The following is a 230686-nucleotide window of genomic DNA, read 5'->3' as shown; positions in this document are numbered from 1 at the left end:
CGATCGCCCTTATTTATTGGGATATGCGAACCGGTGCTCCGAAAAAAGGGATTGAAACTCGCTCCGAAGTTGTCGGGGAGCTTTCCACGGAAGTGTTCCGAATGTCTACGTCCGATGAGATGGGCGGTTACTTAGCCTATTTATTGCAACCAGATCAGCTGGAGCAGCTCGACGCGGTTTCCCGCAAAATGGTGCTGGAATGCAAAAAGGAATATGACCGCAGTAAAAAAATACCGGCTGAGAAATATCAAGCCTATGTGGTTCTCACTTCGCAAGCTGAATCCGTGTGGGAAGAGGCAAAGCATACATCCGATTGGCCCATGTTCCAGCCGTATTTGGAGAAAATCGTCGCTGCGACCAAAGAATTTATCGAGCTATGGGGCTATGAGGGCAATAAATATAATACATTGCTCGATATGTACGAACCGGGGATGACCGTGGAGAAGCTGGATCAAGTATTCGGTGCGCTGCGGGACAAAGCCGTTCCGCTGCTACAGCGCATTCAGGCGGCGCCGAGTCAGCCGGATCGCTCTTTCTTGGATCAACAATTCGAGATCAGCAAGCAGAAGCAGTTTTCGCTCTCGATTTTGAAGCAAATGCATTATGACTTTGAAGCAGGTCGATTGGACGAAACGGTTCATCCGTTTGCAACAGCGCTCAATCCGGGGGATGTTCGCATTACAACGCGTTATTTGCCTAATGATATTACCTCGGCGTTATTCGGTACGATTCATGAAGGCGGTCACGCCCTGTATGAGCAAAATATTTCGAAAGACTTGGTGGGAACCAATCTGTGCACGGGCACATCAATGGGCATCCATGAATCGCAATCCCGGTTCTGGGAAAATGTGATCGGGCGCAGCAAAGCGTTCTGGAATCGCTATTATGGCGAGCTTCAATCGACATTTGGCGGTCAAATTGATGATGTGGATGTCAATGCCTTTTACCATGCGATCAATCATATTCATCCTTCGTTAATCCGAATTGAGGCGGATGAGCTTACATACAACTTCCATATTATGATTCGATACGAGCTTGAAAAAGGCTTAATCAACGGGACCATCGAGATTGCAGATCTGCCACAAGCCTGGAATGCCAAGTATGAAGAATATTTGGGCGTTGTTCCAGCGAACGATGGTGAAGGTGTGCTCCAAGATGTCCATTGGTCGGGCGGTGCGTTCGGTTACTTCCCTTCGTACTCCCTCGGCAATATGTATGCGGCTCAATTTACGCATACGCTGCGTAAGGAGCTTCCGGATTTTGATCGTCTGATCGAGACGGGGAACTTAGTTCCTATTAAGGAATGGCTTTCCGATAAAATTTATCAATACGGGAAATTGCTGACGCCGAATGAAATCGTCAAACAGGTGACAGGCGAAGAACTGAACCCGGAATACTTGGTTCAATATTTGGAAGAGAAGTACTCGGAGATTTACGGAATTTAAATGGAGTCACGGTGTGAAAAAAGCAGTGCGTGAAGTCGGCAGAAAGTCGTCTGAGCGCACTGTTTGTTTAATAAATGTTTAAATCCTTATAGAACTAAAGCGTTAAGGATATCCATTCTAACACGCCAGAAAGCATATGTCGTCAGGTATGTGTGTGACGAGCACGCAGAGCGGAGAGATTCCGCACGCGCATCGTGTGGTACGCGCATTTGACAGGATGGACTAAAAGATCCGGGAGTGCCACAGCGGTTTGGAGCATCGGAAAACCACTTCGATCTGCGATAGATCGTCTTTTTGCACGGGTGAGCGGAACGTAGGTACGCTATGAGGCGGTATTTTCGGCTGTAGGGACGATTCGCGGAACTACAGTGCGTTATGAGCAGGAAATGCTGGGTTTCAGGCACGTTTTCGCTCATTTAACGTACCCTAGTTCCTCCTCAGGGGGAGAAAAGGGACATGAACGTGGAATAAGGCATCGTAGTTCCGCCGATATCGCTGTGCATGGGGTTACAGAAAGAAAGTGAGGAGATTGTCTATGAACACAGCACAACGATTAGGTTATAGCGATAAGGATAAATTATTGATTATCAATGCGGATGATTTCGGCATGTGCCATGCCACGAATGCAGGGGTACAACAGCTGCTGGTTGAAGAATTTATTTCCTCAACGACGGTTATGATGCCATGCGCATGGTCAAAAGAAGCAGCGGTATGGAGTGCAGCCCATCCCGCTTATAATGTGGGCGTTCATTTAACGTTCACTAGCGAATGGAAGAACTTCAAATGGGGACCTGTTACCCGCAATGCAAATACGGATTCCTTGCTTACAGATGAAGGCTATTTTCCACCTGACTGCTTAACGTTCGAACAACAGGCAGATATCGGGCAAGTGAAAGCGGAGATAATTCAGCAAATCGAATCCGCCAAAAGATTGGGGGTAGACCCGACGCATCTCGATAATCATATGGGCAGCCTCTACGGTTTGCGGACAGGACGCGACTTCTTAGAAATCGTGATCGATATTTGTGCGGAGTACGGACTGCCGCTGCGAATGCCTAGACACGTACCCGGGCAAGCTATCTCCTCTGAGATAGCCCAGATCGCTGCTCAACGTGCCGAATTGGCTGACCGGAAGGGTGTTGTTATTATCGATTATTTAGTCGATTGGCCATATGCTCCTGCAACTGCCGGCACGTACGAAGAGGCTAAGATTAGATTGACAGATGCGCTTAGAGGGATTCAACCGGGTTTGTCGGAGCTGATTATGCACCCTTCGTTCGTGACAGATGAGTTGAAGGCGATAACTCCCCATTACGAATGGCGCGGAACTGAATTCGCGTTACTCCGTGATCCGGATTTACGTAAAATTGTTGCAGATGAGCACATTCACGTGATACGCTGGTCTGATTTAAGACAATTGCAGCGCCAATAGCAGCAAGGAGAAGAAACAGGAACGAGAATGGAGCGTGATGATGTGATGCCAACAATCAGCGCCCGCAACAGCATCGCATTTAGTATGGGGAGTGTATCGGTTAGTTTATTGTCGCAATCCTTCGCTACGTATATCGTGTTTTATTATGTCGATGTGCTGGGCGTAAGGCCATCTTTAATTAGCTTGGCGATGGTAATCCATGGTATTTTCAGCGCGTTTTTGAATCCGCTGATCGGGCACATGTCGGACCTTACAAGAAGCAGATGGGGCAGGCGCATTCCCTATATGCTCTTTGGGATCGCCCCTTTAGCGGCAGCGTTTACACTCATCTGGTTTCCATTTGTAAGCGGGAGTGCTTTGTTCTGGTACTTCCTAAGTATGGTTCTCATTTACGATATCTTATTTATCGTCGTAGTGCTCAACTATTCGGCGCTGTTTCCGGAAATGTTCGTTACGATGGAGGAACGTACTTCGGTTTCTTCGTGGCGGCAAATGTTTGGAATCATCGGGATGATTGCAGGTGTGGCTATCCCACCACTGTTGTACAGTCAATTGGGTTGGGGAACCATGGGCTTGATTTTTGGGGGAATGGGATTTCTGTTTTTTGTCGTGATGCTGCGGGGCAGCAAGGAACGGGAGTATAAAGACACTGAAACCATCGGCTTCGTACAGGCTATCCGATTTACTTTTACGAATAAATCATTTCTCACCTATGTAGTCGGAAGTTTTTTTGTTCAGTTTACCTTTGCGCTGCTGCCTGCCGGCATCCCTTTTTTCACGAAATACGCGCTGCATGCGGCGGAAAGCGTTAACACGATTTTGCTCGGAGCTATCTTCGTAACGGCTATTCCTCTTGTCTATCTGTGGGGAAAGTGGGCTAGGAGGTTCGGACCGCGAAAGACCATGCTGGCAGCCGTCATTGCGTACGCTTTGGCATTAAGTCCTTTTTTTATCGTTACAAGTATAGCAAGCGCTGTCATAGCGGCAGTGGCCATCGGCCTTAGTTTGGCAGGCTTGATGGTGCTGCTGGAGGTCATGCTTTCGGAGGTTATTGATGAAGACGAGCGCCGGACTGGCTTGCGCCGTGAAGGCATGTACTTCGGCATGAACGGGTTTATCGTAAAATGGGGCGTATCGCTGCAGGCCGTTATCATGGGTGTTATACTGGAGTCCTCCGGCTATACTGCGAATGCGGCAACGCAGCCAGATTCTGCTGTTTTCGGCGTTCGGCTTATGCTGAGCGGCATTCCAATTGTTGCGCTTCTGTTGGCCTTTTTTTGCTTTTATTTGTATCCGCTGCGGAGTGCAGACCGGTCAACAACGAAGTAGTACGAGATTTGCAAGGCGGATAGGAATGGGGATGAGCAGGTATTTTTGGTAAAATCGGAATTTTAATCGTATCAGCTATGACGCTAATGGTTTCCGCTGATCAAGTGGGTTCCAGCCTTGGTTCTTTCCATGAAACTGAGGGGGAAATCCTCATGTCTACAAAGGCTGATTTGACCGGTACGGGTAAGGAGTCTACGATTTCGCTCGTTGTACTGCCTCAAAAGCCTAATCAAGATTATGAAGGTTATGTAAGAATTGGAGACGAACACCAAAAGATTTCTCAAGTGTTCACGGTCAAAGGATACAACATTCTGAATCCCGTCCAAATTCATGTGGTTGATGTGACGAATGACGGGAAACCGGACATTATTTTGGAGACAGATGAGCTGGCGAACGGCGGGTTGGGCGCGCATGATCTTCATATGTATATCCAAGAGCAGAATGGCAGGTTCATAGAGCAATTTATACCGGATGATGGAGATACGGAGAGTCGGTTTTCAGCAGCATATCGTCCTTCTACTCGTGAATTTACAGTGTCGAATATGGAAGATAACCGAACATGGCGCATCCAAATATCCGAAAAGTTTGCCGGGCAGCTTGAAGCTGACCGATTAGATGAAATGAGTGAGAATCGGGTTCATGTGGATCCGATATCATCGATCGATCTGATGAATAACAAACTTGCGACGAAAAGATACGTATGGTTTGGAAGGCTGCAATTAAATGGGCTGGCTGTCCTGGAAACCGAATATGTATGTACGAATGGGAATTGGCGAATGAAACAATATCATTTGCAATCTGTGGAAAGCATGACGAAGGTAGCGGAAACCGAATAGATGAAGACAAGAAACCGTTTTGCACACCATTCGTGTGCAGAATGGTTTTTTTGCTGTCTATTGTAGTCGAGCGTTAACCGATTTCTGGGCTCCTGCATACGATACAGTACTTACTTAATGGAGGGAAGTCTATGAACATAAGGAAAAATTGGGCATTTGCGCTTTCCGCTGTTCTGCTGCTTAGCGTGATTCTTTTCGCATGCGGCACGAAAACAGAGGAAACGACGAAGGTGCGCATTGGCGAAGTGACGCGATCTATATTTTATGCGCCTCAATACGTGGCATTATCGCAAGGATTTTTTAAGGATGAAGGTTTGGATGTGGAGTTGACCACAACGCCTGGCGGAGATAAGACGATGACAGCTTTGCTGTCGAATGGGATTGATGTCGCGTTGGTCGGATCGGAGACGTCCATCTATGTGTCTCAACAGGGTTCGGATGATCCTGTCATTAACTTCGCTCAGCTTACACAAACGGACGGAACTTTTCTCGTAGCGCGCAAAAAAGTCGACAACTTCGACTGGAATTCGTTAAAAGGTTCGGTTTTCTTAGGCCAAAGAAAAGGCGGCATGCCGCAAATGGCCGGCGAGTTCACCTTGAAGAAGCACAATATCAACCCGCAAAAAGATCTCCAGCTCATCCAAAATATTGATTTTGCCAATATTACTTCGGCCTATTCATCCGGAACAGGCGAATACGTTCAACTGTTCGAACCGCAAGCGTCAATTATTGAAAAAGAGGGCAAAGGCTACGTGCTGGCATCCTTTGGTGTAGAGAGCGGTCACCTGCCGTATACCGTCTTCATGACGAAAAAGAGCTTTATGGATAAAAATCCGGGCACAATCCAAAAATTCACAAACGCTGTGCAGCGTGCGCAAAATTGGGTTGCTGCGAAAAGCGTAGATGACATCGCAAACGCAGTGCTTCCTTATTTCAAGGATACCGACCTCAGTATTATCAAAAATGTCGTCAAACGCTATAAAGATCAAGGCTCCTATGCGACTGATCCCATCGTAGATGAAAAAGAATGGAACAATTTGCTCGACGTTATGACGAGCGCCGGCGAACTGAAGGAAAAAGTAGCGTGGAAGAAGCTGGTAGACAACAGTTTTGCCGAGAAGGCCAAAACGAACGCCAAACCATAACGCAACAACTTTGGCAATGGGAGCAAAAAGGAGGTGCGTGTGTGAACGCAGCTGTGACAGTGGATGATGTGACACAAGTGTATGTAACGGAGCAGCGGGCAATGTTAGCCATCCAACATATGAATTTCACTGTTGGGCAAGGTGAGTTCGTCAGTTTGATCGGGCCAAGCGGCTGTGGAAAAACCACTGTCTTGTCCATCATTGCCGGATTGATACGACCTACGGTTGGAACGGTTTCCGTAGCTGGTGATAAAGTGAATGGCCCTTCACCGCGAGTCGGTTACATGCTTCAGCAGGATTATCTGTTTCCCTGGCGAACGATTTTTGATAATGCGGCTATAGGGCTGGAATTGCAGGGGACATTAACAAAAGCAACGAAGCAAGAAGTGCTTCATTTGCTGGAGGAAATGGGGCTCTTGCGTTTTAAAGATTATTATCCTTCTCAATTGTCAGGAGGAATGCGCCAAAGGGTTGCACTTGTTCGCACACTGGCGACAGATCCTGAAATTTTGCTGCTGGATGAACCGTTTTCGGCACTCGATTACCAGACGAAACTTCAACTGGAGGATTTGGTGGTGGAGACGCTTCGCGCAAAGCGGAAAACAGCGCTCCTCGTCACCCATGATATCTCTGAGGCTATAGCGATGAGCGATCGCGTCATTGTATTGGAGCCGAATCCGGGACGGATACGACAGGAGTTTGTCATGCCGGAGGAGATCCGGGTTGAACTCCCGTTCGTGGCGCGTGAGCAGCCAGGGTTTCATGCACTGTTCCGAGCGATATGGCTGGAATTCGGAGGCGATCCCCATGAATGATAAACAAAGGCTTGGGCACTCGCCGAACAGCGCTAGCGATCTTACGCAAGAGGCGCATCGCCAGTTTGTTAAAATCAGAAAAATAGAAACACGTTATGTCCGAGTCGTTCAACTTATCATTCTGCTTGTATTTTTTGCGGTGTGGGAGCTCGCAGGGCGGCTGAAGTGGATCGATGTACTGCTTTTCAGCTATCCGACGAAAGTATTTCAGCTGCTGTGGGATAAAATGCTTGATGGGTCGCTTCTACCTCATGTTGGGGCAACGGTTCTGGAAACGATCATTGGGTTCGCTTTAGGGACCTTGTTCGGCACGGCATTAGCTGTTGTAATTTGGTGGTCGCCTTTCCTATCCAGAGTGCTGGATCCTTATATTGTTGTCTTGAACTCAATGCCCAAAGTGGCGCTGGGACCGCTATTTATCGTGGGCTTAGGTCCCGGACTGCTCTCGATTATTGCGACAACCTTGTCGATAACGGTTATCATAACCACATTGGTTGTCTATGGGAGCTTTAAAGAGGTCGATGCGAATTATGTAAAGGTTGTGAACATTTTTGGCGGCAATAAGCGAAAAGTGTTTCAGAAAGTTATCCTTCCTGCTTCTTTTCCAGCCATTGTCGCAACGTTGAAAGTCAATGTCGGTTTAGCGTGGGTTGGCGTCATTGTAGGCGAATTTCTTGTATCCCAAATTGGTTTAGGGTATTTGATCATTTACGGATTTCAAGTATTTAATTTTACGTTAGTGATTTCTACGCTCATCGTTATTGCGATCGTGGCGACCTTCATGTATCAAGCCGTTTCCTATTTGGAAAAAAGAATGACGAAACATAGGTAATGCTTGCCACAAGCCGTCCAAAATGAAATAATGAGCCCATAGTTAAAACCAGTAAAGAGGTGAAATCGCTATGGGCTTTCGTGTGCTCAAAACCGCCCTTGCGGTCGTCATCGCCATGTATCTCGCACATGTTTTAGGGATTAAATCACCTGCAGCTGCAGGGCTTTTGGCGATTCTAGGCATCGAAGTAACGAAGAAAAAAGGAATTGAAAATTCGCTTCATCGGATTGCGGCGTCCGTATTGGCATTATTAGTTGGGTCATTCATGTTTTGGATGTTTGGTTTTCATGCTTGGGTGGTGGGGATTTTTGTCGTTATTGTATTTCCTATATTGCACCGCTTGGGCATCAGTGAAGGTACCGTCACAGGCGCGGTGGTCATGTTTCACCTGTATGCCTACGAAACAGCGGCTCCCTTGGCCGTCTGGAATGAAATTGCACTGCTGCTTATCGGCTTAGGTACGGCTACCTTAATTAATATCGCGTATATGCCAAAGACGAATAAAACAATTGAATGCCACAAAAAGAGGACGGAAGAACTGTTTTCGGTCATTTTCTTGAAAATAGCCCAGCATCTGCGTGACAATTCCATCATCTGGGACGGCAAAGAACTGCTTGAAGTAGGCGAAGAGATCGAGCGAGGAGCGGCGGTTGCGAAAAGGACTGCGGAGAATTCGCTGATCTTCGGAGGCGACCCCTATTGGCGTGTTTATTTTTATATGCGCGGAGAGCAACTCGAATCGATCCATAGAATGATCGGTCTTGTGGCGCAAGTGTACCAGACGCTCCCCCAAGGGGAACTGGTTGCAACTATTTTTGAAGAGTTAAGCGTTTCTGTAAAAGAAGACTATTATTCCGGTGTTGCAGAGAAAGATTTGCAAGAGCTGGATCACAGATATAAAGAGATGCCGCTGCCGGCGAGCAGGCAGGAATTTGAAGTGCGGTCAGCGATATTACAGCTAAATCGGGAGCTTATGCAGTGTTTGACCATTGCCAAAAAGCAGAAAAAACAACGCCCGGGGGCGGGTTGACTCTGACAGATAGAACGTTCTTTTAAAAGTAAATTTGTAGAAAAATAATTGTCACTCTAGACTGGTGTCCTGCATACACTTGTAATGAATGATTGTATGGAGGAGGTTGAAAGGATGTCATTAGATAAAGATTTGCAGAGCAGAGAGATCATTACAAAGGCTGTCTGCGGTAAAGGTCGCAAATTTTCGCATGTAAGTCATACCGTGACTCCGCCCTTTTCTCCGACCAGTATTTTGGGCGCTTGGATCATCAATAACCAATTTGAGTCGATCCAATCCGGAGATGGCGTAGAAGTAGTTGGTACTTATGATATCAACATCTGGTATTCTTACGATCGCAACACCAAAACAGATGTAGCAAAAGAAACCGTTTCTTATGTAGAAATCGTACCTCTCAGTTATCTGGACAAAAAACATAGGCCGACTACTGCCGAAGTATCTGCTGTCGCAACCCAAGAGCCGAACTGTGTGGAAGCCAGTATCTCTTCTAGCGGCGACAGCGTGATTATCCGGGTGGAACGGGAGTTCCAAGTCGAGTTGGTCGCGGAGACGAAAGTCTATGTCCTTGTTAGTCCTTATGGACCAAGCGACTTCGACGACAAACATGTGGATTTCGATGACGGTGGCGACGGAGATTTCGAGGATCTTGACGCCGAGTTACTGGAAGATGATTTGGATTAAGGAACCTTATACTCCAGTCTATGCTGGAGTTATTGGTTCGGCAGAGGGCATATGCCCTCTTTTTTGTTGATTGCGGATAATTGGGCTGATTCAGCTATACATAAAGGAGTATATGTAAGTATGGCGGGCGTGGAGGAGTACGCTAATGGAAACATTCTTATTGCATGGGCAGGAAAAAGAAGCGCTTGAGCTGGCTGGTCTCATTCATATTCCGAACGGCACCAGTTTGCCGAAGGACTGGAAGGGCCAGATTGTCATTCACTGGGGAGCTGCCCATGATGAGCACGCCCAACTGCCAGCCCTACAGCCGTTAAGAGCAATTGTTCGAGCGCAAAAAAGGGCGAAGCGGGAAGCGTTGCTCCAGCTTCATGGTTTGAAGACAATCGCTTCACACCCAGGTCAAGATGACCATGTTGTATTTACACATAAATACAAGGTCGCCGTTTTCCATCTACAGACGCTTGCTGTATATGAGAATAAAGAGCAGCTGGTCGTGGCAGACAAAACGATTCATCAACAAAGGCAAAACCATCGTGAAGCCGTCTATCGGGAAGTTGCGCCGGAACTGGCTAACTTTCACGTGCGCAGAGCGAGCCGCGAAGCTGTCAAAGCGCTTTACGCGCTTGGGCTGGACTACGGGCTCGTTACTCTTGGCGTGCTGCCGAACGGGCACACGCTCGTGTTGGACGCCAATCCCGCTCCTAAGCTGAGCGGGAAGCTTTTACAGCTCTTTGCGCAGGCGATTGACCGCTACGAGGCTGCCCTAGCCAAGGAGCTGCGGCGCAAAGAGCGCGCGATGCTCGGCAGCGATCCCGAGTTTCTGCTGCTCAGCCCGCAGGGCAAAGTCGTTTACGCCGACCGCTTCCTGAAGCGGGACGGCGCCGTTGGCTGCGATGCGATCGTACTCAGCGGGCATCGCCTGATTCTGCCGCTGGCGGAGCTGCGCCCGCAGCCGAGCGCTGACCCGCGCGAATTGGCGAGAAACCTGCTATCAACGATGCAGCTCGCCGCGCGGGCGATCCCTGACGAGAGCCTCGCGTGGCTCTCGGGCGGCATGCCGGTGGGCGGCTACCCACTCGGCGGTCACATCCATTTCAGCCGCTGCTGGCTGAATGGGCATCTCCTGCGCGCGCTCGACAACTACCTCGCGCTGCCTCTGGTTTTGATCGAGGGCGAGACCACGCGCAAGCGCCGTCCCCGGTATGGCTACCTCGGCGACTTCCGCCGGAAGTCGCACGGCGGCTTCGAATACCGGACGCTCCCGAGCTGGATGCAGTCGCCGGAAATTACGCGCGGTGTTTTTGCGCTTGCGTCCCTGATTGCAGATCACTATAGGCTGCTGCCCTGGTTGCCCTTAAGCGAGCCAGACATCCAAGCCGCTTACTATCGCGGCGACAAAATAGGCCTGAAACTGACTGTCGCGAAGCTCTGGCAAGAGTTAGCTAAATTGAAGGCCTACGAGGTCAATGCGCCCATATTGGAGAGGCTTCGCGCCCGCATCGAAACGATGGATCCGTGGGATGAACAGGCGGATATCCGCAAAGCTTGGAAAATTGCACCCTACCATCGCAAAGAAGCTATTGAGCAGCAAATCATGTTATAATAGCGAGAATACGATACTTGTAAATGTTTAGTGGTTTGAGCCTGAGCGGGTAGGCGGAAGTGGCTGGTCGCTTGAGAGGTTGTAGGGGCTGATGAAAACGTCGTGAAGGGCGGCTCGTAAGGCCCGAGAGCGTCCTTACAGACCGAAGAAACCGCGTGCAGCGGTTGCTGGTCAAGCTGTAACGCCCAAAAAGGTCGTTACGGAGTTCACCCGCCGCGAGAGGGAGCCTGAAAGGCCCGAAAGCGCCCTTACAGGCCGAAGGAACTGCGCGCAGCGGTTGCTGGTCAAGCTGTAACGCCCGAAAAGGTCGTTACGGCGTTCCCCCGTTGCGAGAGGCGGCCTGAAAGGCCCGAAAGCGCCCTTACAGGCCGAAGGAACTGCGCGAAGCGGTTGCTGGTCAAGCTGTAACGCCCAAAAAGGTCGTTACGGCGTTCACCCGTCGCGAGAGGGAGCCTGTAAGTCCCGAGAGCGCCCTTACAGTCCGAAGCAACCGTCGCGAGAGGGAGCCTGTAAGGCCCGAAAGTGCCCTTACAGGCCGAAGAAACCGCGCGCAGCGGTTGCTGGTATAGCTGTAACGCCCAAAAAGGTCGTTACAGCATTCACCCGTCGCGAAAGGCAGCCCGTAAGGCTCGAAAGCGCCCTTACAGGCCGAAGAAACCGCGCGCAGCGGTTGCTGGTCTAGCTGTAACGCCCGTAACGGGCGTTACGGAGTTCACCCGCCGCGAGAGGGAGCCTGAAAGGCCCGAAAGCGCCCTTACAGGCCGAAGGAACCGCGCGAAGCGGTTGTTGGTCTAACTGTAACGCCTAAAAAGGTCGTTACAGCGTTCACCCGCCGCGAAAGGCAGCCTGAAAGGCCCGAAAGCGCCCTTACAGGCCGAAGGAACCGCGCGCAGCGGTTACTGGTTTAACTGTAACGCCCAAAAAGGTCGTTACAGCATTAACCCGTCGCGAAAGGCAGCCTGAAAGGCCCGAAAGCGCCCTTACAGGCCGAAGAAGCCGCGCGCAGCGGATGCTGGTCAAGCCGTAACGCCCGAAAAGGTCGTTACAGCGTTCACCCGCCGCGAGAGGCGGCCTGAAAGGCCCGAAAGCGCCCTTACAGGCCGAAGGAACCGCGCGCAGCGGATGCTGGTCTAGCTGTAACGCCCAAAAAGGTCGTTACAGCATTCACCCGTCGCGAAAGGCAGCCCGTAAGGCTCGAAAGCGCCCTTACAGTCCGAAGAAACCGCGCGCAGCGGATGCTGGTCAAGCTGTAACGCCCAAAAAGGTCGTACAGCGTTCACCCGTTGCGAAAGGCGGCCTGAAAGGCCCGAAAGCGCCCTTACACTCCAAGGTCAGCCTTTCCCCTGCTGCCGTTAATGCCGCCCCTTGGGGGCGAACAGCCCCCTCGTTCCTCACATCAGCTATGGAATGCCAAGCAGTGGCATTGGCAGCTTTTTTTGCGCACATATGAAAATAATAGATTGATAGATTCTAAGATGAATTTACGATTGGTTGGAGGAACGAAAGACATTATGGCCCAATATACGCCGATGATCCAGCAATACTTGGCCGTAAAGGCGCAGGTCCCGGATGCATTTTTGTTTTTCCGTCTGGGCGATTTCTATGAAATGTTTTTTGAGGATGCTATCCATGCATCAAGAGAGTTGGAAATTACATTAACGGGCAGAGAAGGCGGAGCGGACGAGAAGATCCCGATGTGCGGCGTTCCTCATCATTCCGCTGAGAATTATATGTCCCGCTTAATTGAAAAAGGATACAAAGTTGCGATCTGCGAGCAAGTCGAGGATCCATCTGAGGCGAAAGGCGTTGTCCGCCGCGAAATCGTACGAATTGTGACGCCGGGTACGGTCATGGACAGCAAGCTGCTGGGTGAAACCAGCAATAATTATATCGTCTCGCTAGTCAGCCAAGAGGGCGGATACGCATTTACGGCATGTGACATCTCTACAGGCGAGCTGTACACGACACTGATTCCTGATTCATGGGAACTCGTAATTGATGAACTGAATGTGTACAATCCTTCGGAAATTATTACGGACGGGAAGTTGCTTCCATTGATTCGTGAAACGAGCGCAACCTGGGGCCGGAATACGGTTCTGACGGAATGGTCGCTGGCGGACGAGAGACTGCTCGATGAACATTTTACTGAAGATGAGGCACTGCCTGTACTTTCTATCTTAAGCAGGCAAGGAGTCGCGCTGCTGCTAGCCTATTTGAAGGAAACGCAAAAAAGAGCCCTTACGCATGTCAAGCATATCCGGGTATATGAGCCTGATCAATATATGACGATGGACCCTTTTACCCGCAGAAATTTGGAGTTGGTAGAAACCGTTCGAGAACGCGCGAAAAAAGGGTCGCTGCTCTGGCTGCTCGACAAAACGGTGACGGCAATGGGCGCGCGCATGCTGCGCCGCTGGATTGAGAAGCCGCTCATGAGCGTTTCACGTATTCAGGAACGATTAGAAGCCGTGGATCTGCTTTATAACCAGCTCATCGTTCGCGAAGATGTGAAGAGCGCGCTTAAAGAAGTGTATGACCTTGAGCGGTTAGTGGCACGGATTTCGTACGGAAACGCCAACGCCCGCGACATGCTTGCGCTTAAACATTCCTTGCAGCAGGTACCGCTCCTGCAAGAGGTATGCGAAGCATCAGGCTCGGAGACGCTTCGTAAGCTTGTTCAAGGGATGGACGCCTGCGAAGATGTGAGGGGATGGATTGCGAGTGCCATCGAGGACGAGCCTCCAGTCTCGATTCGAGACGGCGGTATGATCCGGGAAGGCTACCAGCCCTATCTCGATCAGCTCCGCGAGGCGAGCAAGAACGGCAAGCAGTGGATTGCCGAACTGGAGCGCCAGGAGCGCGAAGCGACGGGCATCAAATCGCTCAAAATCGGATACAACAAAATTTTTGGCTACTTTATTGAGGTGACCAAAGCCAATATGGCGTCGCTGCCGGAAGGCCGATATGAGCGAAAACAGACGCTTGCGAATGCAGAGCGTTATGTGACACCGGAGCTTAAAGAAAAGGAATCACTCATTCTGGAAGCCCAGGATAAAATGGTCGACCTGGAGTACGAGCTGTTTACCGAGCTGCGCGACCGGATATCCGGGCATATCTCCAGACTTCAAAAGCTGGCCGAAGTGATAGCGACCGCTGACGTGTACCAGTCGATGGCCGCCGTCAGCGCGGCGCATCACTACCTCAAACCGGAGATCGGCGAAGGCTTCGATCTCCAGATCGAAGAAGGCCGCCATCCCGTCGTGGAAGCGGTCATTCAAGACGGTTCGTTCATTGCCAATGAAACGAGCCTGACACAAGACCAGGGCCGCATTCTGCTCATTACCGGACCCAATATGGCCGGTAAAAGCACCTATATGCGGCAAGTAGCCGTGATCTGCCTGATGGCGCAGATTGGCTGCTTTGTTCCTGCCGGGTCTGCCCGCATCCCGATTATCGATCGGATCTTTACGCGGATCGGCGCGGCCGATGACCTGATCGGCGGGCAAAGTACGTTCATGGTTGAGATGATGGACATTCAAGTGATGACGGAGAAAGCGACGAGCAAAAGTCTGGTCATCATCGATGAATTGGGCCGAGGCACCTCAACCGGCGAGGGCATGGCGATCGCGCAGGCGGTTATCGAGTTTCTGCATGATCGGATCGGCTGCAAGACGCTAGTTTCCACGCATTTCCATGAGCTGGCTCACCTGGAAGAAAGCCTCGCCCATTTGCGGAATCACTGTATGGCGGTTAAAGAGAGCGGCAGGCAGGTTACTTTCCTTCGCAAGTTGATCCGCGGTGCAGCAAGTACGAGTTATGGCATTTATTGTGCCGAAATCGCCGGGCTGCCCGAAACGATCATTCAGCGCTCCTACCAGCTGCTGAACGGGTTTGAAGAGCGGGCTGCGGGGGGTGCGCAGACCGCCGTTTCCACAGAGCGGCTTGCGCCAAGCGAGCCGCACCATGCGCCAGCTGCTATCGCTGAGAAGCCGGCAGCTGCGGTCCAACAGCTGTCCCTCTTCGAGGAAGACAGCGCGAACAGTCCTGCCGTCAAGAAGAAGCTGGACGGCAAGTCTCAGTTGGTGCTCGACCAACTGAAGGGGATTGATTTGATTAATATGACGCCGCTACAAGCGTTGAACTTAGTATACGAATGGAAACAAAAGCTGCAGTAATATGCGTCAGATTTTGTTCGGGGAAGAACATTTGTCTTAGACATCAAAACCAAAACATGGGAGAGACGAGCATGAAACAACAACCGGGAATGAAAGCAATGAAGGTTACGCTGGCGCTTGCAACCACACTTATGGCCATTTTTCCGGTCAGCGGGGTGGCGGCGCAAGAAGATTTGCAAACGCAGCAAGTCAGAGAAGTCATCGGTAAGCTGCATGTTAGCGGTGTGACAGAAGAAGCTTTGGCTGGCCAAAGCATTAAGCAAATGGTGGAAGGACTCAAAGACCCGTATACAGTGTTTTTCAGCAAAGAAGAATACGGTCAATTTAACAGTTCTTTGGAAAATAATTATGTTGGCATGGGCGCACGCATCGGATTGGACGAGAAAGGCGTGTACATTTCTGAAGTATTTGCAGGATCTGCTGCCGAGACCGCTGGTTTACAACGGGATGATTATGTTGTTGCCGTAGACGGAGTTGCGATAGATAAGGAGTCTACTGAATCGGCAAGAAGCAAAATTGTCGGGGTTGCCGGCACGAAAACGAAAGTAACCGTACAACGCGGCGATAAAGAATTGACCTTGGAACTGACTCGTAAAGCCGTAAATGTGCCTGAAGTATACAGCAAGAGCTTTAGCGATGGCGTGGGCTATATCCAAATCACTGATTTTTCCAGCGATGCGGATGAAGATTTTGATCAGCAGTTGAAGGCGCTGCAAGCGAAGGGGCTCAAAACCTTAATTCTAGATGTGCGCAATAATCCGGGTGGTCTCGTCGATACGGCTGAGAACATTGCGAAGCATTTTGTGAAGGAAGGCGTACTTATTCATACCAAAGACCGCAATGGCGAAGACGATCCGGTGTCGTTTACAGGCGGTTCAGCATTAAACGTACCCGTCTATATTTTGGCTAATGAGAACAGTGCAAGCGCCTCGGAAGTCTTGTCCGGAGCTCTTCAGGATTACAAAGTGGGCAAAGTGATCGGCATGCAAACTTACGGTAAAGGCAGTGTCCAGCAGTTGTACCAATTGGATTCTGGCAGCGCGCTTAAAGTGACGGTCGAGGAATATTTAACACCGCTCAAACGAAAAGTGAATAAAGTTGGTATTACACCTGATGTAAAAGTAGACGGCGCTGCCGCTCAATTGATTTCAGCGTTGCATCTCTCAGGAATTTCAGATATCCAAGTCGAGATCTCGAAACATAAAATTACGTATAACGGCGTTGAAATGGGCAGTTTACTGGGGAACTTCCGCCAAGACGGTCACTTGTTTGCCAACACGCGCGCTTTAGCTGCTCTTGCTGGCGCAACGATTACATGGAATGAGGTGAACCGAACCGTCGATATTTCCGATGCAAAAGGAACGCATGCCATTTCGGTGGAAGCGGATAAGCTGATCATTGATAACGGAACCAGCTATGTCAATGTTGACGTGTTTGATGATTATTTTCCTCAGGTGAAAGTAAATGATCAAGGAGAAACGGTTTCCATTCGCGCTGCAAAGGGGAATTAAGTACTATGGGCAAAATTCAGCTCTTAAGCGAGCATATCGCCAACCAAATAGCTGCCGGTGAAGTGGTAGAGCGTCCGTCCTCTGTAGTGAAAGAACTGGTCGAGAATTCGGTGGATGCCGGCAGCACCCGGATTGATGTGACGATTGAAGAGGGCGGCTTGCAGCTCATCCGTGCGGCGGACAACGGCTCTGGCATGGCTTTGGAAGATTGTGAGCTAGCCTTTCAGCGGCATGCCACCAGCAAGATTGCGACGAGCAAGGATTTATTCGCCATTCGCACGCTGGGCTTTCGCGGTGAGGCATTGCCGAGTATCGCGTCCGTATCCCGCTTGGATTGTGTCACAAGCTCGACAAGCGACGGTCTTGGCCGCAAGATCAGCATTGAGGGCGGCACCATTCGCGCTGTTGAGGAAACGGCTGCATCACGCGGGACGGAAGTAACGGTGAAGGAGCTTTTCTACAATACGCCGGCACGTCTTAAATATATGAAAACAATCCAGACTGAGCTTGGCCACATCTCTGATTATATCTATAGACTGGCGCTTGCCCATCCGGGCATCGCTTTCTCGCTCAAGCATAATGGCAACCTCCTGCTGCAAACGCTGGGCAACGGAGATTTGCTTCAGGTTATTGCCGGCATCTATGGAACTGCTGTGGGGAAACAAATGCTTCCTGTTCAAGTGGAAAGCTTGGATTATACGATGACAGGCTTCATTGCGAAGCCGGAAATGACGCGTGCGAACCGTGGAGGCATCTCGACGATTGTGAATGGCCGCTATGTGCGCAATTTTGCGCTCAATCAAGCGCTCCTGCAGGGGTATCATACGCTGCTGCCAATCAATCGTTTTCCAGTCGCTGTGCTCCACATTGTGATGGATCCTTCTCTGGTCGATGTGAATGTGCATCCCGCAAAGCTTGAGGTTCGCTTCAGTAAAGAAGCGGAACTGACAGCCCTGATTGAAGATGAAGTGAAGAAAATGCTCGGCAAGCAGGTGCTGATCCCGCAAGGTGCGAAGCCGGCTGCTCCCAAAGGCGCATACATTCAGGAGCAATTGGAGTTGACCCGTTCTGTTGAATCAGGTCCGATTGCTCAGCAAAGCGGATCAGAGATAAATGCTTCTCAAGGTACGCCAGCTTCAGCTCCAGCATTCACGGATGCTGCTGTCTTATCGGCTGAAGTACATAGAGCGGACAGCTTCAACAACGCGCAAGTGAAAGAAGCCGTACCGCCGTACCGTACAACTTTAAATACTGCGTCAGGCACCGTGGAGCCATCGTATCGATCTCCTTATACGGAGAATCCGCGCAGTTCACAAACCTCTCCATCCGCAAGGGCGGGGTCGGCATCGCAGACGAATGCCTACACATCCGGCGGTTCACGTCCTCTATCCATGCAGCAGCAGCGCAAGGCCAACGAAGCGTTCATGGAGTTGCTTCCCCAGGTGGAGGTTGGCGATGCGCCGAAGCTGCCGTCTTTTCCGAGATTGGATCCTATCGGCCAGATGCACGGCACGTATTTGGTTGCCCAGAATGAGGACGGTCTTTACCTGATTGATCAGCATGCCGCCCATGAACGGATCAATTATGAGTATTATTATGAGCGATTTGGCAATCCTGCTGAGGCAAGCCAAGAGCTTCTTGTGCCGATAACGCTCGAGTTTACGCCAGCGGAGGCTGCTGTCATTGCGGATAAGCTTTCTCTTTTTGAAAGCGCGGGTGTCTTCATGGAGGCTTTCGGCGGGAATACGTTCCTCGTCCGCGCCCACCCGCACTGGTTTCCAGGCGGTGAAGAAAAGGACATTGTAGAAGAAATGTGCGAATGGGTGCTCACCGAGAAAAAAGCGGTAGATATTGCCAAGCTTCGGGAAAAAGCTGCGATCATGTGCTCGTGCAAAGCTTCAATCAAGGCCAACCAAGGGTTAAGCGTGATGGAAATGGAGACATTGATCGACCGCCTTGCCGGGTGTCGTAATCCGTACACATGTCCGCACGGCCGCCCTATTGTAGTTAGCTTTACGACCTATGAGTTAGAAAAAATGTTTAAGCGAGTGATGTAAATCAGTGTTAGTGACAACTTCTTATGCTCCGTCGAAGGAATTGCTGGAGAAAGCCAGCCGGTTGGCCGCTGCGTATGGGGGCCGACTGGTTCCAAGACGTAAAACTTCTTTAGAACAAATAAGGAAATCTTATAAAGATGATTCGCTTCTGCTTGTGACGAAGGAAGAGATCAGGTACTATGAAGGAGACGCGCCTGCGCATTTTTTCCATCCGAGTATGGCACTTGTGCGCATTAAGCGTTTGCTCAAAGGCGAAACTGATCTGCTGCTCGAGGCGTCTGGTGCCGCCCATGGCGATACCGTCATCGATTGCACGGCAGGCCTGGCGTCGGATGCTATTGTGTTCGCTTTCGCTGTAGGTGCAGCGGGACGTGTAACTGCACTGGAAAGTGAAACGATCCCGGCAATGCTTGTCCATGAAGGCCTTGCTGTCTACGAGTCGGAAGTCGCCGATCTCAATGCGGCGATGAGACGAATTGAGCTTAAGAAGACAGATCACCTCCTTTACTTGCAGCAGTTGCAATCGCAAAGTGTGGATATCGTCTACTTCGATCCGATGTTTCGAAGTCCAATTGAGGAATCTCAAGCCATTTCACCGCTCCGGCAACAAGCAAATGGAGAAGCTGTGAGCATGGCAGCCGTCACAGAGGCAAGACGTGTTGCGCGCAAGTCTATCGTGCTTAAGGAGCATAGGGACAGCAAGGAATTTAATCGGCTAGGATTTGATTCCATCTTACGTTCAACAACGAAAACAACCTATGGAGTGATTCGATTGTGTTAGCCCCACTCGCCAAGCCGAAATTACTCGTGCTTCTCGGTCCTACTGCAGTAGGTAAAACAAAATTAAGCTTGGAAATTGCCCAAAAGTTTGGGTGTGAGATCATTTCCGGCGATTCCATGCAGGTGTATCGGGGCATGGACATCGGTACGGCCAAGGCTAGCGAAGCAGAGCAGAAGCTCGTCCCGCATCATTTGATCGACATTCACGATCCGTCTTACCCTTTTTCAGCCGCAGAGTTCCAGGAACGTGTGAAGAACTTGATAGCGGATATCCATGCACGAGGGAAGCTTCCTTTTATTGTGGGGGGAACGGGTCTATATATTGAATCCGTGTGCTACAATTATCAGTTCACAGACGTCAGTATGGACGAAGCGTTCCGCCATGAGCAGGAAGCGTTCGCCAGCTTGCATGGTGACGAAGCGCTGCATCAAAAACTGCGCATCATCGATCCGGAAAGTGCGGACCGGCTCCATGCGAACGATCGCAGGCGCGTGATTCGTGCACTTGAGATTGCCCATGTGTCCGGTCAGACGATGTCGGAGCATTTGGCAGTCCAGAAAAAGGAGTCGCCATACGAACTATGTATCGTTGGACTTACGATGGATCGGGCGCTCTTGTACAAGCGAATCGAGGAACGCATTGATGCGATGATGGCAGAGGGACTCGTCGAAGAGGTTCAGACGATTCTGGACGCGGGCTGCCCCAAGCAGGCGATCTCGATGCAGGCGCTGGGTTACAAAGAGATCCTCAGCTATTTGGAGGGCGAGCTCACGCTTGAAGAAGCAGTCATTCTGCTGAAGCGCGATACCCGCAGATTCGCGAAACGCCAGCTATCTTGGTTCCGTCATATGAAGGATATTCAATGGATGGATGTGACGGATTCAACAAATTTTTCTGCCCATTTCCAAATGATTAGTGATATAATAGCAGGAAAGTTTGTACATAAAATTGAATATAATCAACAACAATGAACATTGAAAATAGCGCCGAGCGTTGATCGATCCATAGCCAACGTTTCATTCCATTAAGGGGGATCTACTGATGAATAAATCCATTAATATCCAAGACAATTTCCTTAACCAGCTTCGAAAAGAAAGCATTCCTGTAACTGTATACTTGACTAATGGGTTTCAAATCAGAGGACTTATTCGTGCTTTCGACAACTTCACCATCATTATTGATAGTGAGGGCCGTCAACAAATGGTGTATAAACATGCAATTTCCACGTTTACACCGCAGCGCGCTGTTTCCTTAATGGCTGCTGCTGAGGCATCGGAATAATCCGTAGACTGGATGTTTTGCAACTTTTTAATTTGCGAGACCGTCTAACCGAATAGAAACGATTGGGAGCAACCTTACTTATGAGGTTGTTCTTTTGTTGGTAAGATATAGAGAATGTACAGGAAGGGAGTCGGTGAATATGGCGAAACCAACGAGTACAAAGCCGCAGGGCAGTAATAAAGGTCCGAAGAAGAAGCGCATTAACTTTCGCAAAGTCATTACGGGCACAATTATAGCCGGTATTTTGGCGATTATTTGTGCAATGGGCATTTATATTGTCGTTATTATTAATGGGCAGAAGATTTTAACGCAAAACCTGGATAAGATTAATTCGACAAATGAATCAACGCTTATTTATGGGCAGGATGAAGGCAAGGACAAGAAGCTTGTGGATGTCGAGGTTGCCAAGATTTATAAAGGCGAGAACCGTGAGAGTGTGAAGATAAAGGATGTGCCCGATCGGCTGCAGCAAGCGTTTATTGCCACTGAGGATCGCCGTTTTAATGAGCACTCGGGTGTCGATTTCTGGGCGATTGGCCGTGCGCTGGTGAAAGACGTGATGCATATGAGCGCAGTTGAGGGAGGCAGCACAATAACCCAGCAGTTAGCGAAGAACGTATTTCTAAGCTCGGAGAAGACGGCGTTCCGTAAAGGTACGGAGATGTCGATTGCTTTTGCGTTAGACAGCAGGTATGGCAAGGACGAAATTCTGGAAAAATATTTAAATCGCATTTTTTTCGGCAGCAATGCTTATGGGATTAAAGCGGCTGCGAAGGTGTACTTTGGCAAATCGGATCTCAACAGTTTAAAATTGTGGGAGATGGCGACACTGGCAGCATTACCCAAAGCACCTTCGAAGTATTCGCCGCTCAAAAATCCGGATCTGTCCAAAGAACGACGGGGTGTCGTTCTTCGGCTGATGACGGATCAGGGGTACATTACGGAAGCTGAGCGTGCAGAAGCAGCGGCCGTTGATTACGTAGCGCCGTCTAGCGCTAACCAAGGCAGCACAGACTACGCGTCTTATGTAGATTATGTCACGAACGAAGCTGAGGATGTATATGGCATCGATGAGGATGAGCTGCTCACCAAAGGATATCGCATCTACACGACAATGAATCCGAAAGCGCAAAAAACGATGGAGCAAACCTACACGAATGCCAGTTTGTTCCAAAATAATGCATCCGATGGTCAAAAGATTCAAAGCTCGATGGTAATTATCGACAATAAGACCGGCGGTTTGCTTGCGATGATCGGCGGACGGGACTACCAGCCTAAAGGCTTTAGCCGCGTCTATTCCAAAAGGCAGCCCGGGTCTTCATTTAAGCCGATTGCGTCATATGGCCCAGCGTTAGAGAGCGGTAAATATACGCCTTATTCGATGATGAATGATGATCAGACTACATTTGGCAATGGAACGTACTCGCCACGTAACTATGACAGGACGACACATGGTCAAGTGACGATGTTTGAAGCGGTTAAGAAATCCTACAATCTTGCGCCTGTCTGGTTACTGGATCAAATGGGAGCGAAAGCGGGATTGGATTTCGCAGCTAAGCTCGGCATTCAATTGAATAAACAAAAGGATCAAAATCTCGCTATTGCATTAGGCGGTCTTACTGACGGAGTGTCTCCACTTGAAATGGCATCCGCATACACGGCTTTTGCCAATCAAGGGGTACTCAATAAACCTCATGCAATCTTGCGAATTACGGATGCGCAAGGGAAAGATATTCAGACGTACAAACCTGAGAAGAAGCAAGCCATTCAAGCGAAAACGGCCTATTATATGACATTGCTGCTTCAGGGCGTTGTGGAAACTGGCGGAACAGGGACGAAGGCGAAGTTAAGTCGGCCTGTAGCCGGTAAAACGGGAACGACCGGTCTGGATTTGAAAGGCCTTGAAAAATATGACCGTGATGTTTGGTTCGTCGGTTATACGCCAGAATGGACAGCCGCTGTCTGGGAAGGCTTTGACAAAGTCGACGCCAAACACTATGTAACAATTGGCAGCGGCAGCCCTTCGGCTATTTTCAATGTAGTGATGTCAAAGTCGCTTGAAGGGAAGCCGGTTACGAATTTTGTGAAGCCGGATAATGTGGCTGATTTGACTGAACCTCCTAGTGGAATAGCGGATTTAGCAGCCGTGTATGTGCCGGAGTCAAAGATGGTTAAATTGACATGGACTTCTCTTGGCGATAAAGTTGCCTATAAACTGTTCCGCAAAAGCTCAAAGGAAACTGAGGCCAAGCTGATCATCCAAGTGCCTAACGCCGAGGTGAATGATATAACTGTAACTAGCGGAGAAACCTACCAGTATTACATTACGCCGATTAGCTTGGACACGAATACGGACGGTGCGAATTCCAATGTGATTAATGTTGAAGTGCCTAAGAATGAAACGGTACCGAGTCCATCTCCTTCACCGTCCGGATCACCTCTGCCATCTCCGTCCCCAGGTACTGGCAAGGATCATCAATCGCCGTCTCCTTCTCCATCGCCTGGCGCGAAGCCGACGCCTTCACCTTCGAATGGCGGGACGGCGAATGACGGTAAAGGGAACTCAGGGGCAAGCGCAAATCCGAGTCCAACCCCTAGTGCGACGCCTGTCAATAAAGCAGAAGAAGCGCCAGCGGATAAGACGAAGACGGATAAAAATCAAGAAAGCGTGAAAGTAACCGCGCCGAACGTCCAACAATAAAAAAATAAGATCATTTATCATGGAGGATACAGTCAAATGAATGAGAATACGAAGAAATTGCTTCCCCTTGCCTTGCTCGGATTAACCTTGCTCGTATCTGCTTGCGGCAATAAAACAGCCGAAACAACCGGAGGCACATCTTCTCCGAAAAACGGCGCTGCCGCATCAGTATCTCCGGCTGCAACAGCATCTCCAAATACCCCGAAGCAATGGAGCAAAGCACCGGACATGACGATTGATCCGAACAAATCGTATCAAGCAGAAGTGACAACATCCAAAGGGGCGTTTACTATTGACCTTTTCGCGAAGGAAGCGCCTAAGACGGTTAACAACTTTGTTTTTCTTTCCAAAGAGGGCTTTTACGACAATGTGACGTTTCACCGTATTATCAAAACGTTCATGATTCAAACGGGAGACCCGCTTGGTACGGGAATGGGAGGCCCGGGTTACAAATTTGAAGATGAACTCAAAACTACCCATAAGTATGAGCCTGGCATTGTTGCTATGGCGAACTCCGGCAAGAATACGAACGGAAGTCAGTTTTTTATTTGCTCGGGTGCGGATTGCGCGGCTGCTTTAAACTCACATCCGAATTACTCTATTTTCGGTAAGGTTACAGACGAGGGTATGGCTACAATAACGAAGATCGCGGATACGCCTGTTCAAATGAACCCTAATGGCGGCGATTCGTCGCCAAGCATGCCAAAAGAAAAAGTAACGATTAATTCCATTGCCATTAAAGAAAAGTAGAAGATCTGCACGTTATGCCTTTGGCAGACCGAATGGGAAGGAGACCTGTATGAAACAGCCTTGTTTATTGTTCCACGGGTTCACCGGAGGTCCCTTCGAGGTGGAGCCACTGGCGCAATATTTGTTAGAACGAGGGCAGCTATGCGATGTGCCCAAACTTCCTTGGCATGGAGAAGATGCGGAAGAATTGAAAGCTTCCCGCTGGGAGGATTGGGTGCAGTCTGCTGAGCAGCATGCTCAGCGGATGACGAATCAATATGGTTCCTTTGATTTGGTCGGCTTTTCAATGGGCGGACTGCTCGCGGCTTACCTAGCTGTTCGTTATCCGGTGCGACGATTAGTGCTGTTAAATACAGCGGTCATCTACATCAGTCCCTCGCGCCTGCTGAATGTGATCCGGGAGGACTGGAGACACCAGGATCAAGATTATTTGAAAAAAGCAAAATCAACACCGCTGCGGGCCACCTGGCAGTTCACGCGATTGGTTAGGCATTTGAAGCCGGAAATAAGCAGGGTGACAGTGCCTACGTTTGTTGCTCAAGCTGAGAGAGACCAAGTCATCCATCCGCAAAGCGCGCGATACATCTACAGCAAGCTGAATGGTCATCGTGAGTTGTACTGGTGTCCGAAGTCGAAGCATCTCATTTGCCACAGTGAAGATGCCGCTGCATTATTTGATCAGGTGGGCACATTTCTGGAGAGGGATACAGTAGAAAATGATCACGAAAACGCAGCAACATCGAAATCAACGTCTTACGCATCGCCAACTCAAGGGAAAGCGCCGCTCCGGTAAAGTTTCCCTGTTCATGAACGTGCTGCGCCGTTTTATCCATTGTCTGTTGATCGCTATTCTGCTTTTAGCAGGCTGGATTGTCTACATTCAGTGGAAGGTTCAACGGGCACCTCAGCAAGCACTTCCGGGTCAAGTCGATGTCGGTATTGTGCTTGGCGCATCACTGCGTAAAGACCTGCCAAGCGGCGGGCTGCAGGAGCGGCTTGATTTGGCTGTCAGTCTGTATAACCAAGGGAAGTTTCCGCATGTGATCGTTTCCGGAGGTTTGGATCATAACGGTTCTAAGCTGACAGAAGCGGAAGGAATGCGAAATTATTTGGTGAAAAAGGGCATCCCGCAAAACCTCATCCTCCTCGAGCCTAAAGCAACGAGTACTTACGAAAATTTGCTGTTTAGCAAGCAAATTATGGATGAGCAAGGGCTTGTCAGTTCGATCATTGTAACCCATCAATACCATGGCTCACGCTCGCTTGATATTGCAGAAACAATTGGGTTGAAACAGCCTCTCGTTTCTTCCACCAAATCGGAAGTGCTGTTCATGCCTTATCATGAAGCGCGTGAAACACTCGCTTACACGAAATGGGAGTGGACGAAGTTGTGGCTGAAAGCCGGACAATAAAAAGAAAAAAGGCTGTACCTGAAACGGATTATAGATCCATGAAGGGTAGAGCCTTTTTCAATGGAATAGTTAGATCCTTGCAGAGCTAAAGCGTAAGGGATACCTATTCTAACAGAAAGCATATGTCGTTAGGTTTGTGTGTGTGTGACGAGCTCGCAGAGCGGAGAGATTCCGCACGCATCGTGTGGTACGCGCATTTGACAGGATGGACGTAGAAGATACAGAAGTGCCCTAGCTGTTTTGCCACAGCGGTTTGTAGCACCCCATGCCGCCTTGATCTTCGATAGATCGTCTTTTGTACGAGTGAGCGGAACGTAGAGGCGTTATGAGGCGGTATTTTGAGTTGTAGGGACTTTTCGCGGAACTACCGTGCGTTACGAGCAGGAAATGTTGGGTTTTGGGTTGGTGTTGGGTACATTTTCGCTCATTTAACGCACCCTAGTTCCGCTTCAGGGGGAGAAAAGAGACGTTACCGTGGAATAAGGCATCGTAGTTCCGCCGATATCGCCGTGAATAAGGAATTGGCGGTCCGGAAGTACCTCTTCCGTTTTCATGCGAAGCTTGAGGAGAAACGCGCGCCCGGGATTCGCGCGTGTTGGGAAGGCGTAATGTACTCGGAATCTTATAGGGGTGTTCATCGATAGGAATACCGAATCGAGGATCGGTTAGTTAAAAGAGTAGAAGGCAGCACAAAGTAGAACAGAAAAGCCAACCAGACATTTCCGGTTAACCTGAAAATACGAAAAGGGAATTGGTAGGGGGTGGAAAAGCGATGGCGTCCGCCTTTAAAGTCGTGTTGGCACCCTCTTTGTCCATGCAAGGAACGCGACTTTAACAGCGGTTGGAATCCCATACCCAATTCATACTTCCTTCCCCATGGCTGGATGTATGGGTTTAGACAAATACCTGAGGCACAGCCTCAGGTATTTCATATAGTGAACAATAAGGATGGAGCCGAACTAACCGTTTACGATCGTTCCTCCGTTCACGTGAATAATCTGGCCCGACATGTACGACGAATCCTCGCTCGCGAGAAACACTTAACTTGGAGCCAGCTCTTTCGGCTGCCCAGCCCGCTTCATCGGCGTATCGGAGCCGAAAACAGCGACCTCATTGGCTGTAAACGTGGAAGGGATGAGCGGTGTCCAAATCGGACCAGGCGCTACGCCGTTTACTCGGATGCCGCGCGGATTTAACTGCAACGATAATGAACGTGTGAAAGAAACAATCGCCCCCTTGGTGGAGGAATAATCAATGAGCTGCTCATGCCCGTGATAAGCGGTTATGGAAGCGGTGTTGATGATTGCGCTGCCGGGCTTCAGATGAGGCAGCGCCGCTTTCGTCAAATAGAACAAAGAGAACAGATTGGTGCGGAACGTTCGCTCCAGTTGTTCGGCTGTAATAAGTTCAATGCTGGCCTGGGGATGCTGTTCTGCCGCATTATTAACCAGAATATCGAGCTTGCCGAACGTCTTGACGGCTTGATCGATGATCTCTTTGCAGAAATTTTCATCTCCGATATCGCCGGCAACATGAAGGCATTTACGGCCCGCCTTTTCAACCTGACGGTGCGTTTCTTCGGCATCGCCATGCTCGTTTAAGTACACCAGAACGACGTCCGCTCCTTCTTTGGCATAAGCGATGGCAACCGCCTTGCCTATACCGCTGTCGCCGCCCGTAATCAAGGCGACTTTATCCTTCAGCTTCCCTGCAGCCTTATACTGCGCATCCTCGGACGCAGGCAGCGGATTCATCTGACTCTCGAGACCAGGCTGCTGATTCTGGTGCTGGGGAGGAAAAGTCGGTTTTGTTTGTGTAGCTGTCGCCATGGATAAAACTCCTTTCATCCTTACAGATTTCACTGTTAGGATGAGGCAAGTTCCTACAAATCATACTTCGTACGATAGTGATACCTGTAAAGCTTGTTGTAACCGAGGTTGCTATATAGAGAGACTGCCGGTCTGTTATCGGCCACAACCTGCAAATATTGCGAAGAGGCGCCATTTTCTATGCTCCAAGCCGTCATCGCATGCAGCAGCGCATAGCCAAATCCACGGCCTCTATAGGCTTCATTGACTACAACATTTACAAAGCCCGCCAAGCTATCCTCAACAATGGCGGTTCCGAGCGCAACCGTCTGATTCTCGTATACCAACTTAAGGAACCCTTTTGGCGTTGGCATCCGTTCTAGCAAATCGGCATAAAATGTTCTCCGCAAAGGAGGGAACTGCTCCAATTGCATAAACGCGTCCAGCCAAGCCGTATCCGCATGGTTGGCCCAAACAATGTCAACTGCTTCCGGATTCTTGCTTGCCATGGCTTGCGAAGCCCTTTGTTTGACTTCTTCGCAATCTGCCGTCATGAGGAAGCAGGGAAATTCAATAGCATAGCCCTCAGCTTCAAGAATGGCATCGAGACCTTCAGGCGATGCGCCGCTTACATGATAGAGAGCCGGCAAGCCGAGCGCTTGATAGTGCGCTTCGATCTGATGCAACCAGTCAGGGGATTTAGGGTAATCGCCTATAGCTAGGACGCTGTTTGCCCGTTTGGTGATGCCTTTCGAAGAACGGAGCTGCCAGTGTTCGAAGGTGCCAGTTGCTTCTGCCGGCCACGTATTCGCAGCAATGGCATCTAAGTAGATAAAGTGTTCATGAGTTGCTTTCATCTCAAATAAGTCCTCCTGTCATGGGAATAATACAAATAAATATACATAATTATGCATAAAAATACAATATGACAAAGTGGAAAAATCGCCTTATTTGCGGTAAGCTAGGAAGAAGCTAACATTTGTTGAGATGAAAGGAAGGCTACCTTGCCTTGAATTATACGATCAGAATCGCGCAGGCTCAAGATTACGAGGCCGTGAATGCCATTGTCCGAGTCGGACAAGTCGAACATGCGGAGGCGCTGCCGACGATATTTGCCGAACTGGATCGTGTCGTCGCGATGGGCTGGTATCGCAGCTTCTCGGATGCAGTTAACAAAGTCATTCTCGTTGCCGAGTGCGAAATAGGCATTGTTGGTGTTTCCATGCTGGAACTGAAAAAAAGCGCCCCTTATGATGCGCTTGTTCCGCGCACCTATGCGCATTTGAACGAGCTGGCAGTTGCGCCAATGAGTAGGAGTCAGGGAGTTGGTACAAAGCTGTATACAGCTTCGCTGCAATGGGCACAAGAACGCGGTGCTTCCTCCTTGGAGCTGAACGTATGGGAGTTCAATGAACGTGCAATCGCCTTTTACGAATCTTTAGGCATGAGTACCTTACATCGAACCATGTCCATTGAGCTATTAACCTCTAAAGGAGAATAATACGATGCTATTTATACATAACGAAGGGATAACAGATCCTAGAATTAATCTGGCCATTGAAGAATACGCCTTAAGGCAGCTGCCAGCTAACGAAAGTTACCTGCTCTTTTATATCAATGAGCCGTCGATTATTATCGGCAAGAACCAGAACACAGTCGAAGAAATCAATCCGGAGTATGTGAAGGAACAGGGCTTGCACGTTGTGCGCCGGCTATCGGGAGGCGGAGCCGTGTATCACGATCTGGGCAACCTGAATTTCAGTTTCATTACCAAAGATGACGGCAACTCTTTTCATAATTTCCAAAAGTTTACGGAGCCTGTCGTGGCTGCGCTGCGCAAGCTTGGCGTTGAAGCAGCTTTATCCGGTCGAAATGATATTCAAGTCGGCGAACGCAAAATTTCCGGAAATGCGCAGTTTGCTACGAAAGGGAGAATGTTCTCCCACGGAACGCTGCTGTTTGATTCGGAGATTGAGAGCGTCGTCTCAGCGCTGAAAGTTAACCCCGATAAGATTCAGTCAAAAGGTATTAAATCGATCCGCAGCCGGGTTGCGAACATTGCTGAATTCCTTGATGAGCCGATTACGATTGAAGCTTTCCGCAAGAAGCTGCTTGAGTCCATCTTTGACACGGAGGAAGATCGTGTTCCTCAGTATAAGCTGACTGCGGAGGATTGGAGCCGCATTCAAGCGCTGTCCAAGGAAAGGTATCAGAACTGGGACTGGAACTATGGCAAATCACCGAAGAGCACCGTTCAGAACTCCAAGCGCTTTGAAGGCGTAGGCTCTTTGGACGTGCGTCTGGATATCGAAGAAGGACATATAAAGAATTTAAAGATTTATGGCGACTTTTTTGGCGCGCATGACGTATCGGAACTTGAAGATGTGGTTCGCGGTGCGAGATATGAAGAGAAGGCAATTCGCGAGCGTTTATCAGACATCGAATTGCGTAAGTATTTCGGAGCGCTTGATGTAGATGCGTTGATAGCATTGCTGATGTTAACTTGAGGCTTGTTGGGGGAGGATAACGTATGACGAAACTGTACCTGATCAGGCATGGGGAAACCGAGTGGAATGTGGAGCACAGGATGCAGGGGCATGCTGACTCTCCGCTATCGCCATTAGGCAGAATGCAGGCTGTATGGCTTGCCGACTCGTTGGGTGCCGTCCCTTTCGATGTAATTTGTGCCAGCAGCAGCGGTCGGGCGCTGGAAACGGCTCATATTGTGAAAGGCCGGCGTGAGCTGGTTATCCAGCCGTCCGACCATTGGCGGGAAATGAATTTGGGAGCATGGGAAGGCCGGATTGCTGAGGAGATTAAACAGGAAGAAGCGGAAAGGTTTCATGCCTTTTGGAACCATCCTCACTTATATAAGCCTCAAATTGGCGAATCTTATGCGGACTTGCAGGCGCGAGTGCTGCCTGAGCTGCAGCGGCTGTTGGATGACCATAGGGGAAAGACGATAGCTCTCGTATCTCATACGGTTACACTGAAGGTGATTATGGCTCATTTTGAGCAAAGAGCATTAGCTCAGCTTTGGAACCCTCCTTATTTTCATCCAACCTGCTTAAGTCTTGTGGAGTGGAATGCAGGCAATCCGCGCATTGTGCTTCACGGCGATACCTCGCATTTCCAGGAAGAAGATGCGTTTGGATTTTGACATCAATGAATGTAAACGATTTCCCGGGTAAACGCATAAATCGACACGAGATGCCGCTGCAGGCAATGATGTATACCGAGTAAAGGTTCGCAATCCGGAAGTCGTCTCTACCTCTTGAAGGTCGGTCTAAATTTTACGTAAACCGCGTAGGATGGAGTGATAACAACCAACAAGTAAACGAGGTGATCCTCATGAGTGGTCGAAGCCTGCCATCGAGACAAATCAACATAGTGTTGCGGCAACCGGAGCTGGGCGCCTCGACTATGGCTGATAGCGAGCCACAATTGGCAGGAAAGCGGACACCGCAGGATGGTCCGTTATCTGACATTTTTAAAGAGTTGAACCAAATGATAGGTCTCGATAATGTCAAAGAACTGGTGCACGAAATTTACGCCCTGCTGCAAATTTCTCAATTCCGCACGGAGGCGGGGCTGCTTAGCAACGCGCATGTGTACCATATGATTTTCAAAGGAAGCCCTGGCACTGGCAAAACAACAGTAGCCCGTTTAATGGGACGCATGTTTCATGCCATGGGCGTGCTAAGCAAAGGACACTTTATAGAAGTGGAACGTGCAGATCTCGTAGGCGAGTATATCGGGCATACCGCGCTGAAGACGCGAGAACTGATGAAGAAGGCCATGGGCGGCATTCTCTTTATCGATGAGGCATACAGCTTGGCACGGGGCGGAGATAAGGATTTCGGCAAGGAGTCGATCGACGCGCTGGTGAAAGGCATGGAGGATAAGAAGAACGATTTTATTTTGATCCTTGCAGGCTATAGCGAGGAGATGGAACAGTTCTTGTCCACCAATCCCGGACTGCCCTCCCGGTTTCCTATTCAGGTGGATTTTGAAGATTATCCTATCGAGCAGCTCATTCAAATTACGGAACTTATGGCTAAGGATAGGGAATACGTGCTGCTTCCGCAGACGATTGCCAGATTGAAGCAGCATCTGATGGAGGAAAAGGCAGCAACTTGGCGGGCATTCAGCAATGCGAGATACGTTCGCAACATTCTCGAGAAATCGATGCGTCATCAAGCTGTTAGGCTGCTAAGCCAATATGTAAATCCACCTTCTAAACTGGAACTCATGTCCATTCGTCCGGAAGATTTGAAAATGAAATGAATCCTGAAGCTGTTCAACTCCAATCGTTGAATGGCTTTTTTTATTTCTATAAAAAGAATTGACAGATTGGCGCATCTGAGTAAAATAGACAGAGTGGTCAGTGATAATGATTATCAATATTGATTCTAAATAACGATGATTTCAGTCTACATAGGGATTGGTGATGTATGAAAAAAGTTCTAATTATTGGATGGATTGCGCTGCTGATGCTGTTTTCGCTCCCCTTAGCGGCGGGAGCGGCGGCAGAGGATGATTTAAAGAAGGCGGATGCAGTTATTGGGCAAGCGATACAAGCGGCTGAGAATGGAAAGCTGGACGAGGCTTCCAAGTTGTTTGAATCCTTTCAAACGGATTGGCTTACCTATGAGGAAGGCATTAAGGTAAAATCATTGGCGGCTTATCAAAAAATTGAATCCGCAATGGGTGAAGTATCCTTTACAACGTTAAAGCAGCCTATCGATCAAGCTAAATTAGTTGCCACTCTGAAGCAGCTCCATGAGCTGAATGAAACATTCATCAGCGGTAAATTGGACGCTTTTGGAGAGGTGAGCAAAAGCGATGAAGTCGTGACGATCGCCTCACTTGTCGCATTATTGGACAAAGCGGCAGATCAGTTGAAGCACAATGATATCAATGGCGCCAAAGCCAACGTTCAAACGCTTCGCAGCTCCTGGCTTCAAATCGAGGGCATCGTGCTCACACAATCGTCAGTGGTGTATGCTTCGATGGAAAGAGATATGGTTACGGCTTATGCGCAGTTATCGGCTGATCCCGTTCAATCGAGCGAAGCCGCAAGCACGGTACAACGCATGCACGCTGCACTTGAACCGTTAGCGGCAAAAACCAGCTATACGATGCTGGATGCCACCACGATTTTGCTGAGAGAAGGTCTTGAGGCGCTGCTTGTCATTATAGCTTTACTCGGATTTCTCAATAAATCAGGGCATGGCGATAAGAAACAATGGATTTGGTATGGCGTTGGCGGTGGCCTTCTGGTTAGTCTCGCGCTGGGTATTGTTGTTCAGCAATTGTTTTCGACTAGCGCATTCGGAAATAATAATTTCTTGATAGCAGGTTGTACGGGCATATTTGCTGCAGTCATGCTGCTTTACATGAGCTACTGGCTGCATAGCAAATCTAGTGTTTCCAACTGGCAAACTTACATCCGGAACCAAAGTGTAAAGGCGCTGGCGACAGGCAGCTTGTTTTCACTAAGCTTATTGGCTTTCTTGGCAGTGTTCAGGGAAGGAACGGAAACGGTTCTATTTATGATCGGAATGGCATCTTCTATCTCCATTGGTTCCTTGCTTGGCGGGATTGGTATTGGGGTTGTGCTGCTGATTATTGTTGCGTTCCTAATCCTTAAGATTGGCCTGCGCATTCCGATGCGTCCATTTTTCCTTATATCCAGCTTTTTCGTTTTCTATCTTTGCTTCAAATTTGCCGGCATGGGGGTTCATGGATTGCAACTTGCAGGTTATTTGCCGGCGACGACAGCTTCCTGGCTGCCTAGCTGGGATGCAATAGCGCTATATCCTACGCTCGAAAGTGCCATTCCTCAGCTTGTTTTACTCGTATCTGCATTATTCGCTGTTTTATGGGATCGACGAAAAACCGTACAATTTCGGAAATCCGCATTAACTATAAAAGAAAATTAAAAAAAACGGGGGAAACCATATCATGACAAAACGTCAACAATTAATCGTTCTAACTGCCGCACTAGCGCTCGTCGTTGCAGGCTGCAGCAAAGCAGCAACACCTGCTCCGACTACATCAGCAGCTCCGGTAGAAAGCCAGACTCCGAATGTGGGAAAAGTGCCGGCCAAAGATGGCGCAGCCTCCTTACTTAAAACCGTCGATGAACTGAAAAATCAATTGAGCGCTAAAAAAGTAACTGATCCGAAAAAACAATCCGCAGCGCTCGAAGACGGATGGGCAAGCTTTGAAGATGAAGTAAAAGTGAAATACCCTGATCTCTATGTGAAAGTAGAGAAATTCCTGACTCCGCTGGAAGCAGGCTTAAACCAAGCTAAACTCGACAACGATCTGCTGACGCAGCTGAATGACGGCTTGAAAGGTGCAGTAGGCGAACTCAGCACTTCACTAAATGAAAATAAAGGTGCGGTAAACGCTGCGGCGATTTCCGCTTCCAAAGAGCTGCAAGAGGCAACCAAAGCGTATAATCAGTATGTGCAAGATCAAGGGAAGCAACTGGTAACTTTGCTGGAGCAGCTCAATACGGCAGTGAAAAGCGGCGATTTGAAAAAGGCGCAAGAAACTTATGTACAGTCACGTATGCCTTATGAGAGAATAGAACCTGTTATTGAGAAATTCGCAGAATTAGACGGCGTCATGGATGCTCGCGTGGATGATTTCAAAAACGAGGATGATCCTGAATTTACGGGCTACCACCGCATTGAACACCTTCTGTTTGTGAAAAAAAATGTGAAGGACGCAGAGGCTTTTGCGGCGCGACTTCTTGAAGACGGTAAGAAAATGCAAAAAGAAATAGCGGCGACAAACATTGAAGCAACCGATTTTGTGACAGGTGTAGGCGAGCTGATGGAAGAGGCGCAAGCTTCGAAAATTACCGGTGAAGAAGAACGCTGGAGCGGAGCCACGGTTCCTGTTATCCGTGCAAACGTAGAAGGCGCTCAAGAAATATATAACCTCGTTAAAGGCGAGCTGAATAAGAAAGATGCAGCCTTGGATGAAAAAATAAGCAAGAGCTTAACTGCAGTTATTGAGACGATGAACACCTTGTCTCCTGCTGGAAATACGTGGAACGATTTCGGTAAAATCGAACAATCCAAACAAATTGATTTGAAAAATAAACTGGAAGCTTTGGCAGAACCGTTAGTGAAAATGCCAGGGACACTAGGCCAATAATAAATTAAAGGGGGAACAACGGAATGGCGGATAAAATGAATCGTCGTGCCTTTCTGGGGATGACAGCGGCAGGGGCAGCCGGAATCGTGCTGGGTGATTTGCTTGGTAAAGCGCAGAATACGTCACCAGCCGACACGAAGCCTGAATCGGTAGCTTCAGCAGCTTCCGCAAACGAGACGATTTCCTTTTATGGGACTCATCAGTCCGGCGTTGTTACTCCGCAACAAAATTTCGCGAATGTAGCTGCGTTTGATGTAACAACGACGAATGTGAAGGAATTGCAGGAGCTTTTACTTACTTGGACCGAGATGGCGGCAACATTAATGGAGGGCAAGCCGTTAGCTGCAGAGCCGCAGCCGGGGAAATTCCCGCCTGAAGACACTGGTGAACAAATCGGTTTAAACACGGGCAAATTAACATTAACCTTCGCTGTAGGCGCAAGCCTGTTCGTGAAAGATGGAGTTGACCGCTTTGGCTTGCGTTCACACAAGCCTGAAGGCCTGACAGAAATGCCGATCTTCCACCAGGATTCGTTGCAGGATCAGTTGACGCACGGTGACATCGTTGTTCAAGCCTGTGCGGACGACCCTATGATTTGTTTCCATGCGATACGCAACCTGTCAAAGGCAGCCCGTGGAAAAGCCCATCTGCGCTGGCAGCAAACAGGTCAGCTAGGCGTGAAATCAGAGGGGACGAAGCGAAATTTGTTCGGATTCAAAGACGGCACGAATAACCCAGCGCTGAGCGATGAGAATTTTATGAAAAACAACGTCTGGGTCGATGCGGCTGACGGTGCCTCATGGCTAGCCGGAGGCAGTTACATGGTGGTCCGCCGCATTAATATGCGGATTGAAACCTGGGACCAACAGCCTTTTTCCGATCAAGAAAGCATTATTGGCCGGCAGAAAGTGAGCGGTGCGCCGTTGGATGGTGCGAAAGAATCCGATCAACCGAATTTCGCAGGGGATGAGAAGGGTGAGAAGACGGCACTAGACTCACACATTCGTTTATCGAACCCTCGCACAGGCGAGAATTCGGAGAGAGAGCGTATTTTACGCCGCGGCTATAATTTTATGGAAAATCTTGATGCGGTCGGCCGTATGAATGCTGGGCTCCTATTCGTATGCTATAACCGTAATCTCCAGACGCAGTTCGAGTCGATTCAGAAGCGACTGACAAATCCGAAGATGCCGGATAAAATGCTGACCTACACACAAACAACTGGCGGCGGATACTTTGCCGTATTACCTGGTGTAACGGCAAAAGGATCTTATCTCGGACAAAGCTTGTTTGGGTAATAGGGCAGGAACAGAACCGATAGACCTTTGGTCTTTCGGTTTTTTTACGTGCCCGAGGAGCACATCGATATAACGAATTTTTCCTGAGGCGCAAATTGACTTTCCCTTGTTTTTCCTCCACAATGATGGTGGGTTATGCCCAATTCGCTTTGAGTTTGAGTTCGACCAAAGGAGCCTATAGATGAAAACAACTTCACATATTGTAGAAAGTGAAATTCAAGACCGAGCCGTGCTTGTCTCACTCATTACCCAGAAACAAAAGAAGAACGAGCAATTGGCTGAATACTCGCTTCAAGAGCTGGTTAAGTTAGCTGAAACGGCCGGTGTTCTCGTACTGGAAACAATGACTCAGAACAAGGAGTCCGCAGATACCAAATGGTTTATAGGCAAAGGTAAAGTCGAAGAGTTGAAGCTGCGGATCGAAGAGCTCGGAGGAAACACGGCTATTTTCGATCAGGAGCTGTCGGGTGCCCAAGTCCGCAATCTGGAGGCGGCGCTCGATGTGAAAATCATTGACCGTACGCAATTGATTTTGGACATTTTCGCCCAACGCGCTAAAACGCGGGAGGGCATTATCCAAGTGGAGCTCGCGCAGCTCAGTTACCTGCTTCCTAGGCTGTCGGGACAAGGCAAGAACTTGTCTAGGCTGGGTGGCGGAATCGGGACGAGAGGTCCCGGGGAGTCGAAGCTGGAAACCGATCGCAGGCACATTCGGGGACGGATTGATGAGTTGAAGGCACATCTCGAAGAAGTCGTGCGCCATCGTACGCTGCATCGCGAACGGCGCAAAAAGACCGGTGTCTTCCAGGTTGCGCTCGTCGGTTATACGAATGCCGGGAAATCAACGCTGCTCAAGCAATTGACACAGGCGGACGTTTATATTGAAAATCAATTGTTTGCCACATTGGATCCAACTTCGAGGACGATGGAGCTGCCTAGCGGCAAAGAAATTGTAATTACAGACACCGTTGGTTTTATTCAAAACCTGCCCCATGATCTGGTCGCTTCGTTCCGCGCCACATTGGAGGAATCCAACGAGGCGGATCTGATTCTGCACGTGGTCGACTCCTCAACAGATATGCGCAATGAACAAATGCGCGTTGTCTCGAAGGTACTTGAGGAGCTTGGCGCACATCAGAAAGAGCAGCTTACGGTATTTAACAAAATTGATCTTTGCACGCAAGAAGAAAAGGAAATGCTTTCAACGGAAGGCGACTTTTTGAAAATTAGTGCCTATGCCGAAGGCGATTTGGAGACCCTGCGTCTTGCCATTCAGGAGAAACTGATGGGAGAAAGCAAGAATTTCCGGATTCCTGCCGAGAAAGGCGATATGATTTCACTCATATACCGGATTGGCGATGTGCTGTCCAATGAAGTTGACGGCGAAGACATGCTGTTTCAAGTTCGCGTAAATAAAGACGATTACGAGAAAATGGGTTACCTGCTTGCCGCTTACGATCAGCAGCGCGTGCAGCAAGATGTTGAAGATGGCAAGGGAGAGAATTATTAATCATGCAATTCGGGGAAAAAGTAATGGGAATTATGGAAAGCGCTGAGAGAACAGTAGAGAGCGCTTTTCGGCAAATCGAGAAAACAATCGATCTCAATCAATGGAAAGTTATTAGCGCTTTCCAGAAGCATAAGGTTAGTGATTACCACTTCGCTTCGTCAACAGGATATGGCTACAATGATCGCGGCAGAGAAGTGCTTGATCTCGTGTATGCGGATGCAATGGGGGCTGATGCGGCTTTAGTGCGCCCTCACTTCGTATCGGGCACGCATACGATCGGGACTGCGCTATTCGGTGTGCTGCGCCCAGGCGAACATCTACTTTACATAACGGGTAAGCCCTATGATACCCTTCACAAAGTGATCGGTAAGCCGGGTGATGGCACCGGATCGCTGCAGGACTTCGATATTGCTTATAGCGAGGTTGCCCTGACCGAGGAGGGCGCGCCGAACTGGCCCGCAATTGCGGCTGCCATTCAGCCGAACACAAAGGTGATCGGCATCCAGCGCTCACGGGGCTATTCGTGGCGCCCGTCCTTCACAATCGAACAAATCGGCGAGATGGTCCGATTCGTGAAGGAACTGAACCCATCCGTGATCGTCTTCGTCGATAACTGCTATGGGGAGTTCACCGAGCCGCAAGAGCCGACGCAGGTCGGCGTTGATTTGATGGCCGGCTCGCTTATCAAGAACCCCGGCGGCGGCATCGCGCCGTCCGGGGGCTACATTGCCGGACGGCGCGACCTCGTCGAGCTCGCCGCTTACCGATTGACCGCCCCCGGCATTGGGGGCGAAGTCGGGGCTATGCTCGGCGCGACGCGGAGCATGTTTCAAGGGCTATTCCTTGCCCCGCATCTAGTGGGGCAAGCCGTCAAGGGATCGGTCTTCGCCGCCGCGGTGTTTGAAGAGCTGGGCTTCGAGAGCCATCCGCGCTGGCAGGACCAGCGAACGGATCTCATTCAGGCGATCCGCTTCACGTCCGCGGAGCACTTGATCACGTTCGTGCAGGGCATCCAGAAGGCGGCTGCCGTCGATTCGCACGTCGTGCCGGAGCCTTGGGAGATGCCCGGATATGAGCATCCGGTCATTATGGCCGCCGGCACGTTCATTCAAGGCGGCAGCCTGGAATTGTCGGCCGACGCCCCAATCCGCGAGCCTTACATTGCTTACATGCAGGGTGGATTAACTTACTCCCACTGCAAGTTAGGCGTGCTGACCGCCATCCAACATATGGTGGATAAGGGATTAGTCTGAAAAAAAGTAACTGTAAACAAACCTAACACTCCTTGACACTTATTTGTTACGAAGGTACAATAAGGGTGAGGTACTTATGGACCAGGAGTGATTAGCATGAGTGATGATATACGTAGAAATATGGCGTTATTCCCGATCGGCATTGTAATGAAGCTGACAGATCTAACAGCGAGGCAGATTCGCTATTACGAACAACACGAACTCATTATACCGGCGAGAACGTCAGGCAATCAGCGGTTGTACTCGTTTAATGACGTAGAACGGCTGCTCGAAATTAAAGATCTAATAGAAAAAGGCGTGAATATCGCCGGTATCAAGCAGGTGCTCTTACCGGTCGATAAGGATTCGGAAGATGCTACCATTATTAATGAGCATACGGAAGTAAAACGGAAAGAACTCTCCGAGACCCAGCTGCACAAGATCTTGAAACAACAGCTGATCGGCGGAGGCAAACGACCTGGTCAAGTTTCGCTGATTCAAGGCGAGCTATCCCGATTTTTCAAGTAGATAGAGTATAAGATGTATACCTTTGCTTCACATCTACCTGACAAACACGCTCGTTCCTGAAGGACGAAGAGGCGTTTATCCTTGGTATTACGAAAGCGTTTTTAATTTGAGAGGAGAATGTTCGTGGGTCACAATCCGTATAACAAAGAAGATATCCTGCGCATTGCCAAAGAAGAGAACGTTCGTTTCATTCGCTTGCAATTCACTGATTTGATGGGCAGCGTCAAAAACGTTGAAATTCCTTTCAGTCAACTGGAAAAAGCTTTGGATAACAAGATGATGTTTGACGGTTCATCGATTGAAGGCTACGTGCGTATTGAAGAATCTGATATGTACTTGTATCCTGATTTAAGCACTTGGGTTATTTTCCCTTGGGTTACTGAGAGCAAAGTTGCACGTTTAATCTGTGACATTTATTTGCCAGACGGCAGGCCTTTCCCTGGCGATCCGCGCGGAATTTTGAAAAAAGCGCTTAAGGAAGCCGAGGAAATGGGCTACACAGCAATGAACGTGGGTCCGGAGCCTGAGTTTTTCTTGTTCAAAACGGATGAGAAGGGCAACCCGACCGCGGAGCTTAACGACCAAGGCGGTTATTTCGACCTCGCGCCTATGGATCTTGGGGAAAACTGCCGCCGCGATATCGTGTTAACGCTTGAAGAAATGGGCTTCGAAATTGAAGCATCCCATCATGAAGTAGCACCTGGCCAACACGAAATCGATTTTAAATATGCAGATGCGATTACAGCGGCTGACCAAATCCAAACATTCAAGCTAGTGGTTAAAACAGTTGCCAGACAGCATGGACTTCATGCAACTTTCATGCCGAAGCCGCTCTTTGGAATGAATGGGTCAGGTATGCACTGTCACCAATCGCTATTCAAAGGCGAAGAGAATGCATTTTATGATGAAAGCGATAAGTTAGGATTAAGTACTGTTGCCAGACATTATATGGCTGGTGTTCTGCGTCATGCCCGCTCTTTTGCAGCGATTACGAACCCAACTGTTAATTCATATAAGCGTCTTGTGCCTGGTTACGAAGCTCCATGCTACGTCGCATGGTCAGCTAGCAACCGCAGCCCAATGATTCGTATACCGGCATCCCGCGGCCTGAGCACACGTGTAGAAGTGCGTAACCCGGATCCAGCGGCAAATCCTTATCTAGCATTGGCTGTTATGCTTGCGGCAGGATTAGACGGTATTAAAAACAAAATGCAGCTGCCACCGCCTACAGACCGCAATATTTACGTGATGAGCGAAGAAGAGAGAGAAGAACAAGGCATTCCTAGCTTGCCTCTGAACTTGAAACAAGCATTGGAAGAGATGATCCGCGACGACGTTGTTTGTGACACGCTGGGAGAACATGCTTTAGCACATTTCTACGAACTCAAAGAGATCGAATATGATATGTACCGTACGCAAGTGCATCAGTGGGAAAGAGATCAATATTTATCTTTGTATTAAAATCAGGATATCAAGTAGATAAGAAAAGCCTGTTAGCTGTCATGGATGCCCTATCCTGCGCTAATGGGCTTTTTCATACAGGAGAGATGATATGTGGAAAAATTTTCTGTACAGTTAGAGAAGTACGCAGAGCTTGTCATTAAGATCGGAGTCAATTTGCAGAAGGGCCAAGATCTGATGATCGAATCACCTATGGAATCTGTTGCCTTAACCAGGCTTATTGTTCAGAAAGCTTATGAAGCGGGTGCTGGTTTTGTTCAGGTGCATTGGTCGGACGACATCATCACTCGCAGTCGATTTGAATACGGCTCTGACGAGGTGATCGATTATTATCCAGAGTGGTATGCAAGTATGTTGGAACGCTTTGTGGAAAATTGCGGAGCACTTCTGCATATAAAAGTGCCAGATCCGGATCTATTTAAGGGAATTGATTCTACACTTATTTCAAGAGCTTCCAAAACGGCGGCTACTGCGCGCAAAACGTATCAGCATTACGTTCGCACCAGCAAGTTCAGTTGGTGTCTGATCAAAGCTCCGACACAAGCTTGGGCGTCCAAGGTTTTTGCCGAGCTTCCTGAAGAACAGCGCGTGGATGCAATGTGGGATGCTATATTCCGGATGAATCGCGTGTATGAGGAAGATCCTGTGGCTGCATGGCGTAAGCACCTTAAGCAATTGCAGCGGGTGCGCGAGGTGCTGAATACTAAGAATTATGCTGCGCTCCATTATCGGGCGCCAGGCACCGATCTGCGTGTAGAGCTGCCGGAAGGGCATATTTGGCTGGGCGGCGATAAAGGAAATGAGAGGGGAATTCGTTTCGTAGCCAACATGCCGACCGAAGAAGTGTTTACTATGCCGAAGAAGACGGGCGTCAACGGCACGGTCTCGAGTACGAAGCCATTGAATATTAATGGGGCTATTGTAGATAAGTTCTCGTTTTCATTCGAAAATGGCAAAGTGGTCGATTATGCCGCTGAAATCGGATATGAACATTTGGATAACTTGATGAACATGGATGAAGGGAGCCGTTATTTGGGCGAGGTTGCGCTTGTTCCGTACGACTCGCCGATTTCGAATATGAATCGGATCTTCTATAATACAGGAATCGATGAGAATGCCTCCTGTCATCTCGCATTGGGCAGCTGTTATCCGACTAACTTGACGAACGGGGCCAAATTATCCAGAGATGAGTTGGATAAAAGGGGCGGGAACACTTCGTTAATTCATGTTGATTTTATGATTGGATCGGCTGATATGGAGATTGATGGCGTGCTCAGTAGCGGGGATGCGGAGCCTGTGTTTCGCAAGGGGAACTGGGCTTTGTTGTTTTAGTTGCGGCGACTCCATTTATTAACCTACGTTCAAAATGGTCGCATGCTGCCTGTCTTCACAAAACCAGATGGATAGTTTTAAACAAAGAACCGTAGGCTACTGACCTGCGGTTCTTTGTTTTTCCATATGTATGAATAATGAAGGATACGAATTGCTACATGTCGCGGAACAAGCCAATAACACGCCCGAGAATTGTAACATGCTTCAGAAGAATCGGTTGAAGTGCGGAATTCTCTGGCTGAAGACGAATGTGATCTCTTTCTTTGTAAAAGCGTTTCACTGTTGCTTCATCGTCTTCAGTCATTGCAACGACGATATCACCGTTATTCGCTGTCTGCTGCTGCTTGACGATGACATAATCGCCATTGTGAATGCCAGCTTCAATCATACTATCTCCCATGACACTTAGCATAAATACGTTGTTATCGCCGACCAAGTGAGAAGGGAGCGGGAAGTAATCTTCAATATTTTCTGTAGCTGTAATTGGTACGCCGGCAGTTACTTTACCGACTAGAGGTACACGTGCCACGGAGTGTGCGAAGTTGCTTTCACTCCCATCCAGCCCTAAGATTTCTATTGCGCGAGGCTTAGTAGGGTCACGACGGATGAGTCCTTTCTTCTCCAAGCGTTCCAGATGTCCATGCACCGTAGAGCTGGAAGCAAGACCAACAGCTTCTCCGATTTCTCTAACAGAAGGCGGGTACCCCTTATCTTTCACTTCATTCTTAATGAATTCCAAAATAGCTTGTTGTCGTTGCGAAATCTTGCTCAATAGTTATCACTCCAATTATGGTAATCATTATCCAAAGTATAACATAGAACCCGAGTTCGTACAAACATAAGTTCGAGAAAATAGGTTGACTCAAACATGTGTTCGTGTTAATCTAAGAACAGAACAAATGTTTGGGGGATGAATTTATATGTACATGGCCTATTCTGATACGCACACTACACTTACACCTCATAGATCTCAACACACAATGGATCGTCTGAAATCAACTACGAAACACATAAGAAAGCTGTTCGTCTTTCTTTTGTTTATCACTATACTTGGCATTGTATTTTCTTGTGGGGCTATCGTACAAGCCTATGCGGGAGAAGGGCAGCCTGCTGTCGCTTCAAAAGGGGAAGTGCTCGTGAAGGCGAAAACGAATGATCAGATTGTCATCCAACGTGGAGATACGCTATGGGGGATAGCATCCTCGCATATGGCCAAGGGAGAGAACATTCGTTCTTATATCGATAAGATCTACGTAATCAACCATTTACAATCGAGTACACTTCATGAGGGTCAGGTTCTAGTGCTTCCTTAAAGAAGAATGACGTCTATATCGTTTGCGAGGAATCAGAGGCATGGGTTTGTTCCCATGTCTCTTTTTGTTAGCCTTCTTGACAATCCTTTAGGAGGATGGCAAAGTAGTATTCATATTGAAATTTGGACAGGGAGGACAATCATGAGCGACAGCATGGAGCAGACGATAGAGCGGATTAATGAGCTTGCTCGCAAAGCGAAAACTGCGGGACTTACAGATGCGGAAATCGATGAACGCAATGAGTTGCGAAAAAAGTACATAGATGCATTTCGAGGCAACCTTAAAGTTCAACTGGATTCCATTAAATTCACAGATGAAGAACAATAATATGTTCATATAGAAACAGCATTCAAAGGGGAAAATAATAATGACATTGAAAGCCGTATTGTTTGATTTGGATGATACTCTATTGTGGGATGACCGCAGCGTGAAGGAAGCGTTCGAGGCAACTTGTGCGGAGGCTGCCAAACACGTTAATGTGGAACCGGAGGCTTTGGAAGCAGCGGTTCGGCAAGAAGCTCGCGCTTTATATGAGACGTTTGACACATTTCCATTTACGAAAATGATCGGAATCAATCCGTTCGAAGGACTATGGGCGAACTTTACACAAGGCGAGGATGAGAATTTCCGCAAGCTGCAGAAGCTTGCTCCCGGCTACCGTACAGAATCATGGACACGCGGATTGCGCGCACTTGGCATTGAAGACCGCGAGCTCGGCTTCACGCTTGGCGAATTGTTCCCGGCTGAACGTCGCAAACGCCCACTAGTTTATGAGGAAACATTCCGGGTATTGGATACACTGAAAGGCAGCTATCAACTACTGTTGCTGACTAATGGCTCTCCTGATTTGCAAAAGGAAAAACTTGCAGGCGTTCCTGAGATTACAGGATACTTTGATCATATCGTTATTTCCGGCGAGTTCGGGGAGGGTAAACCCGCAGCATCGATTTTCCATCATGCGATGTCTTTGCTGGGTATCGAGGCTCATGAAGGCATCATGATCGGAGACAAGCTTACGACAGACATTCTAGGTTCCGGTAGCGTAGGCATGAGCAATATTTGGATTAACCACCATGGATTGCCGCGCGGGGAAGAAATCGTTCCTGTTTATGAAGTAAGCCGACTACAGGAGATTCTTCCAATTATTCATAATGGCTAAATGGATAAGCAAAAAAAGCCCAACGACTTATCAGGATCACTCCTGTGCCGGTGGGCTTTTTTTAATAGATTGATATTTAAGCTTTGATAAATTCAGGATCTTCTACGTTGTATGCGACCCAACCATCTTTCTCAATGAAGAGGCGAACAGCGACAATCTCACGATTCTCCATCAAAGTGAAGAAATGATTCGTGTTCTCAGGCACGGAAATAACATCGCCTGGCTCCAGCTCGACGTCGAAGTAGCCGACTTCGCCTTCCGATTTAATAATGAAAATGCCTTTGCCCGAAACAATAGCACGAATTTCATCTTCGGTGTGCGTGTGCACTTGCTCGAATTTCTTAAGCAACTCTTCGATATTTGGTGTCGCGTCGGAAAGGGAAATGACATCCCAAATCTCATATCCGCGTCTCGCAGCCAAATCGCGAATTTCTGGTTCATAGGTGCTTACGATTTGAGCCTTTTCTTCATCGCTTAGAACGAATTTCTCGCGAAGGGCTTCAGGAAGCTTCGTCGGATCCCAGTGTTCGTATACGACATTTTGACTATCCAGAAAGGCTTTAACCTGATCTTCGCCTTCAATGCGCTCGTTCGTATTGCGAATTCGTATTTGAGCCATGTTACATCCCTCTTTCTAAGTAAATATATAAGTATTATAGTAGAAAATAAGCGGCATGTCGATGGATTGGAATAAGAAAATCCGAGATATCCCATAGGAAATATTGATAATTCAAAATCTTTTCATAGAAGCGGTATTCTGTTACACTAATTGTTAACATATTTTGTCGATAATACGGATGAATTGTGAGTTACGCCAAGTTGAAAGGGAGTCATGTCATGATCAAAACACCGATTCAAGAACAGCTGAAGAAAAAAATTATGATCCTAGATGGCGCTATGGGGACGATGATCCAGCAAGAGAACTTAACCGCGGATGATTTCGGTGGAGATGATCTCGACGGTTGTAACGAGATTCTTTGCGTTACGCGTCCTGACGTCATTCGTAAAATACATGAGGCCTACTTCGCAGCAGGCGCCGATATGATTGAAACTAACACATTTGGGACGACTAGCGTGGTACTTGCGGAGTATGACCTACAAGACCGCCATCGCGAGCTAAATCTTGCTGCGGCCAAGCTGGCTATTGAAGCAGCGAATAAATATTCAACGCCGGAATGGCCTCGTTACGTTATTGGTGCGATGGGACCAACGACCAAAACGCTTTCCGTAACAGGCGGCGTTACCTTTCAGCAGCTGGAAGACAGCTATTATGAGCAGGCTCTTGCGCTTGTTGAAGCTGGTGTAGACGCGCTGCTGTTGGAGACATCGCAAGATACGCTTAACGTGAAGGCGGGCAGCATCGGTATTCGCAGAGCGTTCGAGACACTTGGCGTGAAGCTGCCGATCATGATTTCGGGCACAATTGAGCCTATGGGCACGACACTCGCGGGTCAAAATATTGAATCCTTCTATATTTCACTGGAGCATTTGAACCCGATTTCGATCGGACTAAACTGTGCAACGGGCCCTGAGTTCATGCGGGATCATATTCGTACGCTGTCTGATATTGCAGGAACAGCGGTTAGTTGTTATCCGAATGCCGGACTTCCGGATGAGAATGGCCATTACCACGAGACACCGGAATCGCTCGCCAAGAAAATGGCCGCATTTGCGGAGCAAGGCTGGTTGAATATCGCGGGCGGCTGCTGTGGAACGACGCCCGATCATATTCGCGCTATGGCAGAGACACTAGGCGAATATAAGCCGCGTACCGAATACGGTTCTCATCCACCGGCAGTGTCGGGTATTGAAACGGTCTATATTGAGCCGGAAAACCGTCCCATTATGGTCGGAGAGCGGACGAACATTTCCGGTTCGCGGAAATTTAAACGCCTCATCAAAGAAGGCAAGTTTGAGGAAGGTTCTGAAATTGCGCGGAATCAGGTCAAAAATGGCGCACATGTCATCGATATCAATTTGCAGGATACGGATATTGATGAAGCATATGCAGTCGAGGAATTCATGCAGCAGGTCGTGAAGAAAGTAAAAGTTCCGCTCATGATTGACTCCACCTATGATCATATTATTGAGCTTGGTTTGAAATATTCGCAAGGGAAAGCGATCATCAACTCCATCAATCTGGAGGATGGCGAGACTAAATTTGCGGGGATCTTGCCGCTTATTCACCGTTACGGGGCTGCGGTTGTATGTATCCTTATCGACGAACGCGGGCAAGCCGTTTCGCGTGAAGCGAAGATTGAAGTGGCAACGCGTTCCTACGAGCTTCTGACGCAGAAATACGGAATGAATCCGGAAGATATTATTTTTGATCCGAATATGTTCCCGGTAGGTTCGGGCGATCCGCAGTATATCGGTTCAGCAGTGGAAACCATTGAGGGTATCCGCATGATTAAAGAAAAGTACCCTGCTGCCAAAACGATTCTTGGCTTGAGTAATATTTCCTTCGGCTTGCCGGATGCTGGCCGCGAAGTGCTGAACTCTGTCTACCTGTATCATTGTACAAAAGCTGGATTGGACTATGCTATTGTTAACACGGAGAAACTGGAGCGTTACGCTTCCATTTCAGAAACAGAGCGTAAACTCGCAGAAGATCTAATTTATAATACGAATGATGAAACGTTGGCACAGTTTGTTGCGCATTTCCGCGAGAAGAAAGTTGAGAAGAAAGAGAAAATTTCGAACCTCACGCTGGAAGAACGACTGGGCTCCTATGTTGTAGAAGGAACGAAGGAAGGGTTAATTCCCGATCTGGAGATCGCGTTGCAGACTTATTCACCGCTTGAAGTCATTAATGGACCTCTCATGAAAGGGATGGAAGAAGTTGGGCGTCTCTTTAATAACAATGAACTGATCGTCGCTGAGGTGCTGCAGAGCGCTGAGGTTATGAAAGCATCCGTCTCCTACTTGGAGCCGTTCATGGAGAAATCGGAATCCGCGGTGAAAGGTAAGATCATTCTGGCGACGGTCAAAGGTGATGTGCATGATATCGGGAAAAATCTGGTCGAAATCATTCTTTCGAACAATGGCTATAAGATCGTGAATTTAGGCATTAAAGTACCGCCTGAACAAATTATTGAAGCTTACCGCAAGGAGCTGCCGGATGCGATCGGTTTATCCGGACTGCTTGTGAAATCGGCACAGCAAATGGTTGTCACTGCGCAGGATTTGCGTAATGCGGGAGTTGACGTACCGATCATGGTCGGCGGGGCTGCACTTACCCGGAAATTTACGAAAAACCGTATTCAGCCCGAGTATGAGGGCGTCGTGGTTTATGCAAAGGATGCGATGGATGGTCTGGATCTTGCTAACCGGTTAAGCGATCCTGAGCAGCGCAAACGCCTCATTCAAGAACTCAGAGAGAGCAGAGAATCGGATGTGATGGACACCGGTAAGAAAGAGGAGCAAATGCCGAAGTTGACTCGCGTCAAATCGTCGGCTGTTTCCAAAGACCTGCCCGTGCATGTTCCGCAGGATTTAGAACGTCATGTGCTGCGCGATTACCCGATCAGCCATCTGATGCCTTACGTGAACATGCAAATGCTGCTGGGGCATCACCTGGGATTGAAAGGCAAAGTCGATCAATTGCTTGGCGATAAAGATGCGAAGGCGATACAGCTGAAAGAAACCGTGGATTCCATTCTTCAATCGGCACAAAGGGAAGGGATCATCAAGGCACACGGGATGTACCGTTTCTTCCCTGCTCAATCCAGTGGTGATGATGTCATTGTGTATGATCATACGGATCATAGCAAGGTACTGGAAACATTCACGTTTCCACGTCAGGATAAAGAGCCGTTCCTTTGCTTGGCTGATTACCTCAAATCTGTGGAAAGCGGACAGATGGATTATGTCGGATTCCTGCTCGTGACTGCTGGACATGGGATCAACGATCTAGCTAAAGAATGGCGAGATAAAGGGGACTACCTGAAATCGCATGCGCTCCAGTCAACAGCGCTGGAAGTGGCCGAAGGATTCGCGGAACGGGTTCACCATATTATGCGTGATGTGGTTGGCATTCCGGATCGTCCTGATATGACCATGCAGGAGCGTTTTGGGGCGAAGTATACAGGCCAAAGATTCTCCTTCGGCTATCCGGCTTGTCCAAGTCTTGATGATCAGGCAAAGTTGTTTAATTTGCTAACGCCGGAGGATATTGGAGTAGAGCTTACGGAATCTATGATGATGGAGCCTGAAGCCTCTGTATCGGCGATCGTATTCGCGCATCCGGAAGCTCGTTACTTTAATGTTGGTTAGTGCTTTTTAGAATATAAAGCGAGGCTGTCCGCCTGAACTTGATGGTTCGGCGGGTCACCTCGCTTTTTTTGCTGCTATGGCTTCAGAATGACTTTGATGCAGCCGTCTTTTATCATCGAACAGTTGATCAACGATCCATTTGAAAAAATCGACGCATCGGCTTCCTGTTTGACTTATGGACGAAATTGGATTAGCATTTTGTGAAAAGAGATTGTGTGGATCAGGATTTACTCATAGATAGGAGTTTGTACAGTGGAATTGTATTTTCTTGGAACAGGGGCAGGTATGCCCTCGAAACAACGCAACGTGACTTCAATTGCCCTTAACTTGCTAGAGGAAAGAGGATTTTATTGGCTGTTTGATTGCGGTGAAGGCACGCAGCAGCAAATTTTGCACTCACCTGTTAAATTAGGACGTACGGAGAAATTGTTTATTACGCATTTGCATGGCGACCATATATATGGAATTCCCGGGCTATTAACCAGTCGTTCTTATTTAGGCGGAGATACCCCGCTTACGGTTTATGGTCCCGTCGGTCTAAAAAGTTTTATTGATACTGCGCTGTTAATAAGCGGAGCGCACTTAAGCTATACGCTACATGTGGTAGAAATCACGGAGGAAGGGCTGCTGTTCGAGGACGAGACCTTTCGTGTAGAAACTGCGCGCCTCGAGCATCGTATCGAATGCTTCGGCTTTCGGATTATCGAGAAGGATCAACCAGGTAAGCTGTTGATGGAGAAGCTTGCTCAGCTTGGGGTACCCGCAGGGCCGATTTACGGCAAGCTGAAACAAGGGCACACCGTGGAGTTAGCGGACAGCCGCATCTTGCGTGGCGCCGATTACGTCGGACCGCCGATTCCTGGGCGAATCGTTGTTATTCTCGGCGATACCCGCTATTGCAGCGGAGCACAGCATTTGGCCGCTAGCGCGGACGTGCTGGTGCATGAGGCGACATTTGGCATGGACAAGCAGGAGCTTGCGTATGCGTTTGACCATGCGACTTCCGTAGATGCAGCTCGGACGGCTGAGGAAGCTGGCGCTGGAGCGCTGATTATGACGCACATTAGCTCGCGTTATCAAGGCGAAGAAATCCTTTTGCTGCTTCAGGAAGCGCAAAACATCCATGCGAACAGCCATGTGGCTAAAGATTTTTGGAGCTTTGAAGTGCCGCGTAAAGCGTGAAATGAAAAAGCCTTTTCCAATTAAATGGAAAAGGCTTTTTCTCATTGGTTCGTTTCGTCCCGTTTCTCTTCGATAAAGCCATTGATGCTTTCTTTGCGGCGCTCATTTTTGGATTCGATGCTTTGCTTATCCTCTGCGGATATTTCATCAGCATGCGCGTCCAAATAATTCTCAGCTTCGTGAAGATTTGCTATCGTATGATCGATTGCGTTCTGGATGCGAGCTGGATTATCAGCGCGATCATCAGGTTTAGCCATTGAAGTTGTCCTCCTTTTCTAGGATGTTTAACCCTTCGTTACGATTCCACAACAGAAATAAGATTATACGGCAGAAATCAGTCAAGTTTCTTTTGCCTCTCTCATAGACTATCCAAAAGTGCGCACATCGAGGTGATCTAATGGGAATTACGCTTGCTGAAGTGCTGCTCTCCATTTTTATGTCATCTATTTTTTTTATAATGATAAGAGAAATCAAACAAGCGTACAATGACAGGGCTTGAATGCAACTGGAATGTAGGTTATGTACGGGCTTGATTGCTATATGAGTTGATTTAGAAGAAACAGAACCCTTTACGGATTCTGTTTTTTTATTTTACAGATTGTTTAAATCCTTTACAGAAATAAAGCGTAAGGGGATACACATTCTAACAGATAAGAGAGCAAATCTCGTCAGGTTTGTGGGTGTAACGAGCTCGCAGAGCGGGGAGATTCCGCACGCATCGTGTGATGCGAGCTTTAGACATGCTAGACGTAGAAGGTCCGGAGATGCCACAGCGGTTTGGATCACCTCATACCGCCTCGAACTGCGAGAGATCGTCTTTTGCAGGGGTGAGCGGAACGTAGATGCGTTGAGAGGTGGTATTTTCGGTTGTGGGGACATTTCGCGGAACTACCGTGCGTTATGAGCAGGAAAAGGTGTGTTTCATGCACGTTTTCGCTTACTTAACGCACCCTAGTTCCGCTTCAGGGGGAGAAAAGAGACTTTACCCTGGAATAAGGCCTCGTAGTTCCGTCGATATCGCTGTGTATGGGGAATAGGCGATCCGGCAGTACCTCCTCCGTTTTCTTGCGAAGCTTGCGGAGGTGGAATGTACCCGGAATCTTACAGGGGTGCTGATGGATAGGAATACCGGATTAAAAACCGATAGCGGCCGTATTTGAAATCGTGTTATTACCGCTGAATCAATTCAATGAAACACGATTTCAAGAAACGGTTGGAACTCCATACCCAATTCTCTCCCCATACTCAAACGTAGGGGTATGGACAAGGACCTGAGGCGCAGCCTCAGTTTTTTCTTAATGAACAAACGCATGTAAAAATATTACAAAAGCTTAATAACACGAAAACGATCGCTTAATAATCCTCTGCTAACCTTGTCATAGAAGAAGATTGTTAATCACTGATCCCCTTTGAAAGGCGTGAAGAAGATGAGTTCATCGCTTCTGAATACGGCGCCGCAGCATCCCAAGCTGTCTGTCATGCTAGCGACAAGCGCAAAAGAAATCGAACAGGCTATGCGTTTAAGGTATGAAGTGTTTGTGGAAGAAGAGAAAAACATGCGAATGTTGAATGAAGAGGGTTTGGAGAGAGATGCTTATGACGCGTACTGTGATCATTTGATTGTTAAAGATATGGACACAGATCAAGTGATTGGCACGTACCGACTGTTGCCGGGAGATCGGGCGCTGAGCGGCATCGGATTTTATTCAGAAAGCGAATTTGATTTAAGCGAATATGTCCCTTACAAAAGCCAGACGCTTGAGCTGGGTCGCAGTTGCATTGCACTTCCTTATCGAGGAGGCAAAGCGATTCAGCTTTTATGGGAAGGGATTGCCGCTTATATTAGCGAGCGCAATTATTCCTATTTAATCGGCTGCGCCAGTGTACATATGGAAACGATGGAAGACTTGAATGCCATCTATACGATGCTGCGGCAGAAGGGAGTACTTACGGACCGTTTCGGCATTCAACCGCTTGCTACGCACCGTATTCAAGGTCTTGCCATGTTGGATCATGCATGCGACGAGAAGGAAATGTTTCGCAAACTTCCTCCGCTGATGAAAGGTTATTCATGGCTTGGTGCAGAGATCGGCGGAGACCCGGCGTATGATGATCTTTTTCAATCAGTAGACTTCTTTATTATATTGCAAAAGGATCGAGTGACCCGCAGATACAAGCGCCACTTTCTGCAAACCTAGATTTAGGAGGGAACCATTTGTACGATTGGATATCGAAATTAACGCGGAATGAACCCGCGCTTCGCCGTTTATCGAACGTCTTTCAACTACTCCCGGGCTGGCTGATGGCAGGAATTTGCACTTTGATAGCGCAGTTGATTTACTGGGGAGCTAAGCAGGGAGTTAGAAGACGTGTCGAACTCAATATCATCGATGTATTGGCGCCTCTGTCGGAACATGCGTCGAAGCAGATAAGCAAAAGCTATTTTCGCAATTTGGTATTTACCTTGTTCGAAATTCTATTCCAATCGTATCACATAGAGAAGACGGGTTTGAACAACTTCGAGGTTCAGGGGGAGGCATACCTGAAAGAAGCGGAGCTGCGAGCACAAGGGAAAGGCTTTATCGTATATACCCCGCATGTAGGGAATTTTTTTTATGCCTACTGGTATTTATCGCGCCATTACGATTGTTTAACGATTGCTTCGGCAGGAAGTGCCGAGCTTAGACCACTCTATCTCAAATTTCAAGCGATGGGATGCAGAGGTCTGGATTATGACAATACCCCGTCGCTGGAACTTTACCGGGCCCTTAGGAAGCATATTTCTGGAGGAGGCGTGCTCTTCATTTTGGGGGATTTCTGGAGGCCTTCATTTCCGCTTACCCGATTGTTTGGAAGACAGACACGCACGCCGGAAGGAGCTGCGATGCTGGCGATTGAGAATCAGGTGCCGCTTGTGCCTTTCTACGGGTATCGGAAAACTGGATTCCGGCATCGATTCGTTTTTAACCAACCCCTGTATCTGCACGAGCAATTTGCCCGTACGCAACGAGCGGAGGCGAATCAGCTCCTAAGCGATTTCATGGCGGATGTTATCAGGGAGCATCCTTCGGAATGGTTTTATTGGTTTAATGTGCATGAACGTTGGGAGAAAGCTCCGGCATGGGCGGTCGATCAGGAAACGGAGAGGGAGAGCAGCATCTTCACAGCGGAAGCTGCAGGTTAACACACCCAGGAAAAGGATAGGTGAACTACGCGTGGATACAGGAAGCCATTTGTTGTTCGGAGTCACACTAGCCGGATTGGCTTGTTTAGAGCCTGCCGTTGCTCAGGAGCCTGCGCTCGCACATGCGATTTTTGCAGGTACGGTCATAGGCTCCCATGCTCCGGATTTTGATACGGTAGCGCGATTGCGCGGATATGCCAGTTACGTTCGGATTCACCGGGGCATAACACATTCCTTGCCGGCATTATTTATATGGCCGATCGTTCTTTGTTTGCCGCTTGCCGCCATGTTCGGCGTATGGGATCACCTGCTAAGTCTTTACTTATGGACATTTGCCGCTGTTGTGTTCCATGTTTTTCTGGATTTGTTTAATGTGTATGGCGTGCAATGTTTCCGTCCTTTTACATCCAAATGGTTTCATCTGGATACGCTCTGTCTTTACGAACCTTTCTTGTTCGCCATTCACACTGTCGGGGTGCTGCTTTGGCTGCTCGGATGGAGCGGGGGTGAAGCCAGTCAAACAGGGAGTATGTTTGCTTGGATCTACGGGGTCAGTTTTCTCTATATCGCCATTCGCTACGGTCATCGGACTTATTTGGTGAAACGGGTGCTGAGTGAATTAAATCAGGATGGCATCTGCCACCTCATCCCCGGTCTTAGCTGGTTTCATTGGCAGTTCGTGATGGAGGGAGAAACGAACTTCTACCTCGGCACGATCCGATTCGGCATGATACAGATTCAGGAAGAGTTCAGCCGAACGGATTATGCGGGAGGGGATTCGCATCCCATTGTGAAAGCAACCTTGGCAACAGATGGCGTCCGCGCTTTCCTGCATTTTGCGCAGCGAATTCATGTATGCTGGAGGGAGCAGCAGGACGGTTATGAGGTCCAGTGGCGCGATGTCCGGTTCTGGCATAAACAAAAGCTGCCTTTTGGCGTTAATGTCAGGCTAGACCGGGAAATGAACGTCATTAGCGATACGCTAGGCTGGGATAAGAAGGCGTGGGACCCGCCTTACGTTTAAAGAGGCGAAAGTGTCTAAGGATGAAAAAAGAACATCTTTGCACATGGTGCCGAGATGTTCTGCGTTTAATATCACTTATAACTCTTTCCAAATGTGCCGCTTAAGAGTAATTCACTCAATGGGCGACGACTAGACGGAACTTCACGCTCCTGGAACTTCTCATCTAAAGCATCTACAGGTCCTCGATAGCCAATTGCAATGACGGCATGGATGTCGAATTCTTCGGGAATCGCAAGCGTTTCACGGGCTTTGTCACGATCGAAACCACCCATCGCATGTGTGATCAAACCTTGATTTGCTGCCTCTAGTGCCAAATATCCCCAAGCTGCACCGGCGTCGAAAGCGTGCGAGGTATTGGCGTTGCCGCTTGCTGTTTTCGTGTTCGAGACGATTAGCGCGAGCACCGGAGCTTTTTCACACCATTCGCGATTGGCGGGGGCTATGAAAGAATGAAATAGGCTTAATTCTTCGGTTGAACGAGCGAGGATGAAACGCCAAGGCTGCAAGTTGCCGCCTGACGGAGCCCAGCGTGCTGCCTCAAATAAACTAAGTAATACATCCTCAGGGACTTCCTGATTCTTAAAGGAGCGCGGCGACCAACGGGTGAGAAATTGCGGATTAATTTCGTGGTCGGGTTGACGATGGGTTTCAATCTCTTCAGGCAATGCTGTTGTCATATCATTTCCTCCTCAGTATGTAGTTCTTTTACATTGTACTTGATTCAGTCACGCCATGCGAATTGACGGAAAATGGACACATTTGTATGTTTATCCTTGAATTAGGCAAAGCTAGTGGTTAGGAAATGAAGTACCAAGAAGAGGTGCGAGCAGACGGTGAATTTTACAAGTCATGATGTTGTCATCATTGAAAGAGCTCTGAGAACAGCTATGAAACATGAAATTGAAGACCACCGCACTAGGGATTATCGCGAGGTGCTGCTAAAATTACAGGAAAGCGCTACACAGGCGCTAAATGCACCTTCGCAGACTGCAATCACAGAGTATGAAGGCATACGTTACGATTATGATGATTCATCGGATCTCATGTAGACATACGAACGTGTATTCTGTAAAATGAAAGAAACGTTGTGGTAAGGAGATTCGACTCATGAATCCTTTAACAGGTAAAGTTTCTTCCATTTCAGAAATGATTGACTGGATACGCAGATCCCCAGAGATCATGTCCCAGGTTACATATTGGCATACAATACCCCCGCGCGACCCGAAGCTGGACGTTTTTCCAGAGGGGCTGCATGAGGGTATTCGTGCTGCGCTCGAGCATAAGAATATTCACCATCTATATACGCATCAAGCGGCTTCGTTCCGGGAAGCGACTGCTGGCAATCATGTTGTCACTGTGACGCCGACTGCTTCAGGCAAGACCCTTTGTTATAACCTGCCTGTGCTGCAAAAAATCCTCGAGAACGACGCGTCGCGCGCGTTGTATTTGTTTCCGACCAAGGCGCTCGCGCAAGATCAGGTCGCTGAACTGCAGGAAATGGTCGATTTTATGGAAGTCGACATTAAGACGCATACGTATGACGGGGATACGCCGCCGACGGTCAGACAGGCTATCCGGAATGCCGGGCATATTGTCGTGACGAACCCGGATATGCTGCATTCGGCCATTCTTCCCCATCATACGAAATGGGTGAAGTTATTCGAGAATTTGAACTACATCGTCATCGATGAGGTGCATTCGTACCGCGGTGTGTTTGGGAGCCATGTGGCGAATGTTATTCGCCGATTGAAGCGTATTTGTCGATTCTACGGGTCGACGCCGCAGTTTATTTGCGCTTCCGCAACGATTGATAATCCAAAGGAGCATACGGAGCGATTGATCGGCGAAAGCGTGTCGCTTATCGACAATAATGGAGCTCCGGCTGGCGAGAAGCATTTCGTGTTCTACAATCCGCCGGTTGTGAACCAGCAGCTCGGCATTCGCAAGAGTTCGGTGCTGGAATCTCGTAAGCTGGCGGGTATGCTGCTGCGAAGCGGGATCCAGACGATTGTTTTCGCGCGGAGCCGTGTACGAGTGGAGATTTTGCTGACCTATCTGCAGGAGCTTGTGGCACACGAACTGGGCAGCAAATCGATTCGCGGTTATCGCGGCGGTTACCTCCCGAAGCTGCGCCGGGAGATCGAGAAGGGCTTGCGCAGCGGGGAAATCCGCGGCGTTGTCAGCACGAACGCGCTCGAGCTAGGTATCGACATCGGCCAGCTGCAAGCGTGCGTGCTCAATGGCTATCCGGGTACGATAGCCAGCACTTGGCAGCAGTCCGGGCGTGCCGGACGGCGGCAGGAGACCTCGCTGACGATACTCGTTGCGAGCAGTAATCCGCTGGATCAATATTTGATCCAGAACCCGCGGTATTTCTTTGAGCGTCCGCCGGAGCAGGCACTTATTCATCCGGACAATCTGATGATCCTAGTCGATCATGTGAAATGTGCAGCTTATGAGCTGCCATTCGAAGCAAACGAGAAATTTGGCGATGAGCAGCTAACGGATATTTTAGAATTTCTGACAGAAGAACAGGTGCTGCATCAAGTTAAAGACCGCTGGTATTGGATGGAACAATCGTTTCCCGCTCACAATATATCGCTGCGTTCGGCGGCACAGGAGAACTTCATCATTATCGATATGACGAACGGACACCGCGTCATTGGTGAATGTGACCGGTTTAGCGCGCCGACGCTTATCCATGAGGAAGCGATCTATATCCATGAAGGGATTCAATTCCAAGTGGAGAAGTTGGATTATGAAGAGAAGAAGGCCTATGTACGCCAGGTGAATGTGGATTACTATACAGACGCTAGTATGGCCGTGCAGTTGAAGGTGCTTCATGTGAATAGGGAAGGACAATCGGCTGGTTTGCTGCGACAGCTAGGCGAAGTGACCGTCAATGCGCAGCCGACGATATTCAAAAAAATCCGGTTGCGCACGCATGAGAACATAGGATCTGGACCTATTCGTTTGCCGGAGGAAGAGATGCATACAAGCTCATATTGGTTCACGTTCGATGAGACGATGTCTGCAGGCCGTTCGGCGAATGATATGCAGCACGCGCTTCTCGGCATTGCGAACGTACTGGCTCATCTTGCTCCGCTTTATTTGATGTGCGACCCGATGGATATTAGGGTTGTTCCACAGGTAAAAGCCGTGCATAACAAAATGCCGACTGTGTTTTTCTACGACCGCTATCCGGGCGGCGTCGGTCTTAGCGATCGGCTGTACGAGGTGCACGGGCAACTGCTGGATCAGGCGCGCAGCCTGATCACAGAGTGCGGCTGCCTCAGCGGCTGCCCAGCCTGTGTCGGGCCGATCGAGGAGGTCGGCTTGCTCGGCAAGCAGCTCGCCCTGGGGCTGCTGTCGCAGCTCGAAGGCGGTGCCCGGTGAGCGGGCTCCGCGAGCGACTAAGCCGCCTCCGAAGTCCTGAGGCGGCAGCAGTGGCAGCGCCGGCCCTGCCTGCGGCAGGAGGCGAGTGGGCGCTGCTTGGCGCCCATGTGGCGGCGAGCCCGGCGGGCTCATTCGTCATGCGGCGCCGGACGTACGGCGCGGACAGCATCCACGGCAAGTACAGGCTGCGCGAGCTCACCGATCATGTCCAGGAGCTGAGCAGCTTTCACGATCGTGACGCTGTCGTCCGTGCCGAAGATCTGCTGTTCTTCGACACGGAGACGACCGGACTTGGCGTCGGTACAGGCAACGTGCCGTTCCTTGTCGGCATTGGCTACTACACCGGAGAGCTGTTCACGGTGGAACAGCTTTTCATTCGCAATCCGGCGGAGGAGCACGCCATGCTTGTTTACTTGCAGGAGCTGCTGGAACGATTCACGCATATTGTTTCCTACAACGGTCGCACGTTCGATTGGCCGATTTTGAAAAATCGCTACGTGCTTAATCGATTGAAGCTGAACGATTCCAAGCTGTTGCAGCTAGATCTCTTGTATGCATCACGCAGCTTATGGCGGAACACGCTCCCTTCATGCCGGTTAAGTAAGGTCGAGGAGAGCCGTCTCGGTTTCGAGCGTGTGGACGATGTGCCCGGATCGATGGCGCCGACGCTCTATTTTCAGTATTTAGCGGAGAAAAATCCCGCAGTGCTGCAAGGTGTATTTACACATAACGAGCATGATATTGTGACTTTAGCGGCACTTTCCATCCACTTTGGCAAACTGTTGGGCGGTTCGGTTAGTCACGAGGCGGAAGGCGGGGATGAGCCGTCTAGGGCCTTGTTCGGTGATGATATAGAACTAGAAGAACAATTTCGAACAGGGTTATGGCTCGAAAAAATGGGAAAAACGGCATTAGCAGAATCCGTATTGGATACGCTCTTTGATAGGTTAGTTCATGAACCTGAGACGCTGTCTTCATCTCACGGTGGAACACATCAGGCCAAAGTTTTTACACACTCCGATGAGGAGTCTATCGTGTTATTGTTAGCAGCTTTTTATAAGAAAAAAGCGATCTATAACCGGGCAGTCGCGCTATGGCAGCGATGGATAGAGGCCAAAAGCGCCAGCATTGCGCTGCAACTGGAGGCTTATCTGGAGCTGGCGATGTATTTCGAACATCGTGAGAAAAATATGCATCAAGCGCTATTTTATGCAGAAGAGGCTTGGGCCAAACTATGGCGCCGACGCTCTTTGCAGCGCAGTGACAGCAAGCATATCCAAGCTGAGGAAGCTCTGGAACGGCGCATTCGGCGGTTGAAAGAAAAGTTGCATAAATCGGAAAAAGCGCAGACGCAGCAGCGAGCGCCTAAAGGAACCACACCGAAGCCGAAAACGCCCCGAATGAAGCCGATCTATGTGAGTGAAGGCTTAATTTAGCGGTATTATTCAGTGTGAGACTTTGGCGGCATGCTGCTATTCTTAAAGCGGTATACGTTCTATCCCTTTTGGTTATACAAGGTAGAAAAGGCAAGGAGACCGTGTCATGCCCGAGCTTCCAGAAATGGAAACCTATCGTCAACAATTGACGCCACTGGTCCAAGGTGAAGTCATAACAGGCGTAGAAGTGCATCGCCCAAAATCTATAAATGTGGAACAGGACCATTTTGCACAAAAGCTGGTCGGGAACCGCATTGTTCGGATAGACCGAAGGGCCAAGCATCTGCTGTTTCTTCTGGCCTCTGGAGAGGTGCTTCTTCTCCACCTCATGCTGGGGGGATGGATGTTTTATGGATCCGAGGAACAGAAGCCGAATCGGACGACGCAGGTTGTGATTCATTTCGGAAATCAACGTTTGTATTTTATTGGGTTGAGGCTAGGGTACTTACATCTTCATAATATCCCAGGAGTGGAAAGTTTTCTTAGCAAACTGGGACCAGAACCGCTGACACCCACGTTTACTCACACATTTTTCCGGGGAATTATGAAGGGGAAGAAGAGCAATCTTAAAGCTACATTAGTCGACCAAGCGGTTATCGCCGGGATCGGCAATTGTTATTCGGATGAAATCTGTTTCATTGCGGGCATGCTTCCGCTTCGGAAAGTTCCATCACTGAAAGAAGATGAAATGTACCGTTTATATCAAGCGATTCGTTCTGTTTTATCTGAGGCTATTCATTTTGGCGGGTACATGGAGTCACCGTTATTCTTAGGGGATTCCTTAACAGGTGGATTCGATGCGAGGTGTCGTGTCTATGATCGGGAAGGTGAACCTTGTGTGCGCTGTGGACATCCGCTAGTGAAAGACGAAGTATCCAGCCGGAAATGTTTTTATTGCAATCATTGTCAGACCTGAAAGGGCTGAAAACCGATGTTCATTGGCTCTCATGTCAGTACAAGAGGCGGATATATAGGAGCGGCTAAGCTCGCTTATTCCTTAGGCGCCAACGCCTTTCAATATTTTCCGATGAACCCGAGAAGTCTGGCGACCAAAAAAGTGAACGCTCGTGATGCCGAGGCTTGCGCTCAATTTTGTCAGAATCATGAAATGCTGTCGATTGGACATGCGCCTTATCCGTTGAATCCTGCCGTCGATGAAGAGGAACGCAGTCTTATGGTACAGCTTTTATTGAACGGACTCCACATTACAGAAGCTTGCGGTTCGGTAGGTCTTGTGGTTCATTTTGGAAAATATGTAGGAAAAGACTCGTTACAAGGCTACAAAAATATAATACAATGTTTGAATAGCGCGACTCGCGATTATCGGGGGTCGTCTTTGATATTATTGGAGAATCAAGCCGGAGAGGGCGCCCAGCTTGGGCTGACCTTAGAAGAACTGGCGCAGGTCCGCAAGCTTTGCGACCATCCTGACAAGATCGGCTTTTGTCTGGATACATGCCATGCGTTTGCGAGCGGATTATGGCGCGGTGACGATTGGACGGAGTTGGAAGCGAGGGCGGAACAGCTTGATTACCTCCCGCACTTGAAAGCCGTTCATCTCAATGACTCCATGTATCCATATGGTTCCCGAAAGGATCGTCACGCAAATATCGGCAGAGGTTATATCGGCAACGGGAATTTGCAGCAGCTGCTAGCCTCGGAACGATTGCAGCACATTCCTTTCGTCCTGGAAACTCGAACAGCGAGCGGTGGTACGCATCGAAGCGAAATTGCGCATGTGAGAATGTTGGCCGGAAAGGAAGATTTGAGATGATTCATGTGTACTTAGATGATCTGCGCCCTTGTCCGCAAGGATTCACATTAGCCAGAACCGCGGATGAATGCAAACTGATTCTCGAATCCTGCGATGTGGATATTCTTTCGTTAGACCATGATCTTGGCTGGGGGTCTCAGCACACGGGTATGGATGTGGTCATTTGGATGGTACAGCAGCAAATTTTCCCTAGAACGGTTTATATTCATACTTCCAGTCCGTCCGCCTGCACAAACATGTTTCAAATGTTGAATCATGCGAAGCCGCCAGAGATGAGGCTGTTTCCTAACCGGCTCCCGGACGATTTACTTTGGCAAATTGCACATGAAACGAGAGCAAGTGGATAGTATAGAAAGGAAACGATGTCATTATGATCCATTTATCCGGTATTCATTTTATTCGTGAAGAACGTCACATCCTTAGGGACGTGAACTTGCATATGCAGCAAGGCGAACACTGGGTTTTGCTAGGGCGCAACGGCTCAGGGAAGACGACACTGCTTGAAATGATGAATGGTTATGAATTCCCAAGCAGAGGAACCGTAGAGGTGTTAGGCAACCGTTATGGCCAGTGCGATGTGCGTGAAGTGCGCAAGAAAATTGGTTATATTTCCCAATCTTTATTTGAAAAGCTGAACCTTGCCGACCCGGTATGGGAAGTTGTAGCTACAGGGGAATATGCGTATTTGCGATTTTATCAGGAAATTCCTCAAGAAGTGAAGGAACGTTCGCTGGCGATTTTGAAAAGGGTTCGTATTCCGCATCTGGCTGACCAACCGCTAGGAACGCTGTCCCAAGGTGAGCGGAAGAAAGTGATGTTGGCTCGATCGCTTATGAGCAAGCCTTCTATTCTTATTATGGACGAGCCTGCGGCGGGGCTTGATTTGTACGAGCGTGAGCGTCTGCTGACTGACATTAACGATCTTAGCCAGCAGGACATTACGGTGGTGTATGTAACCCATCATATTGAGGAAATCATACCCTTATTTACGCATGTTGCACTTATTGAACAAGGCAAGCTGATTGCGGCGGGACCGAAGAGAGAAGTATTAACACCGGAGAATGTGTATAGGGCCTTTGGCGTTCATATTACGTTAGACTGGTTCAAAGAACGTCCGTGGATCAAAGTGATTGAACCAAGCGAATAGACTTTTCAACAACCTTATAAAGGATGCGGCTATGACAATTTTAGCAAAATATATCGGAACGTCGAATCATGGATCTGCCCAGTATGCGCAAGAGGAAGTTCGTAGATTGTTTCCTGCAGCCAAGTTTACTTTGCTGGTGCCCACCGAAGTATTCCTATTCGAAGTGCCTGCTGACCCTACAGAAGTAGTAACGACGCTGAAAGAGCAGGAGCCCATATTCCTTCGGCATGTTCAACCCGTACATCAAGTGTGGGAATTGAGCCGGACTGAAGCCGACATCGATCAATTGAAGGTATGGCTATCAGAGGCGCATGCTTCAGGACTCATCGGATCCGGAGAAAAAGTAGCTGTTCAAGTGCGTAAAGAAGAACGCGCCAATGTTCCGTACGCGCCTTTCGCGGTGAAAGCGGCACTGGATGAAGTCATCGTGTCGGTGCTGGGCTCCGAGCCAGTCGTTAAGCAATCGGATACCATCATCTCAGTATATGTGAGCGCCAGCAAGCTGTTTGCCGGCATCTCCAAACCAGCCGATAATTTGTCCGATTGGTCAGGCGGAGCGATCCGTTTTCTGAAGGAAGAGGATCAAATATCGCGGGCCAAGTTCAAGCTGCTGGAAGCGGAGCAGCGATTTGGCCTTGATTTTCAATATGCGCGGGCCGCGCTGGATATCGGGGCCGCACCTGGGGGATGGACTTCCTTCTTGCTGGAACGTGGGCTGCGAGTGACGGCCATCGATCCTGCGTCCATGCATCCTAGTTTGCAGGGGAAGCCCATGCTGACCATACATAGGAAAAATGCAGGTGACGTGAAGCTGCGCCAGGATGAATTTGACCTGCTTGTTTGCGATATGAGCTGGAACCCTCGTCAGATGGCACGCCTAGTCGCCGATTTGCTTTATGCGCTGCAGAGTGGCGGAACAGCGATCATTACGGTTAAGCTAATGCACAAAAAACCATTTCAAACGATTCGTGAGATCATGCAAATATTTGAGCCTTCGCTCTATCTTATTAAAGCGAAGCAATTATTTCATAATCGCGAGGAATTAACGCTCTATTTGCAAAAGACGTAGAAAATGGAAATTTTTGTAGATTTTTGTTGGAAACCCTCTTATAATCAAGGTGATTCATACTTGATGGGGGGTTTTTACTTATTTTAGCGAACAAAAAATCATATATCGGAACACGTATAGGGGGGAGATACTGGATTCACTCGTTGCTCGGACAAGGTGGAATGGGACATGTGTATTTAGCCGAAGATTTGAAGTTGAAAGGGAAAAAGTGGGCAGTGAAGGAATGTTTGCCATTTGAAGCTGATTTGGATTGTTTTCTGGAGGAGGCTGAAATGCTCGCCAGACTGCAGCATCCGCAACTGCCGCAACTGGTGGATTACTTTATGACGGACGAGGGCAGCTGCTTCTTGGTCATGGACTATATCGAAGGTCCAAATTTGCATGATTTATTTGAGGAAAAAGGACGAGAGCTGCCCGTTGATAAAGTAATAGGAATAGCTCTTCAACTATGTGATCTGTTTCATTATTTACATACGTTTCAGCCGCGTCCGATTATTTATCGTGATCTTAAGCCTTCGAATGTCATGCTGAACGAGCATGATCAAGTAAGGCTTATTGACTTTGGCGTGGCCAGACATTATACCCAAGGAAAACAATCGGATACGATGCAAATTGGCACGGTTGGCTTTGCGGCGCCCGAGCAATTTCTCGGACAGCAAACGGATGCCCGGTCCGATTTATTTACGCTTGGAGCTAATCTATATTATTTATTATCAGGCGGTCAATACGCTTACATCACACAGCAGCCGCTAGAGCAGATTCGAAAAGGACTGCCGGAAGCACTGACGACAACGGTTCAAATGCTTCTCCATGAGCAGCCGCAGCATCGCTGCCAGTCCGCAATGGAGGTGAAGCATCGACTTCGCGGGCTTCAATCTCAGGTGAAGAAGGCAGGAATCGGCTCGAGTTTCGGTGGTGAACGACAGATCAATCATTCTGCAAATGGGACTGCTACGCCAGATAAGCTCATTGTGGTTGGAGGTTTATTTGCTGGCGTTGGGTCTACGTTCACGGTCATTTCGATAGCTCGGATATTGCATGCAGGGCAAATTCCTCATGCTGTGATTGAACACCCGGCGATTGAGCCTGATCTATACATGCTTTTGTATGGCGATCATAAGGCCCCCGATAACTATACATTTGCTACAGATTCCGTGTCTGAACAAACAACTCTCACACCCACGCCATGGACAAGCGGATTGACGACATGGGTCCCCCTGCACCCAGAAGGCTTTCGCGGGTCGTGGCTTCCTGCTGATACATTTAAATTATTGCATGCGGTCAAGAAGCCGGTTATCATCGTTGATGTGTCGACAGGATGGGCGAATCCCGCAGTTCAGGAATTATGTCACAGCGCCGATGAAATTGTCGTCGTACTTGATGCTTCTCCCGGCAAGTGCAATCGACCGAGCACGCGAGCGCATCTAGAAATGCTTGAATCGTACCGCAAGCGGGGTAAAAAAGTGCGTTATATCGCCAATAGAAGCTCATTGGGGAGACTACACAAAGGTTGGACCGTTTCACTTCCTGAGCCACCATTATGCGCGATTCCCGAGATTCCTTATGATGAGGTAATGAGGGCTGTTTGGAAAGGGGAATGCATTCAAGATCAGCCTCAAATATTGGACCTGCTGAGCGATGCTTTAATGCCTTTGATGCGAGAGATATGCCCTATCGAGGTTTTGCGCCAGCGATCGCGAACAGATAAACCAAGCTTCTTATCCCGGTTTAAACGGCTCGGTTAGTACCTTTGTTTAGCTGGTAAATCATCTATGCTAGGAATGCAGTGAAACAGCTCCAAGGGGGCTACCTCCCATTAGATTGAATAGTTTGTGCTACTATATTACACATGCTGCGAAAGTTATAACCGCTGTTGATAGGTTTCTGTGTTATGATACAAGTAATTTATGATAAGAGGGGTTGCACAGAATGGAACAAAGATACGCCAGAGAATCCAGATGCTTCAAAACGTCAAGAATTTTCCCGACGGATGTGAACAATCATAATACGTTGTTTGGCGGTAAATTGATGTCTTACATCGATGACATTGCATCGATTGCCGCTCATAAACACTGCCGCCGATCTGTTGTGACAGCCTCTACGGATTCCGTGGACTTTCTGCACCCGATCCATACATCTGATTCGGTCTGCCTGGAGTCATTCGTGACCTGGACAGGTACAAGTTCAATGGAAGTATTCGTTAAAGTGGTTACAGAAGATTTGAAAACAGGCGTCCGGAAAATTGCTGCAACTTCCTTTCTTACCTTTGTCGCGTTGGATGACAACAAAAAGCCTGTTGAAATCCCTCAAGTAGTACCGGAGACCGAAGAAGAGACGAAGCTTCATGAATCCGCGCCTCAGCGAGCGGAGATTCGGCGTATTCGCAGACAAGAAAGCAAGAAGCTGGCCGGTTTTTTCACCATGAAATATCCTTGGGAATAAAAGGGATTGATTTTTTGGGGAAATGTGGTACAATTTGGTTAATTTCAAAAAACAAGCGGAAGCACCGCTGATGATGGAGATTGATCTCCTTGATCAGTGAGTGCTTTTTTTGTGTTTTAAGGAGGGGGATGAATGGCGTCTGCGACTGCAATTCGTATTGTCATCGTGCTTGCAGTCATCGGTTTTGTGCTGATTGGCAGCGGATTGTATACGATGATCACTTGAATTCAAAGTGTGGGGAGGAGGATTAGATGACGAAAATTCAGCTTTATGTTTTGGATGACGACACGGTCTATGCGGATCGATTAGCGGCGTTCGTACGCACTTCAGAGTTTGCCGAAAGGCTTCAAGTTAAGCTGTTTACAAAATTAGACTATGTGATCGAATTGATGGAAAATCCCCAACTCGACGGCATACTGCTGCTGTCGGAGGTATATTATCCGCAGCTTACGAATACGCATGCCTCCTTGTGTAAAATTATTTTGAGTGAAACGATCACAAATTCCCAGGAAGCGGAGGTCAAGGTACCGTTCCTGTATCGTTTTCAATCGCTGCAGCAGCTGTTGTCGCGTCTCATCGCCTTTTATTGGGAAAAGCTGATGGTTACCTCTACTCCCGGACATAAAGGTACACAAATATTATCCATATACGGAAGTGTTGGCAGCAATGGCAAGACAATAACGGCAGTTCACTTGGCAAAGCAACTATCGTTTCGTGGGGAACGTGTGTTTTATTTAAGCCTGGAATCTATTAGTTCAGCCTCGGCGTGGATGCAAGGAGATTCGACACGTTTTTCGCAAATTTTATATTATTTGAGAAGTACGCCTGAATTGTTAGCACCTAAGCTGGAATTGTTGAAATCGCATGATCCTCGATTACGGGTCGATTACATGACGCCTCGGGATCTCATCCGAGAAATGCAGGAAATGACAGGAGAAGATGTGCGTATTTTTATTGAAGCGCTAGTCCATCTAAACCAATATGACTATATCATCATTGATATGGAGGCAGCTGTTCATCCAAGGATTGTCAAAGCGTTGGAGCTGAGTGATCACATCTTCTGGATCGTGCTTGACGATCTGAACGACGTATTCAAAACGCAAGCATTGTTGAAGCAAATAGGTAATTTGCATAAGGTTCATCTTATTGTGAATAAGTACACAGGAAAGCTGGCGAACGATTTTACTGGATTGAATAACCCGGTGAAAGGTTATCTGCCCTACATCCCAGAGTGGAAAATCATACATACTGCCGAGCAGATTTGGCAATCTGTGTTGTTTTCGGAGCAAGTCTATGAGATCTTCACCGCTTGTACTTCAAGAAAGTCAACAGCTCTTGACTTGGATACAAAGGGAGCTGCTGCTTCATGAAACAAGACCTTTTTCTTGAATTGAAACAGCAAATCAAGGAACGGCTGGATCTTACTCATACGGTAAGCGATGCGCAGTTGCTGGAACTTATTGAGGAAGCGGTATTTACGGTATCCGCCTCAGAGGATTGGACTTCGAACGAAATTCTCGAAGGCGTGAAACGGATATTTCATTCATTCCGAGGACTGGATGTACTCCAACCGCTGCTAGACGATCCATCGGTGACAGAGATCATGGTAAATGGGCATGAAAACATCTTTATTGAACGTAAAGGGGCTGTGGAGCGTTATCCGTACTCGTTTGAGAGTGCGGATAAGCTGGAAGATCTCATTCAAATGATCGTCGCGAAGGTAAATCGAATTGTGAATCAGGGATCGCCAATCGTTGATGCAAGGCTTAAGGATGGATCACGCGTGAACGTCGTGCTGCCGCCTGCTTCGCTAAACGGGCCTACACTAACCATTCGCAAATTTCCAGAGAAGCCGATGCTCATGGACGATTTAATCCGAATGGACAGTATTTCGAAGGAAGCTGCGGAGCTGCTGCAAATAATGATTGAATCGGGCTTTAATGTTTTCATAGGCGGGGGGACGGGTTCGGGTAAGACGACATTCCTGAATGCATTGGGAGCGTGGATACCAGCTGATGAACGAATGATTACCATCGAGGACTCTGCTGAGCTACAGATCCAAAATGTACCGAATCTGGTACGAATGGAAACGCGAAATGCAAATACAGAGGGGAAAGGGGAAATAACGATTCGCGATCTCATCCGCTCATCACTGCGTATGCGTCCAAACCGCATTATCGTTGGGGAGGTTCGCGGAGCTGAAGCGCTTGATATGCTGTCTGCGATGAATACTGGGCATGACGGTTCGATAAGTACTGGCCATGCGAATTCTTCTTCCGACATGCTAAGCCGTTTGGAAACGATGGTGCTAAGCGGAGCGGCTCTTCCAATCGAAGTCATCCGCAAGCAGATTGCCTCAGCGCTTGATGTGTTGATTCACATAAGCCGAATTCGCGATCGTACACGAAAAGTAACGGAAATCCACGAAGTACTGGGTGTTGTGAATGGAGAGGTGCAATTGCATCCGCTGTTCCTATTCGAGGAATCCGGCGAGGCTGAGGATCGAAAAGTAATTGGAAAGCTCACTTACACAGGCAATAAGCTTCATAACATGCACAAGATACGAATGGCTGGCAAACAGCTGCCGATATGGTTCACACAGGATGAACTTACAGGTGAGGCCTCATGAAAATGCTTCTGATTGCAGTAATCGCGGGTGCCTGCTGCTGGCTGCTCCTTATAAAGCTGGAGAGAAAGAAGATCATATTGCGAGCTGGGCAAGCAGTTGCCCCAGCAAATGCAGGTATAAGTTCTCTCGTCGATTATGATATCTATGTGCTTTCAACGAAAGAAAAAATAATTGCTGTTCTCATGCTGGGTTTGCCTGCTATAGTCGTAGGCTATGTGTTCTATAAGAGTATCTTATTTGCTTTGTTGTTGGGTCTGGTGGGTTTCGTCTTTCCGAGTATTCGGAGACGGCAGCTCATTCGCATACGTAAAAACAAGCTCCATGTTCAGTTCAAGCAAGCATTAAGCTGTTTGTCTTCCTCAATGACGGCAGGGAAATCGATAGAATCCGCATTTCGCGAAGCATTGGAAGATTTAAAAGTCTTGTACCCGGATCCTTCCTGCTTAGTTGTTGTTGAATTTAGCATTATTTGCAGAAGGGTCGAGAATGGCGAGCCTATCGAAGCTGCACTGAAAAATTTTGCCACACGCAGTCATTTGGAGGATGTGACGAGTTTTACGGATGTTTTTCTGACCTGTAAGCGAACAGGAGGCAATTTGGTCGAGGTCATGAAGCGAACAGCAGGCGTTATCGGTGAGAAGCTGGAAATCACACAGGATATTTCGGTCATGATTGCGCAAAAAAGATTCGAATCCAGAGTGCTTTTATTCGCACCCATTATTATTGTTGCCGTGCTTGCTTTTACTTCGCCCGAATATATGGAACCGTTGTACACGGGCAGTGGTGTGCTCATCATGACTGCAAGCTTGCTTCTTCTCGGGGGCTGCTATGGGGTGATACAAAAAATTATGAATATTAAGGTGTAGAATGTGGATCACAATTGTAGGGACGTTGGAGCTGTCAGTTTGTATCATTCTATATCTGCTGGGCCGCAAAACATACAGCGTATTTCTAAAGGATAACCCGTATCCATTTCAGATTAAATGGCTGCTCCCGGCCAGTTATTTTGTCGTAGATCAACTTCAATTAATGGAGAAACTGCCTGATTTCACAGGCAAAGTGCATCACAAGCTGATTACGCTGCATGGCAGGGGATTTGCAGTGCATGGCAGTAAAATGTTTTTCGCGGAGTTGGTTTCTGCTGCAGCCGGTTGTTTGCTTCTTTTTACGTTATTTTCGGTTCTCGCAAGCAGTGATGAAACATTGTTCGGTTTTGGCGTTCTGGTTTCTTTGACTGTACCTATGCTCATGGTAAGAGATCTTGATACAAAAATACGCAAAAAACAGCAGCATATGATCCTTGAACTGCCTGAGGTTCTGAACACAATTGTCCTTCTTGTCAATGCAGGCGAAACGGTTAATCGAGCATGGATTCGCTGTGTAGAAGCGCGCAGCAATAAGAGTCAAACTCCCTTATACAAAGAACTGGCTCAAGCGGTTCACGAAATGGAAATGAACGTTTCTTTCGCAAAAGTGATGGACGATTTCAGTAAACGCTGCGCGCTTCACGAAGTATCGTTATTTACTTCATCACTTATGCTGAATTATAAGCGAGGAGGGAGCGATTTTGTGATAGCTCTGCAAGCACTGTCGTTAGAGTTATGGCAAAGACGTAAGTCCGTTTCTCGAACGCTTGGCGAAGAAGCATCGTCGAAGCTCGTATTTCCGATGGTTTTTATCTTTGTGGTGGTCATGGTAATCGTTGCTGCCCCTGCCTTATTAATCATGAAACAATAGACCATGTGGAGCAGAAAAAAAGGAGGAATATGAAATGAAAACAGCTTTTAGCTGGTTGAAAGGATTTTGGAATGATGAAGAAGGGCTTGGCACTTTGGAAATTTTGTTGATTGTAGCGGTTCTTGTTGCAATCGCCATCATTTTTAGAAAGTGGATTGTTTCATGGTTTCAAAAGCTGATTGGCGATGCGAATACCGATTTGAAGGATAACAGCACGGTAACGCCATGTATTCCAGGCCCCACAACTAGCTGTGCGCCGTAAACGGTTTCGGGAATTTAGCGTTAATGAGGGAGGCAGCTTTACTTTGGAAGCTTCCCTTGTTTTTCCGATTATCCTGTTGTGCACGATCATGCTGTTATTTGTTGGCATGTACGCGTATCAGAAGGTTCTCGTTCAACAAACTGCGCGAACGGCGGCTGAGCGCCTAGCTTTCACATGGGATAACAGTCACAAAGATCTGGTGTCCGGGAATTTTAACCCAAGTGACACCGACGGACTGTATTGGCGGTTAACGCAAGATAGCGTGACAGATCTATTCGGGCTGTTAGCCTCAAAAGGTTCCTCGGAAATAGCTCTTCCTTCTGTAACGGCAGGAACTAGCGGGCATGTTGAAAACAAGCTTGCAAAAGCGTCGATAATGTTGCCTCATGGGATGTCAGGGATTGCTCGTTATTCGAACTCTATTCTTGACCATAAAGTCGAGGTTATTTTAAAGAGACCTTTCCTCATGCCGCCTTTTTTAAAAGGATGGTTCGATCGTGAGCAGGCGGATGGGCGAGGAACTTCACATGTAATTGATGCCGTAGAGTTGATTCGGCTTACTGATATCACGCGCGCCTATTTCAAAACGATTAAAGGAAGAATCTCTCCACAAAAAGCGAAAGAAGCGCTTATAGAGCCTGCTCAAGGCAATCTTTCAGGTCCTGCCGTAACCATCAAATCGGAGCGTCAAGCAGCGTCCTATTTAAAATCGTTAGTAGGGGGCAAGGAGGTTGTACTAACCACACCTTCAGGTAAAAGCAGAACGATAGACGCCCTCGACGTCCATGGAATTGCCCACCAAGCTTTTTACAATGCAACGGATGCACAACTTCGGGAAGAGCAGATGCCCAAGGACATTGAACTTATCCAGCAAGGCACACAAGTGAAAGGAGTCGTGTGGCATTTCTTTAGAAAGAACGACAACGGCAAGGAGGTGCCAGGGGATAAACTTCGCAAGGAGTTAGAGCGCAAGGGGATTGTAGTCGTTATCCACAATTAGAAAGGGGGGAGTTTTTGCCAACGTTTATTCATTCTGAGAAAGGCGCGGTATCGGTTTACCTGATTCTCATCATTGTGCCGATTTTCTTATTTCAAGCTGTACTCATCGATTTTGCAAGAATTAAACTTGCGGAAAAAGAAACAGATTCAGCTGTGAAGGCGGCCACCCGCTCAGTCCTGTCGGCATATGACCCCGAACTGCAAGCGATAGGTTTGTATGGACTTGGCTTGACGCAGGAAGACGTGGAAAATATGTTTCGCGAGGTGTTTGCTAGCAATCTGTCAGGCAGTGTGTCTCCTGGTGGTTTTCATTATATTGACACGGCAGCAGAAGTAAAAAAGTTGCGCGTGACGCCTGTCTATTCGCTGGCAAGCCATGTGATTTTTAGGAGACAGGTGCTGGAAGATATGAAAATCAAGGCGCCAATTGAATTTACGCTTGAGATTACGGATAAATTTCGAAAAAGCGGAACAACGATCCCTTTTAGTCAAGGGTCGCAATTTACATTAGAAGCAGATGAACTTGAAAAGCTGATAGAAGAGAGAGAAAAAGCGTTAGATGAAGCATGGGAAAGCAGCGAGGAGCTGTATACGAAAACCTCAACCTACCATAGTTATTACCAAGCTAGGATCGCTGAACTTGATGATCTGGCTTCACAGATCGGTTTACATACGATCGACGAAGTAAAATCCAACCTTATGAATGTAAATGATCAATTGAAATCCATTCAAGACTCAATGGCAAGTCTAGATAGGAGCTTAGCTTCGCTTAGTCAAGCGGGTGCTGGAAGCGTGGCAGCCATACAATCCATTCTTAAGTCGAAACAAACGCTGCAGGAGCAAGCGCAAGTGCTCATCGAAAAGCAAAATGAGTTGGAAAAATTGTTAGAACTCTTGATTAAATACGCTGCATTAGTCACGGCAACAAAACTGGAGGTTCCTGCAAATGGCAAGGTTATATCTGATTTGCAACAATCGATTGAAGTAGCTCTACGAAAAGCAAAGGTGATCAATGGAGAAATTCGTGACAAGTTGAGTGGGATCAACACTCGATTAAGCAACGAGAAATCGAAGGCATCAGAAGCATTTCAAAGTGTAGTTGTATTCGGAGATGATTATTTTTACAACTACCAGACTGCTGTCGCAAGTTTATCTGCACTTTTTAGTGCATTTGAAGAGGTCGTAGACTCGGTGTATTTATACACTATCGACAATACAACAAAGGCTAATCGCGCTAACGATGCATATGGGACACTTTCAGGCCAGTTTCATGCGAGTCAGAGTGTATTGGAAAAAACGAGAATGGAGAAGAATGAATCCATTTCTAAAAGCAAACGTGAGCAAAAAAACAAAATTCAAGCCGTTTTAGAGCAAGCCAGACAGTCAATAGGCGCATGCAGTGTTTTCAATGGACAAAGCGGAGAACGGGAGCTGTACAATAAGCTCCAGGGAAACAAAGACTCCTCCATGACAGGGAATGGATACTACCAGAAATATCGAGAGGCGAATGCCCAAGAGACGGGTATTGGAAGCGAGATTGCCTATGATTTGGAAAAGGCGGAGCCCGTCAGTTTAAGATCGATGAGCATGCTGGATGCATTTAACCAAGCAACGGTGTCACTTCGCGATGAGCTTTATGTGAATGAGTTTGCCTTATCAAAGTTCAACTATCGCACGTATGGGCTGGAAAAGGATCCCAATGGGCAGCCAAAATCATCGAATGAACGGATAGATCCGGGAGCACACGTATTGCCGAATCAAGAGGTGGAATATATGCTTTACGGTTTTTCCTCCTGCATGGCTAATATGTCTTCCGCATATGCGGAAATGTTTTCTTTTCGTATGGCCATTCGGACACTTGAGGCGTTGCTAGATCCAGAAAAAGAGCTTCTAAATGTCGGTTCACCCATGTTAGTGCTTTTAGTTGCTGCTGCAGAAGGAGCACTTAAGGCTTTTCAGGATATGAATAAGCTAATTAAAGGGGACGCAGTTGAACTATCCGCTAAAATAACATCCTCGGCACTTAGTCTTACTTACAAAGATTATTTGCGTATTTTTCTGCTCTTGCACAGCAATAACACGAAATTAATGGCTAGAATGCAGGCACTCATCGAATTGCAGACTGGCAAGGATTTAATTCAAGAAACAACTTACATTCAGGGTACTGCGGCGAGCGATATACGGCTATGGTTCGTACCAAAGATCATGAATTTAATGGAAGGTTCCGGGCTGTTAGGGTGTAAAGTTCAGGGTAATCGTTGTCAATTGGCAAGTACCGCTGCGGCAGCCTATTAAAGAATAGGAGGGAGCGGCCATGCTCCAGAAATTTTACCGTGAGCAGGAGGGTGGCATGGTGTTGGAAGCTTCCTTACTGCTGCCATTTTTTCTTTCGTTTGTAATTGGACTCATTATTTGTATACAAATTGCTGTTGCCGAAATGGCACTACAAGCAGGTGTAGCCGAGGCAACGAAATCGATTGCAGGTCAATTATATCCCGTTCGCCTGCTCGTCCAAGAAGCCAAATCGCGTTACGATCAAAGTCAAGCAGGAGACATCATAAATTCAGTTATTGATCGGGTGCAATCTACCAGAAGTAAGGTCATAGGAACGGAGGATTTCGCTGACGAATATGCCGCTTATATTCCAGACGCCTTGCTTGAACTAGTGAAGTGGGAAAAAGAAGCTCGATTGTCGGGGGAAAGCAAGGTCAAGGATGAACGGGATCGGTTTTATGAGGAAACTGTAAAGCCCCAAATCAATGCGGCGTTTACGCCGATTGTATACGCGTTTTGTGATAGCTCTGCAGTCCGAAAAGAGACATTCAAAGTTATTTCCGTCACATTGCCAAGTTTGAGTGAAGGAGGCAGTGCATATTTTGGCATTGAGGCTCAAATTTCATATAAACTTCCTCTGCCTTTTATGAGTCAGACACTTATTCTAAGAAAAAAAGCCATCGAACGAGCATGGGTGGGCGTTTAGCCTTTTCTGCATGGATGGTTTTTTGGAAATAAATTTGGGAGGATGGCATGTCAATCCTTGATTTCTTCTTATTTGCTTTTATTGGTGTAGCTTTTGCAACAGATGCGAGAAAGTCCATACTTCCTAATAAGCTTACGATAGTGGGAACAGGAGTCGGTTTTTTATACCATTGCATAGTCCAAGGGTGGGCAGGGTTATTATTTGCTTCTACGGGAGCATTAACAGGTTTTGTAGTGCTGTTATTGTTATATTTGCTTGGTGCGCTTGGCGCAGGCGATGTGAAGTTGTTTGCCGCTATAGGTGCGCTGATGGGATTAACTTACGTCGTGCAGTGCATGATCTATTCCATTTTATTTGCCGGTGCAATTGGGTTATTGTTGCTTCTGGTTCGAAAGCAAGTTTTTGCAACAGCAATAAAGTTGGCTAACTGGTTGTTCTCGATAGTGGCTCACGGAGATAAAGAAGCTATTCTAGGTATGAAGCATCAAAGAAATCTGAAGTTCCCGTTTATGTACGCTGTAGCCCCTGGCGTTGTAGTTGCATGGTTTGAAGTTTTTCAATAAGAGAGGTGCGCGATTGGTTCAGGAAATTTGGGGATTACGATACGATTTTGTATACCGGCATGGACACTATATGGAGCTCTACAAAGATGAAGGCATAGCTCATGAGGCGTTATGCAATTTACAGCTTCGCATGCTGGAGGCCAACCAAGTGCCGAACCTTCTTCCACTAGAAGTGTTGGAGGTCGATTTTCGCATTAGCCTGCTCTATAACCTGTCTGCCAAACGTATGCTGGCGCATGTCATTAAGGCGGAAGGGATATCTGGACAACAGCTTGCCAAACTTTTATATGCGATAGTTTGCGCACTGGACGAAAGCAAAAATTATATGCTAAATGCATCAAGGTACGTGTTGAAAGAACATTTTATTTTCATTGGCAACGATTGGTCGGATGTTTTTCTTACTTACCTTCCTTTAGATGAGCATGAAGAAAAAGATTCGGTGTTTACTTCATTGCAAGTGTTGGTCACTCAGCTTATGACCAAAGTAAGAAATGAGGATCAGACAATAGTCGCCGGCTGGCAAGTCTCTTTGGCACAACTTACAGATATGCAAGCGTACAAACTAAAGCTGCTCAGCCTTATGGATAACAACGAGGCAATAAGTGTTAGAACTAGAACTGTGGAGCAACAGCGGTTGATGGAGAAAGGCGAGGAGGAATCAATGCAGAGCGTTCATTCTCAGCCTCTTGGCTTGCCTAGGCCAATTTGGAATAAAAATGAAGTGGCTTTGCAGAAGGAAAACTTTCAAGAAAGGATACCTAAAAAGACATCAAGTACATTTAAAAAGATTTCGTTAAGAAATCAAATGATTACATTAGCAATAGTCATATTGCTGACGGCATTCTTATGGCAGAATTATTTGACCTACCCGTCCATGGCGTCATTTCAACTGACATCGGGATTAACAGTCTTGCTCTGCGATGTGTGGATGATGATAAAATTTATAGGGCTACCTCTTTTTAAAAAAGAAGAGTGCCTAACCAACACCCTTCAGCCCGATGAAGGGTTAATTTTGGAACGAATAAATACGACAGATCAACCAACATCACAACCAGAGAACATACAACTGCATTATCAAAATCTTCATTTACATACAACCTTGCTTCGAAGTCCTAATCCGAACGCAACTGTCTTACTGGGAAGGATGGCGAAACGTACAAGGGGAACAAGGTTAGAATGGATGAAGGATGGCGTTATGCAAACCTATACGGTTGAAAGTTCCTCTTTTACAATGGGCAGAGGAGACTCGAATATGAGGGTCGATTGTGCAATAGACGAAGAGGGTATCTCTAGACTTCATGCTGAAATATGTCAAGAAGGTGAAGAGTTTTGGCTAAAAGATCTAGGCTCAACGAATGGGACCTATTTGAACGGGGAACAATTGGTTGCCTACCAAGCGTATGGGCTTAAGGATGGAGACACACTACGGATCGTTCGTACTGATTTTACTTTTCGATTGTAAAAAGTGCGCTGCTTATCTGGGATTTTCTGGTTAGCAGCAGGATTTTTTCTCATTCATGATGTGCATAATCAATTCCTTCTTTGGGACGGAGGTCCACTGATCCTGAATTCTGTTATTTATCGAATGGGCTGGTTCTACCAAGAAATCTTGAATGTGAGCGCTTTCGATACGTATTTGGCTATTTCCTGTCGGATGCACACAGTGGTATAATAAGAATTCGCCGAGAGACGGCAGCTTTAAGTAGATAGGAGTTCAGATTTATTATATGAGTCTTTTGACAATTGAAGATTTAAGCCATAGTTTCGGGGATCGCACCCTTTTTAAAAATGTTTCTTTCCGCCTGCTTGCTGGCGAGCGTGTCGGTATTGTTGGAGCAAATGGCGTGGGCAAGTCCACGTTGATGAATATATTAACTGGCAAGCAGCTTAAGGATACTGGTAAAGTTGAGTGGACACCTCGGGTTCATTATGGGTATTTGGATCAGCATTCCGTGCTGACGCCGGGTAAAACTGTTCGCGATATTCTTCGTGATGCGTTCCTGCCTTTATATGAGCAGGAGAAAGACATGATGGCGATTACTGAGAAAATGGGTGATGCTTCGCCGGAAGAGCTTGAGGTTTTGTTGGAGGAAATGGGTGAAATTCAAGAGCGTCTGGACGCGAGCGGCTTCTATTTGCTTGACGTCAAAGTGGATGAGATGGCCAATGGTCTCGGTCTTACTGCAATTGGTTTGGATCGCGACGTTGCTTCCCTCAGCGGCGGTCAGCGGACAAAGGTGCTATTGGCCAAGCTTCTTCTGGAAAAGCCAACCGTTCTGCTCCTGGATGAGCCTACGAACTATCTGGACGTCGAGCATATCGAATGGCTCAAAATTTATTTAAAAGATTACCCATTCGCATTCATGTTGATTTCTCATGATACGGAGTTTATGAACGAAGTTGTTAACGTAGTGTATCATTTGGAATTTACCAAATTAACCCGGTATACGGCGAATTATGAGAAATTTTTGAACATGGCTGAAATGAACAAGGCTCAGCATATTGATGCCTATGAGAAGCAGCAGGAATACATCAAGCAGCAGGAAGATTTTATTCAGCGAAATAAAGCTCGTTATTCAACATCGAGCCGCGCGAAGAGCCGTCAAAAGCAGCTGGAAAAAATAGAGCGCATCGAACGTCCGGAAACGGCTGCGAAGCCCACTTTCATATTCAAAGAGTCCAGGGCGAGCGGGAGAATTGTTTTTGAAGCGGATCAAATGGAGATTGGTTACGATCGTCCGCTGCTGCCGAAAATGAATGTGTCGATTGAACGTGGCGAAAAAATAGCCATCGTAGGATGTAACGGGGTCGGGAAATCAACGCTGCTGAAAACCATTCTCGGCAAAATCGAGCCCTACAGCGGTAAAACGTATCGCGGGGATTATTTGTTTCCGGCTTACTTTGAACAAGAGGTTAAAGCAGGCCATATAACGCCAATCGATGACGTGTGGAACGAATTCTCATCCATGAACCAACATGAAGTAAGAGGAGCCCTAGCGCGATGCGGCTTGAAAAACGAGCATATAACCCGTCAGTTGAGCATGCTGAGCGGAGGAGAGCAAGCTAAGGTTCGCCTTTGCAAGCTGCTCATGAGGGAAAGTAATTGGCTGCTTTTCGACGAGCCGACAAACCACTTGGACGTTGTGGCCAAAGAAGAGCTGCAGCGTGCATTGAAAGAATACAAAGGCACTGTGCTGCTTGTTTGCCACGAGCCTGAGTTTTATGAAGGATGGGTAACGAGAGTTTGGAACGTGGAAGAATGGTCCGCAAAAATAACCAATTAGGGGGAGTATACAATGCTGACACACGTTGTGTTATTTAAGCTAAGAGATCGCAGTCCCGAATCGGTGCAGGCAACAAAACAAGTTCTTGCAAACATGGAAGGAAAAATTCCGGTTCTTAAGCACATTGAAGTTGGTACAGATATCCTTCATCAGGAGCGTTCCTATGACATTGCGCTCATTACAAAATTCGAATCCGTAGAAGATTTGAAAGTATATAATACGCATCCGCTTCACGAAGAAGTACTAATATATATGAAATCCGTTTTGGACGGTACCTCGGTTTGTGTTGACTTTCTCAGCTAAATCGGTTTGATTAACGCTGGAAAACAGTGTAGTATCCTTTATGATGAGGCTGCACTGTTTTTGTGTGTTAAAGAGGATTTTTGATGAATTTTACTATTACTATAAATAGATGCTAAATACGAAAAGGGAGGAATCCCGCTTGAAAAATAAGCTGAATCAAGCTTACATGACAGAAACGCTTGATATGCTGCTGCGTACGCCGAGTCCGACTGGCTATACCCATCACATTATGCAAAAGGTAAAGCATGAGGTCAATAAACTCGGGTATGAGCTTATCTTAACGAATAAAGGCTGCGGTATCGTATCTATTCCCGGCGAGAAGAACGATCGCGTTATTGGCATATCTGCGCATGTCGACACGCTCGGAGCCATGGTTCGCTCCATTAAGGAAAACGGCACGCTCAAAATTACTTCGCTGGGCGGTTTCATGATGGGTGCGATTGAGAATGAATATGTTCAAATTCATACGCGCGATGAACGCACTTATGAGGGAACGATTCTCACTTCTCGACCTTCTGTGCATGTTTATGAAGATGCCAGAGAGTTTAAACGCGATGAGGCGAATATGGAAGTACGCATCGATGAATGGGTGAAGACGAAGAAGGACGTTCAAGCTTTGGGCATTCGTGTAGGTGACTATATTTCCTTCGATCCGCGGGTTCAAATGAAGGAAAATGGATTTGTAAAATCGCGCCATCTTGACGATAAGGCGAGTGTGGCTGCGTTGTTCGGGCTATTGAAATTAATAAAAGATGAGGGGCTAAAGCCCTCATTTATGATCAAGTTGTTCTTTTCCAACTATGAAGAAGTGGGGCACGGTTCTGCTTTTATCCCAGAGGATATTACGGAATTGATCGCTGTTGATATGGGCGCGCTTGGCGACGATTTGAGCGGCAGCGAGCGAGATGTATCGATCTGCGCGAAAGATTCATCAGGACCTTATGATTATCAAATGACATCGAAGATGATTGAGTTGTCCGAAAAACTTGAAATTGGCTATGCGGTTGATATTTATCCACGTTACGGTTCCGATGCGTCTGCTGCACTTAAAGGCGGAAGGGATATCCGCGCTGCGCTGGTCGGTCCAGGCGTTCATGCGTCACACAGTATGGAAAGAACGCATATGGATGCTATTGTAAATACGGCTGCGCTGCTTGCGGCTTATATCCAGGAGCCTGCTGAAGTATGAATATATTGAATGCGTTAAATATAACGAAAACTTATGGCGACAAAGTGCTATTCGATGATATCTCGTTCACGGTGAACGAAAAGCAGCGCATTGGGCTCATTGGCGTAAACGGCACAGGCAAATCCACGCTGCTGAAGCTGCTAGCGGGACTCGAAACAGCGGACCGCGGCAAGCTGACGCATGCGAACCATTTTCGGGTGGAATACCTGCCGCAGAACCCGGAGTTCGATCCGAACTCCACGGTGCTTGAGCAGGTATTCCACGGTGAAACGCCGCTCATGCAGACGCTTCGCGACTATGAGCGCGCACTTGCCGAGCTGGAGCTGGATGCCGCTAGCGAGAAGAAACAAACGCGGCTGTTCAACGCCCAGCAGCGCATGGAAGAGCACGGCGCCTGGGAAGCCAGCACCACGGCCAAAACTGTGCTGACGCGCCTTGGCATCAGCGACTTCGACAAGCCCGTCGGCCAGTTGTCCGGCGGTCAGCGCAAACGCGTGGCGATGGCCCGGGTGTTGATCCAGCCCGCCGACCTGCTCATCCTCGATGAGCCAACGAACCATATTGATAACGAGACGGCCATGTGGCTCGAGGAGTTCCTCGGTAAGTGGCGCGGCGCCTTGCTGCTTGTTACGCATGACCGGTACTTCCTGGAGCGGGTAACCAACCGCATTCTGGAGCTGGACCGGGGCAAGATCTACTCCTACGAGGGCAACTACGAGGCGTTCCTCGAGAAAAAGGCGGAGCGGATGGAATCCGAAGCCGCCAGCGAAGACAAGCGGCAGAATCTGCTGCGCCGCGAGTTGGCTTGGCTCCGTCGCGGCGCGAAGGCGCGCACGACGAAACAGAAGGCGCGCATCCAGCGCGCCGAGGACTTAAGGGACCGCAAGGTCGACGGTCCCGGGGAAAAGCTCGACATGGCGCTGGCAGGCAGCCGCCTTGGCAAGAAGGTGATGGAGCTGGAAGCCATCACCAAGGGCTACACCAGCGGGAAGCCGCTCATCAGCGGCTTCAGCTACATCGTGATGCCAAACGACCGCCTTGGCATCATCGGCCCGAACGGCAGCGGCAAGTCGACGCTGCTGAACATGCTCGCCGGGCGCATTCAGCCCGACAGCGGCACGATCGAGACCGGCCAGACAGTCAAGCTGGCCTACTATACGCAAGAGAATGTCGAGATGGACGAGAAGATGCGCGTCATCGAATACATCAAAGAAGCTGCGGAACAAATCCGCACCTCGGATGGTGAAACGATTTCTGCATCGCAAATGCTTGAGCGCTTTTTGTTCTCACCCACCTTGCAGTGGTCGCCGATCGGTAAGCTATCCGGGGGCGAGAGACGCAGACTCTATCTGCTGCGTACGTTAATGGGCGAGCCCAATGTGCTGTTGCTCGATGAGCCGACGAATGATTTGGATATTCAGACATTGACGATTCTGGAAGACTACTTGGAGCAGTTTCCAGGCGCCGTCATTACCGTCTCTCATGACCGATACTTTTTGGACCGAACTTGCACGCATCTCTTTGCATTTGAGGGTAACGGGCGTATTGAGCCGTTTATCGGCAATTACACCGATTATTTGGAGGAGAAGCGCCAAGAGGAAGAAGCGGAGCAAGCGCGCAAAGAAATCTTGAAAAACGCAGCCATTCCGAAATCAAGCGTCGTGTCTTCCGCAAGCACTGGCGTAGCTTCAACCGTTAGCGGCAGCGGCGCCCGCCCTAAGAAACTTACATTCAAGGAACAAAAGGAATGGGACGAAATCGAGCACGTGATTGCTGCACTAGAGGACAAAGCAACAAATCTGAAGCTGCAGATCGAATCGGCTGGCAGCGACTTCGATCGCGTTCGGGAGTTGTATGAGGAAGAACAGAAAAACGTTGCCGAACTGGAGTCGGCGATGGAGCGTTGGACTTATTTATCCGAGTTAGTAGAAGAAATAGAACGAAATAAGGTATGATAGAGATAAATGGGTTGACTCTTTAAACTTGTGATTTAAGTAAACTAATATAAAGGCAGGTAAATATTCTACATGATAACTGTAAACAACGTGACGCTTCGTTACGGCAAAAGGGCCCTTTTCGAAGACGCCAACATTAAATTTACTCCGGGCAACTGCTACGGTCTTATTGGCGCGAACGGTGCGGGCAAATCGACATTTCTGAAAATTCTTTCTGGTGAAATTGAGCCGAACACAGGTGAGGTTAGTATTACGCCGGGCGAGAGAATGGCCGTTTTGAAACAAAATCATTATGAATTTGACGATATCGAAGTCTTGAAAACCGTTATGATGGGGCATGCCCGTTTGTTTAAAATTATGGAAGAAAAAGACGCTTTGTATGCCAAAGCTGACTTCTCCGAAGAAGATGGCATGAGAGCCGCCGAGCTCGAAGGCGAATTCCAGGATCTGGACGGCTGGCAGGCGGAATCTGATGCGGCAGAGCTTTTGATCGGTCTGGGCATCCCGACTTCCGTGCATGACGTAAAGATGAAGGATCTGGAAGGCAATGAGAAAGTGCGTGTTCTATTGGCGCAAGCATTGTTCGGCAACCCGAATATCCTGCTGCTCGATGAGCCTACCAACCATTTGAACTTGGAGTCGATTCGCTGGCTGGAGAACTTCCTGTCCCGTTTCGAAGGCACCGTCATTGTTGTATCCCATGACCGTCACTTCCTGAATCAAGTATGTACGCATATCGCGGATATTGATTTTAGCAAAATTTCCATGTATGTCGGTAACTACGACTTCTGGTACGAGTCCAGCCAACTTGCACTTCGACTTGCCAGAGATGCAAACAAGAAGACAGAAGAGAAACGTAAAGAGCTTGAGGCCTTTATCGCCCGCTTTAGTGCGAATGCCTCCAAATCGAAGCAAGCCACTTCCCGTAAGAAGCAGCTCGAGAAGCTCACGCTTGAAGATATTAAGCCATCCAGCCGTAAATATCCGTTCATTAACTTCAAATCCGAGCGTGAAGCCGGTAAGCAACTGCTTGCAGTTGAAGGCTTGACGAAGACGATTGACGGCGTGAAGGTGTTGAACAACTTGACGTTCACACTGAATAAAGGGGATAAGGTCGCTTTTGTAGGTCCGGATGGAATCGCGAAAACGACACTGTTCAAAATTATTATGGGTGAGCTTGAAGCGGACGCAGGCAGCTATACTTGGGGGGTTACAACATCCCAGGCGTATTTCCCGAAAGACAGTCAAGACTATTTCAATTCGGACATGAACTTGGTGGATTGGCTCCGTCAATACTCCAAAGATCAGGACGAATCCTTCTTGCGCGGTTTCTTGGGTCGTATGCTGTTCTCTGGCGAAGAGGCGCTCAAGAAAGCGAACGTTCTTTCCGGAGGAGAGAAAGTGCGCTGCATGTTCTCTAAAATGATGCTGAGCGGTTCCAACGTGCTCATTCTTGATGAGCCTACGAACCATCTCGACTTGGAGTCGATTACAGCGCTTAACAACGGATTGGTCGATTTCGACGGAACAATTTTATTCGTTTCACATGACCATCAGTTCATTCAAACGATTGCGAACCGCGTGATGGAGATTACGCCGAACGGCCTCATCGACAAAATGATCACATACGATGAGTACCTCGACAGTGAAGAAGTTAAAAAGCAACGCGAAACTTTGTACGTTTAAGCGTAGCTGGTAGTCCATGCCTCTGCAAGGAAGCTAACTGATATGATTAGAAAAAGCGCCCTGATCGGAAAGCTTATCAGGGCGCTTTTTGCAATTCGTTTCTAGCTGCCGCCCGTACGGCGGCGCTGATTGTTTACTTTTTTGGTCATTTGGCTTTTAGCCGTTTGATTATGACTACCGGATTGTTTCGTATTCGCTTTTTGAGCGGCTTGATCCGCTTTTTTCTGAGCCAGCTTTTGCTTAATCGCATCGGCTAAGCTAACTTTTTTGAGACCTTCTTGTGCATGGATTTCATCTTGAGGCTTGTCTGACATCGTCACACCTTCTTTACGTGATATACTTTTAGTATAATCGAAAAAAAGGAAAGATGAAAGAAGGTGCCCACTGTGTTTGATCCCACGATATTTGATAATGTAAAAGTGGTGCTGGAAGGCGCTGTGTATGACCTGGATTTAGATGGCGTCATTCTTGTCACACAGCGATCGGATTTAATTAATCTCTCATCCATGTCGCGGACTTTCGCTATAGAATTCACTAAGAAAACGAAGTTACCCAGTAAGGCCGAAATTAGCTTGCATGCGCATCTTAGCGACTTGGCGGCAGAAATTTTAGAGAACACCTCAGCTGCACCTGGATGTATACTAACCGTAAAACTGTTCACTTCGGTGAAGCAGCCGGAACGGGAATGTCCGATCATTGGAACGGAACTAAGTTCGATCTGGGGACATCGTCCGCAGCTATCGCAGCTGCTCTCTTATGAATATGGTTCTAATGAGGTCATGTACAACAATCAAATTACGCTAAATTTCGGCCGCAAAATTGATGAAAGTCATATCGATGATTTCGGGAACTTAATCGACTGCGCGATACAAAGTTTAGAGTGGTTGGATGGAAGAGGCAGATAGGATGCAGGAATTATCGCAGCAAGAGCTGCTGGACTATGTAAACCGTGACGAACAGGATTCGTTTGCGGTGTTTCTGTTTACGCCGTTTTGCGGAACCTGTAAAGTTACGGAGCGTATGCTCGACATTGTTTTAACCATGAAGCCCGAGTTGCCGCTCGTGAAAAGCAATATTAATTACCTTCCGAGCCTGAGCAGGGAGTGGCAAATTACGAGTGTTCCGTGTATAGTCATAATGGAGCGCGGGAAAGAAAAACGATTCCTATACCGCATGCAATCGGTGGATGAGCTTTATCGCCAATTGCTGCCGCTAATATCAAGCTAACATTTATATACAGGAGGTTAGAGAGATGAGTGCTGCCACATTGCAAGCAGGAGAGCAGGTTATTGCAGAGTATAAAACAGGGGTCTATTATGGAGAAGTTGTTGAAGTTACCGGCGGAATTAAGGCAGCGGTGCGAATTCTGGCTGTGAAGGATCACCCAACGCAGGGTGATTTACATAATCCGATGGATGCCAGCGTGGCATTTTTCCATCAGCGTCGCGCACTTTCCTTTCAAGAGATTGCGCTAATGCCCATTTCGACCATTCGTCCATTCGCAGGAACGGTGCCAGATTATCAGGAATCGCTGAAGAGAGCGCTATTGGCGCAAATCAATAAACTGTCGGACTTGCATGCTTGGGCCGGGCGCTCTCTGCAGGAGCTGGAAAGTTTACAAAAAGAGTATTTTCCAAATAAGAATTAAGAAACTTCAAGGTACAATTTGGTACCGTCATTATATTTAAAAATCGCTACATCCCCAATGATCTCAATTAATGAGATCATTTTTAATTTTTTGCGAAATTCAAAATGAAGCTCAAGTTCCTTTAATTTTTTGGACAGCAGATCCATCTGGGAATTCTTATGCGTGTAATTGTGCACAGGAATTGTTTTATTTATGAATTTGATGGATATCGCATGCATGGTTATCCCTCCTTGTCATTACTTATACAATAAGCATACATTTCAAATGTTAGATATGTTTGAGTTCAACTATTAAAAAAGTATAAGTCTTTCCAGTCTATTCCATTCATTTTGTCCGCATTCTGCATGAATCTTCTCGGATTCCCAGTTGCGAGGACGGAAAGCCACAATTATAATAAGAAAGGCTAACAAATTACAGGTACGGGGGAATAACTAAGATGACAGCTAGCAATCCAATTCGAGTGGGTATTATTGGTTCCGGCAATATCGGGAATGTACATATGGAAGTGCTTAAACAAATCCCTGAAGCGCAAATTGCAGCAGTAACGGATGTGTATGCACCTTTAGCTGAAGCAAGAGCGAAAGAACATGGCATTGAAAAGGTGTATGCAACAACGGACAAGCTGTTAGCTGACTCAACGATCGATGCGGTTGTTATAGCCGTTTCCAATGAGTGGCATGCTCCGATTGCCGTCCAAGCACTGGAGGCAGGCAAGCATGTGCTGCTCGAAAAACCGATGGCACTGAACTTGGAATCCGCCAAGCAAATCGTTGAAGCGGAACGCAAAGCAGGCAAAGTGCTGATGATTCCTCATCAACTACGCTTTGAGTCTCTTTCCATGCAGGTGAAGCAGCAGGTAGAAAAAGGCGCTCTCGGGCATATTTATCATGCAAAAGCTGGTTGGGTAAGACGTAAAGGAATACCGGGTTGGGGCACATGGTTTACACAAATGGATAAATCCGGCGGCGGTCCGCTCATTGATCTGGGTGTGCATATGTTGGATCTATCGCTCTATTTAATGGGGAATCCGAAGCCGGTTTCTGTTTATGGAGCTACCTATGCGGAGTTCGGCCCGCGGAAAAAAGGAATCGGCTCCTGGGGCACGCCGAACTGGAATGGTCATTATGATGTTGAGGATTTGGCCACCGCGCTCATCAAGTTGGATAACGGGGCTACCTTGTCGCTGGATGTAAGCTGGGCGGCTTTAGTTGAGACGGATAGCCAACCGTATGTGCAGCTTCTTGGTTCAGAAGGGGGAGCGTCCATTCGCGGAACGAAAGGAAAACTTCTTGCAGAGCTGTTCGAGCGTGAAGCGGATGTCGATCTTCATATCCCTGAGGAGGATGAAGGAGCGCGTATCCGGATGGCTAAACATTTCTTGGCTTGCATAATAAATGGCAGCCAGCCTATCACTTCGGTTATGACTGGATACACGAACAACCTGATTTTGGATGCGATTTATCGTTCGTCACATACGGGGCGCGAAATACAACTGGACTGGGACATCTAGGAGATAGGAGCTGCAGGAAGTGAACTGGGAGCTGTTTAGTATCATCGGCACGATTGCTTTTGCGGTGAGCGGAGCTATCGTCGCGATGGAAGAGGAATATGACATACTTGGGGTTTATGTACTAGGGCTCGTAACGGCTTTCGGAGGCGGCATCGTTCGGAATCTGTTGATCGGTAAACCGATTGTGCTGCTTTGGGAGCAGGGAGTGAATTTTCAGATTGCCTTGTTAGCGATGACGCTCGTGTTTTTCTTGCCGGTTCGGTATATCCGGCTCTGGAAAACCTGGGAAGCACTATTCGATGCGATTGGCTTAGCGGCTTTTTCTATACAAGGCGCAATCTACGCGACGAATATGGGGCACCCGCTCAGTGCGATTATCGTAGCAGCTGTTTTGACAGGAATAGGCGGCGGTATGATTCGTGATGTTCTTGCAGGCCGTAAGCCGCTGGTGCTCAAAGATGAGATCTACGCCGTTTGGGGAATGCTGGCAGGTGCGTTGGTAGGGCTTGGCTGGACGCAGGGCACATGGCAGTTGGCTTTACTATTTATACTGATTATTGTGCTGAGGATGCTATCTGTTATGAATAAATGGAAGCTTCCAAAACGATCACTACGCAATGCGATTTCTTCGCATGAAGGTTCTTCAAGCGCCTCAGGAAGATCCGAGATCTAAGTGTAAGGAAGGGTGAATGGTATGCTGGAAGCATCATTACAACAACAGCAAAGAATTTCATCAGAGACCATAGCGTCCCGAATTATTTCCGTGAAGGAACTGCTCCAAACGGACCTTGAAATGTATGAGGTCGCTAAGGATCAATTGACCGGCGAGCATTATCTGCACTATGGCTATCTGCATCGTGACTTCACCAATACCGGTGAACCGGAATCGTTCCATTATATGCTGCCGATCGACAGCGATGATGTGTTAGGCTTGGTTTTTGGCGAGCAAGGCTTCGCTTACCCCGATCATTGGCACAAACCATTTTTGCGAAATGGGCCTGAAGGATTTTATATTTGGTTTGATCCGAGCCATGAAGAGGAACAGACCCAGGATGATGCGATTGCAGCGGATTTATTGCAGAAACTAAAAGCTTTCCGGGAACAAGGCGAGGTTGATTCGGACTCGATCCGCAAGCTCCTTGAAGACTTGGATGAATCCCGGAACAAAGAAGAGTAGATCTTGTTTTATGCATGAAAATAATATAAAAGCTTATTGCCGATGCAGAATCGGCGGTAGGCTTTTTTTGTTTGGTAAAAATGAGGATATTTGTCCATATTAACACTGTTACTTGTTGAAAGCAGAAAGGGGTGTTTAGAGAAATGATGAGATTAGATTCGTATCAATTCGCAGATTTGGACAAACATGAGGACTTACTGCAGGATCTTCGGAGCCTCGAATCCCGGATGAAACATGAGCTTGGTTACGAAATCGCCTTAATTGCTTATACACAAAAGCATGAAGGGCAACAAAAGTAAAATTATAATTTAGAAAGGATGGAACTCAATGTGAATAAATTCATTGCAAACATAGCGTTATTAACTTGCTTGGTTTGCTTGCTTACATCTTGCGGGCAAGGCAGCCCGCACAGTCAAGCCGGAGCGAGCTCGGCCAATCCTCATGCAGGTAGCTGGGATACGGATTCCCGCAATAACGAAAATGCGTCGCTTGGTGCTAAAAGTGTGAATCAGGCCCCTCATCATAGTATGATCCCATCTACGATCGATAGTACAAAGGCCCATGTTAACACGCATTTGTCGATGAACAGAGATTTAGCGGATCAACTTATTCAAGCGGCGCATGTAGGGACTACGGCGGTAGCAGTCACGAACCATAATATCTATGTTGCCGTCGATCTTGGAGGTATGCAAGCAATGGGGGTGGACGACAAGATCCAGATACTCAGCAAAAACAACGATTCTGCATCGGAAGCCGGTTTGTTTGGTTCAGGAGCAGGCGCACAAATGGATTGGATTTCAACTAAACCGTTAGCGCCAGAAAGTGCAAACGCCATCAGACATACGTTAAGCCGCGTATACCCGGATGCGAATATTTTCATTTCGGGCAATCCGCACTTTGTAAACCGGATGCTGTATTATGACGGGCAGCAGCGTCAAAATAAAGTGATGGATACCTACTTGAACGAATTTAACACGATGGTTCAATATGCATTTCCGAATTATTCGACGGGTCAAAATAACTTAATGCCCTGAGAATAACTAATGAAATCTGCCCTCAGCCGTCATGGACGAGCTGGGGGTTTTCCATGGCTGTACACCATTTGCGATTGAAAAGAGGAATGGACGATGCTGAAACAATATTTTGCAGAAGTGAAGCTGCAAGAGAATGATTCTTTAAGTGAAGCGCTAGAAGAGCTAGTAAACGAAGCGGAGAATCAATATCATACCCCCTATGTTGAGGTATATCAGGTGATTCAAAGGACGGAGGATGCGTTTACGGTTATCCTGAACATGGATTTTCCCGGCGTTCAAGCAGATGCATGAGCAATCGATATAAAGTCCGCGCGTATTGCAGTTCCCACAGCTGTGCGTATGTTCATAAAGATGATGTGATCCAAGCGATAAATTACGAATCTGCCTATGGCCTAGCCATTTATTACAATGAAAAAGTCAATGCGAGTTGCCCTTTATGCGGGGATGGCATGGCTTTTTACGCGCATGCAGTGATCAATGGACCTTGACTGCTTAGAGATGATGCTTGACAACATGCGCTTCCTGATAAATAGTAAGAAATACGAGTTAATCAGGAAGGGAAATCAAAAAAATGTCTACATATGCATGGCCACAGGCCGTATCTGAGCATCTGGAACAAAGAAAACTGCAAGTGCAGGAGAACACAACAGATGAAGATCGTAAACTGATTGGAACGGCAGCGTTTAGAACGCCGAATGAAGAAGTGCTGCAGGATGCAGTAATCGCCTTGTTTTTAGGTAAAAACATACTTCTCAAGGGTCCAACCGGTTCGGGCAAAACCAAACTGGCAGAGCATGTATCCGCTTTGTTTGGGCAGCCTTTGCATGCGGTGAACTGCTCCACGGATCTGGATGCAGAAGCACTGCTGGGCTTTAAAACATTAACGCATAACGAACAAGGAAACTCGCGAATCGAGTTTATTCCTGGTCCAATTATGAAAGCTATGACCAAAGGACACATCCTTTATATTGATGAAATCAATATGGCTAAGCCGGAGACGCTGCCGCTTATTAATGGTGTTTTGGATTACCGTAGGTCAATCACGAATCCATTTACGGGGGAAGTCGTTACCGCCCATCCTGATTTCCGGGTGGTTGCGGCTATTAATGAAGGATATATTGGTACGGTTCCATTGAATGAAGCTTTAAAAAACCGGTTCGTCACCGTTGATGTACCTTATCTGCAAGGAGAAGACTTACTTCAATTGCTTCGGAGCCAATCGGTGCTTAAGGATGCCCAGATGCTAGGGATTTTCGTCCAATTGTCAGCCGATTTGTTGACATTAATCGAAATGGGGCAGCTGCCAGATGAGGCTGGCTCGATTCGGGCATTGCTTGACGCCTGTGATTTGGCTGCCTATATCCCGCCGATGCGTGCTGTGTCACGCGCGATTGCCGGCAAATTAGAAGATGAAAGGGAACGGGCTGCCGTCATGAACGTGGCGGAGACGTTGTTCTAAGGCGATGTTTGTTGGAAAACTAAGCTTACTGGATGACAAAATAGATTCGCTGCTCCATATGCAGCTCCTTGATCTGGGACGCATGTTCACAAGGCGCAAGGAGTTGGAGGTGGAAGCGGCATTCCACGCGCATTATGGGGAAAAGGATGCTAGGTTGACGGTCAGCCAGTTTTGGCGAGACTATCCTCCTGCGGATAAAGCAGCTGGCATGAAAAGTGATGTATACCTCCGAGGTATGGGGAGCGCGTGGTATACAGGACAAGCGGCTGTAACCTCTTACTTGGCCTATTGTGAGACAATTTCGTTGACGAAAGTGGCTAATCAGTTGTTTGCCTTGTGCGAAGATATGCGCTTGGAGCAGATTTGTCGGAGACGAAGACCAGGAACAGTTCGTGTGTTTGCACAGCGTCATCGCATTTATGCTTCGTATTATAAGCATAAGCTTTCATCGCACTTGAAGAAAGGCGAGCTGGGAGAAGCCTTTATTTTGCTGATTTATGGTTGGTTTACGGGTGCCGAATGGGGCAGTTATGTGCATGGAGAACAGCTTCATGAACTGACGTCCCGCATGGCCGGTGTTTATCCGCTATTGGAGCAAGTAGAGGAAGCGGAACATACCTCCGAGGTTGCTTCCTGCTGCGAGAGGATCATGGACTCGCTGAGCTATTGGCTGCAGCGCGATACGCTAGTGCAGTATTTCTGGATGCAGCCCGAAAGCGGGACAGAGAATCCGCTGGCTGCCAGGCATGAAGGCGAGCTGAAGCGGGCGAAGCGGCTCGCGAATGAGGATGTGCTCCCCGAACAGGAAGGGGAGCGGCAATTGCCAGGGCAAGAGCGCATGCCGACCTGGCACCGCGAGAGCAGCGACCGCACCCCGGGGCTGCTGCGCTTCGAGCTGGAGCGCGGCTCCCGTACAGCCGCGGCTGGAGATACGCCGCGCGAGGGTGACGCGGCGGATCAAGCGCTCGCGATCGCGCAAGGGCGCTCGCTGCGCGCCCAGCGCACAGGCGCCGCCGGCGAGCGGCGCCAGAGCTTTGGCGTGCCCGCTGCCGCGGGGCACGGAGAAGGCGCCGCGGGCATGCTCGCGACGGCGACATGGCTGGCGCCTGAGCGGCCCTCTGCTGCGCAGGAGGCCGCCTACAGGCGCCTGAGCGAGCGCGTGGCGCCGCTCGCGAAGCCCTTGCAGCGTGCGATTCGCCGCACGCTGGAGAGGAAACGGATCGCCCCGCGCGGCGATCAGCTGTTCGGGCGGCTCGACAAGCGGCTTACGCGAGCCGTTACACAAGAAGCGCCGCGCCTCTTCTATAAGAAGCGCGCGCCAGTCCCCCAGCTTGACGCAGCGTTCGCGCTGCTCGTCGATTGCTCGGCGTCCATGTACGACAAAATGGACGAAACCAAGCTCGGTCTCGTGATGTTCCACGAGACGCTGCGCGACCTGCGTATCCCCCATGAGGTGGTAGGCTTCTGGGAGGACGCGGACCGCGTGACGGAGAAGGAAGCCCCGAACCTGTTCCAGGTCGCGATGGACTTCGCTTCTTCTTGCGCATCTGGATGCGGTGCGGCGCTACTGCAGCTTGAGCCGCAGCAGGACAACCGCGACGGCTTTGCGATCCGCCGCATGTGCGAGAGACTGCTGCGGCGGTCTGAGCGGCAGCGCGTACTGCTGGTGTTCTCGGATGGCGAGCCTTCGGCAGCGGATTACAACGATGCAGGCATCCTCGACACGCATGAGGCCGTTCTACAGGCTAGACGCTTAGGCATTGAGGTTATCAGCGTCTTCCTGGCCAACGGTGCTGTGCACGAAACGCAGCAAAAGGCGATGCGTAACATCTATGGACGAAGCTCCATCGTTGTGCCCAACATCGAGGAACTGCCGCAGCAGTTGGCTCCGATTTTGCGCAAACTGCTGCTGAAATCTATCTTTTAGCAAATAAATCCTTTACAATAGGACAGGAATCATGACTGGATTCGTAACGCTTTTCCCTTTCACAGACAGGGAAAACTGACTTATACGTATGTTTTTTATTTAGAAAATGCAAAGAATTGAAAGGGGATTTTTATTTTTATGTACGGAGCACCTTTATCCAAAAATGCTAAAAAAATGATGTTGCTTGGTTCAGGCGAACTGGGCAAAGAAGTGATTATTGAAGCGCAGCGACTCGGCATCGAAACGATAGCGGTTGATCGCTACGCACATGCGCCTGCGATGCAGGTCGCTCATCGAAGCCATGTCATCAACATGCTCGATGGCGAGCAGCTTCGCAAGCTCATTGAACAGGAACGTCCTGACTTGATCGTACCCGAGATTGAAGCCATCGCAACTCCGGTTCTAGTTGAACTAGAGAAGGAAGGCTATCGTGTTATTCCTACGGCAACAGCATCCAGACTTACGATGGATCGGGAAGGCATTCGCCGCCTGGCGTCTGAAACATTGAAGCTGCGTACGGCAAAATATGCGTTCGCCGATAGCTTGGAGGAGCTGCGTGCTGGAGTTGCAGAAATTGGCACGCCTTGCGTGATTAAACCGATCATGAGCTCGTCGGGCAAAGGTCAAAGCGTTTGCCGCACTCCTGACGATGTGGAACAATCGTGGAACTATGCAATGGAAGGCGGTCGCGCAAAAAATGCCCGCGTGATTATTGAAGAGTTCATTCACTTCGAGTCTGAAATTACACTGCTGACGGTCCGTTCCGTATCAGGAACAACCTACTGCGAACCGATCGGACATATTCAAAAAGACGGTGACTATATCGAATCTTGGCAGCCGCATGCGATGAGCGAGCAGCAAATTCAGGAAGCGCAGCATATGGCGAAGACGATTACAGACGCGCTTGGCGGCTATGGCCTTTATGGCGTAGAATTGTTTTTGGCGAAAGAGGGCGTCTATTTCAGCGAAGTTTCCCCTCGACCGCACGATACCGGCATGGTAACGATGGCGACGCAAGATTTGAGCGAATTTGCGCTTCATGCCAGAGCCATTCTCGGATTGCCGATCACAGGTATCCGGCTTCTGACTCCTGGCGCAAGCTATACGCTGAAGGCGGACAGGGAACATTTGGCTTACACGATAACCGGGTTAGAAGAAGCTTTGTCTGTGCCTAATACGCAAGTTCGTTTGTTCGGCAAGCCGGAGACGAAGGTTGGACGCCGAATGGCGGTAGCATTAAGCAGCGGAGAAAATGTGGATGAAGCTCGTAAGCTTGCGAAAGAAGCAGCGGGTAAGCTTAAATTAAGCTACGAATGAGATAAGAACGAACTGACGAACATCAGGAGGAATACTCTGTGGAAGCAAAGCCAGCAAGACTCTCCCGAACCGTGTTGACGGAAATCATTTTGCCAGCGGATACGAACTATCATCATACCGTATTCGGCGGTCGCGTTATGCAGTATATCGATAAAGTCGCGACAATCGCCTCTATGCGCCATTCTCGTAAAGGCGTTGTAACGGCTTCAAGCGACAGCTTGGACTTCTTCGCACCGGTGAAGCTTGGCGAGGCCATTCAGTTAGAGGCTTTCGTAACGTGGACGCATCGCAGCTCGATGGAGGTCTATGTGAAAGTAGAGTCGGAGAATTTGCTAACAGGCGAAAAGAAGACGACCGCTACCGCGTACCTAACTTTCGTTGCGCTTGACGAAACCGGACAACCCTGCCCGGTACCGATGATCATCCCGGAAACAGAAGAAGAGAAGCGGTTATTTGAATCCGCGGCGGCGCGTTTCGAAGCTCGAAAACTTCGCAAACAAGAACGAAATTCGCAGCAGTCTTGACAGATTGCAAGTAAAACATCATTCATGATTCTAAGTCAGGTTGAAACCAATATTTTTCGCTTCCGTATACAAATAGTAAATTTGAGTTGCTATTAGGAGGAAATGAAAATTATGAATGCACATGAAATTGATTACCGCATATTAGGTAATGAGATGCAGTACGTCGAGATTGAGCTGGACCCGGAAGAAAGCGTTATTGCCGAAGCTGGCAGCATGATGATGATGGATCAGAATATTTCGATGGAGACCATTTTCGGTGATGGCAGTGGCGAGAATAAAGGATTTATGGGCAAGCTGTTGGGCGCCGGCAAGCGATTGCTGACAGGAGAAAGTTTGTTCATGACTGTATTCACGAATCGCAGCTATAATGGGAAAGAGCAGGTTACTTTTGCCGCTCCTTACCCGGGAAAAATTATGGCGATGGACTTGCAGGATCTTGGTGGCAAACTCATATGTCAGAAAGATTCTTTCCTTTGCGCAGCGAAGGGCGTGTCCGTCGGGATTGCGTTTCAGCGCAAGCTGGGAGCTGGATTTTTCGGTGGCGAAGGCTTTATTATGCAAAAAATCGAAGGAGATGGCCTGGCTTTCGTTCATGCGGGAGGTTCGATCGTGGAGCGGGTACTGCGCCCTGGCGAAATGATTCGAGTGGATACGGGTTGTTTGGTAGCGATGACGCAAGAGGTCGATTATGATATCGAAATGGTTAAAGGCGTCAAGACAGCACTGTTCGGTGGCGAAGGCTTATTCTTCGCTACGCTACGCGGACCTGGGCGTGTTTGGATTCAATCGCTCCCTTTCAGTAGATTGGCAGACCGTATCGCATCTGCTGCAGGTCCTGGCGGCCGTAAGGAAGAAGGCGGCATTCTGGGCGGCCTTGGCAATTTACTTGATGGTGATGGAAGATAAGAAGGATCGAGTAGAGCTGCCTTCGGGCAGTTCTATAGACGCCTAGGCTGCAATAGCTGGGCGTCTTCTACTGTATTTCTCATTAGCAGTTCCCTTGAAAAAAAACATCTTGCAGCCAATTTTTCATTTGGTCTTCAAGATGTTCTTTCTTTTTTAGCTTGCAATGATCTTCTTTATATCAGTATTTTTATTTATTTTAGATTTGTTTGTTAATTTGTTACCTATTTTAATTGAACTCTTTTCTACGAAATAATAGGAAACAGTTGCTAAGATTAGCGATACAACGAATGAAATCAACAATATCCAACCAAGAGGCATTTTGCCATACCACAAGTTTACGAAAGTAAGCATAGCTATTGCATGGTACAGATATAAACTATATGAGATTTTACCGAAGAAATGAATGGGGGATAGTTCTAAAATAGTTTTAAATTTATTGTAAGATATTGCAAAAAGCAGAAACAGTGCAACTCCTATAACATTAAACCATTCATTGATAATTTGAATGTGCAGGATGTCTTTATGAGGTAAGAACCACCATGCATAGGTGTAACTCAGAATTGCAATCAATACCGCAATAAGTCTGCTAGCTACATTTAAACGTTGAAAGATTCCAACAAGTTCTAATCTATGTTTAGCTAATAAAGAACCAACTACAAACATCAATAGATAGTGTAGTGAAATGAAGTAATCGTTTTTAAGATTCATTGACGTAATATGGTACGTTACAAAATGTCCGCCATAGCCAACGATTGAAAGAAACAGTGCTGCGCCTAAAGTAATTTTCCAGTTGTACTTCATAACGAAATACATAATGATAGGGAAAAATAAAGATGCTCTCATTTCCTGTACGAGTGACCAAAGAACAGGATCGTATTCGCCGTTATTAAAACTAAAGATTAATGTCAAGTGTCCAAGAATGGATCCCAGATCTAAGGGTTCATCCCATTTTGAATTAAACCACACACTTAGATCTGGAATATCACTCCATCTTGAGAATAGAGTTGCAGCAACTATAGCTGTAATTACAGCTATAATATAAGGGATATAGATTCTGCAAATTCTCTTAATTATGTAATTTTTGTAAGATAGAGCTGTTCCATTCAGAAATGGGAGTGCAAGTACAAAACCACTTAACACGAAGAAAAACATTACGGATTCAGTGCCTGCCCATAAAAGATGCAGAGGTGAGTACTTAATCAAATTCAGCCCAAAAGAATTTGTTGTTCCGCTTCCATAGATTGAAGGCAAGATGTATAGATAATGATGAAGCAAAACGGATAATGCCGCTACCCCTCTGAGAGAATCCAATTGATTAAATCTTTGCTTTTCCATGAAACACTCTCCTAGTTAAATTTATTTAAATATATCACAAATGATACATTTTGTAACATAAAGATTAAAAAGAGACTCGTAACATAGGTTCTATCGGTTTCTGTAAAATGAAAAAGCCCTGCACGACTACTCATCGTAAGGGCTTTTTCAAGTAATTAAAAGTTATTTCGCGCCGCCTTCAGCCAAAATGGTTTCCCATAGCGCGCCTTTTCCGTACAGGTCTTTATTCACTTGCGCCCAGCCGCCCAGGTAGTTGATATCGAACAAACCGGCAGGTGTTTGATAGTTTTTCTCATATTGTTTGGCGATTGTAGGATCTACCGAACGGAAGCCTTTATCAGCAAAAACTTTTTGAGCGTCCGGGCTCCAGAGGTAGTCTAGGAACGCTTGCGCCACTTCGCGGTTGCCGTGTTTATCTACATATTTGTCTACGAGCGCTACTGGATTTTCAATCGATGTTGTATATTGTGGAACAATTTCTACATATTTTTTGCCGCTTTGAATGCGGGCGATCAGCTCGTTCTCGTACGTTACGATGGCATCGCCAACCCCTTTATCGAATGTTGTGAGGGAGTCGGCACCGCTTTTATCCAACACTTTAATGTTTTTGTAGACTTTAGTAAGCAGATCTTTGGCGGCAGCGGGATCTTTTTTGCCTGCTGCTTCCGAAGCTTTCAAGCCTGCGCCATAAATCGCGTTGATGTCCCATTTCGCGCCGCCGGATGTGCTTGGATTCGGGATCAGGACTTCAACGCCCGGTTTTGTCAAATCAGCAAAGTCTTTGATCCCTTTTGGATTGCCTTCGCGAACCCCGATTGCAGCGATGGATGCGGTAATGTTGCCGCTGTGCGGTTTGTTTTTCCAATCGTTGGTAATCAAGCCTTTTTCAACGATTTTCTGGATATCGCCTTCCAGGGAAAGAGGAGCGATGTCCGCTTCAAAGCCTTGAATGATCGCTGTTGCTTGGGAACCGGACGCTTGGTAAGATTCCTGGAATTCCACCGTTTGCCCTGTTTTCTTTTTCCATTCCTCTTTGAATTTTGGCAAGATTTGATCAAAGGAATCTTTAAGAATCGAGTATGCGCCAATCGTGATCGTTACCTTTCCGCCTTCTGCAGCTTTAGGAGCGCTGCTTGCTGCTGCGGTAGCTGCCGCTGTGGCAGCGGGTGCCGTTGAAGCGGCAGGTGAGCTCGCTGGCTTGCTGGCTGTACCGCAGGCTGTAAGTGCAAGACTTGCCGTAAATAAAGTTGCTGTGAGTACGCCTAACGTTTTTTTGTTTTTCATGAAATCCAACTCCCCTTCATATGTGTACGTTTATTATATAAAAACAGGCATAGGATCTTGTTTAGCCTGATTTTCAAGTATTTTATTCTCGCTTTTCGTGAACACAGAAATTTGATGGATCAAGATGTTCACTTCATCGCCTGGCTGATACAGTTTTTCTTTGACGGATTGGTAAGCAAAAAGCTTGAGGGACCCGGTTTCAATTTCCAAATACCAAGAGTCACCGCGGAAATGAACATGGGTTACTTTGCCTGTTTCGCCCGCTGTAGCTAGCTGAGTTGTATCATGAGCTCTGACTTCAATCGATTCTGGGCGTACCAGGACGTTCACGTCCGGCAACCATTTGCCGTCTTGCTGGACTTCATCCAGGTAAGGGAAGCCATGAAGCGGAGCATATTCGGCAATGACGTTGGATTCACCGATGAAGGAAGCGACGAATGAGGTCGCAGGCTTCGTGTATATTTCCCAGGGGCTGCCTTGCTGTTCGATTTTACCTTGCTGAACAATGATAATTTCGTCGGCAACCTCAATGGCCTCATCCTGATCGTGCGTAACGAATAGCGTCGTTACTTTAAATTCGTCGATCAGATTGCGCAGCCACAGCCGGAGCTCTTTGCGGATCTTCGCATCAATCGCAGCGAAAGGTTCATCGAGCAGTAGCAGCTGCGGCTCTGGAGCAAGCGCTCTGGCGAAAGCAACACGCTGTCGCTGGCCGCCAGATAGCTGGTGCGGGTACTTCCGTTCGCTTCCGGCTAAGCCCATCAAACCTAGCAGATAGGTTACCCTGTCCTGAATGAAAGCTTTGGGCTTTTTTAATACTTTTAATCCATAAGCGACGTTATCGAAGACTGTCATGTGTTTAAATAACGCATAGTTTTGAAAGACGAAGCCGATGCCGCGCTCCTGTACGGAAAGGTTGGTAGCTTGCTTTCCATCAAAGAAAATGTCGCCTGTCGTAGGGTTTTCGAGACCCGATAACATCCGAAGGATGGACGTTTTACCGCCGCCGCTTGGCCCGATCAGACCGACAAGATGACCCTTGGTGATGCTGAAGTTCACATCTTTGATCGCATGAAATGGCCCGAAATGTTTGTTTAGGTTTTTCACTTCAATATGCATCATTGGTTCCTCCTAATTTCGCTGAGTTGTGTCCAAAAACTAACTGCGCAATCGTTCACTGCGATGTTTCATCCATTCAAGCACTAGCAAAATAGCAATCGATATAAGTCCAAGAACGAAAGCAAGACTGTTAGCTGCAACCGTATTAAAATTTTCTGCATCTTGATAAACGAGTGTAGTCGCTGTTTGGGTTTGACCAATAATATTACCGGAAACGACTAAGATCGAACCGAATTCTCCGAGCGATCTGGCGATAGTAAGAATGAGACCATATAGCACTCCCCAACGTATGGAGGGCCAGGTAATTTGCGTGAAAGTCCGCCATGGACTAGCGCCTAATGTAGCTGAGGCTTCTTCGGATTGCGTGCCGATTTCTTCCAGAAGAGGCACTACTTCTCGAACCATTAATGGAAATGTAATAAACATGGTCGCGAGGATCATCCCGGGCAGCGCATAAACGATTTTCACATGATGGTTTTCAAAGAATGTGCCTAATGCTGTATTTGGCCCGAATATCAGGATGACCATCAAACCAACGATGATAGGCGATACCGCAAAAGGGAGATCGATTAATGCATTGATTAGCGGTTTCAGCCAGCGCGATATCCAGGAGCCGCGAACAAGTTCTATAGAAAGATAGACACCCACTATGGTATTGAGTACAGTAACGATCACGACTATGAGCAGTGAGATATACATTGCATGAATCGCTTCAGGACGAACAAGTGATGCGAAGAATGGCTCAATCCCTTCCTGGAAGGCACCAAAGGAGATTCCAAGAAAAGGCAATATAATTAGAAGAAAGATGACGAGAAAGGAAATGCCGATTAGAAGTCTTCTCATGCTAGCCGCCCCTTTCCACGAGTCAGGACATTAATGATCCATAGAATAACCAGAGATAAGGTCAGAAGCACAATGGAAATTGCGGCTGCGCCTTCCGGATTATAGTTTTGCGTTTCACCGTATATATAAACGGATGCGACCATCGTTTTGCCAGGTAAATTGCCTGAAATAAGCGAGATGGCGCCGAATTCGGCAAGTGATCTTGAGAATGCGAGCATGCTTCCGGCAATAATGCCCGGGAAGATCGCAGGGAAGATGATTTTCCAGAACGTATAGAATTTTCCGGCACCGAGTGTAAAACTGGCTTGTTCTTCCCCTGGGTCTAGCTGCTCAAGTAAAGGCTGTACAGTTCGGATTACAAAGGGGAAAGTGACGAATACAAGACCGATTACAATCGCAGTCTGATTGTACAGCAGCGGGATTCCTGCGTGATCGAGCCATATGCCCAGGGGACTCTTAGGTCCGAGTAAGGTCAAGAACATCAGTCCTGCGACAGAGGTCGGAAGCGAGAAAGGAAGATCGACCATGCTGTTGAGAATGCTTTTGCCACGGAACGAATACCGGACGAGCACATAAGCGATAATGGTGCCGACTACAGCTTCTATCAAGGTAGATAGGATGCTGAGTTTCACAGTCAATAAAATGGACTTCCAGGCTAAAGGACCTGTTACTTCCTTTAAAAACGGCTGCCAGCCAAGTGAAAATCCTTTCACATAGATCGAAGCGATTGGCAGAAGCAGAAGTACGATCAAATAGCCAATTAGCACAGAGCGAACCGTAGCTTTAAATAGATTGTTACTCACGTTACACCGCCTAAATTTATTAATCATAGTGTTTTACTCGGAATAATACAATGAATATATCAGCTTGCTGGCGCTTTTGTCAATAAGAATTGTAATAATTTATAGTTGAAGATGAGATGCTTTGTCCCAAAAAAAGTAAAAGTAATGGGATCTTTCAATATAATGTCATTAATTCAATTCTGAAAAGAGGGGGAAAAGAGGCTGTCTAGCCAGACATACCACCAAAAGGCGAGAAAATATGCATTGACGAGATGAGGAAGCGGTGATAATATTAAGCCATATTAATTCCGAGTTAAATTGTATGGATTAGATCATATACATATTTAAGTCTACCAGACGACTGGAGACTTCCTATCTTGCTTAGTTGGACATAGCAGGAATAGGGAGTCTTTTTGTTTATGTACGATTATGCCAAGGGAGGTAAGAGTGGTGAGTGAAATCAATTTGAAGTTAGAAGCAGATGTACTGATTATTGGCGGCGGTCCATCAGGAACATGGGCTGCACTGAGAGCTGCGAAAGAAGGGGCAAAGGTTGTCCTTGTAGATAAAGGATATTGCGGAACAAGCGGGGCTACAGCTCCTTCGGGAACAGGGGTTTGGTATGTAAACCCGAATCCAAATGAACGGGAAGAAGCCATGAAGAGCAGGGAGGCGTTAGGGGGTTATTTGGCAGATCGGGGCTGGATGAAAAGGGTGCTAGATCAAACCTATAGCAATGTGAATCAGATTGCGGCATGGGGCTATCCGTTCCCTGTGGATGAAACAGGGGCTTCTCATCGCAAGAGCTTGCAAGGCCCTGAATATATGAAGCTAATGCGTAAACAGGTTCAGAAAGCAGGCGTGCGTATCTTGGACCATAGCCCCGCGTTAGAGCTGCTGGCTGATGAACACGGCGTAGCAGGTGCGACGGGAGTAAACAACCAAACGAAAGAGACATGGAGGGTTGACGCGGCTTCGGTCGTTATTGCGACGGGAGGTTGCGCATTTCTGAGCAAGGCCCTCGGGACGAACGTTCTAACTGGAGACGGTTATTTGCTAGCGGCTGAGGCTGGGGCTGATTTTTCGGGCATGGAGTTTTCGACAGCCTATTCGCTGGCGCCAGCGTTTTCGCCGGTAACGAAGTCGGCGTTCTATACATGGGCTACTTTTTATTATGAGGATGGTCGAGTTATTGAGGGTGCCGGTTCGCAGAGAGGCCGTTCTGTCATCGCAAGAACTTTATTGACACAGCCTGTATATGCGCAAATTAATAAAGCGGATGACATTGTGAAACAAGCCATGCGCCAAGCGCAGCCAAACTTCTTCCTCTCTTTTGACAGGTTGGGAATTGATCCGTTTACGCAAAAGTTTCCCGTCACGCTTCGTTTTGAAGGAACCGTTCGAGGAACGGGAGGCATTCATATTGTCGACGAAACTTGTGCGACGAAAGTGCCCGGTCTCTATGCAGCAGGAGACGCCGCAACGCGTGAATTGATTTGCGGCGGGTTTACAGGCGGAGGCAGCCATAATGCAGCCTGGGCCATGTCATCCGGTTATTGGTCCGGCGAAGCTGCGGCAAGGTACGCGTTGAAACAGGGCGCACAAGCAAGCAATCGTCAGGCAAAAGGATTATCTGAAGCTTCCGGCGTGCCGAAAGCTGCGACGAATCGCTCCGACGCGCCAGATACGAGAGAAATTATTCAAAGTGTTCAGGATGAGGTTTTTCCATATGATCGCAATTGGTTCCGTACTGGTGACGGGTTGGAGAAATCACTTGATCGTTTGAATCATCTGTGGCACGAGTTGAAGCAAGGCGTTCAAGCAAGCGACGGCAATGTGGTTCGAGTAAGGGAAGCAGCTGCTATGCTTGCAACAGCAAGATGGATGTATACAAGCGGGCTTGAGCGAAAAGAAACCCGCGGTATGCACCGCCGCGAGGATTTCCCTGGCGTGGACCCATCGCAGCACTACAGGATCCTTAGCGGAGGGCTGGAAAACACGTGGGCGAAGCCGCTTATCGAACAGCCTTCTCATTTTACGCAAAGGGAGGCTGCTGTATAATGATTGAATTGTTAAGTAAAGAACGCTGCATTTCCTGCAATCAATGTGTTTCGGTATGCCCGACGAATGTATTCGAGGCGGTAGCCGGGGGCATTCCGGTCATCGCCAGACAATCCGACTGCCAGAGCTGCTTTATGTGCGAATTGTATTGCCCGACCGATGCCCTTTACGTATCTCCGCTTGCCGAGCAGACCATCCCGGTGGATGAATTGAAACTGGTGGATCAAGGTTTGCTAGGCAGCTACAAAGAGAATATCGGCTGGGGTAAGGGGAGGAAGTCTACCGCTTCCGCAGACGGATCTTATGTCATTTTCCAGCGGATGCGCGCTACGCACTAAAATTATGCATAGTAGACGTAGATAGGAGGGAATGTATGAAGGAAGTGCCACTTGCCTATGTGAAGGCCAATCAAACAGGCATTGTTATCTTTGTCATCTTATCTTTCGCTCTTTTTCAGCCATGGCTGATTGCTTTGTTATGGATCATTCAAGTGTTTGGATTCGTGCTTGGCGGGCAATGGAATCTATTTGTGTGGATTTCCAAACGATTTATCACCGTCAATCCGTCTAAAACGCAGGCAGAGGAGCTGACGCGCTTTAATAACTCGTTAGCTGTTTTATTTCTAACGCTTGCGCTTATCTTTTTTGCTATTGGTTGGGGAGTGGTCGGTTACATATTCGCAGGATTCCTGTTATTGGCTGCCGGAGCCGCATTGCTTGGTTATTGCATTGGTTGTACGATATACTATCCATATAAACAATTTGTGAACAGGTTTCGAGTTCGACGCGGTTGAATAGATCAGAATGGCTCCCCCTTGTAAAGAGGCGGGAGTCTTTTCTAGTCAAAATGAGGAGGCGCCATGTTGGATACAAGCAAGATCGAGTGGATCTTTTTTGACATTGGAGACACTCTGGTGGATGAAACCAAGCCGTTAGGCAGCAGCATCGAGCAATTTGTCCGATTTGCCAATGAACGAGGATATGGGGTTACGAAAGAGTCCGTCTATGCAGGAATTAATGATGGTTTTAAAGCGCTGCATCCGTCACCGATGAGATTGTTGATGGAAACGTGCATTACTTCTGATGAGGATCGGTCTTACATACGCAGCCGGATGAAGTATGAGAAGCATCTGGAACATCCATTTCCTGAAGCAAAAGATCTGCTTGCGCGGCTTGCTAATCGCTACAAGATTGGCATTATTGCCAATCAAAGCGCCGGTACGTCAGATAGGTTAGAACAATATGGATTGCTCCAACATATAGCTGTTGTGTGCTCCTCAGCCGAAGCAGGCATTTCGAAGCCTGATCTTAATTTTTTTCATATGGCGCTAAACGAGGCGGGATGTTCAGCCCAGCAGGCCATCATGGTTGGCGATCGCATCGACAACGACATTGTTCCCGCCTATTCGCTTGGGATGGGCACGATCTGGGTCAGACAGGGGTTGGCACGTGAACAGCCTGTTCCTTGCAATGGCGTTTCACCAGATGTAACGGTCGAGCATTTGTCAGATATTGAGCCTTTTTTGCTATAAAAAGGAAATACCAAAAAAGCTAACCCTGGCTAGGCAGCATCTAGCAGCAGGGTTAGCTTTTTTATTTGAGGGGCGCAAGTTCGGCCAACCAGATTTCAGTTGACTTCACAGTTCGCGCAGTTCTTGTTTGAGAAATTGAAAAAGTTTCGCGCTCGCCAGCTCCAATGGATAGTCGGAAGCCTTGCAAAGCAAACCGCAATTCATGTCCAACACAGGGCTGCTCAGAGGTCGAGCTGTCGTACCATCAGCGGCCGGATTTAGAAGGATTCGTGGTACTAAGGCGATGCCAAGTCCGCATTCGACATAGTATTTCAACGCAGCCATATTGCTAATCTCCATCGTATTTAAAGGTTTGCCGCCAGTTTCTTTCATTACGATCTCTAATTTTTTGCGATATGGACATGTGGCTGATGTGATGAGCAGGCGATACTCCCGAATGTCCTCTGGCGAAATGATTGCTTTTTGGGCAAGGGGATGGAGATCCGGCATCAGAAGGACGAATTCCTCCGTGTACAAAGGTTCGAAATAAAGATTTGTTCCCATCTCGGGTGCTGAACAAATGGCTAAGTCGAGGTCGCCGCGGAGAATACGTTCGCTTAACACCGGTGTGCTTGCGATATCTACAGCAATCTGAATTTTTGGATATTGCGATAAAAAACCGCCCAAAATGCGAGGCAATCGATAACTGGCGGCAGGCTCCGTAATGCCAAGACGTAAATGTCCCGCTTCGCCAAGCTGCAAATCCATCATGCTCGTTTGTAATTGTTCAAGATCTTTCACAATTCGCACACTCTGTTCGTGGAACAGTCTCCCGGCTTCGGTTAATCGAAAGTTTTTGCCCCGCTCAATTAACTGTACACCGAGATCGGACTCTAATTTTTGCATTTGCATCGTGACTGTGGATTGTGCATAGTTCATTTCGTCTGCAGCGCGCTGGAAGCTTCCTAAAGCTACTATGAATTGAAATGTTTTCAGCGTTCTAAGATCCATTTGCGCACCTCGATTTATAAATTCAAAATTATTGAACTTACGATTCATAGAATTCAATTATACACAATTAAGTGCTTGCTATACAATAAATCTCAAGAAAGAGAAGAGGAGTGATTAAACATGAATTTGAACAATAAAGTGGCGCTTGTTACTGGAGGGGGCACAGGGATTGGGAGGGCGACCAGCCTTGCATTGGCTGAAAGGGGGGCCCTCATTGCTGTGAACTATTCACGGTCACAATCGGAAGCGGAAGAAACGGTACAAATGATACGTGATCAAGGCGGTCAAGCCGCAGCCTTTCAGGCGGATGTTTCTCGAGATAGCGAGGTGCGCAGGATGGTCGTTCAAATAATAGAGCGATTTGGGACTGTTGATTTACTCGTAAACAATGCCAGTATTACCAGGCATATTCCTCTTGATGATCTGGAAGCCGCTACAGATGATGCTTGGGATGAACTGTATGATGTCAATGTGAAAGGGATGTTTTACTGCGCGCGCGCCGTTACTCCTTATATGAAATTGAACAAGGGGGGCGCTATTGTCAATGTGGGAAGCATAGCTGGCTTAACTGGTGTGGGTTCGTCGCTTCCCTATGCAGTATCCAAGGCAGCCGTACATGGTTTGACGAAATCGTTAGCACATGCATTGGCCCCTTATATTCGAGTTTGCAGCGTAGTGCCAGGAGCCGTTGCGACTAGATGGTGGGCAGGACGGGAAGAACAAATGAAAAGGCTAAGTCCTACGCTGCTGCTGCAGCGCATCGCCACGCCTGAGGATATTGCACGGTTCATCTGCGCGACTTTGGAACAAGAAGCAATGACAGGACAAATCATCACTGTAGACAGCGGACAGACGTTATGATCAAGGGAAGATAGCCAGTCAGATTATATAAGTGTTGCAAAGATGAGCGTGGCATCCAAGAATGCCGGGCTTCTTTGTGTTTTCCAGTCATCCTAAAAAAATCTTCAAAAATTTGCTAAAAGCAGGATTGACACCAATACAGGGGGGATGCTAATATAGCTTTATAAATAAATCTTACTAATCTTATCGGAATTATTTATTATCATCCACCGGACTACCGGAGAAGAACGACATCAGCTATTCAGACTTATCAGCTCATTCATTCAATTATGGAGATGGTTAATGGAGAGGAGTTGTTAATCGGATATCGTTCCCTGGAGCTGGAAACGCTAATCGTTAGCGATGGAGTTTGGGTGAGCCCTGACATACTGGTTAAGGAGGCTTGATCCCTCGGCCGGTTCATATAAAACACAGCGAAAGGAAGTCAATACAATGGAGCATGCAATCACAATACAAAGCGAAACCGCTGAGTTGGCCGCAACGCTGCACTACCCGACGAATCAACAAGGAGCCGATCAAACGGATTGTCAGCGTTGGCCGCTCATTATCATCTGTCACGGTTTTATTGGAAGCCGGATTGGCGTGGATCGGTTGTTTGTGAAAGCAGCTCGCGAGTTCAGTTCACAAGGCTACCTTGTTCTTCGGTTCGACTATGGAGGATGTGGAGAAAGCACAGGTGATTATGGTACAGGCGGATTGGATGTGCTGATAGAGGAGACCCGAAGCGTAATCGACTACGCGCTGACGATTGATTGCGTCGATCTCAGCAGAGTCATCTTGGTTGGGCACAGTCTGGGTGGGGCAGCTGCTTTATTAACGGCAGCAAAGGATCATCGAGTTAAAACGTTAGTGCTCTGGTCGGCTGTCGCTCATCCGCATAATGATATTGTGCGCATTGTCGGCAAGGGTGAATATGAGAAATTACCGCAAGGTGGAGCTATTGATCATCATGGTTATTCATTAACAAGCCGTTATTTTGACTCGCTCTCCAGGCATCAGCCATTCGAGCAGCTTCGTAAATTTAATGGCGATGTTCTTGTGATACACGGAACTGCCGACGATATGATCCCTGTTGATTACGCGCCGTTGTATCAGAAAATGTTCTGGATGCGAAAAGAAGGACAATGCGATATTGAACTTATTTATCAAGCCGATCATACGTACTCGACATCAGGAGCAACCAGAGAATTACTGGAAAAAACGTCAAATTGGCTAGCTTTCATACAAAAAAGGAAAAAAGAATGGAACGATTGGACGATCTAAAGGAGCGGAGGAATTCAGATGGCGAAACCACTAGAATTAGATGAGGTATGGGTAGAACGAATTAAACAAATGTTAAATGGATTGGAATACGGTTCCGTACAAATTGTTGTGCACGACGGAAAAATTGCCCAAATCGATAAAACAGAGAGAAAGCGGTTTGATTCTGCATCCGCCCAGACCCCGCTAGTCGCGGTTAAAACAGTAAAACAATCGAATAAAGCGTAGATTTGCGCTGATTGATCAGCCCTCTTTCCTGGAAAGAGGGCTGTTTTCATGAGGGAGAAGCAGTATACTAAAGGAAATTAAACATAATGGGGGAACCCGGGGTATGCGCAAGCTGAACTTTATTTGGAAAGATGCTGTGGGAACAGATGTCTATGTGTACGAATGGCTGCCGGATGAACAGACACAGATTAAGGCGATTGTTCAAATATCCCATGGCATGTCGGAAACAGGCGCTCGCTATGAAAGGTTTGCAGCGGTATTGACGGCGCAGGGCTACGCGGTATACGCGCCCGATCATTTGGGTCATGGCTTAACCGCTGGAACCCCTGATCAAGTTGGATTGTTCTGTAAAAATTGTTTTCATTGCATGGCTGAGAATATGGGGGGTATGACAAGTCATCTCAAAGCCATATATGGCGATGAGATACCGCTTTTCTTGCTCGGGCATAGTATGGGCTCGTTCTTAACGCAGTATTACATGGGCTCCTACGTGAATGAACACCCGGATCATGTGCAAGGCATTCTTTTATCAGGTTCAAATGGGAGACAGGGCGCTGCGTTGAGCGCAGGAATTGCAGTTGCAACCCTGGAAGCCGCCCTTCGCGGCGATCATCATCGCAGCATGCTGCTTACGTCGCTTTCTTTTGGTACTTATAATAAAAAGTTCGCGCCCAATCGCACGGGCTCAGATTGGCTAAGCCGAGACGAGAAGGAAGTCGATGTGTATGAAGCCGACCCTTACTGTGGAGTGATTTTCACTTCCGGGTATTACAGAGACTTTTTCAAAGGGCTGAGAGACATTCACCGCTCTGACCATGTGCGCCGCATCCCCAAGGATTTGCCGATTTTCATATTTTCGGGGGAAGATGATCCGGTAGGAGGGAATGGGAAAGGAGTCCGAAGGCTCGTGCATATGTACAAGGAGCTTGGTATGAAGGACGTCAGCTCTAAGTTGTATCCTGGCGGGCGCCATGAAATGTTAAATGAAATAAATCGGGATGAAGTGATGCGGGATATAGTTGGCTGGCTCGAAAAGCAAATCGTGGGCTAGAGACAACGCTGCTCCTTTGATCGAACATACTAGTACGGCAGTTCGTTGAGTATACTGATGTGGGACATAAACCGAGTACACGGCAAGAGACACTCGACCGAGTACAAGACCGAACGGAACGTGAGTTCGTTAATTTGGAAGATAGATGGATAAAACAGCTCTTTGCGGAACAGCGATGCCTTATTAGAGCATATAAGGTGATGTCGGCGGCTTAAAACGAGGAATAGCGTTCTGTAGCTCCCTTCACCTGTATAAAATTGCCGCATTCCTTACGAATAGAGGCTCTCAGTTCCGCATGAGCCTCTATTCTTGTCATGCAAAAGATGCAGTAATCGGAGGGAGTCTATAGTTTGTGCAGGATCGCAACTAGCCGTTTCTTTCCAGTTGGGCGCGGATACCGGCACGATCGATCTGAATCCAATATTCTACGATTTTACCTTGATCTACGCGATAGACGGCGCTGGCAATTTCAACGATCGTTTTGCCAGTTGGCGCGAAGCCATCGATTTCACCTTGATGTGTGCCCGTCTGTTTCCAACGTACATAAACACGATCGTTCTGCGCAATCCATTCCTGAATGTCAAGTTTAAAAGAGCCGTAGGCTTCAAGCATCTCACGAACGTGGTCTGCATAATTGGCGGGTGTCCGGTGAACTGTGGTCTCTTGCTCCGAGGTGACTTGATGAGCAAGTACCTGATCAGCCATATAATTTTTTGCGGTGTCGGGCTCTAGGCCGGAGCGAACTTTTTCAAAAAAATGGCGTACGATATCTGTTGGCGTTGTGGTCATAAGAGAACCTCGATTTCTTCATTTTTCAATCTAGTTTAATTGAATGGTCTTAGGAATTTCAAGATTGAGTTTGTACGATCCAGAGTTGAAGCAGTATTCAGCAGATTCCAGATGAGGAAGAAGGATTAAAACCGAGATGCGAATAAAAAGACCTCCAATTCCGCTGATGAAGTGGAACGGGAGGTCTTTTTACACATGAAAGCTAACTGGAGGCGGGGGACTGAGAAGATTAGTTTGACGATGTGAATTTATTTGCGCGCCTGCTAGTGCAGCAAACGACGGAATTCCTCGGTCAGCAGCGGCACGACCTCGAACAGATCGCCGACGATGCCATAGTCGGCTACCTTGAAGATCGGCGCCTCGGGGTCCTTGTTAATCGCGATGATTACACGCGAAGAGCTCATCCCCGCCAAATGCTGGATGGCGCCGCTAATGCCGCACGCGATGTAGATTTCCGGCGTCACCACCTTGCCGGTTTGGCCGATTTGCATCGCGTACTCGCAGTATCCCGCGTCGCAGGCTCCGCGGGATGCCCCGACAGCGCCGCCCAAGACGGCAGCCAGCTCTTCGAGCGGCTGGAAGCCAGCGGCGCTCTTCACGCCCCGTCCGCCGGAGACGACGATCTTGGCCTCGGCCAAGTCGATGGCGCCGGACGTTTTTTTTATGACCTCCCTGACGATGGAGCGCAGGGAGGAAACGGGGTAAGCAACATCGATTACCGCAGCCTGACGCGAAGCGTCCGGCGCCAAGAGCGCGATGTTGTTCGGTCTTATCGTGACGACCCAGGGTCCGTCAGGGTCGGTAAACGCTTTTTTTTCCACGGCTTTGCCAGCGTAAAGCGGGCGTGTAAACTCCACGCTATTGCCGCTGCGCTCGATTAAGGTAACATCCGAGAGCTGTCCAGCTGCAAGCTTCGCCGCGGTCAGCGGCGCCAAATCCCGGCCAACCGCGGTATGGCCAAAATAAACAGCGCGGGGGTCTGCGATGTCGATGACCGCCAGCAGCGCCTTCAAATAGGCTTCTGAGCTATAGCTGTCCAGCGCGTTATGTTCAACGACATAGATGCTATCTGCACCATAAGCGGCGAGCTCGCTAGCTAGCGTGGCGGTGCCCGCTCCGCCCAGCAGTACGGCAACGATGGAATCATCGTTATTAGCGGAAAGCTGCGCCGCACGCAACGTTTCAAAAGATACTTGCCGAAGCTTGCCGCCACGGCTTTCTGCAACAACAAGGAACGTTTTTGCCATAGAACTAACCTCCCTTTGTTAAATCACCTTGGATTCGTTTCGCAGCGCTTGCACCAGCTCAGTCACTTGCCCAGCTATTTCGCCTTTAAGAATGCGTCCGGCTCTGCGCTCGGGAGGGAGCGCAAGATCTATGCGCTTCGTTTTTGCGGTTATCCCCGTAGCCCCAATATCATCCAGCGTGATGCGCTGAAACGGTTTTTTCTTTGCTTTCATGATACCGGGCAGAGAAGGATAACGGGGCTCGTTCAAGCCTTGTTGCGCGGTAAATAGGGCGGGGAGAGGGACCGCGACAACCTCTACATCTCCCTCGGCATCGCGATGAGCAGTGGCATTGCCATCCGCAAATTCCAGCTTTGTGATGGAAGCAACATGCGGCAGCCCAAGCAGTGCAGCTAATCGGATGGCGATCTGGCCGGCACCGTTATCGACAGAGAAATTGCCGCCTAGCAGCAAATCAAATGATTGCTCGCGCAAATAAGCAGCTATAATTTCAGCAATTTCGTATTCATCACCTTGAATCCGTTCGTCGGAGATCAGCACCGCCTCGTCAGCGCCCATGGCTAGAGCGGTGCGAAGCGCTTCGGCTGTGCGCTCAGGGCCAACGGAGAGAACGGTCACTTTACCGCCCGAATCGTCGCGTATCTGGATCGCTTGCTCGACTGCATATTCGTCATAAGGATTAATGACGAACTTCACGCCATCCTCGACAACTGCCCCGGCTTGCAGGGCAATCTTCTCCTCCGTATCGAACGTTTGCTTCACCAATACAAAAATGTCCATAGCCAAGCTCCTTTCTGAATATACATGATAGACAGGGATTCAAGACTCGATGCCGCGCAAGAAAAAATCAATCGTTGGAATAACCTGAGCCGACAAGGAATACTTTTGTCCGGAAATCAGCCAGGAAGTGACGACTTCATCCATCCCTCCGAAAATCAGGAGCCTAACCAGTTTCACATCGATATCTGAACGGAAGCTGCCGTCTTTCTTGCCTTTTTCCAGTATATTTTCAATGAGCACAATATATCTCTTTAAAGCAAGGCCAATCTCTTTGCGAAGTTCCAGATCGCTCTGCCGCAGTTCGATTTGTGTGACGTACGCCAAAGGAATGTTCGCTTCCAGTTCCGAGAAGTGAATTTCGCACACTTTAAGAAGTGCTTCTCTTGCAGTCATTTCATCCTTCAAACCGGTATTGAACTTTTCTACCAGCTCGCCAAGCTTCTCTTGAAAAAGACTCGTTAAGATATCCTCCTTCTTTTTGAAGTACAGATAGATCGTGCCATCAGCAACACCGGCTTCCTTCGCGATGCGCGACACCTGGGATTTGTGATAGCCATTCTCGGCAAAAACTTGAAGAGCGCCTTCGAGAATCGCGTAATATTTGTCTGGTTTTTTGCTACTTGTCAAGGGAATCACCTCGGTGTTAAGATACGGATATTGGTGAATGAATACTCATTCATTTTGTGATTTTATCATAAAATACGGTCTACACCTTGTCAACGACTTATTGTGCATGAAGAAGCAAGTAAGCGGGTTTACGGGTACCGGCAGCAGTGAAGAAGCATTTTTCATGAATGGATATTGGATCCTTTTGAATATGCTTTTTTACGATGGTGGAGTGAAAACGATTTCAAGGAGGGTCGATTCCAATGACCGGTTCACTTATTCAATTTGTGCTGTTCCTTGCCGTTTCCGGTTGTGCGGTCTATCTGTTTGTCAGAGTTGTGTATCACCGGTATTTGTACATTCGGCTTGGAAAATCAGTGAACTTCAAGAGGGAGGCGAAAGCCCGCCTGAAGGAATTCGCTATTCAGGTGTTCGGACAGTCGAAACTGCTGAAGGATAAAAAGAGCGGAATCATGCATATCGCCATCTTTTATGGATTCATTATTTTACAGCTGGGCGCTCTCGATCTGATTCTCAAAGGATTAATTGACCGAGGGTTACCAATACCCGGCTATGCCTATTTTACTCTTATTCAGGAAATCACGGTCGCTCTCATCCTGCTGGCGATGGGGTATGCCGCCTATCGGCGTTATGTTGAGAAATTGAAACGCCTGAAGCGAGGTTGGAAACCAAGTATTGTTGTGTTCTTTATCTTCTTTCTGATGTTGTCGGTTGTCCTGAGTGCCGGCTTTGAAAGAGTAAGCGAAGGGTTGGCAGCATCCGCATATGCGCCGATTTCGTCCTTATTCGCCGCTGCTTTCAGCGGTTTATCGCATGCGGCGGCAACAGCAGGGTTCTATGTAAGCTGGTGGGCGCATCTGTTGATCCTCTTAACCTTCTTGATCTATGTGCCGCAATCCAAACATTTTCATATTATTACGGCACCGATCAACATTCTGCTCCGCCGGACGGAGCCTGTCGGCAAGCTAGCTTCGCTGGACTTGGAAGACGAAAATGCCGAGTCATTCGGTGTTGGCAAAATAGAGGAATTTACGCAAAAGCAAATGCTCGATTTCTATGCCTGTGTGGAGTGCGGCCGATGTACGAGCGTGTGCCCTGCCAATACGACGGGGAAGCTGTTGTCGCCTATGCATCTGATTACGAAGCTCCGCGACCATCTCACGGAAAAAGGAGCTGCGATCACATCCAAATCGCCATGGGTGCCGGCGTTCGCCTTTGCAGCTCATCGTGAACACAATCCGCTGGAAGTTGAAATGATCGGCGGCGTTATCACGGATGAGGAGTTATGGGCATGCACAACTTGCCGAAATTGTGAGGATCAATGTCCTGTCGGCAATGAGCATGTCGATAAAATAATCGATTTGCGAAGACATCTCGTCTTAACGCAAGGCAGTATGCCGCAAGATGGCCAGCGTGCTTTGCAAAACATTGAAAGGCAAGGAAATCCATGGGGGATTAGCCGAAATGACCGTACCAAATGGCTCAAAGACGTGGATCCGGATGATGAACTGGGCGTGCGAACCGTGAAGGAGAGCACATCCTTTGACTATTTGTTTTTTGTTGGCTCCATGGGCTCCTATGATAATCGCAGCCGCAAGATAACGCAATCATTCGCTAAACTGATGAATGAAGCTGGTGTTTCCTTTGCCATTCTGGGAAATGAGGAGAAAAATTCAGGGGATACCCCTAGGCGTATGGGCAATGAATTCTTATTCCAGCAGCTGTGTGCGGACAATATTGCGATTTTTCAAAAGTACAACATTAAGAAAATCGTAACGGCTTGCCCGCATACGTATCATATTTTTAAAAATGAATACCCGGAATTTGGGCTGGAGGCGGAAGTCTTTCATCATACAGAGCTGCTCGATTTGTGGGTGCGGGAAGGGCGGATCCAGCCTAGATTCGAAGTTAGGGAGCGAATTACTTATCACGACTCCTGTTACCTGGGACGTTACAACGAGGTGTATGAACAACCGCGCAATGTGCTTAAAGCGATTCCTGGCGTTGAACTGGTTGAACAGGCACGATCCCGTGAGAACAGCATGTGCTGCGGTGCTGGCGGCGGAATGATGTGGATGGAAGAAACGGCAGGCACACGCGTCAATACAGCGCGAACGGAGCAACTGCTGACTGTGCACCCGACAGTGATCTCGTCAGCATGTCCATATTGCTTAACGATGGTGGAGGATGGTACGAAACAGCAAGGGGCTGAAGATCAGGTGAAAGCGAGAGATATCGCTGAAATTTTAGCCTTGTCCGTATTTGGCACACCGGAAAAAACCTTGTAGCACTCCGCATATGCTTAGGTAACCAGTTATCTGGCGAAAACTCAAGCATATGCTTACGAAGTAAGTTTTCTGGTGAAAACTCAAGCATATGCTTACGATGTAAGTTTTTCTAACGAAAAACTCTTAGGAGGCTGAATCCCAAATGACAACAATAATCCGTACAGCGGCCGTTATCGGCTCTGGAGTGATGGGCTCCGGTATCGCTGCTCATTTAGCGAATGCGGGCATTCCAGTGTACTTGCTCGACATCGTTCCAACGCAATTATTGCCGCAAGAAGAAGCGGCAGGTCTATCGCTTGAACATCCCAAGGTGCGAAATCGTTTTGCAGTCTCCGCAATTGAAAAGCTGAAAAAGACAAATCCGGCTCCGCTTTATAGCGAGGCTTTTGCTGAACGCATGACGCCTGGCAATCTGGAGGATCATTTGGCAAAACTCAGTCAAGTAGACTGGATCATTGAAGTGATTGTAGAGAATCTAGAAGCTAAACAGCAGCTGATTGCCAAAATCGAAACGGTTTGGAAGCCGGGAACGATCGTTTCTTCGAATACATCGGGCATTTCGATCCATGCCATGGTGGAGCATGCGGGCAGCGAGTTTAAGAAACATTTCCTAGGCACGCATTTTTTTAATCCGCCACGCTATATGAAATTGCTTGAAGTGATTCCGAGCGAGCAGACAGACCCGGCGATCGTCACTTATATTACTGATTTTTGCCAAAAAAAGCTGGGCAAAGGCGTCGTTCAAGCGAAGGATACACCTAATTTTGTCGCTAACCGGATTGGCACATACGGCCTCTTGGTCACACTGCGCGAGATGCTTGCGAAGGGGTATTCGGTTGAAGAAGTAGACGCCGTTACTGGCCCCGCTATGGGCCGTCCGAAAAGCGCTACATTTCGCACGCTCGATCTGGTCGGCCTCGATACGTTCGTCCATGTTGCGAACAATGTGTTTGATCTTGTCACAGACCCTGCTGAGAAAGAGGTGTTTAACACCCCAGACATTCTGCGCAATATGGTCGCTAAAGGCTGGACCGGCGAGAAACAAGGTCAAGGCTTCTATAAAAAGGTTCATTCGGAAGCAGGCAAAGAAATTCAAACACTCAATCTGCAAACCATGACATACACCGTTAACCGTAAAATAAGCGCTGCCTCTTTGGAGGCATCCAGACAAGCGAAGGGGACCGCAGCCAAGCTGAAGGCGCTTCTCAGCGCGAAAGATCGTTATTCTGATCTAGCGTGGAACATTTTAAAACCGGTACTGATTTATTCGGCAGAAAAGCTAGGTGAGATCGCAGATTCCATCGTTGAGATCGATCATGCGCTCAAATGGGGCTTTAACTGGGATTTGGGGCCATTCGAAACATGGGATGCCATCGGCTTGAAACGGTCTGTGGAACGAATGGAAGAGGAGGGCAGCGCCGTTCCGGCATGGGTCAAAAAATGGATTGCCGAGGGGCATGAAAACTTTTATCAACAACGTGATGGCCAGCTCTTCTATTATTTGAAAAATGAGTATCGCGGTCTGGAAGCGAGACCTGAAATCATTTCGCTGCAAGCGCTGAAACAGCAAAACAAAGTGATACGTTCCAACAGCGGAGCGAGCTTGATCGATATAGGCGATGGGGTCGCATGTCTGGAATTCCATTCTCCGAACAATGCCATTGGCGCTGATATCTTGACCATGATACAGCAAAGCGTTGACGAAGTGCGCAGCAACTATCGGGGCTTAGTCGTTGCGAACGAAGGCAGAAACTTCTGCGTAGGCGCGAATCTCATGCTGCTTCTGATGGAAGCGCAAGATGGCGAGTGGGATGAAGTAGATGGCATTATCCGGTTATTTCAAAATTCGATGATGACGCTCAAAGGCTTGGAAAAACCGGTTGTTGCGGCTCCCCACAAAATGACCTTGGGCGGCGGTGTAGAGGCTTGCATGCCTGCTGACCAAATTCTGTATGCCTCGGAAACGTATTTTGGACTCGTAGAGGTTGGCGTTGGCTTGATTCCGGCAGGCGGAGGGTGTAAAGAACTCACGCTGCGAGCAAGCCAGCACATTCAGGATCCCGAAGTTGATCTCCAGCCATTCATGAATTCAGTCTTTGAAACGATTGCGATGGCCAAAGTATCGACCAGCGGTCATGATACGAAACGGCTCGGCTACATGCGGGCGCAAGATACCGTGGTCATGAATCCGGATCATCGTATTTTCGAAGCCAAACAGGCGGTGCTTCGTTGGGAGCAAGCGGGCTATACGCCTCAGCCACAAGAAAAACTCCGCGTTGTTGGAGAAAATGGCAAAGCGGTGATGCAAATAGCCGCCTATACGATGCGTCAAGGCGGTTACATCAGCGACCACGACCATCTTATCGCTAACAAGCTTGCGCATGTGTTGGCTGGCGGCAATGTACCGGCGGGTACACTTGTCACACAGCAATACATGCTTGATCTTGAGCGTGAAGCGTTCCTCAGTCTGTGCGGGGAGCCGAAAACGCAGCAGCGGATGCAATACATGCTGAGCCAAGGGAAGCCGCTTCGCAATTAAATTCGAATTCATAATGAGGTGATACCGATGAAGGAAGCCGTTATTGTATCGATTACACGCACAGCGGTTGGTCGCGCGAAAAAAGGAAGCTTCGCCCAGACACGGGCGGAAGATCTTGGCAAAGCGGTACTGGAAGAAGCCATCCGGCGAGTCCCTGGGCTGGATAAAGGCGATGTCGAGGACATCGTTATCGGGTGTGCGATGCCAGAAGGCGAGCAAGGATTGAACTTCGCCCGCACGATGTCGCTGTATGCGGGCTTTCCGGTGACCGTGCCGGCGATCACGGTCAATCGCTTTTGCTCCTCCGGGCTGCAAGCTATTGCCTATGCGGCGGAGCGCATCATGCTGGGCTGCGCGGAGGTGGTCGTCGCCGGAGGCGTAGAGAGCATGAGCCACGTCCCGATGACGGGCTTCAAGCTCTCGCCGCATCCGCAGCTAGTGACTGACATGCCCGAGGTGTATATGGGCATGGGACATACCGCCGAAGAAGTGGCTCGCCGCTTCGGCATCTCGCGCGAAGACCAGGACAGCTTCGCGACGCGCAGCCATCAGAAGGCTGCTGCTGCGATTGCAGCCGGCAAGTTCAGGGAGGAGATCGTGCCGGTGGGCACGAGCGTAAAGGGTGTGGACGAACGCGGTAAAGCGTTCGAGAAGAAGTTCGTGTTCGACACGGATGAGGGCGTTCGCCCCGATACGTCTGTGGAAGGGCTTGCCAAGCTGAAGCCGGCATTCAGCTTGAACGGCACGGTGACGGCGGGGAACGCGTCGCAGACATCGGACGGCGCAGCGGCAGCGGTGCTGATGAGCCGTGAGCGGGCAGAGGCGCTCGGACTGAAGCCGCTGGCGACGTTTCGCGCTTTCGCACTTTCCGGTGTGGAGCCGGAAATCATGGGTGTCGGTCCCGTCAAGGCGATTCCGAAGGCGCTGCATATGGCTGGTATTACGCAGGATCAAGTGAGCCTTTACGAAATCAATGAAGCATTCGCTTCGCAATGCGTTCATATTATACGCGAGCTCAGCTTAAACGAGGAGCTTGTTAATGTGAACGGCGGCGCGATTGCGCTTGGCCATCCCCTTGGTTGTACAGGTGCGAAGCTGACAACGAGCTTAATCCATGAGCTCCAGCGGCGAGGCGGCGGGTATGGTGTTGTATCAATGTGCATCGGCGGGGGGATGGGCGCCGCAGGGGTCTTTGAAGTGCATCCTGCATAAGGGTTGGCGGGCAGAGTGAATGTGTTGCGCACACAGGGTTTTCTCCGATGATGAATTAGTCTTTATGGCTAGCGGGATGAGTTTTCGAGGGTGTCATTAGGTTGTTTATGATGGAACATTATTTTAAGCGGAACATCGTTCCTTTATGTTGTTTCTTTGTCATCTTGTAGGTAGGTGAAGCGGAACGTGGTTCCTCTATCCCGCAAGTTCACTCTCGAAAAACAGGGGATTTATAGAAATAAGGTACTCATGTTCCGCGAGTACGCGGCGTAAGCGTTTGCAAACAAAAATAAGATACCAACTTTCCGCGGACTGGTCCACCTACTGTAATCCATTTGATTTTCACGCTTGACCAGTGGATAGGACCATCCACAAACATTGCCTAGGAGTGATGAACATGGAAGACAAGGTAATCGGCGGCAGTTTTATCATTTCAGATACGGATTTTCATAGCATGGTAACGCCGGAAGATTTTACAGATGAGCAGCGTATGATTGGCGACACGACGCGCGATTTCGTCACAGGCGAAGTATGGCCCCATGACGAGCACTTAGAGAAACTTGATTACGATTTGACAGTGAAACTGATGCGCAGTGCCGGCGAGCTGGGCTTACTGAGAGCCGATGTGCCTGAGATCTACGGAGGCTTAGGCTTGGATAAGGTGAGCTCGACAGTCATCAGTGAAAACCTTGCCCGTGCCTCATCTTTTGCCCTTTCTATCGGGGCGCATGTCGGAATTGGAACGCTTCCTATCGTTTTCTTTGGCACGCCCGAGCAAAAAAAGAAATACTTGCCCGACCTCGCGACGGGCGCGCGAATTGCCGCCTATTGCTTGACGGAGCCGACCTCAGGCTCGGATGCGCTAGGCGCAAAGACGACAGCTCGTTTGTCTGAAGACGGAACGCATTACCTGCTGAATGGCTCCAAGCTGTATATTACGAACGCAGGATTTGCCGATATTTTTATCGTGTATGCGAAAGTGGACGGCACTGCTTTTAGCGCATTTATCGTTGAAAAAGGCGATCCAGGCTTTAAGATGGGGCCTGAGGAGAAGAAGATGGGCATCAAAGGCTCTTCGACGCGCCCGCTTTTTTTCGAAGATGTCCGCGTTCCGGTTGAAAACTTGCTCGGCGAGGTTGGCAAAGGCCATCTCATTGCTTTTAATATCCTGAATATCGGTCGGTTCAAGTTGGCAACGGGCTGTGTAGGCGCAGCCAAAGAGACGATCGAGCTTTCGGTCCGTTATGCGAACACCCGGCAGCAGTTCCAAACGCCGATCTCCCGGTTCCCGCTGATTGGCAAAAAGCTGGCGGAAATGAATATTCATACCTATATCATGGAGAGTATGGTGTACCGGACTAGCGGTTTGTTCGACAGTATTTTGAAAGATATGGATCACACAAGCCCTGAAGCCGGGAAACACTCGGCCAAAGGCATTTCCGAGTATGCGCTGGAATGCTCCATTAATAAAGTGTTTGCATCTGAAATGCTCGATGATGTGGCGGATGAAGGCTTGCAAATTCACGGTGGCTACGGTTTTATTCAAGAATACAAAGTCGAGCGTATTTATCGGGATTCGCGAATAAACCGAATATTTGAAGGGACGAATGAAATTAATCGGCTGCTTATTCCGGGTACGCTGGTGAAGAAGGCGATGAAGGGCGAACTGCCTTTGCTGCAAAAAGCGCAGGCGCTTCAAGGCGAGCTGCTGTCGCTGGTTCCAGGGCAGTCCTTTGAAGGCACGCTGGCGGAAGAAACGCATCTCGTGTCTATGGCGAAAAAGATTTTTCTTATGGCCGGAGGAACGGCGGTTCAGAAATATGGCGTTGATTTGGAGAAAAATCAAGAGGTGCTAAGTAATTTGGCGGATATTATGATCCAAATTTTCGCTGCTGAAAGCGGATTGCTGCGTACGCAAAAGCTGGTAGCGAAAGTTGGAGAGGACAAAGCGAAAAACGCCATTCAAATGACAACCGTTTTTGTTTACGAGGCTTTTGACAAAATTGAAGCATATGCGAAAGAAGCGCTTAGTACGATGGAAGAAGGAGACGTTTTAAGGACGCAGTTGTCGATTCTGAAAAAATGCGCGCGCCGCAGTGCCGTCAATACGGTCGGTTTAAAGCGGGAAATTGCCGCACGTGTCATTCAGGGTGAAAAGTACATCGTATAGTCTATAAGCTCATGAACCTGAAAGGGATGGTTTTGTATGACTTCCACAAAGCCTTGGCTGTGTCATTATCCCAATGAAGTAGCTCCGACCTACGAGTACCCGAAGCACAATCTTGCGCGTTTATTGATGCATACCGCCAGGAAATTTCCTGATCGTCCAGCGCTCTATTTTATGGGCAAAACACTCAGTTACAAGGCATTGCTCGAAGCCTCCTATCGATTCGCTAATGGGTTAGTTGCGTTAGGCGTCAGCCAGGGAGATCGTGTCGCCATCATGCTCCCGAATTGCCCGCCCGCAATTATCGCTTATTTCGGTACGTTAATGATGGGGGGCATCGTCGTCCAGACGAGTCCGCTGTATATGGAAAGGGAGCTGGTTCATCAGCTCTCCGATTCCGGCGCGACCGTTATTGTGACGTTGGATTTGCTCTTTGCACGTGTGGAGAAGGCTCAAAGCAAGACGCCGATCAGGCAGATGATCATAACATCCATCAAGGACTATTTACCTTTTCCGAAAAATGCGCTTTATCCTGTTAAAATGAAAAAGGATGGTGTCAGGCTCTCCGTTACCTATGGGAATGGCGTCCACAGTTTCAAGAAATTGCTGCGTTCTTCGTCGGCTTCGCCGATTTGCATAGAGGTGGATGCGGAGAAGGATCTGGCCTTGCTACAATACACTGGTGGAACGACTGGGATATCCAAAGGTGTCATGCTGACGCATTTCAATATGGTGGCGAATACGTACCAAACGAGCCATTGGTGTTACAAGGTTCGGCTGGGTGAGGAACGGTTCCTCGGGGCGCTGCCTTGTTTTCATGTTTTCGGTCTTACGGTGCTGCTGAATCAATCCGTATTTCGGGCGGGAATGTTGATACTTATTCCTAAATTTGACATTGATTTGATTCTGCGTACAATAAACGATCTCAAACCGACGATTTTCCCCGGCGCGCCTACGATGTATGTCGCTCTCATTCATCATAAGCGCATTAAAGAGCTTGATGTTTCTTCCATTAACATCTGTGTAAGCGGTTCAGCACCCTTGCCCTTGGAGGTGCAGCAACGCTTTGAAGAACTGACTGGCGGCAGATTAATTGAAGGCTACGGCTTGACGGAAGCTTCTCCCGTGACGCATGCGAATCCGATTTGGGGTTATCGTAAAATTGGCACAATCGGTGTTCCCTTCCCGGATACGGAAGCCAAAGTCGTTCATTCAGAAACTGGCGAGGAAGTGCCAAATGGCGAGATTGGCGAGCTGATTATTCGAGGCCCGCAAGTTATGAAGGGCTACTGGAATCGCGAGTTGGAAACGTCCGCCACGTTAAAAGATGGCTGGCTGTATACCGGAGATATGGCGCGAATGGATGAAGAAGGTTTCTTTGCTATCGTAGACCGCAAGAAGGATTTGATTATTGCTGGGGGTTTCAACATTTATCCACGAGAGATCGAAGAGATTTTGTATGAACATCCTGCGATTCTGGAGGCGGCGGTTGCCGGAATACCGGATCAATACCGCGGAGAAACGGTGAAGGCGTTTGTTGTTCTGAAGTCTGGCATGACACTGACAGAGAGCGAGCTGGAGCTTTGGTGCCGTGATCGGCTGGCTGCATTTAAAGTGCCGCGTAAAGTCGAGTTTCGCGAGTCGCTTCCGAAGACGTTGGTAGGGAAAGTACTGCGGCGGCAGCTGCTGGAGGAGGAGAATAACAAGCCTTCATAGAAGCATTATTTAGGGGGAAAAGAGAGAGGAGGAGGGATCCCTATGCATGTTTCAAAAGAAGAGATGGAACAGCGATTGCGTCATTTGGCTGAAGCTGCTGAGCCAACATTCTGGGGCTATCTGGGCTGTAAATTTGTCTCCATGGAGAGTGGCGTGGTTACCATCGCTCTGGATGCTAAGCCGCAGCATCTCAATATGATTGGCATTGTCCACGGAGGTGTGCTTTCATCCCTTCTGGATAATGCAATGGGAATTGTCATCATGACGGCGAGGCCTGATGAGAAAGCAGTGACGACAAATTTGAATGTCCATTTCGTATCACCGCTGAAGGAAGGAAGATTACTGGTGACTGCGGAAATCGTTCATCAATCGCGTAAAATGATCACGACCCAAGGTAGGATTACCGATAGCGAAGGCAATCTTGGAACGATAGGAACAGGAACGTTTAGGGTCGTTTAGGTGTATGAAAAGGTCCGTCTGCTCGATGCAGCTTCTTGCATCCTTTAGATGGACCTTTTGTGTTAGTTATTCATTCACCACGATCTTTTGTGTTATGTATATGTTATATATATGTTATTTATAAAGAGAATAATGTGGCGATTTCCTGAAAATAAATAGTAAATCGTTATTTGGTGTCATATAATATTACATTAAACCATTGACTGATTGGAAAGGTCATCCTATAATCGTTAAAAAGGCACGAGGGGGAAATCGGTATGCATCTTACAATCCGTGAAGCTTTGACCATCTATCCTTTAACTGAAGCGAAGCTGGTAGCTGGGAAACAAGGTGAATCGCGAATCGTCAAATCGGTCAACGTGATGGACGCTCCCGATATTGCCGACTGGACGAAGTCGGGTGAAATGTTGTTTACAACCGCTTTTGCAATGAAGGATAGTCCTCAGGAAACGGTAAATTTGCTTCGCAAGCTCAACGAGCGTGGAGCGGCGGGGCTGGGTATCAAGCTGGGGAGGTTTTGGACGGAGCTGCCGCAAGTCGTGGTGGACGAGGCGGACCGCCTTCATTTTCCGATTATAGAGATGCCGTTTCAGTTTACATTTTCGGATCAAATGAATGCCTTGTTTAACGCGGAATACCGGCGCAATACACAGCTGCTCCAAAGTGTGCTGGACAAACAAAAAAAGTTGATGCAATTCGGGTTGAAGCAGGACGATATGGTCGGGATGTTTCAATTAATTAGCGGAATTATCGGGTATCCGATGGCGATTCTGGGTGCCAAAGGGCAAATCCTTTTTCATACGAGTTCTTGGACGGACGAACAGTTGCAGCAAAATTGGCCGTGGAAACGGAAAGCAGGCTGGGTACATGCCGGCAAAGACCGCGCATATCGCGTAGCGCTGATTCAGCAGGATGATGAACACCTTGGAAGCTTGCTTGTCATGCCGGATGCGGTGCTTTTGGCGAATGTCGAAGAGGGGCTGTTTCAGCAAGCGGCTGATATTCTAGCGTTTCATATGGGTTTTACGTTCCGTAATCATGTTGAGGCTTCCGCGCAGCGGGATTTGCAAATTAATTTGCTGCGCTACTTGGAGAAAGGCGCTCCATTAGAAGAGTTCCTGGAGCTCGCTGAATCGAGAGGGATGAATCTTTTTTCAGGGAACTATCAATGTGTGATTGGCAAAGTGAAGCGAAGTTCATCCGCACCTTCGGCGGAAGAGGTGACGCTTAAGCTCAAAGAGCTGAAGCAGTACATGGAAACTCATCTGAAAATGCCAAGTCTTCGGGCCAATCATTTCGTGCTCAAGGATCAGTTATTTTCTATTTATGCTTCGAATCAGTCGGAAGGATTTCCGGAGGAAGAACTGTCTCAGTTGCTGTCCAAATATGCAGGAGACTCGATGCCCCACGATGAAATGTTCGATTTGGGTTTCTATGTGAGTCCGTTGAAAACCAAGCCCGTCGCGTTAAGAGAAGCATATATGGAATGTGTTGAAACATCTCGATTAGCTAACCGGCTTGCACTTCCTGATCGCGTACTGCATTTTGAAACGATCGAGTTTGCCCATTTGTTCCAGCATGTTTCTTCCGATATGATGGAGGATTATTGTACGAAAATATTGCGCCCTCTGCTGGAGAAAGACGCCGAATACTCGCAGGAAATGATTCGCACCTTAGAAGTGTTCATTCGTAATGACGGTCAAGTAAGCGAAGCGGCCAAACAATTGTTTATCCACCGGAACACGGTCACCTATCGATTAGAAAAAATCAGCGACCTGCTTCAAGTGGATTTTAAGAAAGTCAACGATTTGCTGAAATTGAAAGCTGTGTTCTTATTTCGTCAATTTTTACATGTCCGGAAATAAGGGTAAATCCTGGGTGGCAAACTAAGCGCTCAGGATTTTGTTTTGTCTAAGGTGATGACAGTAATCTCTGGCCTGCATAGAAAACGAAATGGAAGTAAGGTCGTGCCGATTCCCCGAGTTGTATATACTTGAAGCTTCGATCCGTGAACAGTATGCAAGCCCATCACATATTTATCCCCAAGCGGCGGGGTCACTAAGGCTCCTACAACCGGCAATCGGATTTGTCCGCCATGACTATGACCGGATAATTGTAGATCAATGGACTGAGCAGTGGACGCTATGTCGGCGAAATTGGCTGAGTGAGAGAGCAGCAGTGTGCAGATCTGAGAGGATGCTTCCTGAAGTGTTTGTTGGATATCCGGTTTGCCCGTCAGCATGTCTTCAACCCCTGCAAGTTGGATGGCTTGCCCGCCATGATTGATCGTATGGCATTCATTGAGCAAAGTCTGAAAGCCGCCGTTCTTGAGGATTTTGATCGTTTTCCTGTTTCCGCTGAAATGATCGTGATTGCCGAGAACAGCCCATTTCCCTAGCGGCGCTTCTAACGATGCCAAAAGCTTGCTGACTTCCTCTGCATCGGTAATGTGAGTGTCAAATAGATCGCCCGTGAAACAAAGCAAATCGGGTTTTTCTTGACGAACAAGATTGGTCACAACTTTTAACTGTGTTACGCCAAAATGGTGTCCCAAATGGAAATCGCTGACATGCACGAGCTTTTTACCGATAAATGCATCGGGAAGGCGTTTCAGTGTGATTGTTAAGTGTGTGATGTCATACCATCTAGGCTCCACGAAGCATGAATAACTGCCAAGCAAACCGCCGGAAGCCAGCAGTGAGCCTGCAAAGATCATTCCTTTCTTCAGGAAGGAACGTCTAGTGATTGGAGAAGGTGGCTCCATAAGTGCCTCCAGTGTGTACAAGGATAATTTCTGATTATAAGTATATCAGCTTGCCCCCGGAGGTAGCGAATTGTGCGATACCCGTCCATTTGCATATGCGCTTTTATTATTTTATAATTATTCTCATTAAGATGGGAAGGGAGATGTTCACATGTCTGCATGGAAAGAATTAACGACTGTTGAAGAATGGCAGCAAGTACTTGACCGCTCCAATGAAAAACCGGCGGTCGTGTTGAAGCATAGCACAGCCTGTCCGGTCAGTGCCAGCGCGCTTGAGGAGTATGATGAATACTTGTCGGGCAATCCGAATGGCGACGTCGATTATTACTTAGTTAAAGTAATTGAATCCCGTCCCGTTTCCAATCAAATCGCGGATGATCTCCAAATTAAGCATGCTTCGCCGCAAATTCTTTATTTTAAAAATAAAGAGTCCATTTGGAATACATCACACTGGTCGGTGACGAACAAGCATATAACGGCAGTTCTTGATTAGATCGCATAAAAGCCCTCGGGATTACTCGAAATTCGAGTAGAATCCTAAGGGCTTTTTTTCACTTTGTAATCTGAATAATGTTCTTTTACAGACGAGAATTTTCAAGTAAGGGGGCGCATACATCAGCTGGTACAGGCTTGCTGAATAAGTAACCCTGCATCTCGTTGCAACCGAGCTGTGGCAATACGCTTCTTTGCAGCTCTGTTTCGACGCCTTCAACGATGACGCTCAGGTTCAAGTTCTGGGCTAGGCCCACAATCGAAGAGATGATGGCAGACTCGGAACGGTTGGAAATGTTCGTAATGAAGGATCGGTCTATTTTGAGTCGATGAATGGGAAACTTGCTCAAATAGCTTAAAGACGAGAAGCCGGTTCCGAAATCGTCAATCGATATCTGTATGCCCAATTCGACAAGCTGGTTTAATTGGGTTACGACCAAATCCGCATTGTGCATGGCGATACTCTCGGTGATCTCGAGTTCCAGCGAAGATGGGGGCAGACCGGTCTGTAAGAGTATGCGTTCAACCGTTTCGATGAGATTATTTTGTCTCAATTGAATTTGGGAGAGATTTACTGCAATGCGCAGATCATTAAATCCTTGGTCATGCCACTTCTTGCCTTGTATGCAGGCAATCTCAAGCACTTTGGTGCCAATCGGTACGATGAGCCCGGTTTCTTCGGCTATGCCAATGAAATCGCCGGGATACAGCAAGCTGCGTGTCGGATGGTTCCAACGGACAAGGGCTTCCATGCCGATAATAGTGTTCGTCTGGACATCGATTTGCGGCTGGTAATGAACAACGAACTCATTCCGCTCCAGCGCTTTGTGCAGCTCACTTTCCAACTGTTGCCTGCGAATCGCCTCTTCGTTCATGGACTGCGAATAAATTTTCATATGGTTTTTACCGAGCTCTTTGACTTTATACAAAGCCGTATCTGCGTTATGCATAAGCATCTCAGCATGGTGCCCGTGGTCCGGATAGAACGCGACGCCAATGCTTGCGGTCAGATAGAAATCATTGCCTTGCAATTGAAAGGGCTGTCTAAGCTCTTGAAGAATGCGGTCGGTGATCGGTTGCACATCCGCATCACTTCGCACATGAGGGAGGCAAATGGTGAATTCATCGCCGCCCATACGCCCGATCGTATCGGGCTCCCGGGTACTGCGTTTCAGCCGAACCGCGACCTCTTTTAGCACCTGGTCGCCTACGCCGTGACCGAGCGAGTCGTTAATGAATTTAAAGCCGTCCAAATCCAAATACAAAATGGCAATTTTCGTTTGCTGCCGGTCGGCTTCGTTAAGATGCATCATGACTTTACGTTCGAACAACCTGCGATTAGGAAGGTCGGTCAAGGCATCATAATAAGCCATGTATTGAATGAGATCTTCGGCCTGCTTGCGTTCGGTAATATTTTTGGCTATGCCGTAAACGCCTTGGATGGTGCCCTCATAGGAGATCGGAACGAGTGTGAGGTGGAGATCGACTTTGGCGCCGTTCTTATGCACGATGACCGTTTCAAAGTTCTGCGGCCTGCCCCGCAAAGTTCGTTCAAAGCGCTGCTGAACCCGCTCTTGCTGATCGCTCACACATAGAGAAACGAGAGGAAGCTCCGCGAGCTCATCTTTCGAATATCCGCTAAGTTTGAATGTCGCCGGGTTCATATGAATGAGCGTCCCGACCAGATCTAATGAAATAACAGCATCGGGGTTATTGTCGAATAATGACTGGAGCTGCTGTCTGCTTTCTGTAAGCTTCCTTTTAACCTCGCTGCCGCCTTCTGGTATGTCCGAAATCATGCAGGCATAGGCCACGATGTCACCGTTTTGATCGCGAATGGGAGTGATCGTCTCATTGACAATGAGAATAGATCCGTCTTTAGATTTTCTCCGGTGCTCTTTCACGTGATATTCCCAACAGTGAGCAGTCAAAAGTTCATAGAAAGCTTGCTGGTCCTCTTCAAGCATGGTCAACAGGGGGGAGCCGAGCAATTCCAGGGAACTCCAACCAAATGTGCGCGAAAAATTTTCATTGCTATATTGAACCCGATGCTTCAGATCGCAAATGACCAAAGCAACGGTGGCATGGCCTGTCAAAACCTCGACCACTTCTTGCGTATAATGAAGGTCTTGTTCGAGCTTATTCATACGTTCATTTCTGGAAGATGATGTCAATGCTGCAGCCTCCGATACCAATTCACTCAACTCTGTTTCCATTATATATGAAAACGGATTGGTTTTGGAGAGAAAATTCTATAAAATTTGACACAAAAATAGCTGATTCGACAGCATTTTAAATTAATTGAACAATGGATTAAAAAAGATTGGCAAGCCTGTTCTCCTCCTATATACTAATACGGCAACGATTACTAGAATGGACATCAAGGAGTTACTCTATGAATGCAATGAATAAAACAAAAGTTCCTGTTTCTGTATTTCTGTTTATCGGTATCATCGCAATCTCGTTTTCGGCAATTTTCGTAAAATGGTCAGCGGCTCCAGCCTCAGTTATCGCCATGTACAGGCTGCTTATGACGAATGTGCTTATGCTTCCGTTTTTATGGCGCTATGCAAGTGAATTATCGGCAATCCGTCTCAAACAGTGGCTGCGAATAGCGGCCTCAGGTATAGGGCTTGGCCTCCATTTTTTATTTTGGATGGATTCCCTGAATTATACGACGGTAGCTAGCTCGACCGCTATTTTAACGCTTGAGCCAATTTTTGTGCTGGCAGGAGCTTTTGTATTATATGGTCAACGGACAAACAGAGTCGCTTTCCTTGCAATGGTGATTGCGATTGTTGGAGCTATTTGTATCGGATGGGGGGATTTCCGGTTTTCCGGCATGGCATTGAAAGGAGATTACCTATCTCTCATCGGCACAGTAGCTGTGGCGGTTCACATGCTTCTTGGCAAAAGCATTCGCGAGCATGTATCAGCCTTTGTGTATAGTTTTTTCGTATTTTTGTTTGCGGGGGGCGTTCTTGCGGTTTATAATGCCGCGATTAAGGTTTCATTCACAGCCTATCCGCCGAAAGAGTGGGGGGTCTTCTTCCTGCTAGCCATTGTGCCGACCGTATTCGGACACTATGTGTTTAACTGGCTTCTCAAGTATATGAAGGCCGCATCGATCTCCATGACCGTCTTAGGAGAGCCGCTAGGCGCAACGTTGCTCGCTTATATGCTGCTGGGCGAAACAATTACCGCGATTCAACTTGCGGCGGGCTTCTTGTTGCTCATCGGGGTGGGCTTATTTTTATGGAGCAACGAGAGGAAAAAGGTATAATTGCCCGGGTTAATTGATCATTAGTTGAATAGTTGATTCGTGATAATGTTGGATGACTTGCGTCTGACAGAGGGGAAAGGGAAAAAAGACCACCCGATAAGACTTTATAGTCATACGGGCAGTCTTTTCCTGCTCACACGATTACACGGTGGCAGCAAACTCAGCTTTTATTTTTTTTAACAGCTCAGGGTCCTTCATGACATCATAAGCGGTACTAGCCAATGCTTTAGCTGTGAAGATCATACTGTCCAGCGCCCGGTTCTCCATAGCCAGATCTCGGAATTCCTTCGTATGCAGCATATGCTTCTCGTCAATGATTTTGACGAAGGGATGAATCGTCGGGCATTGAATGGAGACGTTGCCCAGATCAAGAGAGCCGTGATCTTTGCCAATCTCAATTTCATCGGGTTTAACGCCCATGGCGTATAGGTTGCCAGTAAAGACATCAGAAAGTGTCTCATTGGTCCGCAGCTCATCGTAGGAATATTCGTAAAATGAGGTTTGCAGCGTACAGCCGGTCTGAAGCGCGGCGCCTTCTGCACAACGCAGCACCTTTTGCACCAGCTCATTCGTATAGGCCCTGGAAGCAGAGCGGACATAGAATTGCGCGACTGCATAATCGGGGATGATGTTCGGCGCTTTGCCGCCTTCGCTGATGATGCCGTGAATCCGCGCATCGGATTTCACTTGTTGGCGCAATGCATTAATCGAGTTGAATAACTGAAGTACGGCATCCAGCGCGTTAATTCCTTCATAAGGTTGAGCGGCGGCATGAGCCGAGCGCCCGAAAAATTCGTATTGGATGGCATCCATGGCCAGTGATTCACCGGACTTCTCATAGGTGTAATAAGGATGAGCCATTAACGCAATATCTACATCATTGAACATTCCGGCTGCTGCCATCGGCACTTTGGCGCCCTTGGTTTCTTCGGCGGGTGTGCCGTAGACGCGGATTTTGCCGCCGACTTCTGCAAGGGCAGACTTTAGTCCGACCGCAGCGCCAATGCTCATCATGCAGATGAGGTGATGGCCGCAAGCATGTCCTAGTTCAGGAAGCGCATCATATTCAGCTAAGAAAGCAACGATAGGTCCTGGCTTGCCAGTATCATAGGTGGCCAGGAAAGAGGTTGGAATATCTAAAACGCCGCGTTCGACTTGAAAGCCATGGGCTTCAAGCTCTGCGGTGAGGCGGTCTGCCGCTTGGAATTCCTCGTGGCCGAGCTCCGGGTTCGCTCCAATAAAGCTGGATATGGCTTTGAACCTGTCAGCGAAGGTATCAATGGTTTGTGTGATGGCTGATTTCATGGGGAGTGCTCCTTTACGGAAGAGGTCTTCTTTCCATTGTAGTATAAAGGAGTGGGAACTACCACTTTTCAGACCGCTGAGGTACAATGAATGGAACAATCATGGAGGATATAGGAGGGCATTTGTATGATGAAATATGGGGCCGAACATGTGGAGCACCGCTTCACATTGACGTATAGAGAAAGTGAATCAAGAGGCCAGTGGCAGGACGTCTATTTAGACATCCAAATGGACAATGGGCAGACTTTGCCAGAGGATTTGATAGATCCTTCTGTGCTAGTGATTACAAATCAAGAAGGTCATATTGTGCAAATCGTTTTGCAGGACGAGGGTTGTGATTGTGAATTTCAATTTACTTTTTCGGAAAAGGCGCAAATCGAGAGCTTCGTCGCCCAAATTGAAGGCTAGAAAAACTTGAAAAAGGCCTCCCGCCTGCACATTCCCAAAATGGGCGCACGCGCATATATTGGGTATATGTCAGTCACTGGGGAGAGGGTAGCGATGGAGAAGGCGATCAATTATCTGGCATTCGGCGACTCGTTAACCGTTGGTTTTGGCGCTGCGGATGGATTGGGATTCGTATCCCTATTTAAGCAGCGAGTGGAGCAATTAGTGAACGTTCCCGTTCAACTGTTTCACGCAGGGACTAACGGAGCGACAACGTCTGAATTATTGGAAACGCTTGAATCGGATTTCGAGCTGCAGCAAAGTGTTCAGCTAGCGGATTTGATAACGATTACAGCTGGAGGCAATGATTTACTTCAAGCAGCTATCCCCTTTTTTTACCAAAATGAACCTCAATACTTAAAATCTGCGCTTCAATTGTATGAAACGAACTATCGGAAGCTGCTAGAACGCATACAAGTATTGCGTGAACATGTAGACACGCCATATATCATAGCATTGGTCGGTTTATACAATCCATTGCCGCTGGTGCCGGACGCTGCTTACTGGGTTCAGCGTTTTAATTTATTTCTACGCAAGCTGGAACGTCCCTATGTTCGTATCGTTCAAGTTTATGACGCATTCGTAGGCATGGATGGTTACTATTTGGCCGAAGACGGTATTCACCCGAATGAACAGGGCTACGAAGCACTATCCAGACAAGTGGAAAACACAGTGACGCTGGAGCAGCTTCGAGAGCTCGTTAGATGAATTTATATAGGCAAGACATAGCTGAAAATGGAAATGAAATGACAGACGCTGCCAGCAAGCACAAACACATGCCAGATGGCATGGTGATAAGGAATGCGCCGCCACATATAGAAAATGGTGCCGAATGTGTACAGCAGCCCGCCAATGACGAGCCAAACGATGCCGCCAAAGGCAAGGTTCAAATAAAGCGGTTTAAAGGCGAGCACGATGAGCCATCCCATTATGATATAGCAGAGCGTGGATAGGAGCATGAACCGTTTGACGTAAAAGATTTTGAGCACCATCCCGATGAGGGCTAGCCCCCAAATGACGCTGAAAAAACTCCAGCCAAATGGCCCTTGCAACGTTATTAATAAGTAAGGGGTATACGTCCCGGCAATCAACAAGTAGATGGCTGAATGATCTAAGATCTCGAATATGTCCTTCAGCTTAGGGTGCTGAACGCTGTGAAGCAAGGTGGAGCAAGCGTACAAGGTGACAAGCGCAACGCCGAATATGCTGAAGCTGACGATATGCAAGGCGCTGCCGTGCAAGCTGGCCTGCACGATGAGCAGAATTAATGCGGCAATGCTAAGCAGCACGCCGATGCCATGAGAGATGGCATTGGCTCTTTCTTCGCGGATGGAGGAGTCCATAACCTTACCTTCTTTCTATTTTATATAGATAGGACGATGAAACCATGTATTTACCTTCATTTCAGCTGCAAAATCAGTGGAGAGATAGCGGATTTATACATGTTAAAAAATGGTTGAAACTCTTGCGATGATTGCTACGTAAAATGAATGAATAAAGAGATGTACACTGCGTTCAATCTAAAAGTGCCTTTAGTATTTATCAGAAAATTGTTCAGCGACAAGGTGGTTGGAATGGGATGTCTCGGGTTTACATATTTACGGACAGTACGAATGATTTAAACGAAGAGCTTTTGCATAAGTATGATATCCAAGTTGTACCGCTATATGTAATTTTTGAAGATGAATCTTATCGTGACGGCGTTACGATCAAACCTGAGAAGCTGTATGAACGCGTTGATCAAACAGGCAAGCTGCCCAAAACTGCCGCTCCTTCGCCGATCGATTTCGAGCAAGCGTTTGCACCATATATCGAGGCGGGAAATCGCATTGTGTATATTGGGTTATCTTCCAAGTTATCATCGACCATCCAAAATGCAACGTTAGCATCAACCCAATTCGAGGAAGGCTGCGTAACGGTAATCGATTCTCGAAATCTATCTACTGGCATCGGTCTCCTTATATTGAAAGCGGCAAAGGCCGCGAAGGAGGGGCTCGACGCCAAACAAATTCAAGCGCTAATCGAGCCTGTCGTCAATAAAATTGAAGTCGAATTCGTCATTGATACGCTGGAATATTTGCATAAAGGTGGGCGCTGTTCCAGCGTTCAAGCTGCTCTTGGCAGTTTGCTGAAAATTCGACCTTTGGTCAAAGTGATGGATGGCGCGATGACGTTGACGGACAAAGTAAGAGGGAAACGCGAGAAAGCGCTTGATCTGCTTCTAAATAATGCTTTATCACAAAGGAACCAAATCGATGATGAGTTCCTTTTCATTACGCATTCGATGGCAGCGGAAGAGGCTGCTTACCTCAAACGCGAAATCGAGCGGCAAACGAATGTGAAACAGGTATGCATCACGGAAACGGGTTGTGTGATATCCAGCCATTGCGGTCCGCGTACCGTAGGCATTGTATTCGCCAAAAAATAAGAAACGAGTGAAGCTCATCATGACAACAATCCAGGTTATTACAGACGGCAGTTGCGACCTTCCCATAGTGTTAGCGGAGGAGCTTGGTATTACGATTGTTCCTTTATCCGTACATTTTGGCGAGGAGTGTATGCCTCCACACATGGAGCTTTGCGATTTCTATACAAAAATGAAAAGAGAGAGTGAGCTGCCGAAAACGTCAAGCCCATCTCCGCTTCATTTCCTTGCAGCTTATAAGCAAGCTAGGGTGGATCAAGATATTGTTGTCATCAGCCTTTCATCCGGACTGAGTTCTACGTATTGTCATGCGGTTATGGCGAAAGACATGCTGTTGGAAGAGGGCTTTACAGGAAAAATTGAAGTAATCGATTCCCGCTCAGCTTCGCTGGGACTTGGGGTGCTCGCCTACAAAGCGGCTAAAATGGTAGAAGATCATGCTTCTTTCGAGGACATTGTCCGAGAATTGCATCAAGCCGTAGCAAACTCCGGCACGTTTTTCTTTCTGGATACGTTGGAAAACGTTATCAAAGGCGGAAGGCTGGATCGAGTGCGCGGAGCTGTGGCTTCTGTTTTGAACATTAAACTGTTGATGAAAGCAAGTAACGAAGGGTCTGTCGAAGTGATTGAAAAAATTCGCGGCACTCAGATGGCTTTGAAAAAGCTGATGGAGAAGGTCGGAGAGCGAGCCCACGATTTCGATAAGGATGTCATTGCCGTTGCGCACAGCAATTGTGAAGAGCGGGCACGTGACTTCTTGCATCAATTACTGGAGAAATACCCGTTTCGCCATGTATTGTTTGCGAATATGGGAACGGTGATCGGCACCTATGCAGGTGAAGGCGGCGTCTTGGTGGCCTATTGAGCTTTTTGGCGTATAATAGTAAGCAAGATAGCTATTAGATGTCGGGAGTGATAGGTTTTGAGTTTTAATGGGATGTTTGCAAATCTAGTGAAATCTGAGGAAGAATTGCGAGATTTGTTAGGGAATCCGGGCAAGCTCGCAGCGAACAAAACGATCCGGTTACTGGATGAGCATTGCCGTAACTTCATTGCGAAATCGCCGTTTCTAATGCTCGCAACTTCCGATGTGCAAGGAAACTGCGATGCTTCTCCACGCGGTGACGCTCCCGGATTCGTCCATGTACTGGATGAAAGGCATCTTGTTATCCCTGAGAGGCAAGGCAATCGTAAATTTGATTCTTTACTGAATCTGCTCACCAATCCAAAAGTCGGGCTGCTTTTCCTCATCCCAGGCCTGGGGGAGACGCTGCGCATTAACGGTAAGGGTTTTGTGATGCGTGATGGGGACTTTTTAGAAAAAATGTCCGTGCAAGGGAAAACGCCTATTGTCGGTATAGGTATAGAAGTCGAAGAATGCTACATTCACTGTGCCAAGGCACTGAAGCGATCTGAGTTATGGCAGCCTGCAAGCTGGCTTTCGCAAGATCAGCTGCCTTCCATACCGCAAATGCTGGCTGCACATATTCAGCTTCCCGACGAGGTTATCACACCCGAAGAAGTTGAACGATCACTTCTTGAAAGCTACACGAAGCGACTCTATTAGAGGCTAAAAAGACACGTGCTTGTTGATCAAAGGATCAAGGAGCAACGTGTCTTTTTGTTCATGCGGGATGTTCAGTGGTTACAATATCTGTATCTTGGAGATTAACCAGCGGGGAGAGTTCCCCCGGAACGATCAGCCACAGCTCATGAAGTGCCCGTGTGCAGCCTACATAGAGCAGCTTGGCGTCGATGAGCGTTGCTTCATACTGCTCTTGGGTGACATCCATCAGGATGACAGCGTCAAATTCGAGTCCCTTGGTCAAGTAGACAGGCAGAACAGAGATGCCGCCGCGATATACACGCTGCTTGGCTGTGATCAAATTAGTCGCTAGACCCGCTTCCGTTAATGCATCATGCAGCTCCTGGGCTTGCTTCTCGGTCCGAGCGACTATGGCTATCGTGCTGGAACTGCCTTGATGCAGAGTGGTGATAGCTTGCTGAAGCAGCTGCAAACGGGCCTTGGTATCGGTATGAAGGATACGAACTTTGTTGCCGCTGCGGAATACCGGCACGGCTAACAAAGGATTCTCGACACCGCGCTTCAGTACCTGATTCGCGAACTGGATAATTTCCATGGTGGAGCGGTAGCTTCGCTCCAGCTCAAAATATCCGGTTTGTTCCTCTTGGAATAAACCGGTAAATTCTTTCCAGTCGATGATGCCTTGATACGCATGAATCCCTTGCGACAAATCGCCAAGAATCGTAAACGAATGATTCCGCGTGTAAGCGTCTAGAACGGCAACTTGAAAAGGTGAGAAGTCTTGTGCTTCGTCGATAACAACGTGATCAAACATCTGATCGGAGGCGATACCGTGCAAGCGTGTATGGATATAAAGAAGCGGGGCCAGATCTTCGAGCTGCACTTCTTTTTTCTTCATCAGTTTAGCCGATGCTGTAACAATCGCCTCGGGGATTTGGGTAAGCAATTCAATAGGCAGGCTGTCTGGGCGGCCCTGTTCAGCGAAGAGCAGTTTATAGAAAGAGAATGCTGAGTGCTCCGGCCAGCCCGTTAGGTAGGTGCGCAAGCGTTGAGAGGCTTTCTTTTTAAGCTCTTTCTTCTTGCTCTGCTCCCAGATTTTGTCGAGCTGCATCTCCATCCAACGTTTGATGCGGGCAATGACGCGTTCACGGCGCTTCGCAAGTGCGTAATGCTTGTTCTCGACGAAAAACCATTCATGGATATGAGCGATGGGAAGCTTGGCGCCCTCCCATGGGATGAAATCAGCGGCAGGGACATAGGATTGTTCGAATTTCTGCAGGCACTCGTCCACTAGCTGCTTGAAGGCAATGGAGCCCTTATAACGGCCCGGTGCACGGTCATCCACGGTGGGTCTCTTGCTGCCGACAGCAAACCAGGTTTGCAGCGCCAAAGCGGGATCAGCCAGCTTCACTTGTTGCTCCAGGACATCAAGCGCCCAGTCGGAGAAGGTACTCTGTTGGATGTTGCCGACACCGAGCTCAGGCAAGACGCCTGAGATATAGTCCAGGAACATGGAGTTGGGCGCGAAAATGACCATCCGTTCCGCTCGAATCTGTTCGCGATATTGATAGAGCAAGAACGCAAGTCGGTGGAGGGCAACGGTTGTTTTACCGCTTCCGGCGACGCCTTGAATGATCAAAGCCGTATTCTTCGCGGCACGGATGATCCGGTCCTGCTCGGCTTGAATCGTCGAAACAATATCGCGCAGCTTGTTGTCCTTGTTCTCGCCAAGCCGATACAGAAGGAACTCGTCGTGGGCGGCGAGCGAGTCTTCATTGCGGTCGTAAGTGTCTACGACCCGCTGCAAAATTTGTTTGCGCACAACAAGGTTGCGCTTCAAATAGACGAGGCCGTCGATAAGGCCGTCGGGGGACTCGTAAGAAGCGGCGTCCTGTCCGCCGGTGAACGAGTAGAAGAGGCTGGCTACGGGGGCTCGCCAGTCGATGACGAGCAGTTGCCCGGTGCGTTCATCCTCAACGCCGGCTTTGCCGATATAGAGCGGTGCAACAGCCGATGCTCCCGACTCTTGAAAGTCGAGCCGGCCAAAATACGGTTCATCTACCGCTTTAGATAAATTGAGCCGGCCTTGCTCGCGCGTAACTTCTAGCGCTTGCTCAGTCAGGTCGGGCCCGTAGTACACGGGAGTCGCCCGAAGGCGGCTTAATTGCTTGTCAATCTCAGCGCTCGTTCGTTCGAGCCGCTCAAGTTCTTCTTGATAGGCACTTTGAGTCTTTGTGTCCAAGATCAGTTACCTCCTAAGAGTTGATTTCTGTAAGAAAACTTGCATTTTTAGCTTCTAAGCATTCATGATGGTTAGCTGAGCAAACTGCAACTAAAGCGCTGCAATTCATGTGAGTTAACATGTTTTGGAAATAAAACAGGTAAACAATATAACACATTTGTTAGTAATAAGAAAGCTGAACGTAGCACTCTCAGCAAGCTTGGGCACCTTGGAAAAGAATGCTATAATAAATTTAGGAGTAAAAAAATAATCATAAGGAGAATGAAGCCATGTCATTATACGAAATTGATGTACAAACGATCTCTGGGGAAACGAAGTCACTGTCATCTTACAAAGGCAAAGTTTTGCTTATTGTGAATACGGCTAGCGCTTGTGGACTTACACCGCATTACAAAGGGCTGCAAAGTCTGTATGAGCAATACCAAGACAGCGGCTTAGTTGTGCTAGGATTCCCTTGCAACCAGTTTGCGGGTCAGGAACCGGGGACGAATGAAGACATTCAAAGTTTTTGCGAGTTAAACTACCAAGTGACATTTCCTTTATTCGCAAAGATAGATGTGAAAGGCGAGAACGCGCATCCGCTATTTACTTATCTCGTCAACCATACACCAGAGCCGTATCGCACTGGAGATATCGAATGGAACTTTGTTAAATTCCTTGTGGATGCTAACGGCCAAATTGTTAAACAATACAGCGCCCGCACAGAGCCTGGTGATATTTCACCTGACATTGAAGCGCTTCTGGCATAAAAGCCGATTATACGTCAAGTGCCTATTGCAAAACGAATAGGCACTCGTTATAATCAGAAACATCATCGATGAAGGGGACGAATCTTATGCGTAAACAATGGTTCGTACAATTTCATTATTTTGACAAGCGTTAGCACACACCTGTAACTAATCAGGGTGGGCTAACGCATTTCGCGTTGGCCTCCCTGCGGGATAGCAATTCGCGCGGGACCATGGGGTCCGGCGCGTTTTTTATTTTAAACCGAAGGGAATGGGTGGCATGCAGTACGTAAAAGGAACAAATTGGGGGGAGGAGCAATTGCTCCGTCAAAAGGTAGTAAATGCGCTAACAAGGCAATTCGAATTGTACGAATTCAATGTGATGGAAACGCCGATCCTGAATGAAGAATCGCTGCCCACCTCGAAATATCCGGGCGCAGACGAGCCTGCAGGCGAAGATGAGCTGATGCAGCTTGCAGATGCGGTGTTCACGAAACTGGGAATATCGATCGTTATTTCCTGGAACAATAGCAAATTCCTCGGGGAATGGCTGGAAAAGGCTGGCGTGCCTACGGATAGGCAGCTTCCGGTCATGCTCGCATTAGATAAATTAGAGAAGATAGGTCAAGAGGGTGTGAGAGACGAGCTCCGGGAAAAAGGGGTGGGGAACGTTGTCTTGTCTGAAATTTATAAGATAATAAATGTGGATAGACCGACTTTTGATCAAATCGCCAATACGTTTCAGCTTGAGCGAAGCGAAGGAGCCGGAGAGATCCGGGTGCTGCAGCAGCTTTTGGAACAAATGGGACTTGGAAAGGTCTGCTCCTTCGATCCGTTTCTGTCACGCAGTCTGTCCTTTTATTCGGGAACGGTTTATGAAATCAAGGTTGCAGCGGGTGTTTATCCAGCGAGCCTAGGCGGCTGTGGCAAATATGATGCGATTATTGGTCACTTGACAGGCAGGGCTGATTTCAAAGCTCTTGCTGCCGGTTTGTCCTTCTACCTTGAACCCATCATGGAGGTCCTGCAGCAGCGGGAACGGCCGATAAGTTCGCTCCCAGTTGTCGTAGCTCCGTTAGGGAAGGAGGCCGCTGCGCAGGCATTTCGCGTGACAACCGAACTTCGAGCTGCTGGCTTAAGGACGCGTATGGCAAGTGAGAACCGGAGGTTAAGCAAGATTCTTGCAGCAGCCTCAGAGCAAGGCGTGCCCTTCGTTATTGTGATAGGTTCCGATGAAATAGCTGCCAATCTTGTCCGGTTAAAGGATATGTTGGAGCAAAGTGAAGCGGCAATGCCAATGGATCAGGCGATCTACTATATCGAAAAGAAGCTACCACCTGCGAATTTTAGTTGAACTTGTTAAACTTTACCAGTCATTTATGGTACTATGAAAGTAGTACGTATCAACTGTTGGAGGTGTCCCTTGGAGACAAATGTAAAACCAAACAACCGCAATGTGAATATGAAATGGATTGTGAGCACCGCTATAATCATTGTGGCTGCCCTTATTCTTATGTTTAACAGCTTCTCCACCGTTCAGTATGGAAATGTAGGGTTATACAAAACCTTTGGAAAATTAAGTGCCGATATCCTGGAGCCCGGCGTTCATTTGAAATTTCCTTTTTTTCAGACGATTATTCAAGTCAATACGCAAGTAACGAAGGCAGAGTCGGATACATCGGCTTCATCCAAAGATCTTCAGCCGGTATCCACGCATGTAGCTGTCAATTATTCGGTTAATAAAGCGTCCGCTTATAATCTGATGAACAACATCGGAGGCAATTTCGATGGGGTTATTATTTCACCGGCCATTCAAGAGATTGTAAAGGAAGTAACGGCGAAATATGCAGCTGAAGACCTGATTGCCAAGCGAGATGTAGTGGCGGGGGAGATTCAAGATTTGCTGACAAAGCGGTTGGCGCGGTATGATTTACATGTTAATGATATCAATATTGTGAATTTTAAATTTTCGGATGCGTTTAATCAGTCTATCGAGGCGAAGCAGGTTGCTCAGCAGCAGGCTTTGAAGGCGGAGAATGATTTGAAGAGGATACAGATCGAAGCGCAGCAAAAGGTTGCCCAAGCGCAAGCCGAAGCGGAGTCGCTGAAACTGAAGAAGCAGGAAGTGACGGCAGAACTCGTGCAACTGAAGCAAATCGAGGTTCAGGAGAAAGCATTGGAGAAATGGGATGGGCATTTACCTAGCGTGACTGGCGGAGCTACCCCTTTCATCGATCTCAATTCAATGACTAAAAAGTAAAAGGACGTGAGGCAAGTTTATGAATAGGAAGGGCCGCTTTGGATTTATTTACGCTCACCCTGATGACGAGACATTTCTAAGCGCTTGTGTGATCCGTGGGCTTGCCGATCTTGGGGAAAGTCCTGTTCTTCTGCTTGCTACACGAGGTGAAGCAGGCAGGAACAGGACAGAGCGAGCAACCAATAAGGAAGAACTAGCTGCATTACGAGAACAAGAAATGGCTGCTGTCTCTGGTATTCTCGGGATATCGCAGGTGGATTATCTGGGCTGGCCGGATGGTCAGCTTGGGGCCATCGATTTCCATAAGCTTGTTGATGGCGTCATCTTGTTTATTCAGCGTAATGAACTCCGGGTTATTTTCACTTTTCCTGAGGATGGGGGGAACGGTCACCCTGACCATGTTGCTATTTCCAAAGCAACGACTGCCGCCGTGCTTAGCGGGAAATGTCCGACTGTGCGGAAGCTCTACTACGCTGCTTCGGGATCGCTTCGATCTGCAGGATATTCGCCATCGATCGCCGTAGATACAGAGGCCGGCTGGTCCGTTAAGGCGGCTGCCCTGCGTGCTCATGCAAGTCAGCATGTGGCAATTGCGAATTATTTTGGAGATTTGGATGTATTTCCTGTCGAGCGGAGATTTGAAGCGTTTGTACTCGGCTGGCGCGACGGTACGATGTGGCCACAAGAGGCGCAAACAACGCTGCTGGAGCTTTTTACTACAGATGAGATATACTAGTGAAATGAAAATTTCGACCGGGCGAGCTAAAGCCAGACGATCAAGTTGAAATTCAACTATAGACGCGGTACCCCCGCAAAATGGGGATGGATCTCGAAACCTATATACGATCATGGAACGTTGACGGAAGGTGTGAAATCAATGTCAATTTGCAACTGCGAACAGTGTGGAAGAGTTATTATTCAGAACTTTGAAAAGCGTTGCAAATCGTGTGTGCAGCATCTGTTAAACGATTCACGCATTGTGAAAGATTTTGTTCGAACGAATCCGCGTGCAACACTGCTTGATGTCTATACGCAGACAGGCGTATCGTTGAAGACGATCAAAGAGCTGTTAAGAGCTTAATACATAGAGAAAGAACTCGATTTCTAACCGAATCGAGTTCTTTTTATTACCAGCCGAGACCCCTACTATCCTTACCTGTCATTTCGCGGAACAGGAGTTCGTTAATTGGAAGCTATTCCAGGTATAAGGAGTTTTCGCGGAACAGGAGTGCCAGAAACCCCGAAATAACGCACTGTAGTTCCTCCACGGTGTTCAAAATTGATCGCCCCACAGAAATAGCGAATTGCTGTTCCGCGAGCCTTGCCTAGAACTTCTCCGCTGCTAGCGGCTACAAGGCAACATTTGTTGGCACCGACCATCTTAACGAATCCCCCCTCATTGTTAATAGGTAAGGAAAAAATCCTAACTTCCCATTACCCGCCGAGTCTGAATCACGCTGTTAGGTCGAATCCTTATACACCTGGTTGTTCTTTCCGCTTTACCGTCCTTGATTCGTGCTTGGCGAACACGTCTAACAGCAATTCATCTTTGATTCGGTCCTGCATTTCCCAAGATGCGGCGAATCGAACCTGATAAGAAACGCCGGCAATCTCATATTTCTGGTTCAAATGCTGGCGCGGTGAGCCAATGATGAGAGAGTGGAGTCTCAATTGCTTTTTCTGGCCAAGCAGGGCAAGCTTCTGCTGCGTTCCCTTGGAGATTTGACCGACGCCATCGGTAACCATCACGAAGTCCGCGTCGTGGAATTGCGGCTGATGTTGAACGATGTCCATGCCCCTCGCAAGCGGCACGTCGAAATTCGTGCCGCCCCCGAAAGCGAGCTGCGCGAAACCGTAGAAGCGATCCCAATCGGGACGCTTGTGGTGCAGCACGTGCTCGATGAGTTCGCCTTTTGCTCCGAACAGCAGCAGGACGAAGTCTCTGCGTTCCAACAGAGCGAAGGAGGCGAAGGTCGCCGTGAACAGCTGAGCAAGCCGCAGCTTGCTGCCCCGCATCGAATGCGACGTGTCGAGCATGCACAGGATGGGGCCTTTCTGCGGTTCTTCAAGCGAACCGGTGTAGTTGTAAGTCATGAGCTTGTTTTCCATCCACTTGACCAGAAAATAAGGCTCGAAATCATCGTCTGCCAGCAGGCTTGCTTCGCTGGGAAGGAGATGAGCAATGTCGCCGGAATGGCGCAAATCATCGTAGGCTTCAGGGATGTAAGGCGAGCGCAGTTTCTTGCGTTGCACGCGGAGATGGTGGATGTTGCGCCCCACCTCTTGGAGGAAGGCGACGAGATCCTTGCTGCGCTTCAGTTTCTCAATCCACTGCACGTAGTGCTCGAACGTCTGCCGGCGCAGCTTGCCCAGCTCGCTGCCCCAGCGTCGGTTCGCAAGCCGCTGGCTGGCCTGCACCAGCTCGTGCACATTGAAGCTGTCTGCCTCTTCGAGGGACAGCGTTTCTTTCAAAGACCGGCCGAGCCAATCGCCAAGCTCGGCTTCGATCTCTTTCATGGCCGCGAGGTCGCGAGCGGCCATCCGGGCCATTTGCCGCTCGCGGCGCTCGAGTTCCTCTTCCGCCTTGCGCAGCTTCGCCTTAAGCTTGTCGCGCTTCATAAACTCCGTGCGCATTTCGTGCTGAAGCTCCGTGATGCGCTGCTTCAGCGCGCGGATTTCCTCCGCGAGAAGGGGCCGTGAATCGACGGCCTCCTGCTTGTCTTCGACCGTTTTCTTACCTTGCTGCAACGTGTAGCCGACAAGTCGCAGCTTCTCGATCTGCTTGTCGGAAAGGCGTTCACTTACATCAGCCTTATCTTGTCCGTTTTGGAGTTGTTTTTCTTTCATTCCCAGACCCAACTGCTGCTGTTCCTTTTGTCTGCGTTTCACTTCTTTTTCATAGGATTCAGTCAGCCACATTAACGCTTTCAACGAGGTTTTGAAGGAACCGTTCACTTGCCCGATCGTGCGCGGATGAATGGACACATAGAAGAATTGTTTACGAAGCGTTAAGACCATCCATCGGTGAAACGGTGTTTCTTCCACGGTGCCGTCGATTTCAGGTTTATTCAAATAGAAACACATGAAGAAGTCGGCAAAGAGCTCGAGGTTAAACCACGGCGCTTGCCGCACTGCTTCTCGCAGCCATTCCTGCGCGACACGCGAGGAGTGGACATAGCCATCGAAGATATACCTATCGACTCGGGTGCAGCGTATGATCATAGCTTTATCCTCTTATAGGGTATAGTCGTAAGCGATTCCGGGAATTTCCCGGTCAAACAGTGTCCGGTACAAGCCCTGAACGGTCTGCAAAATGCGCTCGCCTTGAATGCGCAGATGGGTGAATTTCACGGCAAACTGCTCGGGATGCTGAAGGAAAATAGATTGTGAAGCGATCCATTCGGGCAGCTTCTTTTCTTTCTCCTGCCAGGCAACGAGGCGTCCGCGCAAACTTCGTGCCGTGTCTTCCAATTCGGAGCGGCATTCCTCTAAGGCAGATTTCAACCTTTCTGCCGCATCCTTGCTGAGTGCGCCGCCGACTTCTTTTTTGAATTGAAACGCATGCAGCTCATCTTCTTTATCCAGCCATTTTTTGACGGTTTGATTATATTGAAGCAAAGGAAGTTCCTGCTCCATTTCCTTCTTCAGCATTTCTTGGAACAGGGTGTGGAACACGTCCTTGAGCTCTACGAGATCTTCAGGGAAATCCCATAGCATATGTGGGGTTAGCACCGTATCCCAAACATTAACAGTGCTGCGCCCATGAATGGCAGCTGATGTTTTCCAAGCATGACCAATTTTGTGAAAACGGCGATCGGAAAGAACATATTCTTTTTCCTCCAGTGCGGTTTTCAACTGAAAGAGCATGTAGATGATCGTTTCCGGCAAAGTCACTTGAGCGGCCTGCGCTTTGATCTGCTGCACGAACTCAGTTGAAAGCAGGGCTGGAAGCGGCGTAGTAGGAGCGCTAAACATGAGCTCGAAGCTGGAGATTTGCTTGACATACTCCACTTCGTATCGAAATAAGAATCGATCGTACAGCGCCGCAAGTTGCTCGTTGTCTTCCGGGAGCTCGTTGGAAGCTGCGATGAGGAAGAGCAGTGGGGTCATCTGCTTGTTCCGGCCGTTAAAGAAAACACGCTCATTTAACACGGATAGAAGTGAGTTAAGAATAGCGCTGTTCGCTTTGAAAATCTCATCCAGGAACGCAAAGCGCGCACTTGGTAAATAGCCCTCCGTCAATCGCACATATTCGTCTTGTTTGAGCTTCTGCAAAGAGACCGGTCCGAACAACTCGTCGGGGGTCGTAAAACGCGTCAGCAAATAGTCAAAAAAAGGCTCGTTTCCGAATAGCTCTGCGGCTGCTCGCGCCAGCTGAGATTTGGCCGACCCTGGAGGACCGACGAGTAGAACATTTTCACCGCTCATAAGCGCTAGTAACAGGACGCGTATGAGCTCTTCGCGTTCCATGAAGCGTTTCTCCAAATGTCCCATCGCTTCCCTTAATATGTTCTGCACGACGATTGGTTCTCTCATAGTAACGTGCTCGCATGATTCATCCATGCACGGAGCACACGTTCCCCCTTTGCGTAGTCGAGTATGGTATGCTTTATTGTATCAAACTGCCGGGCAAACATCGAATATGTTACAATATGCCAAAAGGGAGTGATCGTTATGCGTATCGGTATCATATCGGATACCCATTTATCAGGACATGCGCAAAAGCTGCCTGACGCATTGGTAGAGGGGCTTAGCGGCGTCGAGCTCATTCTTCATGCCGGCGATTGGGTAAGTCCGCACGTGATTGAGCTAGTCGAGGCGATTGCGCCTTGTGAAGGCGTGGCGGGAAATAATGACGGATCGGAGATCATCGACCGGTTCGGCGTGAAGAAACTACTGAACATCGCAGGCTTTCGGATCGGACTCATTCACGGGGATGGCTACCGGAAGACGACAGAGGAAAGGGCGCGAGAAGCTTTCCTCTCCGAACGGCCAGATATCGTCATATTCGGGCATTCGCATATTCCTTACCAGCAAACCATCGATGGGATGTTCATGTTCAACCCCGGCTCCCCGACTGACAAAAGACGGCAGCCAAGATTCTCTTACGGGATTATGGAATTAGGTGAAACTATACAAGCGCAGCACTTCTTTTACGATAACAAAGCCTAAATTGCCAATTTCATATAAAGAGGAATTTTCTCTTCCAAACGCGAATACTAGTTAGCTGAAAAGAATTAACGACAGTAAAATTCGACATGAGGTATGTTTGTGAAAACTTTAGTCATCGCTGAAAAACCGGACATGGGCCGTAATATTGCGGCTGCGATTGAGCCCAAAGCAACGAATAAGAGATCGTACCTAGAAGGGGAATCTTACATTATTACTTGGGCGATCGGCCATTTAATTGAGTTAGCGGAACCCGATAAATACGATGTTAAATATAAAAAGTGGAGTATAGATCACCTCCCGATCATCCCGGATACGTTCAAATTGATTCCAAATCCGCGAACCTACGATCAATTGAAAGTTATTGATGAGCTGGCCAAGCGCTGCGACAAGCTCGTTAATGCCTGCGATGCCGGGCGGGAAGGCCAGCATATTTTCTCGCTGATTCAGCGTCATTTGGGGCTGCAGCATCCAGTCAAACGTCTTTGGATCTCAGATTTAACTTCGGAAACGATACGTACCGGCTTTGCCACGATGAAGGACGGCACGGAGTACGAGAATTTAACCCGAGCGGCTCGCTCCCGCAGCGAAGCGGATTGGCTGATCGGCATGAATGGTTCTCGAGCATTCACAACCAAACATAATGTGCTTCTCTCCGTTGGACGCGTTCAGACACCCGTACTTGCACTTATTTATGATCGCCAGAAACAGATCGAAGCTTTTTCCTCGCTTAAATTTTTTGAGCTGGAGGGGCATTTTACTCAAGGCGAGACGCTCTATAAGGGCATGTGGCAGGGGGAACGCATGACCGACCAGCCTAAAGTCGAAGCACTTGCTGCCAAAGTAAAGGGCAAACCGGCGCGGATTGCTTCTTATGAAGTGAAAGAGACGAAAGAGTATCCGTTCAAATTGTATGATTTGACGCTGCTGCAAAGGGAAGCGAACGGGAAATACGCTTTTTCCGCAAAGAAAACGCTTGATACCGCGCAAGCCCTTTATGAGAAGCATAAAGTCATCTCGTATCCGAGAACGAACTCCAACTATGTAACCGAGCAAAATATACCTGAAATGCATAAGTCGCTCTCTGCCTTGCAAGGAACGGCCTATAACGAGCTCGTGCAAGGAGCGAACCGCAATCTTGTGCACAAAAACAATAAATTCATTTGCAATCCAAGCAAGGTCGAGGACCATCATGCCATCCTGCCGACGAATCGGAAAGCAAGCGGGTTGAATCCCGATGAGCAGAAGCTTTACGATATGATCGTTCGTCGCTTTTTGTCGCAATTTTACCCGCCGGCTGAATATAAGGTTCATACCGTCATGACGGAAGTGGAGCAGGAAATATTCAAGACGACGGTGAAAGAGCTGCTTCAATTAGGCTGGAAAGTCATATATGCCGATCAGAAGAAAGAAAAGCCGAAGAGCGCAAAAGGCAAGGACAAGGAAGACGAGGAAGAGGACGAGGTTGAAGTTAACGAACCGTTCTCCATCGATCCGCAGGCAAGTGTAGTATGCAGCGATGCGGTCGTCAAAGAAAAAGATACACAGCCGCCGAAACACTTTACAGAAGGTACGCTGCTCAAAGCGATGGAAAGCGCCGGCAAGCAGATCGAGGATGAGGAACTTCGCGATGCGATGAAAGATTCCGGACTGGGCACCCCGGCAACCCGCGCAGCTACGATAGAAAGGCTCAAGAAGGTCGGCTATGTAGACATGCAGGGCAAGAAAATTGTCCTGACGCAGAAGGGACGAACTGCAGTCGAGTTAATCCGCGGTGCAGGCATTGAACTGCTCACCTCTCCTGAAATGACGGGGCAATGGGAGCGCAGATTGAATGAAATATCAAGAGGCACGGCATCGGACGAGCAGTTCATGCACAATGTCAAAAAGTTCGCAACCTTAATTGTTGATAAGGTGCGAGTTCAGGCCAGAGCCTCGAAGACGTCGTTCGAGGGGGAAACGCCTATTGCTCAAGGCGGTAAGCGAGGCGCAACGAAATCAACGGCCGCTACGTCATCCGCGAAGAAAACTTCCGCCAGCAAACCGTCCGATGGCACGCCGCAGGTTGTGGCCGCTTGTCCGCGGCCTGGCTGTGGAGGTTCCTTGTTTATGGGACGCAAGGGCTATGGTTGCTCGCATTATAAAGAAGGCTGCAAGTTCGTCATTTGGAAGGAAAGTTTCGGGCGAAGCCTTACCGACACGCAAGTGCAAGCGCTCGTTCTGAAGGGGAAGACAGCGAAGCTTAAGCTGGTGCTTGCTGATGGGGCGGCTGCTGAGGGCCGTATTGTGCTGAAAGATGTACACTCCGGAGAGCTAGGGACGGAGACGGAATAGAGGGAGTGGAAACATAAGTATGTTTAGCAACGATTGGTCCACTTTGTTGGAAGAGGAGCTGCAATCGCGCTATTTTCTGGACTTGCAACAATTTCTGATAGAAGAATATCGCACAAACACAATTTTTCCGGAAATGGGCGATAGGTTCAACGCTCTTCATCTGACTGCGTATGCGGATACGAAAATCGTTATTCTGGGACAGGATCCTTATCATGGCAAGGGACAGGCTCATGGACTCAGCTTTTCCGTCAAACCTGGAATCCCGGCGCCTCCGTCCTTGCAAAATATGTACAAGGAGCTGCAGTCCGATTTGGGCTGCTACATCCCTGATCATGGACATCTTGTTTCTTGGGCGGAGCAGGGAGTTCTCCTGCTGAACACCGTGCTTACGGTTCGTGAAAACATGCCGAATTCTCACAAAGGAAAAGGCTGGGAGCGGTTTACAGACGCGATTATCGCTGCGTTAAGCCGGAGAGAGCAGCCGGTCATTTTCGTGCTGTGGGGCGCTCACGCGCAAGCCAAGCGGAAGATGATCGATACGGAGAGACACAGGATTATTCAATCTCCACATCCGAGCCCGTTATCTGCGTATCGCGGCTTTTTTGGAAGCAAGCCGTTTTCGCAGGCGAATAACTATTTGAAAGAACTCGGGCAAAAGGAAATCGATTGGCAAATTCCGAATTGTTCCCAATGAGAGTAGAAGGGGCTGTCCCGGAGATAGCAGGCTTGACGAAGTAATGAAGGGGCGGATGCCCCCCTTTTGAAGAGGACTTGGAACTGCTTGACACGATCCCTGATTTGGCGACTGATTCACACAGAGACGCAGCGGCACACTTAGACTAGAAAATTTAGTCTTAGTTGCCGCTGTAATTTTTATCTATCGTTCCTCGTTATCACAGCGAAGTGGTGTTACTGCACTAATTATTAATCATTGCGAAAAAATACTAAACACCAAATTGTCTTAAATGATGGTCTAGATGTTTATAAATTCCTATACCCCATTGCTCAGGAGTGAATTTGCCAAAAAAAGGATGTGGGTGGGGTGAACATTTCTCCGGACCGTTACTTTGGAAAATTAAAATCTTTTGTTTCAGCTTTTCTTTTTCCGTCTCAAAATCTTTGTCATCTAAGATAAGTATGGTCGGAATTGTTGGCATATTGGTTGGTGTCTGCTTATCATTATAAAATATAGGTTTCACAAACCTTCCTATTAACCTTCCTAGCCAATCTCTAGGGGGAAAGGAGTTCCCCATTGCGATGTCTTGAAACGATGAGCAGTGAGCCAACATTTGAGCAGCATTCATTTCTCCCCATTGTGGCTTTGAATTTGGACTTAAATTCTCGATACGGTTCAGTATTTCCGTTGCATGCAATTTGTTGTATATATTTTCCATTTGTACACTCCATTGAAATTACCTTTTGTAATCGTGAATTTGACTTGGAAAATCCCAGCATCTGGTTCCAATTTAGAACGGGAACCAGGAAAAAATGTCTCGTTTGTGGAAGTTCACAAATGCTGTAGTCCGATGCGATTTCCTTCAGAATCTAGAAACATCCCCAAATAGCCGGCAGTCTCGCCAGTATTCGTTTTCTCCATGATAACCTTTCCGCCTGCCTCGTTAACCCGTGACAGAATTGTCGCTAGATCGGGGTTTCCATCCAAATACACAGTGACGCCATCTGCTGCTGGCTTGTGATTTGGACCTTGAACCAGAGCCCCCCCATTAAACCGCTCCTGAACAGGGAAAAACGCATATTCACAATCCCCCAAAGCCATTGTTGGCATTTCGATCTGAAAAAGCTGCTCGTAAAACGTTTTGGCTCGTTCCATGTTATCTACGGGAATTTCGACCCAAATAAATAAACGCTGCATGATGCTTGTACCTCCTAATTAATCTATATTTACGACTCCTTTTACCATCAACAATCACTTATTCTCATCATCATTTTTTTCTCCAGTATTCATGCTTTGCCAATTCCCATTACTAAAAAAGTTTACCTCCTTCTCCAGAATTCGCCCGACATTCTCAAGAACATCTGCTATCTTATTTAATTGCTCGGGGTCGAGTTTGGTAATTAGATGCCGGTTCCATTCAGCATATTGTTCGTAGATAGCACCCAATACTTCTGCACCTTTCGGAGTAAGTTCAACCAGCTTTGTACGTCGATCGGTCTGGTGGTCCTTATAGATAGCCAGACCTTCATTTACTAATACGTCTGCAACACGTTGCACGCTCTGACGTGCATGTCCCATATCACGAGCGATCTTTGCCACCGTTTGGGGTTTATAACCAACGCGACCAAGAACCTGCCACCTAGCACTGCTTTGATCAATTGAACGCGTGATAATGTCCCCGGAACGCATTAGCAACCCATTAATGTGGAATATACTCAGTGAAAATCTGCTTAGGGAATCCTCTGGTTTGTCTATTGTATTCATGATTGCATCATAACAATTTGACAGCATGCTGTCAATATACTAATTGCCATTTTCCGTCATTCTATCTTTTGTTCACTATTCTGCTCGTAACGATAGATCCTCGCAACTAACTGATTTTTGACGCAAGAAATAACGAATGATTTGGCATGAGTGTTCAACCATTTTAGGACGACGTAAGTCATTAGTGCAGCAAAATGTTGATTGAACACAGCAGTTTGGGTTGTACCAAATAAGACAGGTACATTCAGGTTTTGCTTGATCCATCAGGCATGTGAAATAATCGCTAGAACAACTCATACACCACTTCGCCCGCTTTAGAAGAGAATGTCGAATAACAAACTGGAGCCAAACCGCAAGACTTCGCTTTGCCGACACCAGAACGATAGCCACCCCGTTGTCCTAAAACAGCATTCATAAAGAATAAGAGCATTTGATGCGCTTTGAATTTACGTGCCGTATCTTCAAAGTTCAGTTCACTAAGAATTTGTTGTACATTGTCTTCTTTCAGAATAGTTTGAACAAGGTTTGTAAACGTGGTAGACTTTTTCAAATCGTGTTATGTGTGCAAACGATTTCACAGAAAGAGCGATCTTTTTTCAATTTATGAATTCCTTATTTTGGTTAATCAATAGGCGTGATTTTATTCATGTTTTATGAAACGTTTTGATAGTGGGGGGATTTGTAAATTGGAAGGTGAAAACTGTGGGGAATTCATGCAATTCGGGGGAGGGGAGATACTGTGAAAATTAAATCCATTGTTCTTGTTCTTTTAATTTCAATTCTCACATCTTGTTATTCAAATAGGGTCAGTCAACGGCCAAAGCAAATGCAGAATACCAGTATGAATACAGTTGTCAACCCAGCGGCAAGTACATTAGATTTGTACTTGGAGAAACAACATTTCGAGGGATCTATTTTGGTAGCAAGCAAGAATAAAATACTTTTAAAAAAAGGATACGGATTCGCCGATAAAATAAAATCCGTTCCCAATGAACCTGATACTGTTTTTCGTATTGCTTCCCTCTCAAAAGCCTTCACAGCTATGGCTATCATGCAATTGCAAGAACAAGGAAAATTAAAAGTATCGGATCCTATCAGTTCTTATTTACCGGAAATAAAACACGGGGACCGGATAACCATCCATCATCTGCTTGCTCACTTGTCCGGACTCCCAAGAGAATTTGAGTCGGAAAAGTGGGACGATCCAGCTAAACGGCTTAAAGAGAAATTGGCCACAGATTTCCAATTACAACATGAACCCGGAACTGCTTTTTTTTACAGCAATGTAGGATATGTAATTTTAGGACATCTTATTGAGAAGCTATCCGGCAAAACCTATGCGGAATACATGAATGAACATATTTTTGAACCTCTTCAAATGAAGAATAGCTACGTTGAAGCAATTACTCCTTCTGAAAGAGAAGGAAAAGCGATTGGTTATGAAAACAATCTATTTGGGCAAAGTCGCCAAGTGACGTTTTTTCAATCTGACCCGGGACCCGGAGGAATAAGCAGTACTGTTGAAGATTTGTATTTGTGGGATCAAGCGCTATACTCGGAGAAGCTTGTTAACGAGAATTCCATGAGAGAGATTTTCAAAGATCATGCCCCATCGAACGGCAAATATGGTTATGGATGGAGCATAGAAGACGTTAACCTAAACATTTACTCCCATCTTGGTTATATTCCCGGTTTCTTCTCATTCATAAAACGCGATGTTCAGAACCATCGCACAGTTATTCTGCTGAGCAATAAAGGCGAAGACAGCTACAATTTGCAGCAAGAGAGTAAACTAACCCAATTGATTGCGGAATTAATTAAAGATACATGACAAGCAAGAATTGAGCTGGGATAAGTTGATCATTTCCGCATTCGCCATCGGAATATCGTTTCAGAGCATCATACTTTTGAGATTGTGCTGGCAGGGCGGAAGCAAATCGTTCACTGAATTCGTGGATGTAGCCAATCTTAATTCACCATTAAAAGAGGGCTGTGTTGACGCTGACATCGGCCATACTGGCACGTGGCTCAATAGCGTGGAGATACGCTGCTTTAAATAATGGGCTGGACATGGACGATTTCTAAACCGCTATCACAAGGCTTGCCGGTTTCGTACGAGCGATTGCCAAGAACATCCTGAAGAGCTGTGAGATCAGCTGCAAGCCCGCTTTGCAAGAATCGGATAGCAGCTTGCAAGACGTTCTTGCCATCTTCAAGCGCAATATTCCATAAATCCCACACGCTGTATGTGTAGATCTCTTCCTTCGAGGTAGGGCAATTCCAAACCGTATTGGCTTCGTTCATGTAATCGAGCGGGGCCGGGTTTTTGGTATAGACGAATGGAGAAATTTGACCCAAGGTGAGAATGCGTTTCAATCCACTTGGATCGTGGAACAAACGTTGAGCGCGTATCATGGCGCGATAGGCTTCGTTCCAATCCTCCTCCGTTAAGCGGGATGCCAACTCGGGATAGTATCTGGCTGCTGCCTGCATCAGAGCGGGAGCAATGCCCAGCGGAAATGCATCCCCCACATGGATTTCTTTCCAAGCGGGCGTTTTCCAAGTTTCCAGCCCAAGCTTGCGACGCACAACCAGCGTATCCATAATAACTTCAAATCGTTGATGATGCCATTTTTTAAATCCGGATTTATAAAATACATAGGGGTGCATATTCCTATCCAAAATGTGATGAGTGATAAACCCAAGCACATAGAGGACGGCGGGATTATATAAGCCTCTGCCTTTCACCTGATGAAGCAAATCCAGCAAAAAAGGCCCGCATGCGTCGCTGTGCATACGACTTCCGAGGAGGTTCATTGTTCGATCCTTCTGCCATGGCAGAAAGTTGTGGTAGAACAGGAAATCTGGTCCTTGGCAGCCTAATGAGAATACATGGCGAAGCTGTCTATCGTTGAGGATATTGCTATGCCCTATATCCGTCATAAGTTCCTGGCCGAAGATGAGATGCGTCCATATATTAGGCAAATGAATCATTCCTTTAATCGTTTTTCACCAGCCGGAAATGCTGGCGTTATCCCGTTCATCGGTTTATTTTAACATATCCTTTGATGGGCAGGGCACATTTCGCGCATAATTTTGATTCCAACCACTTCTAAGGAAGGAATAATATGTTAGTCGTCGAATTCAAAAAGCGGTGAGTAAGCCATCAAATGCTTTTGAGAGATGGGTGATAAAACATATGATCAATAAGCCGCTAGGCTTGAAAAACTGTGCACAGCCAGACGGTGCGCACATGCAGCTTATGGGCCACGAGCCGTCGTTTGAAGCGGTTTTTGAATGCGCTCCGATCGGGATGGCTTTAATTTCAATTCAAGGGCAATGGAAAAAAGTGAATCATCGTTTTTGCACACTTACAGGATATTCCAAGCAAGAGTTGTTATATACCGATGTGAATGCCATTTGTTTGCTGGAAGATAGGGAGAAGCAGCAGGCATGGATGGAACAACTGCTGGTCGGGGAGTTAAACGGTTTTCAGATTGAACATAGGGTGAAGCATAAAGCGGGGACGAGTATTGCGATGGAATGCAGCATGTCAATGGTCAGAGATTTGAATGGAGATCCCCTTTACTTTGTCGCTAATTATCGTGATCTTTCTAATGATTCCGACGTAGAACGAAAGCTTGCTGAGAGTGAACAGCGCTATAAATCGTTAATTGAGCATAATCCCGCTGGCATACTGACTTGCGACCTCAATGGTTTAATTAAAACAATGAACCCCGCGATGGAGCGGATTATGGGTTTCATGGAGATGGAAATGGTCGGTCATCCGATTAGTCGCTTCTTAAACAGTAAGGAAAAGGATGAAGCTTCCGTTCACAGTCTTATTTTTCAAGAATCCGATAACTATATGCTCAGCATGACTCATAAAAATGGGGAAATTATCGAACTTGGTCTCAAGAATGTGCCTATAATCGTGAATGATCGGATGGAAGGCGTTTACATTATTGCACGGGATATCACACAGCATATAAAAGATCGAGAATCGCTTCGAGTCGCTCAGCAGGATCTTCACGATACGGTCCGCAGACAGCAAGGCATGACCATGAAATTCAGGCAAATGAGGGGGAAATTTATACACACGCTGTGTGACGGCGAGCTTCTTTATCGACTTGGTTATAAGCCTTCTCATATTATCGGCAACGGATTGTTTGAAATTTGGCCCTTTTATATGGCATCGACGATGGACAAATATTACCGCAGAGCATGGAATGGCGAAGAAAATGTGATGTATGAAGTCACTTTCCGCGGGATCACGTATTTGACTTCATTACGGCCAATTCTAGAACAAGGCAAAGTGATTGAAGTGATCGGTTCTTGTGTGGATATAACGGAACGCAAACAGATGGAGACCGAGCTCATTGAAACGAAAGAGTTGTTGGAATCTTTTATAAATAATACAACGGATGCCATATGTGTGTTGGATCCTCGGGCAAGAGTTATTTCTGTCAATGCCGCTTACGAGCACGTATTTGGCTGGAAACAGGAGGAGCTGAAGGATAAGGCGCTGCCGATCTATCCCGACTTTTTGGAAGAGCAGCGCGTTGAGATCTTCGAGATGCTGAAGGCTGGCAAGCAAATCTCTGGCCTTGATACCGTGCGGCAGCGTAAAGACGGGGAATTGGTTCACGTGAGCGTAACGAAAACGCCAATTAAGAATGAAAAGGGCGATATCATCGGCTTCGCCGGCATTACACGCGACATTACGGAGCGCAAAAGAACGGAAGAGCTGCTGCGCAAGTCCGACAAGTTATCCGTGGCTGGGCAGCTGGCGGCTGGCCTTGCTCACGAAATTAGAAATCCGCTCACCTCGTTGCGCGGTTTTCTGCAACTGCTGCAAAGCGATATGAAGAGCAAACAGCATTATTTTGATATCATGCTATCGGAGTTGGACCGTATTAATTTTATTGTGAGCGAATTTCTGGTTATAGCCAAGCCGGAAGCTATCCACTATAAGTTGAGCAACTTGCAAGAGATTCTCCAAACCGTTATGGCTTTACTTGAAACGCAAGCGGTTCTTTGCAATGCAGAGCTATTGCTTGAATTTCAATCGGATATTCCTGAGATCGTGTGCTCGGAGATGCATTTGAAACAATTATTTATTAATTTGATCAAAAATGCATTGGAAGCGATTCCTAAAGACGGAAAGATCCATATTACGGTTTCGATGGAGGGCAAAGATCAAGTTCGCATTCGAACACAGGACAATGGATGCGGCATTCCAGAGGAGCGTCTGAAGCAATTAGGCGAGCCTTTCTACACAACGAAGGAAAAAGGAACCGGACTCGGACTCATGATGTGCTTCAAAATCGTAGAAGCGCACAAAGGCGTTATGGCAGTTCAGAGCACTACCGGCATAGGCACGACGATTGATGTGTTGTTACCAACCCAATTTCCCGATCAATTGAATGTGGAATCATCCTTGTGAGCCCACACATTGGAAAAACCGCCAGTCCTATTAACTAGGTACTGGCGGTTTTGTTTGATTTCGATCGACTCATCTTAATAATGAAGCGCGGCATCAGGAACGAATGCTGAATTCATTCGTATCTCTGGAATACCACTTCGTGCTATAGGAGCTCTCTTCGTAATCGCTTTTTATTTGTACTTGTTCAGGTGTATATTTCACGATGATTCCTGTGCCTACTTGATAATAGACACCTTGATGGTCTAACGACCAAATGTAGACAGATGTTTGGGTTAGTGCTGCGGCGAAAAGTTCTGAATCCGTTTCTAACAGTGTAGTTCCGTAGATCATCTATGCACCTCTGTCGTTTTTATTATGAGAAACGTACTATATCGTATGACAGTATGATAAACCGGTTTGTCACGCAAACGTTTGTATTTTTTTGTGGTGTTTCGGAATTAGACCAAGTACAATCAAGCTTGTGCTTTTTATTATGAGAGGCAGGGAGAGCTTTTTTGCGTGATTCAAGTCGAAGGCGGAGATGCTTCAACCGCCAAGAATTATAGGCATTATCAGACGCTTTACGAAGTTGATTACGAGGAGAGCGCCCTTCAGCAGTTTCTGGATGGCGAGTTTGCGCGCATCGCGAAGCGTAAGGTTCACCAATCGAGTTGTTGAAGCCGGACGATTTACATGCTGTCATTGAACGAAATGTTTCAGATGAAAACGAGGGTTAGGATCTAAGAAAATAGGGTTTCCAGGTCTTTGTTTTCCTTGTATAATAGGGGAGCTTTACGAGAATTGACGATAGGTCAATAATAGATGGGTCGAAGGAGAAAGGGGTCAATGACAGTGATAGTGGTTGGGGGAATGATCGGGCTTGGTAAAACGTCGGTGGCGACGCTGCTCGGGCAAGAATTGAATTCGGATATCTTTTATGAGAGTGTTGATGACAATCCGATTCTGCCACTGTTTTACACATCCACACCGGAAGAAATTGAAAGGAAGCGTTATCCGTTTCTACTTCAATTGCATTTTCTGAATACTCGATTTAAGTCGATTAAAGAAGCGCTAGTTCAAGCAAACAATATATTGGATCGCAGTATTTATGAGGATTGGTATTTTGCCAAGGTAAATCGTGAACTTGGCCGGATCAGTCAATTGGAATTCGACATATACGAAAGTCTTGCTGATAATATGATGGCTGAGCTTGCTGAATTGCCGAAGAAAGCGCCTGACTTAATGGTGTATTTGAAAGCCTCCTTTGAAACGGTTATGTACCGAATTGGACTTCGCGGCCGCAGTTTTGAACAGGACCAATCCCTAGTTGAGTATTATCGTGTGCTGTGGTCTGGATACGATGAATGGGTTATGCATCATTACCATGCTTCTGAAGTATTGATCGTAGACATGGATCGCATAGATGTCGTAAATCGGGAGAAAGATGCTGCGGATGTCGTGGAACTGGTTCGACAGAAACTTAAGGAACGCCTAGGTTAAAGCTAGCAGGACAAGCTGAGGGTGTCCAACTTATGGTCCTTTTGCTTAATATTTGGGACGTTCACATTCCATGCGAACACTTTTGGGACAGCCCCATTTCTGTTCAGGTTATAGAATTTATATGTTGTTTCAAGGGGAGCAAACTTGGTTTGGAGAGATGGTCTGTCTGTAAGCGGTTCACCGAACCATTGGATTCTTCGAAAGATGTTATCGTGAGCGGGCTAGCGGAACTACGGTGCGTTATGGCTAGTCATAACGGCTTGAATGGGCATTTCGCGGAACTGCAGTACGCTATGCAGAAGAAATTTGGGATTACACGCTAGCAATTACCTGTTTAACGCATCATAGTTCCTCGTCATGGTAAAAAACAGGAAGTTTAAAGAGATAACGCACCGTAGTTCCGTCGTTACAGCTGGGCGATAGCCCGTGATGGATAAGAGAAGTGGAAGGCAGCTCAAAGTAGAACGAAGAGGGGATGGGATGGGATTGGGGTGGAGAAGCGTTAGCACCCGCATTTTAAGTCGTGTTCGCACCACCTTGTGCATGGAAGCAACACAACTTTAACAGCGGTCGGAACCCCATTCCTAATCCACACCTCATGCTCAAACATATGGTTTATACCCAGGACGCCGCGAGGCGTTTTTCTTATAAAAAAAGAAGCCACCAGGAAGTGGCTTCGCTGCATTAGAGGAATTTGATAAACCAACAAACCGAAAAGACACTGATCCAAATGAATGCGCTTAACATGAGGCTATTGACCAATCCAGTTGCAGTGTTTGGGTAATCATTCATACTATCAGCACCCTTCACTTAACTTTTTTCCTATTTCACCTTATTGTAAGCCTTTTCATTTCATAAATCAATTATATTCAGAAAAATTAAAAAAATTACTTTTAAATAGGAGTGAGAAAATGTATGGGGTTCAAAAGTCCTGTGACTTGTCCTTTCATTCTATCGTAATATGTGGAGAATTATCTTTTTTTGTTGCTAATAACACCCAAATATTGTATGATACATTATGTATCTAACATTTGGAATGTCCAAGGCAGGGGTGGTCGATCTTGTTGTACATCGTATGCTACAAAGGGAAACCATTGTGTTCCCCAATAACGAAGTTAGAGGCAACTGAAAAAATGGAAAAATTAAGCCGTTCCTTTTCCAATCTGGAAATTGTTGAAGTGGGAGCGCAAGCAGCAGCAAAATAATAAGAAAATGGAAATAGATTTCAAAATAAGAACTCACCGCTCCCGAACTTAGGTTTGGGAGTTTTTGTCATGAATAGTTTATGTTACAGTAGATGGAATTAGTCGGTGGATCATGTAGAAACAAAACAACATCATAATTTGGAGGAATTTCGATGACAATCGGTTCACAGAAAGATGTGGAGGCTCTTAAGGAGATCGGCAAGATCGTCGCTATCACTATCAATGAAATGAAGCGCAGTGCGCGGGCCGGAATGACGACTAGGCAATTGGATAAAATAGGAGGGACTGTTTTGAAAAGCTATGGCGCGGTCTCTGCTCCTAAAAAAGCATTGAACTTCCCCGGCTACACATGCATTAGTCTGAATCGTGATATTGCGCACGGCGTACCTGACGATCAAATCATTCAACCAGGCGACTTGATTAACATCGATGTTTGCGCAGAAAAAGACGGTTATATAGCCGATAGCGGTCATTCTTTTCAAATTGCTCCTTACAGTGTCACGTTAACGGCACTCTGTCATTACACGTATGATACGATGATGAAAGTGATTTCGGTTCTTAAACACGGTGTAAGATTAAATGAAATCGGCAGAATAATTGAGATGGAAGCGAAGCTAGGCGGCTATAAAGTAATCAAAAACTTGTGCAGCCACGGGGTTGGCAGAGCTATTCATGAACAACCGGATATTTTACCGTTCTATAACCAGCATGATAAGCGTGTATTGAAAGAGGGGATGGTTATCACCATTGAGCCTTTTCTTTCAACAGGGGCAGAAACGGCGATTGAGCAGCCGGACGGTTGGACATTGCGATTACCTGATCATAGTTTTGCCGCACAGCATGAGCATACGATCATTATTACCAAAAAACAGCCGATTATCGTTACGGTTGCATAATTGCATGCTGCCTAATGGAGGAGGGAGCACTACATAGCAAATGAGAGCGAGGTGAAGGAGGACATGATGAAAAGCGAGCTTGGCCGCTGCCTTCTGCGAGAAAGACTTCATGAAGCTGGTATGGAGCTGGAAGGATTAGCCCAATTACTGCATTACAAGCCGGAGAGGCTGGAAGATTTCATCACGAACAAAAGAGTGATGCCTTTGAAGACGGCAGTTCATATATCCGATGCCATTGCGTGTGAGGTAAAAGCATTGTATGAATGGGTGCCGGCGCAAGATGAAAAAATAAATGGAGAAATGTTGAATAAATAACAGAATATATGGATGCTCTTGAATATAATAGGGTAGTGAATTTATTATAAAAGAGGTGCTGCCCATGTATGACTCCACAGATATTCAAACTAATAAAGGTATGGGAATTGTTGCGTACATTTTGTTTTTCATTCCGCTCTTGGCTGCTAAAGATTCTAAGTATGCCATGTACCATGCAAACCAAGGACTCACATTGTTTCTGGCGGCCGTTATTGTGAACGTTGTGCTTGGCATGATTCCGATCATTGGCTGGATCTTGCTGCCATTAGCGAATTTGGCGATAGTCATCCTTGCCATTTTAGGAATTGTTACTGCTGCACAGGGCAAGGTGAAGCCGCTTCCGCTTATCGGTGCCTACACCTTATTGAAGTAAGGGAAAAGCAGGTCGCTTTTGTACAAAGCGGCCTGCTATTTTTATATCGTTGAGACGATTTCGGCGATGCGCCTATTTGCATGATTCGTAAACAAGCCTCCGTGATAGCAGATAACGGTCTCAATATCGAACTGGGCAAACACTTTTACTGAGGTCAAGGCTTTTTCGTATTCAATCGCATATTCAGGTGTAGGCCCGAACAATTGGCCCTCTTTGACGACCAGCGCATCTGCGGCAATCAAGGTTTTGCTTGGTCTGTGATAGAGGCTGATGTGGCCCGGCGTATGTCCAGGCGTGTTAATAATGACGATGCCGCCTGCTTCAGGCAGTTCTTCTCCATCTTCGACAATGCGGTCAACGGGGGATTTAGGCGGGTTCTCAAGCGTTTTTCTGAAAGCTGCTCTCCAATCGGGTGAAACATGGGAAGGAAGAGAAGCTACAGCTTGATCGATCGTTTCAGGCGTTATTTTCAAGAGCATGTTGTCGCCTTCAATGTAAGGCTTTTCGATGGCGTTGGCTAACACTTCAATGGGATGGGAGGATTCGCTTAGGATCGCCGGCAAGCTCCCGATATGGTCCATATCCTGATGGGTAATGATGATTTTGCTCAGCCTGTTATAGGGAACGCCTTCCAGCTCAAAGGCTTCGCGAAGTTTGGGAAGTATTCCCGGGTATCCCGTGTCTACCAGTATGGCTGTTTCAGCATCCCACAGCAGTGTAGGATGAATCACATCGATACCACCCATAACAGGGACTGAAATTTCCAATAAGGCAATACCTTCTGCTATACGCACAATAAATCCCTCCATATACAATCTAGTTACCTAGTAATCGTAGTGGATGGGATATATAATTGTCAATAAATTATTAATTATATCATTTTTTTTGATAAATGTCAATATTTATTTTTTTATTTATTGGATACCCATTCTAACAGAGCGCATATGTCGTCAAATATATGTGTGTGATGAGCTCGTAGAGTGGAGAGATCCCGCACGAATCATGCGTGGTACGCGTATTTGACAGGATGGACGTAGGAGATCCAGAAGTGCTACAGCTGTTTGGAGTTTGAAATACCGCCGCGATCTGCGATAGATCGTCTTTTTGCACGGGTGAGCGGAACATAGGTACGCTATGAGGCGGTATTTTCGGCTGTAGGGACGATTCGCGGAACTACCGTGCTTTATGAGTAGGAGATGCTGGGTTTTAGTGGGGTCGCAGGCACATTTTCGCTCATATAACGCACCCTTGTTCCTCTACAAGGGGAGAAAAGGGACGTTACCGTGGAATAAGGCATCGTAGTTCCGTCGAAATCGCTGTGTTTGGAGAATTGGCGGTCCGCCATCCGCCAGTACCTCCAAGGTATCCTTGCGAAACTTGCGGAGGCGAAATTTTCCCAACGCGCGCGTATCCTAGGCGTGCGTTGTTTCGCCGGCGCATGGCGGCGGTCAAACCCCAGTAGCCAGAATCTTACAGCACAAAGTAGAACGGAAAGGGAAGTGGGATGGGGTGGAAAAGCGATAGCGGTTGGAACCCCATGCCTGGACGTATGGGTTTAGACATGGACCTGAGGCATAGCCTCAGGTTATTCTTATTTTCTGACCGTTGTCCGCAAATTTGAACAGCTGCGACATAGTTTTGTCTATTTTATGATTATCATGTGAATAAAATATGAACAAATTCGTGAAACTGTGTTATACTATATCTATAAAAGCACTTACACTGAACTTTGGAGTGATTCTCATGGCGACAAGAACGATAACAACAAGCAGTACGGAACGAAGCGAGCGCGATGTGAGGCCGTTAGTGAAGTTGATGACGATAGCAGCATGGGCTTTGTTGGGGATAGGCCTAATACTTAGTTTGTTCAATATAAATCATTTTAGTGATCGGAACACTTCTCTCATGGTGGGTATAGGATTCATGGTTGGGAGCGTTCATATTTATGTGATCCGTACGGCCATCCATCTGGTTCACTCGCGTATGAATGCGAAAGAGGATTAGATGCAAAAAGCACGCATGTAAATGAATAGAGAAGGAAAAGCTCTTTAAGTGAGGAACTTAAAGGGCTTTTTGCTTTTTCATAAATTTTCATAATAGTCAACAAACGTTCTGTGACATTTGTTTTACAGGTTGACGTCGATCCTTTGACGTATTTGTTAAGTCCTGTTTTGAAGCGTGTACTTTTTGAAGGTTTTTGCTATCTTGGGAATAGATACGAAATGTTCTGAGAATCATGAATACTTATTACTTTCGGAGATGTGTGGATAGGGAGGATCAGTATGGTAAAGAAAAGAAAGTTCGTACGCGTCGTGTTACCCCTCATGGTTATTGCTATGATCATGGTGTTGACAGGCTGTAGTGACCAAGCGATGGTGCTGGATCCTAAGGGGCCGGTAGGCGCTGGCCAACGCGATTTGATTGTGACAGCATCCATATTGTGTGGCGTCATCTTGGTACCTGTTCTTGCTTTAACGGCATGGATCGTGTGGCGTTACCGGGACAAGGAAGGCAATAAAGCTTCTTACCGTCCGAATTGGTCGCACAGTAACTCATTAGAAGCAATTTGGTGGTCAATACCTATTATAATTATCCTTATCATAGGTATTGTAACTGTACGGTACACTTACGCATTGGAGCCATCCAAAGCGATTGAATCCGACAAAAAGCCGGTCACTGTACAAGTCACTTCACTGGATTGGAAATGGCTGTTCACATACCCTGAGCAAGGAATTGCGACTGTGAACTATTTGCAAATACCTGAAGGTACGCCAATTAAATTCGAGCTTACTTCGGATGCGCCGATGAACTCTTTCTGGATTCCGCAGCTGGGCGGTCAAATTTACACCATGTCCGGTATGGCGATGACGCTGTATTTGCAAGCGGATGAAATCGGCCATTACTTCGGAACTGGCGCAAATTTTAGCGGTGAGCACTTCGCGGATATGACATTTGATGTGAATGCGACTTCGCAGGCGGACTTTGATAGCTGGGTGGCCAAAACGAAGCAATCGCCTCAAGCGTTAACTATGGAGAGCTATGAGAAGCTAGCGAAGCCAGGTAAATCCGGTGTTCAATATTTCTCCTCGATTCCTGATGGATTGTTTCAGTATGTGGTGACGAAATATACGCACGGGCAGATGAATCACGGCGGCCATGGCGGGATGGACATGAAAGAGTCCAAAGAAGAATCTAAAACGGACGCGAAGAAAACAACCACGGACCATAGCAAAATGGGCTCTATGGATCATAGTCAAATGAATATGAGTAAATGAAATAACGGAGTCTTCATGAAAGGAAGTTAAGCTTATGCTGGATACAATCAAACAATTTGCATCCGAGTTTTTCGTCACGGGCGATCCGATGATTCTCGGTGCTCAAGTTAGCATCGGACTTGCCATGGTAGCCATGGTGTTCGTACTAACATTTTTCAGAAAATGGGGCTGGCTTTGGCGTGAATGGTTAACGAGCGTTGATCATAAAAAGATCGGGATTATGTATATTATCTGTTCCATTTTGATGCTCTTCCGCGGCGGGGTTGACGCTTTGCTTATGCGGTTGCAGCTTGCGATGCCAAGCAGTGAGTTCCTGCAGCCTGAACACTACAATCAAATTTTCACGACGCATGGCGTTATTATGATCTTGTTCATGGCGATGCCGCTCATGTTTGGACTGTTCAACATCGTGGTGCCGCTACAAATTGGCGCGCGTGATGTTGCCTATCCATTCCTGAACTCGCTCAGTTTCTGGATGTTCTTCTGGGGAGCGATGCTCTTCAACGTTTCTTTCGTCATCGGTGGATCACCGGATGCAGGCTGGCTTTCATACCCGCCGCTTTCGGAGATGTCACATAGCCCAGGTGTCGGCGAAAACTTCTATATATGGGGTATTCAAATCTCCGGTATCGGTAGTTTGGCGACAGGGATTAATTTCATTGTTACGATTTTGAAAATGCGGACACCTGGCATGAAATTGATGAAAATGCCTATGTTTACTTGGTCTGTTTTCTCAAGCTGCATCATGATTATTTTCGCTTTCCCCATCTTGACAATTACGCTTGCCTTGCTGTTCCTGGATCGCTTCCTCGGCGCACACTTCTTCACCTTGGACGGCGGCGGAAACCCGATGATGTATATCAACTTGATTTGGATGTGGGGACATCCAGAGGTTTATATCGTTGTCGTGCCGGCTTTCGGTATTTTCTCGGAAGTGGTTGCAACCTTCTCCAAAAAGAAGCTGTTTGGTTATAAATCCATGGTTTTCGCCATGTTGATTATTAGTTTGTTGTCGTTCTTTACCTGGGCGCATCATTTCTTCACAATGGGTTCTGGCGCAGATGTTAACGCGTTCTTCGCGATATCGACGATGGCGATTGCGATACCAACCGGCGTTAAAGTGTTCAACTGGCTATTCACGATGTTCCGCGGCCGGATCAAATTCACGACGCCGATGCTGTGGACGATCGCATTTATCCCTTGTTTTGTTGTCGGGGGAATGACAGGGGTGCTCTTGTCTGTTGCGCCTGCCGACTTCCAATTTCACAATAGTTATTTCTTGATTGCGCATTTCCATCAAGTATTGATTGGCGGGGTTGCATTCGGTTACTTCGCAGGGCTTTACTATTGGTGGCCAAAAATGTTCGGCTTCAAGCTGAACGAGCACCTTGGCAAATGGGCTTTCTGGTTATGGAACATTGGTTTCTATGTATGTTTCATGCCGCAATATTTCTTAGGATTAGACGGTATGACGCGCCGTACGTATACGTACAGCTGGGATATGGGCTGGGGCCCGCTCAATATGGTGTCTACAATTGGGGGATTCCTCATGGGCATAGGCTTCCTGTTCCAAGTTTGGCAAATAGCGCACAGCATCAAGTTTAGGGAGCGCGATGTAACTGGAGATCCTTGGGATGGCCGTACGTTGGAATGGTCGATTCCATCACCGGCTCCGATTTATAACTTCGCGGTGCTTCCACAGTCTACGGAAATTGATGCTTTCTGGGAACACAAGCAAAAGCAAGGCGCTGCAGGAGCGAAGAAATCTGCCGTTCATTATGAGCCTATTCATATGCCGAAAAACTCAGCGATACCATTCATCATGTCCGCTTTATGGTTCTTCGCAGGCTTCGGTTTCGTCTGGAACTGGATGTGGCTGGCCTTACCGGCGATGGCTGGTGTCGGGATCTGTATGATCGCTCGTTCGTTCTCTTATGACACGGATTATTACATTCCTGTTGATGAAATTAAACAAACGGAAGCTGCTGCTTGGAAAGGGGCGAACGTCTAATGGCACATGCTGCTGCTCATTCCGAACATCATGCGCATGATCATGAACATGATCACGAGTCGCTCAAAACGTTTGGATTCTGGATTTTCCTAATTACTGACTGTATTTTATTCGGGACTTTGTTCGCTACGTATATCGTTCTTCACGGGAATACGAACGGTGGACCTACGCCGGAAGAATTGTTCAAGATGCCAGGCATTATCGCTGAAACGTTCATCTTGCTCACGAGCTCTTTTACAAGCGGATTAGCCGTGCTAGGTATGCATAAAGGGAATAAGAAACAGTTGATCGGCTGGTTGGCTGTTACCGTGCTTCTCGGCGCTTCATTTATCGGTTTAGAGCTCTCGGAGTTCATCACAATGGTTACGCATGAGCATGCAACCATTAGTACAAGCGCGTTCTTGTCGGGCTTCTTCACATTGGTCGGCACACATGGACTGCACGTTTCGCTTGGCTTGGTATGGATGATTGGCTTGATTTTCCAACTGAACCGCAGAGGGATTACAGCTGTGACGAAGCGTAAAGTTGAAGTCATCTCCTTGTACTGGCATTTCCTTGACGTTGTGTGGATTTTCGTATTCACGGTCGTGTATTTGATGGGGGTGATGTAAGATGAGTCAATCGAAAGCAGGTTCACATGATGCGCATGCTTCACACGGATCGCTCAAATCATACGTCATTGGATTCGTGTTATCGATTATCTTGACGATTATCCCGCTAGTTGCGGTTATGAATCATATGCTCGGCAAAACAGGGACGCTTGTATTAATCTTGATTATGGCTGTACTGCAATTCGTGGTTCAACTATTCTTCTTCATGCATGTGAAAGAAGGCGAGAACGCGAAGTGGAACATTATGGCGCTTATTTTCGGGCTTGTCATCCTGCTGACCATCGTCGCTGGATCCATCTGGATTATGACCTATAACTCCGTTGCCCATTAATAGGCTGTTCGAGGTTGTTTTATTGAAAAAGCTGTTGACACAGATCGTGTCAGCAGCTTTTTTTCTTCTATGAGGACAAGTATGGCTGATTGATCCCACTTGACGCTGCTGCGCTAAGGATCTTTTTTAGTAAACATAGGCCATGCTTCTCGCCCGTATGATAAAGGAGCGGGGTGATCTGAAATGAAGCGCAGCGAAGAATTCATTCGGTTGTCGAGCCAGTATGGGGCGCGAAATTACGATCCGCTTCCAATCGTCATTTCATCGGCCCAAGGATGCTGGGCTTACGATGTGGAAGGCTGCAAGTACCTGGATATGCTAAGCGCGTATTCAGCGCATAATCAGGGGCATCGTCACCCGAAAGTAGTGCAAGCGTTAAAAGATCAAGTAGATAAGGTCACTCTGACGTCAAGAGCTTTCCATAGTGATGTGCTTGGCCGCTGGTTGGAACTCATGGCAAGGCTATCGGGAAAAGGATGCGTACTGCCGATGAACACAGGAGCAGAAGCTGTTGAGACAGCTATCAAAGCAGCTCGCCGATGGGCATATGACGTGAAAGGAATTCCAGACGGTCAGGCAGAGATTATTGTATGTGAAGGTAATTTCCATGGGCGTACCTTATCAGTGACTTCCTTCTCGACGACAAGTGCGTATACGAGGGGGTTCGGGCCTTTTACGCCCGGTTTTAAGGTTATTCCTTATGGAGATTCGGACGCGTTGGAGCAGGCGATTACAGACCATACAGCGGCGTTTCTTGTCGAGCCGATTCAAGGCGAAGCGGGGATCCGTATACCGCCAGATGGATATTTGCGTAAAGCGGCTGAGCTTTGCAAGCAGCACAATGTATTATTACTGGCGGATGAAATTCAAACGGGATTCGGTCGTACAGGCAAACGGTTTGCGTGTGATTGGGAGAACATTATTCCTGATGTGTATATCTTCGGCAAAGCACTTGGTGGCGGCATTTTGCCCATCTCATCTGTTTGCGCAGATTTTTCTATTCTAGATGTGTTGACTCCAGGCTCACATGGTTCGACGTTTGGAGGCAGCCCGTTAGCTTGTGCGGTATCCATTGCTGCCCTAGAGGTGGTAGAAGAGGAAAAGCTTTCCGAAAGGTCTTTAGCGCTTGGCGCATACCTTTTGGAGCAGTTACGCCAAAGATTGAGCCATGCTCGTGTCATCGATATTCGGGGGAAGGGTTTATTTATCGGAGTTGAACTGGATGAACCCGCAAGAAAGTACTGTGAAGCCTTGTTGAAAGAAGGCATTCTAACGAAGGATACGCATGAGAACACACTGCGTCTGGCGCCGCCGCTAGTTATAACACAAGACGAAATCGATTGGGCGCTAGAACGAATTGTACGGGTTTTGAACGGAGTTTAAGATTAGATGAGATCAGGAGGTGCTGCCCGATGAATCCTGGACTACATCCCGATGTAGCCATAATAGGAGTGCCTATGGATCTTGGCGCAGACCGCCGAGGCGTTGATATGGGGCCAAGCGCGATCCGCTGCGCAGGTCTTGAGCAAAAGCTGAAAAGATTAGGATATCGAATATTTGATCAAGGAGACCTCGTCGTTCGTAGAAATTTGCTGCCTGTGCAGGCGCCTGTGAACCTTTTGCCGAAAGGAACGAATTTGAAATATGTAGAGGAAATTACGAAGGTGAATGAGGAACTTTCCGAGCTCGTTGCAGATGTGATGGGCAAGGGGGTGTTCCCGTTGATTCTCGGTGGTGATCATAGTATTGCTATCGGCACATTGGCTGGGGTTAGAAAACATCATGAAGAGATTGGTGTCATTTGGTTTGATTCGCACGGAGATGTGAATACGGCAGATACTTCGCCTTCTGGAAATATTCACGGCATGCCGCTCGCTGTAGCGCTTGGAGTGGGGCATCCCAAGCTGACATCGATCGGGGGCGCTTATCCGAAAGTAAAGCCAGAGCATGTCGTTATCATCGGGGCGAGGTCCTTGGATCTTGGAGAGCGCGTTTTTCTCAAACAGCAGGGGATCCTGGTTTATACGATGCATGAGATTGACCGGTTAGGGATGGCTCGTGTCATGGAACAGGCTATCGATCATGTTTCGCGAGGCACGACGGGCGTGCATCTCAGTTTAGATCTGGATGGACTGGATCCGCAGTTTGCCCCAGGCGTCGGGACTCCTGTTTCCGCTGGTATCACCGCGAGGGAAGGCTATCTGGCGATGGAATTGTTGTCTGATGCAGGTGTTCTTATAAGCGCTGAGTTTGTTGAGGTGAATCCGATTCTGGACCATCATAATCAAACGGCTAAAGTTGCTGTATCGCTAATCGCATCTTTGTTTGGCGAACGGATATTATAGCTTCTTCAATAAGGAAAGCCGCGGGCGTGTGGTTCGCCGCGGCTTTTGACCTTATCAAGTGTTAGCAGTTATTCTTGCTGTTGTTTCGTTCTTTAGCTTCTTGTTTTCCTTGTTGAACCGCCTTATCACCGAATTGATCCAAGCGAGAGGGGCTGCTGGCCGGACCGTTATTTTTTGGCGTATTGTTTCTTCCACTCATCGTCATCACCTCCATCGGTTCAGCATTTGCGATTTTCCCATTCTTCATGCAGGAGGCAACAAAACAGTTGTCAACCTTTCCAACACATGATACATTATGTATCAGAGATACTAAACGTATCGAGCATCTTACTTTTGGACAAGCCATTCATGATGATTGGAGAGGAGCCGAATGATTCACCGAAGCCAACGATTTCGTAACCATCTCGATGAGAATCTAGTCCATCTGCATAAGAATCTGTTTATCTCCCCGGCAGATCCGCAGTATCACGAGAAAGTCATTCGTTACCTGGACTCCCATTCACCCGAAGCACACTATAAGCTCGGGCAAAATTTTCAGCTGAAAGGCAATCGGAAAAGGGCTCTTTTTCATTACAAGGAAGTTCTGAAAACGTATCCATCTCCTTACTATTCAGCCGCTAATCGTGCGATCCACCAAATGGAGCTTCAACATGCCGAAGCTATGGCACAGATCGAAGCAGCCGCCTATGCCGAGCCGCGTAAACAGTTGTTACCACCGTTTATGAAAGTGCTGCTTCTTGTGCTGCTCGTGTTAAATCTGCTGCTAGTTATTTTGTTTTTTGGAGATAATCCGGTATATAAAACGATTTCCTCGTTGAAAGCATGGAGTGTGGGGACGGACATCACTTATGAGACCGTAGATGTGCCTTATGTGGCCTATCTATCGCCTGGCGCCAAGAACGAAGAGATCGAATCGACGCTACACAAACAAGCCATTGAGCTAGCTGATGATATGCCCGACCATAATATTATTATTTATGGCATCGTATCTGAGGATGCGAGGGATCAGGGGAAAACGCTTTTGTTGACCAATGATGAGTTGACGAAAAATGCGGTTGCCGTTGCGCAGTATCACCCCGCATCTGATCGTACAGTCAAAATCCGTTTTTTGAACAGTCAGTTTGAGAAGCACCAACCGCTTAGTGCGATTGGTGCTAATTTAGTTCGAACTGCTTTGGAAACGTATCGCAAAGATTATGGCAAAGTGCCAGCTTCCCTCGATGCACTTTTACAAGATTATCCGAATAATTATTTAAGCTGGATTCCCGCGGAAACCACATCCGCTTCGAATAAGATCCATGCTGTATTTGACGGCAGCGGAGGGTGGGTATATAACCCGTTTGCAGATCAAATGGAACATATCTTTTATGCAAATATGCCAGGTGGGGGCTCAGTCCCTTATGAGGCCGTGCATATTGAAATTAATAAAGCTGAGCATCATTTGAAGCTGATCACCGGTTCGAATTTACTCTGGGATAAAGAAATTGGTCTTGGGGCTAATGACAGCACGCCTGAAGGCGACTTTATCGTGAACGAGCGTGTGATTCATCCAATGGGCAAGCATGAGACGAGCTATGGCGCCGCTGGTTTGGGATTAGGAGACATTGCGCTTCATGGCACTGTGGATGAAAGCTCAATCGGCACAGATAAATCGCTTGGCTGCGTTCGTTTGACGAATGACGATGTTCAGCAGTTGTTTGCTTTCGTGCCGAAAGGGACGGAAGTTCAAATTACAGCGGCAGGCTGGATGACGCAGGATCTCGGAAAAGTCGATGAACCGCAATTGCTAGTTCCTGCTCAGGTTCCACAACAGAACCAGACACCTGAATATCATATTTTTCATTGGTTGGGTTGATAGCTGTCACAAATCAGAAGGCGATTTCGTCCTAAGTGTGAAGTTAAACTAAATGATTAGGAGAGATCCCGATGACACAGCGATTGGAATACCAGAAAGAATACCCGGAAGCGTACCAAACAATGAGCAAAATGGAGGCTTTCGTCCGCGGAAGCGGTATCGATCACAAGTTGCTTGAACTGATTAAGCTTCGCGCTTCACAAATTAATGGCTGTGCATTTTGCTTGAATATGCACGCAAAAGATGCACGGTCTTACGGGGAGAGCGAACAGCGAATTTACCTGCTGAATGCATGGCGGGAAGCGCCTTATTATACAGAAGCGGAAAGGGCTGTCTTAGCCCTTACGGAAGCCGTAACCCTGATTTCCGTAGCCGGCGTTCCACAATCCGTGTTCGATGAGGTGCGCAACCATTTCGATGGCAAACAATTCACGGCTATTATTATGGCCATTAATACCATTAACTGTTGGAATCGTATTGCGATTACGACGGGAATGATGCCAGACTGAACGTGAAAATAAGCAGCTGCGACGCTTGTGGACCATAGAGTTCAAGCGGCGCAGCTGCTTTATTTAACTACATTAAATTTTCCGGATTCAGCTTTTCAAGCTCTGGAATAACGAAGCGTCCGTCTTTGCGGATCAACACATCGTCGAAATAAATATCGCCGCCGCCATATTCAGGCCGCTGGATCAACACCATATCCCAATGGACGGAGGAACGATTCGTATTGTCGGCTGTTTCGTAGGCTTGGCCAGGGGTAAAGTGGATGCTGCCATCGATTTTCTCATCGAATAAAATGTCTTTCATGGGGTGCTTGATAAATGGATTCACCCCGATTGCGAACTCGCCGATGAACCGCGCTCCGTCATCCGTATCCAGAATATCATTTAGTTTCTTGGTATCGTTGCTGGTTGCTTCAATGATGCGGCCATTCTCGAAACGCAGCACAATATTTTCAAAAGAAGTGCCGGCATAGATCGTAGGCGTGTTATAGCGGATAACACCGTTAACCGAGGTCTTCACAGGAGCTGTATACACCTCGCCATCAGGTATGTTTCTGCGGCCTGCGCAAGGAACAGCACCGATGTTTTTAATGGAGAAGCTCAAATCTGTCCCGGGAGCTACGAGTCGTACACGATCCGTACGGTTCATTATCTCCACTAAGGATTCCATAGCACTTGCCATTTTGCTGTAATCGAGATTGCAAACATTAAAGTAGAAGTCTTCGAACGCCTCCGTGCTGCTGTTAGCGAGTTGAGCCATGGATGAGTTCGGATAACGCATGACGCACCATTTGGTATTGTTGATGCGCTCATCGAACAGCGGACGCTGAAAGTGCTGCAAATACAGCTTCATCTGTTTTTCCGGAACATCTGAAGATTCGGTAATGTTGTCACCACTGCGCACAGCGACGTAAGCATCCATTTGTTTCATGCGAGCAAGCTCGAAATCCGACCATTCTTTAAATTGCTCCTGCGTGCCGCCCAATTGCAAGCTGCGGAGAATGGCAGGCTCGCGGAGTTCTATGAAGGGTTTGCCGCCGACAGCGTAGACTTCTTCTATGAAGCATTTGGCGAGCTCAGGGTCTTTGACGCCGATCATTTCAATTAATATGTTCTCGCCGGGCTGAAGGCTCACCGAGTAGCGGATAATGTTTCGAGCGAATGTTTGAAGCCGTGGATCTCTCATCTGAAAGGTCTCCCTTATTTGAAAATAGGTGCTTTTAAATTATAGCGCATTCGTTGTTTTGAAGCGAATGCGTTCAGGCATTTTATGGAAGCGGCAGGGGTATGCTACAATAGAGTGCGGCGTGAAATTGTCAGATGCAAATTATTCAGCTAGAGGAGGACCTCATGGCAAAACAACAGTTGAAAGTACCCTTTGGATATGAGCCGCCTGCTCAATCTCGCAGAGGAACGCTTTTTATTTTCGAGACGTTTGAAGATTGGACAGAGGATGATGTTAACGGCATTGCGGCTTGGGCAGATAAGCGGAAATTTGTCCGTGCGATTTTCTACCCGCAGCACGAGGAAACATTGCGCAGAATGGGGATCTCATGTGAAATGCCGTATTATGCGCGTGTCAAGCTGCTGGAAAGCTTTCTGAAGCATTCGTCTTCTTTAGTAAGCTTAGATATTGATGCCTGGGAGGGGAAGAGAAAGAAGTATACCCCGCTGGACACATCTCTGAACTTTTTAACGGATAAAAACCCCGGGCCTTATTTCCTTGCAATGAGCGATCGGTACGCTAATCTGTTCGTTACCTATCCGTCATTCAAAGAGTGGATCAAGAAGGTTCGTCTAGTGATCTTAACCCGATACGAGGTTCCGCTTCATGAGAAATTTCATGCTTACGCAGACCGATGGGAAATGATAAACACTGAGAATGATACTACATCTTAATAGAAGGAAAAAAGACACTCGAACCTAAGCTGGTTGCGGAGTGTCTTTATTGTATTAAATGGCATTAACCGATTTCGTAGTCTGCCGCATGGTCTGCCATATAGCGTTCGGTTAAGATCGTCAGCATCGAAATGCCAATCTCATTCTCTCCGCCTTCCGGAATAATGATATCCGCATACTTCTTGGAAGGCTCTATGAATGCATCATGAATCGGTTTGACGGTCGTTAAATATTGATCGTAAACGGACTGCAGCGTTCTCCCACGCTCATTAATATCGCGCGTAAGCCGGCGCAGTATGCGAACATCGGGATCTGTATCAACAAACACTTTTATATTCAAAGCGCTGCGGAGCTCCTTATCGGTCAGCACATGAATACCTTCCAGTAGCACAATCGGCTTCACATCGACCCGAATCGTTTCAGGCAATCGCGCATATTGGGAGAAATCGTAAACGGGAATTTCTACGGGATTTCCTTTTCTTAATTCGCCTAAATGTTGGAGCAGCAAATCATTTTCGAAAGTATTCGGATGATCGTAATTCATGCGTTTTCGTTCTTCTAAAGTCAATTCACCATAATGATAGTAGTAATTATCTTGCGAGATTAACGTGACGTTCGTTGAACCCAATTTATTAATAATCGAACGAGCAACAGTTGTTTTCCCTGATCCGGTGCCCCCGGCTATACCAATTACAAGCATGACATGCAGTGCCTCCCCAAGTAACTAGAAACTCATCCGACTATTTTAACATAATCCCTATAAAAAATGAAAAAGCGATCAATAGTGATCGCCTCCCTGTATAAACATCATTATCGGATTTGTTTAGGGGTGTGAAACTTCTCTTGGTTAGCTTCAACGTCCTGTGAAGCCTGCGTTAATTGTTCAGAGGTTTGTTTCAGTTGTTGACCATACTCCTGAGTGAAGGTCTGTAGTTGATCCCGTGCATCTGCGACTTGTTGGTCCGCTTGTACAAGAGCGGCTTGAGCGGATTGGATCGCCTGTGGATCCGCTTTCGTGATGGCAGCTTGAAGTTTATGCTCGGCCTTCTGGGCAACAATAATAGCTGCTTCAGCGGTTTCTTCCGCATGTTTGACGGAAGCTTGATGTTGTCTGGTTTCTGTCATTGTATTTCCTCCTTGAATGTTTGTAAGTGGCTAGGAGTTTGTTGGGGGTTCGACTTTACTACAATGCTCCAATTAAGGGGAAATCATTCCTCCGGTGGGAAATTGTTTTTATTTCCTGGGCAAGCGCAAAATGTGAGGGGTCTTACTGATTTTCGACACGTATTGTCAGAAAATTCCGAATACACTTAAAGAATGAGATGGCAGATCAGATTATCCTAATCTATACGGATGGCGGTAAAGGAATGAGTGCTGAAGTTTTGGATCAAATTTTGATCCTTTTTTCACATCCAGTTTCCAAAAGAAGAGGAATCCGTGCAATGACACTAAATGATCAGACATTCGATCATGACGACGAACTGCTTTTTGCTGATGAAGAAGATACGGATTCTGTTGATGAAGCGCTGGGCGATGAAGAACCATGGGTCGTTCTCATTGTGGATGATGAGAAACAGATTCATCAAGTGACGAAGATGGTTCTGCTGGATTTTGAATTTGATCGGAGAAAACTGGAATTCCACAGCGCTTATTCGGCGCAGGGCTCACGGAGCTGACTTCGTAGAAACTGTTTACAACAGTCGTAACTGCACTGCGTTCATACCGTGATATTAAAACGATTGAGAAGAGCTGGTCAGGGCTAGAAGAAATTATTAAATCTTCGGCAACCTTGTTTGAGCTTCAATCGATGAAAAAATTCGCCTCCGGCGTGCTTACTCAAATGACTTCTAAAGGTGTAGAGGACATTTATGTTCTCGCTGCCAGTGGAGATTACGCTGCAAGCAGCGATCAAAAAGCGCGTGACGTTGTTCCACAAGAAGTTCTAGGGGAAATAGAACTCGCTTTTCATACGAAAAAGAGTACTTTTGCCGCAGCTATTATCGCCGATGTATTTGATGCTCTGTGCAGCGATCGCGTGCATAAGAAAGCGTGGGAGCTCGACCGTGTGTTTGACCTCCTTCAGACGGAGCGCGGACGCCACTTCGATCCTGTCATTGTCGATCAAGAGATGTACAAGGGGCAGCTCTAATCAAAGGCTTTCTGGCATAAAATGCGAATGACCTCCTCATACTATGGCTGAGATGACGGAGGTGAACGCAATGCCGAAAAATAGCGCCGATCCCAAAAAGGACCGTGCAGATAATCGGGCAGATTCGAAAGCCAACCAGCAGAACCATGCGCATTTTACCGAGGAAGCGCAAACACTCAGGGAGCAAAATGCCGCCGATTTCCCAGCGAGCCTGAATGGCATCACGAAGAATGTAACCTAATTGAGAAATGGCTGCTTTCCGTCGTAAAAACGATGGAAGAGCAGCCATTTTGATGAATAGACGGCAGCTTCAGATCTTCAAATTTCAGTGAAAACGGAAGAGCATTTCTTTTATTTTACATTTCCTGTATGCTAGAAAGGGGCTTGAGACAGACAGAAAGAAGGTGCATCATGGAAGGAATAGGACTCGTACTGGAAGGCGGGGGTATGCGAGGGGTCTACACCGCAGGAGTCTTGGAATACTTTATGGAACAAGATTGGTATTTTCCTTATGTGGTTGGCGTCTCGGCGGGTGCTTGCAACGCAGTTTCGTACATTGCCAAACAGCGGGGACGCAACAAACAAGTGACCATCGGATATATAGGCGATTACAGGTATTTAAGTTATCGCAATTTATTTCGATATAAGAGTATTTTTGGCATGGATTTTATTTTTAATGTGCTTCCAAACGAACTTGTTCCGTTCGATTATGATACGTTTTACAATTCATCTCAGCAGTTTGCCATAGGTACAACGGATGCTCATACGGGTAAAGCGGTCTATTACACGAAGCATCAGCTTATGCAGAACACAATGCCCATTGTGCAGGCCTCAAGCTCGCTTCCATTTGTCGCAACACCGATTCATTATGAAGGCCGGACGTTGTTTGACGGCGGATTGGTCGATCCGATTCCCGTGCAGAAATCACTTTCTGACGGGAACAAGAAGCATGTCATCATCTTGACCAAGGAGAAAGGCTACCGAAAGAGGCCATTTAAGCAAAGATGGCTGGCAAAGAGCTTTTACCCGCAATATGACGGTCTTGTTGATGTCCTCGTCAATCGCAGCGAAATTTATAATGGAACGTTGGAAATGATTGATACGATGGAACGAGAAGGCAGTGCGATTGTCATTCGTCCTTCCACGAAAGTGGTTGTCGGTCGTATGGAGAAGGATCCTCTGAAGTTGGAGGCTTTGCATGAACTCGGCTATGAGGATGCGAGGCGTATGGGGGATCAGATAAAAGAATGGCTGCTGGTCTAATTGTCTTTTGAGGTTATGCATTGCAATCGAAAGCAAGTTGATGTAAGGTAGAGACAAACCAATAAGACCCACGGGAGCTTGAGAAGTCAGGCTGAGATTGTGACCGGAACGTCACTAACCGTTTATCTGATCTGGGTAATGCCAGCGTAGAGAATTTGCACAAGTGTATGCCAACCGGAATTTTTCCGAATAGGTTTTCATTTTCTACTCACATGGCGCTCCCGGATTCCGGGGGCTTTTTCTTATGGTTCAAATAAGAGAGGGGACAACTAGAATGAAATGGACTAAAATGGCATCACTGATGATGGTTAGCGTTGCAGTTGCGTTATCCGGTTGCGGTACTCAACCTGCAAAATCGGATTCGAAATCAACGGCTGCACCTGCGGCAACGGCGGCTGCAACCACAAGCCAAACGCCAGCCAAGAAATTGACGGATATCAAAGTGGTACTGGATTGGACGCCAAATACCAACCACACAGGACTGTACGTCGCGAAAGATCAGGGTTACTTCGAACAAGAAGGCTTGAATGTTCAAATTATTCAACCTGGTGAAGGCGGTGCCGATACGATGATCGCATCCGGAGCGGCCGAATTCGGAGTCAGTTATCAGGAAGGCATTACGCAGGGTCGCATTCAAGGCGTGCCGCTTGTTTCGATTGCCGCGGTTATTCAACATAACACCTCCGGCTTTGCTTCGCCTGTAGCCAAAAACATCAAATCACCGAAGGATTTTGAAAACAAAACGTATGGCGGATGGGGCGCACCGGCTGAAAATGCGATGATTGAATCTCTAATGCAATCAGAGAAAGCAGACGCCAGCAAAGTGAAAATCGTTAATATTGGAGATGCGGATTATTTCACAGCCGTGAAGCGGGACATTGATTTTGCCTGGATTTATTATGCATGGACAGGCGTTGACGCGGAACTTCGCGGCGAGCCGCTCAATATGATTTATTTGAACAAATATTCGGATAAACTGGATTATTATACACCTGTTCTGGCGACAAGCGAGAAAATGATTAAAGAGAAGCCTGAGCTTGTAAAAGCGTTCACAGCTGCAGCTGCGAAGGGGTATCAATTCGCTATCGATAAGCCGGAAGATGCAGCGAATATTTTGATTAAAGCAGTTCCCGATCTGGACAAGAAGCTTGTGCTGGCTAGTCAGAAATGGCTCAGTCCACGGTACAAAGATGATGCGCCTCGGTGGGGCGAGCAAAAACTCAGCGTTTGGGAAAACTATGCGAATTGGATGCTGGAGCATAAGCTGCTAGAGAAAAATCTTGAAGTGGACAAGGCGTTCACGAATGATTTCTTGCCTGCCGCATCGAAATAATTGCGTGTAAAAGGAGATATGTCCAATGGCTAATGCACTGGTTAGTATCCAGATTATCCCGAAAACGAAAAACAACGAGGATGTCATCCCTTATGTCGATCGCGCGATCGAAGTTATCGCCAAGTCAGGCGTTAAGCACATTGTCAATCCGCTTGAGACGACAATGGAAGGGGAGCTTGACCAACTGCTTGCGATCGTTAAGGAAATGAATGAAGCGATGATCGAAATGGGAAGCCCGAATGTAATCTCCCAAGTGAAAATTTATTTTAACCCGTCGGGCGCGTCCATGGACAAGCTGACAGAGAAGTATAGATAATGAAACAGCAGCGCTGGTATAAAGCAGGATGGCCACCTATTATTGTGGTCATCCTTGTGCTGCTTATATGGCAGCTTGCCGTGACTTGGGGGAATACGGCAAGTTGGTTATTGCCAAGCCCGTTTAAGATTATGACGGACGGCACGACGGATCTTCCGCGTGTTTGGATACATACACTGGCGACGAGCCGCATTATGTTAATTGGCTTTGGTACGGGTGTTAGTGTGGGGATTTTAGTAGCGAGTTTGCTTCATTTGGTTCCAGGATTTAAAGCGGGCTTTTATCCGCTTCTTATTTTATCGCAAAATGTACCGACAATCGCACTAGGTCCGCTTCTTATTATTTTATTTGGCTTCGGCATTCTTCCTAAAATTATTTTAATTTCTTTGGTCTGCTTTTTTCCCGTAGCGATGGCCACACTGGATGGATTCATGCAAACAGACAGGAATATGTACAATTACATGCAGATGCTAGGGGCAAGCAGGCAGCAAATTTTCTATAAGCTAGAGCTTCCGCACGCTTTACCGTTCCTCTTCTCAGGTCTGAAAATATCAGCGACGTACAGTGTGATGGGTGCGGTAATTGCGGAATGGCTGGGCAGTGGCGAAGGGCTTGGCTATTACATGATCTTGCAGAAATCCTCGTTCCGGGCAGATCGCGAATTCGTTGCGATTATCATCATTGTCAGTTTGAGCTTGTTGTTCTTTTGGCTTATTGCGGGACTTGAGAAGCTGGTGATCCGCTGGAATGCGAAACGTTCGTCGTAAAAGGAGAAGGCTGCGTATATGAGTAAATTAGAGCTTCGGGGCATTCATCATTCTTTCCCTGTGAAAAAGCAAATAGTGCCAGTGCTTTCAAATATCTCTTTACATGTGAATGATGGCGAATTTGTTTCTATTATCGGCCCGTCGGGCAGTGGAAAAAGCACCTTGTTTCACATCGTTGGCGGTCTTATTCCCCCTACTGCGGGGGAGGTGTGGTTGAATGGCGCGAATGTAACCGGGAAAAAAGGCATGATCAGCTATATGCCGCAGCAACCGGCGCTGTTTCCCTGGCGCTCCATAGAATCCAATGTTGTTATTGCTATGGAGGTTGCAGGCGAATCCAGAGCCAGAGCGCTTGAAAAAGCAAGAGAATGGCTGCCCAAAGTTGGCCTTGGCGGGTATGAGAATGAACTGCCGCATGTTCTGTCAGGAGGTATGCAGCAGCGGGTATCCTTTTTGCGAGCTTTGCTGAGTCCACAAGAGCTTATGTGTTTGGACGAGCCATTTGGCTCGCTGGATGCACTAACTCGCCTTGATATGCAGGCGTGGTTGCTAAATATATGGGAACAGAACAAACGGTCCATTTTGTTTGTGACGCATAGTATTGAAGAGGCCTTGTTTCTATCGGATCGGATTTATGTGTTATCGAATAAACCGTCCACCGTGTTGGAAGAACTGACGATTCCATTCGCTCGGCCCCGTCAAGAGGCGGTTCTGCATGAGCCTGAGTTTCAAACCATGCGCCTACATATACAAGCGCTGCTGCGTAAGGAGATCAGTTATGATCAGAAGCATTGATGCCCATATTCATTTGGATATGTATGACGAATCGAAGGCAAGAGCCATACTTTCAGAATTGTCGGAATGCCATATACAGGGACTGATTGCTGTTTCTAGGCATTTGGATTCGTGCGAAGTGACGAAGAGGCTGAGAGAAGCGGCACCGGACCGAGTGTTTGCTGCGTATGGATATCATCCGGAGCAATCGCTGCCAGATGAGAGACAGCTTCTTGAATTGGTGAGTTGGATTGAAAAACATGCGGGCCAAATGGCCGCAATCGGTGAAATTGGCTTGCCCTACTACATGCGGCAGGAAGCTGGGATGAAAGGGCAAGTATTCGATCTGGAAGCCTATATCAAGCTGCTGGATCGCTTTCTTGGTCTTGCCGCTCGCTTGCAAAAGCCTGTCGTCCTGCACGCAGTGTATGAAGATGCTGATATCGTATGTGACTTGCTTGAGAAACATGGGATTGCGAAGGCTCATTTCCATTGGTTCAAGGGTGCGGATTTGACGATTCGTCGAATGATAAGTTCCGGCTATTATATCTCGATTACGCCAGATGTGTTGTACGAAGAAGAAATTCAGTCGCTTGTAAGGCGATATCCGATAGAGCAGATGATGGTCGAAACCGATGGTCCATGGTCATTTGAAGGCCCTTATGCAGGGCAGGAAACGCATCCGCGTATGATTCATGAAGTGATTGCACAGATAGCGCGGCTGCAATCAATACCCGTAGACATGGCGGCACGTATTCTTTGCCATAATACGATCCAGTTCTATGAGATCCCATCGTATGCATAGAGGCAGCTAGACTTCTGTACAGACAGCCTTTATAATAGAAAGAGAACTTATGTTCGATTATAAAAAAGGCGGGTGTAGAAGATGACAACAAGATGCGGCTGGGTCAATTCAGATCCTTTGTATATAGATTACCATGATCATGAATGGGGCGTCCCCATACATGATGACCGCCATCTATTCGAGATGCTCAATTTGGAAGGGGCGCAAGCGGGCCTAAGTTGGTATACGATTCTCAAGAAACGTGAACATTACCGCGAGGCTTTCGATCACTTTGATCCGCAGTTAATTGCGGATTATAACGATAATAAACTAACTGAGCTGCTGCAGAATCCCGGAATTGTTCGCAATCGGCTGAAGGTTGCGGCTGTTGTTCAGAACGCCAAGGCATTTCTCCAAGTCCAACGAGAGTTTGGCAGCTTTGATCGCTATATCTGGGGGTTCGTGGGCGGAGAGCCACTTTTTAATCACTGGGACGAATTAAGCCAGGTGCCTGCAAAGACCGAACAATCGGATGCGATGAGCAAAGACTTGAAGAAGCGTGGCTTCAAATTCGTGGGATCTACGATTTGCTATGCGTATATGCAAGCAACAGGGATGGTTAATGATCATACCAAAGCTTGTTTCCGATATATCAAATAACTAGCCATATAAAAAGCGCGCCCCAAATGGACATTTGTCTGCTTGAGGCGCTTTTTTGTTTCACTTAAGCATATTGCAGTTGCTTCTCTTGCAGGTTCACTTTAATTAGGTGGATTCGTTTGCGAATGTAAAAATCGTATACCGCACCCGTCAATTCCCGAGGCTTAATCTTATTGTTCGTATCGTTGTCAATAATCGTGACAGATCCATCATCATAAAACTTAAAGGTATAATCACAAAAATGGCTGTGGGTCTCATCCAAAAGTTCGTTAATCTGATTAGGCAGAAGAGAGTCAGCATTACATAATGCCTTCTGGTACCAATAATCTCGCTCAATAAAACGGAAATTGTGACTTGTATTCATCATGTAAACTACCTCCTTCATCAAATGGGAACATTTGTTTGTAATTTCATTATAACAAACACTTGTTCGTAATGGAAGAGGAAATTCGAGAAAATGGAAAAAATATGCGTAAAAAAACGAACCTCCGTCGGTTAGATCGGCGATTCGTTTTTCGAGCAAATATGTTTCGTTATAGCAACGCCATGCATGCGTCCTGTTTCAATAAAAATTTCGTTGGCATCGTACTTCGATGAAGCGACTACGCCGGCTACATAAATTCCTTCAATGTTCGTTTCCATTGTCTCAGGATGAACAACCGGAGCGCCGTTCTCCTCATGGATTGCCACACCTAGTGAAGTTAAGAGTTTGCGATCCGGTCGGAAGCCGGTTAAGGCGAGTACAAAGTCATTCTCGAGAGCAGCTTGTTCGCTGCCTCTTCGGACGATTACTGCGTGCTCCTCGATACGTTCAACTTGTGAATCGAACCACATTTGAATCCGCCCCTTATTCACCATGCTCTCGAAGATAGGCCGAACCCAAGGTTTGATATTTGCTGAAAAATGGCTGCCGCGGTAAATGACAGTCACCTCAGCACCGACTCTCAATAAATCCATTGCTGCATCAACAGCTGAGTTGTTGCCGCCGATGATAGCGACCTTTTGACCGCTGTAAGGATGAGCTTCTTTGTAATAATGGGTCACTTTAGGCAATTCTTCGCCAGGTATTCCCAGCATATTTGGATGATCGAAATAACCAGTTGCAATGACAACATAACGGGTGGGGTAAGAGCCCTTTTTGCCGAATTGGTCCTCGGTGTGAACCCTATAGCCACCAGCTATACGTTCAATATGGACAACTTCTTCATAGGAATGGATGCGAAGCTGCTCGCGGCGAGCAACTTCGCGATAGTAGACCAGAGCTTCTTGGCGGTAAGGTTTATCATGCGGTGTTGTAAAAGAGTAATCACCGATTTCCAATAGCTCCGGCGTGCTGAAAAATTGTAAATAAGTCGGATATAAGTAGATGGAGTGCACGATGCTTCTTTTTTCTATGAGCAAGGGAGATAAGCCTGCGCGCTGCAAAGCAACAGCTGCTGATAAACCGCAAGGGCCTGCTCCAATGACGATAACTTGTTCCACGGTCGTAACCTCCTTCGGGAAAGTCCTTGGAAATTTCCTCATTCCATACTATCGTATGGGGAGGGATATGCCAAGTTAAACAGACCGTGACAAAGAGCAGCCAGCTTCTCCTTGATAGGAAAACCAGACTGCTCAAAAAGGGGCAAGTCAATTTTAATTTATTTTTGGTTTAATTGATGGCCTTCATCACTTTCGCTTATATCGTCTTCGGCGATATTGACAGGTGTCGTGTTTGGGGCATTTTCCAAGGTGTCATTCACAAATTCCATATCTTGATTTTCAGCACTCATATTAGCACTGCCTGTGTAATTACCCGCGTGTTTTTGGTTTTCAACCATGTTGCTCATCCTTTCTCATGGGGAAGTTAAAGGTTCAGTCTTTAACATGTGCGCCCAAACCTCTTTTTATTCTAAGTCACCCATAAAAAGGGAAAGATCTGAAACTTGCATGACGAACGAACGTCTAAATAATGAGGTTCCAGTGAGAGGAGGATGTGAGGATGATTCAAAAACTGACCCAACAATTAGCCGCAGCCAAAGAAAAAGGGCGCCTGCAGAAAGTATGGATGGAGCGTTTGGACGATCTTGAAAAAGAGCTTAACAGACAGAAGCAACACATCACCCTATTGGAAAATCAGCTTCGTCAGGAAGAGAAAGATGTCGCAAGACTGAAAGGAAGCACGTTTACCAGTTTTTTGTATGGCTTACTCGACAAAAAGCAAAAAAAGCTGGCTGCCGAAGAAAAAGAACTGTTGGAAGCGAAGTTTAGATATGATGAAGCCATTCATCAAAAAGTCGATATTCGGAATCAAATCAGTGAAATAAAAGAAAAACTCGATACAATCCGTTTCTGGGACTTGGAAGTGAATGAGTTAACGAAAAAAATAGAAGCTCATATCCATACGTATGATTCTGGGAAAAGCCAACAATTGAAATCACTTGCCGACATTCAAGTGAATGTTGAGGGGCAGGTTCAAGAACTCCACGAAGCTATGTCGGCTGGAAAAACAGTAGCCGGCCAGCTGGCACAAGCTCTAGAAATATTGACTTCCGCCCGCAATTGGGGCAAGTTTGACATTTTAGGGGGAGGTATTCTTTCCACTCATATCAAAAATGAGAAAATCGATGAGGCGATGAATCACATTCGTTTCGCGAGAAGCAGTTTAAGCCGGTTCCAGAAGGAACTTTGCGATGTGCGGGTAACGCTTGATATGGATATCAACATCAGCGACTTCCTTCGGTTCTCCGATTATTTTTTTGATGGCTTTATAAGCGATTGGCTTGTTCAAGATAAGATAAACGCTACAATCTCACAGATTGAGAACAAACTTCGCGAGGTCAATCGAATAAGGAATGCGTTAGAACAACGATACCATACGCTACAATTAGCTGTGGCTGAAACGAAACGAGAGTATGATTCTGTTCTTAGCGAATAGCGACATGTTGCGTTATAATGTAGCTGAGCGTTGGGTAAAGGAAGTCAGCCAGTTTCAAGAAATAGATCTAACGGTTTTTCTATAAGGAAGCGTGGACATAAGGCTGAAGGGAGCAAATGAACCTCGTGATGAAGTCAGAAGAGAAGTTTGACATCTATGATGAGCAAATGAATTGGCAGGGAGTCGCGCCTCGATCAGAAGTGCATGCAAAAGGTCTGTGGCACCGCACATTTCAATGCTGGATCGTCAGCTGTGAGTCCGCTGATCCCGTTCTATTGTTGCAATTAAGATCGCCGGATAAAGATTTATTTCCCAATTTGCTTGACATTTCATCTGCCGGACATTTAGCGGCTGGCGAAGAAGTTCGTGATGGGGTCAGAGAGTTGGAGGAGGAGCTTGGGCTTAAAGTCGACTTCGGAGATTTGATTGCATGCGGCTTGTTTACGAAAGAGGATTTCATTTCGGAGCAGCTGATCGATCGTGAATTTTGCCATGTATTTGTTTACAGATGCGATCAACCATTGGATGCTTATAAGCTGCAGCCTGAAGAGGTTAGCGGTATTTATGCAGTGAATGTAAAGGCATTCGAACAATTGATACATGGACAAACCGTTTCTATCGAGGGGGAAGGGGTTCAATTAATGGACAATGGCCAACTAGTCGCTACAAGGAAGCTCATCTCGCTTTCCGAACTGGTACCGCATCCGGCTGCCTACTACGAACTTCTGTTCCAGACACTGCGGAAGCACAATTGGATAAGCGCCTAAACGAAAAAAGAACCGAGGCGGTCATTCCGCACGGCTCTTTCAGACGGATAGCTTACACGAAGTACTTGTTAGCTATATAGGCATAACCGATGTAACAAACGATGGAAAGCACTATGAACAGAATGCCAAGTGCAAATTTACGCTTGAATAGAAGCAGGAAGCCTGCGCTGAATGCTGATCCCATGATCAACATGGAAATAAAAGTTAAAATCCCCATCGAACGGTTTCTCCTTACCCTTTGTTAACGTAATCACGCACCATGTCCTCAGTTACATACGAACGAAGCGGAGATATGCCTTGTTTGGCATGGGCGATGATTTGGGCGGTAATGGCGTTGATGGAATCAACTGAGAAAGGAAGACCGCGTCGGCAAAGATTGACACAAGCATCGATCGCTTGCTCACGCTGCTCTTCCAGTTCTGCGAATCGAACCAAATGAAGGTGCTGCCCAGTAGAATGCTTCGTTATCGCTTCATGTACATTCATGTTAATATTCTCCTTTAGTGACCAGTTTCTCATCTAGTATACACGATTGTGCGGGCTTGGAACAGGCTTGGGTAAGGAATTCGACAACTTCGGCGAGAACACTTTGGCTATTTATTTTCAGTATTCCTGTCATTAATGAAGTGGAAAGGGTAAAATGAACGGTGTTCCGCAAGCTGTCCAATAATCGATAGAAATACCGGAGTAGACAATTTATGAAATCATTACCGATTGAATCGGTTTTACCGGAATTAAAACAAGCGCTGCTTCACCATCGATGTGCCGTATTAGTTGCAGAACCCGGTGCTGGTAAAACGACCCAAGTCCCCTTAGCGCTGCTTGATGAACCATGGCTGCAGGGTCAGAGAATTATAATGCTGGAACCGCGGAGATTAGCGGCCCGTGCTGCGGCCCGGTATATGGCAGGCCGACAAAAGGAGCAGGTGGGGCAAACGATAGGTTATCGCGTCAAAAACGATACCAAAGTGGGAGCGCATACCCGTATTGAGGTGATTACAGAGGGAGTGCTTACGCGGATGCTGCAGCATGACCCTGCACTGGAAGGGGTTGGCGTTGTTATATTCGATGAGTTCCACGAGCGGAGTTTACATGCAGATCTGGGACTCGCCTTATGTAGGCAAAGCCAAACCCTGCTCCGAGAAGATTTGCGCATTGTTGTGATGTCTGCAACCCTTGAGGCCAAGCCTGTTGCGGCTGTGCTGGATGATGCACCGGTTATTTACAGCGAAGGGCGAGCCTTCCCGGTAGCCACACACTATCTTGATCGCAAGGTGGAGGGGAAAATAGAGCCTGCTGTTGTGAAAAGCATCCAGCATGCTCTTCAGCATCATGAAGGCAGTTTGCTTGTTTTCTTGCCTGGTGCGGCAGAAATTCGTCGTGTCGAAGCTGCTCTTCGTGCTCAGGTCAGTAAAGACGTGGGAATCGCGCCGCTTTATGGGAATCTTGCTCAGGAAGCTCAAGATCAGGCCTTAACTGCCTGCCCGCCAGGCATGCGGAAAGTCGTTTTAGCGACTTCCATTGCAGAAACGAGCTTGACTGTAGAAGGGGTCACCGTCGTTATCGACAGCGGGCTCATGCGTGTTCCGCGGTTCTCGCCCCGAACGGGCATGTCGCGCCTAACGACAGTGCCCGTTTCAGCGGCCTCTGCGGATCAGCGCAGAGGCCGGGCTGGCCGGCTCGGTCCAGGCGTGTGCTACCGCCTGTGGACCGAGCAAGAGCAGCGGCAGCTGCCGGCGAGCGGCACGCCGGAGATCCGCGAAGCGGATCTCGCGTCGCTGGCGCTGGAGCTGGCCGCCTGGGGGGTGACGGACCCCGCTGCGCTGGTCTGGCTCGACCCGCCGCCTGCTGCTGCTTACCAGCAGGCGCGGGAACTGCTTGTGCAGCTCGGCGCGCTGCGCGAAGACGGCGGCCTTACGCCGCACGGCAGGCGCATTGCGGAGCTGGGCCTGCACCCGAGGCTTGCGCACATGGTGCTGCAAGCCATGCCGCTTGAGCTAGGCGCGATGGCGTGCGAGCTCGCCGTGATGCTGAGCGAGCGCGATTTCATGCGCGCTGCGAAGGATCGCGATGCGGATGTGCGCACCCGCATCGAAGTGCTCTGGCACGCTGCCGGGCAGGAGCAGCGCGAGGGCGTTGACCTTGTCTTGTGCAGCCGCATTGCGGCCGAAGCCAAGGCGCTGCAGATCTCGCTCGGCATTCGGCCGAGCGGTAAGGAAAAGGCAGACGCGAGCGGTTTGCTGCTCGCGTTCGCCTACCCCGATCGTATCGCACAGCGGCGATCGACCGGACGTTTCCTGCTCAGCAGCGGGCGAGGAGCCGTGCTGCCGGAGCTGCAAACACTTTCGAACGAGCGATACCTCGCAGCAGCAGAACTGGATGATCACGGCGTTGACAGCCGGGTGTATCTGGCTGCTCCCGTTCAGGAAGATGAGCTACTGCGCATATTTGAAGATCGGTTGACAAGGGAGCAAGAGGTTAAGTGGGATCACGAGACCCAATCTGTCAAAGCCAGACAACGAGTGAGGCTTGGGGCCTTGACGCTAAAAGAAGGCGTACTGGGGGAGCCGCCGCCTGAACAGTTGCTGGAAGCACTGATAGTGGGAATAAGGGCAGAATCGTTGGAAGTGCTGCCGTGGTCTCGCAGCAGCAGGCAGCTTCAGCAGCGCATCTCATTTTTGAATTGGTTTGACGGCACTTGGCCGGATATGAGTGAATCCGCATTGCTTGCGGGGTTGGAAGATTGGCTGGGTCCCCACCTGTATGGCATGAAGAGCAGAGGGGATCTCCAGCGTCTTAAGCTAGCTGATATTATTGAAGAAATGCTGAGCTGGGAGCAGCGGAGATGGCTGGACGAAATGGCGCCTACACATATGCAAGTGCCAAGCGGATCACGAATCCCGATTGACTATAGCAATAGCGAGTCACCTACATTGTCTGTGAGATTGCAAGAAATGTTCGGCCTGGCAGAAACGCCTCGAATTGCTAGGGGTAGAGTGCCGCTAACTCTTCACTTGCTTTCGCCAGCCCAGCGTCCCGTTCAGGTGACGAAAGATTTGGCCAGCTTTTGGCGCAATGCGTATTTTGAAGTCAAGAAAGATCTGAAAGGCCGTTACCCCAAACACTACTGGCCGGAAGATCCTATGGCTGCGTTACCAACCCATCGAGCAAAGCCGCGCACATAAATGTATACCGTAGAGAGGATTAGAGGCCAATCATGAAGCCGCTAGTGAAAGAGCGAATTTTCATATACATATCTGCTGGCTATGCAACGGCCCCTAACTTTTTACACGTGTTTGAAAGTGAATTGGCAAGACGTTTTGAAGGAGCGGGTTGGAGTCCTGAGGTGGTTGTGCAATTTCCTTATGGAGATTGGACAAGAAAAGGCCGGTTGCAGTTGCATGAAATCGGAAGCGATATTTGGTTTGCAACTCGTCCGAGACGTTCCCGATATGGAGGGAAGAGATTATTTAATGTGATCTCTCAGGAACGCTTACCCGAAGATCGCCTGCTCCTGATCGGACATAGCGGAGGAGCTGTGGCTTCAGTCCAAGCTGCCGAGCAGTTGCAACAAGCGGGAAGTCAGATCATCGGCGTCGTCCAAATCGGATCTCCCAGATGCACTGTTCCTGTCTCGTTACAAGAGAAAGTTCTTTACCTGAGGGGTGTTAATCCGTTAGGAAGATCGATAGATCCTGTTCCTCTTATCGGCTCCTGGGGAGGTTGGGAGCGAAGCCGTTTTGGCGGCTTGCGTTGGAATAGCTTGAAATTTGCACCCGTCTATCGAGAGACATTGTCCATTGTGGGAGGACATGCAGACTATTTTAGAGACCATGACCCTTATGTGTTGAATGGAACAAGCAACTTGCAGCTAACGATGAGTGCGATATGGAGTTGGCTGAAAAATAGGGATTTGATAGGCAATAAACTAGATGAAAAGGAAGATGAACATGATTGAAGTTATCAAAGCCGCTATGGAGTACAGCAAAGAAGATGGTTATTTAGGGCATGTAGAGTTTACTGTAGAAGGACATCCACTCCCTTACGAAATCACCCTGCAAAGCAAAACGCGTAAAGATTGGAGCTATGCTTTGAATTTTTCCAAAGAATCGGGTAAAGAGGAAGATATTGAAGCGGTTGAAGAGTTATTGGAAGAAGACGAATATTTCGATCAGTTGGTTGAGGCTGCTGAGAAGACACTCTAGCATTCAATCCTGTTAAGAGGAGAGGTGCCCTTGGACACACAAGTCAAACAAATTCTAAAAAAAAGCTATGACCAACAAGCAGAGCAGAGGGATAGAAGTGAAGTTGAACTGTGGAAAGTATCGGAAATGGATCGCTTTCTGAGCAGACTGCGAACTGGCGATCAGGGGAAGAAGATTTTGGATCTCGGGAGCGGTCCTGGACATCAAGCGGCGTATTTACAGAAGAATGGTTGTGACGTTACTTGTATCGATCTTTCTGAGGAAATGGTGCGCATTTGCCAGGGGAAAGGGCTTGAAGCGTTTGCCATGGATTTTTTCCAATTAGAGCTGGAACCTGTCTCCTATGATGCGATTTGGACGATGAATGCTCTGCTTCATGTACCGAAAACCAGCTTGAATCAGGTACTGGTGCAAATAGATCGCGTATTGAAGCCGGAAGGATTCATCTATTTGGGCATATATGGCGGATACGAGAGCGAAGGCATTTGGGAGGAAGACAGTTATCGGCCACAACGTTTTTTCGCTTTTTATGAGAATGAACACCTATTGCGAATCGTTAGCGAGATGTTCGAGGTTGAACAGTTTGATCTTCTTCCTATGGCAGGCATGACCGTCGATTACCAAGCCATCATAGCTAGAAAAAAACAGCTGAGCCCGTGAAGTCACGGGTTTTTGTTGCGTGTTTAGTCAGATCTTGATTTACTAGATCCCTTGACCCACAATTCTCTACGGATGAAGATATTACCGACCTCTCTGAGCGAATGGGATCGCCAAAAATATGTACATACAAGTTAGTCGAATGCTATAATACCTACAGAATCAGAAGCCCGAGGTGAATCATGAAAGAAAAGCAAATGCCCAAGTACTTGCAGCTAAAACAGGAGATTTTATCATGGCTCCATGCCGGTAAGTTGAAACCTGACGATCAAATGCCGTCAGAAAATGAAATCGCGGAGCAATTTCAAATGAGTCGGCAGACGGTTCGTCAAACGTTTGGTGAGCTTGAGCAAGAAGGCTGGCTCTACCGCGTCCAAGGAAAGGGTACGTTCGTTTCGACACCCCAAACTCAAAAAGGCCGAGATGTTCAAATCATCGGGATCCTGACAACTTATATATCAGATTATATATTTCCGCATATCGTTCGCGGCGCTGAAGCGGCTTTGCGAAGCAGAGGATACAGGCTGCTGCTCTCCAGCACAGATAACGATAAGGAAAAAGAGAAGGAAAGTCTCCATATGATGATGAGCCAGCCCTTGAGCGGACTTATCATTGAACCGACTAAAAGTGCGGAAGGCAATCCGAATTTAAGCTATTATTTATCGCTGGACTATCAAAATATTCCTTATTTGATGATCAATGAACGTTACCCGGAAATGAATTGTCCCTCGTTGCTCGTGGATGATGAGGAGGGCGGCTATTTGGCTGCGCAGCATTTAATCGAGCTTGGGCACCGCCGGATTGCCGGTTTTTTCAAGACGGATGATCTGCAGGGCGTCAATCGGCTGAAGGGCTTTATCCGTGCGCACCGCGACAAGCAAATTCCGCTGTCCCCTGATTTTGTTATTCATTATACGACGGAAGAAAAGAAAGATAAGCCTTATGCAAGCACTATAACGATGTTGGGGCAAGATGAGGAAGCAAGACCGACGGCTTTCGTTTGTTATAATGATGAATTGGCCGTTCACTTACTTGAAGCTGTACGTACATTAGGGTTGCAGGTCCCTCAGGACGTTTCTTTGGTCGGATTCGATGATTCCTCGCTTGCTACTGCGACTGAGGTGAAATTAACGACACTTACCCATCCGAAAACAGCGCTCGGAGCCGATGCGGCGGAGCTTTTAATCGATATGATCGAAAATAAATCGAGTCTGCTGGAGGGCAAGGTGTATAAACCGGAACTTATTATACGTGATTCTACCCAGCGAATTTGAGGATGTAAAATTACACTAGCCAACTTGTATGTACAAGTGCTATACTGTGGGTAGAAACGATAAAGGAGGCTTCCCATGTCCAAAAAATATGCCATTGGCGTTGACTATGGAACGGAGTCTGGTCGTGCGGTGCTCGTCGATTTGAGCGACGGTACCGAAGTTGCTGACCATGTAACCCCTTACCCACACAATGTAATTGATGAAAAGCTGCCTGTTTCCGGAATTAAGCTTGAATACGACTGGGCTTTGCAGCATCCTCAGGATTATATCGATGTGCTCACGCGATCCGTTCCTGCTGTCATGCAAGCTTCAGGCGTGAATCCTGCAGACGTAATCGGTCTTGGTATTGATTTCACAGCGTGTACGATGCTTCCGATTGATGAACAAGGCCAACCGCTTTGTTTTCAATCTGAGCTGAAAGATAATCCGCATAGTTGGGTGAAGCTTTGGAAGCATCACGCTGCGCAGGATGAAGCGAATCTCATTAATGAAATTGCAGCAGCAAGAGGGGAAGCGTTCCTTCCACGGTATGGCGGCAAAATTTCTTCCGAATGGATGATCGCCAAGGTTTGGCAAATCTTGAATGAAGCGCCGGACATTTACGATCAAGCGGATCGCTTTCTGGAAGCGACAGACTGGGTTGTTTCACAAATGATCGGAGAGGTTGTACGTAACAGTTGTACAGCGGGCTATAAATCAATCTGGCACAAGCAGGAAGGTTATCCGAGCAAAGCGTTTTTCAAAGCATTGGATCCTCGGCTTGAGGATGTAATTGAAACGAAACTGCGCGGCGATGTTGTTGCGCTTGGAACGAAAGCCGGAGAACTCACAGAGCCGATGGCGAAGATGATGGGACTAGTGGCTGGCACTGCGATTGCGGTTGGTAACGTTGATGCGCATGCTGCCGTGCCTGGCGTGGGCGTGGTCTCTCCGGGGAAACTGGTCATGGCGATGGGGACTTCCATTTGTCACATGCTGCTTGGCACAGAAGAAAAAGAAGTTGAGGGCATGTGCGGTGTTGTAGAGGACGGTATCATCCCTGGGTATTTGGGCTATGAAGCGGGTCAGTCGGCAGTCGGCGATATTTTCGCCTGGTATGTTGAGCAAGGTGTTCCTGCTTATGTACAGCAAGCGGCGGAGCAGGAAGGTGTGAATGTGCACGAGTGGCTGGAACGTCATGCATCCGCTTACAAACCTGGCGAGACAGGTCTTCTCGCGCTGGATTGGTGGAACGGCAATCGTTCGGTGCTCGTCGATACGGAGCTGAATGGTTTGATTATTGGCTATTCGTTGCTGACGAAGCCGGAAGAGATTTACCGGACGCTGCTGGAAGCAACCGCATTCGGAACGCGGAAAATCGTCGACGCCTTCCATCATAATGGCGTTAAAGTCGATGAGCTTTACGCTTGCGGCGGACTTCCGCAAAAAAATCGCCTGCTTATGCAGATTTACGCAGACGTTACGAATCGCGAAATCAAAATCGCCGATTCGAAGCAAACGCCTGCCCTCGGCGCGGCGATGTTCGGGGCTGTAGCGGCAGGCGCCTCCAAAGGCGGCTACGACAGCATTGTGGATGCGGCGCAGAAGATGGCGCGCGTGCGGAAAGAAACGTTCAAACCGATTCCGGAGAACGTTGCGGTTTATGAACAGCTGTACCAAGAATACAGCAAGCTGCACGATTATTTCGGACGCGGCGAGAATGACGTGATGAAGCGTCTTCGTTCGATTCGCGAGGAAGCTCGCCATTAATTTGACGTTATTTTTGTTCATATACAGGAGGCGTACGCCATGACCCGATTATCTGAAAAAGTGTTTTGGTTCGTTACAGGAAGCCAACATCTTTATGGTCCAGAAACCTTGCTTCAAGTAGAAGCGCACTCACAGCAAATTACGGAAGGCATTGATCGTGCCCCGTCGATTCCGAGCAAGCTGATTTTCAAACCTGTGTTGACGACGCCGGATGCCATCCGCAGACTCTGCATTGAAGCTAACGCCGATGACAACTGCGCAGGTTTGATTACTTGGATGCATACCTTCTCACCTGCAAAAATGTGGATCGCGGGTCTTTCCGAGCTTCGCAAACCGCTGCTTCATCTTCATACGCAATTCAATCGCGATATCCCTTGGGACACCATTGATATGGACTTTATGAATCTTAACCAAGCGGCGCATGGCGACCGGGAGTATGGATTTATCGGCGCAAGAATGGGCATATCTCGCAAAGTGGTTGTCGGCTACTGGGAAGACCCAGCCGTCCTGAGCCGCATTGCTGGATGGATGCGCACGGCTGTGGCGTTCACCGAGGGACGTAGTTTGAAAGTCGCACGTTTCGGCGACAACATGCGTGAAGTTGCCGTAACTGAAGGCGATAAAGTGGAAGCGCAGATTAAATTCGGCTGGTCGATCAATGGATATGGAGTGGGCGATCTCGTTCAACGCGTAGGGGACATCTCTGAAGCGGAAGTTGATCAATTGATGGATGAATATAACGAATTGTACGATATTACAGCTGAAGGGCGTTCGGCAGGGCCTATCCGTGATGCGATTCGTGAACAAGCCCGTATCGAGCTAGGTTTGAAAGACTTTCTTCAAGACGGCGGCTTCGGTGCTTTCACGACGTCCTTCGAAGATTTGCATGGCTTGAAGCAGCTTCCTGGTCTTGCGGTTCAGCGCCTTATGGAGCAAGGCTACGGCTTCGGCGGCGAAGGGGACTGGAAAACGGCGGCACTCACGCGCGTGATGAAGATCATCGCAGGAAATAAAGGAACCTCTTTTATGGAAGATTACACGTACCATATGGAACCAGGGAATGAGCTTGTTCTCGGCGCGCATATGTTGGAGATTTGTCCAACGATTGCGGCTACGCGTCCGAAAATCGAAGTGCATCCGCTCGGTATTGGCGGCAAGGCCGATCCGGCACGGCTTGTGTTCGATGGCGCGTCCGGCGCAGCTGTGAACGCTTCGCTCATTGATATGGGCAACCGCTTTCGCCTCTTGATCAATGAAGTCGATGCGGTGCAGCCGGCCAAAGCGATGCCTAAACTGCCTGTGGCACGCGTTCTTTGGAAGCCTGAGCCATCCCTGCGCGATTCAGCAGAGGCTTGGATCTATGCTGGAGGCGCTCATCATACGGTGTTCTCCTACAACGTGAGATCAGAACAATTGGTAGACTGGGCTGAACTAGCTGGTGTGGAATGTGTGATTATTAATAAAAACACATCGCTTCTGCAGTTCCGCAACGAACTTCGTTTAGGCGAAGTGGCTTGGAGACGCTAAGATTTCACAAGGAGGCCGTTCATCCGATATTCGGATGACGGTCTTTTAGCATGTTACTTGTGCCGCTAGAAAGTCACATTTGTCGATGCGTGGGCTACTTTCGTCCATTGACATTAGTTTAATAAATGAATTAAAGTAAATTCGAATGAAGCTGCCCGTTGGCGGGCATTGACTTGGAGGGAACTTTGAGATGACAACAAAAGCTTACGCAGGCACGTATCAAGGGGAACAAGCCATTTGGCTGCAAGCGGGCCGTTACGAAGCAGCGGTTTTGCCGGAAATTGGGGCGAATCTGATTGCATTCAGGGATATAGAAAAGAATTACCGTTTCTTGCATGAACCTACTCCGGATGAAATGGAATCGTTTAAAGAGCGTCCGATCATTCATGGAATTCCGGTGCTTTTCCCGCCAAATCGTTATGAAGACGGGAAATTTCCATGGAAGGGAAGCGTCTATGAGTTTCCGGTTAATGAAGAAAAAACTGGCAATCATCTACATGGGTTTGTGCACAATATTCCATGGGCGGTTGAGAAGTTCGCAGCCGACGAGAATGAGAGCCGTGTGACACTTGCGCTGAAAGTAAAAGAAGGGCATTCCGTTCATGCTTATCTTCCGCATGAGTTCACACTTCGTCTGACCTATACACTTGGGCTTAATGGTTTACACCAACACATTAGTATCCATAATGAAGGCAACACTGCGATGCCATGTTTACTAGCGTTCCATACGGCTATTAATGCGCCTTTTGTTCCTGCCAGCCAAGCGTCGGACTATACATTCAAAATGACAATCGGGAATCGCTGGCAGCTCAACGAGCGGATGCTGCCTACCGGTGAATTCCAAGCGCTGACTGCTGAGGAAGAAAAGATGAAAGCAGGCGGGCTGTACCCGTTCTTCGGCTCGATGGACAACCACTATACGACAGCTCCGCAAAATGGACGCAACTATATGGAATTGACAGATTCCCGCGTGGGTGTAAAATTGGTATATGATGTAGGCACGTCCTATAAACAGTGGATGATCTGGAACAATGAGGCTACGGAAGGCTTCTTCTGTCCGGAGCCGCAAATGAATTTGGTGAATGCGCCAAATGTGAATCTTCCCGCGGAACAAATCGGTCTAGTGTCTTTGGAACCTGGAGAGATTTGGGAAGAAACCGGCCGCCTTTACTGTATAGAATACTGATCAAATAGCTGCCACATGTTGGATTGGGGATCAAGCGATGAATGATGAAGAGCTTAAGAAAGAGATCGAGAGGCTTAAAGAAGAGAATGCGAAATTAAAGCAAGAGCTTGCCAAGCTGCGCGGCGCCAAGCGACTTTCGTCCAGTTCTCTCGACACGATGTCAACGAAATTGAAAGAAGCGCTTCGCGAATAGCCGCCAAATCGACAAAGGACATTTCATTCGCTATAATATAAAAATGTAAAAAGGAGGGAATACAATGAGCGAAACAACACTGCCACCAAAAACTTGTACCATTGACCGTTTGGTTACGAAAGAAGCTGAAGTAGATAAAGTCCTAGCTGGTGAAAAAACAGCTTGCAGACGCAATGGGCGTTATGCAGACATCGGTGAAAAGATGGAGCTGCAAGGAAAATCGTACACCGTAACGAAGGTGTATCAACAAGCGTTGGGCGATTTGACCGAGCAAGATGCGAAAGCGGAAGGTCATCAAACCGTTGATGAGTACAAAGAGAGCATTCTGGCTATTCACCCAGGCATGCCTTGGCTGCCGCAAATGAAAGTATGGGTGCATGAATTCCAACTTGCAGAATAATCATTTGGGAAGCGAACAGTGCGGGTCTACGGATCTGCACTGTTTTGTAATTCCACTACCCTACAGAATGGATGATGGTGTTGTCTTGGTATGTACTGCTTTTATATCTTCATATTTTTAGCGTGGTACTAAGTATTGGCCCTTATTTTGTTTTATTTCCTCTATTAACTAAAATTCGCAATGCCCCTTTCGATCAGCTTCCCGACTATTTGGAACCTTTCCGGATTACTGTTCGCCTCACTAAACATGCCGGCCATGTACTTGTTGCCACGGGCATTATTCTAACTTGGATCACCTCATGGACATGGAAAACATCATGGATCGTACTTACCGTTCTCATCATGGTCGCTTCGCTCTATTTTATCGCTCGCGCTTTCTCACCGCTGCTTCGCCAGCTTCGAGCACCGCATGAGGATCGTAACTTGCTTGTCAACAAACTGCGGAATGCATTGATTTGGTACGTGTTAATTACACTGTCGATGATGTGGTTTATGGTCGCAAAGCCAAGTCTATGGTAAAGGGAATTGAAGATGCTCATTACATATAATATTTGTTTTGTCCGGCGAAATAATGAAATTTTGCTGCTTAATCGGGATAAACCAAGCTGGATGGGATGCTGGAATGGCATCGGCGGCAAAGTGGAGCAAGGCGAGCAACCCAGAACGTCCATGGAACGTGAAATAGGCGAGGAGACGGGTATTTCAGCTTATGTTTTGCACTTTAAAGGTCTTGTGACTTGGCGAGTGGATGGGGCAGGTTTTGGCGGGATGTACTTATATGTGGCGCAAGTCGATAGCCATCTTGAATTTGCGACGCCCCTTCGGATGAATGAAGGCATTTTGGATTGGAAGCACATCGATTGGATTATGCATGATGAGAACTTGGGCATAGCGACTAATCTACCTAAATGTTTAGATATCGCCTTAAAGGATTCGGTCCCTTACGATCATCATTGCATATACGAAAAAGGCCGATTGGTGGCGATGAGCGCCCACCAGATCGATGCCTCCATGGAGTGGGATTCGGCTTATAGACAATCCTATTTGGAAAAATATATGTAAGACTTTTCTCGTATGCACGACACCTAAAACTGATTATTTATATAGGTATTAGCTATTAAGATTGTCTTATCTATAGCTACAATCTCAGCCTTCGGATTACATGATTAATCACTTCAGAGAAAACAAGGCCAATTGCGATAGCACCCGATAGCATAAACGCTTTCACGGCGAGTTGCACAGCTACGTCATAATGATTTTCAACGATGTTTCGCATTGCGTCATAAGCTAAACCGCCAGGGACTAACGGGATGATGCCTGAAACGCTGAATACGATAATCGGTGTTTTGTATACCTTAGCAAAAATTTGGCTGGTTACGGTCACAACAAAAGAAGCAATTAAGGTTGCCATGATGGCATTTACGGAAAATTGCAAAAAAGAGAGATAGAGAAACCAACCCAGCATGCCTACAAATCCACATTGAAATAATGTGCGTTTGGGGACATTGAAGAGGATGGCAAACGCACCCGAAGCGATAAAGCTTGTCAGAAGCTGTTCTATCATCACAGTATTCCCCTCCCCTCAAATAAGGAAAGGACGAAAGCTATCCCTGCGCCTATCGCAAAAGCGGTTAGAAACGCCTCTGCTCCCTTTGAAAGTCCGGATACGAAATGCCCGGCCATGAGGTCCCGAACCGCGTTGGTTATGAGAAGCCCTGGAACTAAAGGCATAACGGAGCCAATGATGATTTTATCCAGATCATGACCAATCCCCATTTTCAGAAACAGAACAGCTATACTTCCAATGAGGAGAGAAGCAAGAAATTCTGAGAAAAATTTGATCGGAACAAGCCGATGGAAATAGTTAAGAAATGCCAGGCCGGCGCCACCGGTTAGCAGAGCAGGTATGAAGTCATGCCAGGTTCCGTCAAACATGATGAGGAAGCAACCGCTTGCAGCCGATGCAGCAATGATTTTGATCCATCCCGGATAACCGGGGCTGGCTGAATCGATTTGCTCCAATAGGCGAAAGGCTTCAGGCACAGTGAGTTCACCTTGGCTAATTTGTCGGGAAACGGCGTTCACGCCTGTCACTTTGTGCAAGTCTGTTGAGCGCTCGGATATCCGAATCAAGCGGGTGGCTTGCTCAGGCCCATCGATGGAAAAGATAATCCCGGTTGGCGTAACGTAGCTATGCGCATTTGGAATGCCGAATGCCGAGGCCACGCGGGTCATCGTATCTTCAACGCGGTAGGTTTCGCCTCCGTTTTCCAGCATGATTTTGCCGGCTAACAAACAAACTTGCGCGATTTCATAGGTTGTGTGGGTTGGGCGATCCATTTGTATGATCTCCTCGTTCATTGTATTTGCCCAAAGTATAGTACAGGGCTACGAGGCTTTCAAGTCAAGGGCAAGAAATTTGTTATTGGAACAACGCATCATATTGGTGTAAACTCACAGTATAGTAGCTAACAAAGAGGGATTACATGGCACAATTCGACCTTATTTCCGATATTCATCTTGATTTTTGGGTTAAACAGACAGGCAGCTTATGGAGTCTGCAAAGGAAAATTAAGAAATTCATCGGAAAGATTTTGCCTGAGACGGGATCGAACACGCTGCTCATTGCAGGGGATCTGGGACACAGCAATAAGATGAATTACATCTTCCTTAAGCAGCTGAAGGAACATTACGCCAATATTCTAATCGTGATGGGTAATCATGATTATTATTTGGACAAGGCAGCTTTGATGGACGGCAGTATACGTGACTCCATGGATCGCATGAAAGAAATGAAGCAGCTTGCTCGCCAACTCCCCGGGGTTACTTACTTGGATGGGGATATCATCGTGCTGGATGGCGTCATCTATGGCGGATGCGGCATGTGGTATGATTTGCAATATGGCATTCAAGTACTGAGGTCCAGTCAGGATCATCTATTCAAACATTGGATGAAAGTATCCAATGACTATTCTCGAATTCGCGGCAAACCTCGATTGACGCTGGATATGTTTCGAAAAGAAAAAGCGAAGCTGGACAAGATTATCTCCGCTTCTCAAGTCATCCTGACCCATGTCTCACCGGATTGGAGCAGGGTGCCTGAGGGGAGGGAGCTGGACTTGGCAACGAGCTTTTATTACTTTGACGGCTCATCTTACACTAGCCAGTTGGCTAATAAAATATGGTGCTTCGGACATCTGCATGAGCGGATGGATTACGTCGAGCACAAGTGCAGATTCATTAATGCATCCTTGGGCTATCCCAAGGAACCGAAAGCACTTCCAAGTCCCATACGTACGATAACAATTTAAGTTACGGAGGCGTCAATCGACAATGAGTATTGAGATTAAACTCGTAAGCCACACCAATTCTTCCTTGCATGGATTAATTGCTAAGCTGGATCACTATCTGAAAGAAATATACCCGATAGAAGAAATTCATTTCGTAGACTTCAACGACCCCTCCGTAGAAGAAATCACTTTCGCAGTTGCGTACGAAGGCGAAGTCCCTGTAGGCTGCGGCGCTTTGAGGCCCTATGATCAGGAGATCACCGAGCTGAAACGATTTTTTGTCGATCCTGCGTATCGGAATCGCGGAATTGCCTCACAAATACTAGCTTTCCTTGAACAGCATGCCAAAGAAACGGGATATGACATTGTTCGGCTAGAAACAGGCGCTCCGCAGCATGAAGCGATCGGGCTGTATGCCAAATATGGCTATTATCCGATCGAACCGTTCGGAGAATACATCGATACGAAGAGCAGCTTATGTTTTGAGAAAAAAATATAAACAATCTATAAAAAAAGCGATGCTCAGTAAATGGAGCGCCGCTTTTTTTAAAAATTGTTTATTTTATATGATTTTAATTGCGGGTTGAAAAGGTATATTGGATATATGATGAAACGAATTTCCAAGTTACTCCATCAATGCCATCAATGTAACTGCTTCCATCTCCGGTTGGAGCGCTTTCACCAGATGTACCTGCTGTTATGCATTCATACACATTCCCTGCATTGTTTACACGTTGCCCTAGAAGGTAGCTTGTATTAGTTACCCAATTCGCATATTTACTACCTCCTGTAGTACAAATGTAACAGAAAATCCCCCCTGTTTGCATATTCGCTGGATACAATATCGTATCATTTTCAAATGTATATAATGTTGGCTCACCAGAAACGTAGTACAAACCATTTTTGATATAAAAAATATACTCATTTTCTATAAAAATTTGCGGAACTCTGTTGTTTGTATAACGATACAAAGAGAATTTATATTTAGCTTGTTCTCTAATGTAAATCACACCATCTGATACAACATTCGTGACCTGATCGTGTTCACCAGATGATACTACAGCGCGTACAGTTGTGCCATCACAACCTAGTGCGACTACACCATCCACAGTCATGTAGTCGGCCAATCCTTGAATAGCATGTCCAAATGTAGTTTCTACGATTGTATCCTTGATTAGAACTCCATTATGCATTGCGCTAATAACAATAGGGTTTTCAGCTTTAATATGGCCACCGATAATTTTGGTATTTAAATCATATTCAATTAAACTATCGCGAATATAAATTCCAGAGCCTCTTGCAAGGGAGTTTTCAATGTCAGCATTGATAATTTTGATCGTGTTAAGCCCTGATGGGCACTCTAGTTTAATACCATACGGACTATTTGACCTGATGACTGGATTAGGGATAGTAATGTGACTACAAGTTTCTTTAAGGACAATCGGTGCCTCCGATGCCCCAGATAGGGTATGAAGTCGTTTTGCAGTAATTGTAGAATTGGTTACATTTAAAAACTCTACAGCTTGATCATCACAATTAAGCATCTCTGCGATGACATGAATATCGTCACTCTCCGAGAATTGAACTGATTCGAGCCGATTACCTGTACTAATATTGTTTTCTCTGTAATATCGACCACCAGCTATCGATTTTACGTCATAAGTGAGGTTCCTTGCCGCAAAAATCGTACTATCTCGGTCTGGTGAATCCGTATATATAGCTTTAATCCTTGCGTGTTGTATACCATTAGCACGAAACGCTTTTGATCCTGTCCCATCGGACAAACCTGTTCTCGTTGCTATAATTGCTGCTTCGAAATTATTACAATCATTCATTACCATTCCAAAAACTGCAGCAAATTTTATGCTCTTAAAATTGACAACGAAATCACAGCATTGATTAAAATATACACCGCTCGCAGAAGTTCCTGCTATTGATCCGGTTACATTTATTCTATACTTGCCACCAACGGCATGAGCTACAGTAAGCCCGACCCCATTAAAAAATATGTTATCTTGGATAGATAGATGATAGGGTAGATTTATTTTCGAAATAGTAACAGCAGTTAAGTTGTACTTAATCTGTCTGTCTAATTTAATAACGCCAGAAGCAACTTCCTCAACTTTCGCAACGAATTTTAAGTATGTATATCTTGAGGGAGAATAATCGGAGTGGGAAATATCACCTGCTATCTGGACATAATCCCCTTCTACAACGGAAATAGTTGATGTTACAATATTACTACCATCATCTAGGTTATTCGCATTGACCGAACTTGAAAGCTGACTGTCAAAATTGAAGCTGCCAGTTCCTATGAATTCTACCTTACCATCACAGGAAAAAATGATATTCTTACCATTTACACGGATGGTACCATTAATCAAATAAGTTCCTGCAGGTGCAAAGATTGTCCCACCCGATATAATTGTATTAAATGCATTTTGTATGTTTGTAGTATCGTCATGCACGCCGTCTCCAATTGCACCGTGGTCTTTAACATTAATGGTTGTTTGACTAGATGATTGAGCAGCAGCAGGCTGAAGTACTTTATTACCAGCTAATTTCCTTCTCGATACACTTTTGTCATTGCCTTTCTCCACAAAACCGCCTCCTTGATACTAATTGTAACTATCATAGCGTGATCTGATTTTTTTTGTATATTGTGGAATTGAGAAATTCAAAAAAATATCTCAGTTATTTGACTGTGTTCGAGGGATATTAATGGGCTCTTTATAATACTAGATGGAAACTAGGCAGCAAAAAAAGGAGTTTCTTAGTTGTATGTCAACCAAGTGAAGGAAATTCATACCTGATGAAAAAGCATGTGTTGTACTGGAAATTCTGAAAGTAATTCATAATCTTCCCCAGTTGAATGTCGATGATCGCGAAGGCATCACTAAAATGAAAAATGAAAATCAGATCAACGAACTCTACGCTGAAGTCGGGAAACTATTCACCCAATCAGCGTGGCTCGAAAAAATCTGGCCTCTGAGATGCCTCGTGAGCAGCAAGTAGAGTTCCTGGAATGGCAAAAATCTGAATTTCCTATCACGTGCAAGCGCAGCTCCCGCAAGCAAAGATAGCACTCATTCTTGCCCCCAATGAAACTGGGGTTGTTTGCTGTGAAGTTGGAATTGACAATTAAACAAACGATGTAATAATATATCTATTATATAATAAACAACATTAGGATGTGTTTGAAAATGGAAGTAACTGATGGGTTTTGGAATGCGAGTTTGGATGAGTTGAAACAAGGATATGTGCAAGAGGGGAATTATTATACGTGCCTGCTTTGCGGCAAGCGAACAGAGATTGGCCTTATTTATCCAGAAGATAGCATCTATTATGAGGCTGAACGATACATGAAGCATCATATTCAGGCGAAGCATGGGTCTGTTTTTCACTACTTAATCGGGCTGAACAAAAAGCTGACAGGTCTTACAGAGCACCAGAACAGCTTGTTGAAACTTTTTTATGAAGGAAAGAACGATGCTGAGGTTCAAAAAGAATTAGCTATCGGGAGCGCATCAACGATTCGCAACCATCGTTTTGGCTTGAAAGAAAAAGAGCGCCAGTCCAAAGTATTCCTGGCTATGATGGAATTGTTGAAGGAGAAGGACCAGCATGCGCCAACTTTCGTGGACATTCACAAAACAGCCACAATGGTCGACGAACGATACAATGTTACCCAGGAAGAGTATGAGAAAATCGTCCAAAAATATTTCCCTGAGGGCGTGACGGGGTCTCTGACCACTTTCTCACTGCAGGAAAAGCATAAACTCGTGGTCTTGCGTGAGATTGCCAAGCGTTTCGAAGCGGATCGCCTATATAGCGAGAAGGAAATTAATGAGATATTGAAAGAAGCGTATCACGATTTTGTCACGCTGCGACGATATTTGATTGAGTACGGCTTCCTGGACAGAAAAGAAGACGGCAGCGAGTATTGGTTGATGGGATGATAACATGAATAATAAGGAGAAGAGCGCAATGAATCGCAGACAAGAATTACAACAACTATATAAAGAAATAAAAACAGAGGCAGGCATTTATCAAATTCGGAATACGAAAAACGATAAAGTATGGGTCGACAGCACTAAAAATCTAAAATCGATGAATGGGAAACAAATTTCACTCGAGATGGGTACCCATCTGAACAAAGAGCTTCAGCAAGATTGGAAAGATTTCGGCAAAGAAGCTTTCGTTTTCGAACTGTTGGAAGTGCTTAAAGTGAAGGAAACCGGATATTTCGACGCCGCGGATGCCCTCAAAAAGCTGGAAGCGAAATGGCTCGAAAAGCTCCAGCCTTATGGCGAGAGAGGGTATAATAAGCAGAAACCGAATTAATCACACTAAAGCTTTTGGTTTAGTAGTGGATTTACATGAATAATTTAGTATAATCGTTATTAGAGATTCATACTTCTCGCCAATAAAAACGATTAAGGAGTTTTGAAATGGAAAAAACACTTATTTTCGGACATAAAAATCCAGACACCGATTCAATTTGTTCTGCGATTGCCTACGCGGCATTGAAAACCAAACTAGGTCAAAACGTAGAGCCAGTCCGTCTGGGTGCTGTTAACGGTGAAACGCAATTTGCACTGGATACGTTTAAAGTTGAAGCGCCTCGCCTCGTTGAAACGGTTGCTAATGAAGTGAAAAACGTAATCTTGGTAGACCACGTTGAGCGCCAACAAAGCGCTAGCGACATTGATCAAGTTCGTGTAGTAGAAGTTATCGATCACCACCGTATTGCTAATTTCGAAACCAGCCATCCGCTTTATTACCGCGCAGAGCCTGTAGGTTGCACAGCAACTATTTTAAATAAATTGTACAAAGAAAACGGTATTGCCATTGATAAAGCTATTGCTGGTTTGATGCTTTCCGCCATTATTTCGGATTCTTTGCTGTTCAAGTCCCCGACTTGCACAGAGCAAGATGTTGCCGCAGCTCGCGAATTGGCAGAAATCGCCGGCGTGAACGCGGAAGCTTATGGTTTGGACATGCTGAAAGCAGGAGCGGATTTAAGCGACAAAACGATCGCGCAATTGATTACGCTGGATGCCAAAGAATTCCAAATGGGCAGTTACAAAGTGGAAATCGCACAAGTCAATGCGGTTGACGTTAATGAAGTACTTGTAAAGCAGCCGGAACTCGAAGCTGCATTGTCGGCTAATATCGCTGAGAAAAACCTCGACTTGTTCCTGTTCGTTGTAACGGATATTTTGAACAATGACTCTGTTGGCTTGGCGCTGGGTCGTAAATCAGATGCGGTTGAGAAAGCCTACAACGTGCAGCTGGTTGATAACAAAGCAACACTTAAGGGCGTTGTTTCGCGTAAATCGCAAATCGTTCCTGTTCTAACGGATGTATTCAATAAGCTGTAAGTCAAAAAAGATGAACCAGCAGCACCGTTCACATTGTTGAGCGGTGTTTTTTGGCTGTATGCCATTCTTTTGGTATCATAGAGAGGTTAAGGAAGAAAGAAGAAAGAGGTGGAGCAGGAGATGATTGAACAAGCTGGTCGTGTTGATTATGAGCTGGCAACGTTTGCTGGCGGTTGTTTTTGGTGCATGGTTACTCCATTTGAGGAACTGCCAGGAATCCTTGGCATGGTTTCCGGATATACCGGCGGCCATACTTTGAATCCGACCTACAAGGAAGTGTGCTCGGAGACGACGGGCCATGCAGAGGCAGTGCAAATCAAGTTTGACCCTGATCTCTTCCCCTATGAGAAGTTATTAGACATTTTTTGGCGTCAAATCGATCCGACCGACAGCGGAGGGCAATTTCATGACCGTGGCTCATCGTATCGCCCGGCGATCTTTTATCATAGCGAAGAGCAGAGATTGAAGGCCGAAGCATCTAAGGCAGCTTTGGCGCAAAGCGGACGGTTTGACCGTCCCATTGTGACGGAAATCGTTCCTGCGGAGACGTTTTACGCGGCTGAGGACTATCATCAGGATTATCATCACAAAAATCCGCTGCGCTATAAAGCTTACCGCAAAGGTTCTGGGCGCGATGCTTATATCGAACGCCACTGGAATACAGCGAAAGATAGAGAAGCCCGTAAAGAGAAGCTGACTCCGTTGCAGTATGAAGTTACGCAAAACAATGCGACTGAGCGTCCCTTTACGAATGAATTCTGGGATTCACATGAAGAAGGACTTTATGTGGATATCGTGTCGGGCGAGCCGTTATTCAGTTCTTACGACAAGTTCGATTCAGGCTGCGGCTGGCCGAGCTTTACGAAACCGATATTTCAAGGCACTGTGAAGGAAAAGGTGGATACAAGCCACTTCATGGTTCGTACCGAAGTGCGCAGCCAAGAAGCGGATTCTCATTTAGGACATGTATTTCCAGATGGACCAGGGCCTTCCGGGCTTCGATATTGCATTAATTCCGCATCGCTAAGATTTATCCCAGTCGATGATTTGGCGGCAGAAGGGTATGGAGCCTATCTGCGTTTCTTTAAGAATGACGAAACGAATCCTGACAAGTTGTAACCATGCACCGCATACAATAAACCAAGGATAGCTGAAGCCAGAGGCTTGTTAATGGTGGCCGCGGCGTCTATGCCAGGCCAACGGATGACTAATTTGTAAAGGATAGACACTACTGAGAATCATTCATTCTCCTGTAGTGTCTTTTTTTTGGATCCATTTTACTCCTCCATGTTGAGTTACTGAGCAGTCGTTTTCACGATGTAAACAAGTAATGCGAGAATGCCTAGTGCAATGGCGATCACATAAAACAAAGTCAATCTGGACCAATTGCCTCTAGTTTTATTGTCGTACTCCGGATTCCCGTCTCGATTAGGCTTTGATTTTCCAATAAGAATTGTGAATAAGACTCCTGCGATTAAAATAACGGAAAAAATCAAATAGTAGATACTGGTTGACAAGTAGATCACCTCCATGTAGCTGATCTACTTTCTTTTCCCCCAATGTAAGCTTGAAAATGCATGCAGGGGTTAAAAAAAAGTAGGGTTGACAATTCATACTAGTTGTAACTATAATGATTACATCGAGATAAGTTGTAATCATATTGATTACGACGAGATTGAAAATAATATAAACTCAGTGGAGGGATATCAAATGAAAATAGCTGTTATTGGAGCAAGCGGTAAAGCAGGAAACAACATTGTGAAGGAGTCTTTGGATAGAGGGCATTCGGTTACAGCGATCGTAAGAGACGCATCCAAGATCGATAATCAAAGAGTTGCTGTTATCGAAAAGGATGTATTCGCCTTAACTTCGGCGGATTTAAGCGCATTTGATGGCGTTGTGAATGCATTCGGAGCGGCGCCGGGACAAGAACATAAGCATGTAGAAGCTGGGAAAGTTCTTATTGAAGCGTTGAAAGGAGCTCCTAACACTAGACTGCTTGTTGTTGGCGGAGCTGGAAGCTTATATGTAGATCCTGATAAAACGATTCGCGTCGTGGATACGCCTGAATTCCCCAAAGAATATTTGCCGACTGCTTTAAATCAAGGTGAGAACTTGAAAGATCTGCAGCAAAGCACGGGTATCCAATGGACATTCATTTCCCCATCTGCGTTCTTCGATCCGCAAGGCAAACGGACCGGAGCTTACCAAAAAGGCAAGGATCATCTGTTGACGAACTCGCAAGGACAGAGCTATATCAGCTATGCAGACTATGCCATCGCTCTGTTGGATGAGATTGAAAACCCGCAGCATAAAAACGAGCGATTCACCGTTGTTGGCGAAGCTTAATGGCAGAAGAAACAATAAAAAAATGGACTTTGTTCAACAGGAGCACACTCTTTTTATAGGGGTGATGAAGAACAAATAGATTTTATAATGACCAAAACACTCATATAACATTTTCTCTGAAGTAACTATCGGGCAGTTTTGTTGAAGAAATTGTAAATTTAACATTTTATAGTAGGAGCATTTCTTTGTAATGAGAAATGCTTCTTATTTTTTTGCTTAACATAAAAAGGATATTTCATTAACAATGAAAAACGATATTAATTTATTGTAAAACAATAAATCGTGTGTTAAAGTCATTTTATAATTAAATTAGCGAGGTGCTCTTAATGAAACGGGGAACAACACTCTTTTTGAAGATAGCTGTTATTCTTATTGGAATCCCAATTCTTGCTTTGTGCATATTTTTAGTGCCTAAGATCGGGAATTTTGCTGGAGAATTGTATCCAGATATCGGTTATATGAAATCTCTCGTTTTAATCGATATGTACGCGGCAGCGATACCTTTTTACTTGGCTCTGTATCAAACTTTTAAACTTTTAAGCTATATTGATAAAAACCAAGCGTTCTCAGAATTATCCGTTAAGGCTTTAAAGAATATAAAATACTGTGCCATCACAATTAGTACCTTGTACCTGCTAGGTATGCCACTTTACTATCTCATGGGGAAGAGAGTTGACCCTCCAAGTTTCATTCCAATGGGATTGGTCATTATTTTCGCCTCTATGGTGATCGCCGTTTTTGCCGCTGTTCTCCAAAGACTTTTACAGGAAGCTATACATATAAAATCAGAAAATGATTTTACGATCTGAGGTGAATAACATGGCGATTATCATCAATATTGATGTGATGTTAGCAAAACGGAAAATGAGCGTAACGGAGCTAGCGGAGAGGGTTGGAATTACTATGGCGAATCTTTCTATTTTGAAAAATGGGAAAGCAAAGGCGGTTCGTTTTTCAACATTAGAAGCGATATGTAAGACTTTGGATTGTCAGCCAGGTGATATTTTGGAGTACAAAAGCGACGAAGACACTGAATAAAAACAGACAACAAATTTATTTAACTAACGAGGAACGATAGCATAATGAGAACATGCTGCCAACAAAAAATCGGCAGCATGTATGGCTATACGAACGGGCAGGATAGCGTGGCGGCAGACGTTTGTAGATGATTACAGAATTACATGAAATATAGTAAAATAAGGATATTGTCTTTGTTGAGTAAAGACAACATTCCGATTGGAGGCATTAGGATGAGCATAAAGGTCAAAGAATGATATGTGAAAATATAGCTTGAATGAATAAGAAAGCCCCAAATCTGGAGGAGTTGAGAAAATGGTTCAATCAATAGTCCATATCGCTCTAGTTGTAAAAGATTATGATGAGGCAATAGAGTTTTATACAAAGAAGCTAAATTTTACATTAGTTGAAGATACTTATCAGTCAGAACAAGATAAACGGTGGGTAGTAGTATCTCCCCCTGGTTCAGTCGGCACCACAATATTACTTGCAAGAGCATCTAAAGCTGAACAAGAGCCATTTATCGGTAATCAGTCAGGCGGTAGAGTTTTTCTATTTTTAAACACTGATGATTTTTGGAGAGATTATAATGAAATGATCTCAAGAGGAATAGAATTTGTGAGAGAGCCAAAAGATCAATCGTACGGGATGGTTGCAGTATTTAAGGATCTATATGGGAACCTATGGGATTTGCTAGAGCTGAAAGAAGATCATCCAATTTCCAAACGAATTAAGTAGTCGATAACCGATATAGTTAGTAGTTTTTTATATTTAGGCTCATATGATTATGTAGCTTGCCATTGCTCAAATAGCATCATTGATTGTTGCACTAACGAGGAACGATAGTGTGGAGCTGCCATGTGGTAGCTCCTCTTTGATGTAATTGAAGTTATGGGCAGATTTGCTTAACAAGTGGACAGCTATTTGGTGAAGTAGACACGCTTTGTCTGCTACACATTCTTTTTTTCCTCAAATGGAAAATCACTAAACATCGTTTCGACGTTTCTTGAAAAAGGTGGCTGTTGCATTAACGTTGGAGCAGCCACAGAACCGGAAATGACACTCCAGGATAGACTCGAATCTATACCGGACGGAGTACTCATTCTTGATGGAATAGGTAAGGCACCAAGTGTGTTAAAAGATCTTGGACGATTAGCTCAAATGGTTGCCGAGGGACGATTGAACCCTGAAATCGCACAAGAGGTATCATGAACCGATATTGCAAAGGTTATTCAGAGCCTTTTGAACCGTCAAATTGCTGGTAAGGCGGTACTGACTATCTCTTAATGGTGTTGCGACGGAAACTATAGTAACATAGGGGCTGCCGGAATCGTCGGCAGCCCCTAGACCTTATTTAATTCCTTAGGATCGCTTGGTATAAGGTTCTGTGTCCCAAGCAGCCTCAAACATGGTAGTAACTGAACCCAAAACCAAAACTAGCACTTAACGAAATGGACTAAGGTTAAAGATGGAAAATATTATTTATCTCTTAGAACGGCTTGAACACCATCAGGATAAGCGAAATGAAAACGGCTAGATTGGCAGTGCCCTCCAACCATGCAGATCGTCTGCGGCTTCGCCGATAGGAATCAGGTAACGCATCGCCCTGTACTTGCTGCAGTAGCGCAAGTTGCTTCTTAATGCCGGAGGGAAGCATGACGGCCAGAATGATCAGAATGACGAAGAAGATCGCAATGGAGACCACATACCACAACTCCCGAAATAGAAAAGTTTGAAGGAATCCGAGACCGAGACCGCTAAGAATCAGCAGAGTTCCTCCGATTTTGGGCAGGATTGCCAACTTATTCTGTATAGCCAGCCCGAATCTGGCCTGCCCTGTCGTCCGAACACCGCTCATGATGAGTGGATAGCCCATGATTGCAACGATAGCGGTTACAGCGGATAGGATGTGGATGAATACCAAATAAATATACATGAATGAGGTTCCTCCTAGATTCTAAATTGATTTTCAATTCATTGCGAATTGGAACGTTTGTCTTCGCGATGGATCTTTTTGGCGAGACCGGCTATTTGTTGAAGCGAAGTCTCCGTGCAGCAGCATCCGCAGATTTCACGGAATAAAGGAAAAGCTGCTCCGCGACATCAATGCCAAAATCCCAAACGACATCCCTTACTATAGTCTCATCGCTTGGGCATTGCGCAGGATGAAGAATACCCGAACGGGTTCTTCGGGGGTCTATTGCTAGAGGGATACTGTTCTAATTATTTGCTGTTTTGGCTCGTGCTTCTTCTCGATACAACATCCAACCTACAACAAGTCCATATATCGCAGTAACCATATGAATCCAAGAAGGTGTTTTATTTGCTGCATTCGTCAATACCAATAAATAGATCACGATCTGCTTTTATATGGACAAGATATCTATCAGCGGTGTCATGCAGCAGGATACCAAAATCTCCAATCGCAGCTTCTGGCTGGATAAAGCCTCTTACTCCTAAAAACAACATCAACAGTGTAACAACACCCACTAACGAAAATGTTATTGGACTTTGGTCCCCAATAAGATTCACTCATTTATTTGTCTCCTTTTTCTGTTCAATTTGATTGACTTCATTGTATACCGATTGTAAAATTCTGTTAAGAACGCACTTTAAAGTAATGCACTTACTAAAAAGTAAGCGACTGATTTATCAATGATTCATCAACGCGAATGTCCAATCGAGACAAAAACTCATCCCTGATGTTTCCCAAAAAATGCTTGCGCAACATCTACGAGACTTGGAACAAGAAGGTGTGATTAAAAGGACGGTATACCCCACGGTCCCTCTAAAAGTAGAATATTCACTAAGTGAATACGGTAAAACATTGATCCCTGTAGCGGAAGTGAGGTAAAATATATCGTCGAGAAGCGATATAAGCTGCTAATGACAGATGATATCGCTAAAGTAATGGGTGAGAACAATGAAGAAGATTTCTTTAATTTTTCTGATGTCTATAAGTCTATTTGTTATTTACCAATTTCAAAAACCAATTCTTACAGAAAACGATGCTACTATTAAAGCAAAAGAATATATTCAAGTGATCAACGAAAAAATGAACGCAGGTATTGATACGCAGAAACCAGCTGAATATTGTGTGCTTACGAATGATACGGTTTGGAACAAAATGATAGGAAATAGGCAATGGTCTGTTATGGTTGATGGTTATGGAGTAGATATCCAGGCTAATACAGGAGAATTTGTCCAAATGATAGGACCCTTGGATGGAGTCATTACGGAACTCCCCAAATAATGGTCTCACCATTGAACTGAAAAATTCGATAGACAAATATCGAAAGGGCTGCCGAGTGTAGCCTTTTATCAACAAGAATTCGCATTAAAACCTTGATGAAACTGTAATTATTTGCTAGTATTGACAAAGAGATGTTTTAGAAGGAGCTTAGAAACCTACCCATGTGGACTCTGTAACCGTGAGGATTAACAAGGAGATAGAATACCAATAATAGAGATTTTTCTATTTTTATTTGGTGTTCATATCTTTAACCTTACTTACAGGGTACGCAGGTGATGAAGATATCACAAACCCATCATGCGGATACCTTTTGGTATCCGTTTTTAATTTTATGGGAATTTGCATCTCTATTGATATCTGCCTGATTACCCTTCAATAATGGATGGGGGATTTTCATTGATAAAACAAGGACATCAAGTTAATTTCATAAAAGGATATTATTTTTTCATATTCTTCGCTCCTGGATCGTTATTTACCTTATTGAGTGTATATTTACGTGATGAAATTCATTTAACAGGCACCGAAATTGGAACGGTAATGGCTGTTGGGACAATAGTCAGTATTTTCATGTCACCCATTTGGGGGATTATTGCTGATTACAAACGAAAACCTAAAGCAATTCTTACGGTGACCCTGTTGGTGTCTTCATTCGCCGCCGTGATTTACACCTTCTCTTCGAGTTTTGTGACTGTGGTGTTGGCAGCAGTTTTGCTTACTATTCCTTTTAGTGCAGTTAACCCTCTAAGTGATAGTATTACGGTAAGTTATTCTAAGAAGAGTAAGCTAGACTATGGAAGTTTTCGTCTTTGGGGAGCGTTGGGATATGCGCTTGCTGCGGTAATAATGGGGAGGTTAGTGGAGACAACAAGTTTCTCCATTATCTTCTATAGTTTCATTCTTACGATTCTGTTGGCTGCTTTTTTGTCGTCAAAGTTGCCTGTGGATAGTGAAGTTGAAAACAAAGCTAGTAAAAAAAGTTTTAAAAATTTGTTTTCATATCCTAAGTTTTCATTGTTTCTTTTAGCTACATTTTTTACATTCGGTCCTATGGAAGCTAACAATACATTTTTTGGTCTTTACATCCAAGATAGTGGAGGATCCGTTGCGAGTGTTGGGTTAGCGTGGTTTTTAGTTGCAGCATTTGAAGTACCGTTCATGAAATTCTCAAGTTTGTTTATCCGTAGATTTGGATCATTAAATGTGGTTATTATCGCCGCGGTAGCCTCATCTCTACGTTATATTCTTTATTATTTTTCGCCTTCTCTTGTGATTGTTTACTTAAGTACAATGATTCAAGGATTTGCATTTGCTCTATGCATTACGGCTAGTCTTCAATATGTAATTGATATCTCTAATAAAGAAATAAGGAATACAGCAGTAACTCTTTATTCAACCGTCGCTTATGGGATAGGGAATTGTATATTTACATTATTAAGCGGTTGGCTGTATGATAAGTTCGGAATTTACAATATGTACTTTACCTTGGGGATGATTACTATAGCTGGTGCAGCAATATTTATGTGTTTAAGATATGTAGGAGTTGAACAAACATCGTCAGAACAATTTTGAATTGTCGCGGGGCAATGTGTGCAATCCTTTCACAACGCACAGCTAATGGGGAGGAAGCATTTGTGAAAATGATTGAATTTTTTTGTGGTGTCATAATTTTTGAGAAAATTTTCAGAATTAGTGAGGATAGATTCTCAAAATTGTTGAGAAATCTATAATAATGCATTAACATACAGGAAGTAGTTCATCCAAGTGATAGGAAAGCACGTGTACCTTCATAAGTAGTGTCAATTCAAGCTATATTTTCAATTACGAGACATGTGGAGTGCTTTCCACTCTTAGTTTGGAACGGAAATAAAGGGAAGTAACGGAGGAAGCCCTTCTCATGAAGGGCTTTTGTATTGATATGGACACTAAGGAAAGTAGATCATCCGTTATAAATTTCTAATTTAATCGTTAGTACAGTAAGGCCATTTTACTTCATAGGAGCGTTTGAAGGACCATGATAAAGAAAGAACTCGCACATATTCGCAAGCAGCTTAAGTTGGATCATGACATGCTTGAAATTTTTAACATTCTTAATGTGTATATCATGAAGGAAAGCAATGAGATCTATCATTGCGAGCGTCAATCGTTCGCCTTAGTGGACAGGGAGAAGCAGGAACTATATATGGCTAATTTCAAAAAACTGCTGACTGGCGAATTGGATCAGAAGATGTTCGAGTTAAAGTTTCAGGAGGATGCGGAGACGCCTTCACAGGTGCTTCTCCATCAAGGTTTAGTGACCGGTAATCCGGAAGAATGGCAAGATCTGATGCTCCTGATGGTGGAGAAAATGTTGGCGGATACCAAATATGAACGGGATACGGTCGTTACTTTCGTCCACGGACAATATTTTAAGCCGACCAAGATCAGGAATGAAGAAGCTGAAGTGAGCGAAAAGGACGAGATGTTCGCGAATCCGTTCATTCTGTGTAGTGTGAATTCCACAGAGCAACAGCGGAAAACCCTCATGTTTGATTACGTCGAGCGGGAATTCAAGTATAATGTCTTCGTAGATCCGATCATTAAATTGAATTCGCCGGAGCAAGGTTTTTTCTACCCAAGTGTGACAGACAACTATTCCGACATGAATCGTATTCTATATTGCACGGGTAAAGCCAATGAACCGAATTTGCAGTTCATCGAGCAAGTTTTGAATGCCGAGAAGACCGTGACAGCGCAAGAAGAGAGAGCCATTTTTGAGGAAATCGTGAAAGAAGTGGCGGGAGATCAGCTCGACGCTTCAACGATCGCTCAAGTGTACGAGGAAATTCATCGGGTCATTGAGACTAACGAAGAAGAGGAACCTCCGAAGTTGGACTATAAAGATGTGGAACGCATGCTAACGGTAAGCGGCGTGGAGAACGTGACGATGGAAAAGGTGGAACGGGCGTTCCAAACGGTCGTCGACAACAAAAACTATGAACTCAAAGCAAGCAGCGTCATTCCGAAGTTCAATTCGAAATCGATTAAGATCGATACGAAGATCGCTACGATTTCAGTCAGTCCGCAAGATTTAAAGTACGTGAAACAGGTGAATTATCAAGGAAAACGATGTATCTTGATCGAGGTTGACGAAGATGCCGTGATCGAAGGATTTACGCTTAGTACGGAGACGTTGTAGAGTAGGGAACGTTCATGCAGACGTCGCATTTGGTGTGTCTGAATGTTAACGGATTTAACAAAGATGCATTCGGTGTATCAACAGAAATATTTGGAGAATAAAGCTTGCAGGAAAGGAGGCGCCTGAGTGAGAGTGATCGATTTGTCGTTGCCGATTACGGACGGTATGCCTGTTTATCCCGGCGACCCGGAGGTAAAAGTTAAAGTAGCGCACACATACGAGTGCCACACCTGGGAGCTGCGGCAGCTTTCGATGGGTAGCCATACCGGAACACACGTGGACGCGCCTTCACACATGCACCCCGGTGCAGCGACATTGGATGAGCTGCCATTGGAGCGATTTTTCGGAGCATCGCGCGTAGTACGGATCAAAGACCTGACTTGGTCGGAAGGCCGGGGTCTGTTTTTCGCAGAATCCGTCGGGCTAGAATGCTTTGACCGACTCGCTATGCTGTGTCCACCGTTCGTCGGCGGAGAACTATCTGAAGAACTGGAGCGGGCGTTGTTGGGTATCGGAATTGTGACGTATACGGGACTGCAGGGTTTGGATCGTCTTCCCGATGGGGCCGACTTTATGTTTTACGGATTTCCTCTTCGCATCGTCTGTGGCGACGGGTCCCCGGTTCGGGCCGTTGCGGTGGTTGGAGGATGAACCGGCTGGGCTTGGAATGAACGCATAAAATGTCCTTGCGGAGAACGATAGTGAGGAGCTGCCGCAAGGACAGCTCCTTTTTTGTTGATTCAAGTCATGTGTAGATTAGTTGAATATTAATTCCGGTGAGCCTTGTCACAAGTAGTGGTAAAGCGGAGAGTTGAAGTGGTAGTTGATTTTAAATCTTTTTCTTACTAACGATACGATACAGAAAAGAGTCCTGCTAATATCCTGAATTTGTAAATTGGTGATATAATAGGCGACTGCAGATTACAAACTGTAAGAGTTAATCAAAGAATGATTTTATTGAAGTAACAGACAGGAGAATTACATTGTTTACGGAATAATTATCCAAATAAATGATTTTGAGGAGAAAGTATATGTCTGATTACTACGGAGAACTTTGCACAAAATTGTATGAAAGTAGTAAATCATATTCTGAAGGAAAAGAACTGGAATTCTACCTTTCTTTTGCTAAAGACGAGAATATGAAAGTCTTGGAACCAATGTGCGGTAATGGTAGAATGCTTATCCCTTTTATGCAAAAAGGAATTAGTATTGAAGGGTTTGATATTTCAGAAGAAATGCTTAAGGTATGTAAAGCAAAAGGAGAGGAACTAAGTCTTAAGCCAAAGGTATGGTATGAAAAAATAGAAGAGTACAGAGGGAATCATGCATATGATTTAATTATAATCCCATTTGGTTCATTTTCTCTTTTGCCTGATGCGTTGGTTGACAAGAGTCTTAATAATTTGAAATCTGCACTTAAAAGTAATGGGAAATTGCTTTTAACAATTATGTTAAAACAAGGTGGAATCGAAGAGTTTCCTGAATGGGTAGAAACGGAAAAGAAACAGTTCGGTGATGAATGGATTATCGCATACAAAAAAGTTCAGTATAACGAGGAAGAGAGTATGCTGACTACTAAGTTTAAATATCAGTCTGTTATAAATGGACAAATTGAAAAAACGGAAATAATGGATTTTCCTCTTCGTCTTTATGTTCTAGAAGAATTTGAAAATACAATCAAGTCTAATGGGTTTCATCATATAGTTATTCATGGAGTAAAAGATGGCTATGGAGAAGGTACCTTTTTTTATGTAATTGAATGTTCTACATAACATTCTGAAATCATGTTCACTAAACTAAAAAGGAAACGGAATTAAATAACTGAAAGAGCCAGAGATTATGGATGCCGAGGCGACGGTTATCTTCGAAATTAGCTACTGTTGTTACTGAAAAGTTTGAATTTACTCATTCAAATTCAGTCATCGGGATTGAGCAAGTATTCATGGACTTTGTAAAGGACGGGATTAAAATAACCAGTAAACTTAACCTGGACAAAAGCCCTTTTTGAGAGTAAAGTCTGACTGGCTGGATTACCGAAAGGGGCGAAAAATATGGCTTATATAGGCTACTCCCGTGTTAGTACAATGGAACAATCACTTGATCTACAAACAGATGCATTGAAGCAAATAGTGTGCATCAAGATATTCGAAGAAAAGGATTCAGGAAAGAATGATGATCGAATAGAGCTTGCAAAAGCTTTAGAATATCTACGTGAAGGTGATAGTTTGATCAACTGCATCATCGTTGGATGGTGTTATTTGTTATGCCTTCATGAACTTCAAGTGTTTGAACAATGCTATTTGAACGACTAGGTTCATAGATCAAATGTAACTCAGCATGTTATTGTTCTAGAGGGGCTCAAATTGAGCCTTAATTCAATCGAATATAGACTGAATATTACGGGAGACATTTGCTTTGTTCGAGAAGATACTTAACAAAAAAAGCAAGATGCTGACTATTATACTAGTAAGTTAAGTGCTGCGGTATATGACCGTTTATCTGTAGATATTGAAAATGAAATCAATGGGTGCAGAAAAGTAATCAATCATATTGAGCGTGAAATTGATAAATATCAATCTCAAGTTATTATCAATAAGGAAATTTCGAAGAAGCGACAAATGAAGAATAAGAGCTTTGAGACCCCTAAGGCAACAGGGTTTTGGGCTCTTTCTTTTGAGAAGGATCGGCACAAAGACGACCATTTATAAACCAAGCTAGCACCAAAACAACAATTGCGAGAATAAATTCAATCCAAAAAACCGTTTGCAGACCGACAACCATGCTTTGTGTCTTCTCATGTATCGCAGTGGGATCGGGCGAATGATGGAGATAACGATTGGCTCCAGATGACATGATGCCGATGAACAATGCGATGCCAATTCCACCTGCAATCTGTTGGAGCGTATTGTAGATGGCTGTGCCATGGGGGACCAGGTGACGTGGAAGTTGATTCAACCCTGTCGTCTGAGCCGGCATGACGACGAACGATATGCCTAAGAATAAGAGGACATGATTGAACAGAACGGAACCTCGCGTTGTATCCTTGTCGATGCCAGTAAACAGCCACAACGATATGGCCATCAAGAACAGTCCGGGCACAATTAAGAATCTCGGCCCGAATTTATCGAGTAATTTCCCCGACACCGGCATCATCATCGCGTTCAATATGTAACCTGGCATCAGAAGTAAACCTGTCGCGAATGCTGTCAACTGCATCACATCCTGCATATAGATCGGCAGCAATGTCGTGGTGGCGAATAGAACCATCATCAGGACTACTACCAATACCGCAACCATAGAAAAAGTGGGATGCTGGAATACGGAAAGATCGATCAACGGCTCTTTGATCTTGAGCTGCCGCCATACAAGCAAGAGCAAGAAGAGGCTACCAATGGCAATTGTCCCGTAACCCTCAGGCTGGACCCAGACATTTGGTTGGCTGAAGCCGTAGGTAACGCAGCCGAAACCGATGGTTGACATTACAATGGATAAAAGATCGACCCTTGGCTTGGTTCGTTCTGTCACATTCTTTACGTACATAAATGCATAAATAATCGAAAACAAAGCGACAGGAATCATCATATAGAATAGCCATCGCCATTGTAAGGTATCGATAACCAGACCCGACAAAGCTGGCCCGATGACAGGGGCAACCATAATGACCAGCCCCATGAGACCCATGGCCGCACCCCGGCGTTCCGGAGGGTAGAAAGCAAGAATCGTATTCATCATCAACGGGATTAATAATCCTGTCCCGCATGCCTGAACAACCCTGCCCATCAGCAAGATTTCGAATCCAGGGGATATTGCACACAAGCAGGTACCGGCTAAAAATAACGCCATCGCAGACATAAACATCTGGCGAGTCGTGAACCATTGCTGCAGCAATGCGGTTACTGGCACCAGTACGCCGATCACGAGCATATAACCTGTCGATAACCATTGTATGGTCCCAGCAACTACGTTAAATTCCCGCATCAATCCAGGAAGCGCGTTGGCAAGCAAATTTTCGTTAAGAAACGCAACAAATGCACCGATGAGTAGCGCGGTTAATATCGGCCCTCTTTTCATTTCACTTGCCTCTTGAACTCGTTTGTTCATCTTCTACCTCCTGAATATTCATTGCATTCCGTCCAATCGACAAGTATCTTGACACCCAATCGCCAGCCTGTCGTGCAGATTATCCTACACCATCACTTTCTAACAAGGAATAAAAATTATCGCGGTCTTCGTCATCGAATTTGCCAAGCGTCCGTACCCTAACAAATTCATGTCCGCCGTACATGTCTATTTCCTCACCATACCTATTGTAGAGCGCGATCATATTGCCATCCCGATTCAACTCCATGTACCCGTAACATTGTTCCTCGGGCGCTTCACCGTAAAGGACCATAAATTTGATTTTGTCCACGCTGTTCATGCAGCTTCTCCTTCTGTCTTTAGTCCTTTGTGTTATATCCCTTATCTCCTCATCGACCTGAAGAAAATTTTACATGAAACTGGATGAATTGGAAAAAGCGATATCGCTCTCTATACGCGGAAATTCATTCCTATTTCGAAAGGATAAGGGGGATCCCCCGCTATATCGCTTATTCGCACATTATCTCTTGACAAGATGAGATTTGGGGATTATGATAACGTGCCGGTTTGACTCCGTCCCGTGGGAGGCAAGGGGTTAGGCGCATAACGGGTGCCTGAACGACTTACGAAGGCTGAGAAACCAAGTTGGCTAACAGGCTTAAAAGAAGTTTCTTATACTTCCGATGCTTTTCTGCCTTTCCGTGATAATATTGATCGAGCTGCTCAAAGTGGTGTTAGATACTTGGTTCAAACCGGAAGTTCGTTGCGTGATGAGCAAGTTATAGAAGCAGCAAACGAGTATGGAATTGTAATGGCCTATTCGAATATCCGGTTATTTCATCATTAAATGGCTACGGTAGTATTGAGCTAATGAAGAACGAGGGAGTTCAATAAGCGTCTAATACTTTCTCTTCACGCTGAATTGAAAAAGCAACTCAAAAAGGACAATCCGCTAATCATGCGGTTTGTCCTTTTCATTTTTATTTTTCACTTTTTGCGCTATTCTTTGTACCAAGGGTTGAGATGGACCAGCACTTCATCCACATCATCGTGATGGTCCATAATGGATCTTTTGATCGCACGGGAAATATCGTGCCCTTGTTGAACGGTTAGATCGCCAGGGATAGCAACTCGGGCATCGACGAGAATATAGTGGCCATGTTCGCGAGCTCGGACTCTGTCAATCCGTTTCACCTGAGGAATCGATAGAATCAGCTTCGTGTATTGAAGCAATTTCTGTTGATCAACTGTTTTCTCCATTAGAATATCGAAGGATTCCTTGCCCATTTCAATGGACAACTTCAGAACTAACAAAGAAACGATAATGCCTGCCGCCGCATCCCCGTAGACCAAAGCTTGGATATCGTATGCTTTGCCGATAAACGCAAGTCCAATCCCGACTACCGCGGCAAAAGAAGCATAAACATCGGCAAGATGATCTTTTGCTGTTGCGATGAGTCCCTTGCTGTTGGTTTTTTTGCCAATCCGCATCGTATAGAGGTAGAGTGCGTATTTCCATATCAGTGAAATCATTGCGGCATATAAGGCTATAAGGCTTGGGCTGGCCGACACTTCAAAGAAAGCGGCAACGGAATGATAGGCGATGTAAAGCGCTGCAAGGCCAAGGATGAAAGCAACGAAGCCGGAACCAAGCACTTCCGCTTTGCCGTGGCCATACGGATGATCCTCGTCCGCGGGGCGTTTGGAAATTTGCATGGCGCTAAGCGCAGCAACGGTGGCGATGATATCGCCTGCGTTGTGTACGCCGTCGGCAAGAAGAACTTCACTTGAAAAGAGAAGACCGATGACGATTTTCATGACGGTTAGAATAATATTGCTGATGAGAGAGATCCAAATTGCCCAGATTGATGATTTGTTGTGACTGTACATGAATGATGACCTCCTACAGAAGTGTTTCCCGAAGGAAAAAAAATCCCTTGACCGATTGGTCAAGGGATGGGTTCATTTTTTTATATGAATCTAGCAAAGGATGAGAAATCATAGGAGAACACTTCGCTTTACAAAAAGATCTTTACATAATACCATACTTTAAACGAATATTCAATCGGTACACAGGTTGGCCACGATACGGCTTTATTCCTGCTCCCATATTCAAATAGGGATGGAAGCTATATTCTCATGTCCTTACTCGTGGTACAATTTGTTAGGATGGCATCAGGTGCTCAAGATAATCGGTTAGCATGCGAGAGAAGGCAGGTGATAGAATGAGAGTTCACGAGTTCATTATACTTTCAGATATAGATCGGAGCGATCTAACGGAAGTCTCCAATCAATCTTCCCATTTTGTTTCTGATATTACGATTGAATTTGACCACAACGACGTTCATCATGTAGTCGATGTGAAAAGCCTGCTTGGAATGCTCCTAGTATCGATTAAAGCAGGGACTTTAATTCGTCTGCTGACCAAAGGCAAGGACGAGGAAGAAGCCATGCATTTTATGTTTAATTTGTTCCAAAACTTTCAATAGGTTATAGACTGGAGAATGCTTGCGCATGCGTGATCAGCTACAATTTCATAACAAGGCCAGCACTGGCTGTTTAATGAGGCAAGAAACAGCGATTGAACGTGTAGAAAATCCGATGATGCTTCAACGTACGATAGGAAATCGTGCTGTCGCACATCTCATTCATTCCGTAGGCGCAAATACATTGTCATCTGCGCCTGCTTCGGTCATACAACGTGCTAAATTGAAAAATAAAGATGTCAACGATTTGGTAAGCTGGGCGATGAATTCAAATGAACCCAACCAGAAGAATGCGATTCTTCAGCGAGTTTATAAAAGCCTCTGGTTGGATGCTCAGGGTGAAAGCTCTAAAGTTACTCCTTCTGCGGACGATTTGAAAAAAGCAGGCGTCATCGACGATGAGGATATAACCGCATTGGAAGAACGAGTGAAGCTCAAAACGTCAAACCCGACAGATCAAAAGAAACTTCTTGAAGATGCGGAAAAGAAAAAGCTGGAGGAGAAGAAACCAATCATCGAAGCCAAATATGGCCATCATATTTTTCTTGGCGATTTTAATGATAAGGGGGCTCCGACCGGTTATCACTCCACACAAGGCGGATCTAAAACACATGAAGCCTATGGGACAATCACGAATATAGACGATATAGGCGTCTATCAGCAAAGTGTTCGAGAGCGAGGAAAACCAGCGAATCGCAAGGTGCATCAGTCAACCTTTTTTCCGGATACAGCGAGCAAAGATGATGTCATTACTGCAATTACGAGTGTGTACGAGTTGAAGCATCAAACGGTTAAATATCCACAAGCCCTGAATGGCATGGAGCTTGTCAAAACAGGCAATACGATCTATCCAGCCGGCGGCCAAAATGATTTATTAGCCGAATAAAGAACGGTATGCGCAGCATCTTATGGCTTCGGCGTCAAAAGCTCAATAAATCGCTGCGCAGCTTTGGATAAATAATGCTGCTTCAGCCAGATTAAAGCTGAGGATGCGGCAGCCTCCGAGCCTTCGATAGGGTAGGCTTGAACCCGATAGCCGCTATGCATGTTAAGAACCGTTTCAGGAACAATCGAGCTGCCGAAGCCAGTGGATACCAGATCCATGAGGATCGAAATATCCGAACACTCGCCTATGATGTGCGGAATGAGATTCCGTAACCGAAACTCCTCCAGAATCATATGAAAGATGCCCAGCCCATCAGTACTTGGTAAGACGAGCGGATGGAGCTGGATTTGTTCCAAAGTGATTCGATTCGTATCGAGTTTCATCGGCTCCGATGTAACAAAATAAAACGGTTCCTTCTGCAAGTGGAGAACGGCAAAATCATCTAGCAACAGAGGCAAACGGATGATCGCGAGTTCGATTGCTTTTTCTCTGACTAACTTCGTGAGTTGGGCAGACTCATTTTGTTGAATTTTATAGGAAATTTGCGGGTTTGCTTCTCGATAGGCATGCAGTAAGTTCGGCAAAGGGGAGTAAGAAATCGTGTTGATGCCAATTGACAATTTACCTCGCATCCCGCTGCCGAGCTGTGTCACTTCCGTTTGCGCTTCCTCCATATCCTTCGTTATTTTAACCGCATAGTGGTACAAGGTTGTACCAGCCTCTGTCAGCTGAAGATATCTTCCCCTTTTCTCAAATAGCTTAACGCCAAGATTTTGCTCCAGAAGTTTTAACTGTTGACTGAGGGGAGGCTGCGCCATATGCAACCTCTTGGCAGCAGCTGTGATTTGCTTTTCCTCGGCAATCGCGATGAAATAGCGTAACTGTTTAATATCCAACCCGTAACACCCTCATTCATATATGGAAATCGTATAGAAAAGCAATGAAATATATATTATTCATATGATACTATCCCATGTTATCATAATTTTGCACAAAGCGTTTGGTGCCATGCACAAAGCCAGCTTAGCGTACAAAAGGAAGGATGAACAAGGATGGTTCAGCTGAAAGCAGCTCGTGGTTATATATGTTAGCGAAACTATCGCCAAAAATTTGGCTCGCCGGTGTTCAGTGGTTGTTTTTCATGTTCACGAACACAATTGTTGTTCCGCTGTCCATAGGACATGCATTTGGATTGGCGCCCGAGGAGATTGCCGCTTCGCTGCAGCGCTCTTTTATTTTGACTGGAGTTCTTTGCATTGTTCAAGCCCTATGGGGTCATCGTTATGCCGTGATGGACGGACCAGCCGGATTATGGTGGGGGCTCGTGCTTAATTTATGCGCGTCCGCGCAGTCGGTTGGAATGAGCATGACAGAGGTCGGCGGCGGACTCGCCAGCGGATTTCTTTTGGCAAGTTTCACGATGGTCGTGCTGGGCAGCCTTGGATTTGCCTCAGTTCTCAAAAAAATGTTTACGCCGATCGTGATGGGTGTCTCCTTATTCCTGCTTACGATCCAATTGGTTATGAACTTCTTTAAGGGCATGTTGGGGATGAACAGCGCAGATCAGGTGGATTTGAAAATCGCAGGATTATCGATTGTAATCGCGATATTTGTCGGGCTGATCCATTTAAAAGGCTCCCGTGTCATTAGCAGCTATTCCATCTTGATCGGCATCGTCGTCGGCTGGATCGCCTACGAGCTTATATTTCCATCGGTACATAAGGCAGGGGCGCAAGCAGGTTCCTTGTTTGCTTTATTTCCATGGGGTGTCCCGAATATGCAAATTGGGATCATATTGATGTCATTTATCGTCGGTTTAATCAACATGACCAATTCGATTACCTGTTTGTCCACGGTTGAGAAGTTGTATCAGACAAAGACAACCGATGAACAATATAAACGTTCCTATGTATGGACAGGCTTGTTCACTGCGTTGTCCGCTTGCTTCGGATTGCTGCCCTTCGGCTTGTTCACCTCATCCGTTGGCTTGTTGGAAAGCACCAAAATTCTTGAACGCAAGGCGCTGGTCATCGGAGGGGCGATGTTCGCATGCTTGGGTATCATTCCTCCGCTGAGCGGATTGTTCTCAACGATGCCTTCAAGTGTTGGCAATGCTGTGTTGTTCGTCGCCTATTTGCAGATGTTTGGCACATCGCTTCGCACGATTCAGGGCATTGCTTTCAATTCCAAGACGGTGTACAGAATTGCTTTGCCCGTATTGCTTGGCATTAGCATGATGAACATACCACCGCAGGCGTTCTCGCTGTTGCCCATGTACTTACGTCCGCTTCTCAGCAATGGCCTAGCCATGGGGGTCATTTTATCTTTGATTCTAGAATCCGCAGTGAATTGGAACAAATATGAGCTGCAGGCGATGTCGTTGTCCAATTCGGATTGCCGCAGCCGATAGCTCTTGCAATTTCCGTAACTCAGATTCATCAGCTTTGCGGCATGCTCAACCGTCAGTGCCTCTATGCGTGTTGGTTACTTATAGATCATATTTCCTTGGATTTAAAAATGCCCTTCCAAGCCGCGCAGGCTTTGGAAAGGCATTTTGACGTTTAGTGAATATCTTTTTTCTTAAATCTGCCGCCTTTCACATCATGGATATTGCCAATGGCGAGAAAGGCTTTGGGATCCAGATCATCCACAATGGATTTCAGTTTGGCTTCTTCCAGCCGTGTAATCACGCTGAAGATGACTTTCTTGTCATCCCCGGTAAATGCGCCTTCCCCAATCAGGTACGTCACACCGCGTCCTAAACGATGGGTAATGGCATCCCCGATTCGCGCATGCTCATCGCTGATGATCCACACGGATTTGGACTGATCCAGACCTTCAATGGTGATATCGATCATTTTAAAAGCGATATAGTACGCAATCAGCGAGTACATCGCGTGATCCCAACCAAATACGAAACCCGCGCTGCCTAGGATGAAAAAGTTGAAGAACATGACGATTTCCCCGACAGAGAACGGTGTTTTTTTGCTGAAAAGGATGGCAACTATTTCGGTCCCGTCCAGCGAACCGCCAGAACGGATAACGAGTCCGACACCGATACCGAGAATAATGCCGCCAAAAACAGCGGCCAGCAGCGGATCAATCGTAATCGCTTGAACGGGATGCAGCAGCGAGCTTCCGATGGACATCAAGATGACGGAAAATAACGTAGACAGCGCGAATGTTTTTCCAATTTGTTTATAGCCGAGCAGCAAGAAAGGCAGATTGAGTACGACCAGAAACACACCTAACGGAATATGTGTTAAATGCGAAATGATGATGGAAATCCCAACTACGCCGCCGTCAATAATATTGTTAGGGACTAGGAAAATTTCCAGACCAACCGAGAAAAGGGCGGATCCAAAGATCATAAACAAGATTCTTCTAAAAAATTTGGACCTTTTTAGCTTTTGGTGTTGGGACGGCACATGTTCGGTTTGTGTAGTTGCATTTGACATAAAAGGTTCCCTCTTTCCTCAATTCATTCATAGGATATAGCCCGCATGTAAGAATGAATGAGTCCCGCGTACAATGAGGTGAATTTGAGAAAAGCCAGCAAGATTCCTTTCAGTCGTTCGCGCACCCTTGACAATAGAAAAGGGATGAACACAACAAAAACGGTGATATAGTACTCCTTAGGAAAGTCGTCATGCCAATGGATCAAGTTTTGCTGAGCGAATATAATCTTGGGCGGTGGTGCATGCTCTTGATGCGTCAGCACTTGCGTGGTATTGGATTGGACTAAAATTTCGACATCAGCAGGGAACTGCTGGGATATCGGCGGAGTTAATGGGAAAATGAACATGGATATAGTGAGCCAAACCAAAATGGTCCAATACTTTCTTCGTGTAAAAGGTGACAGTTGAACCCCTCCATTCACGAGTTGAAACCAAATTTGTTTGAATTGTAGCACTTCAACACCAGTGAGTCAAACCACTCGACCTAAAGGTCGTATATGTCGAAATACCGGATAATTTCGTGAAAAATAATATGGACAAAAGGTCATTGATATAGTAAAACAAAGACATCTGACACCAGGTCCACGATCTTGAGGGGAGTTTGCTATGAGGATTTATTTGCAAACACATAAATGGATGCGCTATGTATTGCCATGTTTACTTGCATTGCTTTTATTTTTTGGTATTTATCAAATCATTACTGTAGAGGGTGCTGATAATAATCCCAGATTCGTGATGATACGATTAGAAGATATTGGGCCTGGAGGCTACTATAGCTCTTTGGAAGGCTTAGGCAAGTTAAGAGCAGTTTTAGAATATTTGCATGATAACCATGTGCAATACAGTCTGGCGGTCATTCCCAGATGGATAAATCTACTGCCCGATGGGACCCGGTATGATCGATCTTTGGATCAGCAAGGTGACTCGTACATCGGTTCCTTTAATCGGGTGCTTCAACAAGCCGTTCATGCTGGAGCTGCCTTAGGCATGCATGGGTATACACATCAAGCAGGGGATGTACTGCGCGATGACGGCCATCATGCATCAGGTGTCGGCAATGAATTTAATGTAAGCGACCTGGAGGAAACCAAGACGGCTTCATTTGCCGAACAGCGCGTTAGAGCGGGCATTCAGATTTTTCATGCAGCAGGATTTCAGCCTCGTTTCTGGGAAGCTCCTCATTATCATACAGCGCCGGTGCAAGATCAAGTATTTGCCAGCTATTTCGGACTTATGTATCAGCCGCTAGTAGCAGTCAACCCAAATCCGGCCGCCGCTCAATATCTCAATGAACGTAATCAGGGATTCGGTTCCCCTTCATTGGGCGCGGTTTACGTGCCAACGCCTCTGACCTATATCGCAAGCAATAAGGATGAAAATGTCATTTTGAATCAAATTGGCAAAACGGATCGGGTGAATTCTTTTTTTTATCATCCATTTTTGGAATTTAACCAACTCATTCAGACCGTCGATTCATCCGGCAACCCTGTAATACGTGATGGGATACCTGAATTTACATATCCGAAAGCGAATAAAAGCATTCTTCAGAAATTGATTTCTCAAATCCATTCGAAGGGATATTCCTTTTATTCGATCCATGATTATATTCCCTTTAGCCCAGCTCAGCGTGTGAAGTTCAGCAGTGGCAAAGAGACGAATTTGAAGATTGGCAACGTGACCGGACGAGGTCAAGCGGATCTCGTCGCATGGGAGAAGAAGACGGGGAATGTTTCTGTCATAGAAGGAAAGTTCAAAGATCAGCGCAACGAAAAGCAGCCTGAGCCGAAAGTATGGGCGACTATCGCGAATTCAGATGGTGCAGCATTCACGCTGAATCATACGAACGGGGACGGAAAGCAAGGGCTTTGGATCGTTGATCCAGGTGGAAAGCTAGAGAGCTACTTTTCGAATGGAACACGGTTTATTCTCAATCACAAGTGGTCGATTCCTGCGAATCGATGGCTCGACGTCTATGAACTTCGCCAGCCGAATGGAGATTGCGTGCTTACGGGGCAATCGCAGGATCGCACTCAATTGCTAGGGCTTTATCTGCATAAGGGAGTAGTAACGCCAATTAAACCTTATCCGTTCAAGTCGAACGCCGGCAGAGAATTAATCGTAAGAGATTTAAAGAAAGAAGGGGGACAGCGCATTTTCCTCTCTAGATCAGATGCTTCACAAGGCGTGGAACTCGAATTTGACCGAGACGGTCTGCAGTGGAAAGCTCAAAAAGTATCCTTCGACATCCCGGCGGAACTTGGTGAAATGCGGTTTGGGGATTTCAATGGGGATGGGAAGGAAGATATACTGCGCTGGGATGCCAAAAATATGAGCAGTCGCGTGTATCAGCAAACGGAAGTGAATGAGTATAAATTACTTTCAGTCTTCGGGCCATGGGGGAAAATCGGCAGCCGTCTAGCGATTTCCGATTTTGATGCAAACGGAAAAGAGGATATCGCTTTGATCGACAGCAGGGATGGGAATATGGATATTGCGCTATCCTATCAGAGTAAAAACGAATAAGAAGCTGGATCACCCCATACCGCATCGGGTATGCGAGTTCCGCTCCAGGGGGAGAACAGGGACGTTGCCGTGGAATAAGGCCTCATAGTTCCGTCAATACCGCTGTGCATGGGAAATAGGCGGTCCGGCAGCACACAAAGTAGAACAGAAATGCGAATGGGTGTGGGGTGGAGAAGCGTTAGCGGTAGTAATCCCATTCCCAATCCACTCCCCCTGCGCCAACATATGGTTTATACCCAGGACGCCGCTAGGCGTTTTTCTTAATATAGCGAAACAGGCAAATAAGCAGGTACAGGGCATACAATTGAATTTGTCTGGGCTGGGCATGGCTGCTCTTCGAAAAAGGGTGAGCCATGCACGATCCTCATTATTCTCTCATGTAGTTCATTTATGATGAAGGAAAGATGTTTGCAAAGGAGTTTATGATGAAACGGATTTTAGTGATCGAGGACGAGAAAAATTTAGTTCGATTTATTCAACTCGAATTGGAGCATGAGGCGTTTTTCGTACAAGTCGCTTACGATGGTCAAGCCGGTTTAAATCTGGCCCTGCAAGAGGAATGGGATCTGATACTGCTCGACATCATGCTCCCCTATTTGAGCGGAATCGAGGTTTGCAGACGCATTCGCACTGTGAAAAAAACACCGATCATTATGCTAACCGCTAGGGACAGCGTTGTGGATCGGGTCTCCGGGCTGGATAGCGGCGCAGATGATTATATACCTAAACCTTTTGCGATTGAGGAATTATTGGCCCGAATGAGGGCGATTTTTCGCCGCGTAGAAGAAGGGAATGGTCTTCAGCATACGAGTGTCACTTTTAAGGATATCAAAGTCGATATGGATGCCCGAATGGTGTATAAAGACAAACAAATCGTAGATCTCACGAAACGGGAGTTCGATCTCTTGGTTATGTTTATGAAGCATCCTAATCTGGTGCTGACGCGAGATATGCTTCTCGATCATGTATGGGGGTTTGACTCGCCTGTGGAGACGAATGTAGTTGATGTCTACGTCCGGTATTTGCGAAACAAATTGGATCCGTTAGGAGAGAGCAGCTTTATACAAACCATTCGCGGAATAGGGTATGTAATGCGATGAAAAAGCGTATGATGCACGGATTTCGCCGTCTCCCGATTAAGTGGAAACTTATGCTTGGAGCTACGCTGTTGATCTTCCTTCTCTTTGTTTCTTACAATTTCGCTCAGTATTTGGTTTTGAAAAATTGGATGCTAAACCAGGAGAAGAGCGCGATTCAAGTGACCATGGTTCAGATTCAAGATTACCTGGCCGTGAAAACCAAAGGGGCAGAGACGCTTACTTTGGCAGAGACTCGGACTTACATGGAGAAGATTGTTGGCAAAAATCAAATGATACGTTTCGTAAATGCACAAGGGATCCCCCTATTTTCTGTAACGAATCATTTTAAAGGAGAATGGGTCTTACCTCAACATTCTAATATTGGGCAAGTGCAGGATATCACTCATGGCGAGGACCATTTGTTAATTTATAGAACCCCAATCGCAACTGCACAATGGAGCGGCACCATAGAAGTTGCAACAAACTTGGAAACGTTCGATCATTTTAACCGGACATTATTCTGGGTTATGATCGTTGGCGGATTGCTTGCTGTCCTCATTAGCGGCATTAGCGGACTTTCCATCGCCAAGCAATTCATGCAGCCTATTCGAGCGCTAGGCTCAGCGATTCGCAGCGTGAAGCAGAAAGGCTTGACAGAGCGTGTTGCCAATATTGAGAATGGTGACGAATTGTCCAGTTTAGCAAATCTGTTTAACGATCTTATGGATCAACTTGAGGGGTCCTTCCGCCAACAAAAACAATTCGTGGAAGATGCTTCGCATGAACTGAGGACACCAATTACCATATTGGAAGGGCATTTGTCGATGCTGAACCGCTGGGGGAAGACAGATCCGCTAGTCCTTCAAGAATCATTGACAGCTTCTCTACAGGAAGTAAGGCGTTTGAAAGGACTCGTGCAGGAGCTGCTTACGCTCACGAAAGTGGAGTCGCAACCGTTAGATGATGACCTTGAGTCCATCCAGATAGAGCCTATTCTCAGAGATACAATAAGCAGGGTAGAGGCACTTCATCCGGACTTCAATTTTGAAGTCGAGGCAACGTCTCTCGGGCACGCCTACGTTCGCATGATAGCGATGCATGTAGAACAGATTCTGCTGATCGTACTCGATAACGCTGTTAAATATTCGGCTAATTGGAAAAGAATTAGTGTGAAGGCCCTACCGACCGAGAATGACTTGAAAATTATTGTTCGTGATTATGGGATAGGCATTTCTCAGGATGATATCCCGTATGTATTTGACCGATTTTACCGCGTGGATAAAGCGAGAAATCGCGAGATTGGAGGTACTGGACTCGGATTATCGATCGCGAAGCAGCTAGTACGTATCAACCATGGTGAAATATCGATTTCAAGTATTGAAAATGAAGGCACAACCGTAACGATCATGCTGCCCATCGTAAATAATTATTTGTAGCCATGTGCTTAGAGGAGCCATGGTTTTTTCTTTACCGTTCTCATTTTTCTATCATTTTAGCCGTGTAAAGTGTCTGTGAGGATAGCGAGTTCGCCTTAGGATATCGTTGACCATTGCCAAAAACCCGCGGTTTTTGGTTTAATTAGATGTATTTGCAGATTGTTAGCAGGTACTTGCGCATGCTTTGCCGAAGGAATAGTATCATCCGAAAAAGCAGGAGATATGGACTTTCGGGTGCAACTTGCGAATAAAGATGTAAAAGGGTAGCCTAATCCGTAAATGTAGAGAGAAAGTTTAAAAACCATCAGCAAGGAGGATTACTTAGCAATGAATGCTAATCCACGCATACTAATCCTTACGGCAAGCTATGGGAATGGACATATTCAAGCTGCACAAGCATTGTATGAACAATTTGTAAGACAAGGTGTGGAGCACGTCAAAGTCGTTGATCTCATGAAAGAGGGACATCCTTTTATTAATATGGTGACAACATCGCTTGTTAACAAAAGCACGAAAATATCAAGAATGGGCTTGGATTATTACGGTTGGAGCTATTATTGGACAAGGGAAAAGAAAAGTACGGCTTTATTTCAACGCTCAATGACTGCCTTAGGCAAAAAAAAGCTGAAAGAAATAATCCATCAAGAACGCCCAGACGCCGTTGTCAATACATTTCCATTCGGTGCTTCGCCTGAAATATGCAGTTCCTTAGGTATACGTAATGTTACTGTCTTGACGGATTTCGCTCTACATAATACTTGGCTGCACCCATTGGTTGATAAATACTATGTAGCGACCGAAGAGCTGAAACACCAAATCATGTATAAAGGATTTACTCGTGACTGCATTGAGGTCAGCGGCATTCCAGTACGCCATGAATTCACGAGCTTATCCACACGGAAAAGTTCGAATAAAAAGAGAATTCTTATTATGGCCGCGGATCAAGGCGCGTCCAGCTACGTCGATGATTTGCTAGCGTCTTTAATCCACATCGCGCATTGTCAAATCGTCGTGGTCTGTGGCCGGAACGAGAAGCTGAAGCAGAAACTTGAAGCCCAATTCAACGTGTACACGCATCTGACTATTTATGGTTTTGTCAACAATCTTCATGAATGGATGTCAGCCTCCACATGCATCGTCACCAAGGCAGGCGGATTAACCTTAACAGAAGCAATTGCTTTACAATTGCCTATCTTTATTTACAGGCCTTACGCGGGGCAGGAAAGAGAAAATGCTAAATATTTGGCCAGCTGCGGCGTCGCTACGATCTCTGATGACATTGAAGAACTGTCGTACGGCATTCAATATTTAATGGAGCATCCCACTTTGCGCGAAGAAGTTCGGTCTCGGATGATCGGTTTGCAAAGAAAGCAAGCAGCGGCTCATATTGTTAGCGATATTATCCATAAGAGCAATCAACCAATCTCTTTATCCATATGGGGTTGAGTAATGATCGCATAAAAAAACCTCCATGCCACTTATTTTGGTGGCCACTGACAAACTAATGATTTTTCGATGAGTTCTAGCAGTGGGTACAAAAAATGCGAC

General features: G+C 46.9%; 225 protein-coding genes and 3 pseudogenes (1 of these 228 cut by a window edge). 176 read left to right on the top strand and 52 right to left on the bottom strand.

Annotation, left to right across the window (positions count from 1 at the left end; genetic code table 11):
* From ABRS97_RS06785 to ABRS97_RS06690, 20 genes are all read left to right on the top strand, one after another.
* Positions 1 to 1445: the 3' portion of a carboxypeptidase M32 gene (locus ABRS97_RS06785; protein WP_367812266.1), read on the top strand. 82 nt of this gene lie to the left of the window's left edge; the window shows 1445 of its 1527 coding nt (coding positions 83-1527); the start codon falls outside the window, past its left edge; the stop codon is at positions 1443 to 1445.
* A gap of 535 nt (positions 1446 to 1980) precedes the next feature.
* Positions 1981 to 2877 (top strand): polysaccharide deacetylase family protein, encoded by an 897-nt coding sequence (locus ABRS97_RS06780; protein ID WP_367812265.1) that lies wholly within the window; start codon positions 1981 to 1983, stop codon positions 2875 to 2877.
* 45 nt (positions 2878 to 2922) lie between these two features.
* Complete coding sequence (locus ABRS97_RS06775) at positions 2923 to 4206, top strand: MFS transporter (RefSeq protein WP_367812263.1); 1284 nt, start codon at positions 2923 to 2925, stop codon at positions 4204 to 4206.
* 152 nt (positions 4207 to 4358) lie between these two features.
* Positions 4359 to 5042, top strand: coding sequence for a hypothetical protein (locus ABRS97_RS06770; protein ID WP_367812261.1), 684 nt, complete (start codon positions 4359 to 4361; stop codon positions 5040 to 5042).
* 131 nt (positions 5043 to 5173) lie between these two features.
* A complete protein-coding gene (locus ABRS97_RS06765) occupies positions 5174 to 6187 on the top strand; it encodes an ABC transporter substrate-binding protein (RefSeq protein ID WP_367812259.1) in 1014 nt (337 codons plus the stop codon).
* Between the two features lie 41 nt (positions 6188 to 6228).
* The gene (locus ABRS97_RS06760) at positions 6229 to 7002 is read left to right on the top strand and encodes an ABC transporter ATP-binding protein (RefSeq protein WP_367812257.1); all 774 of its coding nucleotides are present in this window, start codon (positions 6229 to 6231) and stop codon (positions 7000 to 7002) included.
* A complete protein-coding gene (locus tag ABRS97_RS06755) occupies positions 6995 to 7834 on the top strand; it encodes an ABC transporter permease (RefSeq protein WP_367812255.1) in 840 nt (279 codons plus the stop codon). The genes ABRS97_RS06760 and ABRS97_RS06755 overlap by 8 nt, the downstream gene beginning before the upstream one ends.
* A 70-nt stretch (positions 7835 to 7904) precedes the next feature.
* The gene (locus ABRS97_RS06750; RefSeq protein ID WP_367812254.1) at positions 7905 to 8864 is read left to right on the top strand and encodes an aromatic acid exporter family protein; all 960 of its coding nucleotides are present in this window, start codon (positions 7905 to 7907) and stop codon (positions 8862 to 8864) included.
* A gap of 114 nt (positions 8865 to 8978) precedes the next feature.
* Positions 8979 to 9545, top strand: a complete 567-nt coding sequence (cotE, locus tag ABRS97_RS06745) for an outer spore coat protein CotE (protein ID WP_367812252.1) — start codon at positions 8979 to 8981, stop codon at positions 9543 to 9545.
* A gap of 145 nt (positions 9546 to 9690) precedes the next feature.
* Positions 9691 to 11148 (top strand): putative amidoligase domain-containing protein, encoded by a 1458-nt coding sequence (locus tag ABRS97_RS06740; protein WP_367812251.1) that lies wholly within the window; start codon positions 9691 to 9693, stop codon positions 11146 to 11148.
* 1511 nt (positions 11149 to 12659) lie between these two features.
* Positions 12660 to 15323, top strand: coding sequence for a DNA mismatch repair protein MutS (gene mutS / locus ABRS97_RS06735; protein ID WP_367812864.1), 2664 nt, complete (start codon positions 12660 to 12662; stop codon positions 15321 to 15323).
* 71 nt (positions 15324 to 15394) lie between these two features.
* A complete protein-coding gene (locus tag ABRS97_RS06730) occupies positions 15395 to 16834 on the top strand; it encodes a S41 family peptidase (protein WP_367812249.1) in 1440 nt (479 codons plus the stop codon).
* 5 nt (positions 16835 to 16839) lie between these two features.
* Positions 16840 to 18891 (top strand): DNA mismatch repair endonuclease MutL, encoded by a 2052-nt coding sequence (gene mutL / locus ABRS97_RS06725; protein WP_367812248.1) that lies wholly within the window; start codon positions 16840 to 16842, stop codon positions 18889 to 18891.
* 4 nt (positions 18892 to 18895) lie between these two features.
* Complete coding sequence (locus tag ABRS97_RS06720) at positions 18896 to 19672, top strand: class I SAM-dependent methyltransferase (RefSeq protein ID WP_367812246.1); 777 nt, start codon at positions 18896 to 18898, stop codon at positions 19670 to 19672.
* Positions 19666 to 20643: a tRNA (adenosine(37)-N6)-dimethylallyltransferase MiaA gene (gene miaA / locus ABRS97_RS06715; protein WP_483312421.1), complete on the top strand. Its 978-nt coding sequence runs from the start codon at positions 19666 to 19668 to the stop codon at positions 20641 to 20643. Before ABRS97_RS06720 ends, miaA begins: the two co-directional genes overlap by 7 nt.
* A 70-nt stretch (positions 20644 to 20713) precedes the next feature.
* Complete coding sequence (gene hfq, locus ABRS97_RS06710) at positions 20714 to 20953, top strand: RNA chaperone Hfq (protein WP_147946297.1); 240 nt, start codon at positions 20714 to 20716, stop codon at positions 20951 to 20953.
* 139 nt (positions 20954 to 21092) lie between these two features.
* Positions 21093 to 23654, top strand: a complete 2562-nt coding sequence (locus ABRS97_RS06705) for a transglycosylase domain-containing protein (protein WP_367812244.1) — start codon at positions 21093 to 21095, stop codon at positions 23652 to 23654.
* A 36-nt stretch (positions 23655 to 23690) separates the two neighbouring features.
* The gene (locus ABRS97_RS06700; protein WP_367812242.1) at positions 23691 to 24404 is read left to right on the top strand and encodes a peptidylprolyl isomerase; all 714 of its coding nucleotides are present in this window, start codon (positions 23691 to 23693) and stop codon (positions 24402 to 24404) included.
* A 49-nt stretch (positions 24405 to 24453) separates the two neighbouring features.
* The gene (locus ABRS97_RS06695) at positions 24454 to 25197 is read left to right on the top strand and encodes an alpha/beta hydrolase (protein ID WP_367812241.1); all 744 of its coding nucleotides are present in this window, start codon (positions 24454 to 24456) and stop codon (positions 25195 to 25197) included.
* A complete protein-coding gene (locus ABRS97_RS06690) occupies positions 25121 to 25816 on the top strand; it encodes a YdcF family protein (RefSeq protein WP_367812240.1) in 696 nt (231 codons plus the stop codon). Before ABRS97_RS06695 ends, ABRS97_RS06690 begins: the two co-directional genes overlap by 77 nt.
* Positions 25817 to 26775: 959 nt before the next feature.
* On the opposite strand, the pseudogene ABRS97_RS06685 reads toward ABRS97_RS06690, so the two are convergent.
* Both ABRS97_RS06685 and ABRS97_RS06680 read right to left on the bottom strand, forming a co-directional pair.
* Positions 26776 to 27645, bottom strand: a pseudogene (locus ABRS97_RS06685) (SDR family oxidoreductase).
* Positions 27646 to 27698: 53 nt separating this feature from the next.
* Positions 27699 to 28481 carry a GNAT family N-acetyltransferase gene (locus ABRS97_RS06680; protein ID WP_367812238.1) on the bottom strand — a complete coding sequence of 261 codons (783 nt, stop codon included), beginning with the start codon at positions 28479 to 28481 and terminating at the stop codon, positions 27699 to 27701.
* A gap of 152 nt (positions 28482 to 28633) precedes the next feature.
* Here ABRS97_RS06680 and ABRS97_RS06675 point away from each other — a divergent pair, with 152 nt between their 5' ends.
* From ABRS97_RS06675 to ABRS97_RS06620, 12 genes are all read left to right on the top strand, one after another.
* Positions 28634 to 29125, top strand: coding sequence for a GNAT family N-acetyltransferase (locus ABRS97_RS06675; protein WP_367812237.1), 492 nt, complete (start codon positions 28634 to 28636; stop codon positions 29123 to 29125).
* 4 nt (positions 29126 to 29129) lie between these two features.
* On the top strand, positions 29130 to 30131 hold the full coding sequence (gene lplA / locus ABRS97_RS06670) for a lipoate--protein ligase (protein WP_367812235.1): 1002 nt from the start codon (positions 29130 to 29132) through the stop codon (positions 30129 to 30131).
* Positions 30132 to 30154: 23 nt separating this feature from the next.
* Positions 30155 to 30784, top strand: a complete 630-nt coding sequence (locus tag ABRS97_RS06665) for a histidine phosphatase family protein (protein WP_367812234.1) — start codon at positions 30155 to 30157, stop codon at positions 30782 to 30784.
* A gap of 191 nt (positions 30785 to 30975) precedes the next feature.
* Positions 30976 to 31911 carry an AAA family ATPase gene (locus tag ABRS97_RS06660; protein WP_367812232.1) on the top strand — a complete coding sequence of 312 codons (936 nt, stop codon included), beginning with the start codon at positions 30976 to 30978 and terminating at the stop codon, positions 31909 to 31911.
* 167 nt (positions 31912 to 32078) lie between these two features.
* Positions 32079 to 33569, top strand: coding sequence for an FTR1 family iron permease (locus ABRS97_RS06655; protein ID WP_367812230.1), 1491 nt, complete (start codon positions 32079 to 32081; stop codon positions 33567 to 33569).
* Between the two features lie 22 nt (positions 33570 to 33591).
* Entirely contained in the window at positions 33592 to 34800 is a 1209-nt protein-coding gene (locus tag ABRS97_RS06650) for an imelysin family protein (protein WP_367812228.1), read from the top strand.
* Positions 34801 to 34823: 23 nt separating this feature from the next.
* Positions 34824 to 36098, top strand: a complete 1275-nt coding sequence (efeB, locus tag ABRS97_RS06645) for an iron uptake transporter deferrochelatase/peroxidase subunit (RefSeq protein WP_367812227.1) — start codon at positions 34824 to 34826, stop codon at positions 36096 to 36098.
* A gap of 181 nt (positions 36099 to 36279) precedes the next feature.
* Complete coding sequence (gene hflX, locus ABRS97_RS06640) at positions 36280 to 37608, top strand: GTPase HflX (RefSeq protein WP_367812225.1); 1329 nt, start codon at positions 36280 to 36282, stop codon at positions 37606 to 37608.
* Between the two features lie 32 nt (positions 37609 to 37640).
* Positions 37641 to 38861: a methionine gamma-lyase family protein gene (locus ABRS97_RS06635; protein ID WP_483312427.1), complete on the top strand. Its 1221-nt coding sequence runs from the start codon at positions 37641 to 37643 to the stop codon at positions 38859 to 38861.
* 96 nt (positions 38862 to 38957) lie between these two features.
* Entirely contained in the window at positions 38958 to 39368 is a 411-nt protein-coding gene (locus ABRS97_RS06630) for a MerR family transcriptional regulator (RefSeq protein ID WP_367812221.1), read from the top strand.
* A gap of 123 nt (positions 39369 to 39491) precedes the next feature.
* Positions 39492 to 40829: a type I glutamate--ammonia ligase gene (gene glnA / locus ABRS97_RS06625; RefSeq protein WP_367812219.1), complete on the top strand. Its 1338-nt coding sequence runs from the start codon at positions 39492 to 39494 to the stop codon at positions 40827 to 40829.
* 93 nt (positions 40830 to 40922) lie between these two features.
* The gene (locus tag ABRS97_RS06620) at positions 40923 to 42161 is read left to right on the top strand and encodes an aminopeptidase (RefSeq protein WP_367812218.1); all 1239 of its coding nucleotides are present in this window, start codon (positions 40923 to 40925) and stop codon (positions 42159 to 42161) included.
* A gap of 154 nt (positions 42162 to 42315) precedes the next feature.
* Here ABRS97_RS06620 and lexA read toward each other — a convergent pair whose 3' ends face one another.
* Complete coding sequence (gene lexA, locus ABRS97_RS06615; RefSeq protein WP_367812216.1) at positions 42316 to 42933, bottom strand: transcriptional repressor LexA; 618 nt, start codon at positions 42931 to 42933, stop codon at positions 42316 to 42318.
* A 148-nt stretch (positions 42934 to 43081) separates the two neighbouring features.
* On the opposite strand from lexA, the gene ABRS97_RS06610 reads away from it, so the two are divergent.
* The 3 genes from ABRS97_RS06610 (at position 43082) to ABRS97_RS06600 (ending at position 44633) form a co-directional block, all read left to right on the top strand.
* On the top strand, positions 43082 to 43474 hold the full coding sequence (locus ABRS97_RS06610; RefSeq protein WP_367812214.1) for a LysM peptidoglycan-binding domain-containing protein: 393 nt from the start codon (positions 43082 to 43084) through the stop codon (positions 43472 to 43474).
* A gap of 141 nt (positions 43475 to 43615) precedes the next feature.
* On the top strand, positions 43616 to 43801 hold the full coding sequence (locus ABRS97_RS06605) for a DUF896 domain-containing protein (protein ID WP_367812213.1): 186 nt from the start codon (positions 43616 to 43618) through the stop codon (positions 43799 to 43801).
* Between the two features lie 40 nt (positions 43802 to 43841).
* On the top strand, positions 43842 to 44633 hold the full coding sequence (locus ABRS97_RS06600) for an HAD family hydrolase (protein ID WP_367812211.1): 792 nt from the start codon (positions 43842 to 43844) through the stop codon (positions 44631 to 44633).
* A 76-nt stretch (positions 44634 to 44709) separates the two neighbouring features.
* Here the strand turns inward: ABRS97_RS06600 and ABRS97_RS06595 are convergent, their stop codons facing one another.
* A complete protein-coding gene (locus ABRS97_RS06595) occupies positions 44710 to 45252 on the bottom strand; it encodes a 1,2-dihydroxy-3-keto-5-methylthiopentene dioxygenase (protein WP_367812209.1) in 543 nt (180 codons plus the stop codon).
* A 218-nt stretch (positions 45253 to 45470) separates the two neighbouring features.
* Here ABRS97_RS06595 and metH point away from each other — a divergent pair, with 218 nt between their 5' ends.
* Both metH and rnz read left to right on the top strand, forming a co-directional pair.
* The gene (metH, locus tag ABRS97_RS06590; protein WP_367812207.1) at positions 45471 to 48908 is read left to right on the top strand and encodes a methionine synthase; all 3438 of its coding nucleotides are present in this window, start codon (positions 45471 to 45473) and stop codon (positions 48906 to 48908) included.
* A 252-nt stretch (positions 48909 to 49160) separates the two neighbouring features.
* Positions 49161 to 50090: a ribonuclease Z gene (gene rnz / locus ABRS97_RS06585; protein ID WP_367812205.1), complete on the top strand. Its 930-nt coding sequence runs from the start codon at positions 49161 to 49163 to the stop codon at positions 50088 to 50090.
* 41 nt (positions 50091 to 50131) lie between these two features.
* On the opposite strand, the gene tlp is transcribed toward rnz, so the two are convergent.
* A complete protein-coding gene (gene tlp / locus ABRS97_RS06580; protein ID WP_367812203.1) occupies positions 50132 to 50347 on the bottom strand; it encodes a small acid-soluble spore protein Tlp in 216 nt (71 codons plus the stop codon).
* 1170 nt (positions 50348 to 51517) lie between these two features.
* Between tlp and ABRS97_RS06575 the strand changes: the two genes are divergently transcribed.
* Genes ABRS97_RS06575 through ABRS97_RS06565 form a run of 3 tightly spaced genes read left to right on the top strand, consistent with a single transcriptional unit; the run spans position 51518 to position 54298 of the window.
* Complete coding sequence (locus tag ABRS97_RS06575; RefSeq protein ID WP_367812201.1) at positions 51518 to 52288, top strand: GNAT family N-acetyltransferase; 771 nt, start codon at positions 51518 to 51520, stop codon at positions 52286 to 52288.
* Positions 52289 to 52305: 17 nt separating this feature from the next.
* On the top strand, positions 52306 to 53274 hold the full coding sequence (locus ABRS97_RS06570) for a lysophospholipid acyltransferase family protein (protein ID WP_367812199.1): 969 nt from the start codon (positions 52306 to 52308) through the stop codon (positions 53272 to 53274).
* 31 nt (positions 53275 to 53305) lie between these two features.
* The gene (locus ABRS97_RS06565) at positions 53306 to 54298 is read left to right on the top strand and encodes a metal-dependent hydrolase (RefSeq protein WP_367812197.1); all 993 of its coding nucleotides are present in this window, start codon (positions 53306 to 53308) and stop codon (positions 54296 to 54298) included.
* 71 nt (positions 54299 to 54369) lie between these two features.
* On the opposite strand, the gene ABRS97_RS06560 is transcribed toward ABRS97_RS06565, so the two are convergent.
* A complete protein-coding gene (locus ABRS97_RS06560) occupies positions 54370 to 54975 on the bottom strand; it encodes a nitroreductase family protein (RefSeq protein ID WP_367812195.1) in 606 nt (201 codons plus the stop codon).
* A 156-nt stretch (positions 54976 to 55131) separates the two neighbouring features.
* On the opposite strand from ABRS97_RS06560, the gene ABRS97_RS06555 reads away from it, so the two are divergent.
* From ABRS97_RS06555 to ABRS97_RS06435, 25 genes are all read left to right on the top strand, one after another.
* Complete coding sequence (locus ABRS97_RS06555) at positions 55132 to 55347, top strand: hypothetical protein (RefSeq protein WP_367812194.1); 216 nt, start codon at positions 55132 to 55134, stop codon at positions 55345 to 55347.
* A 58-nt stretch (positions 55348 to 55405) separates the two neighbouring features.
* Positions 55406 to 57694: a DEAD/DEAH box helicase gene (locus ABRS97_RS06550; protein WP_367812193.1), complete on the top strand. Its 2289-nt coding sequence runs from the start codon at positions 55406 to 55408 to the stop codon at positions 57692 to 57694.
* Entirely contained in the window at positions 57691 to 59130 is a 1440-nt protein-coding gene (locus ABRS97_RS06545) for a ribonuclease H-like domain-containing protein (RefSeq protein WP_367812192.1), read from the top strand. The genes ABRS97_RS06550 and ABRS97_RS06545 overlap by 4 nt, the downstream gene beginning before the upstream one ends.
* A gap of 106 nt (positions 59131 to 59236) precedes the next feature.
* Positions 59237 to 60046, top strand: coding sequence for a bifunctional DNA-formamidopyrimidine glycosylase/DNA-(apurinic or apyrimidinic site) lyase (mutM, locus tag ABRS97_RS06540; protein ID WP_367812190.1), 810 nt, complete (start codon positions 59237 to 59239; stop codon positions 60044 to 60046).
* A gap of 15 nt (positions 60047 to 60061) precedes the next feature.
* Positions 60062 to 60904 (top strand): deoxyribonuclease IV, encoded by an 843-nt coding sequence (locus ABRS97_RS06535; RefSeq protein WP_367812188.1) that lies wholly within the window; start codon positions 60062 to 60064, stop codon positions 60902 to 60904.
* Entirely contained in the window at positions 60901 to 61251 is a 351-nt protein-coding gene (locus tag ABRS97_RS06530; RefSeq protein ID WP_367812186.1) for a cyclic-phosphate processing receiver domain-containing protein, read from the top strand. The genes ABRS97_RS06535 and ABRS97_RS06530 overlap by 4 nt, the downstream gene beginning before the upstream one ends.
* A 23-nt stretch (positions 61252 to 61274) precedes the next feature.
* Complete coding sequence (locus tag ABRS97_RS06525; RefSeq protein WP_367812185.1) at positions 61275 to 62051, top strand: ABC transporter ATP-binding protein; 777 nt, start codon at positions 61275 to 61277, stop codon at positions 62049 to 62051.
* A gap of 31 nt (positions 62052 to 62082) precedes the next feature.
* The gene (locus ABRS97_RS06520) at positions 62083 to 63120 is read left to right on the top strand and encodes an SAM-dependent methyltransferase (RefSeq protein WP_367812183.1); all 1038 of its coding nucleotides are present in this window, start codon (positions 62083 to 62085) and stop codon (positions 63118 to 63120) included.
* Positions 63121 to 63263: 143 nt separating this feature from the next.
* A complete protein-coding gene (locus tag ABRS97_RS06515) occupies positions 63264 to 64865 on the top strand; it encodes a serine/threonine protein kinase (protein ID WP_367812181.1) in 1602 nt (533 codons plus the stop codon).
* A gap of 184 nt (positions 64866 to 65049) precedes the next feature.
* Complete coding sequence (locus tag ABRS97_RS06510; protein WP_367812180.1) at positions 65050 to 65562, top strand: acyl-CoA thioesterase; 513 nt, start codon at positions 65050 to 65052, stop codon at positions 65560 to 65562.
* A gap of 251 nt (positions 65563 to 65813) precedes the next feature.
* Entirely contained in the window at positions 65814 to 66932 is a 1119-nt protein-coding gene (locus ABRS97_RS06505; RefSeq protein ID WP_367812178.1) for a P-loop NTPase family protein, read from the top strand.
* Positions 66929 to 68191 carry a TadA family conjugal transfer-associated ATPase gene (locus tag ABRS97_RS06500; RefSeq protein WP_367812176.1) on the top strand — a complete coding sequence of 421 codons (1263 nt, stop codon included), beginning with the start codon at positions 66929 to 66931 and terminating at the stop codon, positions 68189 to 68191. Before ABRS97_RS06505 ends, ABRS97_RS06500 begins: the two co-directional genes overlap by 4 nt.
* The gene (locus tag ABRS97_RS06495; protein ID WP_367812174.1) at positions 68188 to 69057 is read left to right on the top strand and encodes a type II secretion system F family protein; all 870 of its coding nucleotides are present in this window, start codon (positions 68188 to 68190) and stop codon (positions 69055 to 69057) included. Before ABRS97_RS06500 ends, ABRS97_RS06495 begins: the two co-directional genes overlap by 4 nt.
* 1 nt (position 69058) lies before the next feature.
* On the top strand, positions 69059 to 69928 hold the full coding sequence (locus tag ABRS97_RS06490; RefSeq protein WP_367812173.1) for a type II secretion system F family protein: 870 nt from the start codon (positions 69059 to 69061) through the stop codon (positions 69926 to 69928).
* A gap of 34 nt (positions 69929 to 69962) precedes the next feature.
* Positions 69963 to 70190: a Flp1 family type IVb pilin gene (locus tag ABRS97_RS06485; protein ID WP_367812172.1), complete on the top strand. Its 228-nt coding sequence runs from the start codon at positions 69963 to 69965 to the stop codon at positions 70188 to 70190.
* A 43-nt stretch (positions 70191 to 70233) separates the two neighbouring features.
* Complete coding sequence (locus ABRS97_RS06480) at positions 70234 to 71190, top strand: TadE family protein (RefSeq protein ID WP_367812170.1); 957 nt, start codon at positions 70234 to 70236, stop codon at positions 71188 to 71190.
* A gap of 14 nt (positions 71191 to 71204) precedes the next feature.
* Positions 71205 to 73484, top strand: a complete 2280-nt coding sequence (locus tag ABRS97_RS06475; RefSeq protein ID WP_367812168.1) for a hypothetical protein — start codon at positions 71205 to 71207, stop codon at positions 73482 to 73484.
* A gap of 19 nt (positions 73485 to 73503) precedes the next feature.
* Positions 73504 to 74169: a TadE/TadG family type IV pilus assembly protein gene (locus tag ABRS97_RS06470; RefSeq protein ID WP_367812167.1), complete on the top strand. Its 666-nt coding sequence runs from the start codon at positions 73504 to 73506 to the stop codon at positions 74167 to 74169.
* Between the two features lie 47 nt (positions 74170 to 74216).
* Entirely contained in the window at positions 74217 to 74732 is a 516-nt protein-coding gene (locus tag ABRS97_RS06465; RefSeq protein ID WP_367812165.1) for a prepilin peptidase, read from the top strand.
* Between the two features lie 13 nt (positions 74733 to 74745).
* Positions 74746 to 76194 (top strand): DUF6382 domain-containing protein, encoded by a 1449-nt coding sequence (locus ABRS97_RS06460; RefSeq protein WP_367812163.1) that lies wholly within the window; start codon positions 74746 to 74748, stop codon positions 76192 to 76194.
* 265 nt (positions 76195 to 76459) lie between these two features.
* Complete coding sequence (locus ABRS97_RS06455) at positions 76460 to 78016, top strand: ABC-F family ATP-binding cassette domain-containing protein (RefSeq protein WP_367812161.1); 1557 nt, start codon at positions 76460 to 76462, stop codon at positions 78014 to 78016.
* Between the two features lie 12 nt (positions 78017 to 78028).
* The gene (locus ABRS97_RS06450) at positions 78029 to 78319 is read left to right on the top strand and encodes a Dabb family protein (RefSeq protein ID WP_367812159.1); all 291 of its coding nucleotides are present in this window, start codon (positions 78029 to 78031) and stop codon (positions 78317 to 78319) included.
* 166 nt (positions 78320 to 78485) lie between these two features.
* Positions 78486 to 79508: a M42 family metallopeptidase gene (locus tag ABRS97_RS06445; RefSeq protein WP_483312426.1), complete on the top strand. Its 1023-nt coding sequence runs from the start codon at positions 78486 to 78488 to the stop codon at positions 79506 to 79508.
* Positions 79505 to 81463, top strand: a complete 1959-nt coding sequence (locus ABRS97_RS06440; RefSeq protein WP_367812155.1) for an ABC-F family ATP-binding cassette domain-containing protein — start codon at positions 79505 to 79507, stop codon at positions 81461 to 81463. The genes ABRS97_RS06445 and ABRS97_RS06440 overlap by 4 nt, the downstream gene beginning before the upstream one ends.
* 72 nt (positions 81464 to 81535) lie before the next feature.
* Complete coding sequence (locus ABRS97_RS06435; RefSeq protein ID WP_367812153.1) at positions 81536 to 83149, top strand: ABC-F family ATP-binding cassette domain-containing protein; 1614 nt, start codon at positions 81536 to 81538, stop codon at positions 83147 to 83149.
* 101 nt (positions 83150 to 83250) lie between these two features.
* On the opposite strand, the gene ABRS97_RS06430 is transcribed toward ABRS97_RS06435, so the two are convergent.
* On the bottom strand, positions 83251 to 83463 hold the full coding sequence (locus tag ABRS97_RS06430) for a hypothetical protein (RefSeq protein ID WP_367812151.1): 213 nt from the start codon (positions 83461 to 83463) through the stop codon (positions 83251 to 83253).
* A gap of 72 nt (positions 83464 to 83535) precedes the next feature.
* Between ABRS97_RS06430 and ABRS97_RS06425 the strand changes: the two genes are divergently transcribed.
* The 3 genes from ABRS97_RS06425 to kapB are packed head-to-tail and all read left to right on the top strand — an operon-like array spanning position 83536 to position 84797.
* Positions 83536 to 84054 (top strand): hypothetical protein, encoded by a 519-nt coding sequence (locus ABRS97_RS06425; RefSeq protein WP_367812149.1) that lies wholly within the window; start codon positions 83536 to 83538, stop codon positions 84052 to 84054.
* Between the two features lies 1 nt (position 84055).
* Positions 84056 to 84376 carry a thioredoxin family protein gene (locus ABRS97_RS06420; RefSeq protein ID WP_367812147.1) on the top strand — a complete coding sequence of 107 codons (321 nt, stop codon included), beginning with the start codon at positions 84056 to 84058 and terminating at the stop codon, positions 84374 to 84376.
* A gap of 25 nt (positions 84377 to 84401) precedes the next feature.
* A complete protein-coding gene (kapB, locus tag ABRS97_RS06415; protein ID WP_367812144.1) occupies positions 84402 to 84797 on the top strand; it encodes a kinase-associated lipoprotein KapB in 396 nt (131 codons plus the stop codon).
* On the opposite strand, the gene ABRS97_RS06410 is transcribed toward kapB, so the two are convergent.
* Entirely contained in the window at positions 84794 to 85015 is a 222-nt protein-coding gene (locus ABRS97_RS06410) for a hypothetical protein (protein ID WP_367812142.1), read from the bottom strand. The two genes, kapB and ABRS97_RS06410, sit on opposite strands and share 4 nt — an antisense overlap.
* Positions 85016 to 85233: 218 nt before the next feature.
* Between ABRS97_RS06410 and ABRS97_RS06405 the strand changes: the two genes are divergently transcribed.
* The 11 genes from ABRS97_RS06405 to ABRS97_RS06355 all read left to right on the top strand — a co-directional run bounded on the left by ABRS97_RS06405 (position 85234) and on the right by ABRS97_RS06355 (position 94651).
* Complete coding sequence (locus tag ABRS97_RS06405; RefSeq protein WP_367812140.1) at positions 85234 to 86307, top strand: Gfo/Idh/MocA family protein; 1074 nt, start codon at positions 85234 to 85236, stop codon at positions 86305 to 86307.
* A 19-nt stretch (positions 86308 to 86326) separates the two neighbouring features.
* On the top strand, positions 86327 to 86980 hold the full coding sequence (locus ABRS97_RS06400) for a trimeric intracellular cation channel family protein (protein WP_367812138.1): 654 nt from the start codon (positions 86327 to 86329) through the stop codon (positions 86978 to 86980).
* 21 nt (positions 86981 to 87001) lie between these two features.
* Positions 87002 to 87484 (top strand): hypothetical protein, encoded by a 483-nt coding sequence (locus ABRS97_RS06395; RefSeq protein ID WP_367812136.1) that lies wholly within the window; start codon positions 87002 to 87004, stop codon positions 87482 to 87484.
* A gap of 143 nt (positions 87485 to 87627) precedes the next feature.
* The gene (locus ABRS97_RS06390; protein WP_367812134.1) at positions 87628 to 87783 is read left to right on the top strand and encodes a hypothetical protein; all 156 of its coding nucleotides are present in this window, start codon (positions 87628 to 87630) and stop codon (positions 87781 to 87783) included.
* A gap of 30 nt (positions 87784 to 87813) precedes the next feature.
* Positions 87814 to 88518, top strand: coding sequence for a hypothetical protein (locus ABRS97_RS06385; protein WP_367812133.1), 705 nt, complete (start codon positions 87814 to 87816; stop codon positions 88516 to 88518).
* 93 nt (positions 88519 to 88611) lie between these two features.
* Positions 88612 to 88809 (top strand): hypothetical protein, encoded by a 198-nt coding sequence (locus ABRS97_RS06380; protein WP_367812131.1) that lies wholly within the window; start codon positions 88612 to 88614, stop codon positions 88807 to 88809.
* 280 nt (positions 88810 to 89089) lie between these two features.
* Complete coding sequence (locus ABRS97_RS06375; RefSeq protein WP_367812129.1) at positions 89090 to 89977, top strand: AAA family ATPase; 888 nt, start codon at positions 89090 to 89092, stop codon at positions 89975 to 89977.
* A 313-nt stretch (positions 89978 to 90290) separates the two neighbouring features.
* Complete coding sequence (locus tag ABRS97_RS06370) at positions 90291 to 91904, top strand: nitric oxide reductase activation protein NorD (protein WP_367812860.1); 1614 nt, start codon at positions 90291 to 90293, stop codon at positions 91902 to 91904.
* Positions 91905 to 92042: 138 nt separating this feature from the next.
* The gene (gene purT, locus ABRS97_RS06365) at positions 92043 to 93221 is read left to right on the top strand and encodes a formate-dependent phosphoribosylglycinamide formyltransferase (protein ID WP_367812127.1); all 1179 of its coding nucleotides are present in this window, start codon (positions 92043 to 92045) and stop codon (positions 93219 to 93221) included.
* A gap of 38 nt (positions 93222 to 93259) precedes the next feature.
* Positions 93260 to 93745, top strand: a complete 486-nt coding sequence (locus ABRS97_RS06360; protein ID WP_367812126.1) for an acyl-CoA thioesterase — start codon at positions 93260 to 93262, stop codon at positions 93743 to 93745.
* Between the two features lie 111 nt (positions 93746 to 93856).
* Complete coding sequence (locus ABRS97_RS06355) at positions 93857 to 94651, top strand: TIGR00266 family protein (protein ID WP_367812124.1); 795 nt, start codon at positions 93857 to 93859, stop codon at positions 94649 to 94651.
* A gap of 153 nt (positions 94652 to 94804) precedes the next feature.
* On the opposite strand, the gene ABRS97_RS06350 is transcribed toward ABRS97_RS06355, so the two are convergent.
* The 5 genes from ABRS97_RS06350 to cysT form a co-directional block, all read right to left on the bottom strand.
* Positions 94805 to 95986 carry an acyltransferase family protein gene (locus ABRS97_RS06350; RefSeq protein ID WP_367812122.1) on the bottom strand — a complete coding sequence of 394 codons (1182 nt, stop codon included), beginning with the start codon at positions 95984 to 95986 and terminating at the stop codon, positions 94805 to 94807.
* A 162-nt stretch (positions 95987 to 96148) separates the two neighbouring features.
* Positions 96149 to 97270 (bottom strand): sulfate ABC transporter substrate-binding protein, encoded by a 1122-nt coding sequence (locus ABRS97_RS06345; protein ID WP_367812120.1) that lies wholly within the window; start codon positions 97268 to 97270, stop codon positions 96149 to 96151.
* Positions 97271 to 97303: 33 nt separating this feature from the next.
* Positions 97304 to 98389, bottom strand: a complete 1086-nt coding sequence (locus tag ABRS97_RS06340; protein ID WP_367812858.1) for a sulfate/molybdate ABC transporter ATP-binding protein — start codon at positions 98387 to 98389, stop codon at positions 97304 to 97306.
* A gap of 39 nt (positions 98390 to 98428) precedes the next feature.
* A complete protein-coding gene (locus ABRS97_RS06335; RefSeq protein ID WP_367812118.1) occupies positions 98429 to 99232 on the bottom strand; it encodes a sulfate ABC transporter permease in 804 nt (267 codons plus the stop codon).
* Complete coding sequence (cysT, locus tag ABRS97_RS06330) at positions 99229 to 100062, bottom strand: sulfate ABC transporter permease subunit CysT (RefSeq protein WP_483312420.1); 834 nt, start codon at positions 100060 to 100062, stop codon at positions 99229 to 99231. Before cysT ends, ABRS97_RS06335 begins: the two co-directional genes overlap by 4 nt.
* Before the next feature lie 381 nt (positions 100063 to 100443).
* Between cysT and ABRS97_RS06325 the strand changes: the two genes are divergently transcribed.
* From ABRS97_RS06325 to ABRS97_RS06310, 4 genes are all read left to right on the top strand, one after another.
* A complete protein-coding gene (locus ABRS97_RS06325) occupies positions 100444 to 102075 on the top strand; it encodes an FAD-dependent oxidoreductase (RefSeq protein WP_483312419.1) in 1632 nt (543 codons plus the stop codon).
* Complete coding sequence (locus ABRS97_RS06320; RefSeq protein ID WP_367812113.1) at positions 102075 to 102413, top strand: 4Fe-4S binding protein; 339 nt, start codon at positions 102075 to 102077, stop codon at positions 102411 to 102413. Before ABRS97_RS06325 ends, ABRS97_RS06320 begins: the two co-directional genes overlap by 1 nt.
* Before the next feature lie 35 nt (positions 102414 to 102448).
* Positions 102449 to 102868 carry a DUF4395 domain-containing protein gene (locus ABRS97_RS06315; protein ID WP_367812111.1) on the top strand — a complete coding sequence of 140 codons (420 nt, stop codon included), beginning with the start codon at positions 102449 to 102451 and terminating at the stop codon, positions 102866 to 102868.
* A 66-nt stretch (positions 102869 to 102934) separates the two neighbouring features.
* Positions 102935 to 103606, top strand: a complete 672-nt coding sequence (locus tag ABRS97_RS06310; RefSeq protein ID WP_367812109.1) for an HAD family hydrolase — start codon at positions 102935 to 102937, stop codon at positions 103604 to 103606.
* 105 nt (positions 103607 to 103711) lie between these two features.
* Here ABRS97_RS06310 and ABRS97_RS06305 read toward each other — a convergent pair whose 3' ends face one another.
* Entirely contained in the window at positions 103712 to 104596 is an 885-nt protein-coding gene (locus tag ABRS97_RS06305; RefSeq protein WP_367812107.1) for a LysR family transcriptional regulator, read from the bottom strand.
* A gap of 120 nt (positions 104597 to 104716) precedes the next feature.
* Here ABRS97_RS06305 and ABRS97_RS06300 point away from each other — a divergent pair, with 120 nt between their 5' ends.
* The 4 genes from ABRS97_RS06300 to ABRS97_RS06285 all read left to right on the top strand — a co-directional run bounded on the left by ABRS97_RS06300 (position 104717) and on the right by ABRS97_RS06285 (position 107996).
* Positions 104717 to 105457, top strand: coding sequence for an SDR family NAD(P)-dependent oxidoreductase (locus tag ABRS97_RS06300; protein WP_367812105.1), 741 nt, complete (start codon positions 104717 to 104719; stop codon positions 105455 to 105457).
* A gap of 432 nt (positions 105458 to 105889) precedes the next feature.
* On the top strand, positions 105890 to 106720 hold the full coding sequence (locus ABRS97_RS06295) for an alpha/beta hydrolase family protein (RefSeq protein ID WP_367812103.1): 831 nt from the start codon (positions 105890 to 105892) through the stop codon (positions 106718 to 106720).
* An 18-nt stretch (positions 106721 to 106738) separates the two neighbouring features.
* On the top strand, positions 106739 to 106945 hold the full coding sequence (locus tag ABRS97_RS06290) for a YezD family protein (RefSeq protein ID WP_367812101.1): 207 nt from the start codon (positions 106739 to 106741) through the stop codon (positions 106943 to 106945).
* Positions 106946 to 107048: 103 nt separating this feature from the next.
* On the top strand, positions 107049 to 107996 hold the full coding sequence (locus ABRS97_RS06285) for an alpha/beta fold hydrolase (RefSeq protein WP_367812099.1): 948 nt from the start codon (positions 107049 to 107051) through the stop codon (positions 107994 to 107996).
* Positions 107997 to 108362: 366 nt separating this feature from the next.
* Here ABRS97_RS06285 and ABRS97_RS06280 read toward each other — a convergent pair whose 3' ends face one another.
* The 4 genes from ABRS97_RS06280 to ABRS97_RS06265 all read right to left on the bottom strand — a co-directional run bounded on the left by ABRS97_RS06280 (position 108363) and on the right by ABRS97_RS06265 (position 111439).
* Positions 108363 to 108785 carry an ester cyclase gene (locus tag ABRS97_RS06280; protein WP_367812097.1) on the bottom strand — a complete coding sequence of 141 codons (423 nt, stop codon included), beginning with the start codon at positions 108783 to 108785 and terminating at the stop codon, positions 108363 to 108365.
* A gap of 263 nt (positions 108786 to 109048) precedes the next feature.
* On the bottom strand, positions 109049 to 110032 hold the full coding sequence (locus ABRS97_RS06275) for an electron transfer flavoprotein subunit alpha/FixB family protein (RefSeq protein ID WP_367812096.1): 984 nt from the start codon (positions 110030 to 110032) through the stop codon (positions 109049 to 109051).
* Between the two features lie 18 nt (positions 110033 to 110050).
* Positions 110051 to 110812: an electron transfer flavoprotein subunit beta/FixA family protein gene (locus tag ABRS97_RS06270; protein ID WP_367812094.1), complete on the bottom strand. Its 762-nt coding sequence runs from the start codon at positions 110810 to 110812 to the stop codon at positions 110051 to 110053.
* A 39-nt stretch (positions 110813 to 110851) separates the two neighbouring features.
* The gene (locus ABRS97_RS06265; RefSeq protein ID WP_367812093.1) at positions 110852 to 111439 is read right to left on the bottom strand and encodes a fatty acid metabolism transcriptional regulator FadR; all 588 of its coding nucleotides are present in this window, start codon (positions 111437 to 111439) and stop codon (positions 110852 to 110854) included.
* Between the two features lie 242 nt (positions 111440 to 111681).
* On the opposite strand from ABRS97_RS06265, the gene ABRS97_RS06260 reads away from it, so the two are divergent.
* The 7 genes from ABRS97_RS06260 to ABRS97_RS06230 all read left to right on the top strand — a co-directional run bounded on the left by ABRS97_RS06260 (position 111682) and on the right by ABRS97_RS06230 (position 123685).
* Complete coding sequence (locus ABRS97_RS06260; RefSeq protein WP_367812091.1) at positions 111682 to 113727, top strand: (Fe-S)-binding protein; 2046 nt, start codon at positions 111682 to 111684, stop codon at positions 113725 to 113727.
* Between the two features lie 142 nt (positions 113728 to 113869).
* On the top strand, positions 113870 to 116266 hold the full coding sequence (locus ABRS97_RS06255; RefSeq protein ID WP_367812089.1) for a 3-hydroxyacyl-CoA dehydrogenase/enoyl-CoA hydratase family protein: 2397 nt from the start codon (positions 113870 to 113872) through the stop codon (positions 116264 to 116266).
* A 27-nt stretch (positions 116267 to 116293) separates the two neighbouring features.
* Positions 116294 to 117478: an acetyl-CoA C-acyltransferase gene (locus tag ABRS97_RS06250; protein ID WP_367812087.1), complete on the top strand. Its 1185-nt coding sequence runs from the start codon at positions 116294 to 116296 to the stop codon at positions 117476 to 117478.
* A gap of 397 nt (positions 117479 to 117875) precedes the next feature.
* On the top strand, positions 117876 to 119648 hold the full coding sequence (locus tag ABRS97_RS06245; protein WP_367812085.1) for an acyl-CoA dehydrogenase family protein: 1773 nt from the start codon (positions 117876 to 117878) through the stop codon (positions 119646 to 119648).
* A 36-nt stretch (positions 119649 to 119684) separates the two neighbouring features.
* Positions 119685 to 121361, top strand: a complete 1677-nt coding sequence (locus ABRS97_RS06240; protein ID WP_367812083.1) for a long-chain-fatty-acid--CoA ligase — start codon at positions 119685 to 119687, stop codon at positions 121359 to 121361.
* Between the two features lie 42 nt (positions 121362 to 121403).
* Positions 121404 to 121820, top strand: a complete 417-nt coding sequence (locus ABRS97_RS06235; protein ID WP_367812081.1) for a PaaI family thioesterase — start codon at positions 121404 to 121406, stop codon at positions 121818 to 121820.
* Between the two features lie 257 nt (positions 121821 to 122077).
* The gene (locus ABRS97_RS06230; protein ID WP_367812080.1) at positions 122078 to 123685 is read left to right on the top strand and encodes a PucR family transcriptional regulator; all 1608 of its coding nucleotides are present in this window, start codon (positions 122078 to 122080) and stop codon (positions 123683 to 123685) included.
* 29 nt (positions 123686 to 123714) lie between these two features.
* Here the strand turns inward: ABRS97_RS06230 and ABRS97_RS06225 are convergent, their stop codons facing one another.
* Positions 123715 to 124584, bottom strand: coding sequence for a metallophosphoesterase (locus ABRS97_RS06225; protein ID WP_367812079.1), 870 nt, complete (start codon positions 124582 to 124584; stop codon positions 123715 to 123717).
* Positions 124585 to 124735: 151 nt separating this feature from the next.
* On the opposite strand from ABRS97_RS06225, the gene ytxJ reads away from it, so the two are divergent.
* Positions 124736 to 125077 (top strand): bacillithiol system redox-active protein YtxJ, encoded by a 342-nt coding sequence (gene ytxJ, locus ABRS97_RS06220; RefSeq protein WP_367812077.1) that lies wholly within the window; start codon positions 124736 to 124738, stop codon positions 125075 to 125077.
* Between the two features lie 85 nt (positions 125078 to 125162).
* Here the strand turns inward: ytxJ and ABRS97_RS06215 are convergent, their stop codons facing one another.
* Positions 125163 to 127250: a sensor domain-containing protein gene (locus ABRS97_RS06215; protein WP_367812076.1), complete on the bottom strand. Its 2088-nt coding sequence runs from the start codon at positions 127248 to 127250 to the stop codon at positions 125163 to 125165.
* Positions 127251 to 127471: 221 nt separating this feature from the next.
* Here ABRS97_RS06215 and ABRS97_RS06210 point away from each other — a divergent pair, with 221 nt between their 5' ends.
* Positions 127472 to 128359 (top strand): DMT family transporter, encoded by an 888-nt coding sequence (locus ABRS97_RS06210; RefSeq protein ID WP_367812074.1) that lies wholly within the window; start codon positions 127472 to 127474, stop codon positions 128357 to 128359.
* 141 nt (positions 128360 to 128500) lie between these two features.
* Here ABRS97_RS06210 and ABRS97_RS06205 read toward each other — a convergent pair whose 3' ends face one another.
* Positions 128501 to 129664, bottom strand: a complete 1164-nt coding sequence (locus tag ABRS97_RS06205; RefSeq protein ID WP_367812072.1) for a M20 family metallopeptidase — start codon at positions 129662 to 129664, stop codon at positions 128501 to 128503.
* Positions 129665 to 129790: 126 nt separating this feature from the next.
* Between ABRS97_RS06205 and ABRS97_RS06200 the strand changes: the two genes are divergently transcribed.
* Both ABRS97_RS06200 and ABRS97_RS06195 read left to right on the top strand, forming a co-directional pair.
* Positions 129791 to 130072: a hypothetical protein gene (locus ABRS97_RS06200; RefSeq protein ID WP_367812070.1), complete on the top strand. Its 282-nt coding sequence runs from the start codon at positions 129791 to 129793 to the stop codon at positions 130070 to 130072.
* 93 nt (positions 130073 to 130165) lie between these two features.
* Positions 130166 to 130819 (top strand): SGNH/GDSL hydrolase family protein, encoded by a 654-nt coding sequence (locus ABRS97_RS06195; protein ID WP_367812068.1) that lies wholly within the window; start codon positions 130166 to 130168, stop codon positions 130817 to 130819.
* Positions 130820 to 130821: 2 nt separating this feature from the next.
* Here ABRS97_RS06195 and trhA read toward each other — a convergent pair whose 3' ends face one another.
* On the bottom strand, positions 130822 to 131454 hold the full coding sequence (trhA, locus tag ABRS97_RS06190) for a PAQR family membrane homeostasis protein TrhA (RefSeq protein WP_367812066.1): 633 nt from the start codon (positions 131452 to 131454) through the stop codon (positions 130822 to 130824).
* Positions 131455 to 131690: 236 nt separating this feature from the next.
* Between trhA and ABRS97_RS06185 the strand changes: the two genes are divergently transcribed.
* The 3 genes from ABRS97_RS06185 (at position 131691) to ABRS97_RS06175 (ending at position 134103) form a co-directional block, all read left to right on the top strand.
* A complete protein-coding gene (locus ABRS97_RS06185) occupies positions 131691 to 132539 on the top strand; it encodes a DegV family protein (protein WP_367812064.1) in 849 nt (282 codons plus the stop codon).
* A gap of 19 nt (positions 132540 to 132558) precedes the next feature.
* Entirely contained in the window at positions 132559 to 133401 is an 843-nt protein-coding gene (locus ABRS97_RS06180) for a DegV family protein (RefSeq protein ID WP_367812063.1), read from the top strand.
* A gap of 72 nt (positions 133402 to 133473) precedes the next feature.
* The gene (locus ABRS97_RS06175) at positions 133474 to 134103 is read left to right on the top strand and encodes a pyridoxamine 5'-phosphate oxidase family protein (protein ID WP_367812856.1); all 630 of its coding nucleotides are present in this window, start codon (positions 133474 to 133476) and stop codon (positions 134101 to 134103) included.
* A gap of 58 nt (positions 134104 to 134161) precedes the next feature.
* On the opposite strand, the gene ABRS97_RS06170 is transcribed toward ABRS97_RS06175, so the two are convergent.
* On the bottom strand, positions 134162 to 136324 hold the full coding sequence (locus ABRS97_RS06170; RefSeq protein ID WP_367812061.1) for a HelD family protein: 2163 nt from the start codon (positions 136322 to 136324) through the stop codon (positions 134162 to 134164).
* A 269-nt stretch (positions 136325 to 136593) separates the two neighbouring features.
* On the opposite strand from ABRS97_RS06170, the gene ABRS97_RS06165 reads away from it, so the two are divergent.
* From ABRS97_RS06165 to ABRS97_RS06145, 5 genes are all read left to right on the top strand, one after another.
* Entirely contained in the window at positions 136594 to 137073 is a 480-nt protein-coding gene (locus tag ABRS97_RS06165; RefSeq protein WP_367812059.1) for a glutathione peroxidase, read from the top strand.
* 259 nt (positions 137074 to 137332) lie between these two features.
* A complete protein-coding gene (locus ABRS97_RS06160) occupies positions 137333 to 138406 on the top strand; it encodes a His/Gly/Thr/Pro-type tRNA ligase C-terminal domain-containing protein (RefSeq protein ID WP_367812057.1) in 1074 nt (357 codons plus the stop codon).
* Positions 138407 to 138475: 69 nt separating this feature from the next.
* Positions 138476 to 139312 carry a prohibitin family protein gene (locus tag ABRS97_RS06155; RefSeq protein WP_367812056.1) on the top strand — a complete coding sequence of 279 codons (837 nt, stop codon included), beginning with the start codon at positions 138476 to 138478 and terminating at the stop codon, positions 139310 to 139312.
* Positions 139313 to 139331: 19 nt separating this feature from the next.
* Complete coding sequence (locus ABRS97_RS06150) at positions 139332 to 140048, top strand: PIG-L deacetylase family protein (RefSeq protein ID WP_367812054.1); 717 nt, start codon at positions 139332 to 139334, stop codon at positions 140046 to 140048.
* Between the two features lie 141 nt (positions 140049 to 140189).
* Entirely contained in the window at positions 140190 to 140393 is a 204-nt protein-coding gene (locus ABRS97_RS06145; RefSeq protein ID WP_367812053.1) for a hypothetical protein, read from the top strand.
* Positions 140394 to 140785: 392 nt separating this feature from the next.
* Here ABRS97_RS06145 and ABRS97_RS06140 read toward each other — a convergent pair whose 3' ends face one another.
* Both ABRS97_RS06140 and ABRS97_RS06135 read right to left on the bottom strand, forming a co-directional pair.
* Positions 140786 to 142534 (bottom strand): vWA domain-containing protein, encoded by a 1749-nt coding sequence (locus tag ABRS97_RS06140; protein WP_367812051.1) that lies wholly within the window; start codon positions 142532 to 142534, stop codon positions 140786 to 140788.
* Positions 142535 to 142546: 12 nt separating this feature from the next.
* Positions 142547 to 143848, bottom strand: coding sequence for an AAA family ATPase (locus tag ABRS97_RS06135; RefSeq protein WP_367812049.1), 1302 nt, complete (start codon positions 143846 to 143848; stop codon positions 142547 to 142549).
* 138 nt (positions 143849 to 143986) lie between these two features.
* Here ABRS97_RS06135 and ABRS97_RS06130 point away from each other — a divergent pair, with 138 nt between their 5' ends.
* From ABRS97_RS06130 to ABRS97_RS06120, 3 genes are all read left to right on the top strand, one after another.
* Positions 143987 to 144484, top strand: coding sequence for a metallophosphoesterase family protein (locus ABRS97_RS06130; protein ID WP_367812047.1), 498 nt, complete (start codon positions 143987 to 143989; stop codon positions 144482 to 144484).
* Between the two features lie 99 nt (positions 144485 to 144583).
* A complete protein-coding gene (locus ABRS97_RS06125) occupies positions 144584 to 146815 on the top strand; it encodes a type IA DNA topoisomerase (RefSeq protein ID WP_367812046.1) in 2232 nt (743 codons plus the stop codon).
* 13 nt (positions 146816 to 146828) lie between these two features.
* Complete coding sequence (locus tag ABRS97_RS06120) at positions 146829 to 147509, top strand: uracil-DNA glycosylase (protein WP_367812854.1); 681 nt, start codon at positions 146829 to 146831, stop codon at positions 147507 to 147509.
* 250 nt (positions 147510 to 147759) lie between these two features.
* Here ABRS97_RS06120 and ABRS97_RS06115 read toward each other — a convergent pair whose 3' ends face one another.
* The 4 genes and pseudogenes from ABRS97_RS06115 to ABRS97_RS28180 all read right to left on the bottom strand — a co-directional run.
* Positions 147760 to 148209, bottom strand: coding sequence for a DUF1569 domain-containing protein (locus tag ABRS97_RS06115; protein ID WP_367812044.1), 450 nt, complete (start codon positions 148207 to 148209; stop codon positions 147760 to 147762).
* 113 nt (positions 148210 to 148322) lie between these two features.
* Positions 148323 to 148688, bottom strand: coding sequence for a VOC family protein (locus tag ABRS97_RS06110; protein ID WP_367812042.1), 366 nt, complete (start codon positions 148686 to 148688; stop codon positions 148323 to 148325).
* 54 nt (positions 148689 to 148742) lie between these two features.
* Positions 148743 to 149255, bottom strand: a complete 513-nt coding sequence (locus tag ABRS97_RS06105) for a MarR family winged helix-turn-helix transcriptional regulator (protein ID WP_367812040.1) — start codon at positions 149253 to 149255, stop codon at positions 148743 to 148745.
* Between the two features lie 140 nt (positions 149256 to 149395).
* A pseudogene (locus ABRS97_RS28180) lies at positions 149396 to 149518 on the bottom strand (IS4 family transposase); the annotation flags it as partial.
* Between the two features lie 476 nt (positions 149519 to 149994).
* Here ABRS97_RS28180 and ABRS97_RS06100 point away from each other — a divergent pair.
* A complete protein-coding gene (locus ABRS97_RS06100; protein ID WP_367812038.1) occupies positions 149995 to 151086 on the top strand; it encodes a serine hydrolase domain-containing protein in 1092 nt (363 codons plus the stop codon).
* Positions 151087 to 151307: 221 nt separating this feature from the next.
* Here ABRS97_RS06100 and ABRS97_RS06095 read toward each other — a convergent pair whose 3' ends face one another.
* A complete protein-coding gene (locus ABRS97_RS06095; RefSeq protein WP_367859104.1) occupies positions 151308 to 152249 on the bottom strand; it encodes a zinc dependent phospholipase C family protein in 942 nt (313 codons plus the stop codon).
* A gap of 205 nt (positions 152250 to 152454) precedes the next feature.
* On the opposite strand from ABRS97_RS06095, the gene ABRS97_RS06090 reads away from it, so the two are divergent.
* The gene (locus ABRS97_RS06090) at positions 152455 to 154701 is read left to right on the top strand and encodes a PAS domain S-box protein (RefSeq protein ID WP_367812036.1); all 2247 of its coding nucleotides are present in this window, start codon (positions 152455 to 152457) and stop codon (positions 154699 to 154701) included.
* A 93-nt stretch (positions 154702 to 154794) separates the two neighbouring features.
* Here the strand turns inward: ABRS97_RS06090 and ABRS97_RS06085 are convergent, their stop codons facing one another.
* Positions 154795 to 155031 (bottom strand): hypothetical protein, encoded by a 237-nt coding sequence (locus ABRS97_RS06085; protein WP_367812035.1) that lies wholly within the window; start codon positions 155029 to 155031, stop codon positions 154795 to 154797.
* A gap of 168 nt (positions 155032 to 155199) precedes the next feature.
* Between ABRS97_RS06085 and ABRS97_RS06080 the strand changes: the two genes are divergently transcribed.
* From ABRS97_RS06080 to ABRS97_RS06060, 5 genes are all read left to right on the top strand, one after another.
* On the top strand, positions 155200 to 155358 hold the full coding sequence (locus ABRS97_RS06080) for a DUF3900 domain-containing protein (protein WP_367812034.1): 159 nt from the start codon (positions 155200 to 155202) through the stop codon (positions 155356 to 155358).
* A 168-nt stretch (positions 155359 to 155526) separates the two neighbouring features.
* Positions 155527 to 156180 (top strand): deoxynucleoside kinase, encoded by a 654-nt coding sequence (locus tag ABRS97_RS06075; protein ID WP_367812032.1) that lies wholly within the window; start codon positions 155527 to 155529, stop codon positions 156178 to 156180.
* 1357 nt (positions 156181 to 157537) lie between these two features.
* Complete coding sequence (gene map / locus ABRS97_RS06070; protein WP_367812030.1) at positions 157538 to 158281, top strand: type I methionyl aminopeptidase; 744 nt, start codon at positions 157538 to 157540, stop codon at positions 158279 to 158281.
* 63 nt (positions 158282 to 158344) lie between these two features.
* Positions 158345 to 158596: an XRE family transcriptional regulator gene (locus ABRS97_RS06065; RefSeq protein ID WP_367812028.1), complete on the top strand. Its 252-nt coding sequence runs from the start codon at positions 158345 to 158347 to the stop codon at positions 158594 to 158596.
* Positions 158597 to 158660: 64 nt separating this feature from the next.
* Entirely contained in the window at positions 158661 to 158969 is a 309-nt protein-coding gene (locus ABRS97_RS06060; protein WP_367812026.1) for a DUF4870 domain-containing protein, read from the top strand.
* 41 nt (positions 158970 to 159010) lie between these two features.
* Here the strand turns inward: ABRS97_RS06060 and ABRS97_RS06055 are convergent, their stop codons facing one another.
* Positions 159011 to 159763, bottom strand: a complete 753-nt coding sequence (locus ABRS97_RS06055) for an MBL fold metallo-hydrolase (RefSeq protein WP_367812024.1) — start codon at positions 159761 to 159763, stop codon at positions 159011 to 159013.
* A 949-nt stretch (positions 159764 to 160712) separates the two neighbouring features.
* On the opposite strand from ABRS97_RS06055, the gene ABRS97_RS06050 reads away from it, so the two are divergent.
* The 7 genes from ABRS97_RS06050 (at position 160713) to rocF (ending at position 167542) form a co-directional block, all read left to right on the top strand.
* Positions 160713 to 160973, top strand: coding sequence for a hypothetical protein (locus tag ABRS97_RS06050; RefSeq protein WP_367812022.1), 261 nt, complete (start codon positions 160713 to 160715; stop codon positions 160971 to 160973).
* Positions 160974 to 161251: 278 nt separating this feature from the next.
* A complete protein-coding gene (cyoA, locus tag ABRS97_RS06045; RefSeq protein ID WP_367812020.1) occupies positions 161252 to 162244 on the top strand; it encodes a ubiquinol oxidase subunit II in 993 nt (330 codons plus the stop codon).
* Between the two features lie 34 nt (positions 162245 to 162278).
* The gene (locus ABRS97_RS06040) at positions 162279 to 164255 is read left to right on the top strand and encodes a cbb3-type cytochrome c oxidase subunit I (RefSeq protein WP_367812018.1); all 1977 of its coding nucleotides are present in this window, start codon (positions 162279 to 162281) and stop codon (positions 164253 to 164255) included.
* Positions 164255 to 164866 carry a cytochrome o ubiquinol oxidase subunit III gene (gene cyoC / locus ABRS97_RS06035; RefSeq protein WP_367812016.1) on the top strand — a complete coding sequence of 204 codons (612 nt, stop codon included), beginning with the start codon at positions 164255 to 164257 and terminating at the stop codon, positions 164864 to 164866. The genes ABRS97_RS06040 and cyoC overlap by 1 nt, the downstream gene beginning before the upstream one ends.
* Before the next feature lies 1 nt (position 164867).
* Complete coding sequence (gene cyoD, locus ABRS97_RS06030; protein ID WP_367812014.1) at positions 164868 to 165197, top strand: cytochrome o ubiquinol oxidase subunit IV; 330 nt, start codon at positions 164868 to 164870, stop codon at positions 165195 to 165197.
* Positions 165198 to 165380: 183 nt separating this feature from the next.
* A complete protein-coding gene (locus tag ABRS97_RS06025; RefSeq protein ID WP_367812012.1) occupies positions 165381 to 166580 on the top strand; it encodes an ornithine--oxo-acid transaminase in 1200 nt (399 codons plus the stop codon).
* 29 nt (positions 166581 to 166609) lie between these two features.
* The gene (rocF, locus tag ABRS97_RS06020) at positions 166610 to 167542 is read left to right on the top strand and encodes an arginase (protein WP_367812011.1); all 933 of its coding nucleotides are present in this window, start codon (positions 166610 to 166612) and stop codon (positions 167540 to 167542) included.
* Between the two features lie 61 nt (positions 167543 to 167603).
* Here the strand turns inward: rocF and ABRS97_RS06015 are convergent, their stop codons facing one another.
* The gene (locus ABRS97_RS06015) at positions 167604 to 167741 is read right to left on the bottom strand and encodes a hypothetical protein (protein ID WP_367812009.1); all 138 of its coding nucleotides are present in this window, start codon (positions 167739 to 167741) and stop codon (positions 167604 to 167606) included.
* 171 nt (positions 167742 to 167912) lie between these two features.
* Here ABRS97_RS06015 and ABRS97_RS06010 point away from each other — a divergent pair, with 171 nt between their 5' ends.
* Entirely contained in the window at positions 167913 to 169397 is a 1485-nt protein-coding gene (locus tag ABRS97_RS06010) for a L,D-transpeptidase family protein (protein WP_367812007.1), read from the top strand.
* A gap of 71 nt (positions 169398 to 169468) precedes the next feature.
* A complete protein-coding gene (locus ABRS97_RS06005) occupies positions 169469 to 169906 on the top strand; it encodes a carboxymuconolactone decarboxylase family protein (RefSeq protein ID WP_367812005.1) in 438 nt (145 codons plus the stop codon).
* Between the two features lie 67 nt (positions 169907 to 169973).
* Here the strand turns inward: ABRS97_RS06005 and ABRS97_RS06000 are convergent, their stop codons facing one another.
* On the bottom strand, positions 169974 to 171089 hold the full coding sequence (locus tag ABRS97_RS06000) for an aminopeptidase (RefSeq protein ID WP_367812004.1): 1116 nt from the start codon (positions 171087 to 171089) through the stop codon (positions 169974 to 169976).
* Between the two features lie 164 nt (positions 171090 to 171253).
* On the opposite strand from ABRS97_RS06000, the gene ABRS97_RS05995 reads away from it, so the two are divergent.
* On the top strand, positions 171254 to 171802 hold the full coding sequence (locus ABRS97_RS05995) for a hypothetical protein (RefSeq protein ID WP_367812003.1): 549 nt from the start codon (positions 171254 to 171256) through the stop codon (positions 171800 to 171802).
* Between the two features lie 64 nt (positions 171803 to 171866).
* Here ABRS97_RS05995 and udk read toward each other — a convergent pair whose 3' ends face one another.
* Both udk and ABRS97_RS05985 read right to left on the bottom strand, forming a co-directional pair.
* Complete coding sequence (gene udk, locus ABRS97_RS05990) at positions 171867 to 172502, bottom strand: uridine kinase (RefSeq protein ID WP_367812002.1); 636 nt, start codon at positions 172500 to 172502, stop codon at positions 171867 to 171869.
* 110 nt (positions 172503 to 172612) lie between these two features.
* Positions 172613 to 172927 carry a hypothetical protein gene (locus ABRS97_RS05985; protein ID WP_367812001.1) on the bottom strand — a complete coding sequence of 105 codons (315 nt, stop codon included), beginning with the start codon at positions 172925 to 172927 and terminating at the stop codon, positions 172613 to 172615.
* Between the two features lie 242 nt (positions 172928 to 173169).
* On the opposite strand from ABRS97_RS05985, the gene ABRS97_RS05980 reads away from it, so the two are divergent.
* The 10 genes from ABRS97_RS05980 (at position 173170) to ABRS97_RS05935 (ending at position 179848) form a co-directional block, all read left to right on the top strand.
* Positions 173170 to 173478 carry a hypothetical protein gene (locus tag ABRS97_RS05980; RefSeq protein WP_367812000.1) on the top strand — a complete coding sequence of 103 codons (309 nt, stop codon included), beginning with the start codon at positions 173170 to 173172 and terminating at the stop codon, positions 173476 to 173478.
* An 11-nt stretch (positions 173479 to 173489) separates the two neighbouring features.
* Positions 173490 to 173951, top strand: coding sequence for a DUF3369 domain-containing protein (locus ABRS97_RS05975; protein ID WP_367812852.1), 462 nt, complete (start codon positions 173490 to 173492; stop codon positions 173949 to 173951).
* Positions 173952 to 174021: 70 nt separating this feature from the next.
* On the top strand, positions 174022 to 174192 hold the full coding sequence (locus tag ABRS97_RS05970) for a hypothetical protein (protein WP_367811999.1): 171 nt from the start codon (positions 174022 to 174024) through the stop codon (positions 174190 to 174192).
* Between the two features lie 167 nt (positions 174193 to 174359).
* Positions 174360 to 175214: a patatin-like phospholipase family protein gene (locus ABRS97_RS05965; protein WP_367812850.1), complete on the top strand. Its 855-nt coding sequence runs from the start codon at positions 174360 to 174362 to the stop codon at positions 175212 to 175214.
* A gap of 274 nt (positions 175215 to 175488) precedes the next feature.
* Positions 175489 to 176547, top strand: a complete 1059-nt coding sequence (locus ABRS97_RS05960) for an ABC transporter substrate-binding protein (protein WP_367811998.1) — start codon at positions 175489 to 175491, stop codon at positions 176545 to 176547.
* A 25-nt stretch (positions 176548 to 176572) separates the two neighbouring features.
* Entirely contained in the window at positions 176573 to 176863 is a 291-nt protein-coding gene (locus ABRS97_RS05955; protein WP_367811997.1) for a thiamine-binding protein, read from the top strand.
* Positions 176863 to 177630 carry an ABC transporter permease gene (locus ABRS97_RS05950; RefSeq protein WP_367811996.1) on the top strand — a complete coding sequence of 256 codons (768 nt, stop codon included), beginning with the start codon at positions 176863 to 176865 and terminating at the stop codon, positions 177628 to 177630. The genes ABRS97_RS05955 and ABRS97_RS05950 overlap by 1 nt, the downstream gene beginning before the upstream one ends.
* 18 nt (positions 177631 to 177648) lie before the next feature.
* On the top strand, positions 177649 to 178425 hold the full coding sequence (locus tag ABRS97_RS05945) for an ABC transporter ATP-binding protein (protein WP_367811995.1): 777 nt from the start codon (positions 177649 to 177651) through the stop codon (positions 178423 to 178425).
* A complete protein-coding gene (locus ABRS97_RS05940; RefSeq protein ID WP_367811994.1) occupies positions 178409 to 179209 on the top strand; it encodes a TatD family hydrolase in 801 nt (266 codons plus the stop codon). The genes ABRS97_RS05945 and ABRS97_RS05940 overlap by 17 nt, the downstream gene beginning before the upstream one ends.
* 81 nt (positions 179210 to 179290) lie before the next feature.
* A complete protein-coding gene (locus ABRS97_RS05935) occupies positions 179291 to 179848 on the top strand; it encodes a DNA-3-methyladenine glycosylase I (RefSeq protein WP_367811993.1) in 558 nt (185 codons plus the stop codon).
* 64 nt (positions 179849 to 179912) lie between these two features.
* On the opposite strand, the gene ABRS97_RS05930 is transcribed toward ABRS97_RS05935, so the two are convergent.
* The 3 genes from ABRS97_RS05930 to ABRS97_RS05920 all read right to left on the bottom strand — a co-directional run bounded on the left by ABRS97_RS05930 (position 179913) and on the right by ABRS97_RS05920 (position 181668).
* Positions 179913 to 180215: a hypothetical protein gene (locus tag ABRS97_RS05930; protein ID WP_367811992.1), complete on the bottom strand. Its 303-nt coding sequence runs from the start codon at positions 180213 to 180215 to the stop codon at positions 179913 to 179915.
* A gap of 128 nt (positions 180216 to 180343) precedes the next feature.
* Complete coding sequence (locus ABRS97_RS05925) at positions 180344 to 181330, bottom strand: YpdA family putative bacillithiol disulfide reductase (RefSeq protein ID WP_367811991.1); 987 nt, start codon at positions 181328 to 181330, stop codon at positions 180344 to 180346.
* 158 nt (positions 181331 to 181488) lie between these two features.
* Entirely contained in the window at positions 181489 to 181668 is a 180-nt protein-coding gene (locus ABRS97_RS05920; RefSeq protein ID WP_367811990.1) for a hypothetical protein, read from the bottom strand.
* Positions 181669 to 181829: 161 nt separating this feature from the next.
* On the opposite strand from ABRS97_RS05920, the gene ABRS97_RS05915 reads away from it, so the two are divergent.
* Both ABRS97_RS05915 and ABRS97_RS05910 read left to right on the top strand, forming a co-directional pair.
* Positions 181830 to 182765, top strand: a complete 936-nt coding sequence (locus ABRS97_RS05915) for a hypothetical protein (protein WP_367811989.1) — start codon at positions 181830 to 181832, stop codon at positions 182763 to 182765.
* Positions 182766 to 182893: 128 nt separating this feature from the next.
* Positions 182894 to 183532, top strand: a complete 639-nt coding sequence (locus tag ABRS97_RS05910; protein WP_367812849.1) for an NUDIX hydrolase — start codon at positions 182894 to 182896, stop codon at positions 183530 to 183532.
* A 52-nt stretch (positions 183533 to 183584) separates the two neighbouring features.
* On the opposite strand, the gene ABRS97_RS05905 is transcribed toward ABRS97_RS05910, so the two are convergent.
* Positions 183585 to 183749, bottom strand: coding sequence for a hypothetical protein (locus ABRS97_RS05905; RefSeq protein WP_367811988.1), 165 nt, complete (start codon positions 183747 to 183749; stop codon positions 183585 to 183587).
* A 14-nt stretch (positions 183750 to 183763) separates the two neighbouring features.
* A complete protein-coding gene (locus ABRS97_RS05900) occupies positions 183764 to 184018 on the bottom strand; it encodes a YpbS family protein (protein ID WP_367811987.1) in 255 nt (84 codons plus the stop codon).
* Between the two features lie 212 nt (positions 184019 to 184230).
* Here ABRS97_RS05900 and hrpB point away from each other — a divergent pair, with 212 nt between their 5' ends.
* The 12 genes from hrpB (at position 184231) to ABRS97_RS05840 (ending at position 195784) form a co-directional block, all read left to right on the top strand.
* Positions 184231 to 186717: an ATP-dependent helicase HrpB gene (gene hrpB, locus ABRS97_RS05895; protein ID WP_367811986.1), complete on the top strand. Its 2487-nt coding sequence runs from the start codon at positions 184231 to 184233 to the stop codon at positions 186715 to 186717.
* Between the two features lie 32 nt (positions 186718 to 186749).
* The gene (locus ABRS97_RS05890) at positions 186750 to 187490 is read left to right on the top strand and encodes an alpha/beta hydrolase family protein (RefSeq protein WP_367811985.1); all 741 of its coding nucleotides are present in this window, start codon (positions 186750 to 186752) and stop codon (positions 187488 to 187490) included.
* Positions 187483 to 187737 carry a hypothetical protein gene (locus tag ABRS97_RS05885; RefSeq protein WP_367811984.1) on the top strand — a complete coding sequence of 85 codons (255 nt, stop codon included), beginning with the start codon at positions 187483 to 187485 and terminating at the stop codon, positions 187735 to 187737. Before ABRS97_RS05890 ends, ABRS97_RS05885 begins: the two co-directional genes overlap by 8 nt.
* A gap of 30 nt (positions 187738 to 187767) precedes the next feature.
* The gene (locus ABRS97_RS05880; protein ID WP_367811983.1) at positions 187768 to 188397 is read left to right on the top strand and encodes a class I SAM-dependent methyltransferase; all 630 of its coding nucleotides are present in this window, start codon (positions 187768 to 187770) and stop codon (positions 188395 to 188397) included.
* 179 nt (positions 188398 to 188576) lie between these two features.
* Positions 188577 to 189668 carry a GntR family transcriptional regulator gene (locus ABRS97_RS05875; protein WP_367811982.1) on the top strand — a complete coding sequence of 364 codons (1092 nt, stop codon included), beginning with the start codon at positions 188577 to 188579 and terminating at the stop codon, positions 189666 to 189668.
* A 75-nt stretch (positions 189669 to 189743) separates the two neighbouring features.
* Positions 189744 to 191417: a ribulokinase gene (locus tag ABRS97_RS05870; RefSeq protein ID WP_367811981.1), complete on the top strand. Its 1674-nt coding sequence runs from the start codon at positions 189744 to 189746 to the stop codon at positions 191415 to 191417.
* 39 nt (positions 191418 to 191456) lie between these two features.
* Positions 191457 to 192944: an L-arabinose isomerase gene (gene araA / locus ABRS97_RS05865; protein WP_367811980.1), complete on the top strand. Its 1488-nt coding sequence runs from the start codon at positions 191457 to 191459 to the stop codon at positions 192942 to 192944.
* Positions 192945 to 193134: 190 nt separating this feature from the next.
* A complete protein-coding gene (locus ABRS97_RS05860; RefSeq protein ID WP_367811979.1) occupies positions 193135 to 194130 on the top strand; it encodes an aldose 1-epimerase in 996 nt (331 codons plus the stop codon).
* A gap of 37 nt (positions 194131 to 194167) precedes the next feature.
* Positions 194168 to 194323 carry a hypothetical protein gene (locus ABRS97_RS05855; protein ID WP_367811978.1) on the top strand — a complete coding sequence of 52 codons (156 nt, stop codon included), beginning with the start codon at positions 194168 to 194170 and terminating at the stop codon, positions 194321 to 194323.
* 64 nt (positions 194324 to 194387) lie between these two features.
* Positions 194388 to 194723 (top strand): ASCH domain-containing protein, encoded by a 336-nt coding sequence (locus ABRS97_RS05850; protein WP_367811977.1) that lies wholly within the window; start codon positions 194388 to 194390, stop codon positions 194721 to 194723.
* Between the two features lie 74 nt (positions 194724 to 194797).
* Positions 194798 to 195241 carry a hypothetical protein gene (locus ABRS97_RS05845; protein ID WP_367812848.1) on the top strand — a complete coding sequence of 148 codons (444 nt, stop codon included), beginning with the start codon at positions 194798 to 194800 and terminating at the stop codon, positions 195239 to 195241.
* Positions 195242 to 195253: 12 nt separating this feature from the next.
* A complete protein-coding gene (locus ABRS97_RS05840) occupies positions 195254 to 195784 on the top strand; it encodes an NUDIX hydrolase (protein ID WP_367811976.1) in 531 nt (176 codons plus the stop codon).
* Positions 195785 to 195860: 76 nt separating this feature from the next.
* Here the strand turns inward: ABRS97_RS05840 and ABRS97_RS05835 are convergent, their stop codons facing one another.
* On the bottom strand, positions 195861 to 196286 hold the full coding sequence (locus tag ABRS97_RS05835) for a threonine/serine exporter family protein (protein WP_367811975.1): 426 nt from the start codon (positions 196284 to 196286) through the stop codon (positions 195861 to 195863).
* Positions 196286 to 197062: a threonine/serine exporter family protein gene (locus tag ABRS97_RS05830; protein WP_367811974.1), complete on the bottom strand. Its 777-nt coding sequence runs from the start codon at positions 197060 to 197062 to the stop codon at positions 196286 to 196288. Before ABRS97_RS05830 ends, ABRS97_RS05835 begins: the two co-directional genes overlap by 1 nt.
* A gap of 146 nt (positions 197063 to 197208) precedes the next feature.
* Between ABRS97_RS05830 and ABRS97_RS05825 the strand changes: the two genes are divergently transcribed.
* Complete coding sequence (locus ABRS97_RS05825; RefSeq protein WP_367811973.1) at positions 197209 to 198033, top strand: metallophosphoesterase family protein; 825 nt, start codon at positions 197209 to 197211, stop codon at positions 198031 to 198033.
* Positions 198034 to 198055: 22 nt separating this feature from the next.
* On the top strand, positions 198056 to 198511 hold the full coding sequence (locus ABRS97_RS05820; RefSeq protein ID WP_367811972.1) for a GNAT family N-acetyltransferase: 456 nt from the start codon (positions 198056 to 198058) through the stop codon (positions 198509 to 198511).
* 73 nt (positions 198512 to 198584) lie between these two features.
* On the opposite strand, the gene ABRS97_RS05815 is transcribed toward ABRS97_RS05820, so the two are convergent.
* On the bottom strand, positions 198585 to 200612 hold the full coding sequence (locus ABRS97_RS05815; protein WP_367811971.1) for a glycosyl hydrolase family 28-related protein: 2028 nt from the start codon (positions 200610 to 200612) through the stop codon (positions 198585 to 198587).
* A 603-nt stretch (positions 200613 to 201215) separates the two neighbouring features.
* On the opposite strand from ABRS97_RS05815, the gene ABRS97_RS05810 reads away from it, so the two are divergent.
* From ABRS97_RS05810 to msrA, 4 genes are all read left to right on the top strand, one after another.
* Entirely contained in the window at positions 201216 to 201971 is a 756-nt protein-coding gene (locus tag ABRS97_RS05810; RefSeq protein ID WP_367811970.1) for a DUF2087 domain-containing protein, read from the top strand.
* A 28-nt stretch (positions 201972 to 201999) separates the two neighbouring features.
* Complete coding sequence (locus ABRS97_RS05805) at positions 202000 to 202356, top strand: GIY-YIG nuclease family protein (protein WP_367811969.1); 357 nt, start codon at positions 202000 to 202002, stop codon at positions 202354 to 202356.
* 107 nt (positions 202357 to 202463) lie between these two features.
* A complete protein-coding gene (locus ABRS97_RS05800) occupies positions 202464 to 203396 on the top strand; it encodes a manganese-dependent inorganic pyrophosphatase (protein WP_367811968.1) in 933 nt (310 codons plus the stop codon).
* A 120-nt stretch (positions 203397 to 203516) separates the two neighbouring features.
* Positions 203517 to 204515, top strand: a complete 999-nt coding sequence (gene msrA / locus ABRS97_RS05795) for a peptide-methionine (S)-S-oxide reductase MsrA (protein ID WP_367811967.1) — start codon at positions 203517 to 203519, stop codon at positions 204513 to 204515.
* Positions 204516 to 204691: 176 nt separating this feature from the next.
* On the opposite strand, the gene ABRS97_RS05790 is transcribed toward msrA, so the two are convergent.
* On the bottom strand, positions 204692 to 204913 hold the full coding sequence (locus ABRS97_RS05790) for a hypothetical protein (RefSeq protein WP_367811966.1): 222 nt from the start codon (positions 204911 to 204913) through the stop codon (positions 204692 to 204694).
* Positions 204914 to 205106: 193 nt separating this feature from the next.
* On the opposite strand from ABRS97_RS05790, the gene ABRS97_RS05785 reads away from it, so the two are divergent.
* The 5 genes and pseudogenes from ABRS97_RS05785 to ABRS97_RS05765 all read left to right on the top strand — a co-directional run bounded on the left by ABRS97_RS05785 (position 205107) and on the right by ABRS97_RS05765 (position 207500).
* Positions 205107 to 205745 (top strand): NAD(P)-dependent oxidoreductase, encoded by a 639-nt coding sequence (locus ABRS97_RS05785; RefSeq protein ID WP_367811965.1) that lies wholly within the window; start codon positions 205107 to 205109, stop codon positions 205743 to 205745.
* An 18-nt stretch (positions 205746 to 205763) separates the two neighbouring features.
* A pseudogene (locus ABRS97_RS05780) lies at positions 205764 to 205853 on the top strand (GNAT family N-acetyltransferase); the annotation flags it as partial.
* A 218-nt stretch (positions 205854 to 206071) separates the two neighbouring features.
* Positions 206072 to 206554 carry a DUF2975 domain-containing protein gene (locus ABRS97_RS05775; RefSeq protein WP_367811964.1) on the top strand — a complete coding sequence of 161 codons (483 nt, stop codon included), beginning with the start codon at positions 206072 to 206074 and terminating at the stop codon, positions 206552 to 206554.
* Between the two features lie 10 nt (positions 206555 to 206564).
* Entirely contained in the window at positions 206565 to 206783 is a 219-nt protein-coding gene (locus tag ABRS97_RS05770) for a helix-turn-helix domain-containing protein (protein ID WP_367811963.1), read from the top strand.
* Between the two features lie 294 nt (positions 206784 to 207077).
* Positions 207078 to 207500: a VOC family protein gene (locus tag ABRS97_RS05765; protein ID WP_367811962.1), complete on the top strand. Its 423-nt coding sequence runs from the start codon at positions 207078 to 207080 to the stop codon at positions 207498 to 207500.
* Positions 207501 to 208251: 751 nt separating this feature from the next.
* On the opposite strand, the gene ABRS97_RS05760 is transcribed toward ABRS97_RS05765, so the two are convergent.
* The gene (locus tag ABRS97_RS05760) at positions 208252 to 208698 is read right to left on the bottom strand and encodes a DUF2269 family protein (protein WP_367811961.1); all 447 of its coding nucleotides are present in this window, start codon (positions 208696 to 208698) and stop codon (positions 208252 to 208254) included.
* Between the two features lie 383 nt (positions 208699 to 209081).
* A complete protein-coding gene (locus ABRS97_RS05755; RefSeq protein WP_367811960.1) occupies positions 209082 to 209294 on the bottom strand; it encodes a DUF4267 domain-containing protein in 213 nt (70 codons plus the stop codon).
* 184 nt (positions 209295 to 209478) lie between these two features.
* Here ABRS97_RS05755 and ABRS97_RS05750 point away from each other — a divergent pair, with 184 nt between their 5' ends.
* From ABRS97_RS05750 to ABRS97_RS05720, 7 genes are all read left to right on the top strand, one after another.
* Complete coding sequence (locus ABRS97_RS05750) at positions 209479 to 209616, top strand: winged helix-turn-helix transcriptional regulator (protein WP_367811959.1); 138 nt, start codon at positions 209479 to 209481, stop codon at positions 209614 to 209616.
* A gap of 69 nt (positions 209617 to 209685) precedes the next feature.
* A complete protein-coding gene (locus ABRS97_RS05745; protein ID WP_367811958.1) occupies positions 209686 to 210015 on the top strand; it encodes a hypothetical protein in 330 nt (109 codons plus the stop codon).
* Positions 210016 to 210411: 396 nt separating this feature from the next.
* Complete coding sequence (locus ABRS97_RS05740) at positions 210412 to 211584, top strand: MFS transporter (RefSeq protein WP_367811957.1); 1173 nt, start codon at positions 210412 to 210414, stop codon at positions 211582 to 211584.
* A gap of 442 nt (positions 211585 to 212026) precedes the next feature.
* Entirely contained in the window at positions 212027 to 213190 is a 1164-nt protein-coding gene (locus ABRS97_RS05735; RefSeq protein WP_367811956.1) for a DUF4317 domain-containing protein, read from the top strand.
* 126 nt (positions 213191 to 213316) lie between these two features.
* The gene (locus ABRS97_RS05730) at positions 213317 to 213841 is read left to right on the top strand and encodes a cyclase family protein (RefSeq protein WP_367811955.1); all 525 of its coding nucleotides are present in this window, start codon (positions 213317 to 213319) and stop codon (positions 213839 to 213841) included.
* A gap of 380 nt (positions 213842 to 214221) precedes the next feature.
* Positions 214222 to 214962 carry a class I SAM-dependent methyltransferase gene (locus ABRS97_RS05725; protein ID WP_367811954.1) on the top strand — a complete coding sequence of 247 codons (741 nt, stop codon included), beginning with the start codon at positions 214222 to 214224 and terminating at the stop codon, positions 214960 to 214962.
* A gap of 279 nt (positions 214963 to 215241) precedes the next feature.
* On the top strand, positions 215242 to 215502 hold the full coding sequence (locus tag ABRS97_RS05720) for a recombinase family protein (protein ID WP_367811953.1): 261 nt from the start codon (positions 215242 to 215244) through the stop codon (positions 215500 to 215502).
* Positions 215503 to 215833: 331 nt separating this feature from the next.
* On the opposite strand, the gene ABRS97_RS05715 is transcribed toward ABRS97_RS05720, so the two are convergent.
* Together ABRS97_RS05715 and ABRS97_RS05710 are read right to left on the bottom strand one after the other, a co-directional pair.
* On the bottom strand, positions 215834 to 217291 hold the full coding sequence (locus ABRS97_RS05715; RefSeq protein WP_367811952.1) for an MDR family MFS transporter: 1458 nt from the start codon (positions 217289 to 217291) through the stop codon (positions 215834 to 215836).
* A gap of 79 nt (positions 217292 to 217370) precedes the next feature.
* Positions 217371 to 217610 (bottom strand): hypothetical protein, encoded by a 240-nt coding sequence (locus tag ABRS97_RS05710; protein WP_367811951.1) that lies wholly within the window; start codon positions 217608 to 217610, stop codon positions 217371 to 217373.
* A 270-nt stretch (positions 217611 to 217880) separates the two neighbouring features.
* Between ABRS97_RS05710 and ABRS97_RS05705 the strand changes: the two genes are divergently transcribed.
* Positions 217881 to 218117, top strand: coding sequence for a hypothetical protein (locus tag ABRS97_RS05705; protein WP_367811950.1), 237 nt, complete (start codon positions 217881 to 217883; stop codon positions 218115 to 218117).
* 152 nt (positions 218118 to 218269) lie between these two features.
* Here the strand turns inward: ABRS97_RS05705 and ABRS97_RS05700 are convergent, their stop codons facing one another.
* Complete coding sequence (locus ABRS97_RS05700) at positions 218270 to 219160, bottom strand: cation diffusion facilitator family transporter (protein WP_367811949.1); 891 nt, start codon at positions 219158 to 219160, stop codon at positions 218270 to 218272.
* Between the two features lie 335 nt (positions 219161 to 219495).
* Here ABRS97_RS05700 and ABRS97_RS05695 point away from each other — a divergent pair, with 335 nt between their 5' ends.
* Together ABRS97_RS05695 and ABRS97_RS05690 are read left to right on the top strand one after the other, a co-directional pair.
* A complete protein-coding gene (locus tag ABRS97_RS05695; protein ID WP_367811948.1) occupies positions 219496 to 219759 on the top strand; it encodes an HPr family phosphocarrier protein in 264 nt (87 codons plus the stop codon).
* A 25-nt stretch (positions 219760 to 219784) separates the two neighbouring features.
* Positions 219785 to 220642 carry an EndoU domain-containing protein gene (locus ABRS97_RS05690; protein WP_367811947.1) on the top strand — a complete coding sequence of 286 codons (858 nt, stop codon included), beginning with the start codon at positions 219785 to 219787 and terminating at the stop codon, positions 220640 to 220642.
* A 20-nt stretch (positions 220643 to 220662) separates the two neighbouring features.
* Here ABRS97_RS05690 and ABRS97_RS05685 read toward each other — a convergent pair whose 3' ends face one another.
* Entirely contained in the window at positions 220663 to 221538 is an 876-nt protein-coding gene (locus tag ABRS97_RS05685) for a LysR family transcriptional regulator (RefSeq protein WP_367811946.1), read from the bottom strand.
* Positions 221539 to 221684: 146 nt separating this feature from the next.
* Here ABRS97_RS05685 and ABRS97_RS05680 point away from each other — a divergent pair, with 146 nt between their 5' ends.
* A complete protein-coding gene (locus ABRS97_RS05680; protein WP_367811945.1) occupies positions 221685 to 223052 on the top strand; it encodes a uracil/xanthine transporter in 1368 nt (455 codons plus the stop codon).
* A gap of 151 nt (positions 223053 to 223203) precedes the next feature.
* On the opposite strand, the gene ABRS97_RS05675 is transcribed toward ABRS97_RS05680, so the two are convergent.
* Positions 223204 to 224013 carry a YitT family protein gene (locus ABRS97_RS05675; RefSeq protein WP_367811944.1) on the bottom strand — a complete coding sequence of 270 codons (810 nt, stop codon included), beginning with the start codon at positions 224011 to 224013 and terminating at the stop codon, positions 223204 to 223206.
* Positions 224014 to 224706: 693 nt separating this feature from the next.
* Between ABRS97_RS05675 and ABRS97_RS05670 the strand changes: the two genes are divergently transcribed.
* The 4 genes from ABRS97_RS05670 (at position 224707) to ABRS97_RS05655 (ending at position 230584) form a co-directional block, all read left to right on the top strand.
* Complete coding sequence (locus ABRS97_RS05670; RefSeq protein WP_367811943.1) at positions 224707 to 226623, top strand: DUF2334 domain-containing protein; 1917 nt, start codon at positions 224707 to 224709, stop codon at positions 226621 to 226623.
* Positions 226624 to 227048: 425 nt separating this feature from the next.
* Complete coding sequence (locus ABRS97_RS05665) at positions 227049 to 227723, top strand: response regulator transcription factor (protein ID WP_367812846.1); 675 nt, start codon at positions 227049 to 227051, stop codon at positions 227721 to 227723.
* Positions 227720 to 229138, top strand: a complete 1419-nt coding sequence (locus ABRS97_RS05660) for a HAMP domain-containing sensor histidine kinase (protein ID WP_367811942.1) — start codon at positions 227720 to 227722, stop codon at positions 229136 to 229138. The genes ABRS97_RS05665 and ABRS97_RS05660 overlap by 4 nt, the downstream gene beginning before the upstream one ends.
* Before the next feature lie 327 nt (positions 229139 to 229465).
* Positions 229466 to 230584, top strand: coding sequence for an MGDG synthase family glycosyltransferase (locus tag ABRS97_RS05655; protein ID WP_367811941.1), 1119 nt, complete (start codon positions 229466 to 229468; stop codon positions 230582 to 230584).
* The last annotated feature ends 102 nt before the right edge of the window (positions 230585 to 230686 follow it).

It is taken from the genome of Paenibacillus tabacirhizosphaerae, assembly GCF_040812395.1.
GTDB lineage: Bacteria > Bacillota > Bacilli > Paenibacillales > NBRC-103111 > Paenibacillus_E.
Note: the sequence above shows the minus strand (reverse complement) of the source record. Positions and strands in the feature narration are given on the sequence as shown.

Coding starts and splice junctions, on each gene's coding strand:
- hflX (WP_367812225.1), top strand. CDS start 36,280: ATGAAAACAACTTCACATATTGTAGAAAGTGAAATTCAAGACCGAGCC.
- hfq (WP_147946297.1), top strand. CDS start 20,714: ATGAATAAATCCATTAATATCCAAGACAATTTCCTTAACCAGCTTCGA.
- ABRS97_RS05890 (WP_367811985.1), top strand. CDS start 186,750: ATGAAGCCGCTAGTGAAAGAGCGAATTTTCATATACATATCTGCTGGC.
- kapB (WP_367812144.1), top strand. CDS start 84,402: ATGAGTGCTGCCACATTGCAAGCAGGAGAGCAGGTTATTGCAGAGTAT.
- ABRS97_RS05835 (WP_367811975.1), bottom strand. CDS start 196,286: ATGATAGAACAGCTTCTGACAAGCTTTATCGCTTCGGGTGCGTTTGCC.
- ABRS97_RS06300 (WP_367812105.1), top strand. CDS start 104,717: ATGAATTTGAACAATAAAGTGGCGCTTGTTACTGGAGGGGGCACAGGG.
- ABRS97_RS05715 (WP_367811952.1), bottom strand. CDS start 217,291: ATGAACAAACGAGTTCAAGAGGCAAGTGAAATGAAAAGAGGGCCGATA.
- ABRS97_RS06050 (WP_367812022.1), top strand. CDS start 160,713: ATGGCGACAAGAACGATAACAACAAGCAGTACGGAACGAAGCGAGCGC.
- ABRS97_RS05805 (WP_367811969.1), top strand. CDS start 202,000: ATGAATCGCAGACAAGAATTACAACAACTATATAAAGAAATAAAAACA.
- ABRS97_RS06455 (WP_367812161.1), top strand. CDS start 76,460: ATGAGTCTTTTGACAATTGAAGATTTAAGCCATAGTTTCGGGGATCGC.
- ABRS97_RS05935 (WP_367811993.1), top strand. CDS start 179,291: ATGACAACAAGATGCGGCTGGGTCAATTCAGATCCTTTGTATATAGAT.
- ABRS97_RS05845 (WP_367812848.1), top strand. CDS start 194,798: ATGGTGTTGTCTTGGTATGTACTGCTTTTATATCTTCATATTTTTAGC.
- ABRS97_RS05940 (WP_367811994.1), top strand. CDS start 178,409: ATGATCAGAAGCATTGATGCCCATATTCATTTGGATATGTATGACGAA.
- ABRS97_RS06655 (WP_367812230.1), top strand. CDS start 32,079: ATGAAAAAAGTTCTAATTATTGGATGGATTGCGCTGCTGATGCTGTTT.
- ABRS97_RS06320 (WP_367812113.1), top strand. CDS start 102,075: ATGATTGAATTGTTAAGTAAAGAACGCTGCATTTCCTGCAATCAATGT.
- ABRS97_RS06405 (WP_367812140.1), top strand. CDS start 85,234: ATGACAGCTAGCAATCCAATTCGAGTGGGTATTATTGGTTCCGGCAAT.
- ABRS97_RS05675 (WP_367811944.1), bottom strand. CDS start 224,013: ATGATCTTTGGATCCGCCCTTTTCTCGGTTGGTCTGGAAATTTTCCTA.
- ABRS97_RS06015 (WP_367812009.1), bottom strand. CDS start 167,741: ATGAGTGGAAGAAACAATACGCCAAAAAATAACGGTCCGGCCAGCAGC.
- ABRS97_RS06310 (WP_367812109.1), top strand. CDS start 102,935: ATGTTGGATACAAGCAAGATCGAGTGGATCTTTTTTGACATTGGAGAC.
- ABRS97_RS05950 (WP_367811996.1), top strand. CDS start 176,863: ATGAAACAGCAGCGCTGGTATAAAGCAGGATGGCCACCTATTATTGTG.
- ABRS97_RS06495 (WP_367812174.1), top strand. CDS start 68,188: ATGAAAATGCTTCTGATTGCAGTAATCGCGGGTGCCTGCTGCTGGCTG.
- ABRS97_RS05785 (WP_367811965.1), top strand. CDS start 205,107: ATGAAAATAGCTGTTATTGGAGCAAGCGGTAAAGCAGGAAACAACATT.
- ABRS97_RS05695 (WP_367811948.1), top strand. CDS start 219,496: ATGAGAGTTCACGAGTTCATTATACTTTCAGATATAGATCGGAGCGAT.
- ABRS97_RS06660 (WP_367812232.1), top strand. CDS start 30,976: ATGAGTGGTCGAAGCCTGCCATCGAGACAAATCAACATAGTGTTGCGG.
- lplA (WP_367812235.1), top strand. CDS start 29,130: ATGCTATTTATACATAACGAAGGGATAACAGATCCTAGAATTAATCTG.
- ABRS97_RS05980 (WP_367812000.1), top strand. CDS start 173,170: ATGAGTGCTGAAGTTTTGGATCAAATTTTGATCCTTTTTTCACATCCA.
- metH (WP_367812207.1), top strand. CDS start 45,471: ATGATCAAAACACCGATTCAAGAACAGCTGAAGAAAAAAATTATGATC.
- ABRS97_RS05670 (WP_367811943.1), top strand. CDS start 224,707: ATGAGGATTTATTTGCAAACACATAAATGGATGCGCTATGTATTGCCA.
- ABRS97_RS06500 (WP_367812176.1), top strand. CDS start 66,929: ATGAAACAAGACCTTTTTCTTGAATTGAAACAGCAAATCAAGGAACGG.
- ABRS97_RS06040 (WP_367812018.1), top strand. CDS start 162,279: ATGCTGGATACAATCAAACAATTTGCATCCGAGTTTTTCGTCACGGGC.
- ABRS97_RS06530 (WP_367812186.1), top strand. CDS start 60,901: ATGATTCATGTGTACTTAGATGATCTGCGCCCTTGTCCGCAAGGATTC.
- ABRS97_RS06275 (WP_367812096.1), bottom strand. CDS start 110,032: ATGGCAAAAACGTTCCTTGTTGTTGCAGAAAGCCGTGGCGGCAAGCTT.
- ABRS97_RS06470 (WP_367812167.1), top strand. CDS start 73,504: ATGCTCCAGAAATTTTACCGTGAGCAGGAGGGTGGCATGGTGTTGGAA.
- ABRS97_RS05660 (WP_367811942.1), top strand. CDS start 227,720: ATGAAAAAGCGTATGATGCACGGATTTCGCCGTCTCCCGATTAAGTGG.
- ABRS97_RS06075 (WP_367812032.1), top strand. CDS start 155,527: ATGACAGTGATAGTGGTTGGGGGAATGATCGGGCTTGGTAAAACGTCG.
- ABRS97_RS06335 (WP_367812118.1), bottom strand. CDS start 99,232: ATGAGAAGACTTCTAATCGGCATTTCCTTTCTCGTCATCTTTCTTCTA.
- cyoC (WP_367812016.1), top strand. CDS start 164,255: ATGGCACATGCTGCTGCTCATTCCGAACATCATGCGCATGATCATGAA.
- cysT (WP_483312420.1), bottom strand. CDS start 100,062: ATGATTAATAAATTTAGGCGGTGTAACGTGAGTAACAATCTATTTAAA.
- ABRS97_RS06390 (WP_367812134.1), top strand. CDS start 87,628: ATGATGAGATTAGATTCGTATCAATTCGCAGATTTGGACAAACATGAG.
- ABRS97_RS06245 (WP_367812085.1), top strand. CDS start 117,876: ATGGAAGACAAGGTAATCGGCGGCAGTTTTATCATTTCAGATACGGAT.
- efeB (WP_367812227.1), top strand. CDS start 34,824: ATGGCGGATAAAATGAATCGTCGTGCCTTTCTGGGGATGACAGCGGCA.
- ABRS97_RS06520 (WP_367812183.1), top strand. CDS start 62,083: ATGACAATTTTAGCAAAATATATCGGAACGTCGAATCATGGATCTGCC.
- msrA (WP_367811967.1), top strand. CDS start 203,517: ATGATTGAACAAGCTGGTCGTGTTGATTATGAGCTGGCAACGTTTGCT.
- ABRS97_RS05690 (WP_367811947.1), top strand. CDS start 219,785: ATGCGTGATCAGCTACAATTTCATAACAAGGCCAGCACTGGCTGTTTA.
- ABRS97_RS05905 (WP_367811988.1), bottom strand. CDS start 183,749: ATGGGGATTTTAACTTTTATTTCCATGTTGATCATGGGATCAGCATTC.
- ABRS97_RS05985 (WP_367812001.1), bottom strand. CDS start 172,927: ATGACAGAAACCAGACAACATCAAGCTTCCGTCAAACATGCGGAAGAA.
- ABRS97_RS06200 (WP_367812070.1), top strand. CDS start 129,791: ATGATGAAATATGGGGCCGAACATGTGGAGCACCGCTTCACATTGACG.
- ABRS97_RS06650 (WP_367812228.1), top strand. CDS start 33,592: ATGACAAAACGTCAACAATTAATCGTTCTAACTGCCGCACTAGCGCTC.
- ABRS97_RS06665 (WP_367812234.1), top strand. CDS start 30,155: ATGACGAAACTGTACCTGATCAGGCATGGGGAAACCGAGTGGAATGTG.
- ABRS97_RS05810 (WP_367811970.1), top strand. CDS start 201,216: ATGGAAGTAACTGATGGGTTTTGGAATGCGAGTTTGGATGAGTTGAAA.
- ABRS97_RS06295 (WP_367812103.1), top strand. CDS start 105,890: ATGGAGCATGCAATCACAATACAAAGCGAAACCGCTGAGTTGGCCGCA.
- ABRS97_RS05915 (WP_367811989.1), top strand. CDS start 181,830: ATGATTCAAAAACTGACCCAACAATTAGCCGCAGCCAAAGAAAAAGGG.
- ABRS97_RS06225 (WP_367812079.1), bottom strand. CDS start 124,584: ATGGAGCCACCTTCTCCAATCACTAGACGTTCCTTCCTGAAGAAAGGA.
- hrpB (WP_367811986.1), top strand. CDS start 184,231: ATGAAATCATTACCGATTGAATCGGTTTTACCGGAATTAAAACAAGCG.
- ABRS97_RS06420 (WP_367812147.1), top strand. CDS start 84,056: ATGCAGGAATTATCGCAGCAAGAGCTGCTGGACTATGTAAACCGTGAC.
- ABRS97_RS06230 (WP_367812080.1), top strand. CDS start 122,078: ATGCATCTTACAATCCGTGAAGCTTTGACCATCTATCCTTTAACTGAA.
- ABRS97_RS06290 (WP_367812101.1), top strand. CDS start 106,739: ATGGCGAAACCACTAGAATTAGATGAGGTATGGGTAGAACGAATTAAA.
- ABRS97_RS06280 (WP_367812097.1), bottom strand. CDS start 108,785: ATGACCACAACGCCAACAGATATCGTACGCCATTTTTTTGAAAAAGTT.
- ABRS97_RS05995 (WP_367812003.1), top strand. CDS start 171,254: ATGGCAAAACAACAGTTGAAAGTACCCTTTGGATATGAGCCGCCTGCT.
- ABRS97_RS06600 (WP_367812211.1), top strand. CDS start 43,842: ATGACATTGAAAGCCGTATTGTTTGATTTGGATGATACTCTATTGTGG.
- ABRS97_RS05830 (WP_367811974.1), bottom strand. CDS start 197,062: ATGGATCGCCCAACCCACACAACCTATGAAATCGCGCAAGTTTGTTTG.
- ABRS97_RS05930 (WP_367811992.1), bottom strand. CDS start 180,215: ATGATGAATACAAGTCACAATTTCCGTTTTATTGAGCGAGATTATTGG.
- udk (WP_367812002.1), bottom strand. CDS start 172,502: ATGCTTGTAATTGGTATAGCCGGGGGCACCGGATCAGGGAAAACAACT.
- ABRS97_RS06340 (WP_367812858.1), bottom strand. CDS start 98,389: ATGCATATTGAAGTGAAAAACCTAAACAAACATTTCGGGCCATTTCAT.
- ABRS97_RS05720 (WP_367811953.1), top strand. CDS start 215,242: ATGGCTTATATAGGCTACTCCCGTGTTAGTACAATGGAACAATCACTT.
- cyoD (WP_367812014.1), top strand. CDS start 164,868: ATGAGTCAATCGAAAGCAGGTTCACATGATGCGCATGCTTCACACGGA.
- mutS (WP_367812864.1), top strand. CDS start 12,660: ATGGCCCAATATACGCCGATGATCCAGCAATACTTGGCCGTAAAGGCG.
- ABRS97_RS05900 (WP_367811987.1), bottom strand. CDS start 184,018: ATGAATGTACATGAAGCGATAACGAAGCATTCTACTGGGCAGCACCTT.
- cyoA (WP_367812020.1), top strand. CDS start 161,252: ATGGTAAAGAAAAGAAAGTTCGTACGCGTCGTGTTACCCCTCATGGTT.
- ABRS97_RS06260 (WP_367812091.1), top strand. CDS start 111,682: ATGACCGGTTCACTTATTCAATTTGTGCTGTTCCTTGCCGTTTCCGGT.
- ABRS97_RS06750 (WP_367812254.1), top strand. CDS start 7,905: ATGGGCTTTCGTGTGCTCAAAACCGCCCTTGCGGTCGTCATCGCCATG.
- ABRS97_RS06135 (WP_367812049.1), bottom strand. CDS start 143,848: ATGAGAGAACCAATCGTCGTGCAGAACATATTAAGGGAAGCGATGGGA.
- ABRS97_RS05885 (WP_367811984.1), top strand. CDS start 187,483: ATGATTGAAGTTATCAAAGCCGCTATGGAGTACAGCAAAGAAGATGGT.
- ABRS97_RS06690 (WP_367812240.1), top strand. CDS start 25,121: ATGATCACGAAAACGCAGCAACATCGAAATCAACGTCTTACGCATCGC.
- ABRS97_RS06510 (WP_367812180.1), top strand. CDS start 65,050: ATGGAACAAAGATACGCCAGAGAATCCAGATGCTTCAAAACGTCAAGA.
- ABRS97_RS06095 (WP_367859104.1), bottom strand. CDS start 152,249: ATGATTCATTTGCCTAATATATGGACGCATCTCATCTTCGGCCAGGAA.
- ABRS97_RS06195 (WP_367812068.1), top strand. CDS start 130,166: ATGGAGAAGGCGATCAATTATCTGGCATTCGGCGACTCGTTAACCGTT.
- ABRS97_RS06325 (WP_483312419.1), top strand. CDS start 100,444: ATGCCAAGGGAGGTAAGAGTGGTGAGTGAAATCAATTTGAAGTTAGAA.
- ABRS97_RS06180 (WP_367812063.1), top strand. CDS start 132,559: ATGACAACAATCCAGGTTATTACAGACGGCAGTTGCGACCTTCCCATA.
- ABRS97_RS06560 (WP_367812195.1), bottom strand. CDS start 54,975: ATGACAACAGCATTGCCTGAAGAGATTGAAACCCATCGTCAACCCGAC.
- ABRS97_RS06185 (WP_367812064.1), top strand. CDS start 131,691: ATGTCTCGGGTTTACATATTTACGGACAGTACGAATGATTTAAACGAA.
- ABRS97_RS05840 (WP_367811976.1), top strand. CDS start 195,254: ATGCTCATTACATATAATATTTGTTTTGTCCGGCGAAATAATGAAATT.
- ABRS97_RS05955 (WP_367811997.1), top strand. CDS start 176,573: ATGGCTAATGCACTGGTTAGTATCCAGATTATCCCGAAAACGAAAAAC.
- map (WP_367812030.1), top strand. CDS start 157,538: ATGACAATCGGTTCACAGAAAGATGTGGAGGCTCTTAAGGAGATCGGC.
- ABRS97_RS06160 (WP_367812057.1), top strand. CDS start 137,333: ATGCAGTACGTAAAAGGAACAAATTGGGGGGAGGAGCAATTGCTCCGT.
- ABRS97_RS06525 (WP_367812185.1), top strand. CDS start 61,275: ATGATCCATTTATCCGGTATTCATTTTATTCGTGAAGAACGTCACATC.
- ABRS97_RS06630 (WP_367812221.1), top strand. CDS start 38,958: ATGAGTGATGATATACGTAGAAATATGGCGTTATTCCCGATCGGCATT.
- ABRS97_RS05870 (WP_367811981.1), top strand. CDS start 189,744: ATGTCCAAAAAATATGCCATTGGCGTTGACTATGGAACGGAGTCTGGT.
- ABRS97_RS06605 (WP_367812213.1), top strand. CDS start 43,616: ATGAGCGACAGCATGGAGCAGACGATAGAGCGGATTAATGAGCTTGCT.
- ABRS97_RS06000 (WP_367812004.1), bottom strand. CDS start 171,089: ATGAGAGATCCACGGCTTCAAACATTCGCTCGAAACATTATCCGCTAC.
- ABRS97_RS05970 (WP_367811999.1), top strand. CDS start 174,022: ATGCCGAAAAATAGCGCCGATCCCAAAAAGGACCGTGCAGATAATCGG.
- ABRS97_RS06445 (WP_483312426.1), top strand. CDS start 78,486: ATGACAGAAACGCTTGATATGCTGCTGCGTACGCCGAGTCCGACTGGC.
- ABRS97_RS06210 (WP_367812074.1), top strand. CDS start 127,472: ATGAATGCAATGAATAAAACAAAAGTTCCTGTTTCTGTATTTCTGTTT.
- ABRS97_RS06575 (WP_367812201.1), top strand. CDS start 51,518: ATGAGTTCATCGCTTCTGAATACGGCGCCGCAGCATCCCAAGCTGTCT.
- ABRS97_RS06350 (WP_367812122.1), bottom strand. CDS start 95,986: ATGGAAAAGCAAAGATTTAATCAATTGGATTCTCTCAGAGGGGTAGCG.
- ABRS97_RS06255 (WP_367812089.1), top strand. CDS start 113,870: ATGACAACAATAATCCGTACAGCGGCCGTTATCGGCTCTGGAGTGATG.
- ABRS97_RS05960 (WP_367811998.1), top strand. CDS start 175,489: ATGAAATGGACTAAAATGGCATCACTGATGATGGTTAGCGTTGCAGTT.
- mutL (WP_367812248.1), top strand. CDS start 16,840: ATGGGCAAAATTCAGCTCTTAAGCGAGCATATCGCCAACCAAATAGCT.
- ABRS97_RS06410 (WP_367812142.1), bottom strand. CDS start 85,015: ATGCATGCGATATCCATCAAATTCATAAATAAAACAATTCCTGTGCAC.
- ABRS97_RS06730 (WP_367812249.1), top strand. CDS start 15,395: ATGAAACAACAACCGGGAATGAAAGCAATGAAGGTTACGCTGGCGCTT.
- ABRS97_RS06770 (WP_367812261.1), top strand. CDS start 4,359: ATGTCTACAAAGGCTGATTTGACCGGTACGGGTAAGGAGTCTACGATT.
- ABRS97_RS06130 (WP_367812047.1), top strand. CDS start 143,987: ATGCGTATCGGTATCATATCGGATACCCATTTATCAGGACATGCGCAA.
- ABRS97_RS05680 (WP_367811945.1), top strand. CDS start 221,685: ATGAACAAGGATGGTTCAGCTGAAAGCAGCTCGTGGTTATATATGTTA.
- ABRS97_RS06240 (WP_367812083.1), top strand. CDS start 119,685: ATGACTTCCACAAAGCCTTGGCTGTGTCATTATCCCAATGAAGTAGCT.
- ABRS97_RS06165 (WP_367812059.1), top strand. CDS start 136,594: ATGTCATTATACGAAATTGATGTACAAACGATCTCTGGGGAAACGAAG.
- ABRS97_RS05910 (WP_367812849.1), top strand. CDS start 182,894: ATGAAGTCAGAAGAGAAGTTTGACATCTATGATGAGCAAATGAATTGG.
- ABRS97_RS05710 (WP_367811951.1), bottom strand. CDS start 217,610: ATGAACAGCGTGGACAAAATCAAATTTATGGTCCTTTACGGTGAAGCG.
- ABRS97_RS06535 (WP_367812188.1), top strand. CDS start 60,062: ATGTTCATTGGCTCTCATGTCAGTACAAGAGGCGGATATATAGGAGCG.
- ABRS97_RS05700 (WP_367811949.1), bottom strand. CDS start 219,160: ATGTACAGTCACAACAAATCATCAATCTGGGCAATTTGGATCTCTCTC.
- ABRS97_RS05725 (WP_367811954.1), top strand. CDS start 214,222: ATGTCTGATTACTACGGAGAACTTTGCACAAAATTGTATGAAAGTAGT.
- ABRS97_RS06700 (WP_367812242.1), top strand. CDS start 23,691: ATGAATGAGAATACGAAGAAATTGCTTCCCCTTGCCTTGCTCGGATTA.
- ABRS97_RS05665 (WP_367812846.1), top strand. CDS start 227,049: ATGAAACGGATTTTAGTGATCGAGGACGAGAAAAATTTAGTTCGATTT.
- cotE (WP_367812252.1), top strand. CDS start 8,979: ATGTCATTAGATAAAGATTTGCAGAGCAGAGAGATCATTACAAAGGCT.
- ABRS97_RS06065 (WP_367812028.1), top strand. CDS start 158,345: ATGATGAAAAGCGAGCTTGGCCGCTGCCTTCTGCGAGAAAGACTTCAT.
- ABRS97_RS06115 (WP_367812044.1), bottom strand. CDS start 148,209: ATGGAAAATATATACAACAAATTGCATGCAACGGAAATACTGAACCGT.
- ABRS97_RS06430 (WP_367812151.1), bottom strand. CDS start 83,463: ATGTCAGACAAGCCTCAAGATGAAATCCATGCACAAGAAGGTCTCAAA.
- ABRS97_RS05775 (WP_367811964.1), top strand. CDS start 206,072: ATGAAACGGGGAACAACACTCTTTTTGAAGATAGCTGTTATTCTTATT.
- ABRS97_RS06285 (WP_367812099.1), top strand. CDS start 107,049: ATGCGCAAGCTGAACTTTATTTGGAAAGATGCTGTGGGAACAGATGTC.
- ABRS97_RS06550 (WP_367812193.1), top strand. CDS start 55,406: ATGAATCCTTTAACAGGTAAAGTTTCTTCCATTTCAGAAATGATTGAC.
- rocF (WP_367812011.1), top strand. CDS start 166,610: ATGAATCCTGGACTACATCCCGATGTAGCCATAATAGGAGTGCCTATG.
- ABRS97_RS06610 (WP_367812214.1), top strand. CDS start 43,082: ATGTACATGGCCTATTCTGATACGCACACTACACTTACACCTCATAGA.
- tlp (WP_367812203.1), bottom strand. CDS start 50,347: ATGGCTAAACCTGATGATCGCGCTGATAATCCAGCTCGCATCCAGAAC.
- ABRS97_RS06205 (WP_367812072.1), bottom strand. CDS start 129,664: ATGAAATCAGCCATCACACAAACCATTGATACCTTCGCTGACAGGTTC.
- ABRS97_RS06250 (WP_367812087.1), top strand. CDS start 116,294: ATGAAGGAAGCCGTTATTGTATCGATTACACGCACAGCGGTTGGTCGC.
- trhA (WP_367812066.1), bottom strand. CDS start 131,454: ATGGACTCCTCCATCCGCGAAGAAAGAGCCAATGCCATCTCTCATGGC.
- ABRS97_RS06440 (WP_367812155.1), top strand. CDS start 79,505: ATGAATATATTGAATGCGTTAAATATAACGAAAACTTATGGCGACAAA.
- ABRS97_RS05800 (WP_367811968.1), top strand. CDS start 202,464: ATGGAAAAAACACTTATTTTCGGACATAAAAATCCAGACACCGATTCA.
- ytxJ (WP_367812077.1), top strand. CDS start 124,736: ATGTCTGCATGGAAAGAATTAACGACTGTTGAAGAATGGCAGCAAGTA.
- ABRS97_RS06395 (WP_367812136.1), top strand. CDS start 87,002: ATGCTGGAAGCATCATTACAACAACAGCAAAGAATTTCATCAGAGACC.
- ABRS97_RS06110 (WP_367812042.1), bottom strand. CDS start 148,688: ATGCAGCGTTTATTTATTTGGGTCGAAATTCCCGTAGATAACATGGAA.
- ABRS97_RS06150 (WP_367812054.1), top strand. CDS start 139,332: ATGAATAGGAAGGGCCGCTTTGGATTTATTTACGCTCACCCTGATGAC.
- ABRS97_RS06175 (WP_367812856.1), top strand. CDS start 133,474: ATGTTTGCAAATCTAGTGAAATCTGAGGAAGAATTGCGAGATTTGTTA.
- ABRS97_RS06635 (WP_483312427.1), top strand. CDS start 37,641: ATGGAAAGCGCTGAGAGAACAGTAGAGAGCGCTTTTCGGCAAATCGAG.
- ABRS97_RS05825 (WP_367811973.1), top strand. CDS start 197,209: ATGGCACAATTCGACCTTATTTCCGATATTCATCTTGATTTTTGGGTT.
- ABRS97_RS05745 (WP_367811958.1), top strand. CDS start 209,686: ATGAAGAAGATTTCTTTAATTTTTCTGATGTCTATAAGTCTATTTGTT.
- ABRS97_RS06345 (WP_367812120.1), bottom strand. CDS start 97,270: ATGAAAAACAAAAAAACGTTAGGCGTACTCACAGCAACTTTATTTACG.
- ABRS97_RS06380 (WP_367812131.1), top strand. CDS start 88,612: ATGCTGAAACAATATTTTGCAGAAGTGAAGCTGCAAGAGAATGATTCT.
- ABRS97_RS06775 (WP_367812263.1), top strand. CDS start 2,923: ATGCCAACAATCAGCGCCCGCAACAGCATCGCATTTAGTATGGGGAGT.
- ABRS97_RS06010 (WP_367812007.1), top strand. CDS start 167,913: ATGATTCACCGAAGCCAACGATTTCGTAACCATCTCGATGAGAATCTA.
- ABRS97_RS06060 (WP_367812026.1), top strand. CDS start 158,661: ATGTATGACTCCACAGATATTCAAACTAATAAAGGTATGGGAATTGTT.
- ABRS97_RS05855 (WP_367811978.1), top strand. CDS start 194,168: ATGAATGATGAAGAGCTTAAGAAAGAGATCGAGAGGCTTAAAGAAGAG.
- ABRS97_RS05655 (WP_367811941.1), top strand. CDS start 229,466: ATGAATGCTAATCCACGCATACTAATCCTTACGGCAAGCTATGGGAAT.
- ABRS97_RS06355 (WP_367812124.1), top strand. CDS start 93,857: ATGAATGCACATGAAATTGATTACCGCATATTAGGTAATGAGATGCAG.
- ABRS97_RS06270 (WP_367812094.1), bottom strand. CDS start 110,812: ATGGACATTTTTGTATTGGTGAAGCAAACGTTCGATACGGAGGAGAAG.
- ABRS97_RS06090 (WP_367812036.1), top strand. CDS start 152,455: ATGATCAATAAGCCGCTAGGCTTGAAAAACTGTGCACAGCCAGACGGT.
- ABRS97_RS06375 (WP_367812129.1), top strand. CDS start 89,090: ATGTCTACATATGCATGGCCACAGGCCGTATCTGAGCATCTGGAACAA.
- ABRS97_RS05750 (WP_367811959.1), top strand. CDS start 209,479: ATGCTTGCGCAACATCTACGAGACTTGGAACAAGAAGGTGTGATTAAA.
- purT (WP_367812127.1), top strand. CDS start 92,043: ATGTACGGAGCACCTTTATCCAAAAATGCTAAAAAAATGATGTTGCTT.
- ABRS97_RS06490 (WP_367812173.1), top strand. CDS start 69,059: ATGTGGATCACAATTGTAGGGACGTTGGAGCTGTCAGTTTGTATCATT.
- ABRS97_RS05820 (WP_367811972.1), top strand. CDS start 198,056: ATGAGTATTGAGATTAAACTCGTAAGCCACACCAATTCTTCCTTGCAT.
- ABRS97_RS05770 (WP_367811963.1), top strand. CDS start 206,565: ATGGCGATTATCATCAATATTGATGTGATGTTAGCAAAACGGAAAATG.
- mutM (WP_367812190.1), top strand. CDS start 59,237: ATGCCCGAGCTTCCAGAAATGGAAACCTATCGTCAACAATTGACGCCA.
- araA (WP_367811980.1), top strand. CDS start 191,457: ATGACCCGATTATCTGAAAAAGTGTTTTGGTTCGTTACAGGAAGCCAA.
- ABRS97_RS05945 (WP_367811995.1), top strand. CDS start 177,649: ATGAGTAAATTAGAGCTTCGGGGCATTCATCATTCTTTCCCTGTGAAA.
- ABRS97_RS06680 (WP_367812238.1), bottom strand. CDS start 28,481: ATGAAAGCAACTCATGAACACTTTATCTACTTAGATGCCATTGCTGCG.
- ABRS97_RS05850 (WP_367811977.1), top strand. CDS start 194,388: ATGAGCGAAACAACACTGCCACCAAAAACTTGTACCATTGACCGTTTG.
- ABRS97_RS05860 (WP_367811979.1), top strand. CDS start 193,135: ATGACAACAAAAGCTTACGCAGGCACGTATCAAGGGGAACAAGCCATT.
- ABRS97_RS05875 (WP_367811982.1), top strand. CDS start 188,577: ATGAAAGAAAAGCAAATGCCCAAGTACTTGCAGCTAAAACAGGAGATT.
- ABRS97_RS06505 (WP_367812178.1), top strand. CDS start 65,814: ATGACGAAAATTCAGCTTTATGTTTTGGATGACGACACGGTCTATGCG.
- ABRS97_RS06305 (WP_367812107.1), bottom strand. CDS start 104,596: ATGGATCTTAGAACGCTGAAAACATTTCAATTCATAGTAGCTTTAGGA.
- ABRS97_RS06765 (WP_367812259.1), top strand. CDS start 5,174: ATGAACATAAGGAAAAATTGGGCATTTGCGCTTTCCGCTGTTCTGCTG.
- ABRS97_RS06695 (WP_367812241.1), top strand. CDS start 24,454: ATGAAACAGCCTTGTTTATTGTTCCACGGGTTCACCGGAGGTCCCTTC.
- ABRS97_RS06595 (WP_367812209.1), bottom strand. CDS start 45,252: ATGGCTCAAATACGAATTCGCAATACGAACGAGCGCATTGAAGGCGAA.
- ABRS97_RS06485 (WP_367812172.1), top strand. CDS start 69,963: ATGAAAACAGCTTTTAGCTGGTTGAAAGGATTTTGGAATGATGAAGAA.
- ABRS97_RS05765 (WP_367811962.1), top strand. CDS start 207,078: ATGGTTCAATCAATAGTCCATATCGCTCTAGTTGTAAAAGATTATGAT.
- ABRS97_RS06085 (WP_367812035.1), bottom strand. CDS start 155,031: ATGATCTACGGAACTACACTGTTAGAAACGGATTCAGAACTTTTCGCC.
- ABRS97_RS05920 (WP_367811990.1), bottom strand. CDS start 181,668: ATGGTTGAAAACCAAAAACACGCGGGTAATTACACAGGCAGTGCTAAT.
- ABRS97_RS06705 (WP_367812244.1), top strand. CDS start 21,093: ATGGCGAAACCAACGAGTACAAAGCCGCAGGGCAGTAATAAAGGTCCG.
- ABRS97_RS06005 (WP_367812005.1), top strand. CDS start 169,469: ATGACACAGCGATTGGAATACCAGAAAGAATACCCGGAAGCGTACCAA.
- ABRS97_RS06780 (WP_367812265.1), top strand. CDS start 1,981: ATGAACACAGCACAACGATTAGGTTATAGCGATAAGGATAAATTATTG.
- ABRS97_RS06145 (WP_367812053.1), top strand. CDS start 140,190: ATGTCAATTTGCAACTGCGAACAGTGTGGAAGAGTTATTATTCAGAAC.
- ABRS97_RS06235 (WP_367812081.1), top strand. CDS start 121,404: ATGCATGTTTCAAAAGAAGAGATGGAACAGCGATTGCGTCATTTGGCT.
- ABRS97_RS05735 (WP_367811956.1), top strand. CDS start 212,027: ATGATAAAGAAAGAACTCGCACATATTCGCAAGCAGCTTAAGTTGGAT.
- ABRS97_RS06450 (WP_367812159.1), top strand. CDS start 78,029: ATGCTGACACACGTTGTGTTATTTAAGCTAAGAGATCGCAGTCCCGAA.
- ABRS97_RS06140 (WP_367812051.1), bottom strand. CDS start 142,534: ATGATCATACGCTGCACCCGAGTCGATAGGTATATCTTCGATGGCTAT.
- ABRS97_RS06435 (WP_367812153.1), top strand. CDS start 81,536: ATGATAACTGTAAACAACGTGACGCTTCGTTACGGCAAAAGGGCCCTT.
- ABRS97_RS06465 (WP_367812165.1), top strand. CDS start 74,217: ATGTCAATCCTTGATTTCTTCTTATTTGCTTTTATTGGTGTAGCTTTT.
- ABRS97_RS06740 (WP_367812251.1), top strand. CDS start 9,691: ATGGAAACATTCTTATTGCATGGGCAGGAAAAAGAAGCGCTTGAGCTG.
- ABRS97_RS06025 (WP_367812012.1), top strand. CDS start 165,381: ATGAAGCGCAGCGAAGAATTCATTCGGTTGTCGAGCCAGTATGGGGCG.
- ABRS97_RS05760 (WP_367811961.1), bottom strand. CDS start 208,698: ATGTATATTTATTTGGTATTCATCCACATCCTATCCGCTGTAACCGCT.
- ABRS97_RS06315 (WP_367812111.1), top strand. CDS start 102,449: ATGAAGGAAGTGCCACTTGCCTATGTGAAGGCCAATCAAACAGGCATT.
- ABRS97_RS06755 (WP_367812255.1), top strand. CDS start 6,995: ATGAATGATAAACAAAGGCTTGGGCACTCGCCGAACAGCGCTAGCGAT.
- ABRS97_RS06105 (WP_367812040.1), bottom strand. CDS start 149,255: ATGAATACAATAGACAAACCAGAGGATTCCCTAAGCAGATTTTCACTG.